Origin of the sequence: Leptolyngbya boryana PCC 6306, assembly GCF_000353285.1 — a bacterium.
GTDB classification, from domain to species: domain Bacteria; phylum Cyanobacteriota; class Cyanobacteriia; order Leptolyngbyales; family Leptolyngbyaceae; genus Leptolyngbya; species Leptolyngbya boryana.
The window spans coordinates 706,620-937,305 of sequence record NZ_KB731324.1; the positions used below are offsets into that span (position 1 = coordinate 706,620).

General features: G+C 47.3%; 194 protein-coding genes, 2 tRNA genes and 1 pseudogene (2 of these 197 only partly in view). 92 read left to right on the top strand and 105 right to left on the bottom strand.

What is annotated here, in order from left to right:
- Together LEPBO_RS0103340 and LEPBO_RS0103345 are read right to left on the bottom strand one after the other, a co-directional pair.
- Positions 1–291, bottom strand: partial view of an ABC transporter permease gene (locus tag LEPBO_RS0103340; RefSeq protein ID WP_144056136.1) — the 5' end (the start) only. 588 nt of this gene lie to the left of the window's left edge; 291 of the gene's 879 nt are visible here — the first part of the coding sequence; the start codon lies at positions 289–291; its stop codon lies off the left edge, out of view.
- A gap of 82 nt (positions 292–373) precedes the next feature.
- The gene (locus LEPBO_RS0103345) at positions 374–1,837 is read right to left on the bottom strand and encodes an ABC transporter substrate-binding protein (RefSeq protein ID WP_263970821.1); all 1,464 of its coding nucleotides are present in this window, start codon (positions 1,835–1,837) and stop codon (positions 374–376) included.
- Between the two features lie 542 nt (positions 1,838–2,379).
- On the opposite strand from LEPBO_RS0103345, the gene LEPBO_RS36010 reads away from it, so the two are divergent.
- On the top strand, positions 2,380–3,528 hold the full coding sequence (locus LEPBO_RS36010) for an AbrB family transcriptional regulator (protein ID WP_017286119.1): 1,149 nt from the start codon (positions 2,380–2,382) through the stop codon (positions 3,526–3,528).
- Between the two features lie 103 nt (positions 3,529–3,631).
- Here the strand turns inward: LEPBO_RS36010 and LEPBO_RS0103355 are convergent, their stop codons facing one another.
- On the bottom strand, positions 3,632–5,080 hold the full coding sequence (locus LEPBO_RS0103355; RefSeq protein WP_017286120.1) for a serine/threonine protein kinase: 1,449 nt from the start codon (positions 5,078–5,080) through the stop codon (positions 3,632–3,634).
- Between the two features lie 186 nt (positions 5,081–5,266).
- Here LEPBO_RS0103355 and LEPBO_RS0103360 point away from each other — a divergent pair, with 186 nt between their 5' ends.
- The 3 genes from LEPBO_RS0103360 (at position 5,267) to LEPBO_RS0103370 (ending at position 9,628) form a co-directional block, all read left to right on the top strand.
- Positions 5,267–7,306 (top strand): S9 family peptidase, encoded by a 2,040-nt coding sequence (locus tag LEPBO_RS0103360; protein WP_017286121.1) that lies wholly within the window; start codon positions 5,267–5,269, stop codon positions 7,304–7,306.
- 27 nt (positions 7,307–7,333) lie between these two features.
- Positions 7,334–8,869: a hydroxysqualene dehydroxylase gene (locus LEPBO_RS0103365; protein ID WP_017286122.1), complete on the top strand. Its 1,536-nt coding sequence runs from the start codon at positions 7,334–7,336 to the stop codon at positions 8,867–8,869.
- A 174-nt stretch (positions 8,870–9,043) separates the two neighbouring features.
- The gene (locus tag LEPBO_RS0103370) at positions 9,044–9,628 is read left to right on the top strand and encodes a hypothetical protein (RefSeq protein ID WP_017286123.1); all 585 of its coding nucleotides are present in this window, start codon (positions 9,044–9,046) and stop codon (positions 9,626–9,628) included.
- Between the two features lie 342 nt (positions 9,629–9,970).
- On the opposite strand, the gene LEPBO_RS0103375 is transcribed toward LEPBO_RS0103370, so the two are convergent.
- Both LEPBO_RS0103375 and LEPBO_RS0103380 read right to left on the bottom strand, forming a co-directional pair.
- Positions 9,971–10,852, bottom strand: coding sequence for a DUF4351 domain-containing protein (locus LEPBO_RS0103375; protein ID WP_017286124.1), 882 nt, complete (start codon positions 10,850–10,852; stop codon positions 9,971–9,973).
- 129 nt (positions 10,853–10,981) lie between these two features.
- Complete coding sequence (locus LEPBO_RS0103380; protein ID WP_017286125.1) at positions 10,982–11,566, bottom strand: endonuclease dU; 585 nt, start codon at positions 11,564–11,566, stop codon at positions 10,982–10,984.
- Between the two features lie 107 nt (positions 11,567–11,673).
- Here LEPBO_RS0103380 and LEPBO_RS0103385 point away from each other — a divergent pair, with 107 nt between their 5' ends.
- Positions 11,674–12,477: an inositol monophosphatase family protein gene (locus LEPBO_RS0103385; RefSeq protein ID WP_017286126.1), complete on the top strand. Its 804-nt coding sequence runs from the start codon at positions 11,674–11,676 to the stop codon at positions 12,475–12,477.
- A 167-nt stretch (positions 12,478–12,644) separates the two neighbouring features.
- Here LEPBO_RS0103385 and LEPBO_RS0103390 read toward each other — a convergent pair whose 3' ends face one another.
- The 3 genes from LEPBO_RS0103390 to LEPBO_RS36015 all read right to left on the bottom strand — a co-directional run bounded on the left by LEPBO_RS0103390 (position 12,645) and on the right by LEPBO_RS36015 (position 15,536).
- Positions 12,645–13,067: a GFA family protein gene (locus LEPBO_RS0103390; protein ID WP_026148393.1), complete on the bottom strand. Its 423-nt coding sequence runs from the start codon at positions 13,065–13,067 to the stop codon at positions 12,645–12,647.
- Between the two features lie 124 nt (positions 13,068–13,191).
- Positions 13,192–14,502 (bottom strand): hemolysin family protein, encoded by a 1,311-nt coding sequence (locus LEPBO_RS0103395; RefSeq protein ID WP_017286128.1) that lies wholly within the window; start codon positions 14,500–14,502, stop codon positions 13,192–13,194.
- Between the two features lie 239 nt (positions 14,503–14,741).
- On the bottom strand, positions 14,742–15,536 hold the full coding sequence (locus LEPBO_RS36015) for an S-layer homology domain-containing protein (protein ID WP_197693292.1): 795 nt from the start codon (positions 15,534–15,536) through the stop codon (positions 14,742–14,744).
- Between the two features lie 379 nt (positions 15,537–15,915).
- On the opposite strand from LEPBO_RS36015, the gene LEPBO_RS0103410 reads away from it, so the two are divergent.
- The 3 genes from LEPBO_RS0103410 to trxA all read left to right on the top strand — a co-directional run bounded on the left by LEPBO_RS0103410 (position 15,916) and on the right by trxA (position 17,462).
- Positions 15,916–16,608, top strand: coding sequence for an exopolysaccharide biosynthesis protein (locus LEPBO_RS0103410; protein WP_017286131.1), 693 nt, complete (start codon positions 15,916–15,918; stop codon positions 16,606–16,608).
- A 139-nt stretch (positions 16,609–16,747) separates the two neighbouring features.
- Positions 16,748–16,963 (top strand): Nif11-like leader peptide family natural product precursor, encoded by a 216-nt coding sequence (locus LEPBO_RS0103415; RefSeq protein WP_017286132.1) that lies wholly within the window; start codon positions 16,748–16,750, stop codon positions 16,961–16,963.
- A 181-nt stretch (positions 16,964–17,144) separates the two neighbouring features.
- Positions 17,145–17,462, top strand: coding sequence for a thioredoxin (trxA, locus tag LEPBO_RS0103420; RefSeq protein WP_017286133.1), 318 nt, complete (start codon positions 17,145–17,147; stop codon positions 17,460–17,462).
- Here trxA and LEPBO_RS0103425 read toward each other — a convergent pair.
- A complete protein-coding gene (locus LEPBO_RS0103425) occupies positions 17,459–22,447 on the bottom strand; it encodes a translocation/assembly module TamB domain-containing protein (RefSeq protein ID WP_017286134.1) in 4,989 nt (1,662 codons plus the stop codon). The genes trxA and LEPBO_RS0103425 overlap by 4 nt on opposite strands.
- A gap of 306 nt (positions 22,448–22,753) precedes the next feature.
- Here LEPBO_RS0103425 and LEPBO_RS0103430 point away from each other — a divergent pair, with 306 nt between their 5' ends.
- Both LEPBO_RS0103430 and LEPBO_RS0103435 read left to right on the top strand, forming a co-directional pair.
- Complete coding sequence (locus LEPBO_RS0103430; RefSeq protein ID WP_017286135.1) at positions 22,754–23,491, top strand: glutathione peroxidase; 738 nt, start codon at positions 22,754–22,756, stop codon at positions 23,489–23,491.
- Positions 23,492–23,571: 80 nt separating this feature from the next.
- Complete coding sequence (locus LEPBO_RS0103435; protein WP_017286136.1) at positions 23,572–24,861, top strand: ABC transporter substrate-binding protein; 1,290 nt, start codon at positions 23,572–23,574, stop codon at positions 24,859–24,861.
- A gap of 59 nt (positions 24,862–24,920) precedes the next feature.
- On the opposite strand, the gene LEPBO_RS0103440 is transcribed toward LEPBO_RS0103435, so the two are convergent.
- The 5 genes from LEPBO_RS0103440 to LEPBO_RS0103460 all read right to left on the bottom strand — a co-directional run bounded on the left by LEPBO_RS0103440 (position 24,921) and on the right by LEPBO_RS0103460 (position 32,512).
- Positions 24,921–27,611, bottom strand: coding sequence for a hybrid sensor histidine kinase/response regulator (locus tag LEPBO_RS0103440; RefSeq protein ID WP_017286137.1), 2,691 nt, complete (start codon positions 27,609–27,611; stop codon positions 24,921–24,923).
- A gap of 96 nt (positions 27,612–27,707) precedes the next feature.
- Positions 27,708–30,470: a methyl-accepting chemotaxis protein gene (locus LEPBO_RS36020; RefSeq protein ID WP_081614719.1), complete on the bottom strand. Its 2,763-nt coding sequence runs from the start codon at positions 30,468–30,470 to the stop codon at positions 27,708–27,710.
- Between the two features lie 60 nt (positions 30,471–30,530).
- Entirely contained in the window at positions 30,531–31,037 is a 507-nt protein-coding gene (locus tag LEPBO_RS0103450) for a chemotaxis protein CheW (RefSeq protein WP_017286139.1), read from the bottom strand.
- Between the two features lie 4 nt (positions 31,038–31,041).
- Positions 31,042–31,407, bottom strand: coding sequence for a response regulator transcription factor (locus LEPBO_RS0103455; RefSeq protein ID WP_071596139.1), 366 nt, complete (start codon positions 31,405–31,407; stop codon positions 31,042–31,044).
- A 91-nt stretch (positions 31,408–31,498) separates the two neighbouring features.
- Positions 31,499–32,512, bottom strand: coding sequence for a response regulator (locus tag LEPBO_RS0103460; protein WP_017286141.1), 1,014 nt, complete (start codon positions 32,510–32,512; stop codon positions 31,499–31,501).
- A gap of 836 nt (positions 32,513–33,348) precedes the next feature.
- On the opposite strand from LEPBO_RS0103460, the gene LEPBO_RS36025 reads away from it, so the two are divergent.
- The 5 genes from LEPBO_RS36025 (at position 33,349) to LEPBO_RS0103485 (ending at position 39,815) form a co-directional block, all read left to right on the top strand.
- Positions 33,349–33,705 carry a hypothetical protein gene (locus LEPBO_RS36025; RefSeq protein WP_144056137.1) on the top strand — a complete coding sequence of 119 codons (357 nt, stop codon included), beginning with the start codon at positions 33,349–33,351 and terminating at the stop codon, positions 33,703–33,705.
- A 51-nt stretch (positions 33,706–33,756) separates the two neighbouring features.
- Positions 33,757–36,654, top strand: a complete 2,898-nt coding sequence (gene polA / locus LEPBO_RS0103470) for a DNA polymerase I (RefSeq protein WP_017286144.1) — start codon at positions 33,757–33,759, stop codon at positions 36,652–36,654.
- 503 nt (positions 36,655–37,157) lie between these two features.
- Complete coding sequence (locus tag LEPBO_RS40790; protein ID WP_017286145.1) at positions 37,158–37,724, top strand: CAP domain-containing protein; 567 nt, start codon at positions 37,158–37,160, stop codon at positions 37,722–37,724.
- A gap of 177 nt (positions 37,725–37,901) precedes the next feature.
- Complete coding sequence (locus LEPBO_RS0103480; protein ID WP_017286146.1) at positions 37,902–38,330, top strand: SufE family protein; 429 nt, start codon at positions 37,902–37,904, stop codon at positions 38,328–38,330.
- Between the two features lie 216 nt (positions 38,331–38,546).
- Positions 38,547–39,815 (top strand): DNA methyltransferase, encoded by a 1,269-nt coding sequence (locus tag LEPBO_RS0103485; protein WP_017286147.1) that lies wholly within the window; start codon positions 38,547–38,549, stop codon positions 39,813–39,815.
- On the opposite strand, the gene LEPBO_RS0103490 is transcribed toward LEPBO_RS0103485, so the two are convergent.
- Entirely contained in the window at positions 39,780–39,980 is a 201-nt protein-coding gene (locus LEPBO_RS0103490; RefSeq protein WP_017286148.1) for a hypothetical protein, read from the bottom strand. The two genes, LEPBO_RS0103485 and LEPBO_RS0103490, sit on opposite strands and share 36 nt — an antisense overlap.
- Positions 39,981–40,204: 224 nt before the next feature.
- Here LEPBO_RS0103490 and LEPBO_RS0103495 point away from each other — a divergent pair, with 224 nt between their 5' ends.
- The gene (locus tag LEPBO_RS0103495; RefSeq protein WP_017286149.1) at positions 40,205–40,402 is read left to right on the top strand and encodes an NblA/ycf18 family protein; all 198 of its coding nucleotides are present in this window, start codon (positions 40,205–40,207) and stop codon (positions 40,400–40,402) included.
- Between the two features lie 774 nt (positions 40,403–41,176).
- Here the strand turns inward: LEPBO_RS0103495 and LEPBO_RS36035 are convergent.
- Together LEPBO_RS36035 and LEPBO_RS0103505 are read right to left on the bottom strand one after the other, a co-directional pair.
- A complete protein-coding gene (locus tag LEPBO_RS36035; RefSeq protein WP_017286150.1) occupies positions 41,177–43,837 on the bottom strand; it encodes a glycosyltransferase family 39 protein in 2,661 nt (886 codons plus the stop codon).
- A gap of 19 nt (positions 43,838–43,856) precedes the next feature.
- Positions 43,857–44,309: a GNAT family N-acetyltransferase gene (locus tag LEPBO_RS0103505; RefSeq protein WP_017286151.1), complete on the bottom strand. Its 453-nt coding sequence runs from the start codon at positions 44,307–44,309 to the stop codon at positions 43,857–43,859.
- Positions 44,310–44,344: 35 nt separating this feature from the next.
- Here LEPBO_RS0103505 and LEPBO_RS36040 point away from each other — a divergent pair, with 35 nt between their 5' ends.
- The 11 genes from LEPBO_RS36040 to LEPBO_RS41655 all read left to right on the top strand — a co-directional run bounded on the left by LEPBO_RS36040 (position 44,345) and on the right by LEPBO_RS41655 (position 51,908).
- Entirely contained in the window at positions 44,345–45,616 is a 1,272-nt protein-coding gene (locus LEPBO_RS36040) for a pentapeptide repeat-containing protein (protein WP_017286152.1), read from the top strand.
- Positions 45,617–45,704: 88 nt separating this feature from the next.
- Positions 45,705–45,974: a hypothetical protein gene (locus LEPBO_RS0103515; protein WP_017286153.1), complete on the top strand. Its 270-nt coding sequence runs from the start codon at positions 45,705–45,707 to the stop codon at positions 45,972–45,974.
- Positions 45,975–46,010: 36 nt separating this feature from the next.
- Positions 46,011–46,571 carry a hypothetical protein gene (locus LEPBO_RS0103520; protein ID WP_017286154.1) on the top strand — a complete coding sequence of 187 codons (561 nt, stop codon included), beginning with the start codon at positions 46,011–46,013 and terminating at the stop codon, positions 46,569–46,571.
- A 117-nt stretch (positions 46,572–46,688) separates the two neighbouring features.
- Positions 46,689–47,951, top strand: a complete 1,263-nt coding sequence (locus LEPBO_RS0103525) for a GTP cyclohydrolase II (protein ID WP_017286155.1) — start codon at positions 46,689–46,691, stop codon at positions 47,949–47,951.
- Complete coding sequence (locus LEPBO_RS0103530) at positions 47,944–49,143, top strand: URC4/urg3 family protein (RefSeq protein WP_017286156.1); 1,200 nt, start codon at positions 47,944–47,946, stop codon at positions 49,141–49,143. Before LEPBO_RS0103525 ends, LEPBO_RS0103530 begins: the two co-directional genes overlap by 8 nt.
- A gap of 2 nt (positions 49,144–49,145) precedes the next feature.
- Positions 49,146–49,781 (top strand): uracil phosphoribosyltransferase, encoded by a 636-nt coding sequence (gene upp, locus LEPBO_RS0103535; RefSeq protein WP_017286157.1) that lies wholly within the window; start codon positions 49,146–49,148, stop codon positions 49,779–49,781.
- A gap of 22 nt (positions 49,782–49,803) precedes the next feature.
- Positions 49,804–49,874 (top strand) — tRNA-Cys (locus tag LEPBO_RS0103540).
- A 42-nt stretch (positions 49,875–49,916) separates the two neighbouring features.
- On the top strand, positions 49,917–50,432 hold the full coding sequence (locus tag LEPBO_RS0103545) for a hypothetical protein (protein WP_017286158.1): 516 nt from the start codon (positions 49,917–49,919) through the stop codon (positions 50,430–50,432).
- Between the two features lie 74 nt (positions 50,433–50,506).
- Positions 50,507–50,974, top strand: coding sequence for a hypothetical protein (locus LEPBO_RS0103550; RefSeq protein ID WP_017286159.1), 468 nt, complete (start codon positions 50,507–50,509; stop codon positions 50,972–50,974).
- Between the two features lie 34 nt (positions 50,975–51,008).
- Positions 51,009–51,371 carry a saccharopine dehydrogenase NADP-binding domain-containing protein gene (locus LEPBO_RS41650; RefSeq protein WP_239741276.1) on the top strand — a complete coding sequence of 121 codons (363 nt, stop codon included), beginning with the start codon at positions 51,009–51,011 and terminating at the stop codon, positions 51,369–51,371.
- 99 nt (positions 51,372–51,470) lie between these two features.
- Positions 51,471–51,908, top strand: coding sequence for a transposase (locus LEPBO_RS41655; protein ID WP_017286161.1), 438 nt, complete (start codon positions 51,471–51,473; stop codon positions 51,906–51,908).
- Between the two features lie 195 nt (positions 51,909–52,103).
- On the opposite strand, the gene LEPBO_RS0103565 is transcribed toward LEPBO_RS41655, so the two are convergent.
- Entirely contained in the window at positions 52,104–53,996 is a 1,893-nt protein-coding gene (locus LEPBO_RS0103565) for a serine hydrolase (protein ID WP_017286162.1), read from the bottom strand.
- A 177-nt stretch (positions 53,997–54,173) separates the two neighbouring features.
- Positions 54,174–54,710, bottom strand: coding sequence for a CARDB domain-containing protein (locus LEPBO_RS0103570; RefSeq protein WP_017286163.1), 537 nt, complete (start codon positions 54,708–54,710; stop codon positions 54,174–54,176).
- 278 nt (positions 54,711–54,988) lie between these two features.
- Between LEPBO_RS0103570 and LEPBO_RS0103575 the strand changes: the two genes are divergently transcribed.
- Positions 54,989–56,317, top strand: coding sequence for an AAA-like domain-containing protein (locus LEPBO_RS0103575; RefSeq protein ID WP_239741278.1), 1,329 nt, complete (start codon positions 54,989–54,991; stop codon positions 56,315–56,317).
- A 111-nt stretch (positions 56,318–56,428) separates the two neighbouring features.
- The gene (locus LEPBO_RS0103580) at positions 56,429–59,935 is read left to right on the top strand and encodes a WD40 domain-containing protein (RefSeq protein ID WP_017286165.1); all 3,507 of its coding nucleotides are present in this window, start codon (positions 56,429–56,431) and stop codon (positions 59,933–59,935) included.
- Positions 59,936–60,008: 73 nt separating this feature from the next.
- On the opposite strand, the gene LEPBO_RS0103585 is transcribed toward LEPBO_RS0103580, so the two are convergent.
- The 3 genes from LEPBO_RS0103585 to LEPBO_RS0103595 form a co-directional block, all read right to left on the bottom strand.
- Complete coding sequence (locus LEPBO_RS0103585) at positions 60,009–60,452, bottom strand: YidH family protein (RefSeq protein ID WP_036044364.1); 444 nt, start codon at positions 60,450–60,452, stop codon at positions 60,009–60,011.
- Positions 60,453–60,611: 159 nt separating this feature from the next.
- Positions 60,612–61,562 carry a pyridoxamine 5'-phosphate oxidase family protein gene (locus LEPBO_RS0103590; RefSeq protein WP_017286167.1) on the bottom strand — a complete coding sequence of 317 codons (951 nt, stop codon included), beginning with the start codon at positions 61,560–61,562 and terminating at the stop codon, positions 60,612–60,614.
- A 33-nt stretch (positions 61,563–61,595) separates the two neighbouring features.
- A complete protein-coding gene (locus LEPBO_RS0103595) occupies positions 61,596–62,195 on the bottom strand; it encodes a glutathione S-transferase family protein (protein WP_017286168.1) in 600 nt (199 codons plus the stop codon).
- A 116-nt stretch (positions 62,196–62,311) separates the two neighbouring features.
- Here LEPBO_RS0103595 and LEPBO_RS0103600 point away from each other — a divergent pair, with 116 nt between their 5' ends.
- Positions 62,312–62,866 (top strand): TetR/AcrR family transcriptional regulator, encoded by a 555-nt coding sequence (locus LEPBO_RS0103600; protein WP_017286169.1) that lies wholly within the window; start codon positions 62,312–62,314, stop codon positions 62,864–62,866.
- Positions 62,867–62,911: 45 nt separating this feature from the next.
- Here LEPBO_RS0103600 and LEPBO_RS0103605 read toward each other — a convergent pair whose 3' ends face one another.
- Genes LEPBO_RS0103605 through LEPBO_RS0103630 form a run of 6 tightly spaced genes read right to left on the bottom strand, consistent with a single transcriptional unit; the run spans position 62,912 to position 80,591 of the window.
- Positions 62,912–64,855 carry a hypothetical protein gene (locus tag LEPBO_RS0103605; protein ID WP_017286170.1) on the bottom strand — a complete coding sequence of 648 codons (1,944 nt, stop codon included), beginning with the start codon at positions 64,853–64,855 and terminating at the stop codon, positions 62,912–62,914.
- Positions 64,852–70,581, bottom strand: coding sequence for a hypothetical protein (locus LEPBO_RS36050; RefSeq protein WP_017286171.1), 5,730 nt, complete (start codon positions 70,579–70,581; stop codon positions 64,852–64,854). Before LEPBO_RS36050 ends, LEPBO_RS0103605 begins: the two co-directional genes overlap by 4 nt.
- 60 nt (positions 70,582–70,641) lie before the next feature.
- Positions 70,642–74,028, bottom strand: a complete 3,387-nt coding sequence (locus LEPBO_RS0103615) for a hypothetical protein (protein WP_017286172.1) — start codon at positions 74,026–74,028, stop codon at positions 70,642–70,644.
- Positions 74,025–77,414 carry a DUF6603 domain-containing protein gene (locus tag LEPBO_RS36055; RefSeq protein WP_017286173.1) on the bottom strand — a complete coding sequence of 1,130 codons (3,390 nt, stop codon included), beginning with the start codon at positions 77,412–77,414 and terminating at the stop codon, positions 74,025–74,027. Before LEPBO_RS36055 ends, LEPBO_RS0103615 begins: the two co-directional genes overlap by 4 nt.
- 38 nt (positions 77,415–77,452) lie before the next feature.
- The gene (locus tag LEPBO_RS0103625; protein WP_017286174.1) at positions 77,453–79,543 is read right to left on the bottom strand and encodes a hypothetical protein; all 2,091 of its coding nucleotides are present in this window, start codon (positions 79,541–79,543) and stop codon (positions 77,453–77,455) included.
- A 46-nt stretch (positions 79,544–79,589) separates the two neighbouring features.
- A complete protein-coding gene (locus LEPBO_RS0103630; RefSeq protein WP_017286175.1) occupies positions 79,590–80,591 on the bottom strand; it encodes a hypothetical protein in 1,002 nt (333 codons plus the stop codon).
- A 459-nt stretch (positions 80,592–81,050) separates the two neighbouring features.
- Between LEPBO_RS0103630 and LEPBO_RS0103640 the strand changes: the two genes are divergently transcribed.
- Positions 81,051–82,070 carry a FecCD family ABC transporter permease gene (locus tag LEPBO_RS0103640; RefSeq protein ID WP_017286177.1) on the top strand — a complete coding sequence of 340 codons (1,020 nt, stop codon included), beginning with the start codon at positions 81,051–81,053 and terminating at the stop codon, positions 82,068–82,070.
- Complete coding sequence (locus LEPBO_RS0103645; protein ID WP_017286178.1) at positions 82,067–83,095, top strand: FecCD family ABC transporter permease; 1,029 nt, start codon at positions 82,067–82,069, stop codon at positions 83,093–83,095. Before LEPBO_RS0103640 ends, LEPBO_RS0103645 begins: the two co-directional genes overlap by 4 nt.
- A 10-nt stretch (positions 83,096–83,105) precedes the next feature.
- Here LEPBO_RS0103645 and LEPBO_RS36060 read toward each other — a convergent pair whose 3' ends face one another.
- The gene (locus tag LEPBO_RS36060) at positions 83,106–84,143 is read right to left on the bottom strand and encodes an iron-siderophore ABC transporter substrate-binding protein (RefSeq protein ID WP_225903956.1); all 1,038 of its coding nucleotides are present in this window, start codon (positions 84,141–84,143) and stop codon (positions 83,106–83,108) included.
- Between the two features lie 134 nt (positions 84,144–84,277).
- Entirely contained in the window at positions 84,278–84,694 is a 417-nt protein-coding gene (locus LEPBO_RS0103660) for a DUF1636 family protein (RefSeq protein ID WP_017286181.1), read from the bottom strand.
- A gap of 91 nt (positions 84,695–84,785) precedes the next feature.
- Here LEPBO_RS0103660 and LEPBO_RS0103665 point away from each other — a divergent pair, with 91 nt between their 5' ends.
- From LEPBO_RS0103665 to LEPBO_RS0103680, 4 genes are all read left to right on the top strand, one after another.
- Positions 84,786–86,579, top strand: coding sequence for an ABC transporter ATP-binding protein (locus LEPBO_RS0103665; protein ID WP_017286182.1), 1,794 nt, complete (start codon positions 84,786–84,788; stop codon positions 86,577–86,579).
- 126 nt (positions 86,580–86,705) lie between these two features.
- Positions 86,706–87,713 (top strand): AraC family transcriptional regulator, encoded by a 1,008-nt coding sequence (locus LEPBO_RS0103670; RefSeq protein ID WP_017286183.1) that lies wholly within the window; start codon positions 86,706–86,708, stop codon positions 87,711–87,713.
- A 128-nt stretch (positions 87,714–87,841) separates the two neighbouring features.
- Positions 87,842–90,046: a TonB-dependent siderophore receptor gene (locus LEPBO_RS0103675; RefSeq protein ID WP_017286184.1), complete on the top strand. Its 2,205-nt coding sequence runs from the start codon at positions 87,842–87,844 to the stop codon at positions 90,044–90,046.
- 9 nt (positions 90,047–90,055) lie between these two features.
- Positions 90,056–91,069 (top strand): iron-siderophore ABC transporter substrate-binding protein, encoded by a 1,014-nt coding sequence (locus LEPBO_RS0103680; protein WP_051077761.1) that lies wholly within the window; start codon positions 90,056–90,058, stop codon positions 91,067–91,069.
- Here the strand turns inward: LEPBO_RS0103680 and LEPBO_RS0103685 are convergent.
- The 4 genes from LEPBO_RS0103685 to LEPBO_RS0103700 form a co-directional block, all read right to left on the bottom strand.
- Positions 91,050–92,294, bottom strand: a complete 1,245-nt coding sequence (locus LEPBO_RS0103685) for an MFS transporter (protein WP_017286186.1) — start codon at positions 92,292–92,294, stop codon at positions 91,050–91,052. The genes LEPBO_RS0103680 and LEPBO_RS0103685 overlap by 20 nt on opposite strands.
- Positions 92,295–92,350: 56 nt before the next feature.
- Positions 92,351–93,364 (bottom strand): iron-siderophore ABC transporter substrate-binding protein, encoded by a 1,014-nt coding sequence (locus LEPBO_RS0103690; RefSeq protein ID WP_017286187.1) that lies wholly within the window; start codon positions 93,362–93,364, stop codon positions 92,351–92,353.
- The gene (locus LEPBO_RS0103695) at positions 93,364–95,925 is read right to left on the bottom strand and encodes a TonB-dependent receptor domain-containing protein (RefSeq protein WP_017286188.1); all 2,562 of its coding nucleotides are present in this window, start codon (positions 95,923–95,925) and stop codon (positions 93,364–93,366) included. The genes LEPBO_RS0103690 and LEPBO_RS0103695 overlap by 1 nt, the downstream gene beginning before the upstream one ends.
- 144 nt (positions 95,926–96,069) lie before the next feature.
- Positions 96,070–97,041, bottom strand: coding sequence for a helix-turn-helix transcriptional regulator (locus tag LEPBO_RS0103700; RefSeq protein ID WP_017286189.1), 972 nt, complete (start codon positions 97,039–97,041; stop codon positions 96,070–96,072).
- Between the two features lie 341 nt (positions 97,042–97,382).
- On the opposite strand from LEPBO_RS0103700, the gene LEPBO_RS0103705 reads away from it, so the two are divergent.
- Positions 97,383–99,116 (top strand): ABC transporter ATP-binding protein, encoded by a 1,734-nt coding sequence (locus LEPBO_RS0103705; RefSeq protein ID WP_017286190.1) that lies wholly within the window; start codon positions 97,383–97,385, stop codon positions 99,114–99,116.
- A 267-nt stretch (positions 99,117–99,383) separates the two neighbouring features.
- Complete coding sequence (locus LEPBO_RS0103710; protein WP_026148399.1) at positions 99,384–100,196, top strand: ABC transporter ATP-binding protein; 813 nt, start codon at positions 99,384–99,386, stop codon at positions 100,194–100,196.
- Between the two features lie 102 nt (positions 100,197–100,298).
- On the opposite strand, the gene LEPBO_RS0103715 is transcribed toward LEPBO_RS0103710, so the two are convergent.
- Positions 100,299–102,842, bottom strand: a complete 2,544-nt coding sequence (locus LEPBO_RS0103715) for a TonB-dependent receptor domain-containing protein (RefSeq protein ID WP_017286192.1) — start codon at positions 102,840–102,842, stop codon at positions 100,299–100,301.
- A gap of 176 nt (positions 102,843–103,018) precedes the next feature.
- Positions 103,019–104,023 carry a helix-turn-helix transcriptional regulator gene (locus tag LEPBO_RS36065; protein WP_051077762.1) on the bottom strand — a complete coding sequence of 335 codons (1,005 nt, stop codon included), beginning with the start codon at positions 104,021–104,023 and terminating at the stop codon, positions 103,019–103,021.
- A gap of 297 nt (positions 104,024–104,320) precedes the next feature.
- Here LEPBO_RS36065 and LEPBO_RS0103725 point away from each other — a divergent pair, with 297 nt between their 5' ends.
- Both LEPBO_RS0103725 and LEPBO_RS0103730 read left to right on the top strand, forming a co-directional pair.
- A complete protein-coding gene (locus tag LEPBO_RS0103725) occupies positions 104,321–105,238 on the top strand; it encodes an ABC transporter substrate-binding protein (protein WP_017286194.1) in 918 nt (305 codons plus the stop codon).
- Entirely contained in the window at positions 105,235–107,256 is a 2,022-nt protein-coding gene (locus LEPBO_RS0103730) for an iron ABC transporter permease (RefSeq protein WP_017286195.1), read from the top strand. Before LEPBO_RS0103725 ends, LEPBO_RS0103730 begins: the two co-directional genes overlap by 4 nt.
- 21 nt (positions 107,257–107,277) lie before the next feature.
- Here LEPBO_RS0103730 and LEPBO_RS41660 read toward each other — a convergent pair whose 3' ends face one another.
- Complete coding sequence (locus LEPBO_RS41660; protein ID WP_017286196.1) at positions 107,278–108,756, bottom strand: energy transducer TonB family protein; 1,479 nt, start codon at positions 108,754–108,756, stop codon at positions 107,278–107,280.
- Positions 108,757–109,032: 276 nt separating this feature from the next.
- Between LEPBO_RS41660 and LEPBO_RS0103740 the strand changes: the two genes are divergently transcribed.
- Together LEPBO_RS0103740 and LEPBO_RS0103745 are read left to right on the top strand one after the other, a co-directional pair.
- Positions 109,033–109,674 carry a MotA/TolQ/ExbB proton channel family protein gene (locus LEPBO_RS0103740; RefSeq protein WP_017286197.1) on the top strand — a complete coding sequence of 214 codons (642 nt, stop codon included), beginning with the start codon at positions 109,033–109,035 and terminating at the stop codon, positions 109,672–109,674.
- A 14-nt stretch (positions 109,675–109,688) separates the two neighbouring features.
- The gene (locus LEPBO_RS0103745; RefSeq protein ID WP_017286198.1) at positions 109,689–110,090 is read left to right on the top strand and encodes an ExbD/TolR family protein; all 402 of its coding nucleotides are present in this window, start codon (positions 109,689–109,691) and stop codon (positions 110,088–110,090) included.
- Between the two features lie 353 nt (positions 110,091–110,443).
- On the opposite strand, the gene LEPBO_RS0103750 is transcribed toward LEPBO_RS0103745, so the two are convergent.
- The 3 genes from LEPBO_RS0103750 to LEPBO_RS42780 form a co-directional block, all read right to left on the bottom strand.
- Positions 110,444–111,055, bottom strand: a complete 612-nt coding sequence (locus tag LEPBO_RS0103750) for a Crp/Fnr family transcriptional regulator (RefSeq protein ID WP_017286199.1) — start codon at positions 111,053–111,055, stop codon at positions 110,444–110,446.
- A gap of 411 nt (positions 111,056–111,466) precedes the next feature.
- Entirely contained in the window at positions 111,467–112,495 is a 1,029-nt protein-coding gene (locus LEPBO_RS0103755; protein ID WP_017286200.1) for a chlorophyll a/b binding light-harvesting protein, read from the bottom strand.
- Positions 112,496–112,558: 63 nt separating this feature from the next.
- On the bottom strand, positions 112,559–112,723 hold the full coding sequence (locus LEPBO_RS42780) for an NADPH-dependent FMN reductase family protein (RefSeq protein WP_017286201.1): 165 nt from the start codon (positions 112,721–112,723) through the stop codon (positions 112,559–112,561).
- Between the two features lie 526 nt (positions 112,724–113,249).
- Here LEPBO_RS42780 and LEPBO_RS0103765 point away from each other — a divergent pair.
- Both LEPBO_RS0103765 and LEPBO_RS0103770 read left to right on the top strand, forming a co-directional pair.
- Entirely contained in the window at positions 113,250–114,302 is a 1,053-nt protein-coding gene (locus LEPBO_RS0103765) for a FecCD family ABC transporter permease (protein ID WP_017286202.1), read from the top strand.
- The gene (locus LEPBO_RS0103770; RefSeq protein ID WP_017286203.1) at positions 114,302–115,108 is read left to right on the top strand and encodes an ABC transporter ATP-binding protein; all 807 of its coding nucleotides are present in this window, start codon (positions 114,302–114,304) and stop codon (positions 115,106–115,108) included. The genes LEPBO_RS0103765 and LEPBO_RS0103770 overlap by 1 nt, the downstream gene beginning before the upstream one ends.
- Here LEPBO_RS0103770 and LEPBO_RS0103775 read toward each other — a convergent pair.
- Positions 115,085–115,948, bottom strand: a complete 864-nt coding sequence (locus LEPBO_RS0103775) for an ABC transporter substrate-binding protein (protein WP_017286204.1) — start codon at positions 115,946–115,948, stop codon at positions 115,085–115,087. The genes LEPBO_RS0103770 and LEPBO_RS0103775 overlap by 24 nt on opposite strands.
- A 3-nt stretch (positions 115,949–115,951) precedes the next feature.
- Positions 115,952–118,318 (bottom strand): TonB-dependent hemoglobin/transferrin/lactoferrin family receptor, encoded by a 2,367-nt coding sequence (locus LEPBO_RS0103780; protein ID WP_017286205.1) that lies wholly within the window; start codon positions 118,316–118,318, stop codon positions 115,952–115,954.
- A gap of 310 nt (positions 118,319–118,628) precedes the next feature.
- Here LEPBO_RS0103780 and LEPBO_RS0103785 point away from each other — a divergent pair, with 310 nt between their 5' ends.
- From LEPBO_RS0103785 to LEPBO_RS0103810, 5 genes are all read left to right on the top strand, one after another.
- A complete protein-coding gene (locus LEPBO_RS0103785; protein ID WP_017286206.1) occupies positions 118,629–119,129 on the top strand; it encodes a hypothetical protein in 501 nt (166 codons plus the stop codon).
- 35 nt (positions 119,130–119,164) lie between these two features.
- Positions 119,165–120,136, top strand: a complete 972-nt coding sequence (locus LEPBO_RS0103790; protein ID WP_017286207.1) for an NAD(P)-dependent alcohol dehydrogenase — start codon at positions 119,165–119,167, stop codon at positions 120,134–120,136.
- 242 nt (positions 120,137–120,378) lie between these two features.
- Complete coding sequence (locus LEPBO_RS0103800) at positions 120,379–120,612, top strand: hypothetical protein (protein ID WP_148664746.1); 234 nt, start codon at positions 120,379–120,381, stop codon at positions 120,610–120,612.
- A complete protein-coding gene (locus LEPBO_RS0103805) occupies positions 120,587–122,845 on the top strand; it encodes a CHASE2 domain-containing protein (protein WP_017286210.1) in 2,259 nt (752 codons plus the stop codon). Before LEPBO_RS0103800 ends, LEPBO_RS0103805 begins: the two co-directional genes overlap by 26 nt.
- Positions 122,838–123,530 (top strand): hypothetical protein, encoded by a 693-nt coding sequence (locus LEPBO_RS0103810; protein WP_017286211.1) that lies wholly within the window; start codon positions 122,838–122,840, stop codon positions 123,528–123,530. Before LEPBO_RS0103805 ends, LEPBO_RS0103810 begins: the two co-directional genes overlap by 8 nt.
- A gap of 233 nt (positions 123,531–123,763) precedes the next feature.
- Here LEPBO_RS0103810 and LEPBO_RS0103815 read toward each other — a convergent pair whose 3' ends face one another.
- Positions 123,764–125,830, bottom strand: a complete 2,067-nt coding sequence (locus LEPBO_RS0103815; RefSeq protein ID WP_017286212.1) for a caspase family protein — start codon at positions 125,828–125,830, stop codon at positions 123,764–123,766.
- A gap of 249 nt (positions 125,831–126,079) precedes the next feature.
- Here LEPBO_RS0103815 and LEPBO_RS0103820 point away from each other — a divergent pair, with 249 nt between their 5' ends.
- From LEPBO_RS0103820 to LEPBO_RS0103845, 6 genes are all read left to right on the top strand, one after another.
- The gene (locus LEPBO_RS0103820; RefSeq protein ID WP_017286213.1) at positions 126,080–127,381 is read left to right on the top strand and encodes a hypothetical protein; all 1,302 of its coding nucleotides are present in this window, start codon (positions 126,080–126,082) and stop codon (positions 127,379–127,381) included.
- Between the two features lie 2 nt (positions 127,382–127,383).
- On the top strand, positions 127,384–128,451 hold the full coding sequence (locus tag LEPBO_RS0103825; protein ID WP_225885714.1) for a DUF1822 family protein: 1,068 nt from the start codon (positions 127,384–127,386) through the stop codon (positions 128,449–128,451).
- A gap of 362 nt (positions 128,452–128,813) precedes the next feature.
- A complete protein-coding gene (locus LEPBO_RS36075; RefSeq protein ID WP_017286215.1) occupies positions 128,814–129,638 on the top strand; it encodes a hypothetical protein in 825 nt (274 codons plus the stop codon).
- Between the two features lie 38 nt (positions 129,639–129,676).
- Complete coding sequence (locus LEPBO_RS0103835; protein WP_017286216.1) at positions 129,677–131,095, top strand: hypothetical protein; 1,419 nt, start codon at positions 129,677–129,679, stop codon at positions 131,093–131,095.
- 1 nt (position 131,096) lies between these two features.
- Positions 131,097–131,831, top strand: coding sequence for an SGNH/GDSL hydrolase family protein (locus LEPBO_RS0103840; RefSeq protein ID WP_017286217.1), 735 nt, complete (start codon positions 131,097–131,099; stop codon positions 131,829–131,831).
- A gap of 285 nt (positions 131,832–132,116) precedes the next feature.
- A complete protein-coding gene (locus tag LEPBO_RS0103845; protein ID WP_017286218.1) occupies positions 132,117–132,791 on the top strand; it encodes a pyridoxamine 5'-phosphate oxidase family protein in 675 nt (224 codons plus the stop codon).
- 131 nt (positions 132,792–132,922) lie between these two features.
- Here LEPBO_RS0103845 and LEPBO_RS0103850 read toward each other — a convergent pair whose 3' ends face one another.
- The 9 genes from LEPBO_RS0103850 to LEPBO_RS0103890 form a co-directional block, all read right to left on the bottom strand.
- On the bottom strand, positions 132,923–133,225 hold the full coding sequence (locus LEPBO_RS0103850; RefSeq protein ID WP_017286219.1) for a hypothetical protein: 303 nt from the start codon (positions 133,223–133,225) through the stop codon (positions 132,923–132,925).
- Positions 133,222–135,171 (bottom strand): tetratricopeptide repeat protein, encoded by a 1,950-nt coding sequence (locus LEPBO_RS0103855; RefSeq protein WP_017286220.1) that lies wholly within the window; start codon positions 135,169–135,171, stop codon positions 133,222–133,224. Before LEPBO_RS0103855 ends, LEPBO_RS0103850 begins: the two co-directional genes overlap by 4 nt.
- 253 nt (positions 135,172–135,424) lie before the next feature.
- A complete protein-coding gene (locus LEPBO_RS0103860; protein WP_017286221.1) occupies positions 135,425–135,952 on the bottom strand; it encodes a hypothetical protein in 528 nt (175 codons plus the stop codon).
- A gap of 29 nt (positions 135,953–135,981) precedes the next feature.
- Positions 135,982–136,464, bottom strand: coding sequence for a hypothetical protein (locus tag LEPBO_RS0103865; RefSeq protein ID WP_017286222.1), 483 nt, complete (start codon positions 136,462–136,464; stop codon positions 135,982–135,984).
- 66 nt (positions 136,465–136,530) lie between these two features.
- Positions 136,531–137,151, bottom strand: coding sequence for a tetratricopeptide repeat protein (locus LEPBO_RS0103870; protein WP_017286223.1), 621 nt, complete (start codon positions 137,149–137,151; stop codon positions 136,531–136,533).
- Positions 137,152–137,284: 133 nt separating this feature from the next.
- The gene (locus LEPBO_RS39760; RefSeq protein WP_017286224.1) at positions 137,285–138,247 is read right to left on the bottom strand and encodes a hypothetical protein; all 963 of its coding nucleotides are present in this window, start codon (positions 138,245–138,247) and stop codon (positions 137,285–137,287) included.
- A gap of 43 nt (positions 138,248–138,290) precedes the next feature.
- Positions 138,291–138,821 (bottom strand): SH3 domain-containing protein, encoded by a 531-nt coding sequence (locus tag LEPBO_RS0103880; protein WP_198421427.1) that lies wholly within the window; start codon positions 138,819–138,821, stop codon positions 138,291–138,293.
- Between the two features lie 429 nt (positions 138,822–139,250).
- On the bottom strand, positions 139,251–141,044 hold the full coding sequence (locus LEPBO_RS0103885) for a sbcc family protein (RefSeq protein WP_017286226.1): 1,794 nt from the start codon (positions 141,042–141,044) through the stop codon (positions 139,251–139,253).
- Between the two features lie 74 nt (positions 141,045–141,118).
- A complete protein-coding gene (locus tag LEPBO_RS0103890; RefSeq protein ID WP_172410475.1) occupies positions 141,119–142,000 on the bottom strand; it encodes a type IV pilin-like G/H family protein in 882 nt (293 codons plus the stop codon).
- Positions 142,001–142,360: 360 nt separating this feature from the next.
- Between LEPBO_RS0103890 and LEPBO_RS0103895 the strand changes: the two genes are divergently transcribed.
- The 3 genes from LEPBO_RS0103895 (at position 142,361) to LEPBO_RS0103905 (ending at position 147,291) form a co-directional block, all read left to right on the top strand.
- Entirely contained in the window at positions 142,361–145,108 is a 2,748-nt protein-coding gene (locus tag LEPBO_RS0103895) for a CHAT domain-containing tetratricopeptide repeat protein (RefSeq protein ID WP_026148403.1), read from the top strand.
- A gap of 109 nt (positions 145,109–145,217) precedes the next feature.
- Complete coding sequence (locus tag LEPBO_RS0103900; RefSeq protein WP_036045286.1) at positions 145,218–146,672, top strand: alpha/beta fold hydrolase; 1,455 nt, start codon at positions 145,218–145,220, stop codon at positions 146,670–146,672.
- Between the two features lie 160 nt (positions 146,673–146,832).
- Complete coding sequence (locus LEPBO_RS0103905) at positions 146,833–147,291, top strand: DUF4174 domain-containing protein (protein WP_051077764.1); 459 nt, start codon at positions 146,833–146,835, stop codon at positions 147,289–147,291.
- Here LEPBO_RS0103905 and LEPBO_RS0103910 read toward each other — a convergent pair.
- Together LEPBO_RS0103910 and LEPBO_RS0103915 are read right to left on the bottom strand one after the other, a co-directional pair.
- Entirely contained in the window at positions 147,264–147,491 is a 228-nt protein-coding gene (locus LEPBO_RS0103910; protein WP_017286231.1) for a hypothetical protein, read from the bottom strand. The two genes, LEPBO_RS0103905 and LEPBO_RS0103910, sit on opposite strands and share 28 nt — an antisense overlap.
- 4 nt (positions 147,492–147,495) lie before the next feature.
- Positions 147,496–150,375 carry a HEAT repeat domain-containing protein gene (locus tag LEPBO_RS0103915; RefSeq protein WP_017286232.1) on the bottom strand — a complete coding sequence of 960 codons (2,880 nt, stop codon included), beginning with the start codon at positions 150,373–150,375 and terminating at the stop codon, positions 147,496–147,498.
- A gap of 249 nt (positions 150,376–150,624) precedes the next feature.
- Here LEPBO_RS0103915 and LEPBO_RS42785 point away from each other — a divergent pair.
- Together LEPBO_RS42785 and LEPBO_RS0103920 are read left to right on the top strand one after the other, a co-directional pair.
- Positions 150,625–150,752 (top strand) — tRNA-OTHER (locus LEPBO_RS42785).
- Positions 150,753–150,825: 73 nt separating this feature from the next.
- Positions 150,826–152,523 (top strand): TROVE domain-containing protein, encoded by a 1,698-nt coding sequence (locus LEPBO_RS0103920; RefSeq protein ID WP_239741279.1) that lies wholly within the window; start codon positions 150,826–150,828, stop codon positions 152,521–152,523.
- A 77-nt stretch (positions 152,524–152,600) separates the two neighbouring features.
- Here the strand turns inward: LEPBO_RS0103920 and LEPBO_RS0103925 are convergent, their stop codons facing one another.
- A complete protein-coding gene (locus tag LEPBO_RS0103925; protein ID WP_017286234.1) occupies positions 152,601–153,386 on the bottom strand; it encodes an N-formylglutamate amidohydrolase in 786 nt (261 codons plus the stop codon).
- 117 nt (positions 153,387–153,503) lie between these two features.
- Positions 153,504–154,400, bottom strand: coding sequence for an ABC transporter substrate-binding protein (locus tag LEPBO_RS0103930; RefSeq protein ID WP_017286235.1), 897 nt, complete (start codon positions 154,398–154,400; stop codon positions 153,504–153,506).
- A 159-nt stretch (positions 154,401–154,559) separates the two neighbouring features.
- Between LEPBO_RS0103930 and cas1 the strand changes: the two are divergent.
- A pseudogene (gene cas1 / locus LEPBO_RS36085) lies at positions 154,560–154,954 on the top strand (CRISPR-associated endonuclease Cas1).
- Here the strand turns inward: cas1 and LEPBO_RS39765 are convergent.
- The 4 genes from LEPBO_RS39765 to LEPBO_RS42790 form a co-directional block, all read right to left on the bottom strand.
- Positions 154,942–155,199, bottom strand: coding sequence for an HNH endonuclease (locus LEPBO_RS39765; RefSeq protein WP_081614722.1), 258 nt, complete (start codon positions 155,197–155,199; stop codon positions 154,942–154,944). The pseudogene cas1 and the gene LEPBO_RS39765 overlap by 13 nt on opposite strands.
- Before the next feature lie 270 nt (positions 155,200–155,469).
- Positions 155,470–155,622, bottom strand: a complete 153-nt coding sequence (locus LEPBO_RS45250) for a Txe/YoeB family addiction module toxin (RefSeq protein WP_263970847.1) — start codon at positions 155,620–155,622, stop codon at positions 155,470–155,472.
- 107 nt (positions 155,623–155,729) lie between these two features.
- Positions 155,730–155,966 carry a type II toxin-antitoxin system Phd/YefM family antitoxin gene (locus tag LEPBO_RS0103955; RefSeq protein WP_017286237.1) on the bottom strand — a complete coding sequence of 79 codons (237 nt, stop codon included), beginning with the start codon at positions 155,964–155,966 and terminating at the stop codon, positions 155,730–155,732.
- Between the two features lie 41 nt (positions 155,967–156,007).
- Positions 156,008–156,178, bottom strand: coding sequence for a hypothetical protein (locus tag LEPBO_RS42790; RefSeq protein ID WP_017286238.1), 171 nt, complete (start codon positions 156,176–156,178; stop codon positions 156,008–156,010).
- Between the two features lie 90 nt (positions 156,179–156,268).
- On the opposite strand from LEPBO_RS42790, the gene LEPBO_RS0103965 reads away from it, so the two are divergent.
- A complete protein-coding gene (locus LEPBO_RS0103965) occupies positions 156,269–156,493 on the top strand; it encodes an addiction module protein (protein WP_017286239.1) in 225 nt (74 codons plus the stop codon).
- Positions 156,490–156,786 (top strand): type II toxin-antitoxin system RelE/ParE family toxin, encoded by a 297-nt coding sequence (locus LEPBO_RS0103970; protein WP_017286240.1) that lies wholly within the window; start codon positions 156,490–156,492, stop codon positions 156,784–156,786. The genes LEPBO_RS0103965 and LEPBO_RS0103970 overlap by 4 nt, the downstream gene beginning before the upstream one ends.
- Positions 156,787–156,900: 114 nt before the next feature.
- Here the strand turns inward: LEPBO_RS0103970 and LEPBO_RS0103975 are convergent, their stop codons facing one another.
- Positions 156,901–157,341 (bottom strand): type II toxin-antitoxin system VapC family toxin, encoded by a 441-nt coding sequence (locus LEPBO_RS0103975; protein WP_017286241.1) that lies wholly within the window; start codon positions 157,339–157,341, stop codon positions 156,901–156,903.
- Entirely contained in the window at positions 157,335–157,598 is a 264-nt protein-coding gene (locus tag LEPBO_RS36105) for a hypothetical protein (RefSeq protein WP_017286242.1), read from the bottom strand. The genes LEPBO_RS0103975 and LEPBO_RS36105 overlap by 7 nt, the downstream gene beginning before the upstream one ends.
- A 266-nt stretch (positions 157,599–157,864) precedes the next feature.
- On the opposite strand from LEPBO_RS36105, the gene LEPBO_RS0103985 reads away from it, so the two are divergent.
- Positions 157,865–158,509 carry a DUF726 domain-containing protein gene (locus LEPBO_RS0103985; protein WP_144056141.1) on the top strand — a complete coding sequence of 215 codons (645 nt, stop codon included), beginning with the start codon at positions 157,865–157,867 and terminating at the stop codon, positions 158,507–158,509.
- 106 nt (positions 158,510–158,615) lie between these two features.
- Here the strand turns inward: LEPBO_RS0103985 and LEPBO_RS36110 are convergent, their stop codons facing one another.
- The 21 genes from LEPBO_RS36110 to LEPBO_RS0104100 all read right to left on the bottom strand — a co-directional run bounded on the left by LEPBO_RS36110 (position 158,616) and on the right by LEPBO_RS0104100 (position 172,609).
- Positions 158,616–158,924: a hypothetical protein gene (locus LEPBO_RS36110; RefSeq protein WP_239741283.1), complete on the bottom strand. Its 309-nt coding sequence runs from the start codon at positions 158,922–158,924 to the stop codon at positions 158,616–158,618.
- A gap of 94 nt (positions 158,925–159,018) precedes the next feature.
- The gene (gene rplO / locus LEPBO_RS0103995) at positions 159,019–159,462 is read right to left on the bottom strand and encodes a 50S ribosomal protein L15 (RefSeq protein WP_017286244.1); all 444 of its coding nucleotides are present in this window, start codon (positions 159,460–159,462) and stop codon (positions 159,019–159,021) included.
- Between the two features lie 9 nt (positions 159,463–159,471).
- A complete protein-coding gene (gene rpsE / locus LEPBO_RS0104000; protein WP_017286245.1) occupies positions 159,472–159,999 on the bottom strand; it encodes a 30S ribosomal protein S5 in 528 nt (175 codons plus the stop codon).
- A gap of 11 nt (positions 160,000–160,010) precedes the next feature.
- Positions 160,011–160,376 (bottom strand): 50S ribosomal protein L18, encoded by a 366-nt coding sequence (gene rplR, locus LEPBO_RS0104005; protein ID WP_017286246.1) that lies wholly within the window; start codon positions 160,374–160,376, stop codon positions 160,011–160,013.
- A 3-nt stretch (positions 160,377–160,379) separates the two neighbouring features.
- A complete protein-coding gene (rplF, locus tag LEPBO_RS0104010) occupies positions 160,380–160,928 on the bottom strand; it encodes a 50S ribosomal protein L6 (protein WP_017286247.1) in 549 nt (182 codons plus the stop codon).
- 72 nt (positions 160,929–161,000) lie between these two features.
- A complete protein-coding gene (gene rpsH / locus LEPBO_RS0104015; RefSeq protein ID WP_017286248.1) occupies positions 161,001–161,402 on the bottom strand; it encodes a 30S ribosomal protein S8 in 402 nt (133 codons plus the stop codon).
- A 25-nt stretch (positions 161,403–161,427) separates the two neighbouring features.
- Positions 161,428–161,973: a 50S ribosomal protein L5 gene (gene rplE / locus LEPBO_RS0104020; RefSeq protein ID WP_017286249.1), complete on the bottom strand. Its 546-nt coding sequence runs from the start codon at positions 161,971–161,973 to the stop codon at positions 161,428–161,430.
- Positions 161,974–162,022: 49 nt separating this feature from the next.
- Complete coding sequence (gene rplX / locus LEPBO_RS0104025) at positions 162,023–162,373, bottom strand: 50S ribosomal protein L24 (protein WP_017286250.1); 351 nt, start codon at positions 162,371–162,373, stop codon at positions 162,023–162,025.
- Complete coding sequence (gene rplN / locus LEPBO_RS0104030) at positions 162,374–162,739, bottom strand: 50S ribosomal protein L14 (RefSeq protein ID WP_017286251.1); 366 nt, start codon at positions 162,737–162,739, stop codon at positions 162,374–162,376.
- An 18-nt stretch (positions 162,740–162,757) separates the two neighbouring features.
- Positions 162,758–163,003, bottom strand: coding sequence for a 30S ribosomal protein S17 (gene rpsQ / locus LEPBO_RS0104035; protein WP_017286252.1), 246 nt, complete (start codon positions 163,001–163,003; stop codon positions 162,758–162,760).
- Between the two features lie 6 nt (positions 163,004–163,009).
- Positions 163,010–163,216 (bottom strand): 50S ribosomal protein L29, encoded by a 207-nt coding sequence (gene rpmC, locus LEPBO_RS0104040; protein WP_017286253.1) that lies wholly within the window; start codon positions 163,214–163,216, stop codon positions 163,010–163,012.
- Positions 163,217–163,219: 3 nt separating this feature from the next.
- Positions 163,220–163,648 (bottom strand): 50S ribosomal protein L16, encoded by a 429-nt coding sequence (gene rplP / locus LEPBO_RS0104045; RefSeq protein WP_026148407.1) that lies wholly within the window; start codon positions 163,646–163,648, stop codon positions 163,220–163,222.
- A 109-nt stretch (positions 163,649–163,757) separates the two neighbouring features.
- Positions 163,758–164,510 (bottom strand): 30S ribosomal protein S3, encoded by a 753-nt coding sequence (gene rpsC / locus LEPBO_RS0104050; RefSeq protein WP_017286255.1) that lies wholly within the window; start codon positions 164,508–164,510, stop codon positions 163,758–163,760.
- A gap of 15 nt (positions 164,511–164,525) precedes the next feature.
- Complete coding sequence (gene rplV / locus LEPBO_RS0104055) at positions 164,526–164,885, bottom strand: 50S ribosomal protein L22 (protein WP_017286256.1); 360 nt, start codon at positions 164,883–164,885, stop codon at positions 164,526–164,528.
- Between the two features lie 5 nt (positions 164,886–164,890).
- A complete protein-coding gene (gene rpsS, locus LEPBO_RS0104060; RefSeq protein WP_017286257.1) occupies positions 164,891–165,169 on the bottom strand; it encodes a 30S ribosomal protein S19 in 279 nt (92 codons plus the stop codon).
- A gap of 18 nt (positions 165,170–165,187) precedes the next feature.
- Positions 165,188–166,051, bottom strand: coding sequence for a 50S ribosomal protein L2 (rplB, locus tag LEPBO_RS0104065; RefSeq protein ID WP_017286258.1), 864 nt, complete (start codon positions 166,049–166,051; stop codon positions 165,188–165,190).
- An 18-nt stretch (positions 166,052–166,069) separates the two neighbouring features.
- Positions 166,070–166,372 carry a 50S ribosomal protein L23 gene (locus tag LEPBO_RS0104070; protein WP_017286259.1) on the bottom strand — a complete coding sequence of 101 codons (303 nt, stop codon included), beginning with the start codon at positions 166,370–166,372 and terminating at the stop codon, positions 166,070–166,072.
- Positions 166,362–166,997, bottom strand: coding sequence for a 50S ribosomal protein L4 (rplD, locus tag LEPBO_RS0104075; protein ID WP_017286260.1), 636 nt, complete (start codon positions 166,995–166,997; stop codon positions 166,362–166,364). The genes LEPBO_RS0104070 and rplD overlap by 11 nt, the downstream gene beginning before the upstream one ends.
- 3 nt (positions 166,998–167,000) lie before the next feature.
- The gene (rplC, locus tag LEPBO_RS0104080; RefSeq protein WP_017286261.1) at positions 167,001–167,639 is read right to left on the bottom strand and encodes a 50S ribosomal protein L3; all 639 of its coding nucleotides are present in this window, start codon (positions 167,637–167,639) and stop codon (positions 167,001–167,003) included.
- 1,208 nt (positions 167,640–168,847) lie between these two features.
- The gene (locus tag LEPBO_RS0104095; RefSeq protein WP_017286263.1) at positions 168,848–169,843 is read right to left on the bottom strand and encodes an aromatic ring-hydroxylating dioxygenase subunit alpha; all 996 of its coding nucleotides are present in this window, start codon (positions 169,841–169,843) and stop codon (positions 168,848–168,850) included.
- A 303-nt stretch (positions 169,844–170,146) separates the two neighbouring features.
- Complete coding sequence (locus LEPBO_RS0104100) at positions 170,147–172,609, bottom strand: protein kinase domain-containing protein (protein WP_017286264.1); 2,463 nt, start codon at positions 172,607–172,609, stop codon at positions 170,147–170,149.
- Between the two features lie 556 nt (positions 172,610–173,165).
- On the opposite strand from LEPBO_RS0104100, the gene LEPBO_RS0104110 reads away from it, so the two are divergent.
- A complete protein-coding gene (locus LEPBO_RS0104110; RefSeq protein ID WP_239741285.1) occupies positions 173,166–173,672 on the top strand; it encodes a LabA-like NYN domain-containing protein in 507 nt (168 codons plus the stop codon).
- A gap of 167 nt (positions 173,673–173,839) precedes the next feature.
- Positions 173,840–175,453 (top strand): 2-isopropylmalate synthase, encoded by a 1,614-nt coding sequence (locus tag LEPBO_RS0104115; protein ID WP_017286267.1) that lies wholly within the window; start codon positions 173,840–173,842, stop codon positions 175,451–175,453.
- A gap of 100 nt (positions 175,454–175,553) precedes the next feature.
- Here LEPBO_RS0104115 and LEPBO_RS0104120 read toward each other — a convergent pair whose 3' ends face one another.
- The 3 genes from LEPBO_RS0104120 to petG form a co-directional block, all read right to left on the bottom strand.
- Entirely contained in the window at positions 175,554–176,372 is an 819-nt protein-coding gene (locus LEPBO_RS0104120) for a hypothetical protein (RefSeq protein WP_026148411.1), read from the bottom strand.
- A gap of 38 nt (positions 176,373–176,410) precedes the next feature.
- Positions 176,411–177,100 (bottom strand): DUF1361 domain-containing protein, encoded by a 690-nt coding sequence (locus tag LEPBO_RS0104125; protein ID WP_017286269.1) that lies wholly within the window; start codon positions 177,098–177,100, stop codon positions 176,411–176,413.
- Between the two features lie 110 nt (positions 177,101–177,210).
- Positions 177,211–177,324 (bottom strand): cytochrome b6-f complex subunit V, encoded by a 114-nt coding sequence (gene petG, locus LEPBO_RS0104130; RefSeq protein WP_017286270.1) that lies wholly within the window; start codon positions 177,322–177,324, stop codon positions 177,211–177,213.
- 223 nt (positions 177,325–177,547) lie between these two features.
- Between petG and LEPBO_RS0104135 the strand changes: the two genes are divergently transcribed.
- On the top strand, positions 177,548–177,922 hold the full coding sequence (locus LEPBO_RS0104135; protein WP_017286271.1) for a c-type cytochrome: 375 nt from the start codon (positions 177,548–177,550) through the stop codon (positions 177,920–177,922).
- Between the two features lie 85 nt (positions 177,923–178,007).
- On the opposite strand, the gene ureC is transcribed toward LEPBO_RS0104135, so the two are convergent.
- The 5 genes from ureC to LEPBO_RS0104160 all read right to left on the bottom strand — a co-directional run bounded on the left by ureC (position 178,008) and on the right by LEPBO_RS0104160 (position 186,571).
- A complete protein-coding gene (ureC, locus tag LEPBO_RS0104140; protein ID WP_017286272.1) occupies positions 178,008–179,717 on the bottom strand; it encodes an urease subunit alpha in 1,710 nt (569 codons plus the stop codon).
- 126 nt (positions 179,718–179,843) lie between these two features.
- On the bottom strand, positions 179,844–180,959 hold the full coding sequence (locus tag LEPBO_RS0104145; RefSeq protein WP_017286273.1) for a LuxR C-terminal-related transcriptional regulator: 1,116 nt from the start codon (positions 180,957–180,959) through the stop codon (positions 179,844–179,846).
- Positions 180,960–181,015: 56 nt separating this feature from the next.
- Positions 181,016–184,207: an efflux RND transporter permease subunit gene (locus LEPBO_RS0104150; protein WP_017286274.1), complete on the bottom strand. Its 3,192-nt coding sequence runs from the start codon at positions 184,205–184,207 to the stop codon at positions 181,016–181,018.
- Positions 184,204–185,544, bottom strand: coding sequence for an efflux RND transporter periplasmic adaptor subunit (locus LEPBO_RS0104155; RefSeq protein ID WP_017286275.1), 1,341 nt, complete (start codon positions 185,542–185,544; stop codon positions 184,204–184,206). The genes LEPBO_RS0104150 and LEPBO_RS0104155 overlap by 4 nt, the downstream gene beginning before the upstream one ends.
- Positions 185,545–185,794: 250 nt before the next feature.
- Positions 185,795–186,571, bottom strand: a complete 777-nt coding sequence (locus LEPBO_RS0104160; RefSeq protein WP_017286276.1) for a phosphoadenylyl-sulfate reductase — start codon at positions 186,569–186,571, stop codon at positions 185,795–185,797.
- A gap of 62 nt (positions 186,572–186,633) precedes the next feature.
- Here LEPBO_RS0104160 and LEPBO_RS0104165 point away from each other — a divergent pair, with 62 nt between their 5' ends.
- Positions 186,634–187,227, top strand: coding sequence for a Uma2 family endonuclease (locus LEPBO_RS0104165; protein WP_017286277.1), 594 nt, complete (start codon positions 186,634–186,636; stop codon positions 187,225–187,227).
- On the opposite strand, the gene cobU is transcribed toward LEPBO_RS0104165, so the two are convergent.
- A complete protein-coding gene (gene cobU, locus LEPBO_RS0104170; protein WP_017286278.1) occupies positions 187,224–187,754 on the bottom strand; it encodes a bifunctional adenosylcobinamide kinase/adenosylcobinamide-phosphate guanylyltransferase in 531 nt (176 codons plus the stop codon). The genes LEPBO_RS0104165 and cobU overlap by 4 nt on opposite strands.
- A 79-nt stretch (positions 187,755–187,833) precedes the next feature.
- On the opposite strand from cobU, the gene LEPBO_RS0104175 reads away from it, so the two are divergent.
- From LEPBO_RS0104175 to LEPBO_RS0104195, 4 genes are all read left to right on the top strand, one after another.
- Positions 187,834–188,556 carry a hypothetical protein gene (locus tag LEPBO_RS0104175; protein ID WP_017286279.1) on the top strand — a complete coding sequence of 241 codons (723 nt, stop codon included), beginning with the start codon at positions 187,834–187,836 and terminating at the stop codon, positions 188,554–188,556.
- Positions 188,557–188,600: 44 nt separating this feature from the next.
- A complete protein-coding gene (locus tag LEPBO_RS0104180) occupies positions 188,601–189,545 on the top strand; it encodes a glycosyltransferase family 2 protein (protein ID WP_017286280.1) in 945 nt (314 codons plus the stop codon).
- A gap of 90 nt (positions 189,546–189,635) precedes the next feature.
- Positions 189,636–191,171: a type IV pilus twitching motility protein PilT gene (locus LEPBO_RS0104185; RefSeq protein WP_225903957.1), complete on the top strand. Its 1,536-nt coding sequence runs from the start codon at positions 189,636–189,638 to the stop codon at positions 191,169–191,171.
- Between the two features lie 741 nt (positions 191,172–191,912).
- Positions 191,913–193,508 (top strand): NAD(P)H-quinone oxidoreductase subunit 4, encoded by a 1,596-nt coding sequence (locus LEPBO_RS0104195; RefSeq protein WP_017286283.1) that lies wholly within the window; start codon positions 191,913–191,915, stop codon positions 193,506–193,508.
- A 59-nt stretch (positions 193,509–193,567) separates the two neighbouring features.
- On the opposite strand, the gene LEPBO_RS0104200 is transcribed toward LEPBO_RS0104195, so the two are convergent.
- Positions 193,568–194,683: a quinone-dependent dihydroorotate dehydrogenase gene (locus LEPBO_RS0104200; protein WP_239741287.1), complete on the bottom strand. Its 1,116-nt coding sequence runs from the start codon at positions 194,681–194,683 to the stop codon at positions 193,568–193,570.
- A gap of 146 nt (positions 194,684–194,829) precedes the next feature.
- On the opposite strand from LEPBO_RS0104200, the gene LEPBO_RS0104205 reads away from it, so the two are divergent.
- The 6 genes from LEPBO_RS0104205 (at position 194,830) to LEPBO_RS0104235 (ending at position 204,689) form a co-directional block, all read left to right on the top strand.
- Positions 194,830–197,559: a GAF domain-containing protein gene (locus tag LEPBO_RS0104205; protein WP_017286285.1), complete on the top strand. Its 2,730-nt coding sequence runs from the start codon at positions 194,830–194,832 to the stop codon at positions 197,557–197,559.
- A 158-nt stretch (positions 197,560–197,717) separates the two neighbouring features.
- The gene (locus tag LEPBO_RS36115; RefSeq protein ID WP_017286286.1) at positions 197,718–198,107 is read left to right on the top strand and encodes a hypothetical protein; all 390 of its coding nucleotides are present in this window, start codon (positions 197,718–197,720) and stop codon (positions 198,105–198,107) included.
- A gap of 2 nt (positions 198,108–198,109) precedes the next feature.
- A complete protein-coding gene (locus tag LEPBO_RS0104215) occupies positions 198,110–200,032 on the top strand; it encodes a peptidoglycan D,D-transpeptidase FtsI family protein (RefSeq protein WP_144056142.1) in 1,923 nt (640 codons plus the stop codon).
- A 6-nt stretch (positions 200,033–200,038) separates the two neighbouring features.
- Complete coding sequence (locus tag LEPBO_RS0104220; RefSeq protein ID WP_017286288.1) at positions 200,039–200,227, top strand: hypothetical protein; 189 nt, start codon at positions 200,039–200,041, stop codon at positions 200,225–200,227.
- Between the two features lie 558 nt (positions 200,228–200,785).
- Positions 200,786–204,040 (top strand): HEAT repeat domain-containing protein, encoded by a 3,255-nt coding sequence (locus LEPBO_RS36120; RefSeq protein WP_071596204.1) that lies wholly within the window; start codon positions 200,786–200,788, stop codon positions 204,038–204,040.
- Positions 204,041–204,101: 61 nt separating this feature from the next.
- Entirely contained in the window at positions 204,102–204,689 is a 588-nt protein-coding gene (locus tag LEPBO_RS0104235; RefSeq protein ID WP_017286291.1) for a Uma2 family endonuclease, read from the top strand.
- A 201-nt stretch (positions 204,690–204,890) separates the two neighbouring features.
- Here LEPBO_RS0104235 and ndhM read toward each other — a convergent pair whose 3' ends face one another.
- A complete protein-coding gene (gene ndhM, locus LEPBO_RS0104245; RefSeq protein WP_017286292.1) occupies positions 204,891–205,229 on the bottom strand; it encodes an NAD(P)H-quinone oxidoreductase subunit M in 339 nt (112 codons plus the stop codon).
- Between the two features lie 118 nt (positions 205,230–205,347).
- Here ndhM and LEPBO_RS0104250 point away from each other — a divergent pair, with 118 nt between their 5' ends.
- From LEPBO_RS0104250 to gndA, 3 genes are all read left to right on the top strand, one after another.
- Positions 205,348–206,091 (top strand): histidine phosphatase family protein, encoded by a 744-nt coding sequence (locus LEPBO_RS0104250; RefSeq protein ID WP_017286293.1) that lies wholly within the window; start codon positions 205,348–205,350, stop codon positions 206,089–206,091.
- 154 nt (positions 206,092–206,245) lie between these two features.
- A complete protein-coding gene (locus LEPBO_RS0104255; RefSeq protein WP_017286294.1) occupies positions 206,246–207,082 on the top strand; it encodes a hypothetical protein in 837 nt (278 codons plus the stop codon).
- Between the two features lie 218 nt (positions 207,083–207,300).
- The gene (gene gndA / locus LEPBO_RS0104260; RefSeq protein ID WP_017286295.1) at positions 207,301–208,818 is read left to right on the top strand and encodes an NADP-dependent phosphogluconate dehydrogenase; all 1,518 of its coding nucleotides are present in this window, start codon (positions 207,301–207,303) and stop codon (positions 208,816–208,818) included.
- An 81-nt stretch (positions 208,819–208,899) separates the two neighbouring features.
- Here the strand turns inward: gndA and LEPBO_RS0104265 are convergent, their stop codons facing one another.
- From LEPBO_RS0104265 to LEPBO_RS36125, 5 genes are all read right to left on the bottom strand, one after another.
- Positions 208,900–209,112: a type II toxin-antitoxin system HicA family toxin gene (locus tag LEPBO_RS0104265; RefSeq protein ID WP_017286296.1), complete on the bottom strand. Its 213-nt coding sequence runs from the start codon at positions 209,110–209,112 to the stop codon at positions 208,900–208,902.
- On the bottom strand, positions 209,102–209,326 hold the full coding sequence (locus LEPBO_RS0104270) for a type II toxin-antitoxin system HicB family antitoxin (RefSeq protein ID WP_239741289.1): 225 nt from the start codon (positions 209,324–209,326) through the stop codon (positions 209,102–209,104). Before LEPBO_RS0104270 ends, LEPBO_RS0104265 begins: the two co-directional genes overlap by 11 nt.
- A gap of 237 nt (positions 209,327–209,563) precedes the next feature.
- Entirely contained in the window at positions 209,564–209,845 is a 282-nt protein-coding gene (locus LEPBO_RS0104275) for a type II toxin-antitoxin system RelE family toxin (protein ID WP_017286298.1), read from the bottom strand.
- 5 nt (positions 209,846–209,850) lie between these two features.
- Positions 209,851–210,129, bottom strand: coding sequence for a type II toxin-antitoxin system prevent-host-death family antitoxin (locus tag LEPBO_RS0104280; RefSeq protein WP_017286299.1), 279 nt, complete (start codon positions 210,127–210,129; stop codon positions 209,851–209,853).
- Between the two features lie 162 nt (positions 210,130–210,291).
- Positions 210,292–213,303 carry a tetratricopeptide repeat protein gene (locus LEPBO_RS36125; protein WP_017286300.1) on the bottom strand — a complete coding sequence of 1,004 codons (3,012 nt, stop codon included), beginning with the start codon at positions 213,301–213,303 and terminating at the stop codon, positions 210,292–210,294.
- A 148-nt stretch (positions 213,304–213,451) separates the two neighbouring features.
- Here LEPBO_RS36125 and LEPBO_RS0104290 point away from each other — a divergent pair, with 148 nt between their 5' ends.
- Complete coding sequence (locus LEPBO_RS0104290) at positions 213,452–214,039, top strand: Uma2 family endonuclease (protein WP_017286301.1); 588 nt, start codon at positions 213,452–213,454, stop codon at positions 214,037–214,039.
- On the opposite strand, the gene LEPBO_RS44315 is transcribed toward LEPBO_RS0104290, so the two are convergent.
- On the bottom strand, positions 214,010–214,144 hold the full coding sequence (locus tag LEPBO_RS44315; protein ID WP_263970822.1) for a hypothetical protein: 135 nt from the start codon (positions 214,142–214,144) through the stop codon (positions 214,010–214,012). The genes LEPBO_RS0104290 and LEPBO_RS44315 overlap by 30 nt on opposite strands.
- A 247-nt stretch (positions 214,145–214,391) precedes the next feature.
- Here LEPBO_RS44315 and LEPBO_RS0104300 point away from each other — a divergent pair, with 247 nt between their 5' ends.
- The 5 genes from LEPBO_RS0104300 to LEPBO_RS0104320 all read left to right on the top strand — a co-directional run bounded on the left by LEPBO_RS0104300 (position 214,392) and on the right by LEPBO_RS0104320 (position 219,191).
- Positions 214,392–215,429 (top strand): type II secretion system protein N, encoded by a 1,038-nt coding sequence (locus LEPBO_RS0104300; protein ID WP_017286302.1) that lies wholly within the window; start codon positions 214,392–214,394, stop codon positions 215,427–215,429.
- A gap of 50 nt (positions 215,430–215,479) precedes the next feature.
- Positions 215,480–216,043 (top strand): TIGR04376 family protein, encoded by a 564-nt coding sequence (locus LEPBO_RS0104305; RefSeq protein ID WP_017286303.1) that lies wholly within the window; start codon positions 215,480–215,482, stop codon positions 216,041–216,043.
- A gap of 132 nt (positions 216,044–216,175) precedes the next feature.
- Positions 216,176–216,925, top strand: a complete 750-nt coding sequence (locus LEPBO_RS0104310) for a proteasome-type protease (RefSeq protein ID WP_026148415.1) — start codon at positions 216,176–216,178, stop codon at positions 216,923–216,925.
- A gap of 39 nt (positions 216,926–216,964) precedes the next feature.
- Complete coding sequence (locus LEPBO_RS0104315; protein ID WP_017286305.1) at positions 216,965–218,281, top strand: ATP-binding protein; 1,317 nt, start codon at positions 216,965–216,967, stop codon at positions 218,279–218,281.
- Positions 218,282–218,444: 163 nt separating this feature from the next.
- Positions 218,445–219,191 (top strand): superoxide dismutase, encoded by a 747-nt coding sequence (locus LEPBO_RS0104320; protein ID WP_017286306.1) that lies wholly within the window; start codon positions 218,445–218,447, stop codon positions 219,189–219,191.
- A gap of 8 nt (positions 219,192–219,199) precedes the next feature.
- Here LEPBO_RS0104320 and LEPBO_RS0104325 read toward each other — a convergent pair whose 3' ends face one another.
- The 4 genes from LEPBO_RS0104325 to LEPBO_RS0104340 form a co-directional block, all read right to left on the bottom strand.
- Entirely contained in the window at positions 219,200–219,595 is a 396-nt protein-coding gene (locus LEPBO_RS0104325) for a response regulator (protein WP_017286307.1), read from the bottom strand.
- 246 nt (positions 219,596–219,841) lie between these two features.
- A complete protein-coding gene (gene rbsK / locus LEPBO_RS0104330) occupies positions 219,842–220,768 on the bottom strand; it encodes a ribokinase (protein ID WP_036044376.1) in 927 nt (308 codons plus the stop codon).
- Between the two features lie 28 nt (positions 220,769–220,796).
- Positions 220,797–221,474: a class I SAM-dependent methyltransferase gene (locus tag LEPBO_RS0104335; RefSeq protein ID WP_017286309.1), complete on the bottom strand. Its 678-nt coding sequence runs from the start codon at positions 221,472–221,474 to the stop codon at positions 220,797–220,799.
- A gap of 5 nt (positions 221,475–221,479) precedes the next feature.
- Positions 221,480–221,659: a hypothetical protein gene (locus tag LEPBO_RS0104340; RefSeq protein ID WP_017286310.1), complete on the bottom strand. Its 180-nt coding sequence runs from the start codon at positions 221,657–221,659 to the stop codon at positions 221,480–221,482.
- A 185-nt stretch (positions 221,660–221,844) separates the two neighbouring features.
- Between LEPBO_RS0104340 and LEPBO_RS0104345 the strand changes: the two genes are divergently transcribed.
- The 5 genes from LEPBO_RS0104345 (at position 221,845) to LEPBO_RS36130 (ending at position 230,264) form a co-directional block, all read left to right on the top strand.
- The gene (locus LEPBO_RS0104345; protein WP_017286311.1) at positions 221,845–224,388 is read left to right on the top strand and encodes a mannose-1-phosphate guanyltransferase; all 2,544 of its coding nucleotides are present in this window, start codon (positions 221,845–221,847) and stop codon (positions 224,386–224,388) included.
- 142 nt (positions 224,389–224,530) lie between these two features.
- Positions 224,531–224,986, top strand: a complete 456-nt coding sequence (locus LEPBO_RS0104350; protein ID WP_017286312.1) for a single-stranded DNA-binding protein — start codon at positions 224,531–224,533, stop codon at positions 224,984–224,986.
- A gap of 29 nt (positions 224,987–225,015) precedes the next feature.
- On the top strand, positions 225,016–226,197 hold the full coding sequence (locus tag LEPBO_RS0104355) for a n-acyl-d-glucosamine 2-epimerase (RefSeq protein WP_017286313.1): 1,182 nt from the start codon (positions 225,016–225,018) through the stop codon (positions 226,195–226,197).
- Between the two features lie 237 nt (positions 226,198–226,434).
- Positions 226,435–228,906 (top strand): MASE1 domain-containing protein, encoded by a 2,472-nt coding sequence (locus LEPBO_RS0104360; protein WP_017286314.1) that lies wholly within the window; start codon positions 226,435–226,437, stop codon positions 228,904–228,906.
- A complete protein-coding gene (locus LEPBO_RS36130; RefSeq protein WP_017286315.1) occupies positions 228,903–230,264 on the top strand; it encodes a sensor histidine kinase in 1,362 nt (453 codons plus the stop codon). The genes LEPBO_RS0104360 and LEPBO_RS36130 overlap by 4 nt, the downstream gene beginning before the upstream one ends.
- Positions 230,265–230,372: 108 nt before the next feature.
- On the opposite strand, the gene LEPBO_RS0104370 is transcribed toward LEPBO_RS36130, so the two are convergent.
- Positions 230,373–230,686 carry the final stretch of an acetamidase/formamidase family protein gene (locus LEPBO_RS0104370; RefSeq protein WP_017286316.1) on the bottom strand. The gene runs 1,015 nt beyond the window's last position, so 314 of the gene's 1,329 nt are visible here — the last part of the coding sequence; its start codon lies beyond the right edge, outside the window; the stop codon is at positions 230,373–230,375.

The following is a 230,686-nucleotide window of genomic DNA, read 5'->3' on the forward strand; positions in this document are numbered from 1 at the left end:
CACGCTTGCCTGAATATGCACCATTGGATTGTTCGAGAAAAACTTCAAGGTTGCACTCAGAACTTCTACAGGCGAAGGAAGAAAGGAAAAATTGATAAAGAATTGAAACTTGATCGCGCAGAGAAATTGCCAAATTCCAAAAAATAAAACTAATGAAAGAACTCGGAACAAAAGCCTGATCGGGTTAATTCGTGAAGAACTGTCTGAACTCTGGAATAACTGTGAAAGTAGAAAACTCCAGCGATCGAGCATACGAGGTTTTGTCGATCGCGGAGAGGACGGACTAGACATAAAATGCCTCCAATCGGTAAAAGAGCACAGCGAGGAACACATTGTTCCATGTTCAAGCGTTCTTGACTGTATCAAAGCGCATCTAGCGTGCTGCTATGGGCTGTGAGGCTTGTGCGTAAAACTCTTGTAGCCCTTTGAATCCAACGACCTGAGCATTATTCTGTTGAGCAAAAGTCTGAGCATCCTTCTCGGTCAAAAATGCAGAGATATCATTATTGTTGCGAACAAAGAAAGAATTCTCTGCAAAGAGCTTCCAACCGTTGCTACGATCGTGCACAAAAATAGCACTAACCGCCTGCTTACCCTCAGCCTGGAGCTTTTTCAACGCTGCCATCATATTTTGAATCGAAGCATAGTTTCTCACTTTCTCTTCGCCTTTGAGCCACAGTTGAGCTGCCAATTTTGCATCTTGAATCGGTTGCTTTGTTTCGGAATCTTCTCCTGTAATCACAAATTGCTCAGCCTCTGTTGCAACTTGTTGATCGCTCATGCCCATTTCTTGCATCGCCTGCTTCAGATAGCTGTTGTCAATGAATTTTTTCACATCTTCAGGTTTGACAGTGGCATCTAGTCGTCCTAACTGTTGCAGAGTCGTCACACTGTTGGTGAGCGCGTCTAGATTGGGTTGCTGAATGCTAGGATTGAGTCGCTGCAATCCAGATGGCCCGAGAAACATATACACGACTTCCTTTTCGACTCCTGCCCATTGTTCAACCTTGGCTGAGATAGCTTCGGGCTGTTCACGAAAGAGTTTGTTCGCTTCGAGCAAGGCTTTCATGTAGGCAACAACAACTTCTGGATATTGCTTAGCAAAGTCCGATCGCACGACCACACCATGAAATGTCGGAACACCGAGTTCTGCACCATCGAAGATCTTCCGAGCAAATCCTCGGAAGGGAAACATCTCACCAAAGGGGACAAAGTTTGCATGAGCGTCGATCTGATTGGTTCGCAGACTCGTGCCACCCACTTCTGGTGCTTGACTAATCAATTTCACATCTTTATCGGGTTCTAGTCCGGCTCCCTTCAGTGCTTTGAGTAACATTCCATGTGCAGCGGAACCGAAGGGCACAGAAACTTGCTTGCCTTTCAAATCTGCCAATGTTCTGACAGAACTATCTTTTGGAACCATTACTGCATTTCCAGCTCCGGTGGCACTGTAGCCCAAAGTCCCAATGTAGAGCGTATTGACACCCCCACCTTTCTGTTGAAAAGTCGTCATGTTGATCGTCAGCGGGAAATCTCCCATCATGCCAATATCAAGTTGATTGGCAAGCATTTTATTTGTAATAGGAGGTCCTGAAGTGTAGCTTGACCACTCAATTTTGTACTCCACATTTTCGTATTTACCTGTTTTTGGCAAGTATTTCTCAAGCAATTTTTCTTCGCGAATAACAGAGCCTCCAGTCGCTGTATTAATGACTTGATCTTGAGTTCCAATCGCGATGCGAATTACTTTTTTTTCACTCGTATTGCCTGACAAATTGCTTGTCTGAATATTAGAACACGCAGCAACAAAAGCAAATGAAATAAATGATAGAGACACCAAAAAACCGCGACGAGTGAACCTCCGTCTATTCATGATTGAAATCGCTCCAGCGCTTGTTGTGTAACTCTTATTTATTCAGTCCTAGCTTCTCTCAACTGTAAGCAAGGATACAAATATTGGCTTCTCTACTCTTTCTATTCATAGAGGGATCGATTGAATCCATAAAACAAATTGATAAGTTTCTAGAGCCTGAGTTAAAAAGTGGCTTCTTTGATTGATAGTGATGTAATAAATATCTAAATCTTGATTACTTTTTAGAATTATTTAACTCATTCAAAATAAAAAGTAATTCGTTGTTTTGGATATGAATTTATCAAGAAGTATCTTTGTACAGTTGAATTTAGTGAGTGCTATGTCGGTGCAGTTCTATTGAAAGAACTGTCAGATGGTGCAGAGTCGTTCATCCGAATCGAGAAAATCGTTCTCTCTCAACAGTCAGTTAGCGTGCAATATGGGATCTTAAATGAGGTGAGAATTCCGAGTTTCACAAGAACTCGGAATTCTCTACTGCTCAGTGTTATTTCTGGAGAGTTGCACCTGTGCTAAATTCTGAGCGACTGAAAGCGACGGCTCTAAACCGATGGGTCGAGGTTTATAGCATTCTGGCGATCGAAGGGTTTCTAGCCGTACTCATTGGGTTTGGGCTGGTCGTGCTTGGATTAACAGGTGTCGCTTGGATGCTTGGCGGAATTGCGGCGGGTGCGATCGTGATTTCTAGCTATCGAGCCTTGACTCATGAGCCGATTCAACCGAATCGCAATGCTCGAAAAGCAGGTCAATTACTCATCGGTTTAACGATCGGGTTATCGCTGCAACATCGCAATCTCAGTGCATTATCTGCTCATCTGCTCGTCTTTCTCGGCTTGCCTGTGTTTTTGATGCTGGCGGGTGCATTGATTGGCGTTATCTATTCGCGAGTTGAAAAGACTGACTTATTAACCGGACTATTAGCAACGACTCCCGGAAACATTGGAGTCATGGCAAGTATTGCCGCAGAGTACACCCAGAATACAGCATTAGTTTCTCTGGTTCAGCTCATGCGATTTACCACGGTTGTTGCTGGAATGCCTCTGCTTGCAAATGTGGCTTTTACTCGTTCGAGCAATGATGAGATTTCTGCGATCGTTCAAAGTATTATCAAAATTTCTTGGACTGATCTCCAAACTTCGTGCTTATTTATTGGAATTGCGCTCATTGCTGCTTATTTCGGAACAAAGTTGAGAATTCCGATCGCAAATTTTCTGTGCGCGATCGCGGTTGGGCTGATGTTTGAGGTCTTGTCATTGAGCTTTCCAGCGATTGCTCAACTCGATTTTCAACTCCCGATTTTCTTGAATCTGATCGGTCAAATCTTACTCGGAATTACGATTGGTGAATATTGGGGAATTAATCCAAAGTTGAAAATTTTATCGATCGTGCGGTCTATTGTTCCAGTGGTATTGATGTCGATCGCTGCATTGATCGCTGCGTTGATTATTCAATCTCTCACTCAATGGGATTGGCTCACTTGCCTACTTGTTGCGTCTCCAGGGGGTTCGCCTGAAATGATTTGGATTGCACTGAGCTTGCAGCAAGATCCTGAAATTATTACAGCAGGACATCTAGTTCGCTTACTAACGATCAATCTATCGTTGCCGTTCATCTTAGCACTCATTCCCATACTTCAATCTGAGAATGAACAGAGCTAATCGTTCACTCCAATACATCTGATAGGGCGATCGGGAGCACTCTAAGTTTAGATTCTCCCACTCGCCACCAAAACATGAATTCAGTCAACGACGACCTCGCATTTCAATTTGTGTCTTTCTGTTTTTCCTCACGGCGCTCCTCTTTTTTTTCTTCTTTCTGCTCTTTCTTACTCTCCTGTCCTGAACCAGATTGTCCCGAAGCTGGAGAAACCTCGGGTGCGGGAGTTGGGGACGGTGAGAGTGTCGGACTTGCAGCTGGCTCCGGATCAACCGGAGGACTCGTCGGGGGTTCTGGCTCCGGAGTCGTGACAGGAGGGAGCGGATCAGATTCCGCTTCTGGTGTGACAGAGGGAGAAGGAGTTGGGACAGGCGTTTGGTTCGGAGTCGCTTTTGGGCTGGCTTGCGGGACAACCGAAGGCGCAGTTATTTTTTCAGAGTTCTGTTTTGGACGAGATGACGGTTCAGCGAGCGGCGATTCAGTCGATCTCGGAGGTACGGGAACCGTTTGCTGACTTGTAAATCGGCTTGCTAAAACACTGCCAGATACTAGTCCTATCATTGCAAGACCACCCCAAAGCCAGGGCTGCCAGTTTTGGTTCTGGGGCTGCACGACTGGCGGCTGGGTCTGAATATTTGTTCGATCGCCCCGAGGCGAGCTAATGGCAACCGTTGCAACCTGGCTAATGGGTGTACTGGCAGCCGGAACCGATCTGATCGACGGCACTGAAACAGATGTTTTCTCAGAGTCTGGGAGCAAGGCTAGCCATTCATTCATGGTTGCAGGACGATGATGGGGTTCTAGCGCCATGCCTCGTAGAATGGCCTGATTGACTCTCGGACTTAAATCAGGACGGAATTCGCGCGGTTCTAGAAGCGGTTGACGATCGCGCAAAATGGACGCGATCGGAACCTGAGCCGTTACTAGAGAATACAGCGTCGCAGCAAGTCCATACACATCGATCGCGGCTGTCCGTTTGGTTTGGGGCAGATATTGCTCGATCGGAGCATAGCCTTCGGAAAACATACTCGTGTGCGTTTGAGTCATCCCCGGAGAAAATTCGCGCGCTGTACCAAAATCAATCAGAATGACTTGCCCTGTAACTTGATGCAGAATCAAGTTCTGAGGTTTCACATCGCGATGCAGCAGTCCGAGATGATGGACGGCATTCAATGCGGCTCCGACTTGATGAACATACGCGATCGCGGTTGATTCGGGTAATGGCGCATTCGGAAACACCACCTGCGCTAAAGTTGGCCCTGGAATATAGTCCATGACCATGTACGGTAAACCATCTTCCACAAAAAAGTCATTGACTCGCACAATCCCCGGATGAACAAACATCGCAAGCCGTTTTGCTTCATCCTGAAACTGACGTTGAAAATTCGCAAACTGCTGATCTTGACGCAGCGCATCATTGATCGTTTTAATCACCACGACTTGATTGAGCCAATGATGAGTCGCCCGGTAGGTGATGCCAAAACCGCCTCGTCCGAGTTCTTGATCCAGGGTGTATTTCCCGTTTTGCAAGGCTTTGCCCACAAAGGTAGTCATGACAATTCAGTGCAATTTGGTTGAAACAGACGGTTCTAGTTTAAGTCACGCTTGCGCGATCTCCGAGTTCCTTTGGGTGAACATTGAGTGAACATTGCCGCAAATGTTGTCCTCCAACCCAAGCCAGACCTCAATTCTCATTTAAATCGCTAGAATTTAATTCGGTCATTTCTCTGTGTGCCTAAAATGAAACAGTCCTACCCAATCGCGCCCAAGCATCCCTATGTGCATCAACTGCATGGAGATGAACGCATTGACGATTATTCTTGGTTGAGAGAACGCGACAATCCTGAAGTTATCGCCTATCTAGAAGCAGAGAATACTTACACGGAAGCACGAATGCAGCATACCGAATCGCTGCAAACTCAACTCTACGAGGAAATGCTCTCGCGGATTCAAGAAGATGATTTATCAGTGCCTTACCGCTACGGTGAGTTTTATTACTACACGCGCACTGAAACTGGAAAAGCTTATCCGATTCACTGTCGTAAATATCAAACATTAGATGCGCCCGAAGAAATACTTCTGGATCAAAATCAACTAGCTGAAGGGACAGAGTACTTTAGCTTAGGCGGGTTTGAAATTAGTCCAAATCATCAATTATTGGCATATTCGATCGATACAACAGGTGCAGAACGCTACACCCTATTTTTCCTAGATTTAGCAACTCATCAACTGTATCCCGAATCGATTCCTGATACTGCTTCTTTTACTTGGGGCAATGATAATCAAACGGTTTTCTATGCTCAAATTGATGCTGTAAATCGCCCGTACAAGCTATTTCGACATCAGTTAGGTCAGAGCGCAGAGTCGGATCAACTGCTGTTTCATGAAGCAGATGATTCTTATTTCCTCGGTATTGATAAAACTCGGAGTGAAGCGTATTTGCTTCTGAGTTTAGGTAGTAACATTACCTCGGAAGTTTACTATCTCGATGCGAATGATCCGAATGGGGAGTTTCGCCTAATTCGTCCCCGCGAGACTGGAATTGAGTATGAAATTGAGCATCATACGGATACCTTTTATATTCTGACGAATGACAACGCGCTGAATTTCAAACTCATGCAAGCTCCGGTGAGCAATCCGAGCGTTGAACATTGGAAGACAGTGATTGAACATCATGAAGATGTATTTTTAATGGGTGTCAGTGCGTTTGCCGATCATTTAGTTATTTACGATCGCGAATCTGGACTGCCGAATATTCGAGTGCGTAAATTGTCCACTCAGGAAGAACATCGCATCTCATTTCCCGAACCCACTTACGAAGTTTCAGAATCGATCAATCCAGAATTCAATACGCAGATTCTTCGGTTTGGCTACACTTCGCTAGTTACGCCATCTTCGATTTTTGAATACAATCTCGACACACAGATCCGCGAACTGAAGAAAGAAACCCCTGTTTTGGGTGGCTACGATCGCACTCAGTACAAGAGCGAACGACTCGAAGCGATCGCAGCCGATGGTGCGAAGATTCCTTTGTCGATCGTGTACCGAGGAGATCTCGATCGCAATGGACGAAATCCTTTGCTGATGACAGGTTATGGCTCTTATGGCGTTAACTATCCAGATGTTTTTTCGTCTACTCGATTAGCTTTACTCGATCGAGGTGTAGTTCTCGCGATCGCGCATATTCGAGGGGGTTCGGAACTCGGGCGCAAGTGGTATTTAGATGGAAAATTCTTGCAAAAGCAGAATACTTTCAGTGATTTTATTACCTGTGCCGAAACGTTGATTCAAGCAGGTTGGACAGATCGTGATCATTTAGCAATTTCTGGCGGCAGTGCGGGTGGATTGCTTGTCGGAGCCGTGATTAATCAGCGTCCAGACTTGTTTCGAGCTGCGATCGCACAAGTTCCTTTCGTCGATGTCGTTACTACGATTTTAGATACCTCGCTGCCTTTATCAGCAATAGAATGGGAAGAGTGGGGCAATCCGAATGAACGAGAGTTTTACTTTTATATGAAAGGCTATTCGCCTTACGATAATGTTGAAGCCAAGGCATATCCCGCGTTGCTTGTAACTGCTGGCTTAAACGATCCGCGTGTTTCTTACTGGGAACCTGCAAAGTGGACAGCAAAGCTCCGCGCTCTCAAAACTGACACAAACGTTTTACTCTTAAAAACCAACATGGGAGCCGGCCATGGTGGTGCATCGGGACGATATGAGCGATTAAAAGAAATTGCCTTTGAATACGCTTTTCTACTCGATCAGTGGAAGATTACCTGATGGCGTGCCAGCAGAGCTTGGTATGCTGTGAAAGCGGTTAGCGAAACTCGATCGATGAATCAAACTCAGAAATCTCCCAAAGTCGTTGTCGTCGGAGCAGGATGGGCTGGCTTAGGCTCAGCCTATCATCTGGCAAAACAAGGGTATGATGTCACGCTCTTAGAAGCAGGCGGGTATCCAGGTGGACTGGTTGCAGGTTGGAAAACGGCGCAAGGTCGATCGGTCGAAGCGGGAATCCATGGATTCTGGTATCCCTACCGCAATATTTTCTCGCTGGTCGAACAGTTAGGCTTGCAGCCTTTTACGGATTGGACTCGCTCTTCGCAATATTCTCCGAATGGTTTAGAAGTCGAGTCTCCAATTTTCCAGCAAGAGCCGAGACTGCCTACGCCTTTGGGGACGTTCTTGTACACTCGGTTTAAGCGATTACCTTTAAGCGATCGACTGTCTGCTTTGCCATTGCTTTATGCGGTGGTTGATTTTGATAATTCAGATGAAGCATGGCAGCGATATGATTCGGTCACTGCTCGTGAGCTTTTCAAACAGTTTGGAGTCTCTGCTCGGCTGTACAAAGAGTCATTTGAGCCGATGTTACTGGTGGGATTATTTGCACCGGGAGAACAATGTTCGGCAGCAGCAGCTTTAGGAATGCTGTACTACTTTATTTTGGCGCATCAGCCTGATTTTGATGTGGTTTGGTGTCGGGGCACTGTGGGAGATCAGATCTTTCGTCCTTGGGTTGAACAAATTGAGACTGCTGGTGGGCGAGTGCTGACTCAAAAGCGCGTCAGCGATGTGATCATCCAAGATGGAAAAGCAACTGGGGTTGTATGTGGAGAAGAGGTATTTGAAGCAGATGCCGTGATCTTTTCAGTTGGGATTACTGGGATGCAAAAGATTGTTAGCAGTAGTGCAACTTTGCGTCAGTTTCCTGAATTTTGTAACTTGATGAATTTAAGTGCGATCGATGTCTTAGCAACTCGGCTGTGGTTCGATCGTAAAGTGTCTGTTCCTCTACCCTCGAATGCTTGCTTTGGGTTTGATAACACAACAGGCTGGACATTCTTTGATCTGAATGCGCTGCATGACGAATGGAAAGATCAGCCTGGTAGTGTGATTGAAGCAGATTTTTATCATGCGAATCAACTGCTGCCGATGAGTGATGCAGACATTGTTGCGAAAGTGCATCGCGATCTAGCAACTTGTGTGCCTGAGTTTCGGTCTGCGAAAGTCATAGATAGCAGTGTGATTCGACTCTCGAAAGCAGTGACGCACTTCGCTCCTGGAAGCTATCAGTCGATGCTTTCGGGAACGACGAGCATCGCGAATCTCTTGATGAGTGGCGATTGGATTATTACTCGGCATGGGTCTTGGTCACAGGAAAAAGCGTATGTGACTGGGCTTGAGGCTGCGAATCGAGTGATTGAGCAGTTCAGAATGGGTTCACCTGCACCGATTATTCCAGTTGAACCTGATGAACCTCATATCGATATTGCTCGCACCACAAACCGGATGCTGAGAGACTGGGCAAGTCGCGTTTTTCCATCGCTCTGGTTACCTTGACGCAAGAGTAAACCTTAAGAGACTTGTAGGATTAGCGCGATCGCACATAAGGTTCAGTATAATTTCAGCTTCGGAAGCAGCAAGGGTTCGAGAGATTGTCGCGGGGAGCAATCGCCTGAGTGTTGAATATCCGAGTGGCTCGCTCGTCAACCCTACAAAATACTGAGGAGCATTATGCTCACGCTATTAGGCATTCCCCGCTTCGAGCAATATGTCTTGAATATGGCATTGGTTCATTTGTGCGATCGCGAAAGTCATGTGGGATATCTCACACGTCAGCTTAATGCAACGGATGGATCTGTGCAGCAAATTACAATTTACCTGCCGCATCCAGAGCAGCAATATGATGGCATGACTCTAGAGGCAGGCTTGACCCAAGGCTACAACATTGAAGTCGAAGCCATTCTCGATCGCAGTCAAATTTGTTATGGAATTCCCAACGGCGCACAGTTTGTTCGAGTCTTGCGGCAAAAAGGAATCGATCAAGGGTTTCAGCTTGCTGCGATCGGGTTATTTATTCGTCCTCTGGCGATTCTGAAGCTCGACATGATTCTGAATATTGAAGCTGCGGAATATCAAACGATCGCAGTTCGGCATCCTGTGATTCGAGATTATCCGAGTGATTGGGAGCAAAAGCTGAATCAGTTTCTTCAGCGAGAGATTGCGAGTGAAGCTTTGCCGAATTTAGCAGGGTATGTCGATCGAGCAATGAACTCAGACTATACTCCTCCAAATTGGGCACAGATTTCCAAGGCTTAACGACTTAGACAGAACATTTCTACATGCCTTCCTACCGTGTCTATCCAATTTCATCGCCTGATGTTTACACGGTAGGTTGTCTTGCATCTGATTTGAGGTGTGAAATCTGGGAACGCCCCCTAAGTTCCCCAGAATGCGGGACTTTGAGAATCCAAAACGCTTTGGCTTGAAGTCTACCAAATTTGGGGGATTTAGGGGGCACGACAGACTGTGTCTTTCACGATCAATTTAGGAATGCTATCGCTTTTCTAGAAAGCTAGCTCATCTCGAATGTCGCGATCGCCCTTCAGACACATCTGAGGGCGATTTTTGTGGCTTAGCACTTGCCGCCGATTCTGTCTCTTAGGCGTTCTGGTCTAACCAAACTGTCAACTCTTCGATCTGCGTGAAATCTAATAATGCTTCACCTAATTCTTCGAGTTGCTCGATCGACAATGCCTCAACCTGGGCAGTTGTTTCTGGTGAAAGGGCACCGACTCGACGGGCGAGTTGTTTTAAGATCAGCGATCGACCTTCTTCTTGTCGCCCTTCCTGTTTTCCTCGCTGTTCTCCCAACCGTTCCCCTTCTCGCAAAATCTCCTGATACCAGGGTGACTCTCGCAGTACTGCCATATCCCACCTCATAATTTGCCGAACAATTTCACTTCCCAACACAAAACTAGCAAAAAATGCCAGTAATGATTCCAATTCGACCAATTGCTGATCCCCGCGCAATTGATTCAAGGCTCGCTGTACCACTGTAGTCTCCCCACCATTCTTCAACACGGGCACAAAGGGTAAGAGCGCATTCAGCGATTGCTCAAAGACGATCGAGGCTTCTATTTCCCATAGATTAATGACCTGGTAATCTTGCCGCGACTGTAGCCCCATGAAGTTGGATTCGTAGCGATCGAGAATCGTGACTGTAGATGCGGGGGGCAAGATGTTGATTAAAACCGGATAAATCGGGAGGCTATACTTCTCCTCAGCGAGGGCTGCATAGGCTCGCATTCGCACAGGCAGCTTGTCGTTGTAGCGCAACTGCAACTCATTGAGAATCAGAAACTCTCCCTGCGTGGGGCTGTAAGCTTTAACCAAAACATCATTTTCTCGGCTGACCCACTGAAAATCAGATCCGAGGATTTCTTGAGCAATCACATCGGGTTGCTGAGTCACCCATTGCACCCAAGCAGTCGGTGCCAGACTAATAAGACGTTTACCACCAATATCAGCTTTTTTGACCACGGACTATTTTAGAGAGTAGTTCAAAGAGTCTATCAGCTTTTGATTGATGTATAGCTTGACTACTGAAAACTATGGCGGCAGCACCAGCGATAACCTCAGCTTCCGTCGCTAACTTCCCATCTCCCAAACTTATGCTTGCTTGCCACTCTCACCTTTCATCACAGCAGAAGCAATCAAATGTGCGAGTCGCAAAGGTTCAGGAACATGCCCTCGATCCGTGACTCGCGTGAGAACTTTTGCTGTAATTTCTGGAGTTGCACCACAAACTTGAAAGACAAACGGATGAGCTTCGTAGATTGTCCCGGCACGAGCAATCATGGCTAATCGACGTTCCGGGTCAGGAAGTCGTTTCAAAGCATATTCTACTTTTTCGAGTTTGGGATAGCGGCGCATCACGCTCACACAAGGAAGCGCGATCGCGTTCGATAAAGTCGGCAAATCCACAATATTGAACCCACCCAGCGAAATCCCATCGAGTAAAACAATGTGTAGTTGCGGTAAAAATTTGCTGTTGAGTAAAACCTTTGTGATTGTCTCAGTCGCATCCCATCCATCCGGTTGAATCTCACTCCAAACCATTCCCTCGAATCGAGTCCCCGCACAGACCACTCCAGCGATCTGCACAGGATTCTCAGATTTACGAATAAAAGGCGCATCGTCAAAGCCGATCGCGCGAATTAAACGATTTTGTTCGAGTAGAGTTTCGAGATTCATCGATCGAGGTATCACAGATTGTTTTTATCTTACTTGGGTTGTTTCTGACCCTCCCCACCAACTGCCCAGTATGATCTATGATTTTGACGGCTCAATTACACGAATTTATGAATTCTCGTCATCTGGAAATTTTTCTCGATATTGCCACCGAAGCAGCGCTTTCCGCTGGAGCAATCTTGCAACAGTATTGGGGGAATCTCCAAGAGATCCGGGAGAAAGGACGACCGGGAGATTTAGTCACAGAGGCAGATAAAGCAGCGGAAGATGCAGTTTTAGCAGTCTTGAAGCGGCATGTGCCCGATCATCCGATTTTGGCAGAAGAGTCCGGGCAAATGGGCGATCGGCAAAGCGAATTCCTTTGGGCGATCGACCCACTCGATGGCACGACGAATTATGCTCATCAATATCCCTTTGTGGCGGTTTCAGTCGGGTTGTTGATTGAAGGTGTGCCGCAAGTTGGAGTCGTGTATAACCCGATCCATCAAGAGCTATTTCGAGCCGCAAAGGGATTGGGCGCGACTCAAAATCGGAAACCCATTCAGGTGTCTCAGACCCAAGAATTAGACCGGAGCCTGCTAGTCACAGGATTTGCTTACGATCGCCGTCAAACTTCGGATACGAACTATGCTGAGTTTTGTCATTTGACCCACTTAACTCAAGGCGTGCGTCGCGATGGAGCGGCAGCGTTGGATTTAGCGTATGTGGCTTGTGGGCGATTGGATGGATACTGGGAGCGGGGATTGTCAATGTGGGATATGGCAGCGGGAGTTGTATTAGTTGAAGAAGCGGGGGGACTCGTGACAGCTTACGACCAGTCGCCTGTGCAACTTGAGACCGGAAGAATTTTGGCGACGAACGGCAAGATTCATCAGCAATTAAGTCATGAATTGAGCCAAGTCAAGCCCATCTAAATTTAGGCACTCAATTGAGATTGACGAAGCACTGCTGTTTGAGTTGTGAATGCTCAAATGAATGGGGAGTAGAGAGCCACTAAAGGAATAATTCTCCACTCCCTACTCCCCACTTCACAACGGGTCTAAGGCTGCTATAGATGTTTTAACTCATTCGATCGAGCAGTTCATTGCCGCTCTGATGCAACCTGTGCAAAAAATTCCGCACCTGTCATATTGTGCGTTTCATTTGCAAAAGAGTAGTAGTCGGGCTTTTCGTCAATAAAAATCTGATGCTCGAAGTACAGATCCTCTGCATCATCAAACAGTCCCACAGGAATAAAGTATTGTTGATTCTGCTTCAATCGGTAAAAGAGGTGAGTACCACAGTTTCGACAAAAGCCGCGTTCTGCCCAGTCGGAGGATTGATAAATGCTAATATCTTCAGTGCCTTCAAAGTTGACCTCGCTCTCACAGTCGATCACAAGTAAAGCGCTTCCACCCCACTTTCTGCACATCCTACAGTGGCACGCTCCAATCTGATGATTCATCTTCGTCGTAGATAAGCTGACAGCTTGGCATAAGCAGCGACCTTGGGCAACATTTGACATCTGCACTACTCCGGTTTTGTCCTCAAATTGCTCAACAATCGTATCGAACAAATTTACTAATTTGTTCGATGTTTTCAAGAATCTTTATGATGATGCTCGGTTTTGCCTTCTAGTAAAATTTGTCTCAGATTGCAGATGAGCCGTCTTTTCGCTGACTCACCAGCACTTTATCCACACGATTGCCATCCATATCCATCACTTCAAACCGCAGAGTGTTCCACTCAAAATGTTCTGCAGAAACCGGAATATGTCCTAATCGCGTGATCACAAAGCCGCCCAGACTGTGATACTGATGATCGTCTTGGGGTAGATCTTCTAGGTCGAAGAGGTCTTTGAATTCTTCGATCGACAACATTCCATCCAGTAACCAGGAACCATCTTCACGCTGCACCGCTTGCGGATTCTCGACATGCTCAGACGGCAAATCACCGACGATCGCTTCCATAATGTCATTCAGCGTGACTAATCCTTGAATCGCGCCATATTCATCGACGACAAAGGTCATGTGCTGTCCTGACTTCTTAAATAGCTCTAAAACTTTTAGAGCATGAGTGTTCTCAGGAATAAACAAGGGGGCACTGGAAGCAGTAGTGAAATTGATCGATTCACCTGTGCTAGAGCGAGTGAAGAGTTCTTTCACTTTCACAACTCCCAAAACTGTATCTAAATCTCCCTGACAGACAGGAAAACGTGAGTACACACTGTTGTTGATTCGCGCTAGATTTTCCGCATCTGGCAGGTTCACATCAAGCCATACAATCTGTCGACGGTGGGTCATCAATGCGCCTACTATCAGATCATCTAGCTCAAACACTCGTTCAACAATTTCTTGCTCTGCCTCGTGAAACGTACCTGCTCGGGTTCCTTGGCTGATTAAAACCTGAATTTCTGCTTCAGTGATGGGTGGCTCTTCCGAAGGTCTGACTCCTAAAAGCCGCATCAAGGTATCGCTGGACAAACTGAGCAAAGATACGATCGGGGCAGCGAACTTTGAGAGCGATCGCATTGGCTTTGCAACATTTATAGCAATTTGCTCGGGTGCATTGAGCGCCAGTTGTTTCGGTACGAGTTCTCCGATTACGAGGGAAAGATAGGTGATGCAAGCGACAACAATACCGAGCGCTAATCCCTGGCTGTACGGTGCAACGGCAGGAATCGTTCGCAGCACTTCAGCGAGCTTTTCAGACAGAGTGGCTCCCCCAAATGCACCTGCAAAAATCCCCACAAGTGTAATTCCGATTTGCACAGTTGCGAGGAAGCGATTGGGCGATTCTGCTAGGGCAAGTGCTGTTCTTGCTTTGGTGTCTCCGTTCTCGGCGCGCTGCTGAAGTCGAATCTTGTTAGCCGATACGATCGCAATTTCTGACATTGCGAAGATACCGTTTGCAAAGATCAGCACCAGGATAATGAGGATTTCAAAGACGACGGAGTTCATAGGGAGCAAGCCACTATAGGTATCAACTCTAATCAATATATTCTCACTGGAAGAGTTTGTCGCCTTTTCGCGCGCATCAGTTGCTCATCCGGATTGCTCTAACTGCGATTTCCCGTTGTCAAATTCAGACTTGCGATAGATAGTCCACCTCACAAGTCAGTTCCTACCCAAATCGTTTCAATTTGTATCGTCTGTCTCAGCTGTGTGTAACTCCGCAATGCTGTTTCAATGGATATGAACTATCTGCGATTGAGCTTTTCGATCGCCTGTGCGGCTGTTCCAGCTCGTCTAAATTGAGAGAGCGCAACGGCTGCCTCGGCTCTGCTGACAGCTTTTTGCGGTTCATAGCGGGATCTCGCCCCGTAGACGCGCTCAAAATTCCTTCCACTCGCAGCATTGCCCAAATCAAAAGCAATATGGGTGAGGTAACGCTCACTCATGCGATCGGCATCCTGAAATCCTTTAGTTCGCTGAATGAAGTTCCGCAAGCTTTCGGCTGAACGGCTGCTATTGCCACTACCGCGAGAATCAACAGGCGATTTGAGGACAATCATCTCTTCACGGGTTAAGACCGCATCTGGTCGAAATGTCCCATCTTCATATCCCGCTAGAAATCCTGCATCATAAGCCGCTTGAATGTACCGAAAAGCAGGATGGGAGGGGGAAACATCCCGAAAGGCAGAACGAGATCGATCCGGCAGGCGAATCAGCGTCGGTTTGCGAACGTTGTGCGTTTGCAAGGCATTGTAAGACTTGACTAACCAAGTGATAAACTCAGCCCGTGTAATCGAAGATCGGGGTCGAAACCCACCAGAAGCGGGTTCGAGAACGCCTAATTGGGCAAGTTGGCGAATTTCAGTTTCGCCATCAACACCGCTAATATCTGTAAAGGCTAAGATTTGAGGCTGGATGCGTACAGATTGATTCAGATGAAGCAGAGATGGAGCGGCGATCGCAGTCTCGGTCTGTACCAGAGGAACTAGCATTGAGCAGACAGAGCCAAACACAGCGATCGTAGTTATGAAAGATTTCATCGTATTTCTCCAAATCAACATTGGCTAGACTCTCAAAGTCAAATTGGCAGTCGTGTTAGGGTCAAGCTATTGTCTTGAGTAACTGCCACAGTCATTTCATAGGATTGATCGGTATGAATTATGCTGATCTCGGCTTATTGGATATATCAAAGATCGACTTGGACCTTAGATCCTCCGGAAATTTCTGCTGAAGAAGACGGCGAATTTATCGTCAAGGCATGATCAGCGAAATTGTGTCTTTTTTGTCTTTAAGGATCTTTTCAAATTAAGATTTGCAAGGGATATTCCTATCGCTAGGTCAGTTTGTGCCCAAGTCTTGTAGATTTGTCTCGTCTGTCTCGGCGTTTTATAACTACACCCCATCCTTCGCAGAATCCTTATGGCTACCCTTTCCAGCGAACTTGAAAGATTTTTCTTTGACAACGATCGTTGGCAGCAACCTGACGCTAGCGAACTCATTGCTCACTCCTCAAATCTTCCAACCGATCACCGTTCTAGCGATGTCAAAGTTACTTTGAACGACATTCTTGACCTCGCAGGAGAGCGTACTTTTGGGTTTCTCTTTGTGCTGCTGTCGTTTCCATCTGCTCTCCCGATTCCGGCTCCAGGCTATTCGGTTCCTTTTGGAATTGCGATGTTGCTATTAGCTGTACAGTTGCTAGCTGGACGAGATCAACCTTGGTTTCCCAACAGTTGGCAGAATCATGGCTTTGCATTAAAGCAAGTTCGCCAAGTCCTCAAAGTAGGATTGCCTTGGCTACGACGGATTGAATCGATTTCTCGTCCGCGCTTGACTCAGGTTTGTACCAGTCTTCCTGGTCGCACAGTCATTGGCTTAGCAATCTCTCTGATGTCAATTTCGATGATGATTCCTATTCCCGGCACCAATACACTGCCAGCGATGGGGATCTTTGTCACGGGCTTTGGCTTGCTAGATGATGACGGAGCCATTAGTCTCGGTGGACTCGTTCTCTGCGTGTGTGGGTTTATTCTGTCGTCTTCGATTTTGCTCGCGATCGCGTTTGGTGGCACGAGTCTCCTCGATATGATCAAAGGTGCATTAGGGCGTTAAGTTTTAGAAATTCATGCTTCTTCTGATTTAGCAGCAATTTTTTAATAGAAATTGATGCACCATCGCTGGAAGTTCTGCTTAAAATCAGAAACGGACGGGGCGATTCGATATTTGTAGAAAGACAAACCAAGAGGTCAACATGGCTGCAAATCAAATCAAATCGTTTGCCCAAACCGCGAAAACGAATGCTGAACTCCAAGAAAAACTGAAAACCTGTGAGCGGGCAAAAGAACTAGTCGCGCTCAGTCAGGAATACGGGTTTGCTTTTGCGGAAGAAGAGCTTTATCCGCCCAATGAACCGCAATTTGATCCCGAACAGTTACATCCAAAGCTAGTAAAAGCACTACTTCGGTAGAGAACTGGACACAATGGCAGAGAGGCAACTCTCGGCCATTGTTAGCATGAAATTTTGACGGATTTAGTAGATGAGTACTAGGGTGCTTCTTCGTTCATAAATCTCTACTCTCTCTGTTGAGACGGTTTTGACTGGACGCGCTAGTGTAGTAGAACACGGTATTGGAGGCAAATAGGCTCAAATGGCTACAAAGCAGCAATTTAACAGCTTTGAGGAATTACTGACGGGTTCAGAGACACCGATTCTTGTAGACTTCTACGCGACTTGGTGCGGTCCTTGCCAAATGATGTCAGGGTTTCTCGATCTCGCAAAAGACGATTTAGACGGCACAGTAAAAATCGTTAAGATCGATGTAGATAAGTATCCTGAAATCGCTAGTCAGTACAGTATCACAGCATTACCCACCCTGGTGTTATTCAAGGAATCCCAGCCAGTCGATAAGATCGAAGGTGTGATTCGACCGAATCAACTCGTCGATCGCGTCCGGACGTTCCTCTAGAATCTTAGTTCGTACTCTAGTACGGCTTGGTTTTGACCAGAGAGGTCTGTTGAGCCTCGGAACAGGAAATTGTCGTTAATGCGGTAACGAAGACCGAATTGAGTGGGTTCATCCGCAGTCAGCACTCGCAATACTGATGCAGAAAGATTGCGAGTGATATCCACTCCCACCTCCGCGGCTAATCCAAGACTCGATTCTCGTCGCTCTTCATTTCTCAATAACGTGGGAAACAATCGAAAATCGCTGAGTCCGATCGCATTGCCAATAAAGCCTTGAATATTCGTTAACAACGCTGAGCCTGCTAGGTTAGCAATTCCTAACGGACTATCTCCCCGTCCAAGCGTATTGACAAATCCACCGCCAATCAGCGAAACAATCTCACTTGTGCTTCGGCTAGGACTACTCGTGAGTTCTAGATTCTGAAAGATTTGGCTAGCAGGTCCTGTCACATTCGCTTGAACTCGCACAGTTCGGAATGCGCCGAGACTCGAAGCAAAGAGTGAATCGTCTGTAAATTCTGCGGTTCCAGGTGTGGCGATGCGACTACGCGTTACTTCTGGTACAGAAGCAATTAACCGAATATTCAGAATCGGATCTAGCCCGCGATCGCGCTCAAACACCGCCGTTTGAGGATAGCCTCGCTCTAATACAAATTGCGTTGTAAACAGATTCACTTGTCCACTTCTCAGGCGCACTGTTCCTTCCGGTCTGAGAGCATTCAGCGTGCCATTGACGCTCAAGGTTCCAGTTGCCAGAAAATTAATCAAGGGGGCGCTGACAATTTGCAGGCGATTGCCTAAGACAATGTTTAAGTTTCTGAAGGTTAGATTTGTCTGATTGTCCGGCTGACTAGGACTCGCAGGTGGTTGAGCAGAACTCGCAGCATTATCTGGGAGTTGAACCTGTCCATTTGCCAGTTCAACTTGTCCACCAATTTCGGGTGCAAAGGCAGTTCCGGTGACTGTGATATTACCCGACACTCCGCCTTGATACAGTCCTTTACGATTGATAGCTAAGCGATCGAGGACTAATTGCAACGGATTTTCTGGATCAGCACTACTTTCTAGAAAAATCGGTAAGGTTCCTTTGGCAATCAGTTGTCCTTGGTTGAACTGTCCTTGCAGACTGTCGATCGTCAAGCGATCGCCATTCAGTTGAATATTGCCTGTTAAGCCTGTAATTGGCTCTTGCAGCGCAGTTGCTTCGATTGTGGCATCGGCAACCTGAATTGATCCAATGACTCTCGGACGCAGCAAGGTTCCACTGACATTCAGTTGGACGGTTCCTTGTCCCCCTCGCCAGGCAAGCTGTGGAACAAAGACATTCAGCACGGCTAAGCCTTCATTTTTGACATTGACATTCAGGCTGATATCACTACTATCAGGGCGAACACTATCGGGTAAGAACTGGTACGGAAAACTGCCTTCAATCAAAATCGGCTCAGTTGCAACTAAGCCAATGTTGCTGCCAAAGCTCAGTCGAGAGTTGGTATAGCTAAAGTTGCCAACCGCAGATTCAACTGTTTTGCCGTTGAGGAAACCATCTGTGACTTGAATCTGTCCAACTGCCGAGGGATTTGTCCGCGATCCACTGACGGTGACACTGGCATTGAGATTGCCATCAATCCCGAGCGGCAGCGGGTAGAACGGTTCAATCGCCGCGATCGGTAAGTTGCGTGCTTCCAACTGTCCGAACTGCGTTTCGCCCCCAAACTGCCCGGTTAGATTGATTTGAGAATCCCCAGATTGAATTCTTAAAGGCTCTAGAGTGACAATGCCATTGTCGAGCCTGCCGAGGGCAATCACACTCTCCGCTTTGAGTACGCGATCGTTGATCGGTTGCAGCTTGCCCTCTGTCACGGTCAAGAATGAGGGATAAGGGCGGAATTCAACCGCTTGTGCTCTGAGATCAAAATCGGCTTGAACGCCTTGATCCAGGGAAGCTGCAATTTTAATCGTTCCACCGAAGTTTCCGCGTAGATCAGCGATTTGAGGAATGCGATTGTTCTGAATGGCTTGAGCGTTGAGCTTCAATAGCTCGTTGATTTCAGCAAAGCGGCGCAGTTGATCGAACAAAGGAGCTTGAGGATTGCCAACGGGCACAGGGTTCAGAGCAGATGCGCGATCGTAACTTGGAGGCTGTGCGCCCCGTGTAAAATCTTGCAGATCGAAGAACTGTAAGCCACCGAGTACATCTTCGATTCTGCCTTGGGCAATGGCAATTTCACCATTAAATCTCGGTTGAGTTCTCAAGTCTACATTGCCGGAAATTCTGTACTGACTTTCTCCTCTCGTCAGCACGGTCTCGCTAAATTCAAAGACATTATTGCGATTGACAAACGTTGTTGCAGCTACATCGGTTTGGAAAGAGCCGAGCCGGAAGTTCTGAATCGAGGCTCTCCCATTCAAGACGCGCAATTGGTCGAGATCAATGTTGAGTGTTCCCGCTAAAGTTCCACCGATGCCACCATAAGGCGCAAGATTGACTCCAGGTAGAACAAGTCCAGTGATCGGAAATTGATTAATCGCAACTTGGAAAACATTGCCAACGGTCTTTCCGGCTAAGGTCGATGCCCCGCGCTGAACATTGAGCGATCGCGGTCGGAAGGTGGGATCTAAATCCAATGCAATTCGATCTTGAATGCCTGCTACTTTGAGATCAAAGCCTCTGGGTAACAGATTTAATGTTCCTCTGAGCAATGGATCGAACGTAATCCCATTCAGCGAAAAGTTTTTGACTGCAACATTGCTCACCACGTTTGGACTATCCGGCGTGCCCGTAATTCGTCCGACTAAATCGATTGCACCCGTCAGTTGCGTCACAGGCGGACGGGGAATTGGCAGATTAGACAGCGCATAGTTCGTGGCTCGAATGTTCAAATCCAAGCCTGTGATTTGAGGAGTTCCCTGCACATTTGCCAAAATCGTGCCATTTGCACGAAATCCTGGAGCCGTTGCTTGGGGAATGTTAAGCTTCTGACCATCCCAGTTGACTTGCGCCACAAGCGGCTGATCAATCAATGAAATGCCTTGAGACAATCTCACTTGTCCATCCGCGCGAATTGCATCGGGACGCAGATCGTTGATCAATCCTGCAACTCTGACATTCCCACTCAGATCTCCTCGCAGATCCGGTGAAAACTGTCTCAGTGCAATGCCCGCAATCTGAGTGTCTGCCTGCCATCGTCCCGCGATCGCATTAAAGTCAGCATTGATAAAACTATTCCCATTGGTCAGTCGAGCTTGTCCCCGTGCCTGAATCTTTTCTGGGCTAACATTCGTTAATGATCCAGCAAGCTGAGCATTTCCATTAATGACACCCTGAATCTGAGGCGAAAACTGGCTTGCTTGCACATTCGAGGCTTGCACAGTTCCTTGCCAACGTCCATTCAACGTTCGACCTTGAGCCGTGACCGTTCCGCCTGCAACTTGGAACACAGCATTGCGGACAATCGTATTGCCGCCGGTCACGACCACTTCACCCACGCCTGGATAAGTGGCTTCGGGGGCTTGAAACTGAGCGATCGTCTGCACTTGATCTAAGCGTCCAATCACCTGCCCACGGGCATTCACCCGTCCAACTGTGATCGGTAAAGTTCCAGAATTATAGAGTTTCGCGATCGCATCTCCGGGAAGGTTGCGAGCTTGATAATTGACGGCGATCGACTGGGGTGCATTTAAATCCAGCGTACCACTTGCCACAACTTCTCCACCGACTTCCGGAATCGCTCGAATGTTATTCAGAGCGAGATTCAGAGTTTTGCTATCTAGACGAAAATCAGTGCTTGCTTGTGTGAGATTAATGCGATCGACGCTGGCGATTTTCGTTGTTCTCGCTCGACCTGTAATCACGGGAGCGTCAATGGCTCCTGTCACTTTTACTTCTGCGGTTGCTTCACCAGCCGCCGCAAAAGGCAGTTCGACGTTGAACGTGTCAAAGAAATCTGCAATGCTCACTGCCTTTACATTCGCAGCAACATTGAAGCCTTTCTCAGTATCGATTTTGCCGTTCCCTGTAATTGGAATTTTTCCAAGTTGAGAGGTGACTTGCTCAAGTGTGATTAAGGTGTCATCGATCTGTAAGTTTCCGGCTGACTTTGCAAACGCTTGAGGCAGTTGTGGAATCTGAACGGTCACATCTTTGAAACTAGCGCTGCCTTTGACGATCGTGCGCTGATCGGGTCGGATCTGAACATTGACCGCCCCATTTGCTCGACCTTGCGGTAAATTAATCGGAAGTTTGACTAAGCGATCGATCTCCGTGACTGAAAAATTCTGTCCTCGAATGTCGAGATTAGAATTCAAGCCGTTTTTGACAATGGTTTCGCCTTTGATATCAAACTCGCCACCTTTTGTCGATTTGCCATCTAAGTCATAAGCAATCCGACGACTGTTATCAAAGAAATTCGCCACGCCTTCAACTTGCGTCAATGTGACGGGAATTCTTTGCTGACGAGCTTTTGGAAATGGATCGAGTTCTACATTGGCATCTTTGAAGCGAATTCTCTGAAGCTCAGTTTTGATAAATCCTTCTTCTTCCTGGGCTTTGATCTGAGTTTTAACCCAGGCTCCATCTTTCTCCTGATCCAAGTACACATCCGGCTGAACTAAGGTAATATCCAAGTTCAATTTGCGAGCCAACAAGACTTGCAGCAAATTAAATCCGACTTGTACCTGATCGACTGAGGCGCGATCGCGATCATTTTTCGTGGCTGGAATCGAGCTTTTGCCAAACTGTAATCCGGTGAGTGACCAGCGCTCAACTCGTCCTAATTCCACCGGACGATCGAGCAATTCACTCAAGTTATTCTGAACGAGCGGCGCAAGATCTTCTTGTACAAATTTTGACCCATACCAAATTCCGTACGCAATTCCGACTGCACCCAGAACTGCGATCGGGAGTCCGACTCGTCCAAGCAGCGTGAGCCACAACCGGCGACGGGCAGGAGATTGGGGGCGATTATTTGGATCAGGGGCTTGAGTCATCGGCTCGAACAGAGATAGAAAGCCAATCTATAGTTACCACACCTCAAGAAACTCTGGTGCAAATAATTTGACAGAATCTCTTGCTACTGTCTGGCTTCGGGCTGATCGGAATGAACGCTCGTACTCTATCACTTCTGATGGATTGATGAGGATCTTGCACGTTAGGGGAGTGGAGAGTCGGGGAAATGGCGCTCCATCCCTACCCGAATCTACGACTGCTACACACGTTCATCTTTTTTCTTGACAACTCGAAGTCATTCCGAGTACGATTTAAGGGTAAAGTTAATAACCGCTAGGAAAAAAGTTATGGCATTCGTCGATCGCTCAGGGCAAAAAGTTCCAGATGTCACGTTCCGCACTCGGGAGAACAATGAGTGGGTCAGCGTGACCGCTCACGAGTTATTTGCAGGAAAAACCGTGATCGTGTTCTCACTTCCCGGAGCTTTCACCCCAACCTGTTCATCTACGCACGTTCCTGGCTATAACGAACTTGCAAAAGTGTTCAAAGCGAATGGAGTCGATGACATTGTGTGCATCTCTGTCAATGATGCATTTGTCATGAATGAATGGTGCAAAGATCAAAACGCAGACTACATTCGGATGATTCCGGATGGGAACGGCGAATTCACAGATGGCATGGGCATGTTGGTCGATAAAAGCGACCTGGGATTTGGGAAAAGATCCTGGCGGTATTCCATGCTGGTGAAAGATGGCACGATCGAGAAAATGTTCATCGAACCTGAAGAACCGGGCGATCCATTCAAAGTATCGGATGCCGACACGATGCTGAAATACATCAATGAAACAGCCGAGAAGCCCAAAGCAATTTCACTGTTTACTAAAATTGGTTGTCCGTTCTGTGCAAAAGCGAAGCAGATGCTCAGCGATCGCGGATTCGACTACGAAGAAATTGTTTTAGGGCGCGATGCTAGCCCTCGGACTTTACGAGCAGTCACGGGTGCTTCAACGGTTCCGCAAGTCTTCGTTGAAGGCAACTTGATTGGGGGGTCTGAAGATCTAGCAGCTTATTTAGGCGCGAACTAAGCCATTGCGGTTTCAAGAAATGACAGGACTCGGTAAAGTGATGAACTACAATCGAGTCCTGTCATTTTTTGATCAAATTCATGCGTCAAAGTAGAACTTGGAAGACATTTGCGATTTTTTCGCTATTGGGGGTTGTTCTCAGTTGGCTGGTGAGTTGTGGCGGAGGTACGCCAAATGCGGGGACTTCAGCCACAGGGCAAATTGATTTTTGGACGATGCAACTGAGTCCGCAGTTTGATGACTATTTCAAATCTTTGTTTGCAAAGTTTGAACAGGAAAATCCTGGCGTTAAAGTTCGCTGGACAGATGTGCCTTGGGCAGAAATGGAGCGAAAAATTTTAACGTCGGTTGCGGCAAAGACGGCTCCGGATGTTGTCAATCTCAATCCTGGATTTGCCTCACAGCTTGCTGAGCGCAATGCCTGGATGATGCTTGATGAAAAGATTCCAGCCGATGTAAAAAATCAATATTTTCCTGGAATTTGGCAAGCGAGCACCTTAAATGGCAAAACGTTTGGGATTCCTTGGTATCTGACGACGCGCGTTGCCATTTACAACACGGATCTGCTGAAAAAAGCAGGCATTACAAAACCGCCTGCGACTTACGCTGAACTTGCACAAGCCGCAAAGCAGATCAAAGAGAAAACTGGAAAATACGCCTTTTTCGCAACCGTTGTTCCTAGTGATTCTGGTGAAGTGATGGAATCCTTTGTGCAAATGGGAGTGAAGCTGGTTGATGACCAGGGCAAAGCAGCTTTTAATTCGCCTCAAGGGAAAGCGGCGTTTCAGTATTGGGTGGATCTCTATCAGAATGGCTTGATGCCGAAAGAAGTGTTAACCGAAGGGCATCGTCATGCGATCGATCTTTATCAACAAGGCAATACGGCGATTTTGGCATCGGGAGCCGAATTTTTGAAATCGATCGCGAAAAATGCCCCGACGATCGCGCAAGCTTCAGAATCTGCGCCTCAAATCACAGGCGATACGCGCAAGAAAAATGTAGCGGTGATGAATGTCGCGATTCCCAGGGATACCGATCAACCCGATGCGGCGTTGAAGTTTGCACTGTTTCTGACCAATAATGCCAATCAGCTTGAATTTGCCAAAGCGGCGAATGTGTTGCCTTCGACTGTAAAAGCAGCCGAAGATCCTTATTTCACAAAATTACCTGAGAATGCAACTGGCATCGACAAAGCTAGAGTCGTGAGTGCTGGACAACTCAAAGAAGCAGAAGTCCTGATTCCTGTGATTAAGAACATCAAGACTTTGCAGCAAACCATTTACGAAAATCTGCAAGCAGCAATGCTGAAACAGAAGACCGTTGATCAAGCTTTGAGTGATGCAGCTCAGACTTGGAATGCTCGATCGTAAACAGAACTTTTTCAATCAATTTCCAGCAATGGGATGAACCCGCTTAGGCGGGTTTTGTTTTACGCATGAATCAAGTGATCTAAGGTCTGCAACAGGACTTGCTCGTTGTATGGTTTGGAGAAATAAGCCGCCGCACCAAGCTGATTCGCGAGCTGACGATGCTTATCTCCACTTCGAGAAGTCAGCATCGTCACCGGGATATGATTGAACTTCTGATTTGCTTTTAATTTTGTCAGTAACCCAAATCCATCTAACCTGGGCATCTCAATATCACAGACGATCGCTTGCACGGCTAAACCTGCTTCTAATCGCTCGATCGCATCTTGTCCGTCTTTCGCTTCTTCGACTTGATAGCCCGATCGAGAAAGCGTCAATGCTAGGAATCGTCGCACATTAATCGAATCATCGACCACGAGAACACTTGGCAAAGTCGGCAAAGAAACGCTGGAAGCCGCACTCAATAAGGCAGGTAAAGAAGGTTGGCTAGGCGGAGCCGTAACCTGATATAAGAACTCTGGAACATTCACCAACGGCACCACGCGCCCATCGCCCAAGATTGCACAACCATTAAAGCCATAAGGCAGAGGTAAGAGGTTGGAGAGCGATCGTACAGTGACTTCTTGATCCGTCCAACAGCGATCGACTTGTAGCGCTGTCAGTTTTCCGCCTTGCTGGATGATGACGACACTTTCAGAGTGCAGCAGAGGAGGTGTTTCATAGCTATGTCGAGCACGAATACAGTTGAAGTTCAGATGTCGCTGGAGTCGAATCAGAGAAATCGGCTGCCCCTGATACTCGATCGCTTCGCCAATTCCAGTTTGAATCACCTGCTCTGGTTCAAAGATCGTAACTTCAGCAATCGCTTCACTCGGAATTGCTAGCAACATGCCATGACTTTCCGCAAGGACTACGCGCACAGTGGAGAGCGTCGCTGGAACAGATAGTGTAAAGGTTGTGCCGACTCCGACTTGAGTATTAATCGTAATCTCGCCCCGAATCTGTTGCAGATGTGTGCGAACAACATCCATGCCGACCCCGCGCCCGGATAGTTCAGTGACACGATCGCTCGTACTAAACCCAGGCTCAAAGATCAGAGACAGTAATTCTGTTTCACTCGCAACTTCAAGTAAAGCCGGATCGAGTCCGATCTGAGCCGCGCGATCGCGAATTTTGTCGATCGCAATACCTTCGCCATCATCTCGAACTGTAATCAACGTCCGATTACCTTGCTGCATGGCTTGAATCTCAATCCGACCTTCTGGAGACTTACCGCGCTCAATTCGAGCTTCCGGCGTTTCAATTCCATGATCGAAGGCATTTCGGAGCAGATGCAGTAAGGGATCTTGCAACGTTTCGATCACACTGCGATCGAGCAAAATCGACTCCCCTGTGATCGTCAATTTTGCCTGCTTGCCATATTCCACACACCAGTCATGCAAAGCTCGCGGAAAGCGATCGACCAATTCTGCTAAAGGTCGCATCTTCAGGCGCGTAAATCCAGATTGCAGTTGCTTTGAGGATTTTGTTAAATTTCGAGCATTCTGCTCAGTCTCGTCTAAGCCTAAACTGAGATCATCTGCAACTTCCTGCAATTGCACAATCGTTTCGATGACTTGCTGAGAGAGCAAATGAATGTCTGTGTATTGATCCATTTCTAGCCGATCAAACTCTGTGAGTAGCGAACTACTTCTCACAGATGCAACGGCAACAGGGGCGTTTGTCAAAGCAACAGAATCGTAAACGGTTCTTAGCTCATAATTGACATGCTGTAACGTCTGAAGTCGTTGAGATAACTGGCGGATTAGACCTCGGAGTCGTTTCAAATTCAGATCCAGCCCGTTGCGATCGATCGTCAATTCACCAAACAAATCTTGTAAATGATTCAACTGACGCAGTGAAACTCTCACAGTGGTGTTGGGGTCTTCAACGTCAGCCGTGGCCGAAATCGTTTGTACAACTTGTGCAGGTATCGTTGGATTAATTTCAACTGCATCCATTTCCAGAGGAATCTGATCAAGCTGCCCTGCTAAAATTAAAACCTGTGCACGTCGCCAAGTTTGCAGTGCAGCCCGTGTAACAAAAATGAGTAAATCATTTGAAGCGGTAGCAATCTGTTGCTCGATCGTGTCACAAAGCTGACTAAAATCATGCAGCTGCAACATCTCGCCTAATCCGCCTAGCTCTTGTGCGAGTAAGGTTGCTTCTTCGCGCAGGCAAGACTGATTCGGGCTGTCAAGGACAGTCTCAAGACGCTGAAGGCATTCTTCGACTTCTGTTTCAAACAGCAAAGGAACTAAGTCTTGATTGTTCTCCATCGACAAAACGGATGCAGCCGTTTCATCTTGAGGATCGCCTAAACGCGATCGCAGTGCTGTGAAAATTGGCTCAACTTCTTTACTAATCCAAGTTGGATTAATTGCTTCACCATAGCGCTCAAAATCAACAATCTGATAGAGACAGCTTACAGCCAGCAGCAACAAGTGCCCAGTTTCCGCATCTGGTAAGGTACTATCGTTGATCTTAAAGACTTTCAGCGCATCTTCTAGATGATGCGCTAGCTCGCTGAGTAACTTAAAGCCCATCATTGCGGCTCCTCCTTTGAGCGAGTGCGTGACTCGGAGTGCCGCATTGATAGTCGTCGCATTGCTCGTCTGAGAAATTTCTAAAATCGAAGCTTCCAAGCTCGTAATATATTCTTGTGCTTCATCTAGAAACTGCCGCCGGATTTCGTTTTCCTTTTCGTTTGGCATAGGTCAAGATTGAAAGTTTGATGTGGGTTTGAAAATTTAGGTTCTCGAAATGTCTAGGAGTTCAGTCAGGTGAATCAGGCTCAACTTGACAAACCCCTAGTTCACCTTAAATGTCCCAACCGATTGTTGAAGTTCTTGAGCAATGTCTACCGTCTTCCGCAGTGAATTTGACACCTCAACCGACGAATCAGAAGTCCGCTCTGCAATCTGAGCAATATCCTGCATCAAATTCGTAATCGTATGAGACGTTTCAACCTGGGAAACCGTCGCCGTTGAGATAGACTGCACCAACTGATCAATCTGATGCGAGACAGAGACAATCTGTTCTAGACTTTGCTTCGCGTTTTCGACATAGTGCGTCACCTCAACGACCTGAGATGTTCCCTCTTCCATCGCTTCGACGACATCATTCGTTTCTCTTTGAATCCCTGCAACTAACTGTTCAATCTCATGAGTTGCGTCCGCTGCCCGTGCGGCTAGCGCCGCGACTTCTTCCGCGATCGCTGCAAATCCCTGGCTGTCATCGCCCGCTCGTGCTGCTTCAATTCCAGCATTAATCGCAAGTAAGTTCGTCTGAACCGTGATTTGATTAATCAACGAGACCGCTTTAGAAATCTGCTGCGAAGATTCTCCCAACCGTTTGACTTTCTTCGCAGTATCTCCGATCGTATGCCGCAATCCTAAGGTTTGCTGTACCGTCAACTCCATTGCAGTTCCACCTGTTTCTGCGGTCACGGCTGCCGTTCGACTGACTTCTGCAGCTTTCTGCGCACTTTGAGCCACCGCTTCGATCGATTCCATCATTTTCTGCACCGATTGAACGGTTGCCGAGGTTTCCTCCGCCTGTTTCAGCGCATCATGCGCCAACTCGCGCACGGCATATTCGTGGCTCCCGAGTGAAGAATTGACCTGGAGCGACGCTTCTTTCACTTGCCCGACTAAATGCTGGAGGTTTTCTACGATCGAGTTAAAGAAGTCTGCCACCGTCCCAATCTCGCCCGTTGTCACATCCGCCCGCACAGTCAAATCTCCCATGGCCGCCCGCTCTACATGGCGCAGCAGTTGCAGGAGTTGAGTTTGTAAGGCTTCTTGAGTTTGCTGACGTTCTTCTGCTAGGGCTTGAATACTTGTCACTCGCTGCTGCTGCTCGGTGAGCTTTACTTGCTCCAGCGCATTGCCTAAATGCACTGCAATCTGAGTGAACAAGTTAATTTCCCAAGACTCCCAGTAGTGCGGAGCCGTGCAATGATGCCCAACTAATAGCCCGATCAAATTGCCATCGACAACCATTGGAGCAACAATGTTAGCTTTCACCTGGAACGCTTCCAACTGCCCGCGATAGCACGGGTCGAGATCCGCATCTGCGATATTCGAGATCGTTTGCACATGCCCTTTCCGATACTTCTCGATGAAATGCTCTGCAAAACAGGGATCTGTAATCTGAGTGCCTAATGCTGCAGAAAACTCTAACCCAACAGATTCTGCGACAATTCGACCTTTCCAGTGCTCATCAAATAAGTAGACAATTGAGCGATCGACATCAATGAGCTTGCGAACTTCATTGACCCCCGCTTGCATAATCAAATTGAAGTCTAAAGTCTTGCGAATATTGAAAGTTGCTTCATTCAATCGCTGCAAGTTCTGTGAGGTCTGCGTTTGTTCAAAGATCAGCTTTTGCAGTTGCCCTGCCATGTAATTGATATTGCTCCCGAGCAAAGTAATCTCGTCATCACCAACCATTCGCAGTCGCGTATCGAGTTGCCCTTGCCCAATGCGCTGCACAGCTTTTGCAACTGACACAATTCGACGAGTGAGGCGATTTGCTAGGATCATTGCAATCCAACCGACAATCACAGTTACAATCACGCTACTCGTCGCTAAAGCAATGAGCAGAGTTTTACGGCTCTTAAAGGCATTCTCAACGTTGTTCCCGAGTACCAAATGCCAGTTTAGTTCCGGCAGATTGTCTAACTTTGTCCAAGGACTATACGTGAAAATGTACGCTCCTTGAGATTCACTCACCGATCTTGTATTCACTTTTGCCGCAGATGCAATCTGCGAAAATTCAGGAAATATGGCGGGCGCTTCTTGATTAAAGCGCTCTGGACGCGAGGTGAGAATGACTCGATTTGTCGCTGGATCAATGATGCTGTATTCTCGCCCAATCAGCGTGTAGGTCACGAGATGGTCAGACATTTTCTCGAGTGGTAAGGTCGCCCGCACAATCCCGATTGTTCTTCCGGTCTGAGTATCTCGCACTGGAGCTGTGAGAAAGACTTCAGTGCGTTTTCCATCCGCGCTTATCATCGGTTGACTAATTCCAGCACGGTTATTGCGAATGGCTTCTTGAAAGTAAGCTTGACCGATTTGATTGGAATTTGAGCGATCGCCTGCTTGCACAAGCACATTGCCATCGAGATCAAAGATGGCAACATCGCTGTAGTTGCCATAGGCTTGAGCGATGCGGGTGAGGGCAGCATTCCTATCTGCTTGGCTGGTTGCATTCCGGGGAGCAGTTTCGCTCAGCAATGGGAAGTTTGCCAACGCTTGAACTTCTGCATAGCGCTGTGACATGTATCGACTGATCAAATCGCTCAGTCGAGTTGCAGCTAATTGCTGTGCGCCAGTCACTTGCTGTGTGATTGCGTGATCTGCGAGAACGTAATTAATCGCGCCCATCGTCGCAATCGGAACTGTACTGAGTACAACTGCTAAGAGTGCAGTTCTTTGCTTTAAGCTCATGCGATTGAGCCAGTCGGGCAAGGCGCGACGCGATTGCAATCGCGCAGCATCCGCCATTGTATAGGCAGATTGAGTCGGGAACACTCTTGAATTTGTAGAAGACAATTGATCAACCATGAGTCAAGTAAGTATCTTGGGGAGAACGTGAATCGGGCAATATTGTTGAAGCTTGATGGTTTAAGCTTGAGGCTGAAAGTTCGGCGACTGAACGATCGCTTCAGCATCCAAGACAAATAACACTTCCTGTTTTTGCAACACACACCCGCTTAAGTAATGTGAGAATCTTGCAGTTGCATGACTGAGTGAAGGCTGGATATCGGCAGCGGGAAACCAGATGGAGCCATGAATGTGTTGAACGGCGATCGCAAAAGAGGTAGAACCGACCCGCAGAATTAGCAAATCCTGTGCGGATACTGGAGAATGAATCGGGGCAGGAATTCCGCCAACATCGAGTAGATTCGCCAGATCAATCACCCACATCACCTGTCCCTGACGATGCATCAGGCCCAGCACATAAGATGGCATATCAGGCATAGGGGTGAGTTGTTGCAGCGATCGAGAAATCGCTTCTCGCACATAAGTCATTGGAACGACAACAGAAATCTTTGCACCCAAATCAAATTTGAGATACATCTGCCCCAAGCGATCTGGGATTGGGCGCAGAGTAATTGCTGAACTTTGCATGTCTTCAGCCTCCTACAGATTGAACAGCACGGATAAACTGGTCACGGGTGAATGGTTTCGTGATGTAGACATCTGCGCCCTGCTTCATCCCCCAAAGTCGATCGATATCTTGGTTTTTGGAAGTGCAAATAATGATTGGGACATCTTCGGTTACGGGATGTTTTTTGAGTGCCCGACAGAGTGCAAAGCCGCTCATTCCGGGCATGACGACATCCGTCACGACAACATCAGGCTTCTGTTCTGCAACTTTGTCGAGTGCTTCTTTGGCACTCACAGCCTCAATCACGATGTAACCGCTTTCTTGTAAGTAGTGGCTGAGAAGCTCACGTTCTGACGGGGTATCTTCGACAATTAAAACTGTACTCATCATCGGTTAGTAAAGCCTAGGCGGGGTAAAGGTGGGAGTGGGGAGTAGAGAGGTGGGGAGTGGGGAGGTGGGGAGATGCTTCCTGTATTTCTCTCTATCCTCTTGTTGGAAGATACTGAGCTACAGTTTGAAGTAGGTCAGCTTGCGTAAACGGTTTTGTTAAATATCCAGACGCTCCCACTAATTTGGCTCTGGCTCGATCGATGAATCCAGTGTGTCCAGTCACCATGATGATCGGGGTTGCTTGAAAACCGGGATGTCGTCTCAACATCGAACAAAGCTCATATCCATCTAAGTTCGGCATCCCTACATCTAAGAGAATCAGATCCGGCTTCTGCCGCATGATTTGCATGACGGCTTTGAGAGGATCATGAATCATGAAGACCGTAAACTGCTCGTCAAGATAGCTTTGGATCGCTTGCAAAATTGAGGGGCTATCATCAATGCAAATGATTTTGTACGATCGTGTACAAGCTTGAACAGGCTTTGAGGGAACTTCTAAAGTCTGAATCGGACGCTCCATCACTGGGGCAACAGCAACTGTTCGATCTCCAAGTGTTCGATCGCCAACTGCTCGATCGCGGACTATCGTTGCCGTTGTTTTAGCAGGCTGATACCGTTGTGCAAGGAGCGGTAAAAGCTCAATTCGACAAAGCTCTGGATAGGGATCAAACTCTGCACGTTCAATGACTTGAGTTTCACCTTCATACAGCATCAAAAATCCGGTGAGCACTTCTTGAGCCAACTGCTTGATCAACTGTTGGGCTTCACTGATCGATAGATATTGTTGTTCGACTAATCTTAAAATCGCTTGATAATCCGGGCTAATCCGACTGTGATTAGTGAGCGGCTTACGATCGAACAAAGCACGAACCTGCGATCGTACTGCACCGCCTAGGGTGGGAATATGCTGACTCAACCGCCCCAAATGCCGATCTAGTCTTTCAAATGGGCTAAGAGAACTGGTGGCAAAGGTCAGTTCGCCTTCACTGAAGTAGATTGACCAGTCCGCAATACTGGTTTCGACTTTCAAGCATCCCGTCAAACGCTGATGAATGAGACGAAGCAGTAATCGGTGAGGATGCAGGCTGGGATAAGATTTGACCATGGCGCTGAATCACAACTTCAAGGATTTTTCATCTTTTTCGCCCTAGATTTGAATGTATGGCAAGTTTGAGCCTGATCTCAGGACTCTGAAACCACATATTCTTAGGCGAGTGGAAGTGCAACCCTGTTTTAGATTCGTTTGAGTTAATCTAAGCCCCTGATATTGCCGCAACAGCGATCGATCAAAATTCTGATTGATTAGGACAAGCGATAGATGCTGGTACACACGACTTAACTTATTTAAGAGCTTACTGGTATTTACGGAGAATGACAACCTTCTTAAGAGAATCTTGAAGATATGATTTAGCGGGAACGCTCAACTTTTCTCTAGCTGCGTATCTTCTAAAACCTAAGTCTCATCGCATTTTCGAGAGCTAGAGATTAAATTTTCTGCGAAAACGATCGCTTTTGATACCAATTTTCCTGGCTGATATTTCAGTATTTACCCTGAGAAAAATCTACGTAGAAACACGGTGTTCGATTATGAGAACTTTATTAACGACAGCATCAACTCCAGCCCTCGGTTTTTTCTGCTTCTTCAAAATTCAGATCTCACCCTGTTGATCCCAATAATCTGACTCTTGATAGATGTCGCTTTTTTGTCTCCCCGAAAACTCCCCGAATTCTCCCCCGCAATTTCACCCGAATTGAGTATTCTGAATTCAGAGAAATCTGGGAAATCTCTTTGCGTTCAAACGGCGCAAGAGCTTCGGTCGCTGGGAAAGGGAAGCGCTGCACTCTCCGTGAATGAGGAAATTGCAGTCGCAAACTAAATCAACCGAAGTTTCTCACCTGTTCGTAACGAGTTTCGCTTGATTCGTTGCGAGCAGGTTTTTTATGTCAAGGCTTGCCCTCCCTTCACCGCTCGCTATTTCAACTCTGACCATGTTTGAAGAAAAATATCACGGCTGGCTCATTGAGATTTTGACTGACGCAGAGGGGTACATCTTCAATTGCTGGCTTCCCGGCTGTCGTTTGGCGGTCAGCGATCGCCAAAATTACCCCACGCTGTTTTCGGCTCGCACGGCTGCCAAACGTCGCGCTGATCGCGAATCTGTGAAGTGGGCGTTGCAGCATTGTTATCAGACTTATCGTCAAGGCAACCTGAATTCCGAAGAGTTTCAGACTCTCGAAGAATTGATCAACCAAACCTTGTTGCCCAATTTGGAAGCTAACCTTGAGCAGAGGGTCTAACTCGCGTTCGATCGCTACAATAAGATCTGTCTTTTTTGGTTAGTCGATATTTTGAGCGCTACTTCTTCCCCTAAAATCGTTCTCGTCGATGGTCATTCGCTGGCATTTCGCGCCTATTATGCGTTTGCGAAAGGTCGCGATGGTGGATTGCGAACAAAATCTGGCATTCCGACGAGTGTATCTTACGGTTTTCTCAAAGCCTTGCTCGAAACGGTGGAAGCAGAAAAGCCGGATTATTTAGCGATCGCGTTTGATTTAGGAGGCGCAACGTACCGCCATGACGCAGACGAGACTTACAAAGCGGGTCGTCCTGAAACGCCAGAAGACTTTAAGCCAGATCTGGATAATCTCCAAGAAGTTTTGAAGGCGATGAATTTACCGATCGTCGTTGTCCCCGGATACGAAGCGGATGACGTAATCGGAACGATGGCGCGGCGAGCCAGTCAAGAAGGCTTCGACGTGAAGATTTTGAGTGGCGATCGAGATTTGTTTCAACTGGTTGATCCAGACGAAAAAGTCAAGATCTTATATATGAGTACCAGCTATGGCAAAGGCGCACCGCCTCCGAAAGAATTTGGAGTAGAAGAGGTGAAACTCAAGCTAGGGGTTTTGCCTTCTCAGGTCGTAGATTTCAAAGCGCTTTGTGGCGATACATCCGATAACATCCCTGGTGTAAAAGGGATTGGAGAGAAAACGGCAAGTCAGTTACTCAAAACATATGGATCATTAGAAAATGTCTACGCCTCGATCGAAGAAATCAAAGGTGCAGTCAGAAAGAAATTAGAAGAAGGAATCGATGCCGCGCGGCATTCTCAATGGATGGCGCAAATTCACTTAGATGTTCCCCTAGAAATTGATCCGGCTGATTGTAAACTTCAGGGATTCGATGAAGAAACACTCCTGCCATTAATTGAACGATTAGAATTCAAATCGTTTTATAACAAGATCGAGAAATGGAAGCGACAACTCAGTGGCGAATTGAGTACAACAGAAAGTGCAGCAAAATCAGCAACGAATACACCTGTTGTTAAACAATATACAGATGAGGATGTATGGTTTTTCAGCGCAGAAGATACGGCAAATGCTGAAAAGTTTGAATTAGTCGAGATTACTCCACAAATTATTGATACAGAAGCGAAACTAAAAGAACTCGTCGATCGCTTAAAAACGACAAAAGAAACGATCGCTTGGGATACTGAAACGACCGATCTTGATCCGATCAAAGCTGATTTAGTGGGAATTGGGTGCTGTTGGGGTGCAGAATCCGATGCGATGGCTTACATTCCGATCGGTCATATCGAAGGCACAAATCTCGATAAAGCGATCGTGCTCGAAGCGCTGCGTCCCATTCTTGAAGACGTGAAATATCCGAAGTCATTCCAGAATGCAAAATTCGATCGCTTAGTGTTTCGCTTTCAAGGAATCGAACTGGCTGGTGTTGTGTTCGACACAATGTTAGCCAGCTATGTTCTTAATCCTGAAGCGAGTCATAAACTTAGCGATCTCGGATATCGCAATTTAGGAATTCATGCAAAAGAATATACTGATCTCGTTCCCAAAGGTAAAACCATCGCTGATATTGCCATTCCTGCAGTCGCAGACTATTGCGGAATGGATGTTTACACTGTGTTTCGATTAGTTCCGCTTCTGAGATCGGAACTTGAAGCCATTCCTGCTCTCTACAAGCTGCTTTTAGAAATTGAACAGCCTTTAGAGCCTGTTTTAGCTGAGATGGAAGCGACCGGGGTGAGAATCGATCGAGATTATCTCGTCCAATTTTCAAAATCCTTAGAGACAGAACTAGCTGCGATCGAAGAACGCGCCTATGCCTCGGCAAATCAGAAATTTAGTCTCGGTTCTCCGAAACAATTGAGTGAGTTGTTATTTGAAAAACTAGGACTCGATAAAAAGAAATCTCGCAAAACGAAAACAGGGTATTCTACCGATGCTGCAACCCTGGAGAAATTACAAGGCGATCATCCCGTAGTCGATGCGATCGTGGAACATCGCACCTTATCAAAACTGAAATCAACCTATGTCGATGCGCTGCCAAATTTGATCAATCCGAAGACCGATCGCGTTCACACTGATTTCAATCAGGCAGTCACTTCTACAGGTCGGCTATCCTCGTCTGATCCTAACTTGCAGAACATTCCGATTCGGACAGCATTTAGTCGCCAAATCCGTAAGGCGTTCATTCCTGAAGACGGGTGGCTTATGGTTGCGGCAGACTATTCTCAAATCGAGTTGAGAATTTTAGCGCATCTGAGCCAAGAGCCTGTCTTGCTGGAGACCTATCGCAACAATGAAGATGTTCACTCTCTCACTGCTCGACTATTAATGGAGAAAGATGAAATCTCCTCAGAAGAACGGCGGCTCGGAAAGATTATTAACTTCGGCGTGATTTACGGCATGGGAGCGCAGCGATTTGCGCGAGAAGCAGGCGTTCCAACCTCTCAGGCGAAGACCTTTATTGAACGATTTAACGATCGCTATTCCCGCGTTTTCGAGTATTTGCAGCAGATGCAACGAGAAGCGATTGCCAATGGCTATGTTGAAACGATCAAAGGGCGACGACGCTATTTTAATTTCACGTCTGAGTCACTTCTCAAACTGCGGGGCACATCACCTGACACGATTAAACTCGATCAGATCAAACTGCGTGACCAATTTGAAGCTCAAGCTCTCAGAGCCGCTGCAAATGCACCGATTCAAGGGTCTAGCGCTGACATCATCAAAATTGCAATGGCGAACTTACATGAAGTGTTGAAAGCTTATCCAGCGAGATTGCTCTTGCAAGTACATGATGAATTGGTGTTTGAAGTCGAACCGGATGCTTGGCAAGAATTACAGCCCAAAATTAAGTCCGTAATGGAAAATGCCGTTTCGTTGAGCGTGCCTTTAGTGGTTGATATTCGATCGGGCAATAACTGGATGGAAACAAAATAATTACCTGTATCCTCGACGTGTTTAAAGCTGCGATGAAGAAAAAGTGTGCGATCGCATCTCTAATTTCGATCAGATTAACAACTGGCACATTTCAGCTTGACCTTAGAAGTTAGATTCTAGGGTCAATTTCCAATTTGACCCCCAAATTCCCGCAAGTAACCCTGTTCCAAAATTAGAAGTAGCACATATGCCAAAAGATAGAGTTTACTTTCCTTTTACATTAACCCCCGTGCATCCACCGCAATATTGATCACACTGTTGCTCAGTACATTGTCAACGAACTCTAAATCCATAAGTCTGTACGAGCAATCCTCTAATCAGGTTTTTATTGTGTTCCTTTCCTCATTGAGTCTTACCTTATTCGGACTCAGGCAAGTTTTCACAGTTGTCTAATCGGCGATCGAGCTTATCGCCCCAGGAAACCAATCTTCGTCAGATCTCAATGCGAGGTCAAATTTGGCATGAGGTTGCTTTCTGCATATTGTCATTCAAGGAAAATCAACATGATTATTCGCTCAGTTGACCATCTGAATCAAATACTGCAAGCAAACCAAGCCGCCTTCGGTGGACGCTTCCAAACTCAACTCACAACTCGATCGAACCTCACCCCGGTTCCATCCCAATCCAGCAGTCCTCCCCCTCTGCAACCCGCTCCTCCTGCCCCTGTTCAATCCACCAATGCAGGCTTTGGTGCATTTGAACAACAGGTTTTCGATCTGACCAATCAACAACGGGCACAGTTTGGCTTAGCTCCTTTGAGCCTCAATCTCACCCTGAATGATGTGGCTGAAAAACATAGCCAAGACATGGCAGGCAATAACTATTTCAGCCATCAAGGTCGCGACGGCTCCCAACCTTGGGATCGTATGCGGGCAGGAGGCTACAACTATTCCAGAGCCGCAGAAAACATCGCATTTGGGCAGCCGACTGCTCAAGATGTTGTTACAGCTTGGATGAATAGCCCCGGACACCGCCAAAACATTCTCGACCCCAATCTCCAAGAAATCGGAGTGGGCTACTACGACGGTTACTGGACGCAAAACTTTGGGACGGCAATGAGGCTCTCATAAAATTGTGACGCTCATAAAATTGTGACTCTCATCAACCTGGCGGATTCCATGCGCTAGGTTGATGTTCCAATCGGGTTCAAGTCAGATCTCCAAGTTCTCCCAGACCTTGGAGATTTGACCTACGATCGAACCGAACAGATTACAATTAAGTAACAAAGACTTAGATAGTCGTGAGTTATGTCACTGTCATCCGCCCAACTTCCACCCGCACTCGATCGTATTGTGCAACGTCTCGCTCGATCGACCGATCCGAAACGCAAATACGAACTTTTGATCACTCTGGCGCAACGCCTCAAACCGTTTCCAGAAGCGGAAAAAACACCAGAAAATAAAGTCGCTGGCTGTGCCTCTCAAGTCTTTGTCGTTGCGAACTTAGAAGATGACAAAATTCAATTTCAGGGAGACTCAGACTCGCAATTAGTCAAAGGCTTAGTGGCTCTCTTAGTGGAAGGTTTAAGTGGTTTAACCCCGCAAGAAGTTGTCGATCTTTCACCTGACTTTATCAAAGCAACTGGACTTGATGTAAGCCTGACCCCCTCTCGCGCCAATGGTTTCTATAACATTCTCGCGAAGATGAAACAGAAATCGCAAGGGTTGATGAACTGATTAAATTTGCGCGATCGCTCCCTTATTTAGGGTTGCTGAAACTCTAATGTTGCGGCATTTCTGGCAATGTTCTCGAATGCAGCATTGTGTTATTGTTGCCGCTAAGCAAAATCTTGCCAGAAATCGATCGCTCTTCTACAATTCAGTGCTAAAGCGCGCTTGTTGAATCCGTTGGAATATTATCAGCCTACTATCCCCGATTTACCCATTCATCCTATGCGAGCGCGTCGTCAGCGGCGTAGTTCTGATCTCAATCACATTCGAGATCACGATCGTGCCGCTCACGATTGGTATCGCTTTGTATTATCGTTTCCGCCACATTTAGTTCAGAAACACCTCAAAGATTTTGCGATTCGACCCGATCAAACTGTACTCGATCCGTTCTGCGGGACGGGAACAACTGTCGTCGAATGCAAAAAATTAGGCATTCCCAGTGTCGGAGTCGAAGCGAATAAAATGGCGTGGTTCGCGGGAACCACGAAAGTGAATTGGCATATGGAAGCCGATCGCTTAATGGCTCACGCCACTCAAATTGCAGAACTCGCCCATGCCAATCTGGATCAACCGTTACGCACGTTAGACGAAGAGCGATCGCAGTTACTCCTGAAAAATTCCATCAGCGAATTGCCTTTGCACAAGGCCTTAGTTTTACTCGATCAATTAGAGCAACATCGGGATGAAAACTGCGATCGCTACGAAAAACTCGCTCTGGCAAAAATTCTGGTCTATTCGGTGAGCAATTTAAAATTTGCCCCAGAAGTCAGTGTTGGAAAATACAAACAAGATGCGCCCGTGATCGAACTGTGGCTGAATGAAATGCAGCAAATTTCAAGAGATCTGCAACATCTTCACCCATTGAAAGAGATTCCTGCAACCGTTCACCATGCCGACTCGCGCAGCTTATTGCAAGTTTTAGAGCCGAACTCGATCGATGCTGTGATCACGTCGCCCCCGTATCCGAATGAGAAGGATTACACTCGTGCTACCCGTTTAGAATCGGTCGTCTTGGGATTTCTGCAAACGAAAATCGACCTACGATCGATGAAACAGGGGTTAATGCGATCGAACTCGCGCGGCGTTTACCGAACCGATGACGATGATCACTGGGTCGCGAACCATCCAGAAATTCAGCGCATCGCAGCCGAAATCGAAGCCAAACGAATTGAACTCAAAAAAACCAGCGGTTTTGAGCGGCAATACGCCCGAGCGACAAAACTCTATTTCGGCGGAATGGCAAGACATTTAGCAGACTTGCGGCAAGCCTTGCGACCGGGAGCACAACTTGCTTACGTCGTCGGGGATCAAGCCTCTTACTTTCGAGTGATGATTCGCACCGGAGAGCTGATTGCAGACCTAGCCAAATCCCTCGGCTATGAAGTCGTCGATATTGAGCTGTTCCGAACCCGCTTGGCAACTGCGACCAAAGAGCAATTGCGAGAAGAAGTCGTCTTACTCAAATGGAACGGGAGCGAATCGCAGTATTAAAAAACCAGCGATCGTACATCCGATTGAAAATCCTAATAGCTTAAATTTTCCTTTCAAATCACCCTCAATGACGACGCTGAAAATCAAACTCGCGATCGTCATCAAACTCCCCAAGATCGTTGCTACTCCCCCGATCCAGGCTAAAATCAGCCACCCGATAATCATAAGCCCCTCCCTAGATGTACGGTTATCTCTGCAATTATTACCCCAGTGGCGGATGGTTATTTTGTCAAATGCTTGTTATCTTTTTTAATATCAAGTGTAGGATTTGAAACTGAGTCAGGGAATCCTCGAAGAATCATCCGGTTCGTTCAGGATAAACTACCTTGACAAAAGGGACATGTCATCCTGTAATTGGTCTACTCTCTTTCATTTGGAGTGTATTACGTATGAGTCAACCTGTAGAACTTTCATTGGAACAACAATTCAGCATTCGGTCGTTCGAGACCCAGGTGCAGCAAATGAGCCGTGAACAGGCTCAAGAGTTCCTCGTCCAGTTGTATGAGCAAATGCTGATGCGCGAAGCGATGTATCGTCACTTCCTGAAACAGCAATGGGGCTTAGAACCCGGCTCACCAATGCTCTAGTCTCCGCTTTCGTCGCGCGAGCGACCTCGAACTTTTGCTTTGTTCTCAAACGCAGAAAAGAGCAGGGGTGTGGGGCGTTCAAGCAAAACCCTTCCTGATATTTCGCTTCACTCGATTCAGTTTGTAAAATCTCACGACCTTCACACGAACTGCCAACTTCCAAATCATCAGTGCTTATCAGGCACACAGGAAGATAGCCTGCCTGATGATTTGAAAAAATGTGCCGCGTTATTGTCGTTTGGGGCAGAGTCTTAAGCGGTTTGATCACGCCTTTCCTAAAGAGCGCTTAAGGCACTGGCGACTTTTTCGACCTTCTCCATTTCTGTCAGCGCATTGCGGAAATCTTCTTGAACCTAGTCTGTTACAGCGTTAGATGGCTAGGACAAGTTGATTGCTATTTCCCTCCAGGCAAAGCACGTTGGAGTTGAGCTAGCTTGAGCACTAGCACCCTTTGCCTGTTGTGCAGCATTGAAATTATTTCATGGTTTTGTGGGTAGTGCCACTCAACATACTCAATAAGTGTATCTAACGTGAATTTGGGATAAGGGATTTCGCCCCTGTGCCGATGCGAATAGAATTCGCGGCTAGACAAACGAAGTCCACCGTCGTGGACTAATTTTTGAAGAGGGCTGTGAGTGCGCCGCCGCGCACTTTGTCTGTTTAGGCGCGAATTCCATTCGCCAGCCGCCCAAACATTAACCCGAACTGACGTTATCTGTCGGGCAGAGTTGTGCGATCGTCTAGAAGCAATCCGCAGTCTAACGTTTGATTGCTTTAGCTCGATCGCTGATATTCCTGCCAAGCTTGTACGAGATTTCCTTGCATCAATCCTGCTACAGCATTGAGCGATCGTAGTTCTTTCAAAGCTGGATTGAGCGCGATCGCTGAATTTAAAGCTTTCTGAGCCGCTGACGCTCGGAAGTCATACAAATTCACGAAAGCAAGATAAGCATAAGAGATCGGGTTCTTTGCATCTAATTGCGTAATCCGCTCAAACGTTTCGATCGCAGGTTGAACGCGGCGTTTGAGGACATTGGCGAGTGCTAATCCATAGGCAAACTCAAGATTATCTGGCTCTTGATTGAAGCGGTATTCGAGAATCTGTCGAGCCTGCGTTACATAGTCCTGAACCGGATCATATTGATTGAGTTGACCCACTTTCTCAAAGATACGATCGAGTGCTTTGATTCCCTGCGGCATCGTTGTGGCAAGTGAGCGCAGTTGAGTCACAAAATCTAACTCTGGAGCTTCAGTCGTCGCAGTCGGAGCAATCGTTAAGCGAATGTCGGGAACATCGATCGCATAAGTCGCTTTCGTTTCACGGTTTAGATAAGCGGCAGTTAACGTGTAGGTTCCTTGAGCATTGGGAGGCGGTAAAGCCGCGAGACGTTCTGTAATTTGAAAAGCTGCCTGCTCAGGATGCGAACTCGGTTGTAGGTTGCCAAGCGCGATCGCATGGTCATGAAACCAACGTGTCACAGGTGGATTTGCAGCAGTCGTCGCATCGTCTGCAACTCGGTTCCAAGTGAGTAACAGTAAGCCAGAGCGGAGCTGTTTCCAAGACCCTGACCAACGATAGGTTACAGGCATCGGTTTTCCAGGAGCCGCTTGATTGGGAATCCGGATTTGTTCGAGTTTGACTTGCTGGATCGGTTGGGGATGGGGAGCAACGCGGATCGGCGCAATCGCTCGGCGGTAAAGTTGAAGTTGAGTTTGATCCGGGAGCTTCCAAATTCGATGCAATTGGAAATCTGGGTTTTCAGCGATCGCAGTATTTAAAGCAGCATACGCTTGAGGTCGTCGAATTGCTCCTGAAGCACCGTCTTTCGTGACATACCAATTCAGCGATCGTGCATCTTGTTCGACCTGTTTCACATTCGTTCCGACTTGCCGCCCGTACACCTGAAAGTTTCTCAGCGTGCCTTGATAGTTGAGATTGTGCTGATTAAATTCTGGTAGCGAAGGCAAAACTCCGATCGTCGTGACTAAAGCAGGGTCAGCTTCAATCACAGCATTCACGACATCCGCTTGATGCCAATCGCTCGCGAGTACTGCATGACGTGCATGAGGAAGTTGCAGAAATTTCGGGCTGAGTTCGAGCGGCAATAAGCTGAACATCATCAAAATGCTAGAAAGCGCGATCGCACCCCAGCGGAAAATCTTTAAGCGATCGGGAAAAAGCAGCAGTCCTTGAGCAAGCAAAATCGCTAATACGGGCAGTAAAGGTGTGATATAGCGATCGTCTTTATTCACATTCAACGAACAGAGCAGATAAGCGCCGATCAAAAAGATCAACAACCAACGCACCGACTGAAACCAAGCCTGATAAATTTCTCGTCTGTAACCTCTGCGCCCCATACCTCGATAGTCCAGAGTTTTGAGCCAGCGCCCTTCGACTTGCGACCATTGTTGTTCGATCACCGATCGCTTCCAATAGAGAAGCAATCCCGCGATTCCCGCCGCAAATAAGGGCACAGACACTAAACCCGGCAGCGCTTTGAAGTAATAAATCCAAGCTTCAATACTCGTTAAAGCAGGATCACCTTCTGCGATCGCACTATCAACGGTTGCTCGTTTTCCCGCAGTCAGAATAATTAACCAATTCGTGCGATACCACGGCAAACAGATTGCAATGGCGATCGCAATTCCCACTGCTAACTGAATGAATCGTCGCCAAGCTCTTTTCCGAAGGGAAACAACACTCAGCCACACAATCGGAGTGAATAAGAAAAATAGTGCGGGTTGTTTCGTTAACAAGGAAAGCCCAAACGAAACCCCAAATCCTGCTGCATACAACCACGATCGCAAAGCAGAAATTTGAGGTAATGGGAAAGACTGCACGATCGCAATCGATTGAGTCACAGAAACAACGCTGGGCTGAGTCACGACTTGAGATTGCTGATCCGCAACCGGGCGAACCGTATCCGTCGCCCAAAGCGTTAATAGAAAAAATGTCAGTGTAACGATCGCACTCAGTGGAAAATCGATCAAGTAATCCAATCGGATTACAGACAGTCCTGGTAGCAATAAGCACAATGCTGTTGCCCATCGGGCGACTTGGAGATTAAAGAGTCGAAGGCTCAATCCATAAACGGACGAGAGTAGAATCGCACTAAACAATGAATTGACTAACGTAGATTGCGTTTCCCCGGTGCCAAATATCTGAATAAAAGGAGTAGTGATTAAATATACAAGCGGTGGAATCTTAGAAGTCAAAAGCCAAACGCTTGTCCACCACTCTTGCGAAAACCAGCTTGGTTGCTGGAAGGCTCGCCAGAAATTCATTGCACCCGTTAAATACTCAGCTTGATCCCACGCTGGAACCGATCGATCAACCCAAAACCAAACGCGATCGACAACAAAGCCGATTGCCCAGACCGTGACCACGATCGGAATTCCATTTCTCCAAGCCGAAGATTGCTGTTTTGCGAACACTCACACCTATCCCAATTCTCTAAAATGTATAGCTCATTTTGATGTGCGGAATTCCTGCTTCTTCAAATTCCTCTCCTTCAGGAATGAATCCAAGTTTTCGATAGAACTCAACCACTGCACTTTGAGCATGAATTTGCACAGTCGCGATATTTTTGTTAGCCAAAAATTCTAAAACGGTTTCGACAATTTGGCGACCAACTCCGTATTTTCTTAATTCAGGTAAAACGGCTAATCGTTCCATTTTTGCAGTTTGGGGAGAGAGAAATCGAATTCTTGATGTTCCGACTGCATCTTGTCCAACCCAGGCTAAAAAGTGTACGGCATCTGCGTCTAATCCATCAAATTCTAGTGCGGCATCTACGCCTTGTTCGATTTGAAAAACACGTATCCGAATGCTTTGAATTGCCTCAAAATCGCGCCGAAAATCCGCGACTTTAATCGTAGGCTGAGCGGGAGATCGTTCGAGTATCATATGTCAACTCAATTTGAACGTAGCATTTTCTCACGATGAGACGACTTCTTCTCGCCATTTTCCCCGGAATTGCATTCTTTGCAACCGTATCACCTGCTAACGCTGCCAACCCGGATCATTTACAGCGGTTACTGAAGACAAATCAGTGTCCAAATTGTGACTTGAGTAACGCTGATCTCACAGACGCAAATTTATTCGGTGCAAATTTAGTCAATGCGAACCTCAAAGGCGCAATTTTAAAAGGTGCGAATCTTGGCTCGGCAAACTTTAGCGATGCCGACTTAAGTGGTGCAAATTTGCAGCAGGCTTATCTCGATCGAGCAACGCTCGAAAATGCCAATCTCACGCAGGCTAATTTGACCCAAGCCTATTTGAAGAATGCAACGACCACAGGTGTGCAACTTCGAGGTGCGACTCTGCGCGGTGCAAAACTTCAGAATGCTGATTTGATTGGTGTGAACTTACAGGGTGCAGATTTAAGCGAGACAAATCTCAGTGGCGTGTTCTTCAGTGGATTTCGATCGATCCGAAGCACTGCAATCCCCTTCTTTGGGTCTACGTACTCTCCTGCAATGTTTACTGCCCTAATTTGCCAGAATGCACCTTTCCCCAGTCCTGAGAAGGAGAACGAAGAGTTTCGGCGGCTGGGGCTAGAATTTGTGCCTGCAAATTTGGTTGGGAGCAATCTCGCTGGAGCAAATCTTGCGGGTGCAGTCTTAATTCGGGGCAATTTGACCAATGCAAATCTCACGGGCGCAAACCTCAGGGATGCTTGTTTGATTCAAGGAAATTTGAGAGGAGCAGTGCTCGATCGTGCTGATTTACAATCTGCCTTATTAAAAGCCGCAATTCTAGAAGGGGCGAGCCTAAAAGAGACCCGCAATGCCAATTTAGCCGAGGCATTTCAAAACGAAACCGATGCCCGACAAAAGGAAGCCGAAGCCCAGACGCTTCCGAATGTACAAGCGATGATGCGCGCCCAGCAAGCTTACTTGCTGGAACATACCAAATTTGCTACTAAAGTTGACGAGTTACAGTTGGGATTAGAAGACTCTGAGCAATATGCCTATCGGGTCTTTTCTCAGGGCGATCGCACTCGTTTATCGGTCGTTGCTGCGGTTCCCAAAGCGGGCGGTTTCAAAACTTACATCGGTTTAGTCTCGACTTCCCGTGGCTCGCAGGAAAAGGTATCGATGACTCGTCTTTGTGTCAGTCAAGAAGCGAAGCCAGTTCTACCCAAGTTGCCTTTGAATGTGCCAAACAATCAGCCTGCCGCTTGCCCAACTGGGTTTCAAGCCATCAAGTAAACAACTGGATTAACGGTGGAGTCGGGCAAGTTGCCCGACTTCAAGGATTTCAGCGCTAGAATCGATCGCGTTGCGCTTCAACGTCACAATGCTAGAATCACTTCTCTCCACGACCTTATGGCTTTCGCGTCCGACGGTTGCCCAGGCTCCTGTACGCCAACCCACTTCTGAAGAGATCTACCAAGCGTGCACCCAAAATCGAGCTGAGACTCTGCCTAATCCCTTTGTCGATGTTTCTCCTCAAGATTGGGCATATAAAGCAGTTCTGACCATGCACTACTGCGGAGCTTTCCGAAAAGCTGCTCCGAGAAGTCTATTTGAGCAACCTGCTCAACCGAAATCCTCAACTTCGCAATAGCGTGATATCCTATCGCAGTCGATCATCACGCCCCCTATGATTGTTGAACAGCCCTCTTTGTTTACCAACGCTGATTGGTCAAACGAATCTGCCTCACGTGAGCATTTAAACCTCAGCGAGTCTGTGCTCAAAGACTGGAAACAGAGAATTTTCAACTATCAAACAGCTCTGACTCCCCAACAGCAAGTCTCACTCTTTGAGTCGATCGAAACTGATCCGTACGCGATCGACCCGTTCAAACTTCCCCAACAAAACACCCAATTCTGGCGACAAAAAGCCGAAGATCAAGGCGTTGCAGCCCTCTATTTCGTGATTGATTACGAACTTCCGATCGTTCTCTATGTCGGTGAAACCATCAAATCGAATCAACGCTGGAAAGGCGAACACGACTGCAAACGCTACTTACTCAACTATCGGCAAGCCCACTACGACTATCAACTCCCCTCCTCACTCGGCATCGCCTTCTGGTCAAATGCTCCTGTCAAAACCCGCGATCGCCAAAAACTCGAACTCGCCCTGATCCAGCGCTGGCGTTCTCCCTTCAACAAAGAGAACTGGACAATGTGGGGGACACCTTTCACTTATGGCAAGCAATAAGTTCGAGAAAAATTCATTTACAAGAAAATCCGATTGTCTGCTACCTAAGACACTACTCATTGTTCAAGTCTCTTGATACGATCAGAACTTTAAAACCCGACTCGGTGCGAAGTGTCTATGGTCAGTCAGCCCAAACGTTCAACGCCACGTCCGATCGTTCTCACATCTCATCCCGCCAAATTTTCTAAATCGATCGCCATCCACTGGGGCGAAGCCGATCCGATCAAACGCGGTGCAATTATTGGCACACTCACCACGGCTGCCCACCGTAATGTGATCGGAACGCATTCTGGCTCTTATGCCGTCTATCGTGCTCTCGCTGTCGCCAGTGGCAAACTCGATGCCAACCATCGTGCTGATTTAACGAATACGGCTCCGGCTGCCCTGCTTCACGCCCACCCCGCTTGGTCAGATCCCGATAAAATCGTCTCGCTCGACCCCTTTGGGGCAATTGTCGGAGAAGTCTATCGCGATCTGTATGAGCAAGGCTATGACATCAAACCGACGATCGCAATTACCAAAGCGCACATCAACATGCCAGAACTGCAAGACGCGATCGCCAAAGGTCGCCTGCAAGAAGATGGCGAAATCATGAAAAAAGGCGGCGATTTAGTCGTAACTAAAGCCGCGATCGAGCCAGTTTGGTATCTTCCCGGACTGGCAAAACGCCTGCACGTTGAAGAAAGCCTCTTACGTCGCACCTTATTTGAGCAAACGGGCGGCATGTTCCCTGAACTGATTACCCGTCCCGATATCAAAGTCTTCTTGCCCCCAATCGGTGGCATCACCGTCTATATTGTGGGCGATCCTGACGCGATTACTGACCCTAATCGATCGCTTACCGTCCGCGTTCACGACGAATGCAATGGCTCGGATGTCTTCGGGTCTGATATTTGTACCTGTCGCCCTTATCTGGTTCACGGCATCGAAGAATGTGTGCAAACTGCTCAACAAGGTGGCGCAGGCATTATCGTTTATCTGCGTAAGGAAGGACGTGCCCTCGGCGAAGTCACTAAATTCTTGGTTTACAACGCTCGGAAACGTCAAGAAGGCGGCGATCGCGCGGATGCTTACTTCACCCGCACCGAATGTGTGGCAGGCGTTCAGGATATGCGATTCCAAGAACTCATGCCGGATGTGCTGCACTGGTTAGGGATTACGCGCATCGATCGCTTTATTTCGATGAGCGATATGAAACACGATGCCGTGACGCGATCGGGCATTGAAATTGTGACGCGCGTGCCGATTCCAGAAGAATTGATTCCAGCGGATGCAATGGTCGAAATCGAGGCAAAAAAAGCGGCAGGATACTACACCGAAAGTGAAGTGCTCACCGAAGAAGCCTTAGCTGAGATTAAAGGACGAGGACTGAGTGACTAATCGAGTTGAATATTTGCGATCGCCCACCGCGATTCGAGAGCGCTGCAACGAACTCTTCGAGCTAGCCCAGGCTGATCAACTCCCTTATTTTCGAGTCGATCTGACGCAACTTGATGCCGTTGCCGATTACGTGATCGCTGTAATTCGCGAACATTACCCTGATTTGGATGTGCCGTTTCATAGTCGATGGCGACACTTTGAAGTCGGCAATATTCCTCGCGTCCGTCAGCTTGAACAGGCGATCGAATCACGGTCTAAAATCGAGCAAGCAAAAGCAAAATTCGATCTCGTGATTCCGAGCGTGTTGCTTGATGCAGGCGCAGGCGATTGCTGGAAATATCATGAAGCCACGACTCAGAAAACTTGGGCGCGATCCGAAGGTTTAGCGATCGCGTCGTTTGATGCATTCTGCCAAGGTGCTTTCTCGAAGCATCCTTATCAAGCGGATGCAACAGCCCTGAAGCAGATTACACCTGAGCAGATCGGTGCGTTTTTTCAAGTCGGTTCTGAAAATCCTTTGGTTGGCTTGGAAGGACGATCCGCGCTCCTGCAAAAATTGGGACAGACGATCGAACAATCCCCCGATCTGTTTGGTGATGTACCTCGTCCTGGCAATCTGGTTAATTATCTCATCGGTCACGCTGACCAAGGACAGCTTTCTGCGGTCGTTGTGTTGAATGCCGTTCTGATTGGATTGGGTGAAATCTGGTCAGGGAGATTATCGATCGAGGGCGTGAACTTAGGGGACGTGTGGAAACATTCGTCTTTATCAGGGGATCAACTCATTCCGTTTCACAAGCTCTCGCAATGGTTGACCTATTCTCTACTCGAACCCTTGCAAGATTTAGGACTGAAAATCATTGATCTCGATCAAATGACTGGGCTGCCCGAATACCGAAATGGCGGCTTATGTCTCGATCTTGGGCTACTTCAACTCAAAGATCCCAAACTGGCAGAGATTCCCCATGCTGCCGATTCCGAGTTGATTGTTGAATGGCGAGCTTTAACCGTGTGTTTACTCGATCGAATTGCCGCCACGATTCGCAAAAAGCTTGGTTTAACGCCTGAGTCTCTCCCACTTGTCAAAGTTCTGCAAGGCGGAACCTGGACAGCCGGACGCAAAATTGCCGCTGCTCTTCGCCCCGGCGGAACTCCCCCCATTCAAATTTCTAGTGACGGAACTGTTTTTTGACTATGGCTGAAAATTTAACGATCATCGAGCATCCCTTAGTTCAGCACAAACTTAGTTTGATGCGACGAGAAACGACCAGCACAGCAAAATTTCGATCGCTGATGACCGAAATCAGCATGTTACTGGCTTACGAAGTTACTCGCGACTTACCGCTGCGCTACGAAACGATTCAAACTCCCATGGCTGAAATGGAAGCTCCCGTCTTAGCTGCCGACAAAAAATTAGTCGTCGTCTCGATTATGCGAGCAGGGCAAGGCATCCTCGATGGCATTCTGCAATTAATTCCCTCGGCAAGAGTTGGGCATGTCGGAATCTATCGCGAACCGCATTCGCTTGTGCCGATCGAATATTATTTCAAAGTGCCTGACGATACCGAAGAGCGCGATATGTTGGTCGTTGATCCCATGATGGCAACGGGCAATTCTGCGATCGCTGCTGTCGATCGTCTCAAGCAAACCAATCCTAAATCCATCAAGTTTCTCTGCATTTTGGCAGCCCCGGAAGGAATTCGGCATTTTCAAGAGCATCATCCTGAAATTCCCATCTATACAGCCGCGATCGATCAAGGATTAGATGAACATGGATATATTATTCCGGGACTTGGGGATGCAGGCGATCGTTTATTCGGCACAAAGTGATATGATAGTAGCGATGCAATTCGGCGGCATCGCCAAGTGGTAAGGCAGAGGTCTGCAAAACCTCCACCCCCAGTTCGAATCTGGGTGCCGCCTTCTTAATAAAATCTGTTCTAGGACGACCAGATCTTTCGCTCTGTGAAAAGCCCCATTATCGACTTGAAGGATGTTCCGGCTATCGTGCAATCTCGTCATCTCGACGATTTTGAGAACCTTTGGCGCGGGATGCTGCTGGAATTAAATGAGGAGGACGCTTTTTGGAGTTGGGCGATGAAAAAGCGCCTCTCAAATAATGACGCTCGCTTTGAAGCCTATGCGATCGAGTACGAAGGACTCACACAAGGGCTGATGTGGCTCGAAACTCAGTGGCATCGTTCCTGGCCGAATCCTATCCATGGACTCGTTTACGTTGAAGCCCTTACCTCTGCCCCCTGGAATCGACAAAATCTAGAAGACCCGCCCTATCTCAAGGGTGTTGGCTCCGCCCTGTTGCTGTTCGCTCGGCAGCGAAGCGTTAGTTTGGGCTATCAGGGGCGCGTCGGCTTGCATTCGTTGCCAGAGGCAGAAGAATCTTACCAGCGTCAGAATATGCCAGACTATGAACAAGATCCAGACAAAGAGGATCTGCGCTATTTTGAATTTGGAGTCATGTGATTCAAGAGCAGGGGTTCCACGATGGATGACCAACGACTACGGCAGCAATACGAAGCAACTGCAACCTGCTTGATGTGTTGCACGATTCTGAAGTGTTGCAAGAAATGATTGAGGCAGAGGACACTTGTGGTGGTGCGATTGGCGCTGGTTTCTCTGCTTATTCGCTCAATCCTAAACCCGTCGATCCCGCACTTTGGAAACAAGCAATGAAAAAAGTGCGATTACAGTCAATCTTGTTTACTGAGCTTGAGAGTTTGATGCAGGCAGCAAATTTGGGGGGTGGTACAGAAGCTGCCATCACCGAAGCGAGAAGACGAATTCGTCACCAGTTAACCCAACTCAACGAGGAGCAACAAGCATTTTTCGCTGCGTTAGTTGAGGAAGACCAGTCACAACCTGCTGAGTTAATACTTCGTTCTCAAGTTAAATCCAAGCTCTATTCGTTCCTGACTCCGAACGATTGGAGTGCGGTCGGACAAGCTGCAACAGATGCCATTCAAGATCAGTGGTCTGAGTTTATTCAACCCTCCAAAATTGCTTAGGTTGAGAGTATTTTTGTCATGTCTGAGCGCCCCTATGATGTCGTCCTCTACGGTGCGAGTGGGTTTGTTGGTAAACAAACGGTGCAGTACTTTGCTAAAATATGTTTCTTCTGAGCAATTACGTTGGGCGATCGCGGGACGAAATCGCCAGAAGCTAGAAGTTGTTCGAGACGAAGTGGGTGTAACGGTAGATGTACTGGTTGCCGACAGTCAGGATCAGTCAGAGATCGATGCGATCTTATCTCAAACACGAGTCATCCTCACTACTGCTGGACCGTTTGCCCTTTACGGCAATACCCTCGTTGATGCCTGTGTTCGGTTCAAAACCCATTATGTCGATATCACCGGAGAAACGCCTTGGGTCAGGACGTTAATCGATCGCTATCATGAGCGCTGAGCGCTCGGCGGTACGCGGATCATTCCTTGCTGTGGGTTTGATTCTGTTCCGTCTGACCTCGGCACTTACTGGGTCGTTCGTCGCTTCCAAAAATTGGGATTGACTTGCAGTATCAGTATTCTGGGACTGTGGCAACCTGAACAGCAGTTCGATTATGCCCTTGCCCAAGGTGGGTTTGAGGGCGAGAGTTATCTCAAAGTCATGGACTGGATTGCGGACAAAGCAGCGGTGACTTTGGCAGAAACAGGATGGTTAACGGTCGTGGTGCAGGACAATTGTAAGATTCACACATGCGAACTCGTCAAACCCCACTGGCAGCGATGGGAGACTCAGGGATTATTGCTATTTTTTCTGCCGCCCTACAGTGCTCATCTCAATCTGATCGAAGGTCAGTGGCATCAACTCAAAGCGCATGAGATTGCGGGACGGATGTTTGAAGACGAGTATGATTTAGCCAAGGCGGTGATCCAAGGCATGGAAGTCCGCAGTCAATTTGGGGGATATGCACTAGAGCGTTTTAAGTTTAATTCCGCCTAGCTATTTAAACGATGCACAATCAGATCGAACAGATCGAACAACAGCGATCGCATTCTGTTGAAGTAGACAAAATCTCCGATCTCTACCCCCTGCGCCCTTTCTATCGGCTTCTATGGCATACGTGCCTCTCAAGTCGTTAGACAAAGCATAAGAAGAGAGGGTGAAATCTCTCTTCTCAACCAGCTATCTGGATTGTTAATCCTTCAGGATAATGCTGCTAATTGCATCGGTCAACTTACCTACACCTGCTTCATCTTGGTTGGGATCATTCTCCCCAAGCTCAAGTGATTGATTCGAGAGGACTGCAATCACTGTTCCTTTTTCAGAATGAACTCGGAGATAAGAATTTGCACCATTCTGAGCACCGCTATGCTGAATCGTTTTGCGCCCTCTCCATAGGTCATCATAAGATTTTTGGGAGAGGAAGGACTGACCAGGAAGTAATCTCATGCCAAATCGAGCAAGATCGACGCTGGAAGTTTCGAGTCCGCCGCCGCCTATTTTCCAACTGATGTTGTCTCGTGTTGAGGGAACGTTTTTGGCAGTAGAGCTGGTTTTGTCGCGGTAAAGAGTGGCACGATCCGGATTTGCTTGAGAAATCAGCTCAGGGCGTAAAGTAGAGAGTCCTAATCCTTGAGTAATTTCGCGATCGAAGATGCCTGTAAAAGATTGTTTAGATGCTCCTTCGATTGCCGCGCCTACGACTGTATAAGCATGGGTGCTATAGCAAGTTTTAGCTCCCGGAGAGAACATTAACGGATCATCACGGAACAGTTCAGTCGCTTGAGTTGAAGTGGCGTATTGAGTGTTGCTCGAATCCTTCCATGCTGGATTGTTGGGGACTTCACAGTTTGCGCGTTTACTGCCTCGATAGTGCCGAATTCCCGACTGATGTTCTAAAAGTTGGCGAACAGTGTGAGTGTGATGTTGGGGAAGAATGGGCACATATGTTCGAGTCAGTTTGTCGATCGACAACACATTCTGGTCGTCCAAGCGCAACGTCAAAGCTCTTGTAATGAGTTTCGCCACTGATGCGGTTCGGAAAACTGTGCCAGAGTGAGCAACCTTCTGCTGTTCGATATCTGCATAGCCAAAACCACGAGTGTAGATCAGTTTGCCGTTTTGTACGATCGCGACGCTAATTCCAGGAATATTGAATTGCTTTTGATATTCTGAAATCGCATTGTCAACAGCTTTTTTCGGTTGCCAGGAAAGTTTTTCGCCATTTTGCCGCCAGATGCCTGCATAGCGAGTTCCTTGGGGGGTGTTGTAGGCTTCAAAGTCTACTAAACGGTAGCCTTCATCGGTGTAGGTTTTCCACCAGTTCGCGTATTGATTTGCCGTCATATCGCGTCGAGATGCCCAGGCTCTCCCATTGTTTTTCACCCAAATCGCGGCATATTGTTGCTCACCATTGCGAACATAGGATTCAAAATCTAGAGATCGATAGCCTTGATCACTGAGAGACTTAAACTTCTCTGCATAGGCAGATTCAGACATATCACGGAACGCAACCCAGTTTACATTGTCTGTATTCTTGATCCAGATTGCACTGTAGAGCGTTTTACCACCGCTGGAGTAGGCTTCTGTATCAATCATGCGGAAGCCTTGATCGCTGTACTGCTTGAAGCGCTTGCCAAATTCTTCTCCGTCAACATTCCGATACGAAACCCATCCTAGATTTCCTTTGTTTTCTTCCCAAACGCCTGCATAGAAACGCTTTCCATTTAAGGTATAAGCTTCTTGATCAATCAGCCGAAATCCTTTGTCTTTGAACTCATTCCAGCGTTTGGAGAACTCTTCGTCAGACAAATCTCGTAAGCTTGCCCAGCCTCTTTGATCTGTATTTTTCTGAAAGATTGCAGCATAATTTGCTTTGCCATTGATTTCATCGACTTCGAGATCAACGACTCGGTATCCTTCTGCTTTTTTCTTGTTGAAGTATTCGTTAAAATCCTTGCTGTCATAGCCTCGAATCGATGCCCAATCAATATTATTTGGATCATCAATCGGGCTTGCTAAGGTCTTACTAGCAAGGGGAAATACAAGACCTAGCATTGTTAAAGTAGCGATCGCAATTCGTTTCATGGTCAGTAACCTTACAGAATCAAAGTGTGTTGTCGAAATGAATAGCCTTCACGACTGTGCAATGTGGAGGATGCAGTCGTCAGGTTGTATCTTGATGGCTCAATGTTTTGCAAAGATACAACCTGATTGCTCATCAAGCTAAACGAGTAGATTTAGAAATCTTGCGAGCTTACTGAGCTAGGGATGATGTAGAGCAACGTTATCAGACTCGTCGGACTCATTGACTAGCAGTGTTGCATCTGCTTTCAAGCGAAATGTTGTATCTTTGAGATCAACATCACTGGGCAAAATTTCACTTGCATTCACGAGAAAGTTAGAGGATTGATGCGGCTTAAATGCGGGAAGCTGCACTTCAAGCATTCGATTGACTTTTACTCCCTTGATTTGAGTAACCGTTAATCTTAGATTACTGGGCTTCGCGATCGCATTACCCTGATTGATAATTTGTACTCTAACAGATTGCGGCGCGCGCTCAGAAAACTGATATTCCCTAATTTTCAGATCAGGAAGTTGTTTTTTCAGAATTCCACCTCCGCTAGGGGGCGCAATCTCACCTGGCATACATTCACCGAGAGCAGGATTCAATTCGGGGGGACGGGGAACCCAACCATCGGGGCAACCCGGCTGAGGATTGGGAGTGGCAGCGATCGCGCTAACAGCAGACATTGAGAGCGCAGCGACAGAACTCAAAGCAATTAAAAGATGACGTTTCATGGTGATTGTCCTCATTCATTAATAGATGTCTCAAAGTCTATAGGGCGAACAAATTGTAAATATGCTTGCGCTGGGTGACTTTGTTACTGGCTATTGTCGGCTGAGAATTTGTCGAGTGCCAGGGGAGTAAAATCAGGCTTTTTGGACGGGTTGTACTGGAAAAATCAGATTAAATCAGGAGATGAAAATGATTAGCCGAGTGGGTAATCGTCAAATCCAGAGTGCATATTTAAAATAAGGTCAGCGTAAGAACAGCTATGACAAGAGGGAAACTTGACATGATGGAGCTAGAATCAGAGCTGTTGTGGGCTGACGCTAAAGCGATCGCAGATAATATTGTGTTTCGTGCTTTCAATCAACATTTAAGTGATATTGAAATCAAAGTACTGCAAGCATCGTGGGAAGAACAAACCTACGATGATATGGCGAGAAGCTATGGTTACAGTGCAGAGTATTTGAATAAAGATATTGGAAATAAGCTTTGGAGAAAATTGTCGATCGCGATTGGAGAGCGAGTGACGAAAAAGAACTTTAGAGAAGCTCTGAGAAGATCTCAACCGAGTAGAAGTATTGAAGTTACTCCAAATTTACCGTTTCCAGAAGGAGCAGTGGCATTAGATTCGCCCATGTATGTTGAGCGTACGGGAGTTGAGCTACTCTGCTATGAGACTGTTCTCAATCCTGGAGCATTGATTCGAGTCAAAGCTCCGAATTTAATGGGTAAGACCTCTCTGCTCACTCGAATTTTATCCTATGCAGCGAATCATAATTGTCAAGCTGTGTATCTGGATTTGAGCAGTGTCGATCGCGCAATTTTAACTGATTTAGATAAGTTTCTGCGCTGGCTATGCTGCATGGTGGGTCGGCAGTTGAAACTGAAAAATTGCTTAGATGACTATTGGGATACTGAGATTTTGGGAAGTAATGATAACTGCACAGCTTACTTTGAAGAATATTTACTCCCTCAAATCGATTGTCCGTTAGTTCTCGGTATTGATGAAGTCGATCGATTATTTCCTTATTCTACAGTGGTTGAAGATGTTCTCGGAATGCTCAGAAGTTGGCATGAGAAAGGCAAGATTGTCGATTTATGGAAACGTCTACGATTAGTGATTGCACATTCGACTGAGGCGTATATTCCTTTAGATATCAATCAATCTCCCTTTAATGCAGGAGTTCCAGTGGAATTGTCGGAATTCGATCGAGAACAGATTCAATCTCTGGCACAATTGCATGGACTCAGTTGGAACCCAACACAGGTTGAAGCTTTGATGCAAACGGTAGGCGGACATCCTTATTTAGTGCGTTTATCTTTGTATTATGTTGCAACTGGGAGAGTGACATTAGAACAATTGTTGCAGGAAGCTGCTACAGAGTCAGGAGTTTATAATGCTCATCTGCGGCATTATTTGGAAGTTCTACAGCAGTTACCGCAACTATTGGAAGCATTTAAGACGGTTGTTCTCTCGCCGAATGCGGTGGAACTCGCTTCAATGCAAATTTACAAATTGCATAGTATGGGGTTAGTTCAGAGACGAGGCAATTTTGTTACACCTTGGTGCAATTTGTATCGAGATTACTTTGGTCGAGTGTTGGCTGCTGTATAAAGTCAGGTCATTGAATCAATAGATGGGATAAAGTCGGGTCTTTGCAGAGATCCAACTCAGTGCCAGAAAACTACAGTACATTGATTGAATCAGCATTGGTCTGGTGAGATTATGGCAGAGCAACTTCGACACTACGCATACCAGGTTGGTGGAAGTCTTCCAACAACAGCAACAAGCTATGTCACACGCGAAGCAGATGCGGAATTTTATCGCGCGCTAAAAGCTGGAGAGTTTTGCTATGTGTTGAACTCTCGTCAAATGGGTAAATCTAGCTTGCGAGTTCAAACGATGCAACGACTGCAAGCCGATGGGGTTACTTGTGCTTTTATTGATTTGACTGGAATCGGGACGCAAGGAGTTACGGCTGAAAAGTGGTATGCGGGAATCGTCAATGCGATCGTCAGTAGTTGCCAATTAGGCAATAAAGTAAATTGGCGAAACTGGTGGCGATCGCAGCAAGATCTCCTTTCTCCCATTCAGCGACTCAATCTATTCATTGATGAAATTTTGCTGACTGAGATTCGCACTGATATTGTGATTTTTATTGATGAAATCGATCGCGTTCTCAGTCAGGATTTCTCACTTGATGACTTCTTTGCGCTGATTCGATACTTTTACAATTGTCGGGTTGATCATCCTAAATACCATCGGCTCACGTTTGCGCTTTTGGGCGTTGCGACTCCTTCTGATTTGATTGCAGATAAAACGCAAACGCCATTTAATATCGGACGAGCGATCGCACTTCATGGCTTCCAGATTCAAGAAGCTCAAACGCTAGCACAAGGACTGTCTCATCTTGAAGATCCTGAAGCTGCACTAGCAGAAATCCTAGCTTGGACAGGTGGGCAACCTTTTCTCACTCAGAAAATCTGCCAACTTGTGACTCAGCATCCAGAATTTAATTCGATTAGCTGCTTGATTCAAGATCGAATTATTGACAACTGGGAAGCACAGGACGAACCAGAACATTTGAGGACAATTCGCGATCGCTTGTTTCGCAATGAACAGCGAGTCAGTCGTCTTTTAGGAATTTATCAACAAATCTTACAGCAAGGAGAACTCACCGCTGATAGCAGTCCTGAACAAACCGAACTCCAGCTTTCAGGATTAGTTGTTAAACAACACGGCAGATTAAAAGTTTATAACAAGATTTATGCTCAAGTTTTCAATTTGGCATGGATTGAGAAGCAATTCCAGAAATGCCGTCCTTATGTAGAAGCTTTCAATGCGTGGATTGCTTCTGAGTGCCAGGATGAATCGCGATTACTTCGAGGACAAGCCTTAAAAGATGCGCTGGAATGGTCAGAATATCAGGATTTAAGCGTTTTAGACTATCGTTTTCTAGCAGCAAGCCAAGACCTAGAGAAACAAGCAGTTCAACATGCGCTTGCTGTCCAAGCGGAAGAGAGTCAAATTCTCGCGGAAGCAAATCTGACGCTAAACGCTGCTCAGAAGAAAGCGAAACGTACGATCGCAATTGGTTCAGCAATTTTAAGTCTATCGTTGCTCACGGCTGGTCTGGTTGCTTTTCAAGTTCAGCAAGCACGACATGAATTGAATGAAGCTGAACTGCGGCAACTCAATCTCTCAGCTCAAAGAGTTTATGAATCCAGCCCTTTTGAGGCGTTGCTCATGGCAATTCAAGCAGGGCATAAACTTCAAACTTTAGAGCGATCGCAATCGATCAAACCAGAAATCCGTCAACAGATTACTGCAACACTACATCAAGCAGTCGATGGAGTTCGAGAATACAATCGCCTAGAAGGACATGCGAATGGCATTTTAGAACTCAATTTCAGCCCAAATGGTCAGATCATTGCTTCAGCGAGTGAAGATGGCACAGCGAAACTCTGGGAAGCTCAAACTGGAAAGCTGATACGAACACTAGAACACGCAGATCGCCTCTGGAGTGTTCATTTTAGTTCAGATGGAAAGTTACTGGCTTCCGCGAGTCGAGATGGCATTGTAAAACTTTGGAACGTTGAAACGGGGGAACTGGTCAAGACCGTAAAGACTGAGCAAGACAATGTAAGAAGTGTGCGATTTAGTCCTGATGGTCAAATGCTCGCCACGAGTAGTTCTGATAAATTGATCAAGCTATGGCGAGTTTCGGATGGACAATTTTTGCGATCGCTCTCAGGTCATACGGGTTGGGTAACGAGCATCAACTTTAGTCCCGATGGCACATCTCTCGCTTCAGCCAGTGCCGATCGAACGGTGCGATTATGGAATGTGCAGACTGGAGAAGCACGCCTCCAATTGCCGGGTCATCCTGATGTCGTGAGAGCCGTTCATTTCAGCCCAGATGGACAACAGCTTGTTTCAGCGAGTCAAGGCGGATCGGTGCGGTTATGGAAAGTCGCAGATGGTTCCCTGATCAAAGAGATTGATAATTCGAGTTCAGTTTGGAATGTGAGATTTAGTCCCGATGGCAAGTCGATCGTAACAGCCGATTCTGATGGAGCAATCAAGCAACGGAATTTGGTTGACATTCAAGATGAAACGACTCACCCTCAAATTCTCAAAGGGCACTATGGGCGAGTATGGGCATTGAGTTGGAGTCCAGACGGACAATTTTTAGCATCGGGAGGTGTCGATGGAGTCGTCAAACTCTGGAAACTACAGGTCAATGAGCCGAAGTCTTTCGAGGTTTCGCAAAAGAATTTGATTAGCGTAAGTCTGAGTCCAGATAGTAAATTTTTTGCAGCAGGTGGAGGAGACCATTCGATTAAGCTTTGGGACGTTGAAACTGGAAGACCGATAAAAGAGTTGAAAGGACATCGAGATGCTGTGAGAAGTGTGCGATTCAGCCCAGATGGAACACAGATTGCTTCTGCGAGTTCCGATCGCACTGTCAAGATTTGGGATGCTAAAACGGGAACAATCGTTCGCAATCTACAGGATGATCATCGTTTTGGTAGTGTTCGGTTTAGTTCTGATGGCAAGCTTTTAGCGACAGGAGGTGGAGACGGTAAGAAGATTAATCTATGGAATGTTGGAACTGGGCAGCTTGTCAGAACGATTCAAGATGATTCTAAAAAGCGGTGTGGCATTGGAAGCCTTGGCATGAGTGAAGATGGTAAGCGAATCGTAGCCGCTTGTAATCTTTTAACTGCGAGAATTTGGGATGTTGAAACGGGGGCAATGCTCAAAACCTTCGATCGACATAGTAATCAGGTTCTCACCGCCGATTTCAGCATGGATGGTCAGCGACTTGCAACGGGAGGCGATGATAGTCTAATTAAGATTTGGGATATTCAAACGGAATCCGTAATCAATACAATTCGAGGGCATCGTGGAAGTGTCAGACGACTCAAGTTTAGTCCCGATGGCACGATGCTTGCATCGGCAAGTAGTGACCACACGATTAATCTCTGGAAAGTATCCGATGGATCGCTTCTGAGAACCTTAGAAGGACATAGTAATCAGATTCTCAGTCTCAGTTTTAGTGCTGATAGTAAAACATTGGTTTCTGCGGGGTATGACAATACAGTGAAAGTATGGCGCTTAGATTCAGACCTCGATCGCTTAATGAAGTCAAGCTGTGGCTGGTTCAAAGGATACTTTGCTAACTCTTCAACTCATTTAGAAGCCCGAACTATTTGTCAACGCCTCTAGAGAATTGTTCTCTGAAACCTATTGAGCGATGAATGCCAGCAGTATCTCATCACGGTTAATTAAAAAATATAAGCTACTGCCGCCTAGTCATTCTCGGTTGCAGCAATTTCTGAGGGATAGGCTTTTGCGGCAGTTCTCGATCTCGCCACATAATCAGCGGAATGCTTAATCCACCCAACAGAATCACTGCTCCGGTCATAATCCACACCAGCGATCGATCTGGGCGATAATCACCGCGCTCGATCTGCCAAAAAACTTGGTTATATCGCCAAGCAGCAAGCGCGATCGTCACGATTCCCAAAACCACTAGACTTAGCCCCAAATTTTGCGAATTGAACAAGGGATGTGGGGGCGTATTCTGTTGAGTCAAACTCAGGTTCAACTGGGTGAGAAAAAGCCCAAATCGAGCCAGTGCAAACCCGAAGCCGATCAGTGCAATTGAGGTGCGAAGCCACGCGAGAAAGGTTCGCTCATTCGCTTGATGTTCACGCTGTCGATCGATTTTAGGCTCTTTCATCGCAATATTCACATAGCAAGCCGCATAGTCTAAAACTTCCGAAGCTCATTTACATCTTGCCGAAGAGAGAAAGTAGTTTGAAGGCATTTTGAAGCACTGTGACGGATTTGAGCAACCATTTGTCTTTGTCTTGGTGAATAGATTGAAACTGCTGAGAAATTAGCGATCGAGAAAGGGCGAAAACTCTGGCTCTGACCAGCGCAAGGGAAGGCTACCTTCCACCCGATATCCCTGCTCAAGTTTGAAGCGTAACAGTCGCTCTGCTCCTTTATAAGCACGTATCTCAGTCTCTTCCCAAATAACCTCAGCACTTCCTGTCAAGTACATCAAGTCACCTTGCTCGAAATCTACAAACACCAATCCTGCGCGAGGATTCAGTTCTAGGTTGCCAAGCGTATTAAAGTGATTGTTGCCAGCAAAATCAGGAATCGTGAGCGTCCGATCGTCATCAATCCTGACAAACCCCGGTTTACCGCCCCGATGGGAAACATCAACACCACTCGCAGATCCTGCGGATTTCGCTTGATAAGCAGTTGCAATAAAGAATGTGTCGGACGCTGTGATCATCGATCGTTCTGATGCTCCAAACTGAATGATCGACTGGACGGGTTTGAGTGCTGTCGGATCAATCTCAGCAAATTGCGATCGACGAACTTGAATATACTGAGGACAATTCCCAAAGCTCTGTCTAACGTGTACCTCAAAGCTATCCTTTCCAGTTGCCGTCACAACTCCGTTTAATCGATTCCGGCGACGAGTTGATAAGTCGATGCCTAGTAATCCAATATCGATGCCATTGGTCAGAGTGGTTGCTAACGGATCGCCAAACAGAGGTTTTGCAGCAATGTGCAAAGTGCGATCGTCGGGAGTGGAGAGAAACCCTGGATTTCCGACCAATATAGAAGCCCAGGGATTGCCTGCTGTATCGACTGTCCCTACAATCACGTAAGGCAATTGAGCAAAGAACTGGCGATGTTGATCGGGAAGAAATTCTCGAATTATCCGCCGCCCTTGTTGATCGATCTGTTCCTGGACTCCCAGACGGGCTTGAATTGCTAATTCGCCTGCGTGGAAAGGAGATTCAGTGCGCGTCCAGCCTGAGATTGCCATCGTGTTCCTCCTGTTTGACTTGAGTTGAGCAGCCTATAGCCCAGCCATCGAGATATAACCTGGCAATTGCTTCACCCGATCAATCCAAGCCAGCACATGAGGATAGGCATCCAAATCAATTTTTCCATCTCGTGCCAAGGCAACATAAGGAAACACAGCAATATCAGCGATCGTGGGATGTTCAAACTCTAACCACGTGCGTGTACTTAAGTGCTGATTCAGTTGAGTCAGGATATAGTCTGATTTTTGCTCAGCGCGTTCAATGTTGATGCTTGTCGTGCCGAACAGATGGTAGAGCCTCGCATTTTCTGGTCCCTGACGGACTTCTCCAGCAGTTGTAGATAACCACCGAATCACCTGAGCTAACGGCAACGCGTCGAGCGGCAACCATTGTTCATCACCGTACTTCCGCGCCAAATAAACTAAGATTGCCTGAGCATCTGCGAGTTTGACTTCATGATCAATCAGCAAGGGAACCTGTCCAAAGGAGTTGAGTGCTAGATACTCTGGTGATTTGTGTTCTGCTTTCATCAGATCTACTTTGATCCATTCATACTCAACACTAAGCAGTTCCAGAAAAAGGCGGACTTTGTAGCTGTTGCCAGACATTTCGTGCCCATAGAGCTTAATCATGATTGATCCTCGAAGTGAGAAAGATTTGTACCGTTCGTTCGGTCTAGTCAAACTGTACCGTTCGTTCGGTATAATGTCAATAGCATCTTTCTAAAGTTACTTTTCATACCTAAACCATGCCTAAAGACACTTACATCCCCTGCTTGCTGCAACTGTTTCGGCATTACGGCTACGATGGAGCGACACTGGCGAGGATTTCTGAAGCGACAGGGTTAGGAAAGGCAAGTTTGTATCACCATTTTCCTGGAGGCAAGGATGAGATGGTGCAAGCGGTGATGGATTATTTGGATGCATGGTTGGCAGAGCATGTATTACCAAGCCTACAAGGGGATGATTCTGCTCTGGAAAAACTACAGCGAATGTGCGATCGCTTGAGCGAACTTTATGAAGCGGGTCGTCAGCCTTGTATAACCGCCACTTTGCTATTAGGGTCAGCGCGCGATCTTTTTCACGATCGTGTTCAAGCTAGATATTCTGCTTGGATTCGTGCAGTGGCACAGGTTTTAGTAGATGCAGGACTGGATTTGACGACAGCTCAGCAGCGCGGAGAAGATATGGTAATTACAATTCAGGGCAGTTTGATTGTGGCGCAAGGATTGGATAATCCTGAAATCTTTCAGCGATCGCTGAAGCAGCTACCACAGCAGCTCTGCCAAAATTTAGGCACATGAAGCCTGATGATGCTAGATGCGAGTTGACGATCCTTGGTGATTCATTTAGCTTGGAGGCTGTCCTTCAACGATTCGATCGAAGGCTAGACCACTGGAAGCTTCGCCTCGTCCAGTTTGTTTACGTGCGCCTAGCCAAACCACTACCCGACCATCACGCCAGCGAGTTCGTTGGAAAGATTGGGTCACTCGCACTCCCGCTCTTGGAACTGTTTCTTCATGAATATAGTAGGCTTGTTTTTGATCGAGTCCGGGGCGCAGTAGATTGGTTCTAGGGCGGACTTTCAGCGGTGGGTTGGGATCACCTGCTAAAATTCGCGGCAGGGCAGCCCGTTGTAGTTGAATCTGGCGAGAGTCACCTGATTGATGCACGGGGATGAAAGGAATCCAGTTTTCGGGGACTGAGGTCATGACCAGATACCGAATGTTCGCTCGATCAAGAGGAGTTGGAACCGGAGCAACCGCGAGTTGTTGATTGAGGAGCCGTTGATAGACATTGTGAAGTGCGATCGCAGCTTCATCGCCAGATTGACTGATGCCGCTAGCCGTCGGAATTGTTTTCTCAACTCCCCAAACCATATTTGCCATCTCATCGCGGACGAGCAAAACTGACTCTAGCGGACTGCTTTCTTGAATTTTGGGTACCGTTGGCAAGAGTAATAATTGATTGCTCGCAGGTTGCTGGTCTGACAAAGTTTTGCCCACGATCGAGGGCGTGTCGGGAGAATCTTTTTGGCTAATCGTAAAGAGGCTCCAACGCTGCCAGTCATTATCGGCTCCTGCTCCAGAGGGATCGATCCAGGTACGTTCTCCAAATACATTCGTGACAACTAGCCCACGTACTTCAGCCAGACTGCCAACTGGTAAAGTATAGGGAATCAAAAACCAGTCATTGGCATAGACCAAGCCGAACTCCATCACCATCAGTTTGGCAATATCAGTGGTGTCTGGTTTGATATCTCCAAAGTTAGTTTTTTGATCTTCAAAGCTCCACCACCGCGTATTGGGCATTCCGGCAAAGCTAATCGGGTTAGGGATCAGTGTTTGGGTATCAGTTTGTAAAACTGAAGGTCGTGCTGGCGGTTCAGTAGACTCTGGCTTAGGCAGTAGGCTTTCAGCAGCAGGATCAATGTCGAAGTTGTACCAATCGAGATGTCCCTGGTAGTATTCATCAGCAACAAGAACTTGTTCTCTAGAGGTCGTTTCACTGGTTGCAATAGGTGCAGAGCAGGCAAATTGATATTCTAAGCGTGCAGAATCCCAGGCATCGTTTTCTGAGATCGGCTGATCATAGAGCTTCTGAAACCATTGCACAAATTTCACCGCTTGTTCTGCGAGGAAAGTCTCGTCTCCCGGAGCAACAGCAATGCCGTCAGAAACTTGAGGCGTTGGCTCACCCGCAGGAGCAGGCGTTGTTAAATATTGGTACAATTGACCGCCATCTAATCGTCGTCCTGCGACTGCTGCAACCTGTTGCCAAGTGTTGAGGTCGGCACAAATCGGGGCATCTGTCCGGCTCATTGGATCGGGTAAGTCGATCGGGTATCGGGTTTGGTAAGCAGAGCGATAGTCAGTGCCAGAAGGCGGAGTGCGGATGAGCTTGAGCCATTGTCGCCCCATCAGGAGACGCAAATCTAGAGAAAGGCGTTGTTGTCCTTGGGTTAAAGCGATCGCTCGACGTTCGACCGTGGCTTCTAGGGGATGTTGATCGGCAAAGTCAGTGGGAGGATGATCTTTGGCTTGATAGCGAGTCAGTCGAGTCGTCGCAACGTGCAGTTTGGCGAAAACGGGTGAACCCGCATCGTCTCCTTGAAATTCTCCAAGCTGCCATTGACGAGTCAGCATCCACAAGGCATCGCGAACCTCGGCTTTGAGCGCGCGATCGAAGTTTGCAGTGCGGGGGCGACCTTCTAACCGATTCCATAGGGTAATCGTGGGAAAGGTGCGACGGCTTAGGGCTTCAGAGAGATTGGCAATGGTGTATTTGTTCATGAGTCGCGGTTTAGCAGAAAGTCATGGACTTTGTTGTTGAGAGCAAGGTTGGCGGAAATCGAGATCTGGTAGAGAGTCGCTGCCATGATCGTGGCAGGGAGAAACCGGGCATAGGCGGTGTCGTCGAGTTGGTCGGGTTCAACGGCTCGTTTTTTCGCCATCTCTAAGGTTTCGATTAAAGCCCCAGTTAGGTCAGACCATTGCCAATTGCCCGTAGCTCGCGGGGGAGTGACGAATAGCCAGGTTTGCGGCGGTTCACAGTTGGGGCGATCGTAGTGGAAAGCAATCCCGGTGGTTTCTGTCTCACCCGGAATCACTTCAGTCCATTCATCGAGCAACAGTCCGCATTGGCGCTGATTGGGATTGAATGGCACAGTGTAGTAGGCGCTATAGAGTAAGCGATCGCCTTTTAACTGTTCACCGAGTTGGAAATTTTCAGGAAATTGCAAGCCTAACCACGGATCGCCAGAACGATACGGGAGTTGAATCGGCTGAAGTTCGGGTTCAGGTCTACCAAATGCACCACTCAGCATGACAAGCTGTTCCCAATGGCGCATCTTTTCACGGACACGAGCGATACCATACAGCCAGTCATCAATGGGGAAGTCAATGCCAGCAGCACTTAGGTGACTGAATAGATCTTGGTTGAGGCTAGCTGTCATTGCGTTTTGCCAACTCGTGCCAGCGTCAGGAGCAAGCGTAAATTCAGGAATGAGCTTAAAGTCATCGCCGAATAGAGCAGCAGCAACCGCTTGAACAGCAGTTAAGCGAGTTTCAGGATTGGCGCTATTGTCATAGGTCGTGAATTGGGTCTGAATCGTTTGTAGCCGCAGGACAATATCTTGGGCAACGGCTGTGACAATTCGCAGCAGATCTTCGGTGAGCGCGATGATTTGCTGTTCTGGAGCGCTGAGATCTAGAGGCAAAACGTCGAAGTCTGCGATCGACACTTGAAGACTACTGAGCAGAGGTGCGAGATTCACTTCGCTCGTGGTTAGAATTGCCTGGAAGCTACTGAGTTGATTAGCAAAGAGCGTAGACTGATTCACGATCGCGCTTCGATAGTCCGCCAAGCTAGCAGGTGGAGTGGGGGTGGGTGTACTGGCAACTAGCCGTTCTAGAGCAATCAGGGCATCGGTGCGATCGCGATCCGAAGTTTCAGGCGGCAGCGCATCATAAGCTGCTAACTGCAAGGTGAACTGCTGCTGTCGCTCTTGCCAGAGATTCACCCGCGATCGCACTTGCTCAAGGATAGACTCAAAAATCTGGCGTTTCTGATCGTAGGCTAGCCCCCAGCCTGTTTGCGGTAACCCATAGATGCTGAGTGCAGCCATGCGGGTTACAAAGGTGTTCAAATGGCTATCGATTTGGCTAAGAATTTGCGATCGATTCCCTTCTAAATCGGCTAGTAGCCCCTGAAGCAAGTTTCGGAATGGTAGAAGTTGATTCGTGAGTTCATTTTGCAGAGCAGTGACGAGCGGTTCGAGGCGAGGACGCTGATCAATGACAGTGCTTTGACTTTGAGTGCTGGTCGGAGGAGTCACATCACTGGCTTTGAGAGGTTGCGATCGCAAAATCAGCGATCGCAGATGGTTTAGCAGCGCAGACACCTCAAAGAAACTAATTTTGTTTTCTATTCGTTCTGTGTAGTGCAGTGTGATAGCTGTATCCGGTCGCAAAGCTCCACTCGGCGGATGATCAAACAGCCATCGCCGCAAGCGATCGTCTAACTCGCCCATGCCTGCTTGACTATCAGTTTGATTGAGGTAAAGCAAATCGATCGGCTGCAACCCCAGATCTTGCTGTGTGACCGTAATCGGCGCGGATACGGCATTTGTGACGGGATGACGGTAGCTAATCCGACAAGCAACTCGCTCTGGTTCGGGTAAGACCTGAGCTAACCAATGATTCAAAGCGGGTTCTGCCTGAGCGCGAGGTGTCATCGGCAAACCAGCGATAGGCGAGGTCGTAGAATCCAAACCCGGCTGCAATTGTAGCCCGACGCGATGGGTGAGCGTAATACCACTGCGGGGAGTTTGGACAACTTCGGGTTCGGGTGGAAAATTTCCCTTGCTATAGGTGTCGAGCGTTGCGGCGGCTCGATCGTAATTGCCCTGTACTGCTTGGTGAACGCCTTCTGCTAAAGCGAGATCTGCAACCGCATCATGGAGATTGAGGAGTCGATCGACTTCGGCATTGATCGCAGCAGCTTGAGCAGAAGTAGCAGAGGGCAGAGCTTTGCCAAAAGGATAGACTCGTTGAGCAGGATTGGTCTGACGTTTAACGTGATTCACTAAACTCAGCCCATCTAGGACGTTTCGAGCTTCGATCGCTTCAATGGGCACGTTTGGATCAGTGCGCGTGGGTGAAAGCCGATCGGCTCGAAGCGGAAATGCTTTGCGTAGTTTGAAAATGAATTGATCGACTTCTGCCATGTTATGTCGATCGTGTAATCCTCGCTCTAGTTGGTAGCCGAGTAGTGCTCCTAAGCTTTGACCCTCGCGAATCCCTTCTAGAACAGCGAGCGCGACTCGTACTCGTTCAGATGAGAGATTTACTGCTAAAGTTTTGCGATGATCGGGTTGAGCAGTAGACAGATAGCCATTCCGCAATACTGCTGCGGTCACAGCATGATTGAGAGAAGGTGCATGGATATAGCCAGCATTTTGGTTGTCTTGCAAAATTGTCGATCGAGAAACGACCCGCGCGGCTGGCGCTTTCCGCTGAGGAGCCGTTACAGGGGGCTGTTGCACCGGTGCGGGATCAAAGATCTTTGCAAGGTCTGGACTTAGGTTTTTTGGGGTGAGAACTTTATTTTCAGGTCGAATATTTTCGAGCCAGCCGTAAGCTCCGAGATAAATACCTCGACGATTTGAGGGCTGAGACGCTACAGCTTCTTGTTGAAAGCGAGGAATAGGAAGAGGTGCAGGTGTTGGCGTTGGCGTTGGTGCAGACCGACTCCGCATTGCCATCCATTGAAAATTGACTAGACCAAGCTTCCAGGCATCGAGTCGATAGGTACAACAGTCGATATGTTCAGCAAAGAGGCGCTCTAATCTTGCGGTAGGGACATCTTTTAAGTGTTCTAGTGCGCGAAGTTGGTCGTTGAGATAGCGAGTTTCAAAGGCGAATTGCGTGAGGGCTTGAGGAATGAAATCTGCGATCGTGCGATCGCCTTCTCCCGTAATCCGAGCCTCGGTCTTATAGAGCAGTTGCCAGCGACTCTCACTCGTATTTGCCTGAGTCTTGACATGCACAAAATTTGGTTCTCGCCGCAGTTGCTCTAATTCATTCGCTGAAAGCACTTCTGCGCCGCGATGTAGCCGCCAACTCACATCCCAATAACCCAAGAGCAACGCATGGCGCAAGAACAGATATAAGAGGGCATTCGGAGCTTTGTTGTCGAGAAATCCTTGCTGTTGGCGCAATGTTTCTAGAGAAGTCGATGCTGCTTCTTGTAGCCACTGAATGTAGTTTTTACGATCGGCGGTATAGCTCCGAATCGGATCGACTTCTGATAAAGGGCGATCGTCAATGACTGCACCTTTCATCAGGTTTTGGCTGGAGAGGAAAAATTTCTGTAATACATCCGGTGTCTGCTCACCGCGATATCCGAGTTTTCGGAGTAAATCTAGACCGCTTTGGGTATAGCCTGCTGCAATCAGCGCTGCAATAAACTGACCGCCTAGACCGCCTTGCAAATTGAGTCGATTGAACAACTGCTGCAAGCTCTCGGCATAGCGCTGGTAGTATTCTACAGAGCTAGCATGAAGTCCAACAATATCTAAAAGCGTCTTGTGAGCATCTCCCGGTTTGCCAACCCAGGAAACCTTCGCAACCTGCGCTGCCCAATCAGCATCCATAATCTGAAGAATCTCATACAAGCGACTCAAAAACGTGCGAGAAATTTCGAGCTTCGATGTTCCTAATAGCTTCGGAAGGCGTTCGGGAGACACCCACTGAATTTGAGAAAAAGCAGTAGTGGGCAAGATGCCGTAGGGCTGTCGTCCAATTCGTAGAGCAGGAATGGAGCCGCGCCCACTGACGAAGCGATTGAAAAACCAGCGAGTATCGTCAACAGCACTATCTGTTAATACGGGATGCAGCATAGTTTCCAGGCTATAGCCCAGGGTCGCAGACCACAGTGCGGTATTCATCGCACGAGCTTCTGTTTGATCCGTACGATCGCAATTCGGCACAGTTCTCAAAATCTGCGGATCAATCCCAAGGGCTTCCGCTAACCACTGACCATCTCGTTTACGAAACATATCGGTTTCAGCAAACGGATCATCAGTAGACGTTGTGCCAAACACGGAGTCATAGCTTGCATCAGCATCTTCTGCTCGACTAAATCCAGCCCCTATCTGATCAGTATTGTTCGTGGGTGTCCCTTGAGGCAGGATACTCAAGCCACTGCGTCCCCAGTGATGATGCTGTAAGAGCGTTTCGAGTTGGGTTTGTCCTGCTTTTTCATCTGCACTGAGTTTTAGCCCCAGTACCATTAAGCGATCGAGGCCATTGCGTGCCTGCTCAGCATCTAAGGGCACTTTGAAGCCCATTCCCCACTCGACAGCTCGCTCAAAATCGACCATCCAACGCATTTCGTCACTGATCAATAGTTCGCCATTTTCCTGGCGCAACTGTTGTTCTGGAGGTGCATTGGGATCGGGGCCGACAACCAAGGGTGAAGGAATCGGACGACCAATTTGTTCAAAACGAATATCGCCAGCTTGTCCAATCAGAACGAAACAGTCAGGCAGAATTGTAGTTTTGGGAGCCTGACTCCAGGATAGTTGTTTGACTGCAACATCTTCAGCGTTTGGAAAGACTACAAAGTCCACAGTGACCAAAGCATTTTCCTTAGTTAAGGGAAACTGAGGTGTAACAGTTAAGTTATTGGGAATGTAGTGTTGAATGAGAACTTCCGCCCGTGCTGCGCCGACTGTTCCATTTAAGGTATTTCGCGTCTGTTCAGTTTCTCCATTGAGCCGCCATACCGATTCCCAGTAGACCTTCAGTGCGTCTGCTTCTGGAGGCAGATTGTCGGTTGGAATGGTCAAGATGAGAGCCGGCGTGTTTTCAGCGTCGAATGTTGGTTTTTGATCCAGATTCATCGGGCGATAGCGATCGAGAATCCAGCGCGATCGCCCTGACCCATGACTGCTGACTAACCCGCGCCAAGCCGCTCGCTCTTGATCTTCGCGTCCTCCTGCTTGCCAACTTTGAGTCCAATACGTTTGGGCGTTTTTTAATTCGGATTGAGATAGTAAAGGTTCAAACGTGTCGATCGCACAATCATCGGGATAGACTCGCACCCAGAGTTCTGTGCGGGGCGCATTGTTTGTTGTAATCGTTTTGAAGCGAGTTTCTAAACGCAGGGGCAATAGGAGAATCGGATAGTCATCGGAGAGACGTTCTACCTGTTGGCGTGGATCAAGTAATAAGGTTTTGAACCGCTCAAAGCTCGAAGATTCTAGCTCAAAATTGCGATCGTAGCGCTCCTGATTTGCTTGCACCGTTCCCCTGGCTTGGATTGCAGCCCGATTTAGCCTTTGTTGCCGAGCCACATGCTCCTGATTTTTTGGATCAAAAATCTGGGCGAGTTGATCCAGTTCAGCCTGGATTTGCTGTTGCCGCTCCTGGCTCTTGAACAGGTCTAAGTGAGCCTGCTGCTTCTGGGTGCGAGCCTGATTCAGAGCGGTTCTAAAATCTTCAAACTCTGGCATAGGGGCTTCCTTGAGTGATTGTTAAAAGAGACGATTCTGAAGGGTTGAATGGGTTCACAGTTAAGGGGCTGACAACATTTCTGCTGCATGAACTGCAACTAAAACCGGAACTTGATAGAGGATGTAAGCCAGATCGGCAGCATTCGTATCTATATCCCATCGAATGTCGCGATCTTCATTGTGCTGAGTGAGTCGGGCAGCTCCTTCGGCATCTGCACCGGGGTTAGGAGCCGTCAGCGTAAAACTACGGTTAATCTCCAGAAATGAGCCAGGAGGAGCGGGTTGCACATCTTCCCAGGCGAGGTCATTCCAGAGATTCCAAACATTGGGCGCGCCAGAATGGTCAATGTCTAGACCAAAGCGTGGTTCTCCAGGTCGCTCTTTGATCACAAAAAACCAGCCTGCTTTGTTCTGATCGCCCGGCTCAGTTCCCGAACCCCCTCGCGCCTCTAGAGCCGTAAGGTCAAAGCCAAAGAAATAAATATCAGGCGATACTTGTGCCTGGTATAGCGGCGTTTTCACCTTAGTGCGGGGTGGATTGGCAAGTTCGGCATCGCTAAGAGAAACAAGGCGACGTTCTTTGGTGAGATCGATCGTGCCATCGTCTTTCAACGCCCATTCTGCTTTGTGAGCATAGATCACAGCCGTAGGATATTTCTTGAGGAGTTCGCCCCGAATTACTAGGACAACCTCTTCTTCCTTGTCACCCTGAGCTTCTCGGTGATCGTGATCGCCCAATTTAGAAGCCTGTGACCAACGGTGTAATGGAGGAATGTCACGGAGCTTTTCTTTGAGTGCTGCATCATTGAGATTGCCAGGATTCAAGAAACTACTCACATCCCAAAACTGACGGAAATAGCTCCCGCGCTGATCGGTGGGATATTCTCGCCACAAGAGTTCGCGAGCAAACTCATGGTTCAGTCCCACCATGTAAGCTTCGATAAACTTTTGGTTGGTTTCGAGCAGCGTGATACTATTTTGTTCAATTTTGTTGATGTTGGGCAAGAACAGTTCTGAGGAAATGCTGACTAAAGGTTTGTACATGGGCAAATCGATCTCCGGATATGCCATTGCCTCGATAAAGGTTTCAGCGAGTTGCGGTAGGAGATCTTTGAGCCGTTCTGGAAAGAAGATTGTGGATTCTATACGGCGTGGAATCGTAACTTCGGGATTAATTTTCTCGAAAGTCGTGGTTCCTAAGTTCGGCAAATTAACCGATCCTCGGTAGGGCGTTTGACCGACTTCGCGACTGGCTTCGATCAGTTCGTAACTGTCTTTGAGTGCGGCTTTAAATGTGATGGCTTCTGGGCTATCTGTATCACCGAGTTTTGGTCGAATCTCTGATCCGGGTTCTGCGATTTCAAAATTAGGACTGCGGGGAATCTCATCAACTGAGGCAGGGGTTTGATCCACTTCGCGAATCGCAACTGACTGTTGGACTCCTTGCGCCCAGCGTTGTAAGCGATCGTAGTACCGGAACAGCACCCCAAACGCGATCGCAGCAACCAGCACTAAAGGTCCACTCAGCCCCAAGACGAGGATTGCGAGCAACAAGAGCAACAAGAGCACCACCAAAGGCAACCAAGGAAAGCGACGCAGCAAATCTTTGATCGGGGTTGGAATATCATCCGGTTCAACAATGTCCGCGACTTCATCGACTGTGAGAACTCCACCAGGCGTTTGTTTGGGTGGAGCAGAGCTAACTTCTCCTGTGTTTACACGATCGAGCAATGTTGTCGGTTGAATCGTTCCAGAGAAAGGCAGTGATTTCATGATCCGACCGCGCGATCGCAACACTCTTCTCATTGGCGTTGACATCAGTGCAGGCACGACTCGACTTGTCTGCAACTGGTGATGAACCGTCAAGCCTTGCTCTGGATCGACGACTCGACGATGCAACGGGGCTGTAAACACAAGCACAGAGTTCAAACTCACCTGTCGCCAAGGGCGCAAATGTCGGTCATACCAGACCCAAGATACTTCTTTTGCTAATTGCGCCCAGCGAATCCGTCGGTTTGCTTCTAGCACATCGCCGACTTGCTCCCAAGCAGCATTCATGTAGTCTTCTTGATTGGTTCGCACAACATCTGTTCCAAAGCCAGCCGCGACTCGATGACGCGGATCGAGGTTTAACTCATGCACCCAGTTCTCTGAGTTCGGGAGCGGGTTTGATGCTCGATCGCTCAACAATCGTTGAGTCAGCGCGTGCCAGCGACCGTAGATGGGTGGGGTAATCAGCGGATCGGCATCTGTTTCCGTCTCCAGCACAGGTTCAGACGATGGCTCTAGCTCGATCGGAGTTGTGGGAGGGACGGGCAACTGTTGATTTGCATCCAGCGCGGATTGAACAGTATAGTCATCCGCCAAGTTAATCAAAGAAGCTAACGCCGACTGAAACGGGTGAGGATAAGGCTGTGCCCAGTTTTCATAGGTCAACACTTCTCCTTGTTCTTCGGGGTTCAAACTCTCCAAGGGCACTCGTAACGCTCCACCGAGTTTGAGAATGCCATCTAAATCGAGAATTCCGGGGAGGTTCACACCGGGTCTCTGCACATCTAAGTCTCGCCGACCAACGCTTTTATCCACAGGTTTCGGCTGCAAGAGCCGAACTAAGTATTCAAAATCTCCCTGACTCCCCGTCTGAAAATACCAGCGATGATAGTACGGGTAAGCGGTGGGATCGAGCCGCCCGCTATAGTTTGCTCCGGCAAAGGCTGTGACTGAAGGTGTTTTTGCTGGATCTAGCCCTAGCCCTGCAAGCCGACCGGACTCAAAGACGGGCATCAAGAAGGCATGATATGCCGTATTCGCAGCAAGCTTGCGTGGGCAGAGAATCCGCGAATAGCCAAAGTCTGGATTCTCATTGAGCGCCGTTTGTAACTTGGCTAAGAAGGCATCGGTTTGGGTCGATGACATTCCTTCACCCGTCGCTCCTAGATCTCGATTGACATGAACATGCGCCCACGCCCAGAGTTGATCAAACCGAGGAAGGACTGTCTCTGCTTGAGCAATCTCAATGTAAGAGAGCGGTCGATTTTGAATGTTCTTCCCCGATTCAAATTCTGATTCTGTCAACACAACAAGCATGATCCAGGGCGTGAGGCGATGTTTGGCAAGATCAGGAGCCGCTGGAGTGTAGCGCCAGGGAAAATCTTCGTCGTAGAACTCAATATAAGGCAGATAGTTCGGCTCAAAATTCGTAATCCAGTGACGTGGTTCGACTTTAACGATCGCTCGTTTCTCAATTCCGACGACATCCCCAGGCCCATAAACTTGAATCGACTTGTTAATAGAATCACTCAAAGGGGATGGACTAATCCCTTCGCCTTTGAGGGTCAACTGCACGGGGATTTCTGCTCGCAGTTTGGAACTGCCCGACTGGATATTGTTTGCAATACCCTGCCGTAACCAGGGCAAAAAGGAATAGGTAGAAAGGGCATCACTCATCGGTTCACCTCGTGCTGCGGAATCACATGTAAGCGATCGTATAAATCAGGGTTTTGGTTGACCTGCCGTTGCAGATAAGCCAGTGCTTGGGTCTGACTGTTGAATTGAGCCGTACTTTGAAAGGCTTGATTGTTCGCTTGAAATGCCACAACAAACGCTTCTTCTCGAACAGCAACTTTTTCCTTAAAAGGCTGTAGTTTGGTACGGTAAGCCTTTGATAGTACGGATTGGCTGATGCTATTGCTGCCGAGGAAATGTATAAACAACACTCCGTTAAAAATCCGGAAGCGGCGGATGAATCGTTTGTAGTTACTATCAATGATGATTTCTTCGTAGCGCACTCGTCGTCGAACCAGTTTACTAGAGCGCAGTGCTTTTCCAGGAGCAGAGAGATCGAGTCCGCCCGTCAGTGGATCGTAGGCGCGGCGAGACAGTTTACTTGCATCGTCTAGATTTTGGAATTGTGCGATCGCAAATTGCTCTGTGACATCTGCCGTCTTTGCTAATCCCCCGCTTGCAACTTCAACCGAGAAGCGTTTCGCATCGCTCACTTTTTGAGTGCCGACTTTATCGATCGCGATATCCAACGGCACTGCTTTCTGGCTAATCCGAAGCATACCGACTGGATGTAAAACGAGTTCTACAGACGGATCGAGCTTGCGGAGAGAAACGAACAAATTGTTTTCGGGCGGTAAGATCGCGCGCCAATTTTGCAGTTTTTCAAACTCTGCCTTGAGAATCGGCATCGCAGGCACAGGGGGCAGCGTTGTATCCTTTTTCTCACCCCAGGTAATATCAAAGTCTGCCGAGATCTCAAAGAACAGAATCGAGAGATAGCCCGTTCCTCTAGCTCGCCAAGGCGTTGGACCTTCGAGAGAAAACTGCAATCGAATCGTGAATACGCCCGCCCCAAATACCTTCAGCGATACCGAAGCCGAGATTTCGATAATGAAGTAAAAAGGTGAAAACTGAATCAGCGCATCATAGCCAATGTGACCTTCTATGCTAAAGGCACTAAAGCCGAAGAACAATTCCGCACGCGCCCCAAACTGCACCGTGTTGCTGGTCACTGCGAAATAGTTCATCACCCGAATCCGGGCATTCGATTCGTTTAAGATATTGACCGAGATCCGATTCGGACTGGGGAACGGCAAGGGGGGTGGATTAAACCGAGGATGGAACCCGCCCACACTGACGACAAAGTTGGGATCATCGCCATAGGCGACGAGTAGCCCCATTTCCCCTTCAAGCGTCAGGAACAGAATCCGCGACTCAAACAGAGTGGCAAAGAAGTAAATCCGCTTTTTATCAAACTCGATCGCACCAATAAAACTAACCTGCAACACCAGCAACGCGGCTTCTTCCGTCGGCAGTGCGACTCGCAACACCCCCAAAATCGCAATGTTGCCCGGAATCTCGATAATGATGCCCAAGGACAGAGAAATCAGCGTCGGCGTTCCCCAACCGAGCTTCGCCATCGGTCCAATCAAAAACTTGCCTTGCTGTGGTGGGAAAAACGTTCGTAAGTCACTGAGAATACGCGGTGCATTGGCAATCACATCTCGCGGGAACAAAATGCTATTCAGTGCTCCAGTCCGAACACCTTCGACGAGCGGCTGCAACTGCATCGTGCGATTGAGTCCCAACAATCCACCGACCCCGAGCAACGTAAAGCCAAAGCCCAGTTGTAATCCTGTCCCAAATTCCGCTGTGATGATAATCAAGAGCGAGAATCCCTTTGAGCCGTCAGGCATCTTAGTCGTGATTAGTCCGATCGCCTTTAGCGTCAGAAATCCACTAAACACTAATTCCAATGCGCCAGCGTATTCCTCTCGATCGAAGTCAAAGAACAAATATCCGCCACCCTTCACCACGCCAGCATCAACGGACAATCCGACACCATTGGGAGGCTTAAAGTCGATCGCTAAATCCGTCGATCCTAAATTCCCTTGCCGGAACACCAGCGCCGCCTGCACCCCAATATTCTCAACCACTGCCTGCAAGGGTCCCAAGCTGAGCTTCAGTACTGCTCCCGCTTCCACCTTAAAGCGATCGGCTGCTGGTTCTAATGCCAAACGTAATCCCTGAATCTGCAAGAAACCGAGATCCAAATGCACGGCTAATTCTAGAGCGAGTTTCGCGCCTCCCTGGAAGGTAAACCCTGAAAGTAACGTGATGCCCAGTGCTAGACTCGCTTCCGCCTGCACATTCAAGCTCGACAAAATCTGCTGGAGAAATCCATCTCCTTCGCCTCCAGCCACCACCAATCGCAAAGCACCAATCTCGGCTGCCATGCCCAAATCCAACTCTCCACGAGGATTCTGAGCAAACCAAGACACCCCTAATCCTTGTACTGCTAATCGCGTGCCTCCCGGCGAACCGATTAAAACGATTTCATCTGCACGACTCGTCTTCTCTCGAATCGTAACGGCGGCGCGAAAAGCTCCAACCAGATTGAGAATCCCTTCAACACTCAGCGGCGGACGAACAATCAATCCCACGCCCTGGATATCGGCTGTAGACTCAAACACTAATTCACCGCGATCGCACACCCCAAACTCAAACGCTGCTCCTCCGAGTAAATAGGGTAACAGTGCCACGCCTTTTGGCTTCCCTGCCTGCGCCTGCACGGGTGCGATCGTAATTCCAAACTGGCTGTATGTCTCTGCTGTAAATCCTTTCTGCAACAGTGGAAACCGCAAATCCTGCAAGGTTGTTGAACTATTGCCCAACACTGTTCGCGTGGTATCAGATTGAGTGTATCGTCCTCCCGGTAGCGATGCCGATCGCATCAATCGCTCCAACCGAGCTAAAAACTTATCTGAATCAAAGTCGCTCTCCCAAGCGTAGACTGCATTCGCGATCTGAATGGGGTCAGTAAAAAACGTTCCCAGCCTATCCCAGTTAATCCGCCGCATGGTTTGTCCAGCAGCAGGCGTTGGTTCATGCTCAATTAGCCCCAACAATAACAGTGCCTCATGGACTTGCGTCTTCTGCTGCATCAGATAGTCTAAGAGCAAAAAATCTGTCAGCCGCCGAGGCAAATCATCAATATTAGGAATCGATGCCCCCCCTGATGATTGCACCTGATTTTTGAACTGAGCGATCGCATCAACAGTCGTCCCGAGTCTGGCAAAAACAGTCGCGATCGCACTAGCGACTGCTCCTTCTCCACTCGCAGAGAGTAACTGTCGAATTGCCTCGACCAATTCTCCCGCCTGAGTCGCTAATGCGGTGAGTGAACTGCCTCCCGCCCCGGCTGGAAGTTCAAATCCGAGTTGCCGAAAAAACGCGATCGCTTGGTCTGGCGTTCGGATTGAGCGCAGGGGCGCGATCGCTAAACTGGTCTCGGTCAGAATCGATTGCAGGGCATCCTGTTGGGGCATCTCAGTTCTCACTTTCAAACAATCATGGGAGCAATCTTTTAGGCAGGAACAATAACAATCTTGTCGTGATATTCGGGCGTAGGGCTAACCACAAAAGGCGGAGTTGAGAGTCCGGTCGTCGCCTGTCGATTTTCGACAAGCCAAGGGGTGTGACGAGACTGGGCAAAGGTTGCCGTTGCCCCTAAGCCGCTTGGAATATTGCCTTGCCATTGAGCGCGAATCCAATATTTAATCGCGTCATTCTGTCGTCGATTTGCCGCTGCACCAGATGTATCGGTTAAGGCAATTAAGAGATTGTGATTCGCATTCGTTGCCGCAGGGTTATACAGCAGAAAGGGTAATCCCAGCCCCAAGTAATACCGCATCTTGGCTGGATTGCCCTGAACTTGAGCGATCGCAGTTGTGAGATAGCGCTGTACAGGTTGGAACTTAGAATTTGTGTTGCTATCAATAAAGGTCTTTAACTGGGTTTGATAGCCACTGAGTATTGCTACCGTCAACGGAGATGGCGCAGTCGCCGGAATCACTCGTTGGGCTGCACTGACTCCACCACCACTGCCAAAGCGCCGATCGACTGCTTCATAGATCGTCTTGAATTCCGTGAATCGCGTTGCGAGTTGAGCCGGAGTCGCCGTACCAGGAATCGCTGTATCGAGTTGGCTGATCCAAGCTGCAAGATTCGGTAACAGAGCATTCATCGCACTGATCTGCGCAGTACTCGGCAGATTCGTGTTGAATAACAAGACATTCGCGATCGCAGCAAATACATCTGTAAATCCAGCAGACCGAATTCGATTGAGGCGATGGATGGGAATTCGAGCTTCAGGGATATTAGCTTGCCACTGTAAACGACAGAACGCTAATGCTCCTAATGCTAGAGTCGTTTGCCAAAATGTCAGATGAGCTTGTGTAATGCCAAATGCAGTTGCCCAATTTTCAAACTGTTGACGAACTTGTGTTGCGCTGTAAGGCGAAAACCCTGAGTTGTAGAGTCCGACGACTCCGGCATTGTTCGTGAGTCCGGTAATGTGACCAATTTCATTAAAATGTTGAAACCAGCGCGGCCCTGAGACAGTCGGTCGAACAGTGCCACTTGTGCCAAAAAACTGTTGAATTGCCCGTAAAAAATCTTGATCTCGACCGACCTGACAGCCGCGAATATCGATTTTGCTATTGCGATTAAACCGCTGCCTCGCTTGAATCAGCTTGGTCTGAAAGGCATTTCCATTCGTCGATACTAAGGTTGCGGTCACATTCGTCGCGTAGTCAGCAGGTCGGGCAGGTAGAGCAGAATTCAGAGTCACACTATTGCCTAATCCCACGATCGCAGTTTTTAAGGTCGTTAACTGACCTTGGTTCAGAGGATTGTTCTGCAATCGACTCGTCACATCTGCGAGTAACACGTCATAGCCATTATTTGCGGCTGTAACTGCTGCTGCGTTGTTCAGGACATTTTGTTGCAGTGCCCATTGACTCGCTGCAATCTTGATAAAGTCCAGAAAATCTCCGCTCGGTTCTCCGGAGGCATCAGTCGGGATTTGATTGATAATCGTTGCCTGACTCGACCTTAAATGATTGAGAATCGGAGCAACTGCTCCTCGATGAATATAGTAAGTCGTCTCAACAAGAGGGACTGCTACCTCAAAGCTCATCATGGCTTTTAGCGCAGCAATCCGATTGCGAGCAAATCCCTCAAAATGACGTTTTAGAGAGAGCCGAGTTCCATTCTCTACAAATGGAATCAGCAGATTCGTGGGCTGGATCAGATTTTGGCTATCTACAAAGATATGGGACACAATTCTGATCCGGTTAATGATTCCCGTTCCCGTTTCACTGGGATTATTCAACAAATCTAAGAGATGTTCGATCGAAGTAACGGTTTTAGGTGCGAGTCCGGCGTTTTCATGGTAGCGATTCGCCAGTTCGATAAACCCATTGTCTTGGGGCGAAGCTTGAGCAATGAAGGTGTACTGAGGAACATAGTCAGGCATACCAAAGAGGGGAGCGGGCGCACTGGCTTCTGGATCGGGTGGACTACTGCCGCCCGATCCGCCTGGAGAGCTACCTCGTTCGATCGTGCGATATCGATCTTGGGTTGCCGTTTGTGTTCCTGTTGTAGTCTTGCACATACATTCTGCTACTCATTGTGTCGAACTGCGTCAGATGGTGAAGTTATCAGGATCTCACGAGTGGTCCTTCTCGGTAGTGGCGCGTGATCCAGTGGGCACGGGTTCCAGACAGACCCGTTAGAACGTCGTTGAAGTTTGTGCCGCTAAAATAGCGATCGCGCAATGTCTCCAAAATCCGACCACAAAGCATGATATTGCTCTTGGGAAACCGAGCCAAGTTAAACAAATCAATCCGCCGATTTTCTTCTAAGTTTGCTAATGCTTGCCGTAATTGCTCATCTGCTAGCACCCGTTGATTCGGCACGTCAGGCAACTCTGTCCAGGGTAAGATCGGAGTCGAGCCTCCCGGTGTTTGAGGTAAGACCATTGCTAAGAGGGCTAAGCGAATCCCACACACTCCAACTCCCGACGCTGCTAGCGTTACAAAATCCCCAGTTCCATTCAAAGCAGCAGCTAACTGATTTAACTGCTGTTGTCGCGCTAAGCTTGGACGCTGCAACGCGCCATCATGAACTAAGCTAAAGACGAACTTCTCAAAGCCCTCCCCGCTTTCAGAGGTTGTTAAAGTTACTGCCTGATAGTAAGGACTTAAATCATTAATTAATTCCCGCAACACCTCTGGATTCGATGCACCTGCTCCAGGCTGATTCTGTGCTTCTGCAATCAGGGTTTCGAGTTCAGCATTCAAGACAATGACGGTCTGATTTAAGCTCAAACTGCCTTGCTCTGTATTGCCTGCGCCGAGCAATCGGACTGTCACAACTAGCGTTCCGACAGTCTGTGGGCGATAGTTGACTTCACCGATCGTGGTAGTTTGAGTTTGAGGCGTGCCTCCGTTTTCGATAAAGCTCCATTCAAAGGATTGCACTGCACTGGCTAGCCCTGCATCAGTGACCAAGACAATATACCTGTTCTCCCGATCGACAGCTAAGGGCGCAGTCACAAATGATACAAGAACGGATCGTCCATCGATCGCGACAGCGGACTCCCCTAAATCACTTGCTTGAAAGTTAGTGGGCAAGCGGCTTTCAGTCTTACGAACAGTCATGCTAGAAACCCTATCAGACGTGCTGTATTGAAAAACTCATCCCTGTAGAATGAGTCTCTTATAACACTAATCAACACACTGACTGAGAACTTTAATGTTATTTTTTACATATTAGGGCTGACTATTCTGGATCTGCCGTACCATCAAGCAACTTGTGACATGATCATCAAGCAGAATCCTAAAATGAGACAAAGTGCGATCGCCTTAACAATGTCATCTTCACTCATTGCTACCGCCTGTTCTGTAATCCTGTGATGACTGGAAGTATGCGTAAGTCCAGTCGATTTATCATCCAATTTGGCGTTCTGGAAGTAGTCCATTCCAAGAGAATGGATTTCTCTCTTAATGTCATGAATTCAACATCTCTAGAATTGCAAAATTGAGACTCTAAGCGCCCTTGCTTTTTGCCCATAACCAGATACAATTAGGATTTATTCGCATTAAGAGTCCTCTTTTACGATGACTGCTACTCTCCCTAAAGCTTCTAAATCCCCCATTTCGCTGTTATTGGGACTCGGTTTAGGCTCAATTGTTCTGCTCATTGTTTTGATTTACAGCGTCACACTGGGTGCAAGAGACATTCCACTGCCGACGATTTTGGCATCGTTCACGACCTTTGATAACTCCTTTGATCATCTGGTAATCCAGACGGTGCGATTGCCACGATCGCTGATTGCGCTCTCGGTCGGTGCTGCTCTGGCGGTCTCCGGTGCATTGATGCAAGGTCTAACCCGCAACCCACTCGCCGAAACCGGAATCCTGGGGATTGAAGCAGGCGGTGCTTTAGCGGTTGTGATGAGTTTGTTTCTGTTTGGTAGCTCATCGTTAACGGTTTATGCGGGGGTAGCATTTTTAGGAGCCGCGATCGCGGCGATACTTGTTTATCTGTTAGGAACCTTGGGACGCGGCGGTGCAACTCCTTTAAATTTGACGGTCGCTGGAGCCGCGTTGTCTGCCTTGATCTCTTCCATCACGACTGCCATTTTGATTGTGAGTCAGCGCACGTTTGAAGAGATTCGATTTTGGCTAGCAGGATCACTCGCAGGACGGGATTTTGACCTGTTTTTACAGGTCTTGCCATTCTTAGGTGCTGGATTGCTGATTGCATTCTTACTGGGTCGGCAGATCACAACAATTAGTTTAGGAGAGGAAGTCGCAACGAGCTTGGGTCAACAGACGCTTTGGATTAAAGGATTGACCGCAATAAGCATTGTTCTCTTGGCTGGAAGTTCAGTTGCGATCGCAGGTCCAATTGGCTTTGTTGGCTTAGTTGTACCTCACATGGTTCGATTCTTTATCAAAACAGATTATCGCTGGATTTTGCCTTACTCAGCCGTACTCGGTGCGATTCTGCTATTAGTCTCGGATATTGCAGCACGAGTATTACTGAAGCCTCAAGAGCTTCCGGTGGGTGTGATGACTGCTATTGTAGGCGCACCATTTTTTGTCTATCTCGCAAAAACGAAGGTGAAAAAATGAATGAGTGGCGTTCTCCCGTACTATCTTTTCGCCTCGATCGACGAGTGCCTGCAATCGGGCTTCTGCTTGCTGTCATTGGATTTGCAGCGATTATCCTCAATGTCGGGCAAGGAGAATACCCGATCGCAGGATTCGACATTGTAAGAACCTTGTTTGGTATTGATACAGGCAACCCGGATCATGCGTTTGTGATTCACACTTTGCGCTTACCTCGAACGCTGGTTGCTTTCATGGTTGGGGTGGCGCTTGCTCTTTCAGGTGCTATTTTTCAAGGCTTAACCCGTAATCCACTCGCTGACCCTAGCATGATTGGAATCAATACTGGGGCAAGTCTAGCCGCTGTTTCGGTGATTGTCTTGTTTCCAGATGCGCCGATCTACGCGCTCCCATTCTCTGCATTTGTAGGTGCGGCAGTGATGGCAGCATTGATCTATGGGCTGGCTTGGAACAAAGGAAGTTCGCCGATTTTATTGATTTTGATGGGAATTGGACTGTCTGCGATCGCCAGTGCCTTCACCAGTTTACTCATCACCTTTGGCTCGATTTACGATGTTAGTCAAGCTTTAGTGTGGCTTGCCGGAAGTGTCTACGGTCGCACTTGGGAGCAAGTTTTTTCACTCTTGCCTTGGATCATTGTATTTGTTCCAGCGGCATTTGGATTAGCAAGACATCTCAATGTGTTGAACTTAGGAGAAGACATTGCGAAAGGATTAGGCAGTCGAGTTGAATGGCAGCGGGGTTTACTTGTCATTGTAGCGGTGGGATTAGCGGGGGCATCAGTGGCAACTGCGGGAACAATCGGATTTGTGGGGTTGATTGCTCCTCATGTAGGACGGCAGATTGTCGGCAATCGACATGAAGAATTACTTCCAATTTCTGCACTGCTTGGGGGGGTGTTAGTGGTGTTGGCTGATTTTGTGGGGAGAACACTGTTCGCCCCGATCGAGCTTCCCTGTGGAGTCGTGACAGCCGCGATCGGTGCGCCCTTTTTCCTCTATCTGCTGATTCGCGATCGCAAGAAATAACCTGAGATTGTCAAGAATTCGGTGCTAACTGTTGAAGCAAGTCATTGAGAATCTGTGCTTCTGCAAGGGAACCCCGCAGCATTGTTAAGTGGGCATCCATAAAATAGACTCGCCCAGATTGGGAGATCGGCATTGCTTTTAACAGTGGAATTTGGTTCCATTGTTGTTGAAGCTGTCGCCAGTTTAAGGGGCGATTGTCCACATCATTTTTATTCCATCCTAGAACAATCAGAATATCAGGGTCTAGCTGCGGTAATACTTCAGCAGGAAGCTGAAATGCATCTTTTGTTGCTAGCAACGATTCATCTAAGCGAACTATCTTAAATCCCAATGTTTCTAGCAAATCGGAATAGATGCTGCGCTCTTGCCCAAACGCATAAAAGTTACTTGTTAGATCACCAGAACTTAAGAGTAATACACGGGGATGAGCATTGGCAATCTCAGCTAATTTCTGGCGAGCTTGGGTGATTCGCTCGTTTCGGGCAGCCATGATTTGCGGAATCATATTGGAGCGATCGAGAATGCTTGCAAGTTGTTGAAGGCTTGCCTGCCAACCTCCTTGTTGATCATCGAGCAAGAGAGTCGGTGCAATTTGAGAAAACAATTTGGCTCTTCCTTGGCTTCCTTGCCACGTTTCACCCACAATCAGATCTGGCTTGAGTAAAGCGAGTGCTTCTAGAGCAGGAGAAGCACGATCGCCCAAATTGATTGGCTGAGTCGTCACATACCGACCGAGATAAGGAACTTGCTCAATGGGATGATTGAACGGCCGCCGACTTGCAGAAACGCCTGCATAGGCAGCAGGCTGTTCTCCCAGAGACAACAGCAGATCTAATCCATAGGGACTAAGTACAGCAATTTTGCGAGGTCGATCGCAGTCTGTACTTGGTGCTGTCGGTTGGCAATGGATTGAGGGCAATGTGAGAGGCAGGGTGGTGAGAATAGTTCTGCTACAGCCCCATGTGAGCAAAGCGGTGAGGGCAAAGAGCAGTAGGGAGCGAACCCAGCGATCGAATTTCATCGTCTGCTGTTGACTCAAAACACTCAATTTGTAAATCCTGATGAAACGTTTTTGGCACGATGAACAGGGCGATGGTTGGAGCACTGTGAAGTTCTCTGGTCGTGATGATGCGTTGCAAGCAGTTTCTCCTAGCCAGCGATCGTAGTCCTCTGCTTGTGCAATTAGCTCAAGTCATCCTCTTCATCTGCATTTTGCTCGGTTGCCGATAGAGCAGGAATACAGGCAAACATCGCAGATTCTAACTGCTCTGGGAGTTTATCCCAGATGAATGCACCTTTGCGATTGCTGATATACATCTGAGTGAACTGGAGTAATGCGGAAGCATATTCTTCGTCGGGTGGTAGATCGATGAGTAAGTAAGTTTGTTTTTCCGGATGAGCAAAAGCAGTAACGCAACCGCGACTACAAGCCCACAAACACCCAACGGATTTGATTTCCAGGTCTTCTGGCGCGAACTGTTGAGCTGCTAAATTTGTCAAAGTATCTAGCAAGATTTTGCCATCACAAGCTTGATCTTCTGCAAGTTCTTCTTCAGAACGATGGCAGGATTTGCACACAAAGAGAGTATGTTTTGTCATAAACTTTGGCAATAGACTTCGCAGCAACAAGCTGAAATTGATGCAACTTATTCTCATTTAAAGTGGAACGATCGTCAAGAGGAGGAAATTCATGACAACACTTCGTCGCGCATCTATTGGGTTGCTCCTCTGGAAACTGATCCGCTATGCTCCAAGGCTGTACTGGACTGACACTTTGCTCTGGCTCTGCATTGCAGGACTCCCCGTGCTGCCGGGACTCGTCATTCGAGAGTTTTTTAATCAACTCACCCAGCAATCTCCTTCGGTGTTTTCTGCTCAAGGTTGGATTGCGCTATTTTTAGCGATCGGGGTTGCGCAAATTGTTGCGATCATTCTCGGACGCATCACCAAAACACAACATCGCTTCACGATGAACAGTCTGATCCAGCACAATCTTCTCAGGAAATTGCTAGAACATCCGGGTGCTGAGAGTTTAACGATGGCTCGGGCGGAAACGATTTCACCTGGGGAAGTGATGAGCTTCTTTCGGGAGGATGCTAGCCAGATTGAAGATAATGTGGTGGGCACGAATGAGGTTTTAGGGGAAGGAGTTTTTGCGATCGGTGCCTTGCTGTTGCTCTTAAGTGTGAATGCAACCATTACGCTATTTGTCTTTCTGCCTTTGGTGTTGATTGCTGTGATTCTACATCGGGTCAGCGATCGCATTAAACGCTACCGCCGCGCGAGTCGTCAGGCAACCCAACAAGTAACAGGCATGGTTGGTGAAATGTTTACCGCAGTGCAAGCGATTCAGGTAGCTGGAGCCGAAAAAAGTGTGTTGGCTCACTTTCGGCAACTCTGCGATCAGCGCCGACAATCGATCGTCAAAGATCAACTGCTTACGGCGATCTTAGATTCTAGTTTTGATAATCTCATTAGTTTAGGCACAGGTGCGATTTTATTCTTTGCTGCCCAATCGATGCGGAGTAGCCAAACACTCAGCGTTGGGGACTTTGCGCTATTTGTCTACTACTTAGCCTACGTCACTTATTTTCTAGGGTTTTTAGGCGGATTTGTGGCGCTCTCAAAACAAAGCGAAGTGTCGTTTGAACGGATGCAAGCTTTAGTCAATGCAGAGGCTCAGACGCTCGTCGAGCCTCATCCTCTCTACCTGCCAACGCTGACCGGACGAAAATCTCAGTTACCTGTTCCTCGTCAGGACGAAACCTGCGATCGCTTAGAAGCACTACGAGCGATTAATTTGAGCTATCACTATCCGAATAGCAAGGTGGGTATTACTAACATCTCTTTGGAGCTTCAACGCGGCAGTTTTACAGTGATCACGGGATCGATTGGGTCGGGCAAGACAACGCTATTGCAGGTGCTATTGGGATTGTTACCGATGCAATCAGGGGAGATTTTGTGGAATGGTCAGACGATCTCTGATCCGGCTCAGTTTTTTGTCCCGCCTCGCAGTGCTTACACCTCCCAAGTGCCGCAACTCTTTAGCACCAGCTTACGAGAGAATATTTTGCTGGGGCTACAGAAAGATGATACAGAAGTGTTAGCCGCGATCGCGCTTGCGATGTTCGATCGAGATTTAGCAATGATGCCCGATGGACTCGATACCCAAATTGGCTCTAGAGGAATGCGGCTGTCTGGGGGACAGATTCAGCGCGTTGCTGCGGCGCGAATGCTGATTCGGCAACCTGAGTTACTTGTCTTTGATGATCTATCCAGTGCTCTAGATGTAGAAACGGAACAAAAACTTTGGTCAAAGCTATTTCAGCTCAGTTCACCAACGTGGAACCCTACTATTCTGGTTGTATCTCATCGCCGCTCAGTGATGGAACGTGCCGATCGCATTATTTTACTCCACGAGAGCAGGATCGAATTAGAGGGAACCTTTGCAGATTTGCCCTCAGCCTATACCAAGCCCCTCTAAATTAGGCAAGCACAATGACAATTCATCTGGCCTCCGGGAAGCCGCTCAAGTTCTAGAATAGCAATTGAGAATAAATTGCATTTGTGGTAAGATGCCTTCAAATTTTGCGATCGCGAATTGCAGCTTATGACTGTTACCCTTTCACAGCAAGACTATTGGGAACTTATCTGTCCTGAAATCTCCCAGACTGATGACTTAGAAGCGTCTCAATCGCGAGAGATAGATCGGACTTGGCAGTACTGTAGTGCTGTTGGAGAGGGATATTATCGAGAAATTCAGGTTCGCGATGGCGTTGAACTCGCGATCGCAGAAGACTGCTTCCACGAAGACTTGAGAATCATCACTTGCGATCGCGAGCATCCTTTAGAACTCAACTATACGCTGATTGGAACCGCAGCATCGAATTCAGACTGTGCGAATGCAGGACAGTACCTCTTTTGTGGAAGTGGCATGGCTCCAGGTGAAGTGCTAGATATTCAAGCAAAGCAACGCAATCTGAAGGTGATTATTCACATTGATCCTTCTGTTTTTTGCCAGCGGATGTCGGGACTGCCCAAGCAGACTCCAGACGAAATTAGAAATTGGTTGCGACCGATCGAACAACCTTACTACAGCCAAATCAGCCGGACGACAGCCGCGATGCAGTCTACCCTTCAGCAGATTTTGCAGTGTCCGTTTCAGGGATTGACTCAGCAGATGTATTTAGAAGGCAAGGTGTGGGAACTCATTGCGTTGCACCTTGCTCAGACAGTCGAGATTAGTCCAGAGCGCGAGACTAAGTTGTTAAAATCAGCCGACATTGAGCAAATTCACTATGCCAAAGAACTGCTCATTGCTCGATTAGAGAATCCGCCCTCGCTGATTGAGTTAGCTCGGCTAGTTGGGATCAATGACTGTAAGCTGAAAGTCGGTTTTCGACAGGTGTTTGGGACGACAGTCTTTGGCTATTTGCAAGACTATCGAATGGAGCGATCTCGCCAGTTACTAGAGTCAGGCGATCTCAGTATTACAGAAGCAGCAAAAGCAGTTGGACTGAGCAATCGCAGCCATTTCGCGATCGCGTTTCGCAAAAAGTTTGGCGTAAATCCTAGAGACTATCGGCAATCCATCATGAACCGATGCAGTGCTAGCTAAACTCCGTCCACCATTCAAAAAAACTCCGTTCACCATTCATCAGGGTTACAAAACAACCCCGATCGTCCGATATGCTGTTGAGAATAGTTCTTAGTTAATAGCTATCAATATTGTGTGGTGGCAGAGTTATGGCAAACTATCGATCAATTCTTTTGGCTGGAAGTATAGTTCTACTCGCAACTCCTGGAATTGCAGTCGAGCCAGAGGTTAAAACGTTATCGGAATGGCAGCAACCTGCCACTACAGTTCAGGAATGGCGATCACAGATTCAAGCACAGCAACCAGAGTCTGAACAAGAGCTAGAAGAAGAAATCGTGATTACAGGAGATCAGCAGCCGAGCGGCTATCGCGCTCCGAATGCGTCAACTGCGACTAAAACAGACACCCCGATTCGCGATATTCCGCAATCGATTCAGGTCATTCCGCAAGAAATCCTGAGAGATCAGGGGTTAAATGCAACGAGCAACTCTTTAGGAAATGCAGTTCAAAACGTGAGTGGGGTCAATAATTTAGGGCTTTATCAGGGGTTTGAAAATAGTTTAAAGATTCGAGGATTTAGAGTTTCGGCTTTTGATGGTAATTACTTTCGAGATGGAATTCGATACTTTACCTTTGGTGCTTTAGAAACGGCTGATTTAGAGCGCGTCGAAGTGTTGAAAGGTCCGGCTTCAATCTTGTTTGGAGAAGCAGAACCGGGCGGAATCATCAATCTCGTTTCCAAGCAACCCCTCCGCAATCCCTACTATTCGCTAGAGGGATCAGCAGGGAGCTATCGCGCTGTTCGAGTTGGGGCTGATTTTTCGGGTGCGCTAAACTCAGACAAAACAGCTCTTTACCGATTCAATGGCTATTACAAAGATGCAGGAAGCTTCCGTGATTTTGTGTCGAGTGAAGGGGCGTTTCTCTCTCCTGTCGTACAGTTAGCATTCGGGAAAAACACAACGCTAACGCTGAACGCAACCTATCGGAATGAACGTCGCACTGCGGATGATGGCTTTTTAGCAATCGGGACTGGGATCACAGATTTACCACGCAGTCGATTTCTGGGCGAACCTTTTCAGGAGTTTAGTGTCAATGATTTTAGTGTTGGCTACCTGCTGACCCACCAGTTTAATGAACAATTGACTTTAAGAAACGCATTTCGTGCTCAATGGGTCAATCCAGAGCGCTATTTTCCGCTCCGCAATTCATTCGATGAAGCAACGGGTGATCTAGAACTTGCAACCTATTTTGCTGCAGGGGAATATCAGACAATCACGACTCAGACGGATTTGATTGCTAGGTTTTCGACAGGTTCAGTCAATCATCAACTGCTTGTTGGCGTAGACTACGGACGACAGAGGGATAAACCAAAATTCGCGATCGGTGATCCTTACCGCACAATCAATATTTTTGATCCCACTTACGATGGTGTGGAATATCCCAAAGAGGAACTTTATAACTTCTTCCGCGATGACACAATCAACAAACTAGGAATTTATGTCCAAGATCAAGTTGAACTTGCTTCTAATTTGAAACTGCTCATCGGTGGGCGCTATGATAGCTACACTCAAAACCGAAGTACCGAAGGCTTTGGAGAACCAAGACAAGAGTTTGAGCAGCGTGACAGTCGATTGAGTCCTCGATTTGGGATCGTCTATCAACCGGTTCCAGCGATTTCACTTTATGCCTCTTACACGACTGCATTCAAAGCAAACTCTGGAACAAATCGCAATGGAGACGGCTCTCCATTTAAACCGGAAATAGGTCAACAGTTAGAAGCTGGCATCAAAGCTGATTTAGCTCGTAATTTGACAGCGACCTTAGCATTTTATGATTTGCGTAAAAAAAATGTGACTACCGATGATCCCACCTCTAGCGATCCGAACGACCAGCTACAGACTGGGGAACAGCGCAGCCGAGGAATTGAATTTGACCTAGTTGGGGAGATTGTCCCAGGCTGGAAGGTGATTGCTTCCTACGCGCATACTAATGCGTTTGTGAGCGAGGACGAGTCAGGCTTCCAGGATAAACGCTTGGACAATACGCCCAGAAATGCAGCGAATTTATGGACGACCTATGAACTTCAGCGCGGCAGTTTGAAGGGATTAGGGGTTGGTTTTGGGATGAATTTTGTGGGCGATCGCTTTGGTGATTTGTCGAATACTTACGAAATTCCAAGCTATGTTCGCACAGATGCTGCTATCTTCTACAACCAAGATAAATGGCGTGCGGCAATTAACTTCCGCAACCTGTTCAACACAAAATACTTCACAGGTTCAGATGAGAGTCGTCTAGGTGTGTATGTTGGCGAGCCGTTCACAGTCACAGGCTCATTGTCTGTTGTATTCTAGGAGAATTGGATGAACCGCGTTGCGAAGCATTTTCCTCAGGGTAACTGTATCTTTTACTTATGCTTGGGGTTAGTTATAAGCGTATTAGCTGTAGCTTGCAATTCCGATCGCTTTGCGATACAGTCACAGGCTCGCGGCTCCTTGGCGGCTTCTCAACCTGCATCAGAGTGCCGTCTAATCCAACATAGTGCAGGGGAAACCTGTGTCCCGCTCCATCCTCAGCGAGTGATTACGCTCGGTTCGCTGAGTTTGGAGAGTGCGATCGCGTTAGGGATTCAACCGATTGCTACTGTAGATGTTGATTTAACATCCCCTCAGCTCAAACGACAAGCAGGCTCAATTCTCAGTGTAGGAAGCAATGGTGAACCGAATCTAGAAAAGATTTTGGCGTTGAAACCTGATTTAATTCTGGGGTATGATTACCAATCTTCCATTTACCGCCAAGCTTCTTACATTGCACCAACAGTATTAACCAAATTCAACCATAGCGGTGAGTGGAAAGATATGTTCACCTTCGTTGCTAGAACGTTGGGGCGATCGCAGCAAGCTGAACAAGTCATGGCGACCTACTATCAGCGTTTAGCAGAATTCAAAGCGAAAATGGGCGATCACGCGCAACCGCCTAAAGTCTCGATCGTCTACCTCTATCCTGAAATGATTACGGTCTATACGACTTCAGGCTTTAATGGCAGCATTCTCAAAGACGCAGCCCTCGCTCGTCCTGCCTCACAGGATATTGATACAGAAGCAACACAGCGTAAAGGCGGGATCAGTCCCATCCAATACGGAATTTCTAACGAACAATTCGATGCAGCCGATGGAGATGCAATTTTTGTGATTGTTGACCCGACTGATTCTAAAATTGGTAAAACCCGCCAGCGCCTGTTGTCTGATCCGCTCTGGTCAAAGCTGCATGCCGTACAGCAGGGAAAGGTCTATGAGGTTCTAGATTACTGGATTGGCAGCGGTCCTTTAGCGGCAAATGCGGTGATCGACGATCTGTTCAAGTATCTTCTTCCTTGAACTGGGTGTGCAAGCCGTAAAGTGCGATCGCAATCATACTTAGTGAACAACTTGTGTAAATCAAGGCAAATCCTGATCCAGGGCTAGAACCAAACATCCACCGAACTAGACCTGTTGAAGAAGTCATTGCAGGTTCGACAATCTGATCGCCGAGTGGTCCTGCAATCAGTGCCGCGATCGCGGATAAACACTGCCCTAACAATGAATTTGCAGCAAACACTCTACCTTGCTCTCCTGGTTTCACATTGGTCATCCAAATCGCTGTTTCGGAACTTTCCATCAGTGGAAAGTTACTAGACGAGCAGAACTGAGCCGGGAGCCAAACCTGTGCCGATCGCCCTAGCCCGACGGTCATTTTGCTCAATCCTGCGCCTAGCATCGAAACGAGAACGCCTCGTATCGGTTGCCGGAAGCCCCCCCAAAGTGTGACTGCGATCGCACCTGTAACTCCGCCAATTCCTGCTGAAATCCCAATTTGTCCTAAAACTGCTGCACTCCCGCTTGTTCTCGCTAGCACCATTGGTGTATAGAGATTTTCCCCTAAGTCATGCACAAATCCAAACGGCAACGTCAGCAGTAGTAAATTCCTTAAAGGAGAATGACTCAAGAGAAGCCGAAAGCCCACACTCAGATCCTGCCAAAGATCAACCGGAGTCTCAGCTTGCTCGGGTTGGGGAATTCGGCGCGGCAGTAGGGTTGCGATCGCAATCAAAAACGTGAAGCAATCTATTCCTAAAATGCCATTTATGCCGATGATTGGATAAAGACTAGCTGCGATCGCGGGTGCAATAATCAAGGAACCATAGTGTAATGCGGAACCCATACTACTGACGCGAGCATACTGCTGCACTGGCACAAGTAAGCTAATGGATGCAGAGTACGAAAGTTCTTGTAGTTGGCTGAAAATACTCACGATCACTGTTGTGAAATATAAATGCCACAGTTGCAACGTGTGAGTGAGCGATAGTAAAAGTAGAAACATGCTAGAGAGAACAGCGATCGTATCTCCGAGCAGCATGAGGTGTTTCCGATTAAAGCGATCGACAATTACGCCAGAAACCAAGTTAATCAGAATGCGAGGAGCTTGGAAAAAGAAGCCCATCAAAGCGAGAGGAGTTGCAGAACCAGTGAGTTCCCAAGTCCACAGTTCGAGAGCAAATCCGGTCATGTAAGTCCCGATCGTTGAGACAAGTTGACCCAACCAGAGAATAATAAAAGTACGCACAGAGAAGTCGTTAGTGAATCAAATTGTCGGCTTTGCAGAAGAAAAAGAGCGTTAATTCATAGACTTGGATTCGGGGTGAGCAAAAGAGATGGCAGTTGTTCCAAAATCAGAAAGTTAGCGATGGGTGGCATTGTTGTACCAATCCAGAGGTAATAGTCTACGAAGTAAATGCGCTTTTCTTTCCAGGCTTGCGAAGCGTGGAGTAGAGGTTGATTTGCCCACCTGCGCTGGAGATTTTGGAAAGAGACGTTATAGGTCGATCGACCATCCCAAGGTAGCCAACTATTGACAAAAATGATATCCGCATCAATTTGAGCGAGGGTTTCTAAATCAATTTGGCTCCGTTCTGCCGATGAGGGATCAATCGTGGAGGGAGCCACAGGTCGAAAGCCGATTTCTTGTAGCAACTGGATCGCGTTACCTTCGTAATCCAGACTGATGTGATCCATCGTCGGACTGGTGATCACACTCAAAACCTTGGGATGAGTTTCAACCAATGAAGACAATTGAGTTCGGACTCGATCGAGGGCTTGCTGATGGGAAGTTAAAACAGCTTCAACGTTTTTCTCGCGATCGAGCGCTTGAGCGACGATTTTGAGATTACTTTGCCAAGTCTTTTCGATGTCGATCGAAATGGTTGGCGCGATCGTTGACAGCAATGGATTTTTCCGCCAACTGACATCCAAAATCAAGTCCGGTTTGAGTAACTTCAGAAGTTCTAGAGAAGGCGTATCGCGATTGCCTAGGTTGATCGGTTGACTGGTCACAAATTGACCCGCATAGGGGATTTGCTGGCTCGGATTATCGAACCGGGGCGATCGCACAAGATAGTAATCAGCATAAGCAACAGGCTGAACGCCGAGTGCCAATGCCATACTCAGTAATTTGGGTTCAAGAATGGCGACCTTCTGAGGTTTACCACAGATTCGAGTCCGACCACCCTCATGTTCGACGTTACGACAATCGGCTGAAATTACTGACTGCGGTGTATTTTGAACAATACGAGGCTGGCAGGCAATCAGGATTGCGACCAGAAAAAACAACCCTAGCGATCGCAGAATATGACGCATTACCAACTCCAGCGATAGGTTAGCGTATACACTCGTCCTCTAGAAGCAGCCCCAAAAGAATCATCAAACCCTGCACTGAGTTGATTTCCAATATTGAGATATTGATTGTTGAGGAGGTTTTTCACCCCCAAACTCAGCGTTCCATTGCCTAATTTGAGGCTGCTGATCAGATCAACGACTAGATAGCTCTCGATCCCAACTGGATCAATGCCTGCATTAAAGGCGCGGTTACGGCGACCGATATAGACTGCCTGAAGTCGATTGTTCCAGCCGGGTAAAGTTTCATTCTCAAGATAAGCAGAGAGCTTTAGCGGCGAGACTTCGTATCCTGTAATGGCGAGGAATTCCTGTGTTTCTGGATCTTCGCGTTCTCCTTCGCTCCAGGTCAACGTGCCGCCCAGTTTCCAGCGATCGCTAGGCTGCCAATCCACCGCGAGTTCTACCCCATAGTTGCGCTGAGGAGAACGAATCACTCGAAACTCATCACCAATATCTGTAAATTCGACGGTCGTCCCTAAACTCGAATAGCTATAAAATCCAGCCAGAGAGGCTTGAACATTCCTCCACCGACCGCGAATTCCTAGTTCATAGCTATCGACTTTTTGCGGTGCAGATAACGTTACATCTTCAGCAAAATTAAACCCTGCTGCGGGTTGCTGTAAAATTCGGGACAGATTTGGAAGAGAAAACCCTTGAGCAAAGTTCGTAAATAAACTCACTTGCGGAGTGAGCTTATAGACAATCCCTGCATTAAACACAACATCGCTGAGTGTCTTGTCTCCACCTTGGGCTGCAAACCCAGTTTCGCCATCAATCCAATTATCGACGACAGAAACATTAAAGTTGTCGTAGCGCACGCCACCGCTGAGAGAAAGCTTTTCGCTCACATCCCATTGAAGTTGAGAAAAGAATCCCAAATTCTTAATTGTAAAGGGGGCAATCCGAATCGCTGAGCCAATTCTCCGCGCTCTTCTCCCGCCACTGCTATCAAACTCATCGACATCAAAGACATCGTAATTTCCTTCGCTATCTTCGCTAGAGTAGTCTGCACCCCAAAGCAGACTCAGATTAGAAGCTAAGGGCGTTTCTAGCTGCAATCGTCCGCCAAATCGCTCTGATGTGACCACCGATCGCCCAAGTACTAATGGACTATCTACATCAAAGACGCGGTTATCAAACAGAGAGGCTGCGGTTTTGGTTTCTCGATAGTAGACTTGCGCCTGCAATTTACTATTCAGCACTCGATCGTGGCGATAGTCAAATTGAAAGAGGGTTCCCCGATTAAACGGATCGCTGCTATCAATAAATTCAACGGGTCTATCCAAAAACCGTGCTTTCTGAATCCCAGGGATCGCGCCTACAGTTAGATCGTAGTCTCCATTCTGGCTTTGTGCATCGTTGAAGTAGTTCGCCGTAATCTGGAATCGCTGTTGTGGATCGAGCTGAACTCCTAATTTTCCGAATAGATTCACCGAAGTACTATTCGCTTCGGAGTCTGCAAAGATTGGTGGGCGATCGCCTTCTGCATCAAATGGTGTCCCAAAACTATCGCGAGTAATCGAAGCTGCAAAATCGACATTACCCTGTTGTCCAGAAAATCCGTACTGAAGCAGGTTGCCAAAACTCCCCGATCGCAGATTGCCGACAGAACGCACTCCAATTTCCGCAGTCGAGACAATCTGATTCTGACCCGCGCGTCGAGTAATAATGTTGATTACACCACCGGCTGCGCCATCTCCATAGATTGCGCTAGGTCCGCGCACAACTTCTACTCGATCGATTGAGGCAATGTCAATCCGGCGGAGGTTCGCAACGGAAGTATCGTTATCAATGTTCGAGCTAATCGGCACACCATCAATCAAAACGAGCGGCGGGCGACCTCGCAGCGTTTGCGTAAAGCTTTGCTGAGCTTCGGAGCTTGCCCCTAAGCCTGGAACTAAGGTGCCAAGAATCGAAGTCAAATCTCGATTGACGTTAGACTGTGCCTGAATTTGTTCACGAGTGACCACTGTGACCGATCGCGGAACATTCTGCACCCCTTCCTCTGTCCGAGTGGCGGTCACGACCACTTCTTCTTCTTCGGATTCTTCTTCTTCGTTCAGGGCATAGCTCTGCTGTCCTGTTCTCAAAGTAACGAGCGTTTGAGGCAGAGCATTCTTACCGATGACGAACACTCGAATTTGATTACTCTCTTGGATAACCTGAACCAAGGCAATATCTGCTGTTGGGTTTTCTGCTTGAAAGCTCTGTCCTTCTGGTAATGCCAAGATTGCATTCGGAATTTCAGCAATTAAGCGATCGCGCTCTGCACGAATCGCACCGATTTGAAGCGGCTCTCCCTCTACGGTTTCGAGGATAATATCAAGTTCATTCTCACTGCGCTCTAGTTTTACCGCATTCACCTGCACCGTCGCCGCTTCAATTTGAGCCATCCACTCCATCACACTTTGTGCAGGTTGACGTGGATTCGGATCGATTTTCTCGGATGCACGAACAAACTGAGGTGTTGCCAAGATTGAAACAACACTCCACCCAGCGATCGCCAATAACTGTAACTTCATAACTCACACCATAAGAACATGTCAGATCGCTGCTGCACCTGAACTCGTTTTAGCAGGAATCACTCTCAATAACATACCGAAGTAGGAGTTTATGCCGAAAGCAAAAAACTCCCAAATTCGGATTATTTTCGACCCAAATCCGGATCAGCGAGCTAGGCTGACGACTCCACACTGCTGCTGATACACTTTGGGAGTGCTGCCAAAATGCCGTTTGAACACGTCTGAAAACTGACTTGCTTTGCAATATCCCAGAACCTCTGCGACATCCTTCACCCGCATCGCAGAATCAATCAACAGCGATCGCGCTAATTTCATCCGCTCCGCTTGCAAATAGCCCAAGACCGTCGTACCAAAACAACTCCGGAATCCAGACTTCAATTTATAGTCATTCAGCCCAACTTGACGAGCTAACTCCAGCAGCGAAGGAGGATCACTCAGTTGTTCTAGCAGAATATCTCTTGCCCAATAGATTCGGTCAATCTCGTCTGATTTGAGGGGAGCTTGGGGGATCGGCTTCAATGGCTCACCTAGTGTTGCGAGACGCATTGCAATCAGTTCGATCGCTTTGGCTTCCAAATACATTTTGCGCGTTACGCCCTGATACGGACAATCCAGAATTTGCCGCAGTGTCGTCTGCATTTCAGGAGTCGTCTTCCCCATCTGCCAAAACTCGCGATCGCTCGGTTCTTGCAAGACTTGGACTAAATCGATCGGCAGCAAGCCAAAGTCTTCTTCTACCAAACGCTGCAAGAATGTCAAACTAAAATGCAGGTCAAACTTGAGAATGCGATCGCCCCCTTTCCACCGCATCATGCTGCCATCAAAGACATCCCAGGAGATACTCAAAAAATTTTGTCCAGCCCGAATTCCTTCATTTCGATTCATTCCCAGTAAGCAAAAGCTCAATTCCAACTCCGGTTCAGCACTGCGATCGCTGGCGGAATACTCTACAACCAAATCCTCGACCAGTTGATAGTCATCTACTAACAGATTGAGTCCTTCGCATAAATTACTATCCCATCGGTAAACCCTGCCACATTCAGGATTGTCAAGGCTTAATTCGCGGGTCGTTGGACTAATGAGAGGTACATCATCAGCAGAAATGAGCAGAGGCATGAATCTAAACCGCAGTGAACGTCTGTAGGTTTGAAACAGTCAGCAGAATTTGTATAGGTTAGTGTAGAGTTAAATGCAAATTATTGTCAAATAGTTTGTCGGAAAAAGACTGCAAAGTAGCGGCGATTGCAGTCGAAAAAATCTGAGGGAGAAATAGACACAAAGCCCAAGTGCGATCATACTCAATGCATAACTCGTATAAGGTAGTTCTCCTAAATCTGGTTTAGAAAATCCGTTTAGGAGCCAAAAAACTCCCGTTAGCAGTCAAAATCATCTTTCTGTCGCGATCTCAACACGGTAGACTATGCTGTGTTCTTTTTGGCTGTTCCGTTAGTGCGACGATGCAGAATGCTCTTCAACAATACAAACTCCTGCTCGCTGACTATCTCACGCCTCAATGGAAGCGCGTTTTGGGATTAGCGATCGCACTGCTCACCAGTATTGCACTCCAAATCATCAATCCTCAAATTCTGGGTTACTTTATTGATACTGCTGTGCAAGGCGGATCGCAGCAAGCTTTACTGACTGCAACGATCGCGTTTATTGCGATCGCGCTTCTCACGCAAGGCACTGAGATCGCGGCAACCTTTCTCAGCGAAATTGTCGCATGGACGGCAACAAATGCACTTCGAGTGGATTTAGCAGAACATTGTCTGCGATTGGATCTATCTTTTCACAAAGCACACACGCCCGGAGAAATGCTTGAAAGAATTGATGGGGATGTGAATCTACTTTCTAAATTCTTTTCTGAGCTAGTAATTCATGTACTCGGTAACAGTCTACTTCTGTTTGGAATTCTCATTGTTTTGTGTTTTGAGAATCAGCTAGCAGGAATGAGCTTGACGGCTTTTGCGATCGTGGCTCTGATTGCGCTATTGGCACAAAGATCAATCGCGATCGCGCCCTGGGCAGAGTATCGCCAAATTAGTGCTGAGTACTATGGCACGATTGGAGAACACATTGCTGGACGAGAAGACATTCGCGCAAATGGGGCTGTGAATTATGTGATGTTTCGCTTTTATGAACTGCTGCAACGCTGGCTTCCGGTTTATCAAAAAGCGAGATTTGCTAGCACAGTCCTATGGTTTACCAGCGTGGGATTATTTACGATTGGCAATGCGATCGCGCTATTTCTCTCTGCTTATCTTTGGTCGAGAAATGCGATTACGATCGGAACAGCTTATCTCATTTTTCACTATACAAACCTTCTCGCAAAGCCAATCGAACGAATTCGAGAAGAACTTGAGCAACTCCAACAGGTTGAAGCAAGTATTCAGCGGATTCATCAGTTGCTCAACATAGAGGCAGTGTTAAAACATTGTGGGCAGGCTGTTTTAAGTTCCGGTGCTTGTGCGATTTCTTTTAAGCAAGTCTACTTTCGATATGAGTCTGAGAATTGGACATTGCACAATCTATCATTTCACCTTCCAGCCGGGAAAATCCTTGGAATATTAGGGCATACAGGCAGCGGTAAAAGTACGATCGCTCGGTTGCTGCTAAGACTATATGACATTCAATCCGGTGAGATTCGTTTGGGAGATTGTGTGATCGCTGATCTCTCACTTTCAGACCTGCGATCGCGAGTCGGATTAGTAACACAAGATGTGCAGATCTTTCAAGCGAGTGTACGGGATAATCTTACTTTTTTCAATGATCAAATCTCAGATGCCTACATTTTAGAAACGCTTGAATTATTAGGATTAACACCATGGTTACGATCGCTGCCGGATGGGCTAAACACTCAATTGGGAGCAGATAGCACAGGTCTATCCGCAGGACAGGCGCAGTTACTTGCATTAGTGCGTGTTTTTCTGAAGAATCCTAGTCTCGTAATTCTAGATGAAGCGTCTTCTCGGCTAGATCCGCAGACTGAAAAAATGATTGAAGGAGCAATGGATCGACTGCTTGAACATCGGACAGGAATCATTATTGCGCATCGCTTACCCACACTCCAACGCGTAGATCAGATTTTGATGCTGGAACAAGGAAAAATTGTCGAATATGGCGATCGCGAAACGTTAACCCAGCAAGCGCACTCACGATTTGCTCGCTTGCTGAGGATGAGCGCGAATTAGAACGATTCAGCATGAAGTCGATGAATTTGCCGCAGACTCTTACAACCCACATCAAACAATATATCTATGTCAAACAGGACAGGCTCTATTCTTGAGCTTTTGTGATAACTCGACACATGCGCGCTGCCATAGCTAAGAATTAATGGCAAGTATACAGGGGTAAAATTATAATCAGGCGCTCCGAGCACTTGCCTGATTGACCGGGTTCACAAAAGAGCAAAATTCTGATTAAATCAGACTTAGTTCAATTTAATGACAATTTTTCTCATGTCAAATCCTGCGACACTGATAGCTCGCGATCTTTCTCTTGCTTATGACGGAACAGTGATTGTCCAGGATTTAACTCTTGCGATTCCTACTGGCAAGATCACCGCTTTAATTGGCGCAAACGGATGTGGTAAATCCACGCTTCTACGTGGATTAGCCAGGTTGTTGAAGCCTGTGAGCGGGGCAGTGTACTTAGATAGCAAGTCAATTTTTCAACGACCTACAAAAGAAGTCGCGCAACAGCTAGGATTACTGCCGCAAAATCCGGTTGCTCCTGAAGGACTCACGGTCAAAGATCTGGTGGCTCAAGGACGCTATCCGTATCAAAATTGGCTGCAACAGTGGTCTCCTCAGGATGAAAAGATTGTTCAGCGTGCATTAGAGATTACGGATTTAACCCAATTTGCCGATCGTGCATTAGATACGCTTTCCGGTGGACAACGCCAACGGGCTTGGATTGCAATGGCACTCGCGCAAGATACTGAGATTTTGCTGCTAGATGAGCCAACAACATTTTTAGACTTAGCCCATCAGATTGAAATTTTAGATTTGCTGTATGACCTAAATCAGCGGGAAGGAAGAACGATCGTGATGGTACTTCATGATCTCAATCAAGCTTGTCGGTATGCAGATTACCTCGTCGCAGTTCAAGCAGGGCGAATTTTTGCAGCCGGAGATCCTGAATCTGTGATGACCGCAGAGATTGTACGGGCGGTATTTGATTTAGACTGCCAGATCTTTAGCGATCCGATCGCAGGAACGCCCATGTGTGTTCCAATTAGCCAGAAAGCAAAAAATATTGCGCGATCGTAAGCTCTAGCGCGATCGCACATGTTTTTCGTAATAATCCTGCATCACTTCGTCGCTAGAACGACTGAGCGTTCAATGACTCAATCGTTCTAGCATCAAAATTTGCTACCAGGTGAAACCATAGCGCACACTGAGCGATCGCCCGCGCCCTGCTAAGTATTGGGTATCGTTCGTTTGCAATTGAGAAACGACTGGGAAGTAATCTGCATTCAATAGGTTCTCGATCGCAACCTGTAGAGTGCCGCTTCCGACTTTGATCTGACTGACAAAATCTACAGTGATGTAATCGTTGACTGCCTGACGACCAAACGCATTACTATTGTTGAACTGGTTGCGAGTACCAGAGTACAGCAGTTGTAAACGATTGCGCCAGCCTGGAAGCGTTTCATTTTCTACATAAGCTGTGAGCTTCAAAGGTGGAATGCGAAAACCATCTAGGAAGTTTTCGTAATCCCCATCATTGTTCGCATCAATCCGACCTTCTGCTAAACTTGCAGTTAGTCCTAGATTCCAGTTTCGGCTGGGCTGCACATCTAAGGTTGCTTCTACGCCATAAATTTGTTCAGGAGCACGGATGATGTCAACAAAACTGGCAGCGAATGTAGTCCCTAGGTTTGAGGTACTATAGAAGCCCGAAATCGAGGCTTGAACGTTGCTCCATTCTCCACGCAGACCAATTTCATAGTTATTCACTTTTTGGGGTTCAGGTCGCACTCGCTCGAACTGGAAATTGTTGGGTGCGGCTCTTAAAACTCGTCCAATGTCGGCAAGTGAGAAGCCTTGAGAAAAACTAGCAAATGCACTGAGTTCTGGCGTAATTCGATAAACGGTACCCAGATTAAATAAGGTTTCATCATAGTTCACCTTGCCGCCTGTGACCGAATTATTTGCAATCGTTGCAAAGTCATCGACACTCACCGCAGCCCGTTCATGTCTGATTCCTCCCCGCACAAGGAGACGATCGTTGAGTCGCGCTTCGAGTTGTCCGAATAATCCTAAGCTATTCGTTGTAATTGGTGGTGTCCAAGTGCGATCGCCTAACTTCCGAAATGCTAAGCCATTGCTATTGTCGAAGGTGGCGGGATCAAAAAACGATACAGGCTGCCGAGAATTTTCATGACTAAAATCCAGCCCCCAGAGTAAGTTTACGGCTTTGTTTGCTGTGAGTGGAGTTTCAACATCAAAACGAGTTCCGAATCGTTGAGATTCAACTCTTGACTGAAAAATCAAACGCCCTAAGCTTGCAGTGTTGCGAGCATCGAAGGGAAAGAAGCGCGCTAGAACATCCCGATAGTAGATTTGTCCACGTACTCGACTCCCCAAAACATTTTGATGAGTGTATTCCAAATTGAAAATCGAGTTTTTAGTTCCGGGTTCATCTTCAAGATTAAGCCCCTCTAGAACTCGCGCTCGTTGACGACCTGCTAGGCGAGCGACGATCGGATCACTTGTAAATGCGGGATCTTGTTGATATTCAAAACGACTGGCTGACAGCACTAAGCGTTGATTTTGGTCTGGCGTGTAAACGAACTTGCCAAATAAATTGATCGAATCTGCATCGGATAGTCCTCCTTGTCCAGTCGGATCGAGTGCAATACGATCGCCATTGGCATCAAGAAAGCTACCAATGTTAGCGATTCCAGCACTGAGCACATAGCCAACATTCCCTTCTGTTCCGGAGAAGGTTTGCTGCACGGTTTGACCCCAAGCATTTTCTGATCCCGTCAGCGATGTATTGACTCCAATTTCGGTCGTAGCTGTGAGCCGATTCTGGGCAGGAGTGCGAGTAATGAGATTGATCACACCTCCGGTTGCACCATCTCCATAAAGAGCCGTTGCACCGCGCAGCACTTCGATCCGTTCGATGATACTCGGATCGATCGTTTGCAAATCCCGAAAAACATTAGGGGTCGTTGCTTGAGGAATCCCATCAATTAAAACAGTAACGTTCCGTCCTCGTAACGTTTGCCCAAAAATATTGTTTCGCTCGTTGGGTGGCGCAAGTCCCGGAACGAGTTTGCTCAACGCATCAGAAACATCACGAGAGACTGCAAACTGTTGCTGAAGTTGATTCCGATCGATCGTTGTAATCGATTGGGGAACATCGCGACGGGTTTCCTGAGTTCGAGTGGCTGTCACGACAACTTCTTCTTCGTCTTCTGCTGTTTCGGTTGGTGCGACGATCGCCAGTGTAATTCCAGCTTGGCTTGCTCGGATTGTTGCGGTCGGAGTCTCGTTTGTGCTCGTGATGCTTACTTGTACCCGATTCGGGGCGATCGATTGAACAGTGACTCGCTGAATGCCTTCTGCTGGAGCGTCTACCTGATAGGTTTGACCTTGAGGAAGTGCTAAAACTGCATTCTCAAACTCAGCAATGAGAGTCCGATCGCTTGTTGTTAACACAGGTTGGGCTAGGGGTTTTACAGCCTCCAGAACAACATCAACCCCGGTTGCAGTGGGCACGAATCGTACATCTGTAATCTGAATCCTATCGGTTTGGAGTTCTTCAGAAGACTGCGATAGTAGTGTTGCCGATCGAGAAACCTGCTCAAATTCTTGAAGCCGTTTCACTGGAGATTCTGCGATCGCAGTTGACTGAAACACTAACCAAAACAGCGGAAAACTAGAGTACCACAACGCCCGATTCATACCGCCTCACACAAAACTTTAGTGCGCTCTTATTAGGATTTAGTTCTAATAGTGAGCTAAAAGTTAGCTTATCAAAGTCGATAGAAAAAGTCTTACGCAATCGGGAGCTGACTTAATCAAAACGGAGCAATATTTGCAATAAATAGTGATTGAATCTCGATTAAATAAACTGCGATTCAACTGCGTCGGAATTTGTGTGGACTCATTCCAACTTGTCTGTAGAATGCGTTACTGAAAGCAGGTAAGCTGCTGTAACCAACCTTGGCAGCAATGTCCGTAATATAAAGATCACTTTCTCTCAACAATTGTTTGGCTCGTTCCATCTGGCAAGCTCTCAGATAGCCAAACACTGTCGTTCCGAAGAGCTGACGAAAGCCCTGTTTGAGTTTGCAGTCATTTAATCCAACCTGTTGCGCTAAATCGACCAGTGAAGGAGGATATTCGATCGAGCATTGTAGAATCTCTTTTGCCCGCTCAAGCTTTTCCAAATCCTGAGATTTCCAGGCTGTTGATGGTATGGGTTGTTGTTCATCTTTTGCCCAACGTGCAAGCTGTAAGGTTAGCAGTTCCAGAGATTTACTTTCTAAAAACATCTGCCGCAATGCACCTTGATAGGAACAAGACAAAATCTGCTGAATAATGGGCTGAATGGTACGAGCCGCGATCCCAAAGGTTTGGTGAAAGGGGTCAATCGGCTGTCCGTCTAAGAGTCGCCGAATCAGGAGGGGAAATGTTTGATCGAGAGCGTACGATCGTAAAAATTCAAGACCGACACTCAATGTTAGGCGTTGTAGCGGTTGTTGGGCTGGATAATATTCGATCGATCGAACATCAGGAAGATAGCAGATACAGCTTTCTCCATTCTCTTCAGAGCGATCTTCCTCTTTCGCTAAACCAGGATTCACAATCCGAAAATCACCGGATAGATAAAACGTTAGCGTGAGTTGAGGAAGTTGATACACATAATCTAGATGAATGGGTCGATCGTAGATCACGTTATCTAACCAAAGCTGAAATCCTTCTCGGAAAACCGTTAATCGTCTTTGCCCTTGCCCCAATGCTTGCGGTAATTGGCGCAGTCCTTCGTGACCTTGCCACGTCCAAACTTGATCTGCTTCTAGTGCAGCTTGCCACAGATCATTGAATTCGCCTTGCGTCACGATGTCCATTTTGATCGCCACAAACTTTGATAGAAACTTAGACGGTAGGAACTTCAACAAATTTGGTTGTTTAGTCTCTCGAAGATTTTAGCTTGTTTTGAGATACTATTCATATTAATTCTCAATAATTATGAAGTCTCAGCCGATTATTACATGTTCCAAGATTGTTTTTATGCCATTTTTGCTCGTTAAACTAACGAAGTGAGTGATTTAGAGTGAGATCAGAATAGATCACATTAATTCTCAAGAAAAGAGAGGAATGACGTGTTTAATCCATCACGTAGCAGAGTAGTTTGACTAGCATTCAGGGAGAAGTCCATGTCTCAGTTTAGTAGGCGGCAGTTTCTTGTTACAGCGCTAGCTTCTGCCGCCGTAGCTTCTTGTACACGCCAAAATCAATCTCGCTCCAACATCTCAACAACTGCAAGCCGTATTGTCGCGCTCGAATGGGTGTATGTCGAAAATCTCTTGGCATTAGGAATTCAACCGATCGGAGTCGCAGACATTCGAGGCTACAAAACCTTTGTAGATATAGAACCAAAGCTAGCAGAATCCGTGGTAGATGTGGGTACTCGTCAAGAACCGAGTTTAGAAGCGATCGCTCAACTCCAACCCGATCTGATCATCGGCACTCAACTCCGGCATGAGACGATCTACGATGCTTTATCCGCGATCGCGCCAACGCAGCTTTTTAACCCTTATCCAGACTCTAATACTCTGTCCCAGTTTGATGAGATGCAACAGACGTTTAGAGCGATCGCACAACGAGTCGATCGGCGGGAAGCTGGTGAAACGGTGTTACGTCAAATGCAAGATACTTTTCAGGCAGCCAGCGATCGTCTGCGTTCTTCAAAGCAAAACACGCGCTCTTTTATTCTAGGGCAGTTCAACGAAGCCACTCCCCAGATTCGGCTATTCACAGATGATGCAATGGCAGTACAAATCCTCAACCAGATTGGATTAAAAAATGCGTGGAAAGGACAACTCGATCGCTTCGGGTTCAATACTGTCGGAATTGAAGCATTCCCCAAAATTGAGCAAGCAAGCTTTCTCTACATTGCTGGAGAGAATAACACTCACCTCAAGCAATTACGGGAGAATCCAGTCTGGAAAGGATTAAAGTTTGTCCAAGAGCAACGGTTGTACCCTATTGGCGCAGAAACTTGGGTGTTTGGCGGCCCTAAAAGCGCTCAATTATTGGTTGAAAAAGTGACTGCTACACTCACTGAAAAATGAAGATTCAAATCGTTTCACCTCTTAAGGTCTTTGGTTTAGGAACCATGCTGTTGCTGGTGCTATTCATGGTTCACATCACCCAAGGACAAGCAAACTTAGATCTTGCTACCGTGATCGAGGCTATTTTTTCACCCAATGATACGCCCGAACACAACATTGTTCGCTATCTTCGGTTGCCTCGCGCCACACTTGGCATTCTTGCAGGAGCCGCTTTGGGAATGGCAGGCACTGTTTTACAAACGATGACTCGTAATCCTTTAGCTTCACCTGCGACTCTCGGAATTAATGCAGGTGCTTATCTTGCTGTTACGCTGGCTGTCATCTTTTCACCTGGATTATTTTCAATCTCACCCACACTGATCGCTTTAGCTGGGGGATTATTTGCCGCAATTTTAGCTTATGCGATCGCAGGAGCAGTCAGAGCCACTCCCATCCGCCTAACACTTGCAGGAGTAGCAGTCTCTCTCGCATTGTCCGCCTTCACTGCTACTCTACAACTCATCTACGAAAATGAAACCAGTGATTTATTCTTCTGGGGAGCGGGTTCTTTAGTTCAAATTGACTGGAGTAAAGTTCAGTATGCTGCTCCTAGAGTCACAATTGCCGCAATTTTATTACTGGGAATGGCAAGATCCTTAGATGTGTTGTCTCTTGGGGAAGAAGTCGCCCGATCGCTCGGTAACACAGTCCAACTCACCCGTATCTTCAGTACCTTGCTAGCTGTATTCTTAGCCGCGATCGTCGTCAGTATATCCGGCCCGATTGGCTTCGTGGGGCTTGTTGCTCCACATATGGTCAAACTCATGGGATGTCGAAAACACAAATTATTACTGCTCGGTGCGGCATTATGGGGCGCAATTATGTTAGTCGGATCGGACATTATTGCTCAAAGTTTGACCACCAACTTGAACGATCTCCCAACCGGAAGTATTACCGCGCTCATCGGTGCTCCTTTCCTCATTTGGCTAGCTTCTACGTCAAAACAATTAGGAGGTGATACGCCTTCTATCTCTACTCAGCAGCAAACTTCTTCCCGTCGATTCTCCTATCCGGTGTTGCTATCGGGTTTGATGGGGCTACTGTTCATTATTGCGATCGCAGGACTCCTACTCGGCAATCGCACGATCGGTGTTGATCAACTCATCGATCTGGTATCCGGTCAAGGCACTGCCTTATCTCAAACTGTGATTCTAAATCTTCGGTTACCTCGATTGTTAGTTGCGATGGTTGCAGGTGCAACATTAGCGGTAAGTGGATTGCTGCTTCAAGGAGTCGTGCGAAATCCGTTAGCCGGGCCTGAAATCGTTGGCGTAACATCAGGGGCAGGATTAGGAGCAATGATTGTTCTGGTTTTCGTTCCCAATGCGACTCCTGAGAGTCTTTCATTGGCTGCAATCGTTGGGGCTGTCAGTGCTTTTAGCTTGGTCTACTTACTATCTTGGAAAAAAGGAGTACTGCCAGCGAGGTTAGCACTTGTTGGGGTCGCCGTTTCTGCATTTTGTTCTTCTGGGATCAACGTGCTAATAGTCCTAGCAAAATTACGAGTTGCACAAGCGATCGTGTGGCTGTCAGGGAGTACTTACGCTCGCCAGTGGGATGAACTGTGGCGATTGATCGTCTTACCTGTTTTACTCTTGCCGATCGTATGGTTGTTTGCGCGCCGATTAGATGTTTTGGCGCTAGGAGAAGATGTGCCTCGAACTCTAGGAATGTCTCTGCAACGAGTTCGTGCAGCCATGATTGCGATCGCAGTGGTTCTGTCAGCCGTTGCCGTTTCCACAGTTGGCACAATTAGCTTTGTGGGATTGATTGCACCTCATGCAGGTCGGCTGTTAGTTGGAGGTCGTTACCGTCAACTTGTCCCTTTAGTTGCAATTTTAGGCGCACTTCTAGTCAGCCTTGCCGATGTAATCGGAAGAACTGCGATCGCGCCTAGAGAGATTCCTTCAGGGCTAGTAACCGCCATGATTGGAACACCTTATTTTTTGTGGTTGATTCTAGTCAAGCGAACAAAGTAGTCCCATAACTTATCTCATCAATTATGGTGTGGACGGCTCCGCAGGCGGTTGCGCAGGCGGGGCTTCTGCGGGAGCAGGTTCGGGGGGTGGAGCTTCTACGGGCGGGGCTTCTGGAACAGGTTCGGGGGGTGGAGCCTCTACAGGCGGGGCTTCTGCGGGAGCGGGTTCGGGGGGTGGAACTTCTACAGGTGGAGCCTCTACAGGTGCGGGTTCAGGGGATGGAGCAGCAGGAGTCGGAGAGGGTGAAGTCGTTGGGGGTGGTTGGATGGGTTCAGTTGCAGAAGCAGGGGGTTGTTGCTGTTGGGCTTCGCGTTGAATACGCTCTCGCTCTAAGCGTTCTTGTGCCGCGCGTTCTGCTTCTTGTGCTGCGCGCTCTTGTTCTTCTTGGCGACGACGACTAGCATTTTGCCGCTGGAAATCGGAGCCTTCTTGTTCAGAGGTGACGCGAATGCGTTGACCTTGAAAACCACTTTCTGAAGCTTCATATCTGCGCCGACGAATGGCTTCTTCCGCTTTACGATCGACTTCTGCATTCCCGCTCGATTGTCTCAAGCGGACATTGGTCACATTGCCATCTTTATCAACATCAAAATCAAATCGGGCTGAACCTTCTGCCCCAAGATATTCATCTAAGCCGCAGTTGTTTTTGCACTTTGGACGATTGCGGCGAGAACGAGCGGACGGGTCAGAGTCTTCACGCGGCGGAGCTTGGCGAATCGCAACAGGTTGAGGTGAAGGACTCGGGCGACCTTGCTGTCCGGAGCCTGTACTGTTGCCAGTTCCGTTACCCGTGCCATTGCCGATCCCGTTACCCGTACCCCGATTTCCGATCCCGTTACCCGTGCCATTGCCAGTTCCATTGCCAGTTCCATTGCCGATTCCGGTGCTAGTTCCAGGCGTTTGCTTGCTTGCTTGTGTGGTGGGTGAGGTCGTTGGACTCGATGCAGGGCTTGCAGAGGTGCTCGGAGCCGGGGTTGAACTCGGCGTTGGACTCGGACTGGGTGCAGGGGTCGGAGTTGGACTGGGTACAGGAGTCGGTGTTGGGCTTGGTGTTGGGCTTGGCGTTGGACTTGGCGTTGGACTCGGTACAGGAGTCGGAGTTGGATCAGGAACGGGAGTCGGTTCTATAATTTCTGGCTCTACGGTCGGAGCAGGCACAAGAACAGGTTCGGGGATCACTTGTGCAATTTCATTCGGTGGAGGGGTACTAGGATTTGGGTTAAAGAGTGAGAACTGTTCTGAACCACCTCCACTCCCTCCTGCTTCTACATCAGTAGAAGCATCTGTTTCAGGGGGAGCTTCATCAGGTTGATCCTCAGCAATGATTTCAATTTCTTGTTCTGCAATCGTCGCTTCTAAATTTGGTTTCCAAAACATCACCAACAACGGGATCAAGATAAGATGCAATGCGATCGCGCCCGTAAAACTAAAGGGCAAAAACCGCTTCAGTCCTAGTGCTTCTTTCTGACGCTGCTCGGCGATTTCTGGAACAATGCTCATAAAATATTGACAATAAATTGCATCAGATGATTTTTCTGATCTCAGGCTAGTAGCTCGCCTAACATCTGTCAATGGTTGATCAAGAATGAAATCATACTCTAAGAATGCCTGTTTTCAAATAAAATTTGGCGGTTTTCAGATCCGCAAGCAGGTAAAAATACTTGACAATTAGTTTCATTTGGTTCTACGCTGCTCTATGAATATTTTGCCGCTTCAGCACAGTTTTTCGCATTCACAAGCCTTTGAACAGTTATCAGAGTAGGTTGGAGTTTAGGAATGAGTAACGCGATCGAGATTCTGAAAGCAGGCGGGGTTGTTATGATCCCCTTGCTATTGTTTTCCATTACGGCGATTGGCTTGATCATTGAGCGATCGCGCTATTGGAGTCGCATTATCAAACGTCAACCGAAGATGATGCAGCGCGTGTTGATGCTCTATCAGGAAAATGATGTGGCAGAAGCGATCGCGGTTTTGAAAAAGAACCTTGATCTGCCTGCGGCTCGGATTTTGCTATCGGCACTCTCGCTTGATCGTCCTACTCCAGAACAGTTTAGTTTGGCGATGAAAGCAGAAGCACAGGCAGAAGTGCCAGGAATGAAGCGATTTACCAACATCTTCGATACGATTGTGGGCTTATCTCCATTGTTTGGATTGCTAGGCACAGTCACGGGATTAATCGTTTCCTTCTCGTCGCTGAACATCGGCAATGTTGGCGGAAGCCAAACCGCAGGCGTAACGGGTGGGATCAGTGAAGCTCTAGTTTCGACTGCATCAGGACTGATTGTCGCGATCTTTAACTTGTTTGCAGTTAGCATCTTTCGCGGGTTCTTTACTCGCCAGACAGCGCTGATTGAGGAATACGCCAATCGATTTGAACTCATCTACGATCGCCGCTACGAAACCCGCCGAGTCTCCTAACTGAATGAAGTCTTATGCTATTTCCTGAAGAAAACGATCAACCGCCTCAGATCAATATTGTGCCGATGATTGATGTGGTGTTTGCACTGCTCACTTTTTTCATTGTTTCGACTTTGTTTTTAACCCGATCAGAAGGCTTACCGGTGAATCTTCCCCAAGCAGCAACCGCTAAGATTCAGCAGCAAACAAGAATTGCTGTCAGCATTCAGCCGGATGGAGAGATTGCGTTAAATAAGCGCCCTGTTCAGATTTCAGACCTCCAAGTCGGGGTAAAAACTTTGGTGCAAGCGAATCAGCAAGCGGTGGTCGTGATCAATGCCGATGAAAAAGTGCAGCATGGTCAACTTGTGGCAGTCATGGACGAAATTCGCAAAATTGATGGGGTAAAAATGGCGATCGCAACGAAGAAGAAGTGAACTTGATCACAGATTGTGAATCTACTACGCTGCGTCGTTTGACAGTCAGTATGCTCATCCTCTATATAGACAATAGTTTTCGATTGACTGACGTTAAAACTTAATTTTTAGGTACGGCGATCACAGATTCAATCACGAGCATCAGGCGATAGTCCGTCGATTCAAACATACTGATGCTGTCTTGTCTCACCAGTTCTAAGATGCAAAATAGAGCAAGCCTCGCAGTTATAGTTTTCTAGCGTTCTAGGATTTCACACAATTGCTGCACAATTAGCAGATTCGCCAATTGTGCGATCGCTAATTGTGCAGACCACCTTACGTACAGATCTACTTGAGGGTTGTTTTCATGAATTTCAGACCGCTCTGAAATTCTGTAAAAGAATTCGGTGCTGGCAGAGTTGCTGAATTTTTCCGGCTCGTCTTAACTCGCTTAAAGACCGGGTCACAGTTACCCTCGTCGCGCCAATTAACTCGGAAATACATTGGTGGGTAAGCGGAATATCAATGAGATATCCCTGCTCATCCAATCTGCCAAATCGTTGTGCTAACCATTCTAAAAGCTTGACCAATCGAACCATCGTCTGCTTGATGCTCGTCACATTCAGCAAGGTCTCTACCTGGTGGAGGTGAGAGAGAAGCAAGTGAGTGCAATCATCCGACAAGGGAATTTCTCTGACTAGCACTGGAGTCAAACATTCAATCTGGTAAGGAGTAATCGTCGAGAGCTGATGCCCGACAACCTCTCCAGTTCCCCAGATCCCTAAAGCAGAGATCGTCCCTTCATCATCCCAAGTAATCGTTCGGACATAGCCTGATTCAATTCTCCACAAACCATCCCGAGTAAAGGGCAAGTGTTCTCGATACCGAAACGATCGCGCTTGAGTGACATCACAGGGAGGGATCAAGGAGAGATACCGTTCTTCAGAATGGGTCTTAGCGGTAGCGGTTGAAAGAGTAAAGAGCATGTTTCTTAGGTCTGGAAATAGCTGGACTCACAGAGCAGGGTTCAAAATCTCGACACTGGATAGCAGCCTCAGTCAGAGCTTCACAGGGTCGAACTGTGCATTTCAGGTTGTAATCTCCGGTGAAGTAAGCACAGCGACTACAAGGAATTCGATGCAGCCTCCTCAATCGCCTCATTCCGTCTTGTCCTGCCCAACTAAGACTAAAAAGGAAACCCGTTAACAGTGCAAAAATGCAAAAGCAGCAGAAGAAAACCTGGCAAAGTTGAACGAGATAGTTCATGATGGCTGTGTTCCTGACTAGCATTCACCCACTCAATTTTCGGTCTATGGTTCATCGGGTCTTCCTAAATCATGGCTGAAGTGCGATCGACGGAAGAGGAACAATCCTCCTCCATCATCAGAAATCAAAGTCTAGACTTGCACTGAATTCAATGCTTTCTCAATTCGCTTGAAGTCGAAGCCCATGGCTCGAAGGGCGTGCCAGAGATGCCCTTGTAAGAAGAAGAACGCCAAGAAGAAATGAGCATTTGCCAACCAAGAGCGGGGAGTATGAGCGCCCATGGGTAACTGAACGGTATCCGCAAAGTAAGGCGTGATTCCGAGCTTAACTTCGAGTGCAGGTCCGTAGAACTCAACCGGATAAGCAAGTGTATTCACTGCACAGAAGTAAGCCGCAACAAATCCAGCGAGCGCAATTCCACCCAAAGAATACGAGAGAATCGCCTCACCCGAAAAGATCAACAGATTTCTTGCCCACTTTAATGGTGGAACAAGAATATGCCAGATTCCACCCCCGATGAGCAGCAATCCAACATAGACATGTCCTCCGACCAAATCTTCCAAGTTATTTACACTAGCAAAATGCGTTTGATATCCATAGATGATTGCTGGATTCAGCGTTGGCTCAGTCACGACACGAACATCTTGAATCGTCGCATCATAGATTCCACCGAAGAACATTGCTTTGGTAACGAGCAACAATGCGCCGATCCCTAACAACAAGAGATGATGACCTAAGATAAATCCGAGGGTTTCAGGCTTTTCCCACTCAAAGTGGAACTTCCGTGCTTGTCCTGTTGCTTTTTTGAGATCTTGCGGCGCTCTGAAGGTGTGGAACAATGCTCCTGCTCCCAATACCGCAGAAGAAATCAAATGAACTGCACCCACAACAAAGTAAGGATAGGTATCGACGATTTGTCCCCCTTTACCGACTCCTAACCCCAAAGTTGCAAGGTGCGGCAGTAAGATCAATCCTTGTACACCCATGGGAAGCTCTGGCGAATAGCGCGAGATTTCAAATAGCGTAAACGCTCCAGCCCAAAACGTAATGAGGGCAGCTTGAGCAACGTGAGCTGCAATGAATAAGCCCGATAGATTGGCAAACCGGGCATTTCCTGCCCACCAATCATATTGAACTTCCGAATTTCCGTAACTTTGCATGATTTATTTTTCTCCTAAGTTAGAGTGTGCTGAGATCTTCAGCATGAACAACGGATCACTCGACTAAATGCCAAAGTCTGTTTTCAGTTGAGTGACCCAAGCTTGAACGCGATCGTCTGTGAGATCGGATGGGTTATCTTCATCGATTGCGAGTCCGCAGAACGGATTCCCTCTCACCGCTTTCGATTGACTATGCTCATAGCCTGCGTTAGAAATATCCAAATCCACAACTGAATCGCCGCCAAATTTCTTTGAACTGTGATGCTAGTCATTCCATCTACCTCATTGAGGAGAGTCAAAAAATGTCGATTTATTGACTATAAGTCTCAATAAGTTCAAAACAGAGTTTAGCATTTTTACTGCGATAAATCCTCAATAGTTAATCATTAAATAATATTAAGATGGGTAGTATAGCAGCGAATAAATACAAAAAAGCTCCGGTTGTAGCGTGAGGGAGGAGAGTACCCTACAACCGAAGTGAAATTAGATTGAGCTGAATATGCTCATCTACGGTCAAATCAGTTGGGTTGGATTCTTGTTTCAGAATCAATAGAAATTTGCGTCTGTGCCTTTTCTCCTCAAATAACGAATTGCGAATGAACGATCGTCCGCACAAATTCAATAGCAAGCTATTGAGAATTAATTTCAGATTAAATGAGAGGCTGTAGAATGACAAGTATTGAGTGTGACAATTTCAGTTAGATGTTGCAGTCAGAGTCAAAATTGAAGATTAAAAGTTGGAGATGGACTGTTTATGGTTAAAAAGGACTTGCGAAAAGGGGAGCCGAATTCTGCTAATTCGCGAGCTTTGCAGCACCATTCTGCTACGTTTAGAGCGCTCTTGCTCACCCTTGGACTGATCATCGCATTAGTTCTCACCATGATTCTTGCCCTGTCCCAAGGCGCTATCAAACTGAATGTTATTGAACTATGGCAGGCTTTATTCCGACAAGGTGAGGCAACACAGCAAACAATCATCTGGGATTTGAGAATTCCTAGGATTATGTCAGGCGTGTTAGTTGGTGCTTCACTGGGTATGTCGGGAGCGATGCTACAAGGAATGCTCCGAAATAGTTTGGCAGACTCCTTTGTGTTAGGCATTTCATCTGGTGCTGGTCTGATTGCTGTTATTCTGATTACAGTCTTAAAAGCGCAGGCACTCGTTCCCATTGGTGCTTGGATAGGTGCGCTCATTTCAGTGACGATCGTGTTTGCCCTGGGCTATCAAGGAGGACGAATTGTGAGTGAGCGATTGATTCTGGGCGGAATCGCGATCGCGACTCTATCCGGTTCTGCTCAAACGTTGCTGCTGCTATTCGCAGATGAAGGACAGGTACAAGGCGTTCTGAATTGGTTAATCGGAAGCTTGAATGGGCGCGGCTGGGCAGAACTTCATCTGGTTGCGCCCTACGTTGTGATCGCGCTGATCAGTGGATGTTTACTGGGTAAGACGATTAACTTACTCAATTTAGGGAACGAGATGGCAGTGAGTTTGGGTGTGTCATTAGTTCGATCGAGAATTTTAATTGGAGCCACTGCAAGTCTACTAGCAGCAAGCGCAGTGAGTATTTCGGGATTGATTGGATTTGTCGGATTAGTTGTGCCGCATGGGGTGCGATTGATCATTGGCAATGATTATCGTTGGGTGTTGCCAACGAGCGCAATCGCGGGTGCATTAGTTCTGACATTGGCAGATTTACTTTGTCGAATTGGCTCGATTGAATTTCCAGTCGGTGCTGTGACTGCCTTGCTCGGCTCCCCGTTGTTCATTTGGTTACTTTACCGCCGTCGCCAAGGAGTATTTTGATGCAGATTCCACTTTTAGAAACTCAGCAACTGACCGGGGGATATGGTGATCGCACGATCGTACAGGATATTCACCTGTCTCTGATTGCGGGAGAATGGTTAAGCTTAGTCGGTGCAAATGGTTCAGGTAAATCTACTCTATTACGGCTGCTCAGTCGAATTCTTACACCGACGCATGGAGCCGTTTTGCTTGATGGTAAAGCAATTCATCAGCAACCACCGCGTATCGTTGCTCAACGGCTTTCTCTCTTGCCTCAACAACAAACCATTCCCGAAGGACTGACCGTAGAACAATTAGTCGCACTAGGACGTGCTCCCCATCAGGCTTGGTGGCAGTGGGAGCTAAACGCTTTAGACCAGCAAAAAGTAAGAACTGCGATCGAGCAAACTCAGCTTCAAGGTTTTATCGATCGTCCCGTCGAAGAACTTTCAGGTGGAGAACGACAACGCGCTTTTTTAGCCTTAGCATTGGCACAAGAACCTAAGATTTTACTGCTAGATGAACCAACCACTTATCTCGATGTCCACTATCAGTTAGAGCTATTAGAACTTTTACGCAGGTTGAACCGTGATCATCAAATTACAATCATCACGGTTCTGCATGAGTTGAATCTTGCAGCGAGATATAGCGATCGTATTGGTTTGCTGAAAGAAGGTTATTTGAATGCAATGGGTCAGCCGAATCAAGTGTTCACTGTCGATCGGTTAGCAGAAGTGTTTGGGATTCAAGCTCTGATTTTAGACACTCCTGTAGGACTGCAAATCTGCCCATTGCATTCTCTATCACCGGAAAACAGTCTCTTTTAGTTTTTTGCAAGCTTCTTCGATCTCGCGAATACTTCCAGGATTGACTAATCCAAAGTAATCCATTGTATAAACCTGCTGCTGCTGGACTGCTTTTAACTGACTCCAAAACGATTGCGATTTGAGTTGATTGATCTCACCTTCTCCCGTATCGATGAGGATGATTTTCTCTGGATTGATCTGAAGCAGCTTCTCCGGTGAGAGCGTCACATAACCATTAAATTCAGATGACCCCTGCAACTCTGCGGCTACGTTTTTAACAGCAAACTGATTGAGTAGATCGCCTGCCCAGCTTGACTTATTGGGCGAAAGGATCGGTTGCCGACTCGCTAAAACTAACACAGATGAAGTTTGAGCAGGCTTAGGCTCTAGCAAGGCTTGATAGCTTTGAATTAAGGGGTCGGGATTCGCATTCAGCGCTGTTGCGATCGTGCGAGTGAGTTCAGAAAGCGATCGCCAACTATTCACTTCAGTTGCTAAGGTTTGAATCCCAGATTCTTGTAGCTTTGCTAACGCTTGATCGTGAAATCCTTTTGCGCCAATTACTAGATCCGGTTTGAGGGCGACAATCTTTTCTAAGTTCGGTGGCGTCCGTCCTTCACTGACTCGCGGCAATTGAGCAAAGTCAGGGTTTTGATTGACCAATCGGCTCCCAGAAATCGCAACTAGCTTTGTTTTATCCAACCGATTTACAATATCTGCGGATAAGGAAGTTAGAGCAACCACCTTAGAAGCCGTTTTGATCTCAGGCTGAGTTTGAGACGTTGGAGCCTGGCTGACAGGCGGCGCGGGTGTTTGACAAGCCGCTAGCAGCAGGACTAGGAGCAAGGGAGTAAATTTCATAGGTTAAAACCGATAAGTAAAGCCTGCACGAACACTTGTACCGGGTTGAGCGAATCGATCGAGATCTCTCGGTGCAGCAGCATTGATTAAGGTTCTCACATCCTGATATTCAAAATATTCTGCATTGAATAGATTGAACACTCCAACATTAAAGCTAATTAACGGCGTGATATTGTAGAACCCCGTCAAATCGACTACCGTATAAGCAGAAGGTGTAAATGAGCTAGCAGGACGACTATCACTGAGTCTTGGCTTTGCGACAAAGCTCCCAATCAACTCTGCTCCCCATCGATCCTCTGGCGCACGATAGCGCAATCCAACAACCGCTTTAAAAGGCTCTACACTGTCTAAGGGTTGATCCGTGGTTAAATTATCTCCCACAGTCCATCCTAAACTCGCGAGTAAGCTTAATCCGTGAGGTTTCGGGCTGAAGCGATACTGTCCACTGAGTTCAACCCCGTAGATTCTAGCTTTTGCTATATTGCGAGACTGAAACAGAGCAACAGGTAATCCCGGTACGATCGTCAAACTTTGCCCCACATTTGCTAATCGCTCAATGAAATTGTCATAGCGGTTGTAGAAGCCTGTCAAACTAAAGTTAAACTGCGAAAATCCACCCCGCAAGCCGAGTTCAAACCCATTACTTGTCTCTGGTTCTAGATCAGGATTTGAGAGCGTTTTATAGCGAAATGTTGGGCTAGTGAGATTCGTGAATCCAGCATTAATCTCACTGTAGAGCGGAGCACGAAATCCTCGCGCGTATCGACCCACGATCGCAAGTTGAGGAGTGGTCTGCCAAACAAATCCTAAGCTTGGCGAAACCGAAGACGAGGAGAGATCCGCAGAGACAGCACCCGGATTCCGGGCATAGAGCGCATCTGGGCGAGTCTCTAATCGATAAGCATCAAATCTTACACCCGGAATCAGGGTAAAAGCCTTACCAAATTCAACTTCGTTCTGAAGATACGCTCCAAATCGAAAAGTATCGGAATCGGGAAAATCCTTAACCGGAAAGTTATCCGCACCAATCACATTCGTCGTTGCGATCGCAGTTCCAACTGCATTAAATCGCTGCTCAATCCCGTCACGAGTCCGCTCATTTCGAGTCGTTGAAACATCAATCCCATAGGTTAACCGATTTGCAACAGTGCCAAGATTGAACTGGCTCTGAAGCCGCACACCGCCACCCAACACTCGATCGACAAATAAATTCTCTAAGTTCCGCAATCGTCGTCGATCGACTCCCGCGCCTGTGCGTACAAAGTCCTGAACACGCTCCTCTTCAATTTTCACATTCTGATAGTAAAGCTGGAGCTTTGCTCCACTTAAAAAGCTACGACTGTTCGGATCATCAAAGTTGTAAGCTAAGCTGAAGCGCGATCGCGATGTCGTATAAGCGATCGTCTCATCCTGCCCCCGAAATCCGGTTGGGCTGATCAAATCTCGAACCGTCAACGAACTGACATTAAAGTCATCGAAGTTCAGAAATCGCTCTACAGTAAAGTCAAGGCTACTCGTCTCACTCAAACGATAAACTAGCTTACCCAGATAGTTATTTCGCCCCACTCCTCGATCGTCTACAAAGTCGTTATTTCCTGGAACTCTTGCTTCTTGACTATCGCGACGAGTATACCCGAGCAAAAGCTCTAAGTTTCCGATCCGATTCGCAGTCAAACCATTAAAGACAAAACCGCGATCGGCACTATCAAAGCTCGTTGATAAAACAGACAGCGAGTCCCGCTTACCAAACTGATTCAGCAAATCTGAAGGCTCGATCGTTCTAAACGTCACGACTCCACCCAATGCATCACTGCCATACAGCGCCGAAGCCGCTCCCCGAATCACTTCTGCTCTTTGCAAAGTTTCAAGCTCAACATAGTCCCGTCCAACTGAAGTTGTCCCAAAAGTAAACTGGCTCGGAGCGCGAATCCCATCAGTCTGAATCAGAACTCGATTGCCACCTAGCCCCCGAATCGTAATATCCTGAATCCCATAGCGCCGATTGCTTCCGACTCCAACATTTGGCTCATAGCGAAACAAATCTCGCAAGTCTTGAACTAAGTTTTGATCAATTTCCTGATTCGTAATCACATTCACCGTTGACGGAGAGAGCCCTACAGAACGAGGGGTTCGGGTTCCTGTCACTGTAATCTCTTCTTCAGGGACTTCTGAAGAATTAGCTTCAAGCTCGATCGAGCTTTGAGAAAGTTGCTGCGCTTCGGTAATTGGGCGATCGAACTCTGATAGCTGCGTCGGAATTTTTCCCTTCTCAAGAGCTTCCTGATGCTGATTCTCATCTAGAGCAAGTACAGGGGCAGCAAGAAGCGCACTCAGAAGCAGCCCGTTCAACCCGATTAGATTGAATTTCATGGAGTAATTAAGTTCAGAAACGACTGTAAGACAAGCATCTGAGGAAATTGAATAGCGCAGTGTGGAGAAGCACGATTCTTGCAGATCGGCTCCTCTTCCCTCCTTAATAAATGAGAAGAATTTTTATTAACTTAAACACAGAATTTCACAAATGAAACTAAATGTCAATAAGCTGTATCGTATTCGCTTCACTGACATGAATTATTCGAGTGTCCGATGGTCTGTATGCATATCCTCATCAGCTGTAAACGTAAACCTAACAAAGTTCTCTGCCCTACGATCATTACCCTAATCAAGGTTGAGTTATCCTATGGTATTTAAAGTATTCGCGCCTGTACTTTTAGCTGGATTGGTAGCAGGTGCAGTTTTGCCTGCAACGGCTCAAGTCTTACCCAAACCCATGACTTGCGAAGCCACGATTCTGCTCGATCAAGGCAGTAGTTTAATCTATCGACTCAATGGCATCGTGCCAAATCCCACGTCTGATCGCCCTCAAAATCCGATCGGAACCTCGATCAATATGACGGTGCAGCGTCGTGATCGCGCAGGAAACCTCCAAACTCTCTTGAATCGCGTCCGAGTCAATAATCTGGAGGACATTGCTCCAGATGCGGACTATTCTAAGTTCCCCTTTACAGGTGTGTTTCGCGGTCAATCTAACAATGGGTTTCGGCTTTATTCTGTTAGCAGTTCTACACATGGACTCTACGCCAGCTTGCGTCCTACTCGTGGACAGCCCCAGCAAATGCAAATCGTTCACTATTTGAGCCGGGGAAATTTTGTACGATCGACTGCAGGCACTTGTCGTTGATCAGATGTTGCGTAATCTATCACTGAGGTCAATTTATGAAAGCGATCGTTCAGACCCAATATGGTTCATCCGATACCCTGAGCTTACAGGAGGTCGATTCACCGACGATGACGGATCAGAGTGTACTCGTTAGAGTTCATGCGACATCCGTCAATTCGGGCGATTGGCATCTGATGCGGGGTAGTCCTTTTCTAGTTCGTTTTATCTATGGATCGCTACTCAAGCCCAAGCTCAAGATTCTCGGTTTTGATGTTGCAGGACGCGTAGAAGCCGTAGGCAAAGCAGTTACTCAGTTCAATCCGGGAGATGAAGTGTTTGGGGATTTGTCGGAGTGTGGATTTGGGGCATTTGCTGAGTATGTCTGTTGTCCTGAAACGGCATTAGTGCATAAGCCGATCACGGCAAGCTTTGAAGAGGCTGCGACTGTGCCCGGAGCTGCGTTAACCGCTTTGCAAGGATTGCGGGATGTGGGACAGCTTCAGCTAGGGCAGCGAGTGTTAATTAATGGTGCGTCTGGTGGGGTTGGATCGTTTGCGGTTCAGATTGCAAAAATTCTGGGGGCTGAAGTGACGGCGGTTTGCAATTCGCAGAAACTAGAAAAAGTGCGATCGCTTGGGGCTGATCACGTCATTGACTATACGCAAATCGACATTACTCAAGCGAGACAGCAATACGACTTGATGCTAGATGCTGCGGGTTTCCGCTCTGTTTTCGACTATTTACCAACATTAGTTCCTCAAGGGACTTATGTAATGGTCGGTGGCTCAACAGTTCGACTGTTCCAGGTGCTATTGTTTGGATCTATCATTTCCAGCATCAGCCGTCGAAAAGTAAAAGGTTTTGCGGTCAAGCCAAATCAAACCGATCTACTCACTCTGAAGGCATGGATGGAAGCTGGAAAGCTCATGCCTCTGATTGATCAGTGTTATCCATTGAGCGAACTTCCTACCGCGATTCGCCGTCTCGAACAGCGACAAGTAACCGGGAAAGTTGCGATTCGAGTTTGAGCGAGAAGGGCATGGAACAACCGAGTAATGAATCAAACCGACGCAATCAGGTCGATACTCGATTAGAAAAAGACGTTCAACAGTCCAAAACCCCAAAAGCCTACCAAAGAGAGCATTGATTCGCTGAATCGCTTTGTGCTTTTCTCAATCATGCAATGGAGGAAACTTCAGAACTAGAATGGTCTTTGCCCGCCATTCTAGAATCGATCCAAAAACCGACCTTGACCGCAAGCACACGTCTTATGATTCAATCAGATGGGACTAACTTAATTGAGGAAGAAGCCAAAGCACAATCGACTTATCTCATTGCTCAAGTCATTGGAGCTTGGAGCGAGACATTTACGTTAACACTCAAAAGCTTTGATCCTGAAAGTGGCATTCTATTAGATTCTCTAAGCCTGCCGCCCGTCGTGTTTCAACTGTGTTTCAACCTTACTCAGGTCTGTTGCGATGTTATTGAAAATCTGGCGTGTTGAGCAAACTTGTTTATTCGAGCTAGTCTGGAATGAGGCGCACACGCTCAGCGCAAAACTCATCTATCCAGAAACCCTGACGACGCTCTATCAAACCTGGAAAAACACTTACCTCCAGTTTTATCGCTCAACCTTACGTGCCCGTCCCGGTCTCGTGCTGAACTTAGAAGAACCTGAGATTGATTGGCGCACTCGCCTGGTTCAAGCAGAAGCCACGTTTTTAGCAGAATTTCACTACTGGGTAAATAGCGCAGAACTACTAGAAATTCGACGACAAATTACTCGTTCTAAAACTTCAACCCTCTATCTGCGTTGCGATTCTCCAGAGATTGTTAAACTTCCTTGGGAATCTTGGCAGATTGGCTCAGAATTCGGCTCTGGTCAACCGATTCATGTGATCCGAACTTCAGTTGCTCTCTGTGCTGAACAAGCGAAACCCGTTCGTCGAACTAGAAATCGGATCTTAGTCATTCTTGGCGATGAAACTGGCTTGAACTTTGAAGCTGAACGTGCTGCCTTACAGCAGTTAGATCATCGCACTGAAATTAGCTTAGTTGGGTGGCAACCAGCGATCCGAACACCTGAGTTATTGCAACAGATTAAGACTGCGATCGCTGATCCCGAAGGTTGGGACATTCTCTTTTTTGCAGGACATAGCAACGAAACCGCGCTCACGGGCGGAGAACTCGGTATTGCTCCAAACACTTCAATTCTCATGAGTGAAATTGCACCGCAGCTAAAAACGGCTCAAGAACGCGGATTGCAATTTGCGATTTTCAACTCCTGTAACGGTTTGAGCATTGCAGAATTGCTGATCAAGCTAGGGTTGAATCAAGTTGTTGTGATGCGTGAGCCAATTCGTGATGATGTTGCAAAAGACTTTCTGATTCACTTTTTAAGATATCTATCGAGTCATCAAGATGCTCAAGAGGCAACGATCTCAGCGTGTCAGTTCCTCAAACTAGAGAAGAATTTAACTTATCCTTCAGCCTATCTCATTCCATCTTTATTTTCTCATCCTCAAGCTCAACCTTTTCGGCTCTTCACACCGAGTTGGAAGACACAGCTTAGACGATGGAAACCGAAGTGCCGAGAAGCGATCGTACTCAGCTTATTCGCAATTCTAAGTAGTTGGCTCCCGATCCAAAGTGCCCTGATTGATCAACGTCAACTCGCACAAGCCTTGTATCGCCAGATTACTCGCCAAGGAATTCAGGCAACCGCCCCTTCAACTTTGCTCATTCAAATCAATGAAGAATCCCTACAAAAAGATGGCATCAAATTAATTGAGCAGAATCTCGATCGCCGATATCTTGCGAAAGTTATCGATCGCATTTCGCAATCAGAGAGTTCTGTCATTGGCATTAACTATCTATTGTTTCGGCATCAACCGAGTAGCGATCGCATCTTCGCAAAATCTCTTCAATCAGCGACTAAATCCGGTAAGCAAATCGTTTTCTCAGCCACTCAAGATGTTCAATCCTATCAAGCTTGGGTGACAGCTTTACCAGAGTTCACGAAATTTGGTAGCAGTGGAGATATGGACTTGCTAGGCGATCCAGCCTTTTATGCACGATTGATTGGTGACACTTCAGCCCAAACTGAGATGCTCCCTTTCGCTTACCAAGTCGTGCGATCGTGTAATCCAAAAGCACTCAATCGACAAAATGAACACCTCTATTTTCATCCAATCACTCAATTCTCTGCTTTATTTGGGCAAACCTGGCTTCACCCTTTAGTCGATTTCTCAATTCCGCCCAAGCAAGTCTATGATGCAGTTCCAAGCTGGCAATACTTACAGAATCGAGATAATCCGAACAATGAAATTGTCTTGGTCGTTCCTGGTGGACAACTCGATGCAGGAGTTCTGCCTGGGGAAGATTATTTTAGTACTCCACTTGCCTTCAAATTTTGGCAACCGAACGCAACTAGAAAGATGTCAGGAGGAACAATTCATGCTTATTTGATTCATAGTTTAGTAGCTCACCGTATGATTCTTCCAATTCCTGATCTTTGGATTATCATCATTGCTGCGATCGCTGGTAAAAGCACAATCATTTTAATCACTCAGAAAAAACTCAACTGTAAATGGTTTTTCATTGTCCCAATTCTCTATGGCTTAGTTAGCTTACAGTTCTACATTTCTTCCCAAGTTCTGATCCCATTTCTACTACCCACGCTGACCTATCTTGCATTTCTAGCTCAACTCAATCTCAAACCTCAGTCAAATGATTAAACAAACTCTAGTTCTGATGAGCTTTCTGGTCGCATCTCCGGTTGTTGTGCTAGCGGATGCTCCTGTTCATGCACAACAGCGCTCAAATTGGCAAGAATTCTTTCAGCGAATTGTCTCCCGTTCTCCGCTTCCTCGCAAAAGAGGCGGCGGTCGTGAAGGTCTTTTGGGTTGGCAAGTGCTGACTCCTGGCAGTTTGTCACAACAACTATGGACATTGCAACCGATTTTAGTTTGGCGATCGCAGCCTAATGGAAAATTAGTTCCCGATCGTGCTGAAATTCTTCCGGCAGGTTCAGGCTCTCCCATTTGGAGCCAACGAATCCAGCCAAGTCGGACAACACCGATCATAGCTAAACTGGAGCCTGGTAAAACTTATGTCTTGCGATTCTCAAAGTGGAATGCTGACCTGAAGAAAGATGAGGTGATCATCGGGTGGGACATTGAAGTGATGCCAACTGCACAACGGCAGAAAGTCGCCGCAGCGCTCAATCGCCTCAACAAAAATCTCAAGCCTGTAGAACGATTGCAGCGAAGAATTGAGGTGCTCGCATCCTTCGGATTATGGTCTGATGTCGTTCAAGAGATTGAACAATCAAAGGTGTCTGCCCGCGATCGTCAGACCGCAATCAATGATCTACTCACACAGCTAGAAGATTCGGCGGGTTCAACCCGTATCAGAAAGTAAGTTCGCTGGCGGTTTTGAAAAGAATGATCTAATGTCCATATTGTCAATCGAACCAAATCGTCAAACACGGACACTGCACGGGAAAAAAGCGGTAGAATTGCATGAATTTCGGATTCATGATCCCGAAGATGGGTGAGAATTGGGCGCTGAAGTTGCGAAAATACGCACTATGCTCAAAGAAACGTTTTGTACCCATCACTGAAGCGCCCTTGCAGTCGCTTCGTTTTGATGTCTCAAATGATCTCAAATGAGAGAGAAAGAACTGCAACATCATCACTACTTACTTTGTAGAAAGAGCTTTCTGGCTGTCGATCGAGATCCGAAAGAAGATTGTCAATGGCATCAATTCCTCGCTGATCTGCAATCGTAACTGGAGTACGATGTGATTCTTCTGCTAGCGTTCTCATTTGCTGATAGGTTCTCGTCAATGGATTACGACTTGCAACGATTAAAGCTTCACCCCGTCCAGCAGCCGGAGGTGCGATTCGGAACGATTCGCTTGGGTCAGGGATCAGTCGATTCGCTTGGGCAGAAACTTCACCACTTAAGCTTTCACGAATGTAGTCATTGGGGAAAATGATCGAGAAGCGACCATTTGGACTGATCAGGGCAATGAGTAAATAGAGCGGTACACGATCGCGGTTCGTAATTTGAAGTTGGCAAGGCGTTCTTGCACGAATTGGCTGACTTGGTGTTGGCAAATTTCTGTAAGTACTTGCTTTTGCAATAATCTGCCCTGGTTGACTTTGAGGATAAAGTGAAACTTCGAGCTTCAATTTAGAACTGTTAGGGTTGAGGGTTTGGCGAATTAGATGTGCGGCGAAGAGTCCCTGGAATTTTGGGGTAAGACGGACAATCGCCTTTGAAAGCGATTCTCCAGGTTGCTCGAAAGAATCAGGGAGAAGTTCTAAGCTTGGTGAAAACAGCGCAATACTATTGCGAGGTACAGAGGTCGTTTGAGCAGTGACTCGACTGAGAATGTAATGTACCGATTGAGGATAGGAACCATCAGGGCGAGCAGGAATAAATTCAATTCGGGAATCTTGACCTTGAGGAGCCTGATTGCCTAGCGATGAATCTAGACCAATTCGGAGTTTTATCGTCTTCGAGATCACTCTTGACGTTTCTTTGAGTAATGCACCCGGAACAAGATTTCCGGTCAGCGTTGCAGTTGCGATTAAGCCTTTTCGCTGAGTAATCGTAACTGTTGCTGTTCCTTCTAAAGTTGAAAACTGAGACTCACTACCAAATGCTTCGAGCGTTTTTTTATCTAACCCTCCAAGCCAGAGGGTTGCTTGATTGCGTTGAATCGATCGAACAACTGCTTGAGCCGCTTGGTTTACAGGAGAAGTGAAGTAGATGGGCTGTGTTTTCACTTCTGGCTTAGAATCGAAAACAGGCTCTTGAAAGCCTGTAGCAGTGAGTAGAGATCGCGTAATCATTGCCTCTGCATCGGTTAAACTGCTCGTCGTTTCCCAAAGATATTGAGTCAGACAGTAAGTAAATAAGCCTGAAGAAACATCCGCTACATCGCTTTCTTTAGCAATTTGATTTGCAGTTGCAGCCGCTAAGACAATGCCTTTTGCTGTTCCTGCTTTTCTACGATCGCGCAATTCCTGTGATGAAATGCCTAATTTTCTCATCCAGTTTTTCTGATAAGCAATTTCATCAGCACTCGGTTGATAGAAAGCATGACTTGCATCGGCTCGAACTCTCTCACTGCCACGAGTTCCGCCACCTGAGTAGCAGCAATCCAGTACTGCGGTAACATTCTCTGTTTTTAGGGCTGACATGAGTAAGAACAATGTCTTACCCATGATGTCATCGACGCTCTGATCGGCATTGCGATAATCGGCTCTAGCAGGGACGAAAGCGCTATTTGCTTGATCTGAAGTGATCGCATCCGAATCAAAGAGTCGAGAACCGTGCCCTGAGAAATGAAAGACAACAATATCGCCAGGTCTTGCTTGCTGGATGAGGTGCGCTTCAAAGGTTTGGAGAATATTGCTGCGGGTTGCATCTTGGTTGATTAAAATTTTGATATCTGAAGGCTTGAAGCCGAATCGATGGATCAGCAGTTCGCGTTGAAGTTGGACATCGGTTTCGCAACCTGTTAGGGGGGAAAGTCCGCGATGATTATCCTGCCTAACTCCGAAGGAATTACTCGTTTCCAAATAGCTATTAATTCCAACTAAGAACGCGAGTTTGCGAGAACTTGATTGTGCCAAAACTTGACCATATCGGCTTGCCTGAGCAAGATATAGCGCACCTGCTGCTTGAAGAAAATGACGACGTTTCATAGTCTTTCTCTACTCAACGTTAAGAAGAGTGCGGTGGTGAGTGGATTGATTCGACTCAAGCATGTCAGAAAACGGCACATCGTCAGATATTCCTTAATCGGTTAGACAGGTTAGTATCAAGATTTTATTTTCCTTTCTTCTCACTTGAATTACGGAATTCCGAAAAGTTGTCGAGAATCCTTGCAATATGCATAACTTCCTCCGGGAAGTATAATTTGATTTCTCTGATTGCTAGGAATTGAGGTGAGTATGGATGATCTCGTCAAATACTGGACACTAATCTGCATCAACCCGGCAGGCGGTTACCGAACAGAGAAAAGCGCGATCGCACACCGCTATATTACTCAGAACTATTCGCACATTTCCGAATCGCAACACTTACAGCAGCAGTTGGTTTACGCCTATCAACAGGGCTTCACAGAAGCAGAACTTTGTCTTCGCTGCTTTATCTCACATTGCACACTGGAAGAATGTAGCTCTATCGCACGCCAGTTTGGTGAGTACTATCAATTTCATCAATTCGATCTGCTGACCTATGTGCTAGATGATGATGGTTCACTCTCGACTGAATACAGCCCATTGTCCAAAAGAATTCTAGCAAGCTACAATCCAGCGATCGCAACATTGAATACTTGGGCAACTCGATTGGTTCGACAACATCCAGAACTGAATCAATTTTTTAAGCAACAGGGTTTATTCTTAAAAAGCGATTGGGCAATTCTCAACAGTACAACCTCAAAACAATTGCAGCGCATCTTAAAAGAACGATTTTACTGGTCAGCAGAAACGATTCAAACTGCCATTCTGTATCTTGAAAGCTATCATGCGGTGTATTTGAACGATCGCATTGCTGCAGGAAGTCAAGGCAGATGTAAAGAGCCAACTTCTGAGCAGTTGCAGCGAATGGTAGAGTATTTGCAGCCGAAGATCGTTTCTCCCAATCAAATTTTGAATCAGTTACTTGCGATCGCGCATTGTCTTCGACAACATCGTCTCAATCGGTACCAGACTGAATCGATCGAGGATAAAGCAATTCAAGCGAAGGCAGAACATCCGAGTCATTCGGAGGCTGATCCCGCAGAAGAATTTTTAAATTACTATCGCGCTCAATTCTTAAAATGTTTGAATGCGTCTTTAGAAATTGTGATTCACGATTACACCAGTCGTTTAAAAGGTCAAAAAGTTGATCAATTCTTGACAGCATTGAAACTGCTTTATTGTCAGCGCGTAACCATGACCCAGATTGCTGATCAGCTTGATCTCAAGCGTCAAGACAACGTTGCACGACTTTTAAAATTAAAAACGCTGCGTGCTGATGTCGGGTTGCATATGCTCAAAGGGCTGAAACAGGATATCCGAGAGACGGCCCAAACCTTCATCGATCCAGAGCGACTGACTCAGTTTGCAGAAGCGATCGATCTCGCATTGCGCGATCAAGTCGATGCTCTGCTAGAAAAGGATGCTCAACAATCCAAAACGCCAAAAGCCTATCAAAGCAATAATCTGTTTGCTGAACAACTTTGTGCCTTGCTTAATCATTCCGGAGCATGATCATGATTCCGTTAAACGCTGCTTCTACCCCACTTGACCTCACATCAGACCGAATTAATCGAGCGATCGCATTTAGCCAGACGCTCCCGAATTCTCTCACTCGCTGGCAATCTCATCTTGCTTTACTCGCTCTAGAAGGTCTGGCGCAATATTTTAGTGAGCGATCGACTCCGATTCAGTTCGATCGAACTCAGGCAAGATTACTTGAGCCTTCAGAATTTGGCATACCCGCTGCGATCAATTCGATTTATGCCGATCAATTTCACCTTGCTTTATTTGTCGTAGACAACGAAATTGAGTTTCCGATGAGTTTAATGCAAAATCCAGCTCACTTCTATATTGCTGCTAGTGTGAATGAGGAAGCGAATCAAATTGAATTTTATGGTTTTTTAAGAGGAGATCGACTGAATCTAAGTTCTACTTCTGATGCAACTTGTCTCATTCCGGTTTCTCAGCTTGAAACAAATTTTGAGCACTTGTTTTGGTACTTAGCAAGTTTGGAATTGAGTGCGATTCCGTTACCATCGTCAAGTTTAGCCATTTCTGCTCAATGGCTGATTCAACCGCTTGTCAATGCGGCTCAATGGGTTCAGACTCAAATTGATGAATTGTCTTGGACACTGTTTTCGTTGGAGCTAGCGCCTGCCGGAATGAGAGCTTCAGCAAATGCGTTTAGCGCAGACTTAAGTTCTGTGTTTACTGAGATCGAGCGGTCTGGACTTCAAATTCCTTCAACAGCACAATCGGGTTATCGATCGATTAAACTCAACCAGCATACATTCCGACTTTACATCACGACTTGGGCAGTAGAAGAGGCAGAATGGTCTTTACTGGCAATCTTAGAATCAATTCAGTCTCCCACTTTGCCAACTGGGACACAACTGGTGATTCAAGCAGGCGAAACGGTGTTGGTCGAGGAAGAAGCAAAAGCGCGATCGGCGTATCTGATTGCTCAGATCATCGGAGATTGGAATGAACAATTTACATTAACGCTCAAGAGTGTTGATCCTGGCGATCGCATGACTATCGACTCTCTGAGCTTACCTCCGATCGTTTTCCAACCGGATTAATGCCCTACTGCTCAGAATCTAGCGCGTCGAAAAACTTATCGATTCGAGCTAGTCTGGAATAGCTCACAAACTCTCAATGCATCAGAACTGCATAACCTGCAAAGCTGTGAAACCTAAACCGTCCCAGAGGCAAAAATAAACTTTCTGCCTCTGCATCGCAAATCTCGTGACTTTTATCCGACAGACCAGGTATAACAGCAATGTGCATCTCGGAGTCCTTCACAGAGTGCAGCAATGTTCTAAGCAGAAGCTGTACATGCACGTCCGAAAGTGGCGATATCGAGATCGTCGCACTGCCGAACTCATCTGCATCCTGATGAACTTGGCAAACCTAACAATTACAGCAATAAAGTATTATTGAAATGTCATTGAAGCCATTGAATTTCTTTTTCATGCTGGCGGCTATCTCTGTCGCTTCACTTGTCCCTTCGCAAGTTCGTGCCGAGGGAAACTGCCCACCGGGTTTTTACCCGATCGGGGGTGGCAGCGGTGGTTGGGTCGGCTGTGCTCCGATGGATGGCGGTGTAGGCAGCGGACAAGCACAACCAGCTAATAATCCACCGCCCATGATTAACAATGGTGTCAGGCTGCCCGGGCTTTCTACCTATGATCCTCAAAAGTGGGCGGATTTCTTTGAACACCTGCGCCAGTCATCACTCAGAGACCAGAGAGAATTGATCGTTAAGCGCAATGGTGAGGCTGCTGGTAAAACTTTTGACGAGCTTGCTGAAGGAGTGTGGACGGTGGGTCGCTCTCCTGCGGGGCAGAGTACACTTGCTTGTGCGGCAACATTTTGGACGCTGAACGGTGGGGTTGTTTTGATGGACTGGAAAGGAGAGCAATCCGGCACAGCGATGATGTTCTTTGCCAGGTCTATGCCGCCTGAGAAAAAAGCGAAGCGGATGCGGGTCAGTCTCGTGCAATCCGGGGAGACACAAACTGTCGAGGTCTTGGCATCACATTTCCCGCTGGCTCCCAAGATGGGCATGATTTTCTTCAAGGTTCCATCAAGCGAAGCACTGCTCGGATCGATCGAAGACACCCAGGACTTTGCCGTTCATCTGGAGAGCCGTAAACTTTTGAGCGGTGAATGGCACAGTGCCGCTCCAATGCGTAAGGATCTAGCCGAATGCGTGGCTCAGATTACGCGGGAAACCTCTCAGCCCAGAGGTAAGAGCGAACGATAGCACAGACATGATTCAGTAATTCAAGAGTTGACTTTACGATGCGTTTAATAGTTTCTCAATCTTGGTTGTTCGTATTGACAGCGATTTGGTTTGTTCCTTCTAGTATTCGTCCTGCATACTCAGCAGAAATTCAGCTTCCGATGATTCGGACAAGTTGCACAACCGATTCTCATCGACTGCTCGCGCCCATGCCTTTGAGGCTACCACCAACAGCTGTTTACGTTAGATCTGAGCAAGTGGCTCAGGCTAGAAAGCTTAAGACATTAATTGCAGCGAGACAATGGGAGCAGGCGCTGCAAGAGTTTCAGAAAGGATCGAGTTGGGTACAAGATGAGACAGCGCGATCGCTCTTTGTTGGACTGGTTCGAGCCAATGAAACGGCTCGTGCATCTCGGTTTGTGATTGAGCAGTTTCCGCCACAGTCTCGACAACGAGCGCGGGGAATCGGCGCGATCGCGGCTGAACTAACGGGTCGCAATCAATTGAATGATGCGATCGCACTCCTCAAAAAATTGCCTCAGACTTCCGAATATCTCAGTGATGCTGTGATTCCAGTTGTGGATACGCTTGCTGCAACCCATCAGATTCAAACCATTCCGCAAGTCATGACGTTGTTTCCTGTAACTGAGAAATGGACAATTTGGACAGATGTTGCGAATGCAGTACTATTTGAGCCAGCGCAAGCGAAAGCAGTTGCAGGCATGATCGAAGGGGAATATCTACGATCGCTCACCCTAAAAAATATGGCAACAAAATGGTTATCTGAAAACCGCCGTGAGGTTGTCAAAGCTTGGACAATTGCAAACGACATAGAAGATTGCTCAATCCGTATAGAAGTTTTAGTAAACGCCTTTGAACAACTGAATGCTTCAAACTTGAATGTGTCAAATCCTCAGAAAGCGAAAGCACTCGATCAGATAGAAGCTTTGATTGCAGTACTGCATGATCCGAACTTAAACTATCAAAGTGATCTGATCAACTACCAAGTTTCGCTAGCAGGTCTAAATATCCGAAGCGGACGTAAAGCACATGGTTTGAAGTTACTCGAAAACGTTCAGAAAGGCTTGAAACAATTTGATTCGGATACCTACCGAGCAGAGACTTTGATCAAACTTGCGACTCAGTATCAGTCGATCGGAGATAACCGAACTGCAATTCAAATGCTAGATAATGCCGCGATCGCAGTTCGAGATGCATATAATCCAAAACCTCGAACGAGTGGTCAATTTATCTTACCTCCGTTAGTTCCGACTCCTTACTGGCGCGAGGAGAAGCTATATAAAATTGCTGAACGCTATCGATCGCTCAACCAAATCCGAAAAGCAGAGGCAATTGAGCGAACGTTGCCGCAGCGCGCAAAAATTACGCTTCCCAGTCATTTCAAGCAACGCGCTAATCCCGTTCGCAGGGTTCAGCCTTCTCAAGTTCCATCCTTAAAAGTTCCAGAGAGTCGCTAGGATGCGATTCACTGTGTTAATGGGCGCGATCGCAGTTTTGGGAGCTTCGATCGCGCTGAACGTTATCCTATTTAGTCAGGCAAAAAAGTACTATCTCGAACTGAATGAAACGCGACTTGATCCGGTTGGATTGAGCACTTATTCTACTTCTCCTAGTCCCAGTCAGAATCGACCTCGCGTCGTCTTTTTTGGAGACTCTAGGGCTGAGAATTGGACATTTCCAGAGATGAGTCAGTATGAATTCATCGATCGTGGAATTAGCTCACAAACCTCAGTGCAAGCCATTCAACGATTTCAACAGCATGTCCGACCCTTACAGCCTAGAGTCATCATTGTTCAGGTTGGAATTAATGATCTCAAGACGATCGCATTATTTCCAGAACGAAAAGCTGAGATCATCGAAAATTGTCGATCGAATATTGAGCGAATTGTTCAAGAATCGAAAGCTTTGGGCGCGATCGTGATTCTGACTACGATTTTTCCAGTCGGAGATGTGCCCCTTCAGCGTCAGCTCTTTTGGTCAGATGAAATTGGTCAAGCTGTGCAAGAGATGAATCGTGAGCTAGCAGCACTAGCTAGCGATCGAGTGATGATTTTTGATGCGTTTTCAATTCTCGCTGACTCACAAGGCAAGCTACGCTCAGACTATCGAATGGATGAATTGCACCTGAATCAACAGGGATACTCAAGGTTAAATCAAGCGCTGATTGAACCGCTTGAAATGCTCAAACTTTAGATTTTTGTTCTACTTTTGAAGCTGAATTGATTCAATTTGATGTTACGCAATCCTTTGAGGAGCAAGTTCTCAGCTTTTTACCTTGAGTTTATCTTTAGAGATTTTTGCGATCGTTTTTCATAGCACTTTTACAGGTTCTTCAATCGTGCGTAATAGTCTACGGTTTTAAGTCTGAGAGGTTATGCAAGAGCCTGTTCAGTTGCATATGCTCAAAATCACAAACGCTACAAACTAATGTCTTCAGCAAGGATTGCTCAGGCACACGCTTCTCAATTCACAATAACCATGACGAAAACAACAGAGAACAAGTTACCCGGTTCTAAAGGTGAACACTTAGCCCAAGCAAAATATGACACAACTCGACGAGCCTTAGCATTTTACAACAAGCAAATGCTAACCTATCTCAATCCATTAATGTGTGAGTTTATTGGGCAGCAAGAACTGCTATTCATCGCGACATCTGATGCACAAGGAGAATGTGATTGCTCGCTTAGAGCAGGTCATCCTGGCTTTGTTAAAGTGCTAGATGAGAAAACCCTCGTATATCCAGAATACCGAGGAAATGGAGTCATGGCGAGCGTCGGCAACATTCTAGAAAATCCCCATATCGGCATGATTTTCATTGATTTTTTCCAACATACAGTTGGCTTACATGTCAATGGAAAAGCTTGTGTTGTTGAGAACGACGAGCTAGCTCATCTTCCGAATGTATCTTCGGAGGTTATTGAAGAAAGCAAAATTTGTGGCGGTCGTAGCCCTGAACGTTGGATCTTAGTTGAAGTAGAAGAAGCCTACATTCACTGTTCTAAACACATTCCATTGCTGCAAAAGCTCGATAAAAAGATTCATTGGGGCACAGATGATATGAAGCACAAAGGGGGAGACGCTTTCAAAGCAAAAGATTGTTCGCGTCCCTGGAATCAAAAGGTCGTAGAATCTGATGTTGATCAGTGTTGTTGACCGTTTTCTCGGTGTGGACATTCTGAAGCGTAATCAATGTTTGAATGCTCTTTAAATAGATTTCATACTCAAACGTAAGAGTATTCAACAGCTAGAGTGCTTTAGCTTTCTACTCATTGAACGCTTCAGCTTTAGTCTTGAGGTCTACTATGATTGATTGTCAGATCGTGATCTTTTTTGTTTGGGTAGAATCGCTTCTTTTCAGAGAGTTGATAAAAGAGCGTGCCATGAATGCCGTGAACTTCCGACTTTTTTACACGCCTCTTCCACAGTCGAGCTAAAATTTGCCGCACTTCTTCATCGTCTTCAATGTCTTCGTTAAATTGAATATCTTGCCCTGGATTTGGGAAAATCTTGAGAAATTCCTCATCGGTTGCACTGTAGATATCATAAGCGCAGTTGATTGCTCGATCGATGATTTGAATGTTTTTCATAGAGTGTCCTGCAAACGTACAAGTGCTGATTCTAGGAGCAGAAGAGCTTCTTGAGGCTGATTTGCTTGAGAATACAGTTTTGCGATCGCAATCAGGTTAGATCGAACAAACTCAGAATTTTTCAGATTTGCTCGTTTTGATAAGCGATCGCTGTTTTGCAAGGCATCGACTGCCAGTGCCAAGCGTCCCGCCTTCATTGCTTCTGTGAGCAAGTGATTCCAAGCCCTAATCTTGTGAGTGCAATTGGCATCTGGAATCTCAGCCATCAAAGCATAGGCTGTCGTGAAATCACGTGCAGAAGCGTAGGAATTGGCAAATGCTGCTAGTACAGCAATTCGATCGGATTGCCTGTTAGCTTGAGAAGGCGAAATCGGAGAAATCTTGAGTGGAGCTTTCCGCGTCTGTTTTGTACGGAGAGGTGGATCTTTTGTTACAGGAATATATTGGGCAGCAGAAAAGAATTCTTCGAGCGGAGAGCGGGGGACAGATCGTGGAACTGGTGTTGGAAACGGATTGATGTTTAGGCGAGTAAGATTATATTGATTCTTCTGAACTTCGTATTCTGCATTGAGCAAGCGTCTTGCAGTCGCAAAATCCTCAATTTTGATGTATTTACTAGCAAGGTTGAATCGATTTTGATTTGAATTCAGTGATTTGAGCAGTGCTTGAGCAAGTGTGCGATCGCCGACTTCAATCAGCGCATCAATGACTTGAATAATATTGTTATCAGGCAAATCAGAAGAACGAATTTGACTGATTTCCTGAATGATTTGCTGGCTCACAGCCGATTGATTAGCTTGAGAGGCAATATGCGCGATCGCGGCAAGTGCTTGTAATTTATCAAGTCCATAAGTTGCTGAATTGGCAATGTGTCGAGCAGCTTCAAATTTTCTAGCCTTTGCAAAAATCTCTGCGACTTGGCTGACGCTATCCCGAACGTTCCAGGCTTCTCGAATTAAGCTGAGAGATTGTTGGGCAAACTTTTCATCACCCAGTTCAGCCGCTTGTTTTGCTAATTCAAAATATCCAAGCGATGCGTCATATTTCCTGAGGGTTCCAACGAGTTGCAATCCTTTGGATGATTGTCCTGCTGCGGCATAAGCTAGAGCCAGAGAGCGAGTGAACTCTTGCGAATTTAGCCGACTTTTGTGCCTCTGAAAAAGATGTTCAGCTTGAGCAATGTAAACAAGACCTTGCTGAACTTGTCCTGATCGTGCAAGCTGATGACCCAGATCTAACCAATCTCTAGTACCCCGATCGATTTGCGCTTGAGATGAGGCTGTGATGCGATCGGGCACAGAGGCTAGCAGCGATCGAGCAATTTCAGGTTGACCTGCTCTGCGGTAAGCGGTAGCAACATTGATCCAAGCTCTTGCAGGTGCTTTGTCTAAGTGCGATCGCGCTTTTTTGAGAAGATTTAATGTTTCAGTTTGATTGTTAGCTTGTTGATAGCTATCCGCAAGGTCTAGTATCCAGTTGATTGTTTGAATTTGAAAAGCTGGATCACGGTCTGACCATTGCTCTACTGCTGCGAGAATCCATTCTTTTCGAGTTTGCAGTGGGAGCCGCTGAAGCTGGAGAGAGAATGAATTCGCATAGAGCGAAGGATTTGTGATGAACGGAAGTAGGGAATTCGCATTTTTGCCAGCTTCTAAGTTCTGAATCGTTTCAAGTACAGCTTTATCAGCGGGTGAAAGCTTTAATCGGGATTGAATCTGCCGATTCAGTTCACTGCTGCGATCAGGACGATTTGCACGGAGAAATTCGATCGCGATCTCAGCCTGCCGAGTTGCCCAAGTTCTTTCACGATCGATAGGATGAGTCGGTAGCGCGATCGAGTTGATGCTGTCAACATCCTTGCAGGCAGGTTGTTCTGCGCTTGCTGGAATGCCGATTGAAGTCACGAGATATAAGCTCAGGAAACCGATCGTAACGCTCTTAGTCATTATAAATTTGCCTTCGGGTTGATTTGTTGATCACGTGCTCCCGCACAGGGTTTAAAACCCTGTGCTAACTGCGCGAAGTCCCTAAAGGGACTGAATCGCTGTATTCTGTTAGTCCCTTTAGGGACTTCGCACGGTTAGACCGTGATTTTCAATCACGGGCGGGCAAGCGCAATCAACGATCAACCGAAAATTTAGAGATGATAAATCTGATCGAGGCAACGTTGTACATTCCAAGATTTAACGGGAGTGATAACTACTGTTTTTGGTCAGGTTCGGATTGTGAAGGTTCGGATTGTGAAGGTGCTTGTTGAGTGACCCAACCTTCTTTAGAACAGATCGCTATCCCTGTTTTCGGCTGCATTGTTGATAAGCACCAATAATCGTTGCCATCATAGACAACACCAGGTTTGATAGCTTGAAGTGAGGAAAGCGATCGCCATTCTTGCACACCTCCCTCAGTTTCATAACGGAAGCGAGCAGGTCTACCTGTGCCGGAGGCATCGCCTTGGACTTCTAGTGCCTGATCAGTTCCGCCGATCCAATATCGCCCTTCTACAATCTCTTCTACAATCTGAGGTGCTTCAGATTTGGTAGACTCTTTTACTTGGGCATTGATTTGAACATCGGGTTGAGTCGCTGCTTGAGTTGGAGTGACTTTGGCATCGAGTTGAAGATTAGGTTGAGTTGCTGCTTGGGTCGGAGTGACTTTGGCATCAATTTGAGCGTTACACCCTACGATCGCAAAACAACTCAGAAGCAAAACAAAACTGAAGTGACGCATTGGAATAAACCTTAGAAAGTCATGTGCTTTTAGCAATAGGCAACAGACATGGAATTTTTGATCTTGACCCATTCTCGCATTGCAGCACGTTCATTTGGGCGAATCGGTGCGCCTCTTCTTCCAGGGTAGCGACTGTGAAAGACGGCATCTGCAAGACGCTCTTTTAGTGCCTCATCTTTATTAGGAAACGTCCAATCTGGCTCACCACATGCGCCTCCATTTGGACCGACTTTGGAGTAGCGCAAGCCACCTTGGTCAATCACACGGCGGATCGCATTCCATTCTCGAATATAGCCATGCTCATAATGCTGCAATCGGCGGCGATTTAGCCCAGGATTCAAATTCCCAAACAACCAATCTGTGACGCTATCCACTGATTGCTGGCGGGTTTCAGCATGGACACTGCTTGGACTACTCAGAATCAAAGGAATGCTTCCAGTACAAGCGATCGTCATTGCAAGAGTACTTAACGTAAAGAATTTCGAGATTGATTGCAAGTGTTGATTTTGCATGAGAAAAGCTCCAATTTAGTTAGCTACAAGGTTTTTCTATGATAGGAGAGTGGGGAATTCGACTGATCACTTTGAAGGATAAAATTGCTGGCGGAGGGTGTTGAGCCGTTGAGTAAATTGTTGTGCTTTACTCGAATGACCTTGAGCCGTGTAGATTGCAATGAGTTTTTCCAAAGGGGCAATCTCACTCAGATAGGTTTTTGCAGATGTCTTTTCGAGTAGACTCAACGCACGCAGATAGACAGTTTCTGCTTTATCGTATTGTCCTTGCTCAAAGTAGAGATCTCCTAGATCATGCAGTGCCGGAATTAAGTTTCGACTCTCTTGGCTGAACTTTGCCTCAGTTGCTTGAATCAGTTTTAAGAGCGTTGCTTCTGCTTTATCGTATTGTTTCGAGCCGCGATAAGCTTGAGACAAATGATGATAGCTTGTGACGATCGAGGGATGAGTGATCCCGAGAACAGATTCACCCGTTGCGATCGCAAATTGTGCTGTCAATACAGCCGCCTCATATTCTTTTCGCGTCAGCAGTTCCACAACTTGCTGATTGTGATCATTGACCAGATTCTCGGTAACGACCTCATACCTGGGTAGAATGCACTCCTTCGCGTGAATCGGAATTTGATGAGCTAAACCAATGACGATGCCTACGGCGATCGCAATTGTGCTTTGAATGGGATGCGTCATGACTGATCACTCAACGTCTCATATAGGTTTAGGATTAACCACGATCGAGGTTATGCAATCTGCAAGAACTCAATCGTCACCCTAAACGAGAGATCGACATGTGATCAATCTCTCGATCTCTGAACGTTGAGCATTATCGCCATCTTCTCTGGTGGTAGTCATTTGAACGCGAGTAATCCTCTAAACGAATGGTTCGAGTTTCGCCATTCTTCGTTGAAGTAAAACGATAGCGTTTGCCAGGAGTCAAGCTGCTAGATGAACTGAAACGAGAACAGTCCTTGCAGGTCGTATTAAAGTAAAGCGATTGAGAGGAATCGGATTCATAGGTTCTAATGACTGCATATTCTCCTGGAGCGAGTCGATATTCTCGATGCTCAAATCGGAAGTTGAGCGTTTCTCCAGTGTCGTTGTAAACGCGGCTGACAATTTCAGGGTCATCAGGAGTCAATTCAGATTGCAAAATTCGCCCATCTTGGCATTGTCGAGCACGACGATCGCGAATATCAGCACAGACATCGAGTGAGACGGATCGATTGGCGCACACTTTGTCTCGAACCCAGGTTGCCGTCCGTTCGTCTGTGCGTACATTCGTTGTAATGTCGGAAGTAAAAGTTCCCGTTTCTAGAACTTTGTCCCGTTGCTGAATTGTGTACTCAAAGGTATTACTGCCTTCGAGTACTCCAAATTTCCGCATCTGATGTCGATTTGAGAAGATCATTTTGGCAACTTCAGAAGTCGGGCGACGTTCGTCGTATTCACGATTAGTGTAGGGATGGGGGTTAGTCGAAACGCCTGAAGTCACATTTTTGATCAAGATGCGAGTATGAGGGGCAGGCGGAGTCTTTGCAGAGATAAAGGTGCCTGTAAGGTCTGGGAAGAATGGCCCTGCAGCACATTCTCCTGTGTACTTCACACCACTGAGCGTAATCTGATTGGGTGTGGTTTGTCCGTTAAACAGCCAACCTGTCGCGACGGGTTGAGCGATCGCAAAACTACCCGTTAAGATCATTCCTGTTGTTAAACAAGCAATGACAGCAGGATGCAGGCGAAATGAGTGGAAAAGTTGCTGAATGCGGGATAGATTGAGCCGTTTCATAAAGGTTCAAGAACAATGTCAAAGTTACGAAGGATGCTGAGGGTTACTCGATTCTGATGAACAAGTCACCTCGAACCCATCCAGAGACTTGATTGGGGAAAGTTACGCGGTACCAGAAGTAATTGCCTTCTCTAGTCATGCTTCTGTCATCGATTTCGATCACATCTCCGCCAATACCATAGTGTGCAATGCTTGATGAAATGCTAGGAGCCGATCGGACATTGATCCGGTTTTCTCGATCGCCCCGTAGCACTGCATGTCTCCAGTTACTTGGTGTGAAGCGAATCAAATCACTCCGCACCCAACCTTCTTCAGTCCCTTCGATTTCTGAGCGGACATAGTACCATTTCCAGCCATCCTTACCTTGGACAATGTTGAGGACTTCAACTGTGCCATTGGGTGCAAGAAGTTCTCGCACTGGAGCATTGAGAGATGCACCCGATCGAACATTAGCATGTGTCGTAACGATTCCAGGACGCGCCATTGCAGGCAGGGAAGTCATCAGAAGTGTGCCAAAACTGATCAGACCGAGAAGTTTTGAAACAGAAGAGAGTTTTGCGACGGGTTTCATCATTGAATTCAGAAGCTTGATGAGGGTTGATTCAGTGCTAAGTGGTATGTAAATCACCCTGAAAATTAGACCACCTGTAAATTTCGAGTTGATTTGTCGATCTCGCTTTCCCGCACAGGGTTTAAAACCCCGTGCTAGCTGTGCGAAGTTCACTGAAGAGACTGAATCGCCATATTCTGCTAGTCCCTTTAGGGACTTCGCACGGTTAGACCGTGATTTTCAATCACGGGCGGGCAAGCGCAATCAACGATCAACCGAAAATTTAGAGGTGGAAATTAGATACAACTACAGCAGCAATTTCGGATTTTCGGAATTTTTTCTCAGTAGAGAGGTGAAGTGTAGTTGGAAGATAGTTGCTCTCGTTTGCGTCCTGCCCTAAATTGATTCCGGGGCAGGTGAGCAACGAAGCGAGAGAACTCGCCGAACTGATGTTTAATTTTTTTGTGCCTGCTGCTTTTGAATTGCAAGCTCTGAGATGACAGCAACTTTCGCGAGATCCTCAGAAATCTCTTCTGCGGCTTGACGTGCTTTCACCGACTGTCCTGACCGAGCAAACCCATAAGCAATGCTAGTCAAAAGACGATCTCGCTGAGGAGGCAAATCCCAAAGGCTGCTTTTTTTTAGGAATAATGCTACTTCTAGCGATCGATCAAGTTGTCCAAGTTTGACCTGTTGCGCAGCGATCGCTAACAGAAGAGGATGTCGATTTCTATCCTCTTTCAGTTTAAGAGAGAGTTGTAGAGCTGGCTCAACTTGTTTCAGCTCCACAAATTGCATCGCAGTCTCAACTAAAATTTGTGTCTGTGCATCTGATTGTTCGTCTAGTTTAGCAATCAAATTGAGGGCACGATCGCGTTGTCCAATTGCGACTAGCTCAGGTGCAGATTCAGGAGTCAACGCGGGGATCAATTTCTCAAACAAGGCATCTGCTTGAGCCGTGAGTCCAATTTTTTGCAAACGCTCAACGATCGCGAGTTTCGTTCTCGTTTTCATGGTGGCATCCGAAACAGAGCTTGCGACTTGCAGAGCTTTGTCGAGTTGTCTCGTGTGAGCTAATTGAGCCGCAATTTCTTTACGAGCAATATCTTGCCGAGCAGGAGCACCTGCGAGTAACTGTGTCACTTGCAAAGCTGCTTCAAATTGTCGATTTTTAGCCAGTTTAAGGGCAATTTTTTGCAAGTTCTCCTGCCCCATTTCGACTAACAATTGTGGATAGATGGACATTCGAGTGTCATCTTTGATCCTGGAGAGTGTCGAGAGTTCAGTTGTGATCGATAAAGCAAGTGGGATTTCTCCTAAATCAATCAGTTTCTCGGCAAGCTCATGCCAAGTCATTAATCGCTCGACTGGATCGCCTGAAACATTCGGTGCTTGGGGCATTCGTTTAGCACTATTCCAAGTTTGTTGAAGTTGCCCAACCGTTCTAAGGTTGCTCAGAATCCCCAAGTAAGCCCAAGCTTGATAATACTGGGCTGAATCTCCTGATGCTGAGTTACAGCCCCATATCGTTTCAGCAACTTGTAATGCTTGATCTAACTCTGAGACTAAGCTCAAGCTTTTGGCAATGTCTGAGAAAACTGCAAACTTCTCATTTCCACAACTGCCATTCGATTCATAGGCATAGTCTTCTGTGTCGCCTTTTACTGATCGCACAGCTTCACTCAATAGTTCTCTAGCTTGTTGAGTTTTGCCTTGATGCGCGATCGCGACTGCAATTTTGTTGAGCGCTTGCCCTTTCCGCAGTTTTAAAGAAATCTTAGTTCTGACAAACTGGAGGGCACGCTCAACCTGCCCGGCTTCTGCAAGTTGAGCGCTGATGATGGCTAAATCTTCCTGTTGTCGCTCTTTGCCATATTCATCTGTGGCTCGCTCTGAAGCGTGAGCAAGTGCAAGTTGAATCACACGTTCAATCAACTGCTGGGATCTTGAAGTTTGGTTGGCTTCGCGAAGCTTACGAGCAATGGTGAGCAAAGCTTGACTCCGCTCTGTGAGCGGTTGTATCGTTTCTGCGATCTGAAGTGCTCTCTCAAATAGTGCTTCAGCAGGTTGAGGATTTGGACTTGCAGCGACTTGAGTTCCAAGCGCTGCTAATGATTCAGATAGAGCCTGTGAGGAGAGATCAGGATTAACCTGAACTGCGAGAGTGCCTTGAGCAGGCTGACTAAATCTAAACAGCAAAAGTAGGGCAAGTGGAAAATGGATGGCTGATTTTGAGAAAGCTAACATCGTTATCACTTTTAGTGTGTAAATTTAAGTCTGACATCAATGATCTTCTAATCTTTAATCAAATCGCAGAGAACTCAAAACCGCACAGCTTCCGAGCCAGAACCGCATTCAATCGCCGGAAAGGCTCTGTTAATATGATGAATGACAGGTGTCGCAGGTGCGATCGTAGAAGGGCGAAACGATTGGCAAAGATTTGCAATCGCAAGGGTTTGTGTTGTCTTGTCTTCCCGAAAAGTTTGAGTAATTGTAATTCCAATGTAACTTCTCAAGCCTGCTTTTTTCGGACGAGCAATGAGAGTTAATCGGTCATTTTTCACAGTCATCTCAAAGCGATAGTTCTGTGTAGCAGTATGACCTAACCCAAGTTGGGTCAACGTTATTGGAAACTGACCTGTTTCAAGTCGATAGATTGAGGCAGACCGAACTAAAGTAGTCATGACAAACTTTCCTTCACCCTCGTTGGATTGTTCTGCTTGGATCAATTGAGTGGCAACGGCTCCTTCACCTTGAAACGCAGCAACCATATGGTCTGAAACTCTGCTCAAATTCAACTCATCTAAAAACTCTTTTGGACGATCGCCGTTTAGACGAGTACCAGAGAGTTGAATTTTCAAATTTTGCGGTGTTGTGAATTGTGCGATCGTCGGCACAGTCGTATTCGCCCCCATTGGCTTAAAGTCTAGGTCTAGGTATATTGGTTTCGGTTGTGGATTCAAGCTGTAATCAAATGTGAATCCTTGCAAGCCCTCTGAAGGAGCAGTGAGAATGATTGCTTTCCCCATAGGTGTGAAGCGAAGCGTCACCGGAGTCGCTTCGCCAGTCCTTCCCAATATTCCTGTGCTGTCAATCCCCTCCCAGCGTCCGATGATTTGTTGACTATTCAAAGATTGTCCACGAGTTTCGGCACTCCTACCTTTTATCCCTCCAAATACCGAGATTGCTGTACAAACGCTCATGATGAGAAGCATTGCAATCGGTTTGTTCCTTTGATGCGGCATAGTAAAGGCTCTCCAAATAAAAATTGCGATGTAATTGATTCAATGTGTTTGCAGGCAACTCCTTTTGCACGATCGTGTTTCTTGAATTTGAGCCAGTTGTCTACTCGCTTGCTGAAATCTATGCAGTTTTTTAGAGTCCCATCTTTGCGAGGATATGCAACTGTAAGCGGAATATATTGAGTACACAGTTGATGTGCTGAAACAGACAGAAGCATTTTGGCAAATTTACGGAATTCCGCAAATTTAGCGAGAAGAATGAAAAATAAAAAACCGCAAATAGATTCTCTTTTAAGATGGACTCCGGACGATCAAGGACTCATGATGCAACGCTCTCTCAAACTTCTCGCGATCGCGCTTCTCTGTATCGGCACAAATCCATCATTCGCGCTGGCTCAAACGATTGCTCAAGTACAACCGAGTCAGCGCAAATTAGCAGCCGATCGCTTAGCAAAACAAGGACATCAGCAGTACAAATCTGAGCAGCATGAAGCTGCGATTGCCTCTTGGGAAGCAGCACTCAAAATTTATCGAGAAATTGGCGATCGACAAAATGAAGCAGAGCTTTTGAATGATCAAGGACGCTCTTATACACTGCTATCTCGTTATGCAGAAGGAATTCGTGCCTTTGATCAAGCACTCTCGATTTTTCAACAACTCAATCGGCGCAAGGATGCCGCAGTCGTTCTCATGAATCGAGGAAGTGCCTACTCTATGATCTCTCGTCATGAAGATTCGCTGCGATCGTTTGATGAAGCACTACCCATTGCTCGTGAAACGAACGATCGCGATCTTGAAGCAAAAATCCTGCTGAATCGCAGTATCACTTATGCTTACCTTTCTCGCAATGACGAGGCGATCGCAGGTTTCGGTGCTGCCTTCGCAGTTTTCCAAGCGCTCAAGGACTGGGATAATGCAGCTTCAGCGTTGATGAATCGAGGAATTGTCTATCGTTTTCTCTCTCGTTACGATGACGCGATCGCAGCTTTCAATCAAGCCTTACCGATCTTTCGAGAACTTAAAAATCGTCGTGCTGAAGCTTCAGCATTATCTAGCTTGGGAGATACGTACCGTTTTCTCTCCCGATTTGAGGAAGCTTTAACCGTCTTCGATCAAGCTTTACCGATCTTGATCGCCATCAAAGACCGAAAAGGAGAAGCAGGGGTCTTGATGAATCGGGGAGTGGTCTATGATTTGCTCGATCGCAATGATGAAGCGATCGCAGCTTATACGGAAGCTTTGTCGATTTTTCGATCAATTCAAAATCCTCAAGGTGAAGCAGAAGCACTGAGTAACTTAGGAATTATTTATGGTGCAATGTCTCGGCACGCTGCTTCAATTCAGGCACATACAGAAGCTCTCAAAATCTATCGAGCGATCAGAAGTCCTGATGGAGAAGCGCTAGCATTGATGAATCGTGGAATTTCCTATGTTGCAGTCTCACGCTATGAGGATGCAATTCGAGCTTACACAGAAGCTTTACCCCTTTACCGAGCACTCAAAAACCGCAACGGGGAAGCGCAAGTTTTATTAAATCAAGGCAATGCTTATCAAGCTGTGCAACGCTACGAAGATGCGATTCGCTCATACAATGAAGCATTGCCGATTTATCGATCGGTCAAAGATCGATCTGGGGAAGCACGAGCCTTATACAATCTAGGCGCTCTTTACCTCAACATTCGTCAGTTTGCTTCAGCAGAAAAATCCCTGAAAAGCGCGATCGCAGTGTTTGAATCGATTCGATTGGATCGACTGTCTGAAGCAAACAAAATCTCATTCTTTGAAACTCAAGCTGTGAGCTATCGCATCTTACAAGAGGTGATGATTGCCCAGAAGAAATTTGAAGCAGCACTAACAATCTCAGAATGGGGACGAACGAAAGCGTTAGTCGAACGGTTAAGCCAACAGTTACAGCCGACTGCTTCACCCCCTTCAGAAGCACCGAGTGTGGATCAACTTCGACGAATTGCGCGATCGCAAAATGCCACCCTGGTTGAATATTCGCTCAATGAACGTAAGCAAGAACTTTACATTTGGGTCATTCAGCCGACGGGCACAATCGACTTTCGACAGGTGAAGCTTACAGATGTTTTACCGCAACAATGCGCTTCTATCACACAATTGATTGGGAATAGTCGGCAATCGATCGGGGTTCGGAGTGCCCAATCAGATTGGTTAATTGTAGAAGAAACAACCCAGAAAAATCCTTGTGCTCAGTCTGATCAAGACGCAAATTTTAGAACCCTTCACCGATTGCTGATTGAACCGATCGCATCTCTACTCCCGACTGATCCAAACCAACACATTGTTTTTATTCCGGATGGAACTCTCTTCCTCGTTCCTTTCCCTGCTCTCAAAGCTGCAAACGGTCAATTCTTGATTGAACAGCATCCCATTCGGACTGCTTCTTCAATTCAATTGCTAGATAAAACTCGTGCGCTGAACTCTCGCTCTCAAGGCAATGGTACTTTAATCGTTGGCAATCCATTGATGCCGATCGATCCAAATTCTGCACAAGCAAAACGACTCTCGAATTTACCAAATGCAGAGCAAGAAGCTATTGCAATTGCGTCTTTATTTAACACCCAAGCACTGACTGGTCAGCAAGGAACTAAAAAAACAATTCTTCAGAAAATCTCTGATGCCAAAGTCATTCATTTCGCAACTCATGGATCATTCTCCGATCGCAATGGTTTCAAAAGTTGGCTGGCCTTTGCCCCCTCTGAAAATGATAGTGGCATCTTAACTGCTGAAGAAGTCTCACACCTAAAGCTAAATGCTGATTTAGTCGTCTTAAGCGCATGTGATACTGGTCGGGGGCGCGTGACAGGAGATGGTGTGGTGGGATTATCTCGATCGTTTATTGCCGCAGGAGTGCCGAGCGTAATTGTCTCTCTCTGGGCTGTGCCTGATGCTCCGACTGCTGAACTTATGCAGGCATTCTATCAACAGCTCAACCGCAATCCTGACAAAGCACAAGCTCTGCGTCAAGCGATGTTAGCTACGCTCAAGACGCATCCCAATCCCAAAAACTGGGCAGCCTTCACTCTCATTGGAGAAGCATGGTGAAATACCTGAATCATGAATCGCTAACTTCGAGATATTGGCTAGATTTCCAAATCCTGAAGATTGTTTTGCGTTACACCAGTAGGTGGTGTTTGAATGTTGGCTGAAGCCTGTGAAATTAAACTATAAACGCTTAGCACTCCTGGTACTCGCGATTCTGCTGATTGTTTCGTCCTGGTTGGGAATCGCATTCGCCCGATCCGGGCTGGACGTGCGATCGTTCCAAAAAGAAGGAGTTCCTCTGCTATATCTCGCTCCTCAAGGGGCAAAGACAATTCCAGGAGTCCTTGTGGCACACGGGTTTGCAGGTTCTAAACAGTTGATGCTCGGCTATGGGCACGTCTTGGCTCATGCGGGTTATGCGGTCATGCTCTGGGATTTTGACGGGCATGGCGCAAATGGAACGCGCTTAGAGCGGTATGAGCTGCAGCAGAATCTGGAGAGGGCGTTGCAAGCTCTCCTGGAACAACCCCAGGTTGACCCAGGTCGTCTGGCACTGCTAGGGCACTCGATGGGCAGCGGGATTGTGATGAATGCTGGGATTCGCGATCGAGAACGCTTTGCTGCAACGGTTGCAGTTTCTCCAACGGGAGCGAATGTCACTCCCCAATCTCCGCGAAATCTGCAACTACAGGCAGGGAGTGGAGAGGGGCGATTTGTGGGGAATGCCGAACGATTGCTGGCACAAGCTGGGGGAGAAAACACGAATCTGGCAACAGGGCAGGGGCGGGAATTAGTTGTGATTCCGGGTGTGGAACATATCACCATCTTGTTTAGTGATGGGAGTCATCAGTCAGCCCTCCGTTGGCTGGATGCAGCATTTGGCAGAACCAGTGATAGCCAGTATCGCGATCGCCGCATGGCATGGTACGGACTACACCTGTTAGGTTGGTTAATCGGATTAGCCGCAATCTCACCTCTTCTAACTCACCCTCCATTCATCCCCACAAAAATAGCTCCTATCCGACAATGGACAGGCTTGATCGCTGCACCACTGGCGGCAACGGCAGGGTTAGTACTGCTGAGTCAGCGGTTTGACCTCCAGAACTTGGGTGGCGTTCAAGTTGGTGGAGCGGTTGGGGTCTGGTTTTTGATTGCCGGGTTAACCTGGCTGGGAATACTGGCGCGTCTACCTCGCCCTACCCTGCGTGCCGTTGGGCTAGGAATTATGCTGTTTGTCATTCTCTGGATTGCCTTTGGTGCAATGGCGCAGGTGGTTTGGCTTCAATGGTGGCTGATCCCAATTCGGCTAAGAGTGTGGTTGCCCGTGGCGATCGCCTGTTTCCCCTGGTTTCTGGCCGCGGGAATCGTGCAAGAAAATATTGGGGTCGGCAAACGCTTTCTCTGGTGGCTGGGGCAGAGCGTCGTTTTGATTGGCGGCTTCGTGTTGACGCTCAATTTCCTACCTCAATTGGGATTTATGTTTTTGCTGTTGCCACTATTTCCACTACTGATGGGGATCTTATCTCTGATTGCTGGTCTGTTCAACCAAGCATGGGTCTACGCGATCGGCTCTGCTTTATTCTTCGGTTGGTTATTGGCAGCGGGTTTTCCTCTTTCTGCCTGACCTGTATACTTTCAAATTCTCCCTTGAGAGCCAGTCTCTTTTGCAACGATTTGGTTACAGTAAGTAAAGTTATTCTCGTACTCCAATGCAGTCTTTAACTGGGCTTGTCGTTCTTTTGTCCCTGCTACAGAGCTGTGCTTCCGCCCAGCCTTTCATTGTTATGAGTGATTTGCCAAACCCTTCTCATGCTCAGTCACTAAAGACAGCCAATGTTGCAGCAAACCCCGATCGTTCCCAAAGAATTGAATTTAAGCTGAGCGACTATCAATGGCAAAACCGCATCTTGCTGGTCTTTGCCCCCTCAACCGATTCATCTCAGTATCGCCAACAAATGCAGGTATGGCAGGCGGATGAAGCAGGGACAGGCAATCGCGATCTGAAACTGGTGCAAATTTTGGGAACTGGAGAGAGCCAAGTTGATGGGCGATCGCTCAATTCAGCATCGGTGGAAAAACTAAGACAACAGTTTGGGATTACCTCTGAGGAGTTTGCAGTGATTCTGGTGGGTAAGGATGGTACGGAGAAGCAACGGAGCCAAGCTCCACTTGATTTAGCAGCGTTGTTTCGCACGATCGATGCGATGCCCATGCGTCAGCAAGAAATGCGTTCTCGACAATAGCCATTGGCAGGAATGCTGTTGCGATGTCTGATCAGTCTTCTGCCCGTCCCTAGGATGTTGTCCTTTACAATGTCAGTGGCTTTGTCGGCTTCCATCAATGATCCCTGCGACAATACTAACCCTTTGTTTTCCTGTTCAATGCGTTGTTCTAAGATGGCTTCAATTTCGCTATCTGCCGGAAAAGATTGAGTCGTCGTCATATCCTCAAGCTCCCTTCCGCCAGGCATTTGAGAATTCGGCATAAGACATCTGCTGAGCGCAGTATGACAATAATTTGTGGCACTCATGCAGTTGTACTGTAGATTGCTTGAAAGATTGATTGAAAATTGAAAGATCTATGTCTGTAAACAACAAGCTTAATTGATAGACGACATGGCTTAACTGGTTTTCCAACATGACTTCTTTCAAATCTTCGACAACTCGTTTATGGTGAGTTGGAATCTTCTCGTTCAAAAGAATTTGCAACAAGCAGTCGATCGCTCCAGGATGTCCAGGTTGGAGCGTTGCCAGTCGATAGGCAATTCGCCGTTGATTCGCCCAGTCTTTTGCTGTTAATAATCGTTGTTCTAATGTACTAATGAGGTGTTTTAGATCTTGCTGATTGGTTGTTTTATTTTGATGTTTTTGACTTGTTTTCTCAGACCTTCTCATTGGCTGAAGTACAGCATTTGCAACACTGTTTTTTGGGTCAAGGATGATTAAGTTCTCTGCGGTTCGCAGTCGCAATGTGGCATTTTCGGTTGAGTGAATGATCTGCTTCAGGGTAGCGATCGCTTTCTCATGACCAGGATTGATTTTTCCCAGACTATAAGCGGCTCTCCGGCGAATATTGTCCTCCTGGGTTGATTCCAGAATCTCCTCCAGAGCAGTAAGCACAATCGGATGACTTGGCTCGATTCTGCCCAGGCTTTCGATTACTTGTAATTTCAGAGCTTCACTCTGTAGAGTGTCAATGAGTTGACGCAGGGCAGCGATCGCCATTGAATTACCTGGATCAAGCGTTTTACCCAGGGTGTAAGCTGCCTGCCAACGAGCAAAGGGATTTTCGGCAATCTGGACAAACTCCTCTAAAACCGAAGTTGCAAGCTGGCGATCGGTTCGCAGCAACGCGATTCTGGCTCCTTCACAGAGGGAAGCAGGAAATACCCCAAATCGCCATTGGAGAAGTTGAGCCAGGATTTTTGAGGCATGACCAGATTGGGGAAACTCTGCCAACCCTGCCGCCGCCAAGCAGTAAGCTCGATGGGAATAAAAACCGCCACAGCGATCGTCAAAATTCATGAGGGCTGTGATCAACGCCTCTTTCTCAGCAACAGCAATATCCGTTCTCCCCAACCAGAGTAGAATCACCTCTCGCCAGGACGCATGAAAGACTGGAAAATCGTGAGCCGGATCAAAGAAAAACTGCCAATCTGAAATGGCTTGTGCGGCGAAATATTCCTGGAACGTGGGGTGGTAAAAGGCGTAAATCTTCTCGCCTGTGGTCACTGAAATTCCAACCTGGTTAAGCCAACCCAGTTGTAATGCCAAAGTCATTAAGTCTAATGACCCTGCAAATGCAATTTGAGCGAAGGAATGGGACAGTCGAAAGCGCGTTTCCCTTTGCAACAGTGCCCGCAGCGCAACCTGCCCTAATGCCTCATTGAGTTGCTGCCGCTGGGCGATCGTAGTGGGAAAGCGATCCTGCTTCCATTCATAGAGTGTTTCGACAAATTGCCGATAGAGCAGGGATTTCGTTTGCGGTAATGCTCCTTGAGCTAGTGACCAGGAGCGGCAAAGCAAGGCTAATCGGAGAGGATTTTTGACCGCATCCCTGACTCGCTTTCGCTGAGGGTTGTTCAATTCTTGTTGCAGGCGATCGCCCAACTCCAGATGATCCTGAAACCAGCGATCGATGAACTGACCCACCTGATCCCCATCAGTTCCACGTCCATAACTAAAACTGCGGTTGCAGTAAACTGTAAACCCATCGAGGGCATTTTTACCACTGTCCCAAACATTCGAGCGGCAGGTCAGCATGATACGAGCATTGGCAATCCATCCTCGCAGATGACAGGCAAGGCTCGACAGTGCGGTTGCCCCATCCATCGCCATCTCATCGATCGCATCCAGCAATAGCCACACTCGCCCCTGCTCAAACTGTTGGGCAAATGCTTCTTGAAGCTCTAGAGAAACACTAATTTTCCCAGTTGCCTGCTTCAGCCAGTCCTGTAAGAGGTAGCTCTCCAATGTCGCTCCCTGCAAATCTGCCAGGGAAATCCAGATAGGCAGTACCCCCTGCTCTAGCAGCCAGACGGCGATTTTTTGAAGTAGCGTCGTTTTACCTGCACCCGGTTCACCTACGATCGCGATTCGTTGTTTTTCGAGCGATCGCAGACGGTCAAAAAATTCCTCTAAAGAGAGGGTGTCTTCTGGCTCGTCTCCGTCCTCAACAGGTGAACCGACTGATGAGCGATCAGCTTTGCGATGCCGCTGCTTGCGTTCGATCAAGCCTAGGGGAAGATAGAGTTCATCCAGGTTGAAGGTCATACCATCGCTGACCGTCAATGGATTAATCGTCAACCGTTCGTATTGCTGTAATTCCAGACTGTTACGGCAAAGTTGCCACCAGGAATCTTGCCTATCCGCTCCCGAATCTTCTGGTTCTACAGGTTCCTTGCCTGTCACCTGCTTCGATTTCTGGGGGCGGCGTTTTTCCCATTCCTGCTCGAATTGACGCAGATTGGCTGGGCGATCGCTCCGCTTGTGCCAGAGGTTAAGGGTGAAGTGCCAAACTTCAGATCCACCCCTGTTGGGGCGATTGTCGTCTAGGATCTCTAGAAAATCCTCAAATCGCCGCAATGCCTCCTTGATCTGTTCGCCATTCAGCGGAGATTTCGCCAGGTTAGTCAAAGCCTCTAAGAACCGAACCTTTGTTCGCACCACTAACCGTTGCTCGGTCTGCCAGTGGGTCTGAATCTGCGATCGCAGCCCATCCAAAGCCACCTCATCACAGTCCACCTCGTCGTTTGCGTAGTCGAGCAGGGTTGTGAACAGGTGGAGCGATCGCTTTTTGGCTTCAGGTCCGTAACTGGGGCGTGCCATTGTTAGGAGAATCGGAATTTGGAGACAACTTGAGAATATCTCACGGTTCTAACTCACATTTTCCCCCAGAAGCCAGGGGAATTCCTTCGGTTCCACCATTCCCCTAACTTCAAGTCTGTTGTGGAGGAAGCCTTTCAGCCGTTTTTATGCCAATTCGCCTAGGGGAAGATGGACTGCCTATTCTGGATTCATCAAAGGGAAGGAGACGAGAGAAGGCTTCTCACCTCCTACCCCCCGACTTTCAACCCTGTGGCGGCTAGCTCAATCGTAGAGCGCCAACGATTGCCCGAAAGGGACGCAGATTGAGGGTTATCGCTTTGGACGACTTCCCCCTTAATCGCCGGAGATGCGGGTGCAACCCCCGCGCCGCTACACCAAACACTGGCAGGTAGTTTAACAGTAGAACGCCTAAAACATCCTTGTTCATACCTTGCCCGAAAGGGACGACGAATGAGGGTTATCGCCTTCCAAGCGGGTGATATGGGTGCAACTCCCATCCTGCCAATTTCCAAACATTGCCCTGACGGGCTGAAGGAGGTTGTGATGACTTACAAGTTTTTTGTCCAGAACAAAACGCAAACACCGCAAAGCCAGCCGATTCCGGGTCGGGAAGCAGACATGATTCAGGGACGTTCCGGTGGTTGGATGTTCAAAGCCGACTTCTGGAGTGTGCTGCGTCGCTGCCTGTTGATTGGAACGGCTCAAGGAGCTTATTACGCAGGCAAGCAGGAGTTGACGGGTGAATTTGTCGAAGTCTTGAAACAGGCGATCGCTCTCAACCCCGATCGCGTTGCCTCAGAGATCCTGTATGCCAGCGATGGACGGGCAATCAATAACAGTGCGCCTCTGTTGGCACTGGTGTTGCTATCAATGGGTGAGACAGTTGAAGCAAAGCACGCTTTTCAATCGATCTTTCCCCAGGTGGTAAGAACGGGAAGCCACTTCTACGAATGGTTGAGCTACACCAAAGCAATGCGCGGGTTTGGAAAGATTGTCCGAGAAGCGGGTAAGTCCTGGTTATCAAACCCTGATGCAAAAGGGTTAGCATATCAACTGTTGAAATATCAGCAGCGCCAAGGCTTTTCTCACCGGGATGCGCTGCGGCTGTTTCACGTTAAACCGCCCACGGAAGACCACGACCAGCTATTTCAGTGGGTCATTCAAGGTTGGGAGAACCTACCGCAAGAAATTCCCTCGGATGCTCTGGCGCAAATCTGGTGGTACGAGTGGCTGAAGCGCAATCCAGAGAGAACTCAGGAGGCGATCGCCAAAGGTCGGTTAACGCATGAAATGGCAGCCCCCGTGGGCAAAATGGACAAGCGGGCATGGCAACTCCTGTTCAACGATATGCCGATCGGAGCAATGCTACGAAATCTGGGATCTTTAACCGAACTGGATGTGTTGACGGCTGACAACCGCGACAACCTGAAGCGAGTGGCAAAAGTCCTCAACAGTGCGGAACATTTGCGAAAAGGACGTATTCACCCGATCGATGTCTTGAAAGCCCTCAAGACTTATCAATCCGGTGGACAGTTAGGACGCAGCCAGAAAACCTGGCAACCTGTTCCCCGCATTGTGGATATTCTGGAGCAAGCTCTGGAACTTTCCTTTGAGGTGATGCAGCCAACGGGCAAGGTGTTTCTACATGCGATCGATGTTTCTGGTTCCATGTCTTACTACAGCGTGAGTTCGATCGGACTGACCTGCTGTGAGATTGCAACCACGATGGCACTGGCAACAGCAAAAGCTGAACCGCACTATGTCATTCGCGGATTTGCCACCGATTTCCGTGACCTGAAAATTACAGCACGGGATTCGTTTAGCGATGCGATCGCCAAAGCGAGCAACCAAAACTTTGGTGGAACGGATGCGGCAGTCGCGTATGAGTGGGCAATCAAACACAAGTTCAAGGCAGACGTGTTCTGCTTCTGGACGGACTGTGAAAGCTGGGCAGGACGCAAGCATCCGAGCCAGGCATTAGCCGAGTATCGCCGTAAGGTGAATCCTGGGGCAAAAGCTGTTTACGTCACCCTGGCTCCCTACAATATCTCGCTGGTTGATCCAAAAGATTCAATGTCGTGGGATATTGCCGGATTTGATCCAGGAACACCTCGATTAATTCAAATGATTGCAGCAGGAGAGCTTTGACTTGCTTAAAGTTGGGAGTATTTTTTCAAGTGAAAGTACTCCCAATTTATGGTTCAAAATGATGAGAAATAGGGAAGCTAAGCAGATGCTAGATTTTTAGTAATCTGCTCGAAAATTGACTCAAACTTATGCTTCGCGTTATCAAACTCTAGCACCTGCCAATCCGGGACAGAATCGCAATCCAGTTGTTTCGCATTCAGGTAAACCGGGTAGCGAACTTCAATTTGTAACGCTTCAACTTGCGGCATCTGACCGTAATGCCGTGTGATATGTCCACCACTAAACGCCTTATTGCGAACAACCTGATACCTCTGTGAGCAAAAAGCAGTGTCAACGACAGAAATGAAGTGTTCAGAACAGGTTGCCCCATTTCCGTTCCCCAAACAGACTTCATCCTCAATTAATCCAAGGAAACTGTGTAAATCCAGCAAATATACCTTGCCAAATTGCTCAATCTGTTCGTTCAGCAAAGTTTGAAGCTGTTGGTGATAGGGGCGATAGTATTGCTCCACTCGCTGTTCAACCTCTTCTCTTGAAGGCGGAGTTCGATAAATTGCGGTGTTGAACGCAGTCTTTTCAGCAACGACCGATTGCCAAAAGCTACCAAAGAGCGGTTCGTGGAGCGATCGATTGAGGTCAACTACGTAACGGCTATAGACAGCTTGCAGGACAGTAATGCCTAAACGGGGCAGAAAATCATAGAGTTTGTCGAGATGCCAATCTTGATTGGGTAAATAGTGCTGGTGAGAAGCTTCTAATGTGTTAGTAATCTCCTTCGGTATGAGCAATCCACTGTGAGGCAGACTGGCGATAACCGGAATGGTGTGAGCAGTAGGTAAGTGCAGGAGGAAAGGGTCTGGCATTGGTGGCTTAGTCAGTAGATAAATTGCTCGATCCTTAAATATGGGAAAACAGAGGGAGACCCAGAGCATTCCTCCGTATTTGCCACTATCAAGGTTGGAAGCACGCCTCGATGCCGCTTAAAGGGCGAGTGAGTTAGTCCAATAGGCGGTGGCAGATAAGCGATCGCTAATCTGTCCGGTGTTGTGCATCCAGGTCTGTAGTTGGTCGTAGTAGTCAGTGGTCATTGTAAAGTCGTAAGTGAAACAGGGAACGGTTGCCTGATAGATGGCTTGCCCGATCGCATCGTCAGCATAGGCTCCAGTGTGCTGGTTATAGATTGCCTGTGCAGCTTCGGGTTGCTGATGAATGAAGTCAATCCCGCGTCGGAATACCTTCAGGAAAGCCTGAAGTTCTTGCCGTCGCTGTTGCAGTAACTCTGGAGTCGTGATGAAAATGAGTTGACAGAAATCTGGAATGCCCCAATCCTTGAGGGCAAAAAACTGAGCATCGTAGCCCCGCAGCCGAGCTTCAATGACTTCAAAATTGTAGAAAACTAGCGTTGCACAGTCTGCTTTGTTTTCAACGAGTGCGTTCGTGTGGAAAAAGCCATTATCGACAGAGGTAATGGCATCGTCGGTAAACTGACCGCCATCCGCCTCGATCATCGTTTGAGCGATCGCCTTTCCTAAAGCCGAGGGTGCGCCGGGGTATTGCAGTCGCTTACCCAGCATATCTTTAGGGCGCTCAATCCCTTGCCCTGCAAAGTACATAACCCCACCATTGGTATGTAAAAACCGTGCCCAACCAATGACCGGATGACCATTACTGCGGTCTTCAACCAGATGTACTGGCTCCGTAATGGCAATATCGAGCGTTCCGTCCTGGATCTGGGCGATCGCATCAATGTGTTCAGATGGTTCAACCAGTTCCAAATCGATATTTACATCTGCAAACCATCCCTGCTTCAGTCCCACCAGCAGAGGCACATGATCTGGATTCAAAAACCATTCCAATCCCAAGCGTAACTTAGCCATTATCCGCCAACTTAAATTTATAAGATCGAAATTGTATTTCTAAAGCTTACCGTCTTCCAAACCCCTGATACCGTAGAACCTGTGACCGAGCCATCAACTCGTCATCCATCCAGCAGCAAGTTAACGGGCGATGTGTTGATGTATGCCCTAGAACTCGGGATGCCTGTGCATTATCTGTCTGGATTTGGCAAGCACTTGGGATCGGCGTTGCCTGCTTACTCGCGCAATGAGCAACTTCGATTGGCGCAGTATCGGCGGTATGAGGATCAGGCGCAGAAGTTGGAATTGGTGAAAGCGATCGTCACGACTAAAATCTACAATCAAGCGACGATTTTCTATCGGCATGGAGTGAAAGAGCATCCGTTAAAGCAGCGAAAAGCGAGTGTGGCTGCTCAAAAGATCGATCAAGTGAGGGGATGGAAGGGTTGGCAGCGCGGGAGTATTTTGGTTATTGGTCGCAGATGTTGAAAGGGAATTGGCAGTTTTCAGGTCGAAATCGTCGTCCGCCGACTGATCCGGTGAATGCGTTGCTGAGTTTTGCTTATGGATTGTGATTAAAAATCGGCACAACTTCCTGAGTTTCGGCATCAATCCCAGCCACAAAGTTATATCGCCGCTCATTGCAACGCCGACAAGCCAAAGCTAAATTGCGGAGATCATCCGAACCGTTTAACGATCTCGGAATCACATGGTCAACTGTAAAACGAGTTGCACTCAAGCGTTCCGGTGAATAGCAATACTCACACAAAAAAATTGCTCTCTCTCGAACAGCCTGCCGAACATCATTACTGATTGACATTCTGAGCCGCCATCATCGCATTGATATGAGTGAAAATTCGATCGAGTTCTGCGGACACGCTTCACGTGAGCCGAAGGCAACGCGTCCAATTCACCAATTTCCTCCACTGCTAGTTGGTCAGATTTCTGCTTCTCTAGCAATTTTTTCATCCGGAGCTGTAAAGCGTCGCTAAATTTGAACAAATTCCATTCCCCCTTTTTCTCAAGTCGGATCTCGTGCAGAAACGAGGATAGCTTAATAGAAAATAAGTCCGTATGCGCGTCATCTGAGTTATTCATAATGCGTCCACATCCGCAAAATTTTCACCGTATTCTCAGACTCGATGACTTCATATACTAATCGATGCTGAATATTGATTCGTCGAGAATATGCACCTTCCAAATCTCCGATTAGTTTCTCGTAAGGAGGCGGATTTTGCCACAGGTTTTCTTACAAGATCTCAAGTAATTCCTGTGCCTTTTCTCGTAAGTTCCTAGAAGCAAGTTTTTTAACGTCTTTCTGTGCCTGTTTCGTGTATACCAGTTTCCAGTTCACCACTCTAACTCCCGATCGCACTCTTCGATCGGGGTTGCTAATCCTTCTCGGATCGACTCTCGCATTCCTGGAACAGAGAGCAGATAGAGAGTCTCCTGCACCGATGCCCAATCTGCTTCAGAGAGCAACACAGCATTGTTGTTTTGCCCTGCGATTACGATCGGTTGATGGGACTTGCTGACGGTATCAATCAAATCTTGCAACTGCTGTCGAGCATCATCGACTGGAATCATAAGCTATTCTCTCGATCTGCCACAATGATATCTAATCCATCTTAAGTGCAGGTATTCGATTTCTTCGTCCGGTTGCTCGGATTCAGATTCTTGTCGAATTCAGATTCTTCTGGTACGCGATCGCCTTCCTGTGAAAGAATCCGCTCAATTTCTTGAAATTCTTCTACAGGAATGTGAATCACATTGCCTTCGGCACAGCGAAAAGCGATCATGTCTACCAAAAAATATTGAATTAGACAAATATCTAATCGATCGATCGATTAGATATCGCTTATCTTGGGAGTAGATATCGAGGCAATGGCATGGACATCAACAATACCTTGAATCAGATTAATGAGTTGAGTATTGACGATCGTATTCGCCTGGTTCAAGCGATTTGGGATGGAATTGCAGCGGAGCAGGGTTTTCCTGAATTAACACTGGAACAGGAGCAGGAACTCGATCGTAGAAGTGCGGCTTATGATGCAAATCCAGATGATGTCATGACTTGGGAAGAGGTCAAAGCCTCGATTAAGAAAAAGTCATGAGTTTTGTTTTAATTGTTCGACCAGAAGCGCGGCAAGAATTGGACGAAGCTTATCAGTGGTATGAGGCACAACAAGAGGATCTTGGAGATGATTTTCTAGATTGTGTGGATGAGAGGCTGAATCAGATTTGTCAGATGCCAGAGTTGTATGAAGTGATTCGCAGAGATATCCGACGGGCTGTTGTACGGCGGTTTCCTTATGTAATCTATTATCGCGTTGTTGTCGATCGCGTGATTGTATTAGCAATTATTCATGGTCGAGCGAATCCAAAGAAATGGCGATCGAGAAATTGAACCGAGATCGAAGCATTCCGTGAGAGAAGCGATCGTATTAGCCCGAAGCTATCGCGCATCAGATTACCCTGAACTTGAGCCATTTTCCCTGCTTGGTTACACTGTTCCTAAACGTCAATCAGGAAGCTGAACGAGTTGTGCAACTTCTTCTCCCAATCTGACAAAGTGCTTAACATTAAATGTTAAAAGCATATCTACATTTGCTTTGAGAGCAGCATAGGCAATGAGAGTATCGTAAATTCCACCACCTGAGATATTCATCTGAACTACTTTTCTGAGTACTGCTTGATAATCCTCAGCCGTTAAACTGATTCTAGTAAACTGAGTCAAATCTTCTGATAAAAGGCGTTCGGCGTTTGCCGGACTGATTCGATAAGGCGGTGGCAGTCTTGTCAGAAGAGAATACGATTCTGCAAAGCTATGGGTTGAGATGCAACCTTCAATCGTTCGATCGATTTGTACTTGTTCTAACCAAGGTCTAGCGCGATCGTGCATTTCGTGAGCTTCAGACAGAGCAGCGACGATAATATTGGTGTCGAACAGAACTTTTACCATCCACCAAGTTCCCGAATCCGTTCTTCGCGCATATCGTCCACTATGAAAGCAGGAATCTTCGTGCCCTGAGATTTGATGACCAAAATCCCGTTCACGTATTCTAGTTCTGCTTCCGGTTGATCGGACTCATCTGGTGAAATGGGTTGCGGGACGTTGCTAAGAAGTTGCTCAATCTGTCGAAATTGTTCAAGTGGAATTTGAACCGCGATAGCTTCTCCTTGCTCGTTGTAAACGTATTGCTTATCGACATCTAGCATTTCTGCAACCTCCAGACGATCGTGTGTTGATCATATCTTGCGATCGAATAAACTGCACAGAAGTACGATCGCTCAATTAGGTGGAGAGATGCGATCATGTCAGCCCGAAGCGATCTCATCAGATAAACAGAGCTACAGCTAAAAGCATCAATTTTATAAGAGCCTGAATTCGTTGTCGCCTTGGTAGGGTGATAGTAGCCGTAGCAGATTGGGATAAATGTGAATCAGGCAAAGTGGCTTCAATCATTAATCTGGAGGATAGGTCAGTGGATGCTCAGCTTAGATTAATCGCAAGACCAACATATAGTAGGAGAGCAATTGTCTTCATACATGGGGGATGGTGTCAAGATTGGGGGAAAGACAAAGAGGATCTTAAAGATCTAACCAATTCATTGAGAAGGGCAGGATGGGAAGATTCGATTTATCAATTGTGGTGGGATTCATCGGAAAACCCTTGGTCTAATTTCTACAAGATCGGAAAGATTATGGATCGAGCTAAACAAGTTGGCAGCAATTCCTTCTCTAGCTTAGTGTCGTCAGGAATTACTGAACAAGAAGTTTCAATTCTTGCTTACTCGTTTGGCGCACGTGTTGCTTACTATGCTCTTGAGTCATGGGCAGGACAGCGTAATTTGGGAGATGTAATTTTGTTAGGTGGTGCAATCAAACGGGATAAAAGTAAGAATTGGGGATACGCTGCTTCAAAATTGAATGGGCATCTTTTTAATATCCATAACAAACGTGATCCAATGCTTCAGATATTTCATCAATGTCAAGGTGGAATAAGCCCTTGTGGGCGAAAACCAATAAAGGAGAAACACTCTAGGATTGAGAATATTGATGCATCTGATATCGGGATGCATCATAGTTTGAGAAGATACCTGGAGTATTTACCTAGTTTTACACGTTGAAATGAGGAAAAGTTAAGAAGACCTACAAAAAACAGTGCAGGTCTTTTTAACTGATTAATTGACTGATTTTAGAACTTAGTGAATGGCAATACTCACACAAACTAATTTACAATCCCTTCCCTCTCTCGAACAGCCTGCCAAACATCATTACTGATTGACATTCTGATCCGCCACCATCGCATTGATATGAGTGAAAATTCGATCGAGTTCTGCGGACACGCTTCACGTGAGCCGAAGGCAACGCGTCCAATTCCCCAATCTCTTCAAGTGCCAGTTGATCCGCTTTCTTCTTCTCTAGCAACTCTTCCATCCGAAGCTGTAGCGAGTCGCTAAACTTAAGCAAATTCCATTCACCAACTTTTTCGATTTGGATTTGATGTAGAAGCGAGGATGGTTTGTTAAGAACTGCGCTCATTGCAACCTCTTAATGCTTTATCCCTATTCTATCCAGTCGCTCAACCAAAAAGACCCGCACCGAATAGTGCAGGTCTTTCAACAAACTTCAGAACTTAAACGACTTCGCAAGTTCCGCCAGCGGCTTCGATTTTCGACTTAGCGCCCTCAGTAAATGCTGCTGCTTTCACAGTCAGCTTCACCGACAAGTCACCATCACCCAAAATCTTCAACGGACCATCATCCTGAGTCACAATCCCCGCATCCATCAGCGAAGACAACGTCACTTCAGTTCCAGCCGCCAAGTCAGCCAAATCACCGACATTGATCACCGTAAAGTGCTTACGATTGATCACCGTAAAGTACTTCAACTTCGGCAAGCGGCGATACAAAGGAGTTTGACCCCCTTCAAACCCCGGACGAGTCGGACGACCCGATCGAGATTTTTGACCCCGCATTCCAAAACCACCACTCGCACCTTGACCCGCAGAAATTCCACGGCAAATGCGACGCTTGCGCTTGGTTGAGCCTTTTTGAGGCACAGCATCTTCTAATCTCATCAATGCCTCCTAAACGCCGTAAAGTTTTTCAACTGGAATGTCACGCTCTTGTGCAACATCCGACAGCGTACGTAGCCCGCTTAAAGCAGACACAGCCGCACGCGCATTGTTCAGAGGATTGCCCGAACCGAGTTGCTTAGCGAGAATGTTCTTCACACCCGCAAGCTCAAGCACAGTCCGAACCGCGCCCCCAGCAATTACCCCAGTCCCTGGAGCTGCCGGACGCATCATCACCTTCGCGCCACCACCAGAAGCAGTAGAAGGATGAGGAATCGAGTTCGCCTTGGTCAAAGGAACTTCGATCAGATGTTTTTTACCATCTGCTACGCCCTTCTTCACCGCGCCGATTACGTCACTTGCCTTGCCGACACCGACACCGACTTGACCTTTTTCGTTGCCGACAACCACGATCGCTCTAAAGCTGAGTTTTTTACCACCCTTTACTACTTTAGTCACACGACGGATTTGGACAACGCGCTCCTGGAAATCAGATTCCTTTTCACGGGATTTCTTTTCTTTACCTTTCGCCTTAGCCATATGTTTTGCTCCTAGAAGTTAAGACCAGCTTCACGGGCAGCATCCGCTAAGGTCTGGACGCGACCATGATACAAATTACCACCGCGATCGAACACAACTTGCTCGATGCCTTTTGCTTTCGCACGTTGGGCAATCAACTTGCCCACTTCAGATGCGGCCGCACAGTTTGCGCCCGATTCGATCTTGCCTTTCACTTCTGGATCAACAGTTGATGCAGAAGCAATGGTCGCTTGAGCGACATCATCGATTAACTGAGCATAAATATGCTGGTTCGATCGATAAACGGCTAACCGAGGACGCTCTGGAGTGCCAGAAACCCGGCGACGAATTCGCTGGTGGCGCTGGCGTGTAGATTCTCGACGACTTACTTTGCTCATGGTTTATTTCTTCCCTTTACCGCCAGTCTTACCAACCTTGCGACGAACCTTCTCGCCTGCATAGCGAATCCCTTTACCTTTGTAAGGCTCAGGCGGACGGACTGCCCGAATCTTCGCGGCTGTGTTTCCAACGATCTCTTTATCGATGCCCGTAACCGTAACGTTGACGTTGTTTTCAACCTGGAATTGAATCCCGTCCGGTGGTTCGATCAGTACAGGGTGGCTATAACCCATGTTCATGTTCAAGTTTTTGCCTTGAACCGCAGCCCGATAACCGACCCCTTGAATTTCGAGGCGGCGGCTAAAGCCTGTCGAAACTCCTTCAACCATGTTCGCAACAAGTGTACGGCACAATCCATGCCGCTCTCTTGCCATCCGAGAATCATTCACGCGATCGACGTTTACCGTATCGCCTTCAGTTCTGATGGTGACTCCCGCAGGCAGAACTCTTGTGAGTTCACCTTTGGGTCCCTTTACCACGACTTCTTGACCGTTGATCGTGATCGTCACCTTAGCGGGAAGCGTAATAGGACGTTTTCCAATCCGAGACATAGCTAATTTCCTCTATCGTACAGATGCGTTAAATTCACATCTCTAACGTTGGGCAACCCAATCGACCAACAATTACCAGACGTAGCAAAGGACTTCTCCGCCAACTCCCGTTTTCCGGGCATCGCGATCGGTCATAATGCCGCTTGAGGTGGACACGATCGCAATTCCGATCCCGCCTAAAACGCGAGGAAGGTCTTTACGGTTCGAGTACACGCGCAAACCGGGGCGGCTCACCCGCTTCAGCGCGGTGATGATCGGTTTGCGGTTCTTGCCTTTGTATTTCAAGCCAAGAACTAGGTTCTTTTTCGGAGCTTCGCCGACTTCTTCCACTGAAGAAATAAAGCCTTCAGAGACCAGTACCTCAGCGATACTGCGAGTCATACGAGTCGATGGAACTTCGGTGGTTTGGTGACGCGCTAAGCTTGCATTCCGAATGCGCGTCAGCATATCTGAAATAGTGTCATTCGCTGCCATAGTTGCCTCTGTGATTTGACTGCATTTACTGATCGCGGAAGGGCATACCCATTTCTTTCAGCAGGGCGCGTCCCTCTTCGTCGGTGTTTGCAGTCGTGATGATTGAAATGTCCATCCCCCGAATTTGATCGACACTGTCGTATTCGATTTCGGGGAAGATCAATTGCTCTCTCAGACCGAGGGTATAGTTTCCTCGTCCGTCAAAACTTTTCGGGCTAATACCGCGAAAGTCCCGAATCCGAGGCAGCGCGAGGTTCATCAAACGGTCCAAAAAGTTATACATGCGGTCAGCTCTGAGCGTCACCATCACCCCAACTGGCATTCCTTGACGAATTTTGAAACCTGCGATCGCTTTTTTAGCGCGAGTTACAACAGGTTTTTGACCAGTGATGATTGCGAGTTCGTTGACAGATGCTTCAAGCGCTTTCGCATTCTGTGACGCTTCGCCCAGACCCCGATTCACGGTGATCTTGACGACTTTGGGAACTTGGTGGACGTTGGTGTAACCAAACTGCTCTCTGAGTTTGGGAACGACTTTTTCTTCGTACGAGGTTTTCAGTCTGTTGGACATTGTTTTAGTTCCTCCCTGGGCTTGGTCAGGGCTAAGTTAAGTTCAAGGGCTAATCAATGATTTCGCCAGTTTTGATCAGTTTGCGAACCTTGCGACCATCTTCGGTGAAGGTGTAGCAAACTCTGGATGCAACTTTTTGCTTTTCGGAATACAACATGACATTCGAGCTATGGATCGGAAATTCATAGGTCTCGATACTGCCCGATTCGCCTTCGCCTTTTGGCTTAACATGCTTGGTTTTGATGTTTACGCCTTTGACGATGACTTTGCTGAGTCTAGGGAAAGTGCGAACAACCTCGCCCACTTTACCCTTGTCGTTTCCAGAAATCACTTGTACAGTGTCACCCGTTTTAACGTGCATTTTCAGTGCAACGGGGGACTTTTTCTTCTTAAGTGCCATCTACAGCACCTCCGGAGCTAGAGATACGATTTTGGTGAAGTTCTTCTCACGAAGTTCACGAGCGACGGGTCCAAACACACGCGTGCCTCTGGGATTTCCGTCTGCGTTGATGATGACCGCTGCGTTGTCGTCGAACCGGATGCTCATGCCGCTGTCACGACGTAAAGTTTTCCGGGTGCGAACGATCACGGCTTTCACCACGTCCGACTTTTTCACTGCCATGTTCGGGGTTGCATCCTTCACGACAGCAACAATGACATCACCAATGCCGGCATAGCGACGATTGCCGCCCAACACGCGAATGCACATCAGTTTCCGTGCGCCGCTGTTGTCTGCCACATTGAGATAGGTTTCCTGCTGAATCATGTCCGTCTCCTAGTAGGGTTAGGCTTTGGTACTCAGGATCTCAAGCACAGCCCAGCGTTTGGTGCGGCTTAAGGGGCGAGTTTCTTGAATCCGAACGCGATCGCCTTCTTTGCACTTGTTTTCTTCGTCATGTGCTTTGTAGCGCTTGGTTCGGACTACGATTTTTCCGTATTTGGGATGCGCGGTACGGCTTTCGACCGCAACCACTACCGTTTTGTCCATTTTGTCGCTGACAATTACGCCAACTCTTTCTTTGACTGCCATTTGGGATTACTCACCTTTCAACTGTCGTTCACGTTCTACGGTCAAAAGCTGCGCGAGGCGGTGCTTAAGATGTTTGAACTGATGGGGTTTATCGAGTTGACGAGTCCCTTGCTGCATTCGGAGTTGAAATAGCTCTTTCTTGACAGCCAGAATTTGATCTGAGAGTTCCTCGTCTTTGAGTTCGCGTGCGTCCGCAATTTTTGGAAGTGCCATGATTTATGATTCCTCCTCGACGACTTGCTGACGGGTGATGAATTTAGTTTTGATCGGGAGTTTGTACTGGGCGAGTCGCATTGCTTCTCTTGCAGTTTCTTCGGGCACTCCTGCGATCTCGAACATGATCCGACCCGGTTTAACGACTGCAACCCAGTATTCAGGCGCACCTTTACCAGAACCCATCCGGGTTTCTGCGGCACGTGCAGTGACGGGTTTGTCAGGGAAAATCCGAATCCAGATTTGTCCACCCCGGCGGATGTAGCGCGTCATCGCTCGACGGCTAGCTTCAATTTGGCGCGATGTGATCCAGGTTGGCTCTAGGGCTTGTAAGCCGAAGTCACCGAAGTTGAGTTGACTTCCGCGTGTCGCCAATCCTCGCATCCGACCGCGCTGCTGCTTACGGAATTTTGTTCTTCTTGGGCTTAACATTGGTCGATACCTGTAAGGTCTGTGGGTGGGGAGTGGGGAGTGGGGAGTGGGGAGAGCAAGATTCCGCTTTGACAGTCTTTTTCTCCCTATTCCCTACTACCCGCTGTTTCTACCCTTCATTCGATCGGTCTTCAAAACGCTGACGACGCTGCTGGCGACGACGGGGCTGTTGGTTTGGCGCGACGACTTCTGCTTCGCGCTCTTGTCCGGGTAGGATTTCTCCCTTAAATACCCAGATTTTGATCCCCAACGTTCCGTAGATCGTTTGTGCAGTGGTGTAAGCGTAGTCAATATCTGCTCTCAAGGTGTGCAGGGGAACTCGACCTTCGCGAGTCCACTCTGGACGAGCAATTTCAGCTCCGTTCAGACGACCACTCACTTGGATCTTGATTCCTTCAATGCCAGCCCGCTGAGCGCGTTGGATTGCTTGGCGAACGACACGGCGGAACGAAACCCGACGCTCAAGTTGTTCAGCAATGTACTCTCCAATCAACATTGCATCGGCATCGACTCTCGCTACTTCCACCACGTTGATGCGGATTTGACGATCGCTGTTGCCCAATACTTGCTGAAGGTTTGTTCTCAACACTTCAATTCCAGCACCACCGCGTCCAACAACAACGCCGGGGCGAGAGGTACGGATTTCTAAATCAATCTGGTCAGCTTTCCGCTCGACTCGGATTTCGGAGATCCCGGGCTTCTTCAAGTTGTCCAGATTCTTCGGATTCTTCATGAAGAAATTCCGAATCTTGTGGTCTTCTTGCAGCAGTTCGGGATAGCGATCGGCTTCTGCAAACCAGCGCGATCGGTGTTCTTTAATCACACCCAGCCGAAATCCATTGGGGTTAATCTTTTGTCCCATTTTGGTTGTTCTCCCTTATGAATCTGCGCCTGGAGCAACACCGATCGTGATGTGACACGTCGGTTTGCGGATTTGATATGCCCGCCCTTGTGCTCTCGGTCTAAACCGCTTTAGCACAGGTCCTTGGTCAGCATAAGCCTGACTGACAACCAAGCTTCCCCGGTTTAATCCTTCGTTATGCTCAGCGTTGGCTGCCGCCGATCGTAAAACCTTCAAGACAGGCTCACACGCGCGATACGGCATGAATTCTAGGATAATCAGCGCTTCCCGATAGGAACGACCGCGAATTTGATCCAGAACTCGACGCACCTTAAAAGGTGACATCCGAATGTACTTGGCTACTGCCTTAACTTCTCCTTGGATTTGTGTCGCCATTGTTTCTATCTCCGCGATTTCTTATCGCCGCCGCCATGTCCCCGGTAAGTCCGAGTCGGCGCAAATTCACCTAGCTTATGTCCAACCATTTGTTCGCTCACATAGACTGGGACATGGGTTTTGCCGTTGTGTACGCCAAAGGTCATGCCAATCATTTGCGGCAAAATGGTGGACGCTCTCGACCAAGTTTTGATCACTTGGTTGTCTCCTTTTGCCCGTGCTGCTTCCACTTTTTTCATCAAGTGGTCTGCAATAAAGGGACCTTTTTTCAATGAACGTGCCATCGTTTATCGTCTCCTTAACTACGATTCGCGTCCGCCACGTCCGCGCTTAGAAGTCTTACGACGACGACGCACGATCAAGGCGCTGCTGAGTTTCTTCTTGTTGCGAGTCTTCGCACCCAAAGCGGGTTTACCCCAAGGTGTAACAGGACCAGAACGTCCAATGGGCGCGCGTCCTTCACCACCACCATGTGGGTGATCCACTGGGTTCATTACACTACCACGAACTTCAGGACGACGACCTAAATGACGTTTCCGACCTGCTTTTCCTAAGCTCTGGTTGCGGTGCTCGGTGTTGCCCACCTGTCCAATCGTGGCGTAACACTCTTTGCGAACTTTGCGAACTTCAGTCGAAGGCAGTTTTAAGGTGACATAGTCGCCTTCTTTCGCGAACACTTGAGCCGCAGCACCTGCAGCACGAACAATCTGTCCGCCTTTACCCGGTTGAAGCTCAACGTTGTGAACGATCGTACCGAGAGGAATATTCTCTAAAGGCAACGCGTTTCCAACTTCGATCGGTGCATCTGCACCCGCTTGTACTTTCGTTCCAACTTGCAATCCGACTGGATGTAAGATGTAACGCTTTTCGCCGTCCGTGTAGTACAGCAATGCGATGCGAGCGTTGCGGTTCGGATCGTATTCGATCGCAGCAACATTCGCGACGACTCCACGCTTGTCGCGTTTGAAGTCGATGATTCGATAGAGTTTTTTGTGACCGCCGCCCCGGTGACGACAGGTGATCACGCCTCGGTTGTTCCGTCCTTTCTTGCGGTGCTTGTATGTCACCAAAGACTTTTCGGGTTCCGATTTCGTGACTTCCGCGAAGTCAGTCACGCTGCGTTGGCGAGTGCCGGGGGTATAGGGTCGATAATTTCGGATGCCCATAACTTGCTCTCTTGGTGGTTATACTTGTTCGGGGAACAGCGTGATCGAGTCGCCTTCTGCAAGGGTGACGATCGCTTTTTTGTAGGTGGGTTTGTACCCGATGTACTTGCCGACCCGTTTCTTCTTGCGAGGAAGATTCATGGTGCTGATTCCAGTCACCTTGACATCGAATAAGTATTCGATCGCGGCTCTGATTTCAGGCTTGGATGCTTTGGGCATCACTTCAAACGTGTATTGATTCAGTTCTAGTAACCGAGTCGCCTTTTCCGTAATCAGCGGACGGCGAATCAGATCGGCTAGGTTGCGGGGATCAGTCTTCACCGTACACCTCCTGGATTTTTTCTAATGCGGCAGATGTCGCAACAATATGATCTGCGTGCAGCAAGTCATACACATTGAGGTTGTTTGCTGAGATCAGCCTCAGTCTTTCAACGTTGCGAGCCGAGAGATAAACATTATCATCGCGTTCAGCCACGATCATCAAGACTTTCGATCCCGCTTCAACACCCCAACGAGACAGCGCTGCAACTAATTCTTTCGTTTTCGGGCGCGGCAGCTTTGCTGCAAAGTCCTGCACGACGATCAAATCTTCTGCGCGTCCTTGGAATGCCGTTCTCAGCGCTAAGCGACGCTCTTTCCGGTTCATTTTGATCGAGTAATCTCTGGGTTTCGGTCCAAAGATCACACCGCCCCCTCTCCACAGCGGAGAACGGCTCGAACCTGCACGGGCACGACCAGTTCCTTTCTGTCTCCAAGGCTTGCGTCCACCACCGCGCACTTCCGATCGCGTTTTGGTTGAAGCATTACCTTGACGTACATTCGCCAACTGACGAACCACAGCACGGTGCAGAATGCCAGCTGCACTTTCGGGTCTTGCGGTTTTTAATTCGATTGCGGCAGTTCCCGACTCTTTGCCGTCCCAATCTTTTACTTTAAAGTCTGCCATTGTCTATTTGCTCCCGACGATCGTAGCGGGCACGATTTCTACCAGCGCACCGGGTTTTCCAGGAACTGCACCTTTGATCAAGATCAAGTTGCGTTCTGCATCGACGCGCACGATGGTCAACTTCCGAACTGTGGTACGAGTTCCACCTAAGCGACCTGCCATGCGCTTCCCAGGATAAACCCGTCCAGGAGTTGTACCTGCTCCAGTCGAACCTGGTTCACGGTGGTTTTTAGAACCGTGCGACATTGGACCTCTGGCAAAATTGTGACGTTTCTGATAACCGGCGAACCCACGTCCGATGCTAGTTCCAACCACGTCTACAATTTGACCTGCCTCAAACAAATCAGCTTTCAATTGCTGACCGAGGCTGTAGTCTCCTGCGTTATCGACTCGATATTCCATCAAGTGGCGCAGAGGCGGAGATTCTGATTTTTTCAGATGACCAAGCGCGGGCTTGTTCAATGCTTTCTCGGTACATTCGCCATATCCGATTTGGATTGCAGAATATCCGTCTGTTTCTTTAGTTTTTACCTGCGTCACGGGGCAAGGACCTGCCTGAATGATGGTAACGGGGATTGCTCTCCGCTGTTCATCAAACACTTGTGTCATGCCCAGCTTCGTGCCGACAATTCCGACAGCCACTGTTTTTCTCCTGTTTTACACGTTATGCAGAATCAGCGAACCCAACGATCGCCGCTCTGCGTCTCAAGTCACTCCAACGGATCCACGGTCGGACAACCAGAAGAATCTTGCCCCAAGGAGATTGGAGGCAGCGGATTCCGCGTTTTTAAGTTGGTTTCTTCAAGCATTTATCGAAAAGCTGATAGTGCATCTGCTCTGAAAATGCGATTTCCGATCGGACTTAAGTAGGGTTGCTACTCAGTTTCCAGGAGTCGGAATCTACTCGCGAAGAAAGACTGATTTGGCTCAGCTTCTTGCTCGAAGGGTTGCAAGTTCTGGGAGGCTTTACTGTGCGCTCAAGCACACATAAAAATGCTCTCGGAGTTTTATCCAGAGAGATTTCCCGGAAATTGCCCAACTGAATTTTAGCGACAATTAAACACTATAGGACACAATTGGTAAAACTGTCTAGAAATTTTTCAGCGTGTGGACAGGAGGAAAACTGAGCGAGCGGGAATCTACCACTTTTAGAATGGGTAATGATGCTAAGGCGGCTAGTCTACTATGAGGTGAAAATACAATCTCTTATCCGAATAAAATGTTAGGCTGAGGTTGTAGTAATTGTGAAGCCTGCGGAGGCAATGGAACTGTTGAACAAGGAGTTGTTTGTCAAAGCCTTTTTCGCTAACCCTTCAACCTTAGGCTTACATGATTCGACTCGAATTCATAGTATTAAGTTTGGCTGTCATCCCAAGTATTAGCGGCTCTCGTGCTGCTAGATGCTGCCCAACTTCACGATATAACCGATACTATTGTCTGGATGACTTTAACGAACAAGGCAGAATCCTCTTTGACTTGCTGTGTAATGAACTTGGATGTTATGGGCTTAAAAAGCCACTTGAGGTTGACCTAAAATCAGAGATTTCTGAATTCTCTGCTACCATCAAGTCGCAGGCTATGTCAATTACTTTCCAAAAACTGAAAGCTCCTAATCAGAATGAAGCTCTCCACCAATTTTGGTCTCACATACATTCAGGCCTCATTCAGGTCTTAGGTCTCAAGTCTTCATAAATTCACCTTTGGTAAGGCGAAATCACTACCCTAAATTGCCGAGGTTCAGGGGTTAGGAGTTCGATATTGATTTGGGAGAAGTCTACTCCGTCAAACTTTCCAACACTAGCCATTTTGTTGATCTTTGCGACGACGTGCAGAGATTCGCTTTGCTAGAGCTAGACTACGATCGTTGTTGACGATCGCAATGTACCGTAAGTTACTCCCAGTTGTTTGAGCCATTTGCGGTAGGCGAGAGAAGCGCGATCGCTCGGCAAGTGAAATTCTGTCTGACCATCCAGCGGCAATCGTTTTGGACGATGGGATTCTAAATTTCCGACATCTTGCAGCATGACCTCATCCTGAAACGCCTCCATCTCTGCTTCGGATAGGTGATGAGCATAGTTCAATGCTCCCCATACCCATCCAAGACATTCTTCTTCAGAAACAGGGGTCATGTAAGTTAAAAGCACCATCGTTTGACCGTCTTCCCGTTTCTTCATCAGGGCAGCAGTTAAGGGACGGAGCGTCCAATATTCGTAAGTAGCAATACCTCCCTGTCCAGTTCCATCGGGATCGGGCTGCCAGACTTGGATATTCTTCATGTAAATGCCTGTATCGATCGAATGTACCTCATAGTCTTCGATCACAGGTTGACTAGGTTCTCCTAAAATTCCGGCATGGACAAACGGAAAATGAGCTACATCGAGAAAATTCTCAATGGCTCGCAATCCACTACAGCGACAGTAATGCCCACCGCTGAGGTAGGTCTGAAATGTCGGATCATTCCATTCAGGAAACGGAGCAACTGATGTAGGCGGGTTGCCGAGCGCAACGAAAACGACCCCATACTGTTCTTGCACCGCAAACGATTTCACACAGGCTTGTTTTGGTGGGACATAGTTAGGATGAGCCGGGACTTTAACACATTGTCCTGCTGAGTTGTAAGCTAAGCCATGATAAGGACAGACCAGCGTGTTATTTACTACAGTGCCATTGGAAAGTTGCACGCTTCGATGTGGGCAGCGATCTTCCCAAGCTATTGCGCCTGTATTCTGCCCGCGCCAAAGGACTAAATCGGTGCCGAGTAGCCGCGATCGCAGAATGGTTCCAGGTTTGAGATCAGCTGACCGAGCAACAGGATGCCAGTCATTCCACAGAATCGGATCAATCATAGGATTCGCTTCACTAATATGGTTCTTTGAGATGAGGAAATCCTGAATGCTATCAGTGTCTGACTAGCACCTTATCCACGACGGGTAGATTCGAGAGCCTTGGAATTGCTTTCATTGAGCACCGGGAATTTATGCAGGATGAAGTTACTAAAAGCAAATTTACTCTTTCCTCTGATTCTCTGTCTGTAAAGAAAGTAACGGGGGTCAGGCTTTGTTCTTGTTGGACAATCGTGCCTCTCGATAACTAATAGCACCCATTTGGAGGCTATCAGAGCAGCATAAATCCGCGCTAAAAAGTAAATTTCAGACTTCTGGTGGTGCTTCAGTGGGGGGTAGCTCCTCTTCACCAAAGGTTTCGGGCCAGGGGCGAGTTGTTGTCACATCTTCTTCGATCTCCATTGCAGCCGCAACAAAGAATTCTGGAGGGAGCGTTAATGTTGAAAGATTCGTCAGTTGAGCCAGATCCTCGATCGCGCTTTTTGCAGATTGATATCTTGATCGATAGTCACGATGGACTAACTTCGACAGAATAGCAGCGAGGGAACCACTGACAATTGCGCGATCGCGCCAAGCAATTTCTCCTGTCTCTGGATCTTCTTGCAATTGGCTAGGAGGTAATCCAGTCAGTGCCTGAATGCCGATCATTCCGACCGCATACAAATCACTGTTTAATCGAGGGTTTCCTGCACATTGCTCGGGTGGCATATACCCTTGAGTCCCAATCCCGATCGTCGCTGTTGCAATATCGCCTTCAGCCAGTTGTTGATGAAGTTCTTTAACGGCTCCAAAGTCGATGAGGACGAGCTTTTTATCGCGCGATCGCACAATGATATTACTGGGTTTAATATCCCGGTGAATCACATTTCGACTGTGAACGAAATCGAGGATTTGTAAGAGATCTTGCAGCAAAGGAACAATGCGAGATTCCGGCAGATGTCGCCCGATTGTGAGATCTTCACTCAGCATCGAACCTGCAATGAATTCTTGAATGAGATAAAACTCTCCATCCTCCTCAAAGTAAGCCAGCAATCGAGGGATCTGATCGTGTTCGCCTAATCGCTCTAAGCTCTGGGCTTCAGATCTAAACAAGCGACGAGCAAGCTGTAAATGTCGAGGATTGTTACTCGCTGGACGCAAATGTTTGACTACACAAGCTGGATTGCCAGGACGTTGACTATCTTCTGCAATGTAGGTTTCACCAAAGCCACCTGAACCGAGAACTTTAGTAATCTTGTAGCGTCCGCCAAGCTGTTTCCCTAAAATTTCTTGCTCGTGCTCTTGGAGTAGAGTCTGAAACTCTTCTTGATCTCGAATCAGTTCTTGCACTAAGGGTGCTCTGGCAAATTGTTTGAGCGTCTTGCGGAAAGCTAATTTGTTGCGGTACTCATGCGCTAGACCCGTCCCCAAGAAGGAAACTCCGGTGAGGAGCATAGCCGCGATCGGCACAGCGATCGGTAAAATCATCAAGCCCTGCGTGAATGTCGCATATCCGATTCCTGCCCAAAAGAGCGCAATTGCTCCTGCCCAACCGAGTCTTCCTGTTGGACGTTTGGTTTGCATTTGCAAAAATCCAGCACTCAGGACTAATCCCGCGATCGCGAGTCCAGCAAGACTGGAATTCGGAAATGCATTGCGAATCGATTTATTCTCGAGCAGAGTTGCGATCGCATTGGCATTCAGTTCAATTCCAGGCATCATGCCAACGGCAGTATTCAAACTAGGGCTGATATTGGAAGCGGTAACCCCAATTAGCACAATTTTGTCTTTGAAAACCTGTCCTCGTTTGAGAAAATCGCTATTCCAATTCTCTTCTGATAAAACATTCCAAAATGGAATCGTCGTCCGACTGAATGTGCCATCACCGCCATGCAAAAAGAGATTTTCTCCTCGTGCAGTTGAAGGCGGTAGGTTCGCCGATCGCAAAACCGCATCTGCAAACGGCAAAATCTTTTCCTCATCAAACAATGCCGCCATTTCAGGAGACGATCGCACCTTCTGCACTGCCGCACTGCCTAAGCGATGAATCTTCTCGTTAGCCTCTCTTGGATACTCAATCAATCCATAGGAAATATTCGCGGCTCGGAACGGACAAAATGGCAGCGATAGCCGCATTTGTTCACCTTGGCGATTATCTAGACGGCTGGTTTCGACCGCTAACGTAATTCGCCCACCATAGCGTTGTAAAACTTGCTGGAGTTGGCGATCGTCTTCTGCAAGTTTCTGATTCGGTTGAGTACAATCTGTCGAAACCTCAGTTTCCCCAAAGCTCGGCAAATCCAGAATTAAGTCCACCCCAACAGCTTTTGCTCCAGATTGCATGACTCGATCAATCGCTTTTGCATAGGCAGAGCGTCGAGGTAAGCGACCTGATCCTGAAAGTTGCAGCAGCGTTTCATCATCGATCGCCAAAATCACAATCTTATCCGGAGTCGCAACTGCTCCTCGGATACGCAACATAGCACTCTGAATCTGGCGCTCCCAGTATTGAGCAGATTCGGGTTCGATCGCAGTGACCAGACCTGCAACCAATGCCCACAAAACCAGACAGCCCTGCCCCAATCGAATAAATTTGGTGTCCTTCTTAGTCGGCGATTCTGTTGGGGCGATTGCGCGATCGATTGAATCGTCCTCTAGCGGCATGGTCTCAGTCGTCAAGTCTCCTGGCTGCTTCACCGTCGTCTGCTGAAACAAACCAGACCGTAACCCTGATTTTAGGGTGAGCGTCAACGCCTGAAATAATCCAGCAGGAGAAACTTTCTTTGACATCTTAGATACAGTCGCACTCAACAAACCGGGACGTTTGATCAATCACACAAAATCGCTTAAGTCAGGACGGTTTTCGATCGAACTTGTTCTATCCCTAATCATACGAGTAGAAGCTGACGCCTCGTCGAATGCAATACTGATAATCTGACTGTTAAGATCTATCTAATTGCCGAGGAACTGCCGCGATCGCTCACGTTCACTAAAGTAAAGGTCTATTCCCTATTGCTGTATAAATCTAATTTAAAATGTTAGGAAAACTCCGCCACATCCAGATGAATCGTGTCAGCTGTCCCTCACTTTGGTTTTATCTGTTACTAAAACAAAGTGGATTTATTCAAGGACAACTGACGATTGAAGCCGATTAGAAGCTGCGACCTATCGCACTTGTAACGGAGAAATGTCAGTATTTATCCATAAATCGAGTCGCGCACTAAATCTGAATTCCGTGGAATTCTAAGTTTTTTTAGTCCGCTCTCAGTTTTCCGTTGCTAGAATTAATTATTCACATATCTTGCTTATACAAGTTCTACGTTCTCTAGCTTCTATGCATTACTCAATGAACCGTCTCTCTATTTTTGTAGACGGAAACAATATGTTCTATGCCCAACAAAAAAACGGCTGGTTCTTTGATCCAAAACGTGTTTTAGAGTATTTTACTTCTGAAAAGAACGTTGAGCTAATTAATGCTTATTGGTACACCGGATTGAAAGATCCCCAAGACCAGCGGGGCTTCCGAGATGCTTTGATCAGTTTGGGCTATACGGTTCGGACAAAGATTCTCAAGGAGTATTATGACGATACTTCGGGTCGATATTCGCAGAAAGCGAATCTTGATATCGAGATCGTTGTGGATATGTTTAACACGGTCGAGCAATACGATCGCGTGATTTTATTCAGCGGCGATGGCGATTTTGAGCGCGCGATCGAACAACTCCGCTCGAAAAACACCCACATTACGGTGGTTTCGACAGAAGGAATGATTGCGCGTGAGCTTCGGAATGTCACCGATCGATATATTGATCTCAACGACATTCGTGATCGCATCGAAAAGGCTGAATATTAGTCAACATTTCATCACGCGATTCATCGGCGTACTACAAAAAGCGCTACAATCACTACAGAAATTCTGACAGGATCTATGCCCGAAGGCTGAAATGCTATTCGGGCATCGGTTTTAGCAGAATTTGATTGTTTCTCTACAAAAAATACACTCCAAAAAACAGTCGAGCTATGAACGCATCTAAATCTGACGATCGCATTCTGATTTTCGATACCACCTTGCGCGATGGCGAGCAGTGCCCCGGCGCAACCCTTAACGTGGATGAAAAACTTACGATCGCGCGTCAGCTTGCTCGACTCGGAGTTGACATTATTGAAGCTGGATTTGCTTTTGCTAGCCCTGGAGACTTCGAGGCGGTTCAGAAAATTGCCCAAGCCGTAGGTACACCGGAAGGGCCGACGATTTGTAGCTTGGCTCGTGCGATTCCCGCAGATATCAAAGCGGCAGCCGAAGCGCTCAAACCCGCTGCAAAACCTAGAATTCACACCTTTATCTCGACCTCTGATATCCACTTGGAATATCAGCTCAAGAAATCCCGCGCGGAAGTTTTAGCGATCGCTGAAGAAATGGTCGCCTACGCGAAATCGTTTGTCGATGATGTGGAATTTTCGCCGATGGATGCAGCCCGTTCCGACCCTGAGTATCTGTATCAGGTGTTAGAACGCGCGATCGCAGCAGGCGCAAAAACCATCAACATTCCTGATACGGTTGGGTACATGACTCCGAGCGAATTTGGGGACATGATTCGCGGCATCAAAGAAAACGTTCCCAATGTCGATCAAGCGATTATTTCTGTGCATGGTCACAATGATTTGGGCTTAGCGGTCGCCTGCTTCCTCGAAGCGGTGAAAAATGGAGCACGTCAGCTTGAATGTACGATCAACGGCATTGGCGAACGGGCTGGAAATGCCTCGCTCGAAGAACTGGTGATGGCGCTGCACGTGCGGCGATCGTATTTCAATCCTTATCTCGGTCGTCCGGTTGAATCGGAAACGCCTTTGACTGGAATTCATACGCAAGAGATTTACAAAACCTCGCGTTTGGTTTCGAGTTTGACAGGAATGTTGGTTCAGCCCAACAAAGCGATCGTCGGAGCGAATGCGTTCGCGCATGAGTCGGGCATTCACCAAGATGGAATGCTGAAAAATCGGCAGACCTACGAGATCATGGATGCGAAAACGATCGGGCTAAACGATACTCTACTCGTCTTGGGCAAACACTCGGGACGGAATGCGTTCCGCTCTCGCTTGGGCGAACTAGGATTTGAACTGACCGACCAAGAACTGAACAAAGCATTTGTCCGGTTCAAAGAATTGGCAGATAAAAAGAAAGAAGTCACCGATCGCGATTTGGAATCGATCGTCAATGACGAAGTTCAGCATGTGCCGGAGTTGTTCCGTTTAGAACTCGTTCAGGTTTCTTGCGGCGATTCAGCTTGTCCGACCGCAACCGTGCGCTTAATTACTCCGGATGGAGATGAGCTAACGGATGCAGCTACCGGAACAGGGCCAGTCGATGCAGTTTACAAAGCGATCAATCGAGTCGTAAATGTGCCGAATCAATTGATCGAGTTCTCGGTGCAGTCCGTCACCGCAGGCATTGATGCGATCGGGGAAGTTACGATTCGATTGAAATATGGCGATCGTGTTTTCTCAGGTCGTGCTGCGAACACGGATATTATCGTGGCATCGGCTCAAGCTTATGTAAACGCCCTGAATCGTCTGTATGCTTCCTTGCAAACTGCGGATAGTCAGCAGGTGATTGCATCTCAAACGACGGTCTAAACAGACAATTGATCTTTGAATCCCCTCAAGTTCTCTTTGAATCAGGAGACTTCAGGGGATTCTTTTCAAGTTTGGGTCAGCCAAATCCTTGAATTGGGTATCAATCGCCATACCCTGATTCTTTCAAAAACTTCCGCAAGTTCACGAAATACTCTTCACGATCGCTTTCCTGATAAACCTGCCGTAACCGCTTCCAGCCGTCCTCTTGCTGACCAAGCAAATACTTATCTGCCAAGTAAGCTGCCAAAATCCCCCGCACATCGGCATCGTTCCCCTTCACTTCCTGATACGCTTGCCAGAGCCGATAGGCATGACTATGAATGAGCTTGGGATATGTGCGAGTCACATCGATCATCTTGCCATTCTCAAACCGCCAAATCTGAATCGGAAACGCTGAGGCTGCATAGCTCGTAAACGCATAGGCAAAGCTATCATTCGCGCTCATAAATTCGACTTTTCCATCTCCCTCCAAATCTTGCAGTTGATAGCCCAAATTCCCCCAAAATGCCCGTGACTCAACATATTGCTGCTGCTTCGCATCGTAGTGATAAATCAGCGAATACGTGCAGCAATGCGCGCCACCTGTAAAGAAATCGAGAATCACTTCAGGCTCTTGGTCGCCGTTGAGGTCACGCACCAGGAAACTATCTTGATCTTCTGCATTCCAATCCAGCAGGGGTCGATCGTATTCTTCAGAGCCAGGAGCCTTGTCAAAAACAGTTTGATTGGAGCGCTGAATTTTCAAGCGCAGATTTTGAACTTGCGGAAATTCGTCAGGCTTGCGATCGCGCTCATACGACAATTCTGCTTTCACATTGCCTTGCTGAACGGTCTTAGTGACCGTTTCTGCCCGAACCGAAGCCACCGCCATCCCAAACACACCAATTCCCGCCAACACGATCGCCCGGATAGTCATCATAAAAAAATGCAGTCTCAGAAACTGCATTTAACTACCATTCACGAGTTCGGAATTACGAATTGCGATCGTTCGGGTTGCGGACGATATTTCCAGTAGTGTGACATCGCAAAATGCAGCGGTTTTACCAGCGCATACAGCAGAGTCAAAATGATGAACGTAATGACAATCGTGATCATCGGTTGTCGATCAAACACATCTCCAACCAGGCTAGCTGCCACATCGTTCCAATGCGTCAAAATATTCCAGCTATTGAAGCGTAAAAAGCGCCCGAGAAAAATCCCGATCGCGCTCAGTGCATGTAAAGTTAATTCCATCGGGAAAACATAGTGTCTTAACCCGCGCTGTTTCAAATAATATCCAGCATTCATTAATGACATCACATACGCTTCAAATCCCGCTGTCAGGAATACAACAAACAACGGAACATAAATGAGGGTAACAACCCAAATCGAAGCACCTGCACGCACCCAGTTCACAAAATGAATAATATCAGTGAGAATATAGGGCGCATTGGGAAGAAATGCGACAAAGACTGCAACTCCAAGCCACCAGAATAAGGAGCGGTGACGATATTCGATCGCCGTTTTCACGATAGGTGTTCGTCGAAACAGAAACACGCTCAAAACCAAAGGGATAAATGCTAGGAAAAGGTTCCAGCCTATCCAATCTGCATGATTCACGACTGTCCGGATCGCTTCTGAAACCAACAACTTGATCGAAAAGTCCATAATTCAGTATTGAGAAATTACTTTTGATGCAAATTTAACGGCTCGATTTGTCGATCGTATGACAACCCCATAAAAAAACCCCGGAGATTTTCCGGGGTTCCTCTGAATGATTAGAGATTGAGTTGGTTTCCGCGACGATATTGGGTGTAAGCGGCAACAAACAAACCTGCTAACGTGACAGGCACTAATCCCAGCACGATGCCAAGCAAAATTGGCTCAACCATGTCTGAACTCTCCTCAGTTTGTAAGATTTTGAAACTTAAATCATGAAGGTTTCTTTATTCCTATCTTAGCCCCTCTTGTAGCTCCAACGCTGAAACACCTTTTATTCTCCAGAACTTTTGCAAGATTACAGATTTCGGTGCAGCAGGGGTTCCCGAAAGTTGTTAAAATCTGTTTAGTAAATGAGTGAATATTTTTTACAGTCCTTTTCCTTGATATCCTCTTTTGAACGAGCAACTTGTCAAATCTGAAGGGTTATCCCAAAGAATTATTACGATCGTGCTAGTGGTTTGTTTTGCGATCGTAGTGGCGCTTTTGGGTGCAACCCGATTGCACCGACCTGACCCCTATGTCCAGGAGGTGTTATCGCTGCATGGGGATTCAGTTCAAGGTCATGCGATTTTTCAGATTAACTGTGCTGGATGTCATGGAATCATGGCAGATGGCAAAGTTGGTCCTAGTCTGAAAAATGTTTCCGATCGAAAATCTCCTCCCCGGCTGATCAAGCAGGTGATCAGCGGACAGACTCCTCCAATGCCCAAATTTCAGCCTAGCCCGCAAGAGATGGCGGATTTGCTGAGCTATTTAGAGAGTCTCTAGCAAGCTCCACAATCAATTGGATAGGGAGATAGAGAGAAATCTAAAATCATGGTTCTCCCCACTCCCTACTCTATAAAGTTCCGGATCAGAATAAAAAGTACCGCTGCGCCATCGGTAACACCGTTGCAGGCTCACACGTGAGCAATTCTCCATCTGCACGCACCTGATAAGTTTCAGGATCAACCTCCATCTGCGGCATTGCATCATTTAATTTCATATCCCGCTTCGTCAAGCTCCGAATTCCCGACACCGGAACTAACTGTCTTTGCAGATTCAGCGAACCCAATCCGCCTTTCTTGAGCGAAGCTTGTGAAACAAAGGTGAGGGAAATCGGCGCGATCGCACCTCCAAAACTGCCAAACATCGGACGCATATGCACAGGCTGTGGAGTCGGAATACTTGCATTCGCATCTCCCATCTGTGCCCATGCAATCATGCCACCTTTGATCACCAGTTCTGGCTTCACGCCAAACATTGCAGGTCGCCATAGACACAAATCAGCCAATTTCCCAACTTCGACTGATCCCACATGGTCTGCAATGCCATGAGTGATCGCAGGATTGATCGTGTACTTGGCGACGTAGCGTTTTGCGCGGAAATTGTCATTGCGATCGCTATCTTCTGACAAAGCGCCGCGCTGAACTTTCATCTTGTGACCAGTCTGCCAAGTCCGAATGATTACTTCTCCAATCCGCCCCATCGCTTGCGAATCCGAAGACAACATACTGAAAGCACCGATATCATGCAGGATATCTTCAGCCGCGATCGTTTCTCGACGAATCCGAGATTCTGCAAACGCCACATCCTCTGGAATACTGGGATCAAGATGATGACAGACCATCAACATATCCAGATGCTCATCCAGCGTATTCAGTGTGTAAGGTCGGGTCGGATTTGTCGAAGAAGGCAGAACGTTTGCCTCACCACAGACTTTGATAATGTCTGGAGCATGTCCACCTCCTGCACCTTCGGTGTGATAGGTGTGAATGACTCGATTTTTGAACGCTGCGATCGTATCTTCGACAAAGCCCGCTTCATTGAGTGTATCCGTGTGAATCGCAACCTGCACATCATACTCATCTGCAACACTGAGGCAGGTATCGATCGCGGCGGGCGTTGTTCCCCAGTCTTCATGGAGCTTTAACCCCATCGCGCCTGCTTTAATTTGTTCTTCAAGCGCATCCGGTTGACTTGCATTTCCTTTCCCCAAAAAGCCTAAATTCATCGGAAATGCTTCAGCCGCTTGCAGCATCCGATGAATGTACCAAGGACCAGGAGTACAAGTCGTCGCATTCGTTCCCGCAGCAGGTCCAGTTCCACCTCCAATCATGGTCGTAATGCCAGATGCGATCGCGACTTCAATCTGTTGGGGACAAATGAAGTGAATATGGGTATCAATTCCACCTGCCGTAAGAATCATGCCTTCTCCCGCGATCGCTTCGGTTCCTGGTCCAATGATGATAGTCACATTGTCTTGGATGTAGGGGTTACCCGCTTTTCCGATCGCATGAATTTTGCCGTCTTTGATGCCGATATCCGCTTTGACGATTCCCCACCAGTCGAGAATCAGCGCATTCGTAATCACTGCATCGACTGCACCCTCTGCATTCGTAATCGGAGACTGCCCCATGCCATCCCGAATGACTTTTCCACCGCCAAATTTCACTTCATCCCCGTAAGTCGTCAAGTCTTGTTCGACTTCGATGATCAATTCAGTGTCAGCTAAGCGAACGCGATCGCCCACAGTTGGACCAAAAGTTTCAGCATAGGCGCGGCGATTCATGCGATAGCTCATAGGGCAACCTCAGACAAATTCTCGGTTGTTTATTATCAGGGTAATTTTTCTAAGTTCTGGATGCCTTTAGGATTTTGACGGATTTTGGGGGAGTGGGGAGTGGGGAGTAGGGAGCATGACTTGTGGCTAGATCCAGCCTAATGAGAGTGCTTGATAAATCGCTTGATATCGGGTTTTTGCTTGCAACTTGCTCAGTACGTTGTTGATGTGAAACTTCACTGTGCTCTCACTAATAATTAAATGTTCAGCCACATCGCGATCGCGGTGTCCTTGCGTGAGCAGCGTGAGAATCTCGACCTCTCGTTCCGACAAAATCGAGGGTGACACAATCGAAGTATAAGGAACACTCAGAACAATCTGAAGCAGTTTTTGGTCAGAACTTAATTGGGTTTGAATGTCGCGATGTTTAGAAGTGGGAAAAATGCGATCGAAAGATGCCGCTAACCATCGAACAGCATCTGGTTCAGCAATTTTTGCTGTGGGAACGGTTGCTTCGAGTGAAACTGCACTCTCACTGTAGATCAAGCGACCATAAGAGCAGTCCACAGTGCTGAGAACTTCGGCTGCTTTGAGAAACCCATAGACAATCGACGGTGCTAAACTTCGCTCTGTCCCTACTAGCGTCAATCGTGCTGTTTTCAACACAGTTACAAGTTGCTCAGACAGCATGAGTTCACTAGCTTGGTTAGTAGAAATCAACTGACTATGCTGTGTTTGCTGATACTGAATTGCAGTATCTAAAGAAATGGTGACAATCGTGCAGAGCGTTTGTAAAACCTCCAAAAATTCGGGAGCTAGCACATGGCGGCTAAACATCGCGAGTACGCCAATCACGCGATCGTGGGCAACTAACGGATAGCCTGCAAAGCCTTGAATTCGATTGTCGATTGCCCAGTCTCGATCGCCCACCCAAGACTCAGCAGGCAGATTGTTACTCAAAAAAGCAATGCGATTTTGCGCGATTTTGCCAACTTTGTAAGCGCCGAGCGGAACTCTAGCAAATCTGCCATCCGTGCGAGTATGTAGCCCTGCGGATGCAACGAGTCGCAGCATCGCTTGATCAGTGTCGAGGAGCCACAATCGAGCCATTGCAAAGTCGAACCGATCAATTAATCCGGTGGTGACTGTTCGCGCAATTTCTTCCGGAATCAGACAGCCTGAAAGCGTTTGAGCAATCTCATTGATCTGTTGCAAATCGAGCAGAATCCTTGCCGAATCAGCGATGCTTGGCAGTTGGGGCATTAGAAATCTCGATCGAAGAATCTAGTGACTCGATTATACTGCCGGAAACTAATCTACTAAGGTTCAGTCACACTCAAATCATTGGAATTTGCCATTGCACCATGCTCGACAGGAATCACGATCGATTTCTGCCCGAAGCAATCTCTCAACAATCCCATCAATGCTGGCACGACCGTCGGAGTTAATATCGTTGAGAATGCTAATCCTCCCGTCAGGACAATCCCCAACCCTTGATACAGTTCTGAGCCTTGTCCAGGTAAAACAGCAAGCGGCAACATTCCCAAAACACTGGTTCCTGCCGACATAAAGATTGCTCTCAATCGATCCTTCGTCGCACTTAAGAGTGAGAAATCGTAATCTTCTCCTTCCTGCTGAAGTTGCAAAGCATGATCGACAAGTAAAATCGCATTGTTCACGACAATTCCAGTCAAAATCACAAATCCCAACGCAGTAATCATATCCAATGGAACTGACATCCCTGGAATTTGATTGACTAACACTAAGCTCAATAACGCACCACTCATTCCCATCGGAATCGTCGCCATAATCACAACTGGATAGAGAAACGAGCGATATAAGGCGATCAGCAATAGATATGTAATCAGAATCGCAAATACAAAGGCAGAGGATAATTGCGAAACGGTTCTGGCGAGTTGATCCGCCGTTCCAGCGAGTTCAATGCGATAGCTTGCAGGCAAGTTTGCGCGGGCTGGAGCTAATATCTCACGATTGACTTGATCGACGATGGCTCCTAAGGATGCCGTGTCATTAAGAGATGCTGTGAGCGTAATCGATCGCTCTAAATCCGTGTGATTAATCACATCGGCTCCGGTAGTTTCTCTGACTTCCGCTACATCACTCAACTGAATCTGTCTCCCTCGTGCAAACAGGGGCAATTCTCGTAGCTGTTGAGACGTTTGTACGAACGCATTTTGCAGTTCAACGGTGACATCGAGTTCTTTTTTCCCATCGACAAACTTAGAAGCTAGTCTTCCTCCTAAAGCCGTCTCGACCATTGAGCCAACTTCAGATTCGGAGAGTCCAACTTCTGCAAGCCTTTCGCGATTGGGCACGACTTGTAATTCGCCTGCACCGAGCACAAAGTTCGATCGCACATTCCGAATGCCATTCAACCCGCGCAACTTACCGGAAATTTCTCGATCGAGTTGCCCCAATTGATTCAAATCTGTTCCAACAATGTCCACCTCGAATTCTTTGCCCGGATCACGGAAGATGGATGGACGCACCGGAACCATGAATCGATAACCCGCGAAGTTATTACTCGCAGCGCGGAATCGGTTAACCATTTCTGCAAGTCCGCGCGTTGTCGCGTATTCAGGCTTGAGAATGGCTGAAATTGCTCTCAATCCTCCAGGTCGATCGATAAACATCACGCGATCGACCTCCGGTTGCGATCGCACAAAGGCTCGAACTGGCTCAGATTGCTTGATAGCTTCTGTAACACTGGTTCCGGGTAGCGGTTCGACTCGCCACTGAATCGTATTGCGATTTCCTTCAGGCAGATAATCCGCTGGAGGAAGCAGCAAGAAGCTCGCTACGAGCAATGACACCGGAATTGCTAGAACCATCAAGCGTCGTCCCATTCTTCGCCGCCCGATTGACCAGCGCACCGTTCTGACTAAAAAGCGTTCTAACTTTCCTTGAACGTGGCGAAATACAGTAGAAGTTTGCGCAATCGATCGCTCAAACCAATTGCCACCCCGATATTCTCCACCTTCAAACATCTGCACCGCTTCTGACTCTTTCAGAAACAATCCCGACAGCATCGGAACTAAAGTAATAGCTGCAAACAATGAGAATAGGGCAGAACAAGACATGGTAATTGCCATATCTGCATAAAGTTGTCCTGCTTCCCCTGTGACCATCAGCAATGGAATGAAGACGACAACATTCGTGAGCGTCGAGCCGAGCATCGCCCCCCAAACTTCTTGAGTTCCGTCGATCGCTGCTCGAAAGGCATTTTTTCCACGCTGCATGTGGGTAAATACATTTTCGATCACCACGATCGAGTTATCTACGACCATGCCCGTTGAGAATGCAATCCCAGCAAGGCTGATAATATTCAGCGATCGACCCAACCCCGACAGAACAATGAAAATCATCACTGAACTAATCGGAATCGTAATTGCAATCACAGCAACCGTTCGCATCGATCCTAAGAACAAGAGCAAGACGATTGTTGCAAGTAACGCTCCAGCGATCAGGTTTTCCTGCACGAACTTCACAGATTGACCAACATATTCGTTTTCGTCATAGTTAAAGACGAACTGAATTCCTTCTTTCTGCTCATTGAACTGAGCTTGCAGTTCAGCGATCGCTTCACGAACCCCTTTGGAAATCTCAGGGACATTTGCTCCAACCTGGCGAATAATGCCAACTGCGACTGCGGGCTTATCATTAAACAGAAAAGCACCATCGCGAAGCTTGCGCCCCATTTCTACCTTTGCCACATCGCGAATATAGACGGTTCCTGCCGCATCTCGCCGCACCACAAAGCCTGCAATCTGTTCAATATCTTGCGATCGACTAATCGTTCTGACACGATATTCTCGTCGCCCTAGCTCCAGAGGACCGCCTCGAATATCGCGATTGTTTTCCCGCAGCACACGCACAACATCACCGATCGTTAAATTGCGATCGGCTAATGCCTTGGGATCAACTCGAACTTCAACTTCTCGCTGCCGTCCGCCAGGAACAATAAACTGCCCAACGCCTTGAACTCGCCGCAATCGAGGTAAAACAATTTCTTCTGCTAAGTCCCGATAGTGATCAGGATTTGGCTCAAATCCAGGCTTTGTATCAAAGGGAATCCACATCATCGGAGAACTATTGCCCCCGACCAATTCCACATTCGACTCCGATGCTTCCGGTGGCAGACTCGAAACCTGCTGCAATCGATTGATCACATCGACCAATCGACGTTCAACATCGGTTCCTTCCTGAAATTCCAGCGTGATCGAACTCGCGCCAGCACGCGAAGCACTACTAATCTCTTTCACGCCCAGAACTTCTTCCATCTGTTCTTCGATCGGGCGAGTAATCAAATCTTCAACTTCTGTCGGAGCCGCACCTGGATAAGCTGTGCGAATTGTAATCTCAGGTCGATCGCCCCCTGGCTGCAATTCAAGCGGCAGTCGAAACAAAGAAAATACGCCAAAAATGGCAAGTAGACAGAAGAAAACAAACGTTCCGTGTCTCCAGCGAACCGCAGTTTCAATCAATTTCATGATGGGTCTCCGACAATTTTGACGGGTGCACCTTCATTCAATCCATCTCCGCCTCGCAGGACGATCTCTTGTCCCGATCGCAGTTCTGAGCTAAAGATCGCGACTTGTTTGCCCATATCTGTGACAAGTTCAACCGGGATCGGTTTTGCTTTGCCATCTGCGATCGTAAAAACAAACCATTCATTTCGCCGCCGCGTCAAAACATCCCGTGAGACGACAAAGCTTTCTCGATTCGTCGGTAATGTCAAAGCACCCGAAATCGCCATCCCAGGCAACATTCCTTGTGGTGGATTGATCTGAACCCTCACGCGTTGCCGCCGAGACGTTGTATCCGCAGAAGGCACAACGGCTGTAATGGTTGCTTGCTGTTTCCACTGCGGCAAAGCTCTAGCAGTTAACGCGATCGACATCCCCGGCGTCACTCTCCCGCTCAAATCCTCCGGCAATTCCAAGAACACATCAACTTGATTCCCGGAAACAAGGGTAACAATCTGCCCCGAACTTTGAACTAAATCGCCTCGGCTCACATGCCGGGTTTGGACAATTCCCGATTCGGTTGCGACGATCTGAGTTCGTCTCTGAGCCAGTTGAGCCTGATTGACCGTCGCGATCGCTGCTGCGACAGTTGCTTTTTGTGCGTCAATCTCTTCTCGAATTGGACCTGCTTTTGCTTCTGCTAAGCTTGCTTCTGCTGCGAGTCGTGCTTCGGTCGCTTGATCGACGTTCGATCGCGCTTCGACTAACAATCGCTGCGAAATGGCGCCTTCTTTGACGAGTCCAGACGTTCGCTTGAAGTTATCCTGAGCTTCCTGTTCTCGTGCTTTTGCTGCATTCACCGTTGCCTGTCGCTGCGCGATGATCTCGGGTCGCGTTCCGACTTGCAAGCGAGCTAAATTGCTGCGTTGTTGAGCGAGTGCTGCTTGGGCTTGAGCAATCCCTAACTGTTGATCGGAATCATCGAGAATTGCGATCGCCATCCCTGCTGTAACGCGATCTCCAGGCTGGACTAAAATCTCCTCCACAATCCCGCTGGTCTGCGCCCGAATCGTCGATTGCTGACTGGCTTCAACCTGTCCTAGAAGTTGTACCGTTCGGGTTGGAGTTCCCGTTGCCAGTTTCGTCGTTTCAACCGCTCTGGGGGGTTGTCCTTGCGGTTGAGCTACGGCAGGTCTTTCTCCTACCGGACTGAACATTCGCCAAACCCCAAACCCACCTACAGCGACTAGCCCAGTGCAAAGCAACCAGATCCAAGGTCTGCGATTTGGGGTGGTCGGTTGAGCATCGAATGTTTCAGGAGGATCGATCGAGGGCTGATGTTGAGAGTCGAGGGATTCCATAGTTCAATGACGCGAAAGAGCAAAGCGGTCAAAGAGTACGCGAGACAAGCGAATGGACGATCGTCGAGGACTCGAAGCTAAATTTTTACGAATTTTTAATAATCATTGAGGATTCTAACCGATCGATATCGAATTTGGAAGGAAAAGTTATGCCGTAAAAAAGCCTTAGAATTTCTCTTCTAAGGCTTTTTCCAGATAATTTAGAATTCAGACGAAATACGAGTCGTGGGTCAACCTTCCGCCCCCACTTCTACGATTCCGTTGGATTCACAGCATGTAATCCACATTCCTTCTTCGTCGCATCTTCCCACCACCATCGACCTTCACGCTCATGCTGATTGGGTAGCACTGCTTTCGTACAAGGCTCACAGCCAATGCTGATAAAGCCCCGCTCATGCAGAGGATTGTAGGGAACTTCATACGCCCGAATGTAGGTCCACACTTGAGCAGACGACCAATTCGAGAGCGGATTGAATTTGATTAACTCACGATCGCCAGAAGAAAACGCACCATCGACTTGCACGATCGGCACATCGGAACGAGTCGAAGGGCTTTGATCTTTGCGCTGTCCCGTAATCCAAGCATCTAAAGTAGACAGCTTGCGGCGCAGGGGCGCGACTTTGCGAATTCCGCAGCATTCTTTGTGCCCATCTTCGTAGAAGCTGAACAGCCCTTTCTCTTTGACAAAAGCTTCGAGTTGTGCCGCATCGGGAGAGAGAATGTCGATCGCAATTCCGTAGTGTTTTCTGACTTTCTCAATAAACTGGTAAGTCTCGGAATGCAGCCGCCCTGTATCCAAACTAAAAACCTGAATGTCCTTTTTCAAGCGATGTGCAATGTCAATGAGTACAACATCTTCTGCACCGCTAAATGAAATTGCAATGTTGTCATATAAGCTCAGTGCCTTTGCCACAATTTTCTGAGGACTGAGGCTCGATAATTCCTCATTTAAGCTAGGAATATCTAGAGCAGGTTGCGCGGTACTTTGCGCCATGATTGTGTTCTCCGGATCTTCGTCAGCATCCATTATCTAACTTCAGGGGACGGATTGTGTTGAGTTAAACTAGAGCATCTTGGTGGAGTTGAAAAATGACACAAGCGAAATCGAGATTTCGCAAGATCGAGGATTATCTGGCGTATGACGATGGAACAGACATCCCTTACGAATTGGTTGACGGGGTGTTAGTCGAAATGGGCGTGGAAAATCCTGGGAATATTGCGATCGCAATTTTTTTGATCTCTGTCCTCCTCCAACTTTCAGTTCCTCACTATCTCATTCATCGCGGAACTGAAATCGTAGTTCCGAGTCAAAGTGTGACCAGTCGATATCCCGATTTGATTGTCTTGACGGAAGCATGTTGGTCGGCACTTTCTGGAGCGAAGCGATCACTCATCACACCAGAGATGCCTGCTCCTGCTTTAGTAATCGAAGTCGTTTCGCCCGGTGAGCCAGGAGAGAAAAACTACGACAGAGACTACATCGATAAGCGGAAAGAATACGCAGCGCGAGGCATTCCAGAGTATTGGCTGATCGATCCGTCTCGAAATGTCGTCATTGTTTTGCATTTGAGCGGACAACTCTATCAAGAAATTGGACGTTTTCAGGGTCAAGATCAGATTGTTTCTCCTACATTTCCAGGGCTAACTCTAATCGCAGAACAAATTTTGCAAGCAGGTGTTTAGCTCAAAGGCATCCCAAGCTGACTCAAATTCAAAACATGTCCTCCTACGACTAAATAAACGGTATCCGCGATCGCGCCTAACCGCCGCGTTAAATTTCCCAAGCGATCGCGAAACACTCTTCCTATCGGATAAGCCGGAACTACACCCCAGCCTGTTTCTTCTGCCACAAAAATGAGCAAGCTTTCTGTTTGTTCAAAACTCTGAAACAGATCGGCAACTGTCTTCTCCCATTCCGTTTCAGACTGGTCTAAAAGATTCGCCAACCAAGTTCCTAGCGAATCAATCAATAGACAATTCGATGAATTCGCGATCGCATCACTTAGCTCGACTGGAACAGATTGAGTCTGCCATTCCAAAGGACGACGTGATCGATGTAACTCAATCCGCGCCTGCCATTCTGGATCGTCAGAATTTTCTTGAGCTGTTGCAATATAAATAACAGATTGACCGGAATCCGTTGCCAGTTTTTCTGCCCATTCACTTTTGCCCGATCGCGCTGCCCCTGTCACCAAAATCACTTGTGCCATAAATTTTTCAGATAAAATCTTTGCTGAATCTGAATTCCCCGCTACAATTAGCCTTACTTCAACCTAAGACAGAGCAGCAATGAAGAAAGATCTGCGGCGAATTGAAGACACCTTACTTCAACTCAATAAACGAGTCCCTACGCTCGACACTGCTCCGACCCCAGAACCTGAACCTCTGCCAAAACCAGTCTCATTTGATCTTCACACAAAGCCGCCTAAAGTCGTTGAACCTGAAATCGCTGCACCTCCGAGTGTTAAACCCGCGCCAAGTTCAGACCCCAAGCCGCTCAATCTACCTAAACTCAAAGCACCTAATTTTTCCAGCCATCGCAACGCCGCAAATCCTGCTTTGGCATCCAGCCTGCTCGCTGAAATGCAAGTGATCACAGAAAGCTGGCACACTGAACTGAACCAGATTTTACGCCAAATCCAGGATCTCTATTTAGAAGGACCCATTGTCGATGGCTGGCTCGAATCCCACACAGGTGAACCCCTCGGTGATCTTTCCACTCTTCGTCACGCCGAAGTCGATCGCTTAATGAGCTACATCGAAGAAATCTGCGCCACCCCAATTCCAGGGACAAAAGACGCGCCCAAAGCCGGATATCGTCTCTGTGGCATTAATGCCGACGGTCAGCGCTGGTCATATCCCTGCCCGACAGAACAAATTCCCAGCCTCAGCCTTGCGATCGCCCGATATCACAAACTTCGCCAGCTGCTCGATCGCAAACAAACCTTAGAAAATCGTCTCACGGGACTAGCTGAAACGCTCGTAATCATGCACGGACAGATGCAAGATTAGGCGTTTCGGGCACTCTAAAGCTTGACTTGATTCAAGCCTGAGGTATGGTTGTGCCCACACTCCCCATTTCCGCCATCATTTGCACCCACAATCGCGATCGCTATCTCGGTTTAGCGATCGATAGCCTGCTTGCCCAGGATTTCGCAGACTTTGAAATCATCGTCGTCGATAACGCCTCCACCGATAGCACTCGTCAAGTCGTCGAAGCTCGATTAAAGAACCCGAAAATTCGCTACATTCATGAACCTGAAATCGGCTTATCCGTCGCCCGCAACACAGGTGCAAGAATTGCCCACGGCGAGATTTTGGCTTACTTAGATGACGATGCGATCGCCTCTCCGCACTGGCTCACCACCCTTTATAACGCCTACCTTCATAATCCAAACCTCGCGATCGCGGGTGGCAAAGTCACTTTAATCTGGACAGATGACATGACGGCTCCAGACTGGCTCTCGGATGGACTTGCCGGAAATTTAGGGGCATATGATTTAGGAGATTCGGTCGTTAACATCGATCGCCCCGGACTGACCCCACGCGGCTTGAACTACTCCATCCGGAAAACCTTTCTCAATCAGATTGGCGGCTTCGATCCGAATCTAGGACGAGTTGGTAAAAATCTTCTTTCTAATGAAGAACTTCACATGACCAATCGCGCCCTGCAAATGGGCTGGGAAGTTGCCTATATTCCGGCTGCTCATGTTGCGCATCATGTCGCTCCGGAGCGTGTCAAACGGCGGTGGTTTCTGAATCGCGGTTGGTGGCAAGGCATTAGCGAATGTTATCGCGAACAAATTGCAGGCGAAGCTGGAATCGGTCAATTTCGTCGTGGGGGAGAACGCTTAATTCGTGGATTGTACAAGTCCGTCAAATTTGCGACGAACCCAACTCAGCGGTTTGAAAATCTTGTTTACAGTTACGGTCAAATTGGCTATTTAATCAAAGCCTTGCAAGGACTTGTCTTTTCTTCTAGATCTGTAAAGCGATCGTAAAACTTATCCGTATAGCACTGACAGCAGTGTTTTCATTCGGCAAGAATATTACGTAGATTCCACATCTGTAAAAATCCTGATCGTAAGAATGTGGATCAGGACGTACCCTTTCTCGTCACAGCTTTAGAAATGACTGCTACTCAGGTATCTTCCACAACACCTCAGACCGCAGCCTCGGTTCGCGATCTCGTTCAGGACGCTTATCATCAGGGGGCTTCCAGTCTCTATATGCAAATTGGTCGCGCTCCTTTTTACCGACTACAGGGCAAACTCATTCCTCAAGATCACTTTGCGCTGATCACACCCGATCGCTACAACCATTACATCCAAGAAATTTTATCGCCATCGCAGCTGAAGCAATATCTCGAAACTCAAAAGCTAGACACGAGTGTGCAGATCCAGGGGTTCATCCAAGCCCGGTTAAATTGTGGTCTGACAACACAGGGCGTTCCAGCAATGAGTTTGAGTGCGATCGAGTTGGATCAGCCGAGCGAAGATTTGAAAGAATTTGGAACCATTCGCCGCATGGTAAAAGATGCATTAGAACAAAACGCATCCGACATTCATCTGCAAGTTGGCGAAACTCCGAGATATCGCATTCAGGGACAGATGAACTTGCAAGCGCAATACGGAACCATCACACCCCGCCAGTTTGAAGAATTTCTAGAAGAGATCCTCTCCCCTGAGCAACGAGAAGCTTTTCATACCAAGCAAGAATTAGACACTGCCATTTTCTATCCAAATCTTGTGCGATGCCGAGTTAATTGCGCTCAATCGTTGATGGGTGGCGTGATGGTGTTACGGCTCATTTCCCTAGAAGTGCCCACAATCGCGAAACTCCGACTTCCCGATCGTTTAGCCCAACTCGTTGAAGAACGCCAAGGATTGATCCTCGTCACTGGACCTGTCAACTCTGGAAAATCCACGTCACTCGCGGCAATGCTGCGTCATGTCAACGACACGTTACCTCGCAAAATTGTCACGATCGAAGATCCGATTGAATATGTTCATGCCTCCAATCAATGCTTGATCACGCAGCGAGAAGTTGGACTTCATACCCAGGAATTTAAAGAGGCACTCCGCGCAGCCCTAAGGCAAGATCCAGATATCTTGCTGATTGGAGAGATGCGCGATCGCGAAACCGTCGATACAGCAATCCGCGCAGCACTCACCGGACATTTAGTTCTCGGAACACTCCATACCAAAGGAACCGTCAACGCCGTGAAGCGTCTCCTCAACTTCTATACCCCCGAAGAACAAAACTCGGTTCGCATTCAAATCGTAGAAGCTTTGAGAGCCGTCATTGGACAAGCCCTTGTCCCAACGATCCAAGGCGGTCGAGCAGCAGCACTTGAAATCATGCTCAATACCGATACCATTCGCGATTATCTACAAAAAGGCTGCATCGACGAAATTTATCAACTGATGGAAGAAGGCACAGACGGCTCTCAAACTCTGAACCAAGCGTTATTCGATCTCTATAAAAATGGTGAGATTACCGATGAGAATGCGCTATCAGCATCGCTTCATCCAGACGACTTAAATTACATGATCAAAAACGAATCGCGTCGATCGAGCCGCTCTGGATTGATGAGCAAGGCTTACTACAATCAATCGCCACTCTAGGACAGGGTTGTTTTCAGCTAGAAAAAATGATTTGATTCAGCGCGTTGTGACTTGGCTCAACTCTCTAGCCCAGGATCTCGATGGGTAGAGGAACGTTGAATGTCAATCCTTATGGAGGATGCAAAATCATTCATCGCCTGAAAGTTAAATCTACCGACTTTAGTTCGATCGCGAATTCAACCGCCAGAAGTCACGGAATTCCGTGACTTTTTTATTAAGTTCTTGAAAACCTTTGCTATGTAAGTACTTCAGCCAATTATTAAATTTTTGTCATATTTAACAGCGGCTTACTATAATGTGAACGATTGTAAAGGTTTCAGAAAGGCAACCACTTCAATCCGAAAGTGCTCTGAATCATTGAGAAGATTCAGAATGTTCAGTTGATAAATCTCTTTAGATAGAGGGATTCTATGTTCCACCATCTGATAGTCCAATCCAAAAACCTCTACATTCTGTTGTTTAAGTTCACTTTACTTAATAAAACCGGGGTAGAATGATTCCAGTAGGTAGAAATCCTCATTGGACATTCCTCCCTTCTACAACTTGATCCGCCAAGCACCTTACAAGTGTTTGATCGTGGGAATTGTGACCGCCGCCTCACTATTGAGACATTACCCCGCCGCCACGACTCCCGCCGCCCGTAGCCTCGCTTTTTGAATCGGGCAACTTTAGCGGATTGAGTCTAAACGGTTTAAAGCACCGATCCCCCTCTGATCTCTCTACAAACTGGTCACTGATGTCATGGTGAGTACTTCATTTCCTTGGTTAACGGCCATTATCGCCCTACCTCTTGTCGCTTCCTTCATGATTCCCCTTGTCCCTGATAAACAGGGTAAAACGGTTCGTTGGTATGGCTTAGGTGTCGGTTTGGCGGATCTCGTTCTCGCAATCTATGCTTTTTGGAAGCACTACGATTTCCAAAAGCCGGATTTTCAGCTCGTCGAAAATTACGCCTGGATTCCCCAAATCGGTGTGAACTGGACACTGGCAGTCGATGGCATTTCAATGCCGCTCGTCATTCTAGCGGCTCTGGTCACAACACTCTCCATGCTGGCAGGCTGGAAAGTTACCAATAAGCCTCGCTTGTTCTACTTTCTGCTGCTCATTATGTACAGCGCACAAATTGGGGTGTTCTGTGCTCAAGATATGATTCAGTTCTTCCTGTTATGGGAAGTTGAACTGGTTCCCGTCTACATCCTGATTGCTATCTGGGGTGGGCCTAAGCGTTTGTATGCTGCAACTAAATTCATCCTCTACACCGCATTAGCTTCGATCTTTATTCTAGTTTCGGCACTGTCGATGGCATTCTACGGTGATAACTTCACCTTCAACATGCAAGAGCTAGGACTGAAAGACTATTCTCTGACCTTTGAATTACTGGCTTACGTTGGATTTTTGATTGCGTACGGTGTCAAACTGCCGATTTTCCCACTTCATACGTGGCTACCGGATGCTCACGGTGAAGCTTCTGCTCCAGTTTCAATGATTCTGGCGGGTGTACTTCTGAAGATGGGTGGGTATGCGCTGATTCGGATGAACATGGAGATGCTGCCTCATGCTCACGTTTACTTCGCTCCGATTCTGGCGATTCTCGGAATTGTAAATATTATCTACGGTGCATTGGCTTCCTTTGCTCAAAGAAACTTGAAGCGTCGGATGGCGTACTCTTCGATTTCGCACATGGGCTTTGTGTTGTTGGGGATTGCATCTTTCACCGAACTGGGTATGAGCGGAGCAGTTCTGCAAATGGTTTCCCACGGTTTGATTGCTGCGGCTCTCTTCTTCTTGGCTGGGGTGACTTACGATCGGACTCACACCTTGGATATGGATGAAATGGGTGGACTCGCGAAAAAAATGCCTTCGACCTTTGCCTTGTTCACGATTTGTTCGATGGCATCTCTCGCTCTGCCAGGAATGAGCGGATTTGTGGGTGAGTTAGCTATCTTCCTCGGTTTCACCAGCAGCGACGCTTATACTTCAGCATTCAAAGTCGTTGTGCTTTTACTCGCTGCGGTAGGCTTGATTTTGACTCCGATCTATTTGCTCTCAATGTTGCGTGAAATGTTCTACGGCAAAGAAGGCAAAGCAGTCAAAGAGATTTTCTTAGATGCGAACCCTAGAGAGTTGTTTATTACCGCTTCCTTGATTGTCCCCATCATTGCGATTGGTCTGTATCCAAAACTGATTACGCAGACTTACGATGCGAAAACGGTTCAGGTCGCTCAGAATGCTCGCAATGCGGTTCCGGTTGTTGCACAGCAAATGGTTTCCTTACCTGGATTAGCAGCACCGCAAATTCCTGCTGCTCAGCCCAAACTGTTGGGCATGATCAAGTAAGAAAGAGTTCCCTCAAAGAATGTTCGTTGCCTGGGTTTTTACCCAGGCTTTTTTTGTCGCTATTGTTTGACCTGATGCGCTGAACCGATCGCGGACTTTAAATCTGCAAATCCCGATCGCTGAAGTTTTTCTTCTAATCCCTGCAAGATCCGCTTTACCATGGTTGGACCTTCATAAATCCAGCCTGTATAGACCTGAATCAAACTTGCTCCAGCCGTGATTTTCTCCCAAGCGTCTTCTGCTGAGAACACACCACCGACTCCAATAATCGGTAAGCTGCCCTGCGTTTGTTCCCAGATCAAGCGAATCACTTCCGTCGATCGCGCTTTCACAGGTGCGCCGCTAATTCCGCCTGCTTCATCTTGAATCGCATTGCCTCGAATCGTTTGAGTCTTCAGACCGTCTCGTCGGATCGTGGTATTCGTTGCGATAATGCCAGCTAATTGATATCGCTGAGCGAGTTCAACGATCGCAGCAATATCTTCTGTTGCTAAATCTGGTGCAATCTTGACCAGCAAAGGTTTTTCCGATTGATTCTCAGTTTGCAGCGCCGACAGAATTGGCTCTAACTGGTCGGTCGATTGCAGCGATCGTAAGCCTGGTGTGTTCGGAGAACTCACATTCACGACAAAGTAATCACCTAGACTTTTGAGTAAGCGAAAACTACTCAGATAATCTTCTGCTGCGGATTCTAGTGGAGTAATTTTCGACTTGCCCAAATTGACTCCGATCGGGATGTTAGACACTCGATCTTGCAACCGTTCTTGTAACGCTGCGGCTCCTTGATTGTTAAAGCCCATGCGATTGAGAACCGCCAAATCTTCGACTAATCTGAACAATCGCGGCTGCGGATTTCCCGGTTGAGCGTGAAAGGTGACGGTTCCCACTTCTACAAACCCGAAGCCAAAGCTAGGTAAAACATTGGTTGCAACGCCATCTTTATCAAAGCCTGCCGCAAGTCCGATCGGATTTGGAAAATTCAACCCCCAAAGCGTTTGAGATAGCTGAGGCGAGGTATATCCATACAGGCGTTCTAAATACGATCGCAACCAGCTTTGCTCCGGTGAACTGAGCCACGAGAGCGATCGCATTGCCTGAGAATGAAGAAATTCCGGATCAGCTTTCAACCCAGAAAACAGCACCGGACGCAGCATCGATCGATAAAAATCTGACACGGTAAAAAAATCAGTTCTTACAAGAGAGCAAGGCTACAGTAGCGCATTTTGAGCGTGGAATATCGTGCAAAACCAATTCGCTCCGGGCACTCTAAAGAGCGAGTAGGCAACTGTGCCTGTCCGTGTTATCCCCCGACAGATCGCTCATGGGTTACTCGAAAGAGACAACACAATCCCAACATCAATTACTTGCCCTCAGCCGTGTATTGCAACAATTACGTGAGGGTAATACTGTCGCGATCGAAACGATTTATCTCTATCTCAATACTTGTTTCATGTTCGATCTCGTTTGGATCGGACTTTACGATCGTACCGAACATCGTTTAATTGGTAAAGGGGGAAAAAGCCCAATTTCAGATTCGCCGCTGCTCAAACAGCGATTTTCACTGACAGCAGGCGATATTCTTGAACAGGCAGTGATCCAGCAAAAACCTCTGACCCTTCCAGATCTCAGAGAAGAGCAGCGAGCAAATGAATGGCGTAGATTTGCTGAAAAAGCAAATATTCAAGGCACGATCATTTTTCCAATTACGTTTAAAGATCGGTGTCATGGAGTTGCCATTTTAGGCTCGCGGCTATGGGGAAATTTTCCAAAAGCTGACGAGCGATCGCTGATTTCGATCGCATTAGGTGAGTTTGCTGCAACGCTAGAAACCGCAGAAGTAGAACTTAAAAGGCAGCAGATTAAACCCATTGATCGCCCAGTTCTGGCAATGCTAGAAGAACTGCGACTTCTTAAAAACTTTGACCAGCGATTGGATCGGGTGATCGATCAGACGCAGCAATTCATTCAGCCTGCGCGAACGAGCGTGTATTGGTTTGAAAGAACTCATCGGTGTTTTTGGCGCAGAGCAACGAGTCAAAAAGGGACACGTTTGAGCGATCAAACCGCAGGGTTAACAGTCCAAGAAATGAGCAGCTTTTATCAGGCACTCAAAGCAGATCAGGTGATTGCGATCGGTGAATCGATGGGAATGGTCAAAGCTCACCTTACCATGCGTGTCATGGAATATATTCGAGCACGATCGCTAATTGCTGCGCCGATTTTGTACCAAGATGAACTCTTAGGATTTCTTGCCGCAGAAAGTGATGAACCGAGAGTGTGGCAGGATGCAGAAAAACAGTTGATTCGAGCAGCCGCACAACTGATCGCGCTGGTATCTCCACTCGAAGAAATGGAAGCTACGATCGAGCAAATCAAACTCGATCAGGCGTTGACCGCAAAAGTTGCTCAAGCAATTTACAGCATCAGCGATGGAAAAACGGCTCTACAAAATGCTGCGGCTCTACTGATTCAACGCTTGAAAATTGATCGGGTGCTGGCTTTGAGCTATAGCGCTGATCACGATGCATTTGAAGTTCACTATCAGATCCAGCCGAAGTATAAGAAAACATTACCCACTTGGTTCGCATCATTAAGTCCGATTGATTGGCAAATGTTAGAGAAATCGACCGATGCGATCGCGATTGAGAATTTAGAAGATGATTTGCGATTTGCAGCTTGGAGAACGCCCCTCCTCGAAATGGGAGTACGATCGCTGTTAGTTTGTAATACAGCACCCGGTCAATCTATCCAAGGACTCGTGATTTTGGCACATGAAGCTCCCAGAGTCTGGAGCCAAGTAGAAAGCGAATTAACCAAGATTGTTGCTCAGCAGATTGGGATTGTCCTGAGACAGTGGAAGTTGCAGCAGCAAAATGAACAACAGCAGAAAATTTATCAAACCATTCAATGGGGATTGACCACGATTCAGCAAACCCAGCATCTGGATTTGCTGGAAAAGTCAGCTTTGCAATACATTGGTCAGACATTAGAAGCGCCATTAGCGATTTTGGTGGCTTGGTCAGCAGGGCGACGGGTTGGACGAATTGTGCAATCGAATCAGGAGCGCAAATTCAATCTTGATCCGGTGATGAAAGTCTCGCTCGAGACGGATACCTTTCTTCACCGCGTCCTCGCTCATGAGGGAGTTCTACCAGTCTCGATCGATGAAATTCCCATTGAAACTCGCCAATGGTTAAATGCTCCCGGAATCGGTCAGCTCCTCGCCATTACACTCCGCACTGCGCCAGAGCATGAGCCGACCGGAATTTTACTGGTGGCGGATAGTTTGGGGCGGCAATGGATTGATCGAGAACATCAAGTACTGAATACGCTGGTCGCACAGCTCGCTTGGTCACGTCGCCATTTGATGATCTCGGAAAGTTTAAAGCGCGATCGCGAACGGCTAGAACGTCTGAGCTGGTATAAGCATCGGCGTTTAGAAGACATGTATCGCACGGTGAAATTTAGCGCGTCCAAGCTAAGCGAACTCCCAGAAACAACTCCACGCCATACCCAACTTGTGCGTCAAATCGAGGACGCGATCGAACCTGCACGCCAAGTCATCCGGGATGAACAGTGGCAATTAACCGTGAGAAACGAAACCGTTCAAATGATTGGATTAGTTAGACGCGCCCTCGATCGCGTCGATCATCTGATCAAACAACGTCAACTCTGGTCACAAGTTCATCATGAAATTAATCCGATGGTCTTTGGAGACATTACTAAGATTGAATTGGTCTTGTATGAATTGCTCCTAATTGCCTGCCAGCGAGCCAATCTAGGAGGACGGATTGACATCTGGTGTCGGCCGATTGACGCACAGTGGTTAGAGATTGCAATTACCGATGATGGCACGGTCGAGCCGCGTCTCGTCGAAGATCTAGAAGCTGGACGAGCTGTAGACTTACTTGCTCCTTCGACTTTAGATAAAGTCCCTGGATTGCATCTAGCCATTTGCCAATCTTTGATGCAGCAAATGGGATCGGAATTCAACCTTTACAAATTGGAAGATGGGCGCATTATGAGTCGATTAGTACTATCAATCGGGTAGGATTACGGAATTTCATAGACTTTAGTCTTCACAAACTAAAACTCCCGATACAATGTTCGCTGTAAGGCTTGAATTGAGTTCGACCTAAAAGACTTTTGACTTGTGAGGGTGGTATGGCTACGGCACTGAATTCTAGACGATCAAAAAAATTAGGTTCGGTGTCCCATTCATCTCTGCGGCAATTACCGAATCAGGAAAAACCCCCTCAATGGTTGCGATCGCTGCTTCTGGCTCAGCAGGCTTCAGTGATTGCCACATTTGTTTTGGCAGGTTCAGTACTTGCTGTTTATGGCTGGACAGTGTATTCTCAGCAACTCTGGGGTAGAGAATACAGCAAACTAGAACAATTACGCCGCAGTGAACGCCAAATCACTGAAAGTGGAGAAGTTCTTAAAAATCAGATTGCTGATCAGTCGGCTCGTCCCGGTGCGGGTCTAGTGCCTTCTAAACCGGAAAATATGATTTTTCTCAAAACGGCTCCGATGCGTCCCGATAATGCTGTTGCTCCCTCTTCGCAAGCTTCGCCCGTTGCTCCCATAGGATATTAGTCATGTCAAAACGAGGAAAGCCCACCTCCTCACCTCATCGTCCCCCAACGCCCAACCCACGGAGATCGAAACTGCCGTTGATGGTGGAACAAGCCTATGAACGTGTTTTTGACTCTTCTGCAACCGCACAAGCATTCGGGCGATTTGCGGATCATTGGGTAGAACGATTCCGGACGGCTCAAGCAAAACCCAGCGCACGTCGCCTCTTTATCGTCTGGGCAATTCTCGTCGGTGCAACAGGACTATTAGCCTTAAATCTCGTTCGACTCCAGGTGTTTCAGGCTCCTGATTTGTTGGAGCAAGCGCGATCGCAACAAACGACGTTTTTACGCCCCTTTGTCCCCCGTCGCCCGATTAGCGATCGCAATGGCAATACGTTAGCGATCGATCGTCCGGTTTATACCCTCTACGCACACCCGATCGCCTTTAAAGCTCCGAAAACGGAAATTGCCACCCAACTCTCTAGTGTTCTCGGAACGACCCCGGGCGAATTATTGCAACGGTTTAATTCAGCAGAAAGTGGGGTTCGCGTCGAATATGCGATTTCTGAAGCGGCAGCCGATCGCATTCAAGGGATGCAAATCGACGGATTAGAACTCGCTCAACAGCAGCAGCGCCTTTATCCACAGCAAAATCTCACAGCCGATGTCGTTGGGTATTTGGATATCGATCGCATTGGACAGGCAGGTGTTGAATATACGCATAGTAATCTTTTAGAGCGATCGGTAAAATCGGTGCGATTGAGCCGGACAGGGGCTGGTGTGATGATGCCAGATCGGATTCCGGGCGGATTTTTACAGTCAGATAATTTGCATTTGCAATTAACGATTGATAGCCGAATTCAACGCGCTGCGCTTGTAGCCCTGCAACCGCAGTTGAAGAAATTCAAGGCAAAGCGTGGGGTCGTGATTGTGATGGATGCCAGAGATGGAGGGATTCGGGCGTTAGTGTCTGATCCGTCTTATGACCCGAATGAATTCTACAAAGCAAAAGTTGAGCAGTTTAAGAACTGGGCATTGACGGATTTGTATGAGCCAGGATCAACGTTTAAGCCGTTGAATGTTGCGATCGCGCTAGAAGCAGGTGCGATCCAGCCGAATCAAGTGATCAACGATGAAGGGGCAACCCAAATTGACGGATGGCCGATTCAGAATTTTGACTACTCCAGCGCAGGGGCACGCGGACCCAGCACGATTACTCAGATTTTGGAGCATTCGAGCAATGTTGGCATGGTGAGAATTGTGCAGCAAATGCCTCGCCCCACCTATTACGCTTGGTTGGAAAAAATTGGTTTAGGAAAACCGACCGGAATTGATTTGCCATTTGAAACAGCAGGACAACTTAAAGATCAGAAAACTTTCTCTGAATCTGCGGTTGATGCGGCAACCAGTTCTTTTGGTCAAGGATTTTCGCTCACCGCTATGCAGCTTGTGCAACAACAAGCCATTCTTGCCAGCGGCGGCAAGTTGTTAACGCCGCATGTGGTGCAAGGGTTATTTGATGAGAATGGACAACCTTACTGGCGGGCAACCTTGCCTGAGCCGAAACAAGTCTTTTCGCCGCAGACCACGCAAACCGTACTGCGAATGATGGAATCGGTTGTGCAAAACGGAACCGGGAAAGCCGCGCAAATTCCGAATTATCGGATTGGTGGGAAGACGGGAACGGCGCAGAAGGCAGGTCCGAATGGTGGATATATTGAAGGCGCGAAGATTACAAGTTTTGTGAGTATTTTTCCGATCGATGCGCCGCGTTATGTAGTAGCAGCAGTCATTGATGAGCCAAAAGGAGAAGATGCGTTTGGTTCGACAGTGGCAGCCCCGATCGTGAAAGCGGTAATGGAGGCGTTAATTACAGCGGATAAGATTCCTCCAAGTCAGCCGGATGTGCCTGCTCCGAGTGTTTCACCGAGTCCGAATCCTTAAGTGTGAGTGACAAGTTTTATTGGATGGATTGCACTAAGTGTTGCAGTTCGATATCAAATTCAGTTTGAAACCGCGATCGCTAATATCAAAATCGCGATCGTTCTAGGTTACGAAAGGACTTTTTGGATTGCGATCGACTTCACGATCGTCCTTTGCAGATCTTTCCACAAATTCGACTGGACTTATTGCATTTAGTGTGTTTGATCGTTTTAAAGTTTGTTTTCAAGAGCATCAGCGATTACTGATGCTTGATCCGGTTAAGCAAGAGGATGGGCAGAGATCGTAGTTTGTTTGATGATCGATGGGTATTGAAAGCAGTCTACATTTTGAAATAAATGGTTCGACTTTGAGACGGAACGATCGCACTTTGAGATGAAACGATCGTACTTTGAGATAGAAATTTTCATCTTTGAGATAGAACGAACACTTTGTGAAGCGGAGCTACCGCACTTCAGATTTGAAACTTTTATCTCCGAGACTGAACGATCGCACTTTGAGATGGAATGATCGCACTTCAACATATAAGTTTCAGTCTTTGAGATGGAATGATCGCACTTCAGATTTGAAACTTTTATCTTTGAGTCGAAACCTCGGGACTCAGAGAGCGATCGTTGGATGATTTCTATAGAATAACGAGATCGCATTAAGGAAAACTGGGGTTTGAAGGACGTTCGTTCTAAAAAATATTACGTTTGTAAGAAATCATGCACTGAATGGATGTAGTGATTTTCGTGCCTCTTGATGTTGCGGCTTATGCATAGAAAAATCGATCGCTTCCTATCTCGGTTTCGGTTCCATGTTCATCGTTCCGCCCCCCTCATTTGCCTCCTCGCCCTGCTCTTCTCGCTCTCCAGTTGGGTTGCAGTGGGAACTGCAACAGAGAAACCGAAAGAAAAACTCAAGGAATGGCACATTAATGGGATTCTGGCAGCTTTAGAGGATAGCTATCCTGGTGTGAAAGAGAAAGCTTTTGAAGCATTTAGTGGGCTTAATGCTGAGAATTTGAAACTGTTTCCTAAGCAGTCAGAAGAGATAAGGAAAAGAGCGATCGATATCTTCAAAAACGGAAAGGAAGACCCTGATGTTCGCGGCAACGCGGCTGAGGCATTGGGAAGTGCAGGCAAAACTAACGACACAGCAGTGCAAGTCCTTACTGATGTCCTCAAAAACAGCGAGGAACGCTTCTTGATTCGCAGCGCTGCGGCTGAGGCATTGGGAAATGCAGGTAAAACCAACGATACAGCGGTGCAAGTCCTTACCGATGTCTTCAAAAACAGAAAGGAAGACTCTGATGTTCGCGGTTGCGTGGCTGAGGCATTAGTCAATGCAGGCAAAGCTGATGACACGGTGGTGCAATTCCTCGTTGACATCCTCGGAAACAGCGAGGAAAACTTCTTAATTCGCAGTCGCGCGGCTGAGGCATTAGTCAATGCAGGCAAAGCTGATGACACGGTGGTGCAATTCCTCACTGACATCCTCAGAAACAGCGAGGCAAACTTCTTGATTCGTAGCAACGCGGCTAGAGGATTGGGGAATGTAGGAAAAACTAACAACACGGCGGTACAAGTCTTCACTGATTTCCTCAAAAACGGCAAGGAAGACATCTTGATTCGCATCAACGCGGTTGAGGGATTGGGGAATGCAGGCAAAACTAACAACACGGCGGTACAAGTCCTCACCGATATTCTCAAAAACGGCAAGGAAGACTCCCTGATTCGCCGCCCTGTAGCTAAGGCATTAATCAATGCAGGTAAAACAAATGATACGGTGGCGCAAGTCCTCACTGACATCCTCAAAAACAGCAAGGAGGACTCCAAGATTCGCATTGGCGCAGCTTCAGCATTGATTGATGCAGGGAAATCGGAAGAACTCGCAGTACAAGTCCTCACCGACATCTTCAAAAACAGCAAGGAGGACTCCAAGATTCGCATCGACGCAGTTTTGGCATTGGGAAATGCAGGCAAAACGAATAGTACGGTGGTGCAAGTCCTCACCGACATTCTCAAAAACAGCAAGGAAGACTCCGATCTTCGCATCGGCGCAGCTTGGGCATTGATTGATGCAGGGAAATCAGAAGAACTTGCAGAGCAAGTCCTCACCGACATTCTCAAAAACAGCAAGGAAGACTCCGATCTTCGCATCGGCGCAGTTTTGGGATTAAGAAAGCTTAGACCGTTAGCATTAAGCGAAATATTTGTTTTCATCGAGCAAACTCACGATCGACATTCCAGAGATTTTGACAAGGCACGTTTCGCTGCTTACTTCTATAGCGGAGACAGTAGTGTGACTAAGACATTACTGAAATGGATCGGTTCTCCCAAACGAGACAGCATTCCGACTAAACTCGACCATGATGAAGCCAAGAAAACCATGGAGGTCTTTGCAACAGCCTGGAAGCCGAGTGAAGGGTTCACAGAGTCTCGCGCTGAACTCGCCAGAGCGATCGCAACTGTCATCAGTCAAGGAAACTGGAATCTCAGAGACGCTTTGCTCCTCGAACAACACTACAAAAATCTCAAGGATGCCAACTTTACTGAAGCCAATACTGTCAAAACCGCGATCGACTCCCTCACCCTCTGGAAATACCTCAATCAAGCCAGAAACATCATTGCTGCTCATCTCCTCTTTTGGGCTGCGCTCATCTTCGCTTATCCCAAATACACATGGGTTCAAGCCATTTTCTTCTGGAATCCCTGGGTACGTAAAATCGGCGGAGTCGGCTACGTCGGCTTTCTCCTCGCTTGGGTTCCATTCCTCCGTCGCAAACTCTTTGAACCCTTCAAAGTCTCCTTACTTGCCGATGCCCGCCTCAGCAACTTCGATCCCAAAGCCTATTTTCCCGAATCGAACGTGAATCTCGTCGGCTCCCGTCACTCTGCTCCCCTCAACAAAGCGATTCCCAGAATTCAAGGACAAATCATTCTCGAAGGCAGTTCCGGCTTAGGCAAATCCCTCTTCTTGCGTCATTTAGCCCAACAGAGCGATCGAATCGTCGTCTTTCTCCCTGCCCGTAAATGTGAAAACGGCGTAATCGAAGCTATCCAAGCCAAACTGCACGGACAAGCCCAAGATGCAGAATTCCTCAAAAATCTGATTTATAGCGGCGCGATCGACATCTGCATCGACGGCTTAAACGAAGTCAGTGCCGACACCCGCGCCAAAATCAGCCAATTTGTCGAAAGCTACTTTAAAGGCAACATCATTTTGACCACCCAACCGATCGAATGGATCGCCCCCACCACCGCCAAAATCTACGAACTCCAACCGCTCGAAAACACTCAAATCGAAACCTTCTTACTTTCAAGACAAGCGATCGTCGCTCCCAACAATGAATCCGACTACATCAAATCCTGTCGCGAGTACCTCACCCAAGCACTCGACTCTCAGCAATTTTCTGAAGAACTTGCCGCAACGCAACGGATTCTTTCTAATCCGATGGACTTAACGATCGTGGCGCAGATGATTGCTTTAGGAAAAACGCCCGATCTGTTTGGATTACAGAAGCAGCAGTATGAGTTGATGGCGGAGGATTACCGCGATCGCTGGAACCAAGACTTCCCCCTAAAGAAATTTTCAGAAGCCCTTTACCAACTTCGGCTCAACGACGAGAAAGCTATTCCTGCCGATGAATTTCTCCATGAATTGCTCAGCATGGAAGACGAAAAATACAAGATGGTCATCAGTCGGCAATGGAAAGATCCTCAAGGTGAAGCCAAACAAGAATGGTCATGCCGCCACGACAAGATCATGGAATTCTTCATCGTGCAAACCTTCTTAGGCGATACTGAAACCGCCCAAAATCGTTTAATTGATCACATGGGAGATTCAAGATTTCGAGGCGTTTACTTCTTACTAGCCACCTTGCTTCCGCTAGAAGAAGCCGCAGATCTACGCGAAAAACTGATTCTTTATGCCGCACAAAGCAAAGACCATACCGTCAGCGACATCTTCGTGCAACTGTTTTATACCCGTGCCACTTTAACCGCCGCTGCCGCCACTTCAACCTAGCGAGTAATGCGATCAAGTACGATGAGAGAAACCTCTGCTTGCACCAAAGTTGGACTACCATATGGAACTCATCCTTCCCCTCAAGCTCGACCTCAATCAAGTTCATCTCACCGATGAGCAATTTTACCAACTCTGCATCACGAATCCTGAATGGAACATTGAGCGCAGTGCAAAAGGAGCCTTAATTGTCATGACCCCTGTCGGCGGAGAAAGCGGAAAACGCGAAGCAAATTACATCATTGATTTAGGCAATTGGAATCGCCGAACTGAACTCGGAGAGGTCTTTAGTTCTTCCACAATTTTCAAACTTCCAAAAGGAGGGAGCCGATCTCCTGATGCAGCGTGGGTCGAACGCTCTCGATGGCAAGCTCTCACACCCGAACAACGCAAAAAATTTCCCCCGATCGCGCCTGATTTTGTCATCGAACTGCGCTCTGCAACCGATAATCTGGCAGATTTACAAGAAAAGATGCAGGAATATCTAGACAGTGGCGTACGATTGGGCTGGTTACTCAATCCGCAAGATCAACAAGTTGAAATTTATCGGCAAGGACAGGAGAAAGAAGTGCGATCGCTGCCGATTCTACTCTCAGGTGAAACCGTTTTACCTGAATTTGAACTCCAAGTCGATCGATTCACAGACGAGTAAATTGAATTTACTCGCAGTCCACTGCGACATTGACGACGGGATCACTCAGAAACAAGCCCCCAACGATAGCACAAATCCCCCTTTGATACAAAACACTGCCACTCAAAACAAAAACGCTTCGACCCAAAGCGTGATCGCACCCACTTCAAGCCCGATCAGTCTCACTTCAAATCGAAACGTTCTCACTCAAAACGCGATCGCTTACTCTTCCGGTTTTACCTGGGGAAGACCCATGCTGTAGTTCAATACGCGGCTTTCTAGGTTGTAGGAGATTTCGCCTTTTTGAAGCAGCGATCGCACTAAATGCTCTAAATCTGACCCAATTCGGCGCAAATTGTAGTCGGTTAGCGATTCGCCGCTGTAAGATTCAACCAGTTCATCAAACTTGCTGTAGATCTTTTGCAGTGCATCTTGATTCCACAGCAGCTCATTGTCGGGATCAACGTCTAGTGTCAGAACCTTATCGCTCTCAACTAGCTCATTATTTTGCACTTCTGCCGTAAAAATATGAATGTGGCGAGTTGTGGATTTGAGTAACATAGGCTGACCTAAGATTCGTATAACCTGCTTTAAGCATTGTAAATGCACTTCCTGCGAAAAATCTTCATCGCCTCAAATCTGTCCATCGATCTTCCTCGCCCCTAAGAATTGATTTCTCATGTCGAAAGTCCTCAAACTCCTATTTATCCGCCACGCTCAATCGATCGGGAACATCGAAAAACGGATGCAAGGTCACGGCGATTACGAACTCTCTCCGCTGGGTCGGCAACAGTCAGAGAGCCTTGCCAAGACTCTTCGGACTGAATCGTGGCGACCTTCGCACGTTTATACCAGTCCGCTCAAACGGGCAGTGCAAACGACGGAAATTTTACTCTCCTATTTTCAAGTGCCGCATCTACCCGCAGCGGTGAGCGATTTGATCGATCCAGATAGCGAAACCCCAATCGAAGCAGACGAGCCGAGCCCAAAAACAATTCCAGTCGAACACGCAGAAGAATTAAAAGAATTTCAGAACGGAATTTTTCAAGGGTTAACTTGGGCAGAAGCACAGACTCGCTATCCAGATTTGTGTCGAAAACTGGAAAGTTCGCCGGATTGGATTCCGATTCCAGAAGCAGAAACGCTATACGATGCCCGCGATCGCGCGAAACGATTTCTCGATCGAATTATGCAGCGTCATCGCGATGGGGATCAACTTTGGATTGTTAGCCATAGCTGGATTTTGCAACACTTAATCGCTCAATTACTAGGAAGCGATAGATCTTGGCGATTACGGGCGCACAATACTGCCCTGTTTGAGTTTTGGATTGATCGATCGCGATGGGAACTGCAAAATCAGAATCGCTTCAATACAGACTTATGGCAAATTCGTCGGTTTAATGATTCGCGTCATTTACATTAGAAATACTGACGTAAGATATCGGTCAGAATTGCGTTTTTTAGACAAAAAAATGTCCTTTTTGAAAGTTATGCTTGCTCTAATTACCAAAACACGAGATATATTATCGTAGAGCCTTCCGAGTCAGGGTTATTCGTTTACTTACTAATAAATCCTCATGATTGTAAGTCCGGTCAACGATATCTACAGGCAAGCTCATCAAGGGAGCGTTGCAGCGATCATTCAAGTTCTGAATGATAAGCTTTCAGATTCAGGCGTCAGAACTCGTGCGATTTTCGCAAACGGGGTTTTGCAACTGCTCTGTGAAGCGGCGACTGCGGAACAGCTCGATCGAGCCGCCCTTACCGAGCGCATTCGCAAGATTCTCGAGTCGATTTCGCCGCGCAATGTGCGACGAGTCAATATCAACTGTCGAATTGTGCGCGAGCAGCAGTTGCTTTGGTTTGAGGAAATCAATCGCGATCCCGATGGGCAGTTGCTTTGGGCACAAGAGATTGCGCTGCGACGACCGAACCCAATTAAAGGGATGTTTCAAGATTTACGAGAGACGTTCAGTGAGCGCGATGATCTGCCCCGAACGCTTTCTCCCCAAGCTGTACGCGAGAAACGGCAATTCAATCGCGGGATTTTGGGTGGAGTGGTGTTGACGGCAGGCTTGATGTTGGCGGGACTCGGGGTTTATGCCATGACCGGCGGCAAGATTCTGCCGGGGCAGCCTCCACAAGCAGCAGATTCTCCTCAAGCAACCTGGAAAAGCAGTATTAAGCAAGATGGTGACTCCTTTGCAACCGCAGTCCGAGTTGCAGAACGAGCAGCCAAAGCGAGTAAAGATGCCAAAACCCCGGCTCAGTGGCAAGAAGTAGCGGATATGTGGGGAACGGCTTCACGGTTGATGTCTGAAGTTCCGAACAATCATGCTCGTGCGGATGTCGCTAAAAATCGAACTCAGGCTTACCGTAAAAACCAGGAAGTTGCTCTGCGGAACTTAAAATAATTTTGTGTTCGCAATTTATGTGAGGCTGTTGACAATTGCAACAATTGCATACAGTGCCATTTTTGATTGAGATGCTTTGCTCAAGCAATGTTGCGATCGCACTCAATCATTCTTGAGCCAGAGTCTTAATGTAATCTTCCAGGCTACTCTAAGTGCGATCGAGTTACCGTTGAAGGAACGATTGCTTCTGGCTGTTACAGAGTTAGCAGAGAATTTTTATGGCACAAAGTTTTGGTGTAATTGGTCTTGCCGTGATGGGCGAGAACCTCGCGCTCAACGTTGAGCGGAACGGATTCCCAGTTTCGGTCTATAATCGCAGTCGCGAAAAAACCGATGCCTTCATGGCACAGCGGGCAGGCGGCAAGAATGTTCAGGCGACTTATACGATCGAAGAATTTGTCGCTTCATTAGAACGTCCGCGCAAGATTTTGATCATGGTGAAAGCGGGTGCGCCTGTGGATGCGATGATCGAGCAGTTGAAACCGCTATTGGATGAAGGAGATATTCTCATTGATGGCGGTAATTCTTTATTTACCGATACAGCGCGGCGGGCACGCGAACTCGAAGCGGCTAAGTTTACGTTCATTGGCATGGGCGTGAGCGGCGGTGAAGAAGGCGCGTTAAATGGGCCAAGCTTGATGCCGGGGGGAACGAGAACGGCTTATGAATATCTAGAGCCGATTTTGACGAAGATTGCGGCTCAGGTGGATGATGGGGCTTGTGTGACTTACATCGGGCCAGGTGGCGCGGGTCACTACGTCAAAATGGTGCACAACGGCATTGAGTATGGCGATATGCAGTTGATTGCAGAAGCCTATGATTTGCTGAAAAATGTGGGCGGATTGACTCAGGACGAGTTGCATCAGGTGTTCATGGAGTGGAATGAGACTCCTGAGTTGAATTCGTATCTGATTGAAATTACCGCAGATATTTTCAAAGTCTTTGATCCGGATACTCAGAAGCCTTTGGTTGAGTTGATTCTCGATGCTGCGGGGCAGAAGGGAACGGGTCGCTGGACGGTGACGGATGCGTTGGAATTGGGGGTTGCGATTCCGACGATTATTGCTGCGGTGAATGCGCGGATTATGTCGTCTTATAAGACGGAGCGGATGGAGGCTTCGCAGCAGTTGAGCTATGAGAGTCCGAAGTTTGAGGGCGATCGCAAAACGTTTATTGATGCAGTGCGAGATGCGCTGTATTGCTCGAAGATTTGTTCTTACGCGCAAGGGATGGCGTTGCTGAATGTTGCGTCGCAAAACTATGGCTATGAGTTGAATTTGGCGGAATGTGCGCGGATTTGGAAGGGCGGCTGTATTATTCGGGCGGGCTTCCTGGGTAAGATTCAGCACGCATTTATCGAGAATCCGACGCTGCCGAATTTGCTGTTGGCTCCGGAGTTTAGGCAGACAATTCTCGATCGTCAATCAGCTTGGCGCGAGGTAATTATGGCGGCGGCGCGGCATGGAATTGCGGTTCCGGCGTTTAGTGCGTCGCTGGATTATTTCGATAGTTATCGTCGCGATCGCTTGCCACAAAATTTAACGCAGGCGCAACGCGATTATTTTGGGGCGCATACTTATCTGCGGACGGACAAAGAAGGTGTATTCCATACGGAATGGACGGCTTTGGCGCAGGAGTCGGCTTCGAGTTTTTCGACTCCGCAGAAGTTGGTTGCGGATCAGCCCCGTCCCAGTGCGGGTGATGTTGAGATAAAAGAAGTGCAGACTAATCGTTAGTCAGTTACACTGAGTCATCTAGCTTGGGAACGTCTGCAAAAAAGGGTCGATCGAGGTTTCTCGATCGACCCTTTGTTTAGATCATCGGAGTTCTTCAAATTCTTCTTCGGTAATTCCAAGCTGTTCAAGAATCTCGTGGAAGAGCCAACCGCCAATTTCGCTGTTTCCATGCACTGGAATGGTGGTTGCTCTGCCGTCTGGATGTCTCCAACGGGCATGGCTTCCTTTCTGCCTAGCCTTTTCAAATCCTAATTTCTTCGCAGCTTTAGCAAGTTCGCTGGCTCTAGCTGGCATGAGCAACAACCAATTTCACATCAGGGGGCAGCACTTTTCCTTCTTCTAGGTATTCTTCTTGAATCATGTCAAATACGCTGATAAGCTCGGCTCTTGCTTCTTCTGAGGTTTGTCCCCAGGCATGACAACCTGAAATTGCAGGAACATAAGCTACAAAAGTCCCGTTGTCTTCGGGGCGGATGACGATCGTATAGTCTTGCAAGGTTTTCATCATACGTTCGCGGTTCTTGCTGAAGTTTGGAAGGAGGTTGGGAGAGGTTCGTAGGGCAGGAATGTGAGAACTTGTTATAAGTGGAGATCGTATACGGGCTATTTAAGCAGGTGTAGATTGATCATACTGGCGAAATTTGCGATCGCGGTTTTGAAAAGAGCGATCGCTGATTTACTTTCTGCGTGGCGCTCTAATGTAAGGTGGAATTCTGCGAGATTGCTCACAGATTGGCAAAGCGGTTTAATCAAGCAATCGGCTCAGTTGTTTATAGACTTCATCATCGTTGCGTTTGCCGACTAAGATCACTTCGACGAGATCTGATTCTGGATCAAAGCGGTAAACAATTCTGTATTCACCGGAGTCTACTCGATAATAACCCTCGTAACCCTTGAGAGCTTTGCTATCCACAGGTAAGGGTTCGAGATTTAACATGAGAACTTTTTTGGAGATTTGAGCCGCGATTTTGGGCTGAAGTCCTTTGATAAATTCGAGAACGGATTCTAGACCATCCAGTTTTGCCATATTTGCTACTGGTCGCGATCGTCTAAGTTGGCAAGTTGCTGAAGTTCGGTGACAAATGTCTCGGTTCCGATCAGGGATGAGTTTTGGAGTGCAGTTTCAGCCTGTTTGCCGAGTGCGCGATCTTCTAGTTCGGTTAATCGATCGATGAGTTGTTGATAATTTTGAACGGATAGCACGACGTAACTGGGGCGGGATTGATTGACTAAAATGACTGGTTCGCTGGTTGCGGAGTCTAGGACATCTTGAGATCGCTCTCGCATTTCTTCGATCGAATATTGCTGCATGGTGGCAAATGATTCACGGCAGATGGGACTATTTTAGGCGATTTGTTGAGGATGGCGGCAAGGGGCAAGGGTTCTCAGAGTCTTCTAGACGATCGCTCTTTTCAAAACCGTGATCGCTGCTTTACTTTCTGGGAACAGTCCGGGAAGCGAGGCGACCGTTCTTTATTCTGAGGCGCTTTGCAGTTGTTGAAGAATCGATCGTGTCATCGGATGATCGGAGAGTTCGGAGGTTCGACCCTTTTGCAGCACTTGAACTAAGAAATTGATGAATCCTCGCCAAGTTTGTTGAGTGTAAGGATGCGCTTCTCCTAGTCGATTGTAGAAGATGGAGATCGCTTGTCGATACAATGGCTCTGCTTCTGCATAGCGTTCTAGTGCAGTGTAAAGTCCTGCAAGATTATATAAATCGATTGCAAAATCCGGGTGTTCTTGTCCTAATGCCCGCTCGTCAATTTGCAACGCTTGAATGTAAAGTGGTTCGGCTTCCTCATAGCGCCCTTGCGAATAGTACAGTAATGCCAAATTGTTCAAACTCTGAGCCACATCGGGATGCGATTCTCCCAAACGCGATCGTCTTAATTCCAAGGCTTGAATGTAAAGCGGTTCGGCTTCCTCATAGCGCCCTTGCAATCGATACGATTCTGCCAAATTGTTCAAACTCTGAGCCACATCGGGATGCGATTCTCCCAAACGCGATCGTCTTAATTCCAAAGCTTGAATGTAAAGCGGTTCGGCTTCCTCATACCGTCCTTGCAAATAGTACAATCCTGCCAAATTGCTCAAACTCGTTGCCACATTGGGATGTGATTCTCCCAAGAGTGATCGAGTTAATTCCAACGCTTGAGTCAAGAGGGGTTCGGCTTGCTCATAGCGCCCTTGCAACCGATACAATCCTGCCAAATTGTTCAAACTCTGAGCCACATCGGGATGCGACTCCCCTAATAGCGAGCGATATAATTCCAACGCTTGAGTGAAGAGGGGTTCGGCTTGCTCATAGCACCCTTGCGACTCGTACAATGCTGCCAGATTGTTCAAACTCTGAGCCACATCGGGATGCAATTCCCCGAGGAGCAATCGAGTTAATTCCAACGCTTGAGTGAAGAGGAGTTCGGCTTGCCCATAGCGTCCTTGCAACCGATACAATCCTGCCAAATTGTTCAAACTCTGAGCCACATCGGGATGCGATTCTCCCAAACGCGATCGTCTTAATTCCAAAGCTTGAATGTAGAGCGGTTCCGCAGACTCGTACCGTCCTTGTGACGCATAAAGTGCTGCCAAATTGTTCAGACTTGTCGCCACATGGGGATGTTGCTCTCCTAACAAAGATTGCGCAACCGTTAACCCTGCAGCAACCCAAGGCTCAGCATCGGCATAAAGTCCTTGCCCTTGATAAAACCAACTAATTCCAGTGAATACCCACGTCAGATCATCATCGTCTGGAATCCCGCATTCTTCGCGACTTTTCAACTTCATCAAGTCTTCTGCCACCGCTTGCAGATGTGGAATTGCTGGAGTAACCAAGCCAATGACCTCTAGCGTCGGAGCTTGAGGAATTTCTTTCGCAATTCCAATCATCACCATCGCCACCGCCGTTGTAACCCATCGCTGTTCCTCCTGCGTCATCCTACTTCTAAAAAACTCTCGCAAGAGCGGATGGATTTGATACTGGTTTTCTCCCGATCGCTGAAGCAAACTCAACTCAACTAACCTTCTCCGCCCTCGCCGCCACGCCTTTGGCTCCAGCAACAAACACGCCGTTTCCTCTCGACAAAATTCCACCGCTCGATCGACCAACTCCCACGCGATCGCTGCTTTCCCAAACGTCCCCAACAGCATCGCCAACTGTCGTTCTGCCGCGTTCAGCCTCTCCCAACTCAACTCAAAGACTGTTTCGATCTGACTAATGCCATCCTGCTTCAACCGCTCTGTTTTTAGCTCCGCAAGCAGTTCCGCGATCGACAAATCCGGCTCGACTTTCAGAAACTTCCCGACTAATTTGATCCCCAGTGGCAAATCTCCCACCCATTCACACAGTTCAGCAGCTTGTATTTGCTCTCGCTCAAACCGACGCTCATCTTTAACTGTTTCATATAGCAATCGATACGCCTGCAACGGCAGCAAAGTCTCGATCGACAACACCGAAACCGACTCGCTTTCAATCCGCGATCGCGTCGTCAGCAGCACCTTAAACCGTTCCTCAACAGGCGGTAAAAAACTCTCAATATCCGCATAATCCAGCACATTATCAAACACCACCAGACTCGACTCCGTTGGAAACTGCCGCCAACACCAAGCCACCAACTCACTCGAATCAGAAAACTCCGGCAACTGCAACCCCAAACACGATCGAGCAAACCCCAAAATCTGCGCCCCAATCTCCTGTTGAGCATTCACCCAACACACCGCCCCCAAATAAATCCCCGCATTGCGATACCGCATTGCATACTGCAACACCAATTCCGTCTTGCCAATCCCTCCCATCCCCGACACCGCAAAAATCGCCAACCGACTTTCATCTTGCACACGATCGTGAATCTCTCGCAGTTCCACATCCCGCCCCACAAATGTCTCCGTCTGCGATCGCGGTAAATTACTCGGTGTATGTTTTCCCCGTTCCCCACCGATGGGAACCTCAGACTTTTTTCCGCCCACAATCTCCCGCGCCCGTTGTGCCACCCGCAGCAACACCGCATCCTGCTCATGCTCCGGCAAACCGATCAGCGGCTTCTCCATCCCATTCGCCGCCTGAAAATCATTCAGCGATCGCACTTTTTCTTCACCCTGAGCATCCGAGTAATAAAACTCAGCCGATCCCAAATCAAACGGACTCAACAAAATCGGCAGTAATATCGTCTGTCCAGCATCAACCTGCTGAAAAATCTTCGGCATCTCTTTCTCGCAAATGTAATCCGACGCAAAAAACGAAGGACTCATTAACGCGATCGCCACCCTTGCCGAACTCAATGCCGTATGAATCTCGTCATCCCACTGCGTTCCTAGATCGATCTTCTGATCACACCAAATCCTTGCCTTTTTCTGACGTTGCAATGGCTTCAAATGATCGAGGAGTCGATCCAGCGATCGGCGTTTGAAGGCATCATCTTGATTGTCTTTGCGCGCATAGCAAATGAAAATCAACGGCGGAGAATCAAGCACAGTCGTCTCATTCTGCATAATCAAACATCCAACCGGGAGACCTCTCTTTTATACTCACAGAATGAAACAATTTCCGCAAAGCAAAGCCGAGCCAATCTCCTGACTCCACCAGTTCAGAAGTACGATAAAAGAACCCTCTTTCTTGCACCAATCTTTGGACTGCAATATGGAACTCACGTCTCCCCTCAAACTCGATTTCAACCATGTTCATCTCACCGACGAGCAGTTTTACCAACTCTGCCTCCACAATCCCGAATGGAACATCGAACAGAATGCAGAAGGAGTCTTAATCGTTATGTCACCCGTCGGCGGAGAAAGCGGTAAACGAGAAGCGGACTATATCATCGATCTCGGCATCTGGAATCGTCAAACCCGACTCGGAGAAATCTTTAGCTCCTCAACGATTTTCAAACTTCCAAAAGGCGGGAAACGCTCTCCCGATGCAGCCTGGGTCGAATCATCTCGATGGCAAGCCCTCACTCCAGACCAACGCAAAAAATTTCCCCCGATCGCGCCCGATTTTGTAATCGAATTACGCTCCGCCACTGATGATCTGAAGACGCTGCAAGAAAAAATGCAGGAATATCTAGAAAGTGGAGTCCGCCTCGGTTGGTTATTCAATCCGCAAGATCAACAAGTCGAAATCTATCGCCAAGGACAAGAGAAAGAAGTGCAACCACTCCCCACAACTCTCTCAGGCGAAGATGTTCTCCCAGGATTTGAATTAAACGTCGATCGCTTCACAGACGACTAACCCACCCCCAATCCCCCAAATCTGCAACAGTCGAATCACGATCGCCCCTCTCGCCTCATAACGGGCCACCTTTTCGATCGAGCAAATCGCGCTTAGAGTCCCCACTCCCCACTTCCCCACTCCCCACTGATCGCACCAGATCTCCGTAGAATCCGGGCATCGTGAATCAGAACTGCGCCGTCAAAAAAGTTCGTGAGTATAATTCCAAACACGTAGTACGACCGGAATCGAAGATTTTACTCGAAAAACCGATCGTGAAACCCACGATCGCGGCAAAAAATCGCCTACTGAAAATCGATCCCATTGTTCTGGTTTCCAGAAAGTCCACATATCCGCCCTTGCACTCAAAGCTATGCCTCAAAACATCAGCGGCGCACTCGTTGCAACTCAACCCTCGATTCAAGTCGATGCCTACGCCGATCGACTTATGGATGATTTGTTTGAGGATGTGGAAGATCTCCTCTCCGGCAGCGTTCCCCCACCTGAACCCATTCGGGCGCAACCGCAGAAATCACCCGAAATCGTCATGCCTCCCGCACTTTCCTCGATCGTGCCGCGTTCCACAGCATCTCTGCCCCGCTTACCTCAATGGAATTCGGCAGGTTCCATGCCCGAAATGGATGAACTGATCGCAGCAGAACCGATCAAGCCTCACAGCAATCGACTTCTAAAATTTCTGACGATCGCATTCGGCTTAACGGCAATCGCTGCCGCTTCAGCGTGGCTGATCCAACGAGGAACAATTCAGCGATGGTTCACAATCGCGACCCAAGAACCCTCTGCGATCGCAACTTCGACCACCATCAAGACACCCGCCAAAGATACAAACGCCCAATTTGCAAAATACATGCAGCGATCGCTCGAAGCTATCGATCGCAAAGCTGCAAATAAGCCGACAAATCTCACACCCCTTAAAAATAGTCTTCCTCCGGTTGCAGTTGCAGGAAATCCCACTGCATCCAAACTCAATTCGCCAGTCGTGATCAATGTTCCTTCTGTTTCCAGTCCGATGCCCGTTGGCACAGCCGTCAGTAAAAATCCGCAAGAACTCAACCAAGTTCTCTCTCGGCTTTCTTCTGCGCTAGAGCGTTTATCGATCAATCCAGCCAGTAATCCCTTAGCAACCAAACCAAACGCTCCAGTGGCTCCAGTCATCCTGCCGAGTCAAGCTCCAGCAGCAGAACCTCAGCGATTATTACGCGGCATCGCGATCGCGACTGACCCCACCCAATCTGCAATTTTATTTGAAATGAATGGTGTGACTCAGCGCTATTACATTGGTGAGAGCATTGGGTCGAGCGGATGGAGCGTCGTCGATATTGACAATAATTACGTCACGGTGCGACGGAATGGCGAGGTTCGATCGCTCTCGATCGGACAAAAACTTTAGAATAGGGCAGGGGAGAATTCTTCCTCTGTCCCTTTCTCTTGGAGCAGTTTATGGGTTTGTTCGACGATCTTGGGCGTTTTCTAGAAACTCGCATCGATGAGTTTTTGAAGAACAATCCGCAGCTTGAATTACAAGCACTCGAAGAGAAGCTGTATGAACAAGAACAGGAAACGCGCCGATTGTTAGCAGATTTGCGGTTGCGAGAAAAACAAGTCGAAGCAGAAATTTTGACGACAGCGCAAGAAATTCAGCGCTGGCATGTGCGAATTGAGAAAGCAAGAACAGCAGGACGCAAGGATTTAGCAGAACCAGCCGAGGCACATGAAGCTTCGCTCTTACGCGAAGGCAATCAAAAATGGGGACAAATGCAAGTTCTCAAAGAACGGATTCAGCAGACAGAAGAGTTACAGAAAAAGATTCAGATTCGGCGGCAGGAATTGCAGACTGAGATCAAACAGGTGAAAGCAACCCAAGCCGCTCAAGCTTCACAACGCTGGGCAGTCGATGGCTGGAATCAGAGTGCAACTAAGATCGATGACCCGTTAGAGCAGAAGTTTCAGCAGTGGGAAACGCAGGAAGAGTTGGAGGAGATGAAGCGGAAGATGGGGAGATAGGGAGAGGAATTCTGTTTGCAGTTGTAAATGCTAAATAAGAGTAGGGAGTAGGAAGCTACTAAAGGAACACCCCCACTCCCCACTCCCCACTTCATCGTAGAGTAGTGCTAATAGACTTTTTACTCTACCCGTATGACTTATTGCCTTGGGATTCTCACAAAAGAAGGACTCGTAATGGCGGCAGACTCTCGAACGAATGCGGGAGTCGATTACATTTCGACCTATCGGAAACTCTTTGACTTCTCGATCGACAACGATCGCACCATCTTGCTCTGCACATCTGGCAATTTGTCGATCACGCAGTCCGCTTTGACTTTAATGCAGCAAGACATCACCGCAAAAGCAGAAGTCAGCCTGCACACATTGCCGAGCATGTTTGAAATTGCGCGGTATATCGGCAACATGATTCGTCAAGTTCAGGAACAAAATCGCCCCTGGCTTGAGAAAGATGGCATTGATTACAACTGCACCGTGCTCCTCGGCGGACAGATTCGCGGTTCAGAGCCAGAACTCTTCATGATTTATAGTCAAGGCAATTTCATTCAAGCCTCGAAAGAAAAGCCCTTTTTGCAGATTGGCGAGGCGAAATATGGCAAACCGATTCTCGATCGTGTCTTGTCCTTTGAAACCTCGATCGAATCAGCTGCGAAATGTGCGCTGTTATCGATCGATTCGACCATGATTTCTAACATCTCAGTCGGCCCGCCCATCAACTTAGTCATGTATGAGGCGAATAGTTTCAAAGTTCGATATCGCCTGAGCTTAAACATTGATGCGCCTTACTTAACTCAGATTCGCCAACAATGGGGAAAATGTCTCAACGAAGCGTTTGAGCAGATGCCGAACATTGATTGGCAGCATTACTTGAACGGGGACACATAATTAGTGTTACTGTGAATTTCTGAAATTCTTTGGTTCTCTATGTCTCAACCTAAACTTACTAAGCGCGTTTCCACTGCTCTCGTCAATGCTCTGAGTGCAGGAGTTGTGCCACGTGTCGGTTTAGAACATATTGCAGTCGGACGAGAAAAAGAGATTGCAGCCATTCGGCAGGATTTTGAGCATGTGGCAAATGGCGGAGCCGCATTTCGATTTGTGATTGGACGATATGGAGCCGGGAAAAGCTTTACCCTGCAATTGATTCGCAATCTCGCAATGGAACAGGGATTTGTTGTTGCAGATGCAGATATCACGCCTGATCGACGGTTAGTTGGCAGTCAAGGCGCAGGCGTTGCAACTTACCGCGAATTGATGCGAAATTTGGCAACGAAAAGCCGACCTGAAGGCGGCGCGCTCACCCTCATTCTAGAACGCTGGATTGCAGCGATTCAGGCACAGGTAGCTCAGGACACAGGCATGAAGCCGAGTGACGAAGGCTTCGATCAACAGGTAGAAGCTCAGATTCGCTTAGTGACACAAGATGTTGCAGATTTAGTCAATGGATTTGATTTTGCAACGGTGATCATTGCCTACTGGACAGGCTATCGATCGAATGATGAAGCCAAAAAAGAATCAGCGATGCGATGGTTACGCGGTGAGTTTTCCACTAAGACCGAAGCAAAAGCAGCTTTGGGAGTCAGAGTCATTATTGATGATGATTCTTGGTATGACTATGTGAAGCTGATCGCTCGATTTGCAGCAGACATTGACTATAAAGGACTGATTATCATTTTGGATGAAGTCATCCACTTGTCGAAGATTTCAACCGCGATCGCGCGTCAAAATAACTATGACAAGCTTTTAGCAATGTTCAATGATGCGATGCAAGGGAAAGTTAGCCATCTGGGAACTTTGATCGGAGGAACCCCTCAATTTCTCGAAGATCCGAGACGCGGATTGTATAGCGATCCAGCTTGGCAACGTCGCACCGCTGAAAGTCGCGTGATTCAATCCGATGAAGCAGATACGAGTGCGCCTGTGATTCGATTAGAGGCATTAAGCGAACCAGAATTGCAGTTACTTTTGCAGCGAATCTCGATCGTATTTTTCAGCCATTACGAGATGCGAAAGCAACTCACTGCTTCTGAAATTTCAACCTTTATCAGTGCAGTCCGCGGCGGGAAAGTCGGAACCGAGACGCGCCTCACTCCCGGTGAAATTATTCGCGATTTCATGACTGCTTTGAACTTAATCCAGCAGAATCCGAAGCTAACCTTGAGCGAATTGATTCAAACACAGAAGTATCAGACTCCACCACAGCCAACCGAACAGGATGAGTTTGCTGAGTTCACGCTTTGAGATACGGGACATGCTCTATCAGGAACCGTCATAAGCTTTCAACTGCCCTAAGACAGAGGGCTTATGACGATTTCATTAGGACTGTAAAGCGAGGTCACATCAGGACGAAGTTGCCGATCGCCTATGGTATTGTCTGAGTGATTCTAGGAATAGAGAGATTCTTATGCAAACAACTTTCAGACGTATCCTCATTCTTTTCGTCGGTTTGCTAGTTCCATTATTTTTTGCCTGTCAGTCTAATAGCCAAGTCGATGCGGCTCCCTCAGCAGCACCACAGTTGAGTGCTTCCCCCGCAAAGCTTGATCCATTGCCTTACGATTATGCTGCCCTAGAGCCTTACATTGATGCTCAAACGATGCGACTTCACCACGATAAGCATCATGCAACTTATGTGAATAACATTAATGAGACTCTAAAGGCTTATCCAGACCTTCAGAAGCAGAGCGTTGATAGTTTAATTCAGAATCTCAACCAGGTTCCGGAGGCAATTCGGACGAAGATTCGCAACAACGGCGGCGGACATGTCAATCACACGATGTTCTGGCAGATTATGGCTCCAAAAGCTGGAGGCACGCCGACTGGAGCTGTCGCAAAAGCAATTGATCAGACCTTCGGCAGTTTTGATGCATTTAAGCAGCAGTTTAATAAAGCTGGAGCCGATCGCTTTGGCAGTGGATGGGCGTGGCTCGTCAGCGATCGCCAAGGAAAACTCAGCATCACTTCAACCGCAAATCAAGATAATCCCCTGATGAGCAATCCCAATGCCTATCCGATTTTAGGCAATGATGTTTGGGAACACGCTTACTACCTGAAGTATCAGAATCGTCGAGCAGAATATCTGACAAATTGGTGGAATGTCGTGAACTGGCAAGCAGTCAATCAACGCTACGCGCAAGCGCAGAGAAAGTAATCATCGGTTTAAGCATCCGGCGGGAAAGCCAAGCAATATTGCTGAACCAGCCGGATGAGCTCCAAAGGATCAACGGGCTTAGTCAGGTAGTCATTAAATCCGGATCTGAGCGCAGCCTGGCGGTCTTCTTCACGCGCATAAGCAGTCAGCGCGATCGCAGGAAGCGTTTCACCTTTGGGGAGTTCGCGCACCCGCCCGATTAGCTCAAAGCCGTCCATTTCAGGCATCGCAACGTCACTGACTAATAGCTTTGGAAGTTCTCTTTCAAGTAGGGATAATGCTTCCTTCGCGTTGGGCGCAACGGTAACGATCGCACCTTCATCTTCAAGCATGAATCGAAGCAAATCCCTGGTATCGGGATCATCATCGACGACTAAAATATCCATCTGCGCCAGGGTTTGCATGTATGGTCAACCTACGGAAAATGGGCTTCAGAGGGACTCCCGATCTGAAGACAATCTCTAACCTATGCCTTACGATAGTTCATCGCTTCTATCTCTAGACTGAAAACAAGTTAGCTCTCTCCCAAGCTAGAGCCTCTGTCTAAATAATTTTTCTAAACTTGATTTTATCTACTCTCCTCTCTATATAAACATTTGATTATCGATATTTGATCAGTAGTCAAAAGCCTTCCCTGAGTCAAATTTGACTCAGGGTTTTGTTTGTTTACGCAAGAAATCGTCTAGGGTTGCTCGATCGCTCAGTGAGGATTGCGCGCCAGATTTTGTCGTTGACAAGGCTCCCGATGCCGCTCCCCATCGCACTGCTTCCCGCATTGGATGCCCCTCAGCTAATGCGACTGCTAACCCCGCATTAAATGCATCTCCAGCCGCAACCGTGTCAATTGCTACAACCGGAAAAACTGGCATAAAGAAGCGATCGTCTTCGGTTGCACAATAGACACCTTGAGCGCCCATTTTGATAATCACGGTCTTCGTTCCTCGCTGTTGCAGAATTTCGGCGGCTCGTTCGGCATCCGCTTGAGTCTGAATCGGAAATCCGACAAGCTGTTCTGTTTCAGTGGCATTCGGGGTAATAATGTCGATCGCACCGTACAATTCATCTGGAAAAACGGCAGGAGCAGGAGCAGGATCAAGAATGACAGTTGCCCCAATTGCTTTAGCAGAACGTGCCGCAGTTTGAACGATCTCGAACGGAATTTCAAGCTGGAGTAATAAAATCGACGAATCCGTCAGCATTAAGCGATCGAGGTCAGATTGATCGACATTTCCATTTGCACCAGCAATCACGATGATATGATTTTCGCTTTGGTCGTTTACGGCAATCATGGCAACTCCGGAGGAGGTTGAACGATCGATGAAAATGCGATCGCTTTGCACTCCAGCCGCTTTTAAACTCGCTAACAATTCTTGTCCAAACGCATCATCACCAACTCGCCCAACCATCTGACTGGAGCCACCCAGTTTTGCAACTGCAACCGCTTGATTTGCGCCTTTCCCACCCGGAACAGTTGAGAATGAATACCCAGTTAGGGTTTCTCCAGGCTTGGGTAATTTTGGAACTCGGGCGACGAGATCCATGTTGATACTACCGAAGGTGAAAATAGGTCGAGACATAATTACGCCTGCTGAATTCTGAAGCGTTCTAAAAAGTCACTTTATGCAACTGAAATAGCTCTCCGGGGAGCGTTTTGACAATCTTGCCTCCTTCGGACTGGATCAGCTTCTTCCAATCCGCGAGCGATTCCAAAAAGACCTCTGTACCCAGATAAGTCTCCAAAATTGCCCAACTCTCAGCCAAAGCGGCATCCGGATCGAGCACATCAAACACAAACACTCCGCCCGGTTTGAGCACTCGTTTCACTTCCGTCACAACCGACTGCCAGTAATCCACATCTGAATAGCAACTGACCCCAGTCGAAACCACCAGATCAAACTGAGCCGCATCATACTCTAACTGATGCGCCGCCCCAAGTTTCACGCCTCGAAACAGCTTTGAGTTTAACTGGGGGGCACGAGTATTCATCGCGTCACAGGCGACCTTACTCACGTCTTGTCCCGCGTAGTAAGCATTCCAGTCGCGCCAGTTATAGACAAAAAAACCAACGCCACAGCCGATATCTAAGCAGCGTTGATTTTTTTGCGGCTGAGCAAGTTGCCAAAATGGAGAAGTCACTTTTGCTTGTAGCGTTCCCGCGACTCGATCGCGAAAAATTGGCATCGCTTCAACTTCGGCAGGTAGATCAAATGCCTCTCCTCGATACTCGCGATTAAAGCGTTCGGCGATCGCGACAATTCGTGGACTCCAATCCTGTACGCTCAATGTTTTTAACCTTTCAATGCACGGGTGAAATTTTGACGATAAGACCGATTAAACACTAAGGCGGGCCACAGCAGTGCTAAATAAATTTTGCCTTGGCTAAAGTTGGTGCGGCGAAATCCCTTCCAAAAGCGATAGACACCGACGACATAAACCGCTAAGGCGACAAATAGGAATAGCTTTACCATACCGGAATCCTTCAAAATTTGTGATGTCAAGATTCTAGCAAGTGGAGTGGGGAGTGGGGAGACAGGTTTCTAGTCCCTACTCCCCACCTTCTTCCAATTGCTAATAATTGTGAGGGAGGTTGCCCGAAAAAAGCTAGCACTGTCAAATTAGGTAAAGATGCGATCGATTACTTTAAGGAGATTCTATGCGAGCGGTGCTAATGGCAGGCGGATCGGGAACTCGACTCAGACCGCTCACCTGTGATCTGCCAAAACCGATGGTTCCAATTTTGAATCGTCCGATCGCTGAGCACATTATTGACTTGCTAAAGCGACATCAGATCCGAGAAATAATCGCGACACTCCACTATCTGCCAGATGTGATGCGCGATTATTTCCAGGATGGCAGCGAGTTTGGCGTGCAGATGACCTATGCAGTCGAAGAAGATCAACCCCTTGGAACAGCAGGCTGTGTCAAAAATATTGCAGAGTTACTGGATGATACTTTTTTAGTGATTAGCGGCGATAGTATTACCGATTTTGATCTCACTGCTGCGATCGAATTTCATTACCGGAAAGGATCAAAAGCAACGTTGATTTTGACTCGGGTGCCCAATCCGATCGAATTTGGCGTGGTAATCACCGATGAAAATGCGAGTATTAAACGCTTCCTCGAAAAGCCGTCGAGTAGTGAAATCTTCTCAGATACCGTCAATACGGGGATTTACATTCTTGAACCAGAAGTTCTGCAATATCTACCAGAAAATGAAGAGGCGGATTTTTCAAAGGATCTGTTTCCACTGTTGCTCGACAAGGGCGAACCGATGTATGGCTACGTCGCAGACGGGTACTGGTGCGATGTCGGGCATTTAGACGCGTATCGGGAAGCGCAATATGCTGGACTTTCCCGCCGAGTGAAATTAGAGTTCGCCTATGTTGAGCGATCGCCCGGACTATGGGTTGGAGAGAATACTTATCTTGATCCCACTGCCAAAATTGAAACTCCCGTGATTATTGGCAACAACTGCCGCATCGGGTCGCGTGTCACCATCGAAGCCGGAACCGCGATCGGGGATAACGTGACGATTGGGAATGAAGCAGATTTGAAGCGCCCGATCATTTGGAATGGTGCAATGATTGGCGATGAGGTGCATCTCAGGGCTTGTGTGATTGCACGCGGGGCGAGAATTGATCGACGATCTCATGTTTTAGAAGGGGCAGTGGTGGGACCGCTCTCATCGGTGGGAGAAGAAGCGCTGATTAGTCCCAATGTCCGGGTGTGGCCGAGTAAGAGCGTTGAAGCTGGGGCGACGCTGAATACGAATTTGATTTGGGGATATACCGCACATCGGAATCTATTCGGACAGCGAGGCGTTTCGGGCTTAGCAAATGTCGATGTGATTCCAGAATTTGCCGTGAAGTTAGGAGCGGCATACGGTTCGACTTTGAAACCGGGATCACAAGTCACCGTTTCGCGGGATCAAAGAACCATTTCGCGAATGGTATCTCGATCGATGATTGCCGGATTAATGTCCGTCGGGATCAATATCCAAAATCTTGAAGCTACAGCAATCCCAGTTGCGCGATCAGTAGTTCCAACCTTAGGCGTGGCGGGAGGATTGCATATTCGGATTCATCCTGATAAGTCAGATCATATTGTGATTGAGTTCTTCGATCGCAACGGGATCAACGTCTCGAAAGCGATCGAGAAAAAGATCGAAGGAGCATTTTTCAAAGAAGATTTTCGTCGTGCTCCGATTCATGAAATTGGCGGCGTTGTGAATGTGCATCAAGCGCTCGATATCTATAGCCGAGGATTTGAGCGACATCTGAATATTCAAGCCATCCAGACCAGCAGTTCAAAAGTGATTATCGATTATGCCTATGCGGTTTCGGGTGCCGTCTTACCACAATTATTGGCAAAATTTGGCTGTGATGCGGTGGTCTTAAATGCAAGTCTGACGCAAACTGCGCCATCTTTGAACGATCGAGAAACGCTGCTCAATCAATTAGGTCACGTTGTCGAAGCGTTAAAAGCAACCTTTGGGGTACAAGTTTCAGCCAAAGGTGAGCAATTCATCTTAGTCGATGAAACGGGCAGTCCCATCCGAGGAGAAACGCTTACGGCTTTGATGGTCGATATGATTTTGACCGCCCATCCCCGTGGAACAGTGGTTGTTCCGGTTCATGCATCGAGTGCGATCGAGCAAATTGCCCGTCGTCACGATGGCAAAGTAGTTCGCACTAAAGCGAACCCGACTGCGTTAATGGAAGCGTGTCATGCCCATTCCAGCACGGTCTTAGGCGGAAGTGGCGAGATGGGCTTTATCTTCCCGCAACTACATCCTGGCTTTGATGCAATGTTCTGCATTGCGAAACTGATCGAGATGTTAACGTTGCAGGATCGCACGTTGGCACAGATTCGATCAGAATGTCCGCGAGTGTCCCATAAAACCTATTCGGTACGCTGTCCCTGGACAGTCAAAGGCGCATTAATGCGGCATTTAGTCGAAAGCCATCCCGCAGAAATGTTGGAGACGTTCGACGGGGTAAAGATTTTCAACCCAGAACGCAGTGATAGCTGGGTGCTAATTTTACCGGATGCAACAGAGCCATTAATTCACGTCTATGCCAATAGCCCAAATCGCGGTTGGGTCGATGAAACACTGCGAGAATATCGCTTACGAGTTCAGGAATTTGTCTATCAAGAACAAGGGATTGAGGAGGCAAGGGTAGAGCATGTGTACTAAAATGTAGAGAGTAGGAAAGTAGGGGGTAGGGAGAGAAAACGAAACACATCTCCCTACTCCCCACTCCCCACCTCCCAAAATCGATTCGTAACAACCCATCGATCGACTGTAGAATAACGTTCACTCACTTTCTCACAGGTCTATGAACAGCATCATTCTGTTGGCGGACATTGTTCAAGAACCGCAACTGCGATACACCTCAGATAATCAAACCGCGATCGCTGAGATGCGTATCGAATTTTCTGGCTTGCGTCCTGAAGATCCGCCCACCAAATTGAAAGCGGTCGGTTGGGGCAATTTGGCACAGGAAATTCAGGCAAATTATCACGAAGGCGATCGCGTGATTCTTGAAGGTCGGTTGACCATGAATACCGTTGATCGTCCTGAAGGATTTAAAGAAAAGCAGGCTGAATTAACGATTCAGAAAATTTATGCATTGAATGGAGCTTCGCTATCGAGTTCTGTGACAGCGGCAGCGCCAGTTGCAACGCCGAGCGCACCTGCTCCCGTGGCAAGCGCGGCTCCGAAACGTGCGGCAAAAGCTCCAGCGGCTCCAGCATTAGAATCACAGCCTGAATTAGACGACATTCCGTTCTAAGATAAAAGGCGGATTTTTAGGAGACAAGTATGGAGCGCGATTTTCGGCAACTAGCAGACCTGTACAAAACTGCGCTCCTCGATAACGTGCTGCCATTTTGGGAACAGTACTCGATCGATACTGAATGCGGTGGCTACTTTACTTGTCTCGATCGCACTGGCAAGGTGTATGACACCGATAAATTTATCTGGCTGCAAAATCGCCAAGTGTGGACATTCTCCATGCTCTGTAATCGTCTAGAAAAGCGCTCCAGTTGGCTCGACATTGCAGAACATGGAGCAAAATTTTTAGCCAATCACGGGCGAGATCCGGAGGGAAATTGGTATTTCTCATTGAATCGATCGGGTCAACCTCTGATTCAGCCCTACAACATTTTTTCAGATTGCTTTGCGGCAATGGCGTTTAGTCAGTTCGCACTCGCATCGGGTCAAGATTGGGCGCGCGAGGTGGCACTTCAGGCGTATCAAAATGTGTTGCGCCGTCAAACCAATCCAAAAGGAAGTTACAACAAAGCTTATCCAGGAACGCGATCGCTCAAAGGCTTATCTGTTCCGATGATTCTCGCGAATCTCACTTTGGAAATGGAGTGGCTCCTTCCAAAAACAACGCTCGATCAAGTCCTCGAAGCAACAGTTCAAGAGGTCATGACCGACTTTCTAGACGAGAATCTCCTCTATGAAAACGTTGCGCCAGATGGTTCCCATATCGATTGCTTTGAAGGTCGCGTGATTAATCCCGGTCATGGGATTGAAGCGATGTGGTTCATGATGGATATTGCCCATCGCAGCAATAATCTCAACTTGATCAATCAATGCATTGATGTGGTCATCCGTACTCTCAATTTTGCCTGGGATCAAAAGTACGGCGGAATCTACTACTTTCTGGATGTAAAAGGTCATCCACCGCAGCAACTAGAGTGGGATCAGAAACTTTGGTGGGTTCATGTTGAGACACTCGTTGCGTTAGTCATGGGATACCGCTTGACTGGGCGTTCTGACTGTTGGAAGTGGTATCAGAAAGTCCATGACTATAGTTGGTCACATTTTGCCGATGCAGAGTATGGAGAATGGTTTGGCTATCTCGATCGACGAGGTGAAGTCTTACTCAATCTCAAAGGTGGCAAGTGGAAAGGATGTTTTCATATTCCACGATCGATGTATCTCTGCTGGCAAGAATTTGAAGCGTTGGATCAAGCTGAAAAATTCTCCTGAATTCGAGGATACTCAACCATGAGCTTGGTTACTAAATATGCAAATCAGTCAATCTTGATGCAACGGAATCACGTTAACTATGGGCTGCTCAGGGGCACACTCTAAGTATTCTTAGATGCCCGCTAAGCCCCAGGGGCGTAGATAACGAAATCATGAGCTTGTTCAATAGATTTTTCGTTGCCTCTTGTAGTACAGGGTCCTGCTTGGCGACCAGAAGACCCTACCCACAAGAGAGTTATGCAACAGAGTGTTCCACGAAGAAAGTTTCTACCTGTTTTGAACTGGACTGTTTTTCTTGTAGCCCTGGCTCTCGGCCCAATTCACTACGGTCTGGTTAAATTGGGTGGAGCGTTGTCCTACCAAGGGGCATACACAGCACTCTGGCCGTCTTCTGGTGTTTTTCTGATTGCAGTTTTACTGCTAGGTTATCGAATTTGGCCTGCTTTGTTACTGATAGACTGGCTTTGCAATTGTTTACTTTTCTATCCTGATAATCCGCTGCTGAGTGCGATCACTGCCACAGGCGACCTCTCTGATGCCTTGGTGACGGCATTTTTGATTCGCAAGTTTATCAGACGCGAAAATCCTCTGGAGCGATCGCACGACATTTTCCGATTTGTGTTGCTGTTAATGGTGAACCCAGTCCTAAGTTCCACCATTGCTACGGGAGCATTATGTTTTTACGGAATCACACCGTGGACAGATTTTCTGTTTACTTGGCGAACCTGGTACATGGCTGTATTCGCTGGGATGTTGATTATTGCTCCAGTTGGCTTGTCCTGGTTCTATTCTTTCAAATCGTGGGGAAGTTTTAAGGGAGCTTATGCCGCAACAGTAACTAGAGTCACTCGCAGCCAAAAACAAAAGCTGATTGAATTTACCTTCCTGTTACTTCTATCCGTTGCCGTGAGTCGAGTTGCTTTTTGGGGAGGCTATCCAATCGAATATATGATGATTCCCCTTCTAATTTGGGCAGCCTTTCGGTTTGAACCACGGGAAGCAACTCTTTTAGTACTCGTCGTTTCTGTTATTTCAACGTTTGGAACTGCTCGTGGATTTGGCTCTTTTGCTAGAGAATCTGTTACACAATCCCTGAGTCTTCTACAATCTTTTATCTGTGTTCTTTCCGTCACAACCTTGGTTTTGTGTGCTGTACTCGCAGAAAACCGCAGAGCTAATATTCAATTACAGCAAGCCAACGATGACCTAGAACTTCGAGTCGAAGAAAGAACGATGGAGTTAAAGGAGGCCAAACTCCTTGCCGATCGCGCGAATCAGGCTAAGAGCGAGTTTTTGGCCAATATGAGCCATGAGCTGCGTACCCCGCTCAACGGTATTCTGGGCTATGCTCAAATTCTCCGGGCTAAACACTCAAATCATACGGATCATAAAGCGATCGAAACCATTTACCAGTGTGGTTCCTATTTATTGGTGTTAATCAACGATATTCTTGATCTCTCCAAAATCGAAGCCAGAAAAATGGAGCTTTTCCCAAAAGATTTGCATTTTCCATCTTTTTTGGAAGGGGTGATTGAGATTTGTCGGATCAAGGCAGAGCAAAAAGGGATTACGTTTTCCTATCAACCTGACATTCATCTCCCTAATGGAATTCATGCGGATGAGAAACGGTTGCGTCAGGTTTTGATTAATTTGTTGAGCAACGCAATTAAATTCACAGACCAAGGGGAGGTTAGCTTTACCGTCCAAGTTGAGCATGGGATCAATTCAGCGATTTGGCAGGAAGCTGAAGATCACCCTCGCAAACGACTCAAAATTCGCTTCCAGGTCAAAGATACCGGGGTAGGAATGTCTCCTGAGCAGTTAGAAAAGATCTTTTTGCCGTTTGAGCAGGTTGGCAGTTCTGCGAAGCAAAGTGAAGGAACAGGGCTGGGATTAGCGATTAGCAAAAAAATTGTAAACCTGATGGAAAGCACGATCGAAGTGCAGAGCGAGCCTGGAAAAGGCAGCACTTTCTGGTTCGAGGTCGTGTTACCCGAAGCGCTGGAATGGAGAAATACGTCTAGAACAACACAGTTTGGAGAGATTAAGGGATTTGAAGGAAAGACACAGAAGATATTAGTCGTAGATGATCGCTGGGAGAATCGCTCAGTCATCCGACATTTGTTGGAGCCAATTGGATTTGAAGTTTTTGAGGCAAATCATGGCGAGGAGGGTTTGGCGATCGCTACTCAAATTCACCCTGATTTAATCATTTCAGATTTAGCGATGCCCATTATGGACGGATGGACTATGGTGAAATGCCTCCGCCAGTCTGCTGAATTGCAAAATACCATCGTCATTGCATCATCTGCCAGTGTTTTTGATTTTGATCGTCAGGAAGCGATCGATGCAGGCTGTGATAATTTCCTACCCAAGCCTGTACAAGCTGATGAATTACTCAGGCAACTGCAACAACTGCTCCATCTGCAATGGATTTATCAACCCGCTGATCAAATTTCTGAGATAGCAGCTCAACCCGCTGAAACAGAACTGATCATTCCACCTGCTGCCGAACTCGAAGACCTTTATGAAGCTGTGAAACGATGTCGGGTCGTCACGATTCAAGCAGAGGCTCAACGATTGCAGCAAATAAATCCTCAATATAGTGCTTTTGCCAGTAAAGTTTTAGCCCTCGTAGATGAATTTGAGATTGATGCGATCGCTCAATTGATGCAGCCCACTCTGATCCATAACAGTTTAGAACCATGAATATGACAGCTTCAAATTCCATATTGATCGTCGATGATACTCCCAACAACATCAAAATCTTGCTGGATGTTCTCAATAATGTAGGGTACGAAGTTTCTGTAGCTAAAAGTGGTGAAATCGCCCTTGAGAAGCTACCTTTCATCCAGCCAGATTTGATTCTACTGGATGTGATGATGCCTGGAATTGATGGGTTTGAAACTTGCCGCTGCCTCAAAGCGGATGAGAACACCAAAAATATTCCTGTTATTTTTATGACAGCCCTTTCAGATTCTGTAAACAAACTTGCAGGATTACGGATGGGAGCAGTTGACTACATCACAAAACCAATAGAAATCGAAGAGGTTTTAGCCCGCATCAATATTCAATTGAAGCTTAAAAATACACAGCAAGCATTGATCAATGAGATTGAAGAACGACGGCAAACAGAGGCAAAATTAAAAGAAGCTTTACTCGATCTAAGACACACTCAAACGCAGCTAGTTCAAGCTGAAAAAATGTCGAGTTTGGGGCGACTTGTTGCTGGAATTGCCCATGAAATCAATAACCCAATTAGCTTCATTTACGGCAATCTCCGTCATACTCATCAGTATGCTCAAGAACTAATTGAACTCTTACAACTTTATCAACGAAAGTTTCCAACATCTGATAGCGAAATTCAAGCCAAAAGCGAAGAAGCCGATTTGGAATTCATGTTGAATGACTTTCCGAAGTTATTGGCTTCTATGAAAGTGGGAATAGAACGCATCCGAGAAATTGTTCTATCCTTGCGTGTTTTCTCGCGGTTAGATGAAGCAGGTTTGAAGGAAGTAGATATTCATCAAGGACTTGATAGTACGTTGACACTTTTGGAGCATCGGCTAAAAGCGAACTCACAAGCTTCTAATATTGAAGTGATTAAAGATTATGGAAACCTGCCCCTTGTGGAGTGCTATGCAGGTCAGCTTAACCAAGTATTTATGAATATTTTAAATAATGCGATTGATGCATTGTTGGAAGAACCTCAAAAACAGGCTATTCCAACCATTCGGATCTCTACACGTGTTACAGATGATCAACATATCAGTATTCGGATTAAGGATAATGGTGCAGGTATAACAGTAGACATAATACAACAAATCTTTGATCCGTTTTTCACGACGAAGCCTGTTGGTGTTGGCACTGGCATGGGGTTGGCTATCAGCTATCAAATCGTCGTTGAGCGGCATCAAGGGATTTTGGAGTGCCGATCTCGACCGGGAGAAGGTACGGAGTTTTTAATTCAAATCCCTCTAAATCAAAAACCGATTCAGTCGCTCACTCAATTAAATATAGAATCTCAAAAAGCGATGGGTGAACTTATCGTTTCAGAACCCGTATAATATCTTGCTTGTGGTAGCTCTAAGAGGGCGTTTTAAACATATAAAGTACCCTCTTAGGTGTTGATTTTCTAGATTTAGCGGCAAGCTAGCGGCTCAACTCGCAGAATATCAACTCTTAGCTTTCTTCACCCAAAGCGATCGCGGAAGCAAATTATGAATCGTTCTTGCACCCGGTTCAAGTCGTCCGATTCGCGTGTCCATTGCTAGGCTTGCCAAGGCATAGCTATCAATTAAAGACAGCTTTTTCAGCTCTGCGATCCGTTCAATCATTTGCATTGCTGAACTATTCATCGCCGCCATTGCATCCGCATTCGTCGCTGTCGTCACATAGCTATCGCGAGTATCTTTCACCGCAGCAGGCGCAACTTTCGGAGTGGGCTGCTTGGGCAACATACAGTAAGTTCCTTTCACCTGATTCACGA

Coding starts and splice junctions, on each gene's coding strand:
- LEPBO_RS0104155 (WP_017286275.1), bottom strand. CDS start 185,544: ATGGAATCCCTCGACTCTCAACATCAGCCCTCGATCGATCCTCCTGAA.
- LEPBO_RS0103835 (WP_017286216.1), top strand. CDS start 129,677: ATGCGTTTAATAGTTTCTCAATCTTGGTTGTTCGTATTGACAGCGATT.
- LEPBO_RS36050 (WP_017286171.1), bottom strand. CDS start 70,581: ATGCCAGAGTTTGAAGATTTTAGAACCGCTCTGAATCAGGCTCGCACC.
- LEPBO_RS0104175 (WP_017286279.1), top strand. CDS start 187,834: ATGAAGAAAGATCTGCGGCGAATTGAAGACACCTTACTTCAACTCAAT.
- LEPBO_RS0103840 (WP_017286217.1), top strand. CDS start 131,097: ATGCGATTCACTGTGTTAATGGGCGCGATCGCAGTTTTGGGAGCTTCG.
- LEPBO_RS0104325 (WP_017286307.1), bottom strand. CDS start 219,595: ATGCAAACCCTGGCGCAGATGGATATTTTAGTCGTCGATGATGATCCC.
- LEPBO_RS0104195 (WP_017286283.1), top strand. CDS start 191,913: ATGGTGAGTACTTCATTTCCTTGGTTAACGGCCATTATCGCCCTACCT.
- LEPBO_RS0103515 (WP_017286153.1), top strand. CDS start 45,705: ATGCTAGAATCACTTCTCTCCACGACCTTATGGCTTTCGCGTCCGACG.
- LEPBO_RS0103565 (WP_017286162.1), bottom strand. CDS start 53,996: ATGAAACGAATTGCGATCGCTACTTTAACAATGCTAGGTCTTGTATTT.
- LEPBO_RS41660 (WP_017286196.1), bottom strand. CDS start 108,756: ATGAGCATTGTTCCAGAAATCGCCGAGCAGCGTCAGAAAGAAGCACTA.
- LEPBO_RS0103640 (WP_017286177.1), top strand. CDS start 81,051: ATGACTGCTACTCTCCCTAAAGCTTCTAAATCCCCCATTTCGCTGTTA.
- LEPBO_RS36055 (WP_017286173.1), bottom strand. CDS start 77,414: ATGCCCCAACAGGATGCCCTGCAATCGATTCTGACCGAGACCAGTTTA.
- LEPBO_RS40790 (WP_017286145.1), top strand. CDS start 37,158: ATGATTATTCGCTCAGTTGACCATCTGAATCAAATACTGCAAGCAAAC.
- LEPBO_RS0104305 (WP_017286303.1), top strand. CDS start 215,480: ATGGGTTTGTTCGACGATCTTGGGCGTTTTCTAGAAACTCGCATCGAT.
- LEPBO_RS0103870 (WP_017286223.1), bottom strand. CDS start 137,151: ATGACGCATCCCATTCAAAGCACAATTGCGATCGCCGTAGGCATCGTC.
- LEPBO_RS0104125 (WP_017286269.1), bottom strand. CDS start 177,100: ATGGACTTTTCGATCAAGTTGTTGGTTTCAGAAGCGATCCGGACAGTC.
- LEPBO_RS0103570 (WP_017286163.1), bottom strand. CDS start 54,710: ATGAAACGTCATCTTTTAATTGCTTTGAGTTCTGTCGCTGCGCTCTCA.
- LEPBO_RS36105 (WP_017286242.1), bottom strand. CDS start 157,598: ATGCTAGATGTCGATAAGCAATACGTTTACAACGAGCAAGGAGAAGCT.
- LEPBO_RS0103965 (WP_017286239.1), top strand. CDS start 156,269: ATGGACATCAACAATACCTTGAATCAGATTAATGAGTTGAGTATTGAC.
- rbsK (WP_036044376.1), bottom strand. CDS start 220,768: ATGTCTCGACCTATTTTCACCTTCGGTAGTATCAACATGGATCTCGTC.
- LEPBO_RS0103805 (WP_017286210.1), top strand. CDS start 120,587: ATGTTATTGAAAATCTGGCGTGTTGAGCAAACTTGTTTATTCGAGCTA.
- LEPBO_RS0103915 (WP_017286232.1), bottom strand. CDS start 150,375: ATGGCACGCCCCAGTTACGGACCTGAAGCCAAAAAGCGATCGCTCCAC.
- LEPBO_RS0103800 (WP_148664746.1), top strand. CDS start 120,379: ATGATTCAATCAGATGGGACTAACTTAATTGAGGAAGAAGCCAAAGCA.
- LEPBO_RS39760 (WP_017286224.1), bottom strand. CDS start 138,247: ATGAAACGGCTCAATCTATCCCGCATTCAGCAACTTTTCCACTCATTT.
- LEPBO_RS36040 (WP_017286152.1), top strand. CDS start 44,345: ATGAGACGACTTCTTCTCGCCATTTTCCCCGGAATTGCATTCTTTGCA.
- LEPBO_RS0104280 (WP_017286299.1), bottom strand. CDS start 210,129: ATGCAGCAATATTCGATCGAAGAAATGCGAGAGCGATCTCAAGATGTC.
- LEPBO_RS0104235 (WP_017286291.1), top strand. CDS start 204,102: ATGGAACTCATCCTTCCCCTCAAGCTCGACCTCAATCAAGTTCATCTC.
- LEPBO_RS0103380 (WP_017286125.1), bottom strand. CDS start 11,566: ATGAATCTCGAAACTCTACTCGAACAAAATCGTTTAATTCGCGCGATC.
- LEPBO_RS36015 (WP_197693292.1), bottom strand. CDS start 15,536: ATGAAATCTTTCATAACTACGATCGCTGTGTTTGGCTCTGTCTGCTCA.
- LEPBO_RS0103780 (WP_017286205.1), bottom strand. CDS start 118,318: ATGAAATTCAATCTAATCGGGTTGAACGGGCTGCTTCTGAGTGCGCTT.
- LEPBO_RS0103885 (WP_017286226.1), bottom strand. CDS start 141,044: ATGTTAGCTTTCTCAAAATCAGCCATCCATTTTCCACTTGCCCTACTT.
- LEPBO_RS0103880 (WP_198421427.1), bottom strand. CDS start 138,821: ATGATGAAACCCGTCGCAAAACTCTCTTCTGTTTCAAAACTTCTCGGT.
- LEPBO_RS0103590 (WP_017286167.1), bottom strand. CDS start 61,562: ATGGCAATCTCAGGCTGGACGCGCACTGAATCTCCTTTCCACGCAGGC.
- rpsQ (WP_017286252.1), bottom strand. CDS start 163,003: ATGGCAGTCAAAGAAAGAGTTGGCGTAATTGTCAGCGACAAAATGGAC.
- LEPBO_RS0103415 (WP_017286132.1), top strand. CDS start 16,748: ATGGCTGCAAATCAAATCAAATCGTTTGCCCAAACCGCGAAAACGAAT.
- LEPBO_RS36120 (WP_071596204.1), top strand. CDS start 200,786: ATGCATAGAAAAATCGATCGCTTCCTATCTCGGTTTCGGTTCCATGTT.
- LEPBO_RS0103865 (WP_017286222.1), bottom strand. CDS start 136,464: ATGCAAAATCAACACTTGCAATCAATCTCGAAATTCTTTACGTTAAGT.
- LEPBO_RS0103970 (WP_017286240.1), top strand. CDS start 156,490: ATGAGTTTTGTTTTAATTGTTCGACCAGAAGCGCGGCAAGAATTGGAC.
- LEPBO_RS0103765 (WP_017286202.1), top strand. CDS start 113,250: ATGGTTAAAAAGGACTTGCGAAAAGGGGAGCCGAATTCTGCTAATTCG.
- rplE (WP_017286249.1), bottom strand. CDS start 161,973: ATGTCCAACAGACTGAAAACCTCGTACGAAGAAAAAGTCGTTCCCAAA.
- LEPBO_RS0104270 (WP_239741289.1), bottom strand. CDS start 209,326: ATGATGAAAACCTTGCAAGACTATACGATCGTCATCCGCCCCGAAGAC.
- LEPBO_RS0103615 (WP_017286172.1), bottom strand. CDS start 74,028: ATGAGTGATGCCCTTTCTACCTATTCCTTTTTGCCCTGGTTACGGCAG.
- LEPBO_RS0103825 (WP_225885714.1), top strand. CDS start 127,384: ATGATTCCGTTAAACGCTGCTTCTACCCCACTTGACCTCACATCAGAC.
- LEPBO_RS0104150 (WP_017286274.1), bottom strand. CDS start 184,207: ATGAAATTGATTGAAACTGCGGTTCGCTGGAGACACGGAACGTTTGTT.
- LEPBO_RS0103435 (WP_017286136.1), top strand. CDS start 23,572: ATGCGTCAAAGTAGAACTTGGAAGACATTTGCGATTTTTTCGCTATTG.
- LEPBO_RS0104165 (WP_017286277.1), top strand. CDS start 186,634: ATGACACAAGCGAAATCGAGATTTCGCAAGATCGAGGATTATCTGGCG.
- LEPBO_RS0103855 (WP_017286220.1), bottom strand. CDS start 135,171: ATGACTAAGAGCGTTACGATCGGTTTCCTGAGCTTATATCTCGTGACT.
- LEPBO_RS0103460 (WP_017286141.1), bottom strand. CDS start 32,512: ATGGTCAAATCTTATCCCAGCCTGCATCCTCACCGATTACTGCTTCGT.
- petG (WP_017286270.1), bottom strand. CDS start 177,324: ATGGTTGAGCCAATTTTGCTTGGCATCGTGCTGGGATTAGTGCCTGTC.
- LEPBO_RS0103705 (WP_017286190.1), top strand. CDS start 97,383: ATGCAGAATGCTCTTCAACAATACAAACTCCTGCTCGCTGACTATCTC.
- LEPBO_RS0103700 (WP_017286189.1), bottom strand. CDS start 97,041: ATGCCTCTGCTCATTTCTGCTGATGATGTACCTCTCATTAGTCCAACG.
- LEPBO_RS0103860 (WP_017286221.1), bottom strand. CDS start 135,952: ATGCGTCACTTCAGTTTTGTTTTGCTTCTGAGTTGTTTTGCGATCGTA.
- rplX (WP_017286250.1), bottom strand. CDS start 162,373: ATGGCACTTAAGAAGAAAAAGTCCCCCGTTGCACTGAAAATGCACGTT.
- LEPBO_RS0103810 (WP_017286211.1), top strand. CDS start 122,838: ATGATTAAACAAACTCTAGTTCTGATGAGCTTTCTGGTCGCATCTCCG.
- LEPBO_RS0103450 (WP_017286139.1), bottom strand. CDS start 31,037: ATGCAAAGTTCAGCAATTACTCTGCGCCCAATCCCAGATCGCTTGGGG.
- LEPBO_RS0103920 (WP_239741279.1), top strand. CDS start 150,826: ATGAGGGTTATCGCCTTCCAAGCGGGTGATATGGGTGCAACTCCCATC.
- LEPBO_RS0104345 (WP_017286311.1), top strand. CDS start 221,845: ATGCGAGCGGTGCTAATGGCAGGCGGATCGGGAACTCGACTCAGACCG.
- LEPBO_RS0104350 (WP_017286312.1), top strand. CDS start 224,531: ATGAACAGCATCATTCTGTTGGCGGACATTGTTCAAGAACCGCAACTG.
- LEPBO_RS0103710 (WP_026148399.1), top strand. CDS start 99,384: ATGTCAAATCCTGCGACACTGATAGCTCGCGATCTTTCTCTTGCTTAT.
- LEPBO_RS0104265 (WP_017286296.1), bottom strand. CDS start 209,112: ATGCCAGCTAGAGCCAGCGAACTTGCTAAAGCTGCGAAGAAATTAGGA.
- LEPBO_RS0104145 (WP_017286273.1), bottom strand. CDS start 180,959: ATGCCCCAACTGCCAAGCATCGCTGATTCGGCAAGGATTCTGCTCGAT.
- LEPBO_RS0103815 (WP_017286212.1), bottom strand. CDS start 125,830: ATGAAACGTCGTCATTTTCTTCAAGCAGCAGGTGCGCTATATCTTGCT.
- LEPBO_RS0103750 (WP_017286199.1), bottom strand. CDS start 111,055: ATGCTCTTTACTCTTTCAACCGCTACCGCTAAGACCCATTCTGAAGAA.
- LEPBO_RS0103525 (WP_017286155.1), top strand. CDS start 46,689: ATGGTCAGTCAGCCCAAACGTTCAACGCCACGTCCGATCGTTCTCACA.
- LEPBO_RS39765 (WP_081614722.1), bottom strand. CDS start 155,199: ATGTCAATCAGTAATGATGTTCGGCAGGCTGTTCGAGAGAGAGCAATT.
- LEPBO_RS0103845 (WP_017286218.1), top strand. CDS start 132,117: ATGACGAAAACAACAGAGAACAAGTTACCCGGTTCTAAAGGTGAACAC.
- rplF (WP_017286247.1), bottom strand. CDS start 160,928: ATGTCTCGGATTGGAAAACGTCCTATTACGCTTCCCGCTAAGGTGACG.
- LEPBO_RS0103775 (WP_017286204.1), bottom strand. CDS start 115,948: ATGAAATTTACTCCCTTGCTCCTAGTCCTGCTGCTAGCGGCTTGTCAA.
- LEPBO_RS0103925 (WP_017286234.1), bottom strand. CDS start 153,386: ATGCCAGACCCTTTCCTCCTGCACTTACCTACTGCTCACACCATTCCG.
- LEPBO_RS0103890 (WP_172410475.1), bottom strand. CDS start 142,000: ATGAGCGTTTGTACAGCAATCTCGGTATTTGGAGGGATAAAAGGTAGG.
- LEPBO_RS0104310 (WP_026148415.1), top strand. CDS start 216,176: ATGACTTATTGCCTTGGGATTCTCACAAAAGAAGGACTCGTAATGGCG.
- LEPBO_RS0103670 (WP_017286183.1), top strand. CDS start 86,706: ATGACTGTTACCCTTTCACAGCAAGACTATTGGGAACTTATCTGTCCT.
- LEPBO_RS0103745 (WP_017286198.1), top strand. CDS start 109,689: ATGCTATTTCCTGAAGAAAACGATCAACCGCCTCAGATCAATATTGTG.
- ndhM (WP_017286292.1), bottom strand. CDS start 205,229: ATGTTACTCAAATCCACAACTCGCCACATTCATATTTTTACGGCAGAA.
- LEPBO_RS42790 (WP_017286238.1), bottom strand. CDS start 156,178: ATGATCGCTTTTCGCTGTGCCGAAGGCAATGTGATTCACATTCCTGTA.
- LEPBO_RS0103395 (WP_017286128.1), bottom strand. CDS start 14,502: ATGAACTCCGTCGTCTTTGAAATCCTCATTATCCTGGTGCTGATCTTT.
- LEPBO_RS0104100 (WP_017286264.1), bottom strand. CDS start 172,609: ATGTCAAAGAAAGTTTCTCCTGCTGGATTATTTCAGGCGTTGACGCTC.
- LEPBO_RS0103505 (WP_017286151.1), bottom strand. CDS start 44,309: ATGATACTCGAACGATCTCCCGCTCAGCCTACGATTAAAGTCGCGGAT.
- LEPBO_RS0104315 (WP_017286305.1), top strand. CDS start 216,965: ATGTCTCAACCTAAACTTACTAAGCGCGTTTCCACTGCTCTCGTCAAT.
- LEPBO_RS0103755 (WP_017286200.1), bottom strand. CDS start 112,495: ATGCAAAGTTACGGAAATTCGGAAGTTCAATATGATTGGTGGGCAGGA.
- LEPBO_RS0103850 (WP_017286219.1), bottom strand. CDS start 133,225: ATGAAAAACATTCAAATCATCGATCGAGCAATCAACTGCGCTTATGAT.
- LEPBO_RS0104300 (WP_017286302.1), top strand. CDS start 214,392: ATGCCTCAAAACATCAGCGGCGCACTCGTTGCAACTCAACCCTCGATT.
- gndA (WP_017286295.1), top strand. CDS start 207,301: ATGGCACAAAGTTTTGGTGTAATTGGTCTTGCCGTGATGGGCGAGAAC.
- LEPBO_RS0104160 (WP_017286276.1), bottom strand. CDS start 186,571: ATGGATGCTGACGAAGATCCGGAGAACACAATCATGGCGCAAAGTACC.
- LEPBO_RS0104320 (WP_017286306.1), top strand. CDS start 218,445: ATGCAAACAACTTTCAGACGTATCCTCATTCTTTTCGTCGGTTTGCTA.
- LEPBO_RS0104115 (WP_017286267.1), top strand. CDS start 173,840: ATGAACGCATCTAAATCTGACGATCGCATTCTGATTTTCGATACCACC.
- cobU (WP_017286278.1), bottom strand. CDS start 187,754: ATGGCACAAGTGATTTTGGTGACAGGGGCAGCGCGATCGGGCAAAAGT.
- rplR (WP_017286246.1), bottom strand. CDS start 160,376: ATGAGCAAAGTAAGTCGTCGAGAATCTACACGCCAGCGCCACCAGCGA.
- LEPBO_RS36025 (WP_144056137.1), top strand. CDS start 33,349: ATGTCAAGGCTTGCCCTCCCTTCACCGCTCGCTATTTCAACTCTGACC.
- LEPBO_RS0103390 (WP_026148393.1), bottom strand. CDS start 13,067: ATGTCAAATGTTGCCCAAGGTCGCTGCTTATGCCAAGCTGTCAGCTTA.
- LEPBO_RS0103730 (WP_017286195.1), top strand. CDS start 105,235: ATGAAGATTCAAATCGTTTCACCTCTTAAGGTCTTTGGTTTAGGAACC.
- LEPBO_RS0103715 (WP_017286192.1), bottom strand. CDS start 102,842: ATGAATCGGGCGTTGTGGTACTCTAGTTTTCCGCTGTTTTGGTTAGTG.
- LEPBO_RS0103975 (WP_017286241.1), bottom strand. CDS start 157,341: ATGGTAAAAGTTCTGTTCGACACCAATATTATCGTCGCTGCTCTGTCT.
- LEPBO_RS0103895 (WP_026148403.1), top strand. CDS start 142,361: ATGATGCAACGCTCTCTCAAACTTCTCGCGATCGCGCTTCTCTGTATC.
- LEPBO_RS0103905 (WP_051077764.1), top strand. CDS start 146,833: ATGAGTGATTTGCCAAACCCTTCTCATGCTCAGTCACTAAAGACAGCC.
- LEPBO_RS0104250 (WP_017286293.1), top strand. CDS start 205,348: ATGTCGAAAGTCCTCAAACTCCTATTTATCCGCCACGCTCAATCGATC.
- rpmC (WP_017286253.1), bottom strand. CDS start 163,216: ATGGCACTTCCAAAAATTGCGGACGCACGCGAACTCAAAGACGAGGAA.
- LEPBO_RS0103740 (WP_017286197.1), top strand. CDS start 109,033: ATGAGTAACGCGATCGAGATTCTGAAAGCAGGCGGGGTTGTTATGATC.
- LEPBO_RS0103585 (WP_036044364.1), bottom strand. CDS start 60,452: ATGAAAGAGCCTAAAATCGATCGACAGCGTGAACATCAAGCGAATGAG.
- LEPBO_RS0103410 (WP_017286131.1), top strand. CDS start 15,916: ATGGCTACCCTTTCCAGCGAACTTGAAAGATTTTTCTTTGACAACGAT.
- LEPBO_RS0104180 (WP_017286280.1), top strand. CDS start 188,601: ATGGTTGTGCCCACACTCCCCATTTCCGCCATCATTTGCACCCACAAT.
- LEPBO_RS36125 (WP_017286300.1), bottom strand. CDS start 213,303: ATGCAGAATGAGACGACTGTGCTTGATTCTCCGCCGTTGATTTTCATT.
- upp (WP_017286157.1), top strand. CDS start 49,146: ATGGCTGAAAATTTAACGATCATCGAGCATCCCTTAGTTCAGCACAAA.
- rpsH (WP_017286248.1), bottom strand. CDS start 161,402: ATGGCAGCGAATGACACTATTTCAGATATGCTGACGCGCATTCGGAAT.
- LEPBO_RS0103370 (WP_017286123.1), top strand. CDS start 9,044: ATGCTCACGCTATTAGGCATTCCCCGCTTCGAGCAATATGTCTTGAAT.
- LEPBO_RS0103580 (WP_017286165.1), top strand. CDS start 56,429: ATGGCAGAGCAACTTCGACACTACGCATACCAGGTTGGTGGAAGTCTT.
- LEPBO_RS0103595 (WP_017286168.1), bottom strand. CDS start 62,195: ATGATTAAGCTCTATGGGCACGAAATGTCTGGCAACAGCTACAAAGTC.
- ureC (WP_017286272.1), bottom strand. CDS start 179,717: ATGAGCTATCGCATGAATCGCCGCGCCTATGCTGAAACTTTTGGTCCA.
- rpsS (WP_017286257.1), bottom strand. CDS start 165,169: ATGGCACGTTCATTGAAAAAAGGTCCCTTTATTGCAGACCACTTGATG.
- LEPBO_RS0103910 (WP_017286231.1), bottom strand. CDS start 147,491: ATGACGACGACTCAATCTTTTCCGGCAGATAGCGAAATTGAAGCCATC.
- LEPBO_RS0103520 (WP_017286154.1), top strand. CDS start 46,011: ATGATTGTTGAACAGCCCTCTTTGTTTACCAACGCTGATTGGTCAAAC.
- LEPBO_RS0104275 (WP_017286298.1), bottom strand. CDS start 209,845: ATGGCAAAACTGGATGGTCTAGAATCCGTTCTCGAATTTATCAAAGGA.
- LEPBO_RS36110 (WP_239741283.1), bottom strand. CDS start 158,924: ATGAGCGCAGTTCTTAACAAACCATCCTCGCTTCTACATCAAATCCAA.
- LEPBO_RS36130 (WP_017286315.1), top strand. CDS start 228,903: ATGAATATGACAGCTTCAAATTCCATATTGATCGTCGATGATACTCCC.
- LEPBO_RS0103690 (WP_017286187.1), bottom strand. CDS start 93,364: ATGCGTCATATTCTGCGATCGCTAGGGTTGTTTTTTCTGGTCGCAATC.
- LEPBO_RS0103495 (WP_017286149.1), top strand. CDS start 40,205: ATGAGTCAACCTGTAGAACTTTCATTGGAACAACAATTCAGCATTCGG.
- LEPBO_RS0103645 (WP_017286178.1), top strand. CDS start 82,067: ATGAATGAGTGGCGTTCTCCCGTACTATCTTTTCGCCTCGATCGACGA.
- LEPBO_RS0104120 (WP_026148411.1), bottom strand. CDS start 176,372: ATGATGACTATCCGGGCGATCGTGTTGGCGGGAATTGGTGTGTTTGGG.
- LEPBO_RS0103630 (WP_017286175.1), bottom strand. CDS start 80,591: ATGACTGTTCGTAAGACTGAAAGCCGCTTGCCCACTAACTTTCAAGCA.
- LEPBO_RS0103770 (WP_017286203.1), top strand. CDS start 114,302: ATGCAGATTCCACTTTTAGAAACTCAGCAACTGACCGGGGGATATGGT.
- rplO (WP_017286244.1), bottom strand. CDS start 159,462: ATGAGATTAGAAGATGCTGTGCCTCAAAAAGGCTCAACCAAGCGCAAG.
- LEPBO_RS0103680 (WP_051077761.1), top strand. CDS start 90,056: ATGAACCGCGTTGCGAAGCATTTTCCTCAGGGTAACTGTATCTTTTAC.
- rplP (WP_026148407.1), bottom strand. CDS start 163,648: ATGTTAAGCCCAAGAAGAACAAAATTCCGTAAGCAGCAGCGCGGTCGG.
- LEPBO_RS0103575 (WP_239741278.1), top strand. CDS start 54,989: ATGATGGAGCTAGAATCAGAGCTGTTGTGGGCTGACGCTAAAGCGATC.
- LEPBO_RS0104340 (WP_017286310.1), bottom strand. CDS start 221,659: ATGGTAAAGCTATTCCTATTTGTCGCCTTAGCGGTTTATGTCGTCGGT.
- LEPBO_RS0104110 (WP_239741285.1), top strand. CDS start 173,166: ATGAACCGTCTCTCTATTTTTGTAGACGGAAACAATATGTTCTATGCC.
- LEPBO_RS0104205 (WP_017286285.1), top strand. CDS start 194,830: ATGGGTTACTCGAAAGAGACAACACAATCCCAACATCAATTACTTGCC.
- LEPBO_RS0103430 (WP_017286135.1), top strand. CDS start 22,754: ATGGCATTCGTCGATCGCTCAGGGCAAAAAGTTCCAGATGTCACGTTC.
- LEPBO_RS0103490 (WP_017286148.1), bottom strand. CDS start 39,980: ATGATTATCGGGTGGCTGATTTTAGCCTGGATCGGGGGAGTAGCAACG.
- LEPBO_RS0103790 (WP_017286207.1), top strand. CDS start 119,165: ATGAAAGCGATCGTTCAGACCCAATATGGTTCATCCGATACCCTGAGC.
- LEPBO_RS0103675 (WP_017286184.1), top strand. CDS start 87,842: ATGGCAAACTATCGATCAATTCTTTTGGCTGGAAGTATAGTTCTACTC.
- LEPBO_RS0103665 (WP_017286182.1), top strand. CDS start 84,786: ATGACAACACTTCGTCGCGCATCTATTGGGTTGCTCCTCTGGAAACTG.
- LEPBO_RS0103930 (WP_017286235.1), bottom strand. CDS start 154,400: ATGGCTAAGTTACGCTTGGGATTGGAATGGTTTTTGAATCCAGATCAT.
- rplB (WP_017286258.1), bottom strand. CDS start 166,051: ATGGGCATCCGAAATTATCGACCCTATACCCCCGGCACTCGCCAACGC.
- LEPBO_RS0103440 (WP_017286137.1), bottom strand. CDS start 27,611: ATGCCAAACGAAAAGGAAAACGAAATCCGGCGGCAGTTTCTAGATGAA.
- LEPBO_RS36075 (WP_017286215.1), top strand. CDS start 128,814: ATGTCATTGAAGCCATTGAATTTCTTTTTCATGCTGGCGGCTATCTCT.
- LEPBO_RS0104255 (WP_017286294.1), top strand. CDS start 206,246: ATGATTGTAAGTCCGGTCAACGATATCTACAGGCAAGCTCATCAAGGG.
- LEPBO_RS0103360 (WP_017286121.1), top strand. CDS start 5,267: ATGAAACAGTCCTACCCAATCGCGCCCAAGCATCCCTATGTGCATCAA.
- LEPBO_RS0103725 (WP_017286194.1), top strand. CDS start 104,321: ATGTCTCAGTTTAGTAGGCGGCAGTTTCTTGTTACAGCGCTAGCTTCT.
- LEPBO_RS0103425 (WP_017286134.1), bottom strand. CDS start 22,447: ATGACTCAAGCCCCTGATCCAAATAATCGCCCCCAATCTCCTGCCCGT.
- LEPBO_RS0103480 (WP_017286146.1), top strand. CDS start 37,902: ATGTCACTGTCATCCGCCCAACTTCCACCCGCACTCGATCGTATTGTG.
- LEPBO_RS0103820 (WP_017286213.1), top strand. CDS start 126,080: ATGGATGATCTCGTCAAATACTGGACACTAATCTGCATCAACCCGGCA.
- rpsE (WP_017286245.1), bottom strand. CDS start 159,999: ATGGCTAAGGCGAAAGGTAAAGAAAAGAAATCCCGTGAAAAGGAATCT.
- LEPBO_RS36020 (WP_081614719.1), bottom strand. CDS start 30,470: ATGGTTGATCAATTGTCTTCTACAAATTCAAGAGTGTTCCCGACTCAA.
- LEPBO_RS0103660 (WP_017286181.1), bottom strand. CDS start 84,694: ATGACAAAACATACTCTCTTTGTGTGCAAATCCTGCCATCGTTCTGAA.
- rplV (WP_017286256.1), bottom strand. CDS start 164,885: ATGGCGACACAAATCCAAGGAGAAGTTAAGGCAGTAGCCAAGTACATT.
- rplN (WP_017286251.1), bottom strand. CDS start 162,739: ATGATTCAGCAGGAAACCTATCTCAATGTGGCAGACAACAGCGGCGCA.
- LEPBO_RS0103455 (WP_071596139.1), bottom strand. CDS start 31,407: ATGATGAGTACAGTTTTAATTGTCGAAGATACCCCGTCAGAACGTGAG.
- rplD (WP_017286260.1), bottom strand. CDS start 166,997: ATGGCAGACTTTAAAGTAAAAGATTGGGACGGCAAAGAGTCGGGAACT.
- LEPBO_RS0103695 (WP_017286188.1), bottom strand. CDS start 95,925: ATGAAGTTACAGTTATTGGCGATCGCTGGGTGGAGTGTTGTTTCAATC.
- LEPBO_RS0103605 (WP_017286170.1), bottom strand. CDS start 64,855: ATGAACAAATACACCATTGCCAATCTCTCTGAAGCCCTAAGCCGTCGC.
- LEPBO_RS41650 (WP_239741276.1), top strand. CDS start 51,009: ATGATGTCGTCCTCTACGGTGCGAGTGGGTTTGTTGGTAAACAAACGG.
- LEPBO_RS0104360 (WP_017286314.1), top strand. CDS start 226,435: ATGCAACAGAGTGTTCCACGAAGAAAGTTTCTACCTGTTTTGAACTGG.
- trxA (WP_017286133.1), top strand. CDS start 17,145: ATGGCTACAAAGCAGCAATTTAACAGCTTTGAGGAATTACTGACGGGT.
- LEPBO_RS0103355 (WP_017286120.1), bottom strand. CDS start 5,080: ATGACTACCTTTGTGGGCAAAGCCTTGCAAAACGGGAAATACACCCTG.
- LEPBO_RS0104290 (WP_017286301.1), top strand. CDS start 213,452: ATGGAACTCACGTCTCCCCTCAAACTCGATTTCAACCATGTTCATCTC.
- rpsC (WP_017286255.1), bottom strand. CDS start 164,510: ATGGGACAAAAGATTAACCCCAATGGATTTCGGCTGGGTGTGATTAAA.
- LEPBO_RS0103385 (WP_017286126.1), top strand. CDS start 11,674: ATGAATTCTCGTCATCTGGAAATTTTTCTCGATATTGCCACCGAAGCA.
- LEPBO_RS0103785 (WP_017286206.1), top strand. CDS start 118,629: ATGGTATTTAAAGTATTCGCGCCTGTACTTTTAGCTGGATTGGTAGCA.
- LEPBO_RS0103600 (WP_017286169.1), top strand. CDS start 62,312: ATGCCTAAAGACACTTACATCCCCTGCTTGCTGCAACTGTTTCGGCAT.
- LEPBO_RS0104215 (WP_144056142.1), top strand. CDS start 198,110: ATGTCAAAACGAGGAAAGCCCACCTCCTCACCTCATCGTCCCCCAACG.
- LEPBO_RS0104355 (WP_017286313.1), top strand. CDS start 225,016: ATGGAGCGCGATTTTCGGCAACTAGCAGACCTGTACAAAACTGCGCTC.
- LEPBO_RS0103625 (WP_017286174.1), bottom strand. CDS start 79,543: ATGTGCAAGACTACAACAGGAACACAAACGGCAACCCAAGATCGATAT.
- LEPBO_RS0103485 (WP_017286147.1), top strand. CDS start 38,547: ATGCGAGCGCGTCGTCAGCGGCGTAGTTCTGATCTCAATCACATTCGA.
- LEPBO_RS0103955 (WP_017286237.1), bottom strand. CDS start 155,966: ATGATTCCAGTCGATGATGCTCGACAGCAGTTGCAAGATTTGATTGAT.
- LEPBO_RS0104095 (WP_017286263.1), bottom strand. CDS start 169,843: ATGATTGATCCGATTCTGTGGAATGACTGGCATCCTGTTGCTCGGTCA.